Genomic DNA, 230686 nt, shown 5'->3' with positions numbered 1-230686 from the left:
CGCCTCTCCCCGTGACCTGACGCGCCGCAAGCGCCAAGGAGCGTGGGAAACGCCTTCGTGGCCGCCGCTGGCCCGTCCGTCGAACGACGGACGGCTTCGGGGGCGCCGCGAACGCGTCCGTCATCTGACGGACGGCTTCGGGGTAGGCGCGATCACGTCCGTCGTTTGACGGACGTGTTCGGGCGCACCGCGAACACGTCCGTCGTTTGACAGAAGGCTTCGCGCTCACCGCGAACACGTCCGTCGTTTGACAGACGGCTCTGCGGTGCACCCCCATACGTTCGACGTGACGCGCCGGCTAACTGCGGTAAAGCCCGCTTGGCCTCTTCGCCGGCTTGCCGAGGGCGATCCGATGTAGCTCCCGCGCCGCGTCCTGGTGGCCCGGGTCGAGGTCGAGCACGCGCCGGAGGTCCTGCACCGCGCCTTGCTCGTCGCCGACCCGGCGGCGCAGGTAACCTCGGTAGAACAAGGCCTGCGCGTGGTCGTCGCGCGCCTCGAGCAGCGCGTCGAGCTCCGCCACCCGGGCGCGTAGATCCGCGCCGCCGAGCAGCGAGCGGATCCACACGGCGAGCGCCGCATAGTCGGGCTGCGTGGGATCGACCTCACGCGCGAGCTGGCAAGCCGCGAGCGCGCCCACGAGGTCACGCTCGCCGAGCCGCGCCGTCGCGAGGCAATAAAGCGCGTGCGCAGGCCGCGCGGCGTCCGGTTGCCCCTCGGGCGGCATCGGGACCGCGGGCGCCTTGTCGCTCTCCGAGGAGGCCGTGTCGAGAGGCTGCGGCTCCGCGGGCCGGGGGACGTTCGGCGGCGAAGGGTCCGTCTCGACGACCGCCGACGGCGGCGGCTCGCTCGCGGCCTCCATCGGCCGAGGTGTCTCGATGCGGCGCGCGGCGAGCGTGAACGCGCTCGGGCGACCCCGCTTGCGTGGCCGCGGCTGCGCCCGCGTTCGTTCACCGTCCCCCGCGAGATCCGGCGCCGCCGCGCCCATACGATGCGAGGCCGCGCGCAGGCGGATCCGCGCGAGCGTCACGGGGCGCGCCGCGGCCGGCGGAGGCTCGGCCGGGGGCTCGGCGCAAAGCGGCGTCGTGCCGAGGCCGAGATCGAGGCTACGCGTGATCACGAGCGCGTAGACCATCCACGCGAGCGTCTCCTCGGCGGCGATCTCCGCGGCGAGCAGCTCGGCGAGCGAGAGCTCGCTCGCGCGGATCCGGTCGAGGATCTCGCGCTCCTCGGGCGCAGGGGCGAACCTCTCGATCGCGGCCGCCGGGTGGATGCGGAGGGGGACGTCGCGCACGCGCTCGAGCGTCGCCGCCATCATCGACGAGGCCGTCGCGTGCGCGCGCACGCCGGCCCAGAGGACCGCGAGCGGGTGCATCGTCGCCGCGGGCGCCGCGTCGTCGACGAGGTCGGTCCGGCCGTCGAAGTAGCTGTACGTGGTGTCGGGCGGCAGGCTGAAGAGGCGGATCAGCCGCGTCGCGAACTGGCGCGCCGCGGTCTGCTCGAGCAGCTCGCGCTCGACGCAGCCCGCGAGCAGGAGCGCGTCGCCGAGCAGCCCGTGCATCGAGAGCGCGCCTTCGAGCGTGGCCTCGTCGATCGCGCCCGCCTCGACGAGCATCTGCCCGAGCAGCGCGTGCCCATCCCCCGGACGCACCTTCACCGGCGCGCCCGCTTCGAGGCGGACCGCGTGCGTGACCCCCGAGGCCTCGCGAAGAAAAAGAGCGCCCGTGAGCTCCCTGTCGAGCACGTAGACGAGCAGGTGTGCGAAGGGCGTTCGCCCGAGATCGCCTTCTGCGGTCGGAAGGATCTCGGAAGGCATGGGGCTCGAACGTATCACGAAGCGCGAACACTTCGTACACCGTTTGCCCGGGGCTCGTGGTGTGGGGGAAGATCCGGAGCGGGTGGGATTTCTCAACGTGGCTGCCGCCGTCCCCCCTCGGCCGGACGGATGCTAGGGTCTCCCAATGCCGCGCGGTCACGTGCTCGTCCTGGATGACGAGCCCTCCATCCTCACCACGCTCCAGAAGGCCCTCTCCCTCGAGGGATACACCGTGGATGTCGCCGGCGGCGTCCGCGTCGCCGAGGAGAAGCTCGCCAAAAAGAGCTACGACATCGCGCTCTTCGACGTCGCCTTGCCCGACGGCGACGGCGTCTCGCTCCTGGAAAAGGTCCGCGTCGGCGGATCGGACCTGCCCATCGTCATGATGAGCGGGCACGCGTCGATCGACGCGGCCGTCCGCGCGACGCGCCTCGGCGCGCTCGACTTCCTGGAAAAACCCCTCTCCACCGATCGGCTCCTGCTCGTCCTCGACAACACGCTGCGCCTCGTGCGGGCCGAGGCCGAGGCGAAGGCGCTGCGCGCGCAGGCCGGGCAGCTCGGGGAGCTCATCGGCGAGAGCCGGTCCATGGTGGCGCTGCGCGAGCAGATCGCCCGCGCCGCGAAGGCGAGCGCGACGGTGCTCGTGACCGGCGAGCGCGGGACGGGCAAGGAGCTCGTGGCGCGCGCGATCCACCTCGCCGGCAAACGCGTGAAGGGGCCGCTCGAGAAGATGAACTGCGCCGCCGTCCCGAGCGAGCTCATCGAGAGCGAGATGTTCGGCCACGAGGCCGGCGCGTTCACGGGCGCGACGAAGCAGCGGCGCGGCAAGTTCGAGCGCGCGAGCGGCGGCACGCTTTTCCTCGACGAGGTCGGCGACATGCCGATGCCGATGCAGGCGAAGCTCTTGCGCGTGCTGCAGGAGCGCGAGATCGAGCGCGTCGGCGGGCACGAGACGATCAAGGTGGACGTGCGCGTGGTGGCCGCGACGAACCGCGACCTCGAGGCGGCCTGTCAGAAGGGCGAGTTCCGCGCGGACCTCTACGATCGGCTGAACGTCGTGCCGCTCGCGCTCCCGCCGCTGCGTGCGCGCCGCGAGGACGTGCCCGTGCTCGCGCGGCATTTCCTGGGCCTCGCGATGGTCGCGAACGACAGGCCCGGGATGGTCCTCACGGACGGCGCGATCGAGCTGCTCACGAGTTACGGCTTCCCCGGCAACGTGCGCGAGCTGCGCAATCTGATCGAGCGGCTCGTGATCCTGACGCCGGACGCGAAGATCGACGCGGAGGACGTGCGGGTTTGTCTGGGGAGCGCGTCGGCCGGGACGCCGACGGGGCTCTTTCGTCCCGGCACGCCGTTCCGGGTGCTCGCGGAGGAGGCCGAGCGGCGCATTCTGGAGGAGGCGCTCGCGCATCACGGCGGGGCGATGGCGTCGACGGCGCGTGGACTCGGGCTCGAGCGGAGCCATTTGTACAAGAAATGCAAGGCGCTCGGGCTGCGCGGCGACAAGGCCGAGGCCGAGGATGAAGGATAGAGCTTGGCGAGGAGTAGGGTCATGAAGTCGAAGACGTACGTATTCTTGGTTCTTTCGGGTTTGATGGGTCTCGGGCTCGGGGCATGTCGCGCGACGGGGACGACCCCGATGGGCGCGGGCGGAGAAGGCGGGGAAGGCGGCGCGGGCGCGTCGGGCGGCGGCGGCGCGGGCGCGTCGGGCGGCATGGGCGCGGGCGGGATGACGACGTCGAGCACGGGCGCGGCGGGCGGCTCGTCGTCGAGCGGCTCGATGTGCACGCCGACGGGCGACGAGAACACGACCGAGGCGTGCAGCGACGGCTTCGACAACGATTGCGACGGCTTCAAGGACTGCAACGATTTCAACTGCGATCAGGTCGCGCCCTGCGTGAAGATCCAGGAGAAGTCGAACCCGCTCTGCTCCGACGGGCTCGACAACGACATGAACGGCAAGGCCGACTGCGAGGAGACGGCGTGCAAGGAGCTCGCCTTCTGCAAGCGCGAGTGGTCGAACGGGCGCTGCTCCGACGGGATGGACAACGACGGCGACACGTTCGTCGACTGCATGGACACCGATTGCCAGGCCGAGGGCATCATCGTCTGTGACGGCGATCAGCCCGCGAACCCGATGCCGATGGCCTCGGAGTTCGAGGCGCTCGCGAACGACGCGTGCACGAACGGGCAAAACGAGGACGGCAACAACTTCATCGATTGCGCGGACAACGCCTGCCTGGTGAACCCCGACGTGACGGCGTGCAAGAACCTCGTCCGGGAGGACTCGAACGCCTTCTGCGGCAATGGCCTCGACGACGACAAGGACGGCTTCGCCGACTGCGAGGACCCCGGCTGTCAGCGCGAGGGCATCGTCGTGTGCAACGCCAACGTGCCGGCGAACCCGATGCCTCCGCCGGACCAGTGGACGGCGCTGGCGAACGCGGAGTGTTCGAACGGCGCGACCGACGACAGCAACAACTTCATCGATTGCGCGGATTTCGGCTGCTCGCTGAGCCCCGACGTGACGATCTGCCCCGAGGCGAACGACGCGGAGTGCTCGGACAACCTCGACAACAACGGCAACACGTTCGTCGATTGCGCGGACAACTCCTGCAGCCGCAAGGCGAGCATCACCGTCTGCGGGCACGAGCTCTCGTTCGCGGATTGCAGCGACGGCGTGAGCAACGACGGGAACCCGTTCGTCGATTGCGACGATTTTGCCTGCGGCAGCAGCGGCGCCTGCGTGAAGTGAGGCCTCACCCCCCAACCCCCTCTCCACTCCGTGGAGAGGGGGAGAAGAAGCGCCTCTGAGCCCCTCTCCACGGAGTGGAGAGGGGTTGGGGTGAGGCTAGAAGTATCCGTGGATCGTGGTGGCGACGCTCTGGTCGAGGAATTTCCCGTTGCCCAGGGCGTCGTGCTGCGTCCAGTGCCCGTACTCGACGAGGAACTGCAGGTAGTCGTTCATGTTGTAGCCCAGGCCCGGCTGGTGCATGAATTCGCGGATCCCGAGGTCGCGGTACCAGACGCCGCTCAGGTTGTAGCGGCCGACGAGCTTCCAGACGCGGACCTCGCCGCCGACGAGCAGGTAGTCGTTGCGCGCCGAGGCGCGGCCGGGGACGGCGGGCGTCGTGGCGGTCGCAGGGACGGGGGGCACGGGCCACTCCGTGACGCTCTGGCCGAGCTGACGTGAGACCTCGGCCCACGCGCTCACGGGGCCGACGTTGACCCAGACATCGGCCGCGGCGCGATAGACGTCTTTTTTGCCGACGGGCGCCGGGATGTCGGCCTGGAAGTATTGCCCCGACACACCCAGCGTGACGGACGTGTCCTTGCTCCAGTGATACGCCGGCTCGGCGCGGAGGACGACGATGTGCCTGCGGCGGGCGTCAGGGATGCTGATCGTGTCGCGCCGGAGGAAGGAGCCGTTCGTCCGGCCGTCGACGAGGAAGTATTGCCCGTAATAGTTGAGGCGGAAGCCCTTCTCCTTGCCCAGGGCGCCCTCGACCGAGGCGCCGTAGTTCGGGTCGAGCTTGATGCCGTCGTAGAAATGGATGTTGCCGAGGAAGGAGTTGTCCCAGAAGAGGCCGAAGCGGCTGTACGATTTGCCGAGTTTCACCGTGGCCTGGGGGTGCTTGTAATAAAAATACCCCTCCTCGATCCAGGCCGGGCCTTCGTAGAACTCGCGCATGCGGGTGTCGCGCACGCTCGCGTTGAAGAACATGCCGAAATCGCCGATCGAGCCGTCGAAGTTGAGGTGCGCGACGTGCATCCGGAGGAACTCTTTCTCCTCCGGAGGCTGGAACGGGTGGTAGTAGAAGAGCCAGGCGCCGCCGTGGAGCTCGATCTTGATCGGCGTCTTGGCCGGCGCCGGGTCCTTCGGCGCCTTCGGGTCCTTCGGCTCCCTGGCCGCGCCCGGGTCCTGGGCCGCGCTCGGGTCCTTCGGGCTCGTGGGGTGCGAGGGCTTGGGCGTGGACGTGATGCCCTGCCCGCGGGCAAACGAAGGCGCCAGGAGGAGGCAAGCGGCCCAGACCCATCCGACGATCGCACGCATGCCCGTCCTCACGCTCGTCCTCGACGGTCATCGTACTTGACAGAGGGCGCGGGATGGTGCAAAAACGCGGCCCTGCAAAGCTGGGGTTTGGGGCGAAGGGCGCCGTGAGGCGACCCGCAGCCCCAAGCGTCGACTGGTGAGGTAGCCAAGCGGTTAGGCAACGGTTTGCAAAACCGTCACACGCGGGTTCGAATCCCGTCCTCACCTCCAGAAGTCGCTTCCTTCGGTCTACCAGGCGTCGTGATCGGCGCGGTTCGCGAGGGCATCCACGAGAGCCTCGACGATGGCGAGCTCGCTCGCTCGCACACGCGGCGCCTTGCGGCCGAGCTCGATGGCCGCCACGAGGCGGCCGCCGGCGAGCACGGGCACCATCCACGCAGCTTCACACGCGACGCCGAGGTGGAGCAGCCGATCCTTGAGCGCCTGGCCCGCCGGGCCCGGCGCAGGCTCGGCCACGACCGTGTTGCCCTCCACCGCCGCCGCGAGCACCGGATCGACGAGGCTCGTGCGCTCTCCCACCATGTCCCGCGAGAAGGGGCCGTGCGCGTAGAGCACGACCGCGCCGCCGGGGCGCACGACGTGCACGAGCCCCGCGTCCGCGCCCGTGCGCAGGACCGACGCGTTGAAGAGCAAGAGGAGCGCGTCGTCGAGATCCGCGGCGCCCGCGAGCACGTCCTGCGGCATCACCTCGTCCGGGAACACAGGCCGGCCCGGCAGGGTGATGTCGTCCATCACGCTGCCCGGGATGGTCTCCGCGGGGCGAGGATGATAGGGCGGCGTGGGAGCCGCGGAGTCGACCGAGACCACCGCGAGCTCCGACAAAGGCCGCCACACCTTCCACGCCTCGTGGCGGACGTAACTCTCGAGCGGCACCTTCCCCGCCTCGAGGCCACGCGCGATGAGCTCGATGCCCACAGGTCCCACCGCCGTCGCCCCATCGGAGACGTACCATCGATCAACGGCGCACGAAGCGGGCCCGACGGCATCGGTGAGCAACTTGATGGATCGCATGCGGCAAGATTCCCGAGCGAGGAAGAGACGTGGCGGGCGGAATCTAGGCGGATTACGCATTGTGTCAAGGATATGGCAATCGGGTGACGAGGAAAATACGCGCGGGGATCATGAAAAATCGGGCGGAAGGCGATGAAGGCGGGGAATTGACGCGCTCTGCGGCACGCGCCGCCGCGACCGGGACGGTGTACCTGGTGGGCGGGGGCCCGGGAGATCCTGGATTATTGACCGAACGTGGCGCCGAGCTTCTATCGAGCGCGGAGGTGGTGCTGCACGACGAGCTCATTCACCCCGCGTTGCTGTCCCGCGTGCGGCCCGACGCGATCGTGATGTCCGTGGGCAAGCGTGGCTCGGACCGCGCCTCGAAGCAGGCGAAGCAGGAGGCGATCGAGGCGGAGCTCGTGCGGCTCGGGCGCGAAGGAAAGAGCGTGGTGCGGCTGAAAGGCGGCGATCCGTACCTGTTCGGGCGAGGCTCGGAGGAGGCGGAGGCGCTCGCGCGGGCCGGCATCCCGTTCGAGGTGGTGCCCGGCGTGTGCTCGCCGCTCGGCGCGACGGCGTATGCGGGGTTTTCCCTGACGCACCGGGACCTCGCGTCGAGCGTGACGCTCGTGAGCGGGACGATGCGGTCGGGCGTGGGATACGACTGGTCGGAGCTCGCCAGCGTGAAGGGCACGATTTGCGTGCTGATGGGGATGCACAACCTCGAAGAGGTGGCGGCAGGCCTTCTCGGCCCGGCGCGGCGCGCGCCGGAGACGCCGGCGGCGGTGATCCAGTGGGGGACGCGGGCCGAGCAGCGGGTCGTGACGGGGTCACTCGCGGAGATCGCCGCGATCGCGCGGGCAGAAGGGCTCGGGAGCCCGGGAATCGTGCTCGTGGGGGCGGTGGCCGCGCGGCGGGAGGCGCTGCGCTGGTTCGATACGCGGCCGCTGTTCGGGAGGCACGTGGCGGTGCTCCGGCCGAAGGGGCAAGCGCAATCGGTGGCGAAGCTCCTGCGGCAACGAGGGGCCGAGCCCTTCGTGTGGCCGGCGATCGAGATCGCGCCGCCGCCCGATCCGGCGGCGGTCTCCGCGCTCGCGCGTGAGCTCGGGGCCTGGGACGTGGTGGCGTTCACGAGCGAAAATGGCGTGGAGCGGCTGTTTTCGGCGCTCGCGGCCGAGGGCCTCGACGCGCGGGCGTTCGGCCGCGCGAAGGTGGCCGCGATCGGGACGGGCACGGCGGCGGCGCTGCTCTCGAGGGGGATTCGCGCGGACATCGTGCCGACGAGTGATTTCCGCGGGGAAGGATTGGCGCGCGCCATCCTGGAGGACGCGGAGATCGAGAATCGTTTGTCCAAAAAGGAGATTGTGCGGGTGGTGATCCCGCGCGCGCTGGTGGCGCGGGAGGTGCTGCCCGAGACGCTGCGCGCGGCGGGCTGCGAGGTGCGGGTCGTGCCGGTGTACGAGACGCGCAAAGCCGGGCCTTCGCTCGTGGCGGAGCTCGTGACGCGGCTGTCGGAGAGGTCGATCGACGTGGTGCTGCTGTCGGCGACGAGCACGGTCGAGGGGCTCGTCGGGGCGCTCGGGGCGCGCGCGGGCGAGCTGCTCGCGGGCGTGACGGTCGCGAGTATCGGAGAGATCACGACGGAGAGCGCGCGGGCGCGGGGGATCGAGGTGGCCGTGACGGCGGAGACGAGCACGATGGAGGGGCTCGTCGCGGCGGTGGAGAGGTATTTCGTGCAGAAACAATGAAGCGCGGAGGGACGGGCGGGTTCAGCCGAAGATCTGCTTTCGCGCGACGCTGGCGACCGCATTCGTGGCGGGGTTCTTGATCTTGCGTTCGCCCGTGATCGCGTAAAAACGCTCCTTGACCGCGTCCGTGGAGCCGACGATCCGGAGGTCGTACTGGCCCTCGACCTCCTTTTCGATGACGGAGGGCGCGACCACCACGCCCGCGCCGGCCTGGCCGAAGACCTTGATCAGCGCGCTGTCGTCGAACTCGCCCACGACGCGCGGCCGGATACGCTCGGATTCGAACCATTGCTCGAGCGAGCGGCGGAGCATCGTGCCCTCGGCCGGCAAGAGGAACGGCGCGCCGTCGAGGCAGGCAGGGAAGGGCCGCCGCGGGTCGAGCGAGACCGAGGGCGCGGCGAGGAAGCTGACCCCGCATTCGCCGAGCAAATGGCTGTACGCCTTGATCTTCATGCCGGCGCCGAGCGGCGCGTCGGTGATCACCATGTCGAGGTTGTGGAGCGCGAGCTCGGCGAGCAGCCGATCGGCCTTGTCCTCGCGGCACACCATACGCACGGGCTCCTCGAGCGCGAGCGCAGGCTCGAGCAGGCGATGCGCGATGTGCTTGGGCACGACGTCGGCGATGCCCACCACGAACCGGAGCGGCCTGCCCGTCGGCCGGCCCTTCACCGTGTCGAGCAGCTCGCGGCCAAGCGAGAAGATGTCGTCCGCGTACCGAAAGACGACACGCCCCACCTCGGTCAGGACGAGGTGACGGCCGCTGCGGACGAAGAGCTTCTCGCCGAGCGCCTCCTCGAGGGCGCGGATCTGTCCGCTGATCGTGGGCTGCGCGAGCCTGAGCTCCTGGCTCGCCCGAGCGATGCTGCCTTCACGCGCAACAACCCAGAAATAAAGGAGGTGATGGTAGTTCAGCCACTCCACGATGGACGGAGCATACCATCGTGAATCCCGATGTCTCGCGTCTGATCCATCGGTTTTTCGGGCAACTGATCTCGCTTCGGCGTCATAAAATCCGAATCGGATTGGCAAGGACCCACAAACGTTCGCGGATGTACCCCTCGCCGGAGTCGCCGACGTGGGGGCGGAGGTGGGTCGGGTGGATGCGGACCTCGACGCGGTACGCGCCAGGGGAGGCGTTTTCGAGGCGGATCGCGCCACCCTCGGCCACGATCCGGGTGCCGGACGCGTCGATGTGCAGCAGGCGCATGGAGACGGTCGGCGGCTCGACGGCGGGGTCGAGGTCGTGGACCTTGGGCGCGTGGGCCACGATCGTCGCACCTTCGGGCGCTTGCCCACCCATTTCGATGACCGAACCGCCGGCCTCGGCGTGGAAATCGAAGCCGGAGGGCGCGCCGAGGATCTCGAAGGCGACGTAGCTGCGGCCCGCAGCGAGGGCAGCCTTGACGGAGGAGGGGGTGATCGGGCCGTCGACGAGCGCGATGTTGGAGAACCAGCGCATGAGGCGGCGGTAGCTGTCGCCACGCTCGCCGTCGCGCAGGACACCCGGGAAGGTGTTCTCGTGGACGTCGGTGCCCGCGACGCCGGTCACGTGGCGGGTGGCGAGCAAGGCGTCCCAGCGCTCGCCGTAGACGGGAAGGTCCTCGAAGAAGCCGAGGAGCGCGAGGTCGGGCTGAGGGCCGTCCTCGTCCTGGCGGGTGAAGGGGAGGATGGAAACGCCGGCGGCGAAGGCGTCGAGGCCAAAGAAGTCGCGGCGGATGTCAGGGTCGATGGCCGCGTGGACGTTGTAGACCTCGATGCCGTCGACAGGCAGGGAGGCGAGCCAGGCGGGGTCGCGGGACTCGGTGTGCGGGACGATGACGAGGGCGCCGGCCTCGTGCATGGCCGCGACGGTGGCCGCGTCTTCGCCCTGGTAGGCGGCGAGGCGCGCCTCGGGGTCGCCGGGGAGGTGGCGCTCGAGGCCAACGGACATGAGGCTGTTCTCGTTGCCCGCGGCGACGAGCACGCGGCGGCCGTCGCCACACGCGACGTAGTTGCCGATGGGCGCGCCGTCCGCGCCGAGGACGGGCTCGTCGCCAGGCTGGATGAAGAGGAGCGACGGGAAATCCGCGTCGGCCATGTGCGCGGCGTGGTCGGTGAGGAAGACGAAGTCCTCCGCGGCGTCGCACATGCCGCGGCGGAGGTTCGCGACGCAGTCGGGCCTGGGGACGCCGCTCTCGTCGAGGCCCTCGCCGTCACAAGCGTCGTGCGAGTAGGGCGAGTGGCTGTGGAGGATGCCGCGCGCCTGCACGTGACCACGCACCGAGCCGAGGGCGACGTCGCTCGGCGTGGCGCGTTTGTCCCAGGCGCGAGGCGTGGGCTTGGGCGTGACGGTCTTCGTGTCCTCGCCGGAGCAACCGAGCGCGAGGAGCACGAGGGGCGCGAGGAGCGAAGCACGAAGCATGGCCCATCATAGGCCGCTCGCTCGTCCGCGTTACGCAGGTCGGTTCGCCGTGAGCTCGACGGAGACCGCGTCGACCGAGACCGAGGTCGGAGGGCCGAACTTCTTCACCTGCACGGTCACGGCGACCGCGGGCGTGTCGGCGAGGATGCGCGTGATGAGGCGCTCGGCGAGGATCTCGAGCAGCTTGTAGGAGGCACGCGTGCCCTCGTCGACGACCAGGTTCGCGAGGCCGTCGTAGTCGAAGACCTTGGCGAGCGCGTCCGTCCGAGGCAGAGCCGAGACGGGGAGCGAGACCTCGACGTTCACCACGAAGTCCTGCGGCAAGCCTCGCTCGGCCCGCGAGACACCATGGCGCGCGCGGAACCGGATCCCTTCGAGCCGAATCCGGTAGCTCTGGGCGATCGACATCGCGGTCGGGCGATAGCACGCCGAGCGGCGACCGAACACGCGAAAAGGAAACACGCGTGGTCGGTCGCCCGCTGGACGCTCGTGTCACCGCCGCTTCGAGAGCGCGTCGCGGTCGACCACGATCAGCCGTCGGCCCGACACGGCGAGCAAGCCGTCCTTGCGGAGCGCGCCGAGCGTGATGGTGACGGTCTCGCGCGTCGAGCCGATCGACTGCGCGATCTCGAGGTGGGTGATCGGCGCGGAGATCAACGTGCCACGCGTGTCGGGCACGCCCCAGCGATCGACGGCCCCGAGGAGGAACTCGACGAGGCGCCCCTCGACGTTGCGGAAGAGGAGCGACTCGATACGATCCTCGGCGGCGCGCTGGCGATCGACGAGGAGGCAGAGCAGCCCCAAGCCGAGCGCCGGATCCTCGCGGAGCCAAGCGTGCATCGCGGCGATCGGGAAGCGGACGACCTCACTCTCGTCGATGGCGATGGCGCTCTCGACGTAGGTCCTGGCGCCCGCGAGCGCAGCCTCGCCGAGCAGATCACCGCTGCCGCGGTAACCAAGCGGGACCGTCTGTCCCGAGGGCAGTTTGCGCTCGAGTCGAGCACGACCGTGCCCGAGGAGCGCGAGCGAGGTGACGTCGTCGTGTTGCTTCTGGATGGACATCCCAGCGCGGACGACGTCGAGCTCGCCGACGTCGAGCGCGTTGTCGAACGTCGCACGAGACACCTTCTCGAAGAGAGGGCAGAGCTTCAGCGCACGGTTGATGCGCACCTTCGGCGCATCCACGGCGGGGCGGCGGTTATCCTGGATCGTGACCATGATTCATGGTCCATATTACCAGGGTTGGCGGTATCGCGAGATCGCTAACGTGAACCCACTGAAATTACGATGTCGCGGTGGAGCGCCGCCTCGGCCTCGCGGACGAAGCTCTGGAAGGTGCCATACGCATCGGGCTGCACCCGGCCCGCAGGGATGTTGATCGCCCGCTCGAAGACGAGGGTGTCGCGATCCACGCGATCGCTGACGGTCGCCGTGCGGCCTCCGTCCTGGGTGGAGGCAGCCGCGAGCTGGCTCGTGACCCGCGCGCCCTCGGGGAGCTTCACGCGCAGGCGAACATTCGAAAAAACCGACGATTGTTCGGAGATGTAGAGCGGCGTCTCACGTGACGGGAGGGCCGCGAAGGGCGAGAGGCGGAGCGCGAAGGGCGGCGAGACGACCATGTCGCCCGTGCGGACACGCGCGAAGTCGTTCATCTCGAGGTCCATGACGAGGACGAGCGGCGCGTCGAGGTCACTCGCGTTCTTGATGTCGAGCGAGCGCAGGCGCGCGCCCGGGAGGGCCTGGCCGATGAGCTTGGTCTCGATGGCCTCGTCACGCTGAGCGTCGGGCAGGCTCTCGAGCGCGCTGCGGAGCATGATGGCGAACTTGCCCTCGAAGCGTTGCTCGAGCTTGAGCGCGGCCGATCCATCGGCGCGCAGCTCGACCGTGCCCTCGTAGGTGACGCCGTCGCGCGAGCCGGTGAGCGGCGTGGTCTCGCGCGGCGCGCCCTTCGCGAGCACGACGGCAGGCTGGCCCCGCAAGGAGCTCGGGAGGTAGCCGTACGGCGCGAACTTGTCGCGGACGACCATCCAGCGCACGCCACGCTCGGTGGCGAGGCGGACGGCGAGCGCGTTGAAGGACTCGGCGTCGCTGAGGGGCCCACGCGCAGGCGGGGTGAGGCGATCACGCACGGCGCCGAGCGAGGCGTCGATGCCGACGAGGCGGCAGAGGTAGAGGAAGGCCTCGGTGCGGTTGCCGCTCTTGCCGATGACGGCGCGCCGGCCGTCTTCCTCGCGGCCCTGCTCGACGTTCGCGAGGACCCAGCGATAGATACGCCGCGCCTGCTCGTCGATGGAGGTCGGTCGAGCGGCAGGTTTGTCCTCGTCGTCGGGCGCGGCGCCGGTGACGATGCCCTGGGCGATGCGCACGAGGCGCGGGTCGCGCGGGGTCTCGTCGCTCGTGGCGTCGACGAGGCGATCGATGCGGTCCTGCAGGTTGATGCCCCAGCCGATGCGCACGTTGGGCAAGAACTCCTGCGTGGGCGCGCTGCCGGGCTCCTCGGGCAGGGCGGGGCTGCGATCGACGCGGAAGCGACGCTCGACGAAGGCGCCGTTCTCCTTGACGGTCGGGGCGGGGACCTCGCCGCCGATCTCGACGTCGAGCGGCCGGTTCTTGGGCGAGACGACGACGTACTCGCTGATGAAGTACGGGATCTTCTCCTCGCGGAAGAACCAGCGCGGGCCCTCGAAGCTGCGGCCGCCGCGGCCGTCGCCGCGCAGCGTGTAGAGGGTCTCGGTCTCGATGTAATCACCCACCTCGAGGTGAGGCATGGTGACGGTGGGCTTGCCGTCGACGAACTCGGGCTCGAGGACGCGGCCGTCTTTCTTGACGGTGCGGAGCTTGAGGACGAGGCCACGCGGGACACGTTGCTCGGCGAGCTCCTCGATGGCCTCGCGCGACTGGATGCCGATGATCTCGTGCTCGAGCATGCGCGCCGAGCCGTCGGCGTGGACCCAGAGCGTGGCGTAGTCGAGCACGCGCGCCGCCGTGCCGGGCATCTTCACGCCCGCGGCCTCGAACTGCGCGATCGCCTTCTTGCCGTCGATCCGGTAGGGCGTGAGCTCGGTCGTGCCCTCGACGAGCTCGATCGCCTCGCGCAGCGCGGCAGGGTCGGCGCCGGTCTGGATGGCCTCGACGAGCGCGCTGCGCAGGGCCGCGCGATCACCAAGGGCGAGGCGAGCGTCGGCGAGCGCGAGGCGCGCCGCGGCGTCCTCGGGGTTCTGGCGGACGGCCCGCTCGAGGGCCTCGATCGACTCGCGCTGCGCGCCGGCGCGCGTGAGGAGGTCGGCGATCTTGCCGGTGATGTCCTGGCGATCGCGGCGGGTCTTGCCGATCCGCTCGAGCTCGCGGATGGCGGCGCCCCAGTCGCGCCGCTCGAGGGCGCGCTGGAGGGCGACCTCGGCGTCGGGGTCGAGGGCCTCGATGCGCTTGGCGATCTTGTCGGCCTCGGCGACGTCGCCGCGCTCGTCGTGGAGGCGCAGGAGCGCGAAGAGGGCCTCGGTGTCCTCGGAGAAGCGCGCGGCCGTGTCCTTGACGGTGCGCGCATGTTCGACGCTCCAGCCGATCTGCGCGTACATGCGGCCGAGGCCCTTCAAGATATCGGGGACCTCGCGGAAGCGATCGGCGAGCTTGGCGACCTTGGAGGCGGCCTCGGGCGCGCCGACCTTGTCAGCCTCGTCGAGCGCGAGCCAGAACAGCGAGAGCCAGAGGTCGGGGTCCTTCTGGACGGCGCGCGCGCGGACGTCCTTCACGAGGTCACGCGCGTCGTTCTGCGGGAAGATCGGGTCCTTCTCGATGAAGAGGGCCTGCGTGGAGAGCGCGGGGCCCGTGGCGCGAGAGGGATCCTTCACGAGAGGCTCGAGCAGCACGGAGGCGAGGTCGTCCTGCCCCTCGATGTGCGAGAGCCACGCGGCGAGGTAACGCGCGATGGGATCCTTCGTGTCACGCGGCGAAGGGCGCGGGGTGCGCGGCGCCGCGGGGACGCCGAGCGCGAGGAGGAAGGGCTCGAGGGCATTGGGATCGGGGAGGATCGTCGGCGGCTCGAGGACGTACGGCGCCGTAGGATCGTCGGAGGTCTCGGCGCCGAGAGGAAGGCCGTTCGGCGCGAGGACGCGGATGCCGGTCTCGGCGCTGCCGACTCGCGCGAGGATGCGGTGGCGGCCCGCGGAGAGGCGGAGGCGCGCGCCGAAGCGCGGCCAGATGCCCCAGTCGCGCGGGTCACGCGTGAGGACCTCGACGTCGTCGACGCGGAGGGAGAACGCGCCCTGCACGGCGACGAGGACCTCACGCTCGGCCGGGAGGTCGAGGAAGGTCTCGGCGTAGAAGACGCCACCCGCGACGGGCTCGGCCGAGCGAATCTGGCAGCCGCGCCGCTCGGTGGCGAGGACGCGGGGTCGATCCGAGCGGCGCGGATCGGCCGGGAAGAGGCGAGGCCAGGGGCCGGCGCGCTCGGCCTCGTAGTGCACGCGGTGATCGCCGGCCGCGAGGTGGCCGAAGGGGCCGGCGAGGCGCGCCTTCTTGGCGCAGCCGAAGCGCTCGGCCGCGAGCTCGAGCGAGCTCTTGTCCTTCGTGGTCGCCTCCTTGCGCAGGCCCTCGACGCTCCACCACTCGGCGAGGTCGCTGCGCGCGCGCCAGCCGATGAAGCCGGGCTGATCGATCGTGCGCAGGACGGTGTCCTCGGCGAGCTTCCAGATCCCGGGGACGCTCGATCGCAGGCGGAGGAGGTGGCTCGCCGCGTACCAGCCGACGAGCGGCGCGTCGGGGTGATCGGTGGTGCGGGCCGCGGTGACGGCGTCGAGGTGGGCGAGGGCGGCGGCGCGGAAGCGTCCGTGGAGCTCGTCGTCGACCGCGCGCGCGAGCGAGCCGTAGAGGCCCTTGTTCGCGGCCTTGTCGAGCTTCGCGCGCGCCTGCTTGGCCCGCGCCGCGTCGCCGCCGGGGACGAGCAGCTCGCCGAGCAGCCAGCGGCCGAGGACCTCGCCGTCCTGCGAGGCGCTCGCTTCGGCGCGCATGGCGTCGATCGGATCGGCGGCCGCCTTGGGAAGGGCCGATCCGCAGGCGCCGAGGGCCGCGACGAGCGTGGCGGCGGATGCGATGCGAGCGATCGCGGCGATCAGGCGAGGACGCATGGCCGACGTGTTAGCGCGGCCAGGCAAGGGGGGCGAGCCGTCAGGGGGCGGCGCCGTCGATCTGGTCCTGCACTTGATGGAGGAGGACCGCCTGCTCGACCACGCCCGGCGCGACGTGCGCGCCCTCGGGGCCGACCGCTCGTCGCAACGTGGCGAGCTCCTGGTGGGCCGCGAGCAGGGCTTGCTCGAGCTCGACCGCCACGGCCGTCGGCTCTCCCTCGCCGCGCTCGGCGGCCGCGAGGGAGAGCTCGAGCTGCGCGATGCGCCACTCCGCCGCCTTGAGATCGGCCTCGGAGCGGGCCGCGCGCGCGGCGAGCGTGTCGAGCTGCGTCTTCATGGCCTCGGTGACGTCGAGGGTCGCGCTCGGGAGCGTGACGTCCTCGGTCGTCGCGAGGGGCGCGGCTTCGGTCGCCGTGGCGGCGAATCCTCCCACCGTCGACGGCGGCACGGCGGCGCCGTTTTGCGGCGCGGCCGCGGGCGGCGTGGCCTCGCCCGCGGGGGTCGCGGCGGCCGCGCGGAGCTCTTCGAGCTCCTCGACGAGCTCCTTGCCCACCCGCAGACCTTCGCGGAGCTCCGCTTCGAGCACCACGATGTGATGACCTCGCTCCCGGAGCTGCGCTTCGAGCGCGTCGATCTCCGGCGCCATCGACTCGGCCGCGGCGCGCTCGGCGAGCAACGTGGCGACCTGCTTCTCGAGCGCCTGCGTCTTCTCGGCGAGGTGGAGCCTTTCGGCCGTGGTGGCGGCGAGCGTCTCGGCGAGCTCGTCGGCGCGGCGCACGGCGGCAAGACGTCCGGCCTCCGATCGCTCGAGCGCGGCTTCGAGCTGGGCGACACGCGAGAGCAGGCTCGGGTCCGGCTCCTTCGTGGCGGCGGCGGCCTCCTGGGCGGCGAGCCGCAGCTCGAGCTCGGCGACGCGGGCGCGCAGCGCGGCCCTGTCGTTCGAGAGCTCCTCGATGCCCACGCCTGCCGCGCTGAGCTCGCCTTCGAGCTCCAGGGCGCGGGCTCGCGTGGCGGAGAGGTCGGCCGTGAGCTGCTCGATGCGCTCCTTGGCGCCTGGGATCTGCGGGGTCCCGCGGGCGAGCCCGAGCTCCACCTCGGCCTTCGTGCGCAGCTTCTTCTCGTCGTCGAGCTGCTTGGCGAGCTTGGTCGCGCGGTCGCGCTGGCGGCGCAGCTCCTCTTCGAGGTCGCGGATCTGGTGGGTCAGCCGCTCGGCGCGCACGTGCGCGTCGCCGGCGCGCGTGTCCACCTCGCGCAGCCGTTCGAGCTTCGCTTCGAGCTCGACCACGCGGGCCGCGGTCGCCACGGCTGCGGCTGCGCGCTCCTCGGCGGATTTCTCGTCCGTGCGCCTGCGCTCGTCGTGCGCGGCGAGCGCGGTCTCGAGCTCCTTCACGCGCCCGGCGTCCGCGGCCTTCGCGCCCGTCGCCCCGATCGCGTCGCGCACCTCGGCGAGCGAGAGCTCCACGACGACGAACGCGTCGACGGAGACCTTGCGCTCGCTGGCGATGGCGATGAAGTGCTCGGGCTCCTCGGTCGCCTGGAGGAGCGACGTGTCGACGCTGACCTCGAGATCCGGGCCCGCGGCGAAGTCCGCCACCGTGTACCCGACGAACGGCGCTTGCCCGAGCATGCGCACGACCGGGAACTGGAGCGAGACGAGGTCGTAGAGCGCGTAATACCCGGGCGGCGACGCTTCTTTGTTGCGCTGCGCGGAGAGCGCGAGCAGCCGGCGGGACGCGTCGGGGTTCGGCGAGGCGATCACCGCGATGCCGGCCGAGCCGGCGAGCTTGCGCGCCCTGCGCAGCACCTCGGACGGGTCGGCGAAGATCGAGAGATCGGGCACCACGACCACGTCGAAGGCCCCGTCGCGCACGCCGAGGTCTCCTGCGAGCACCGCGTGCGTCACGTGCCGCTCGCGGTCCTGCGAGGTGCGCGTGAAGGCCTCGGCCGCGCGTGCTGCGTCGGGATCGTAGGCGTGGACGAGCCGCGCGCCGCGCTCGACGAGCCGCTCGGCGAGCTCCAGGGTCGCGTCTCCGAGCACGGCGACGCGACGCGCGCGGACGAAGCGCTCGAGGTAAGCCCCGAGCACCATCGACGGGTGGACTGGCCTGTTCGACGTGGCGGCGCTCATACGGACGCCTCGTCCTCTGCGCCGTGGCACTGCATGAAGGGCTTACCGCTGCCGCAGGGGCACTCCTGTTCGGCCTTGACGATCGGCTCTTGCGGGGGCGGCTCTTCGGAGGCGCCGGGCGGCAGCTCCTCGTCGTGGTGGGCCACGGCGTGCTCGAGCTGCGCGGCGTGGCGGGCGAGGTCTTGCTCCTCGATCGCCTGCTCCTCCTCCTCGCGACGCACCTTCATCGCGAAGACCTTGGTCATCACGTTCGACTGCACGCGCGCGACCATGGTCACGAAGAGGTTGTAGCCCTCCTTCTTGTACTCCTGCTTCGGGTCCTTCTGACCGTAGCCGCGCAGGCCGATGCCGTCGCGCAGGTGGTCCATGTCGGTCAGGTGATCGACCCAGGACTTGTCGAGCTCCTCCAGGTAGATGTGCCGGAAGATGCGCAGCAAGAGCTCCGTGCCGATCTCCTTCTCGCGGGCCTCGAAGGCCTTCTCGGCGCGGTCGTAGAGGTCCTCGGCGAGCTGCTGCGGGTCGGCGTGTTCGCTGATCTCGTCGGGCAGCTCGATCCCGAAGTGCTCGCGGAAGCCCTGGAAGATCCCGCCCCAGTCCCAGTCCTCCGGCGGCTTGCGGGGCGGGCAGCTCTCCTCGACCATCGCGCCGATGATGCGGTCCATCAGGTCGAGGAAGCGCTCGCGTTGCTCGGTGAGCGCGCGCGGGATCAGCTCCACGCACTCGTCGTAGATCTCGACCCCCTCGTCCTCGCGGCCCTCGAAGGTGATCTTCACGCCGTACCGCGTGTAGAGCTCCTTCTGCAGGTTCTCGGCCTCGACGAACTTCTCGACCTTCTCGAAGTCCTTGCGCGTCAGCGTGCGCGGGTTGCCGTCCTTGTCGCGCGGCGAGATCGGGTCGGCCGCGAACATGCCGAGCAGGTAGCCGACGTCCGGCACCACGTCCTCGACGAGCCTCGGGAGCGCCTTGATCGTGCGCTTCTCGCCCGTCGCCTTGCCCTCCTCGTCGACGATGTCGGGCGAGTAGCGCCCCACGAGCAGCTGCTGACGGATGTCGTAGATCGTCTTGCGCTGCGCGTTCATCACGTCGTCGTACTCGAGCAGGTTCTTGCGGATGTCGAAGTTGCGCTCTTCGACCTTCTTCTGCGCGTTCTCGACGCTCTTCGTGACCCAGGGGTGCTCGATGGGCTCGTCGTCGGGCATGCCCATCTTCTCCATGAGGTTCTTCACGCGGTCGCCCGCGAAGATCCGCATGAGGTCGTCCTCGAGCGACAGGTAGAACCGGCTCATGCCCGGGTCGCCCTGCCGGCCGGCGCGGCCGCGGAGCTGGTTGTCGATGCGCCGCGACTCGTGGCGCTCGGTGCCGATGATGTAGAGCCCGCCGATCTCGCGCACCTCGTTGCCCTCGGCCTCGCACTCCTTGCGGATCTGCTCGACGAGCTCCTCGTACGCCTCGGGCTCGGCCTCGGGGAGGCGGTTCTGCTCCTTGAAGCGCAGCTTCGCGAGCATCTCGGGGTTGCCGCCGAGGAGGATGTCGGTGCCGCGGCCGGCCATGTTCGTGCTGACCGTGATCGCGCCTTTGCGACCGGCCTGCGCCACGACGTAGGCCTCGTTCTCGTGCTGCTTGGCGTTCAGCACGCTGTGCTTGATCCCCTTCTTCGCGAGGATCTTCGCGATCGCGGTGCTCTTCTCGACGCTCGTCGTGCCGACCAGGATCGGCTGGCCCTTCTCGTGCTTCTCGATGATCTCGTTGACGACGGCGGTGAACTTCTCGCGCTCGGTCTTGTAGACGACGTCCTCGTCGTCCGTGCGGATGATGTTCTTGTTCGTCGGGATGATGACGACGTCGAGCTTGTACGTGCTGTGGAACTCCGAGGCCTCGGTGTCCGCCGTGCCCGTCATGCCCGAGAGCTTCTTGTAGATGCGGAAGAGGTTCTGGAACGTGATCGTCGCCATCGTGCGGCTCTCCTCCTGGATCCGCACGTTCTCCTTGGCCTCGACCGCCTGGTGCAGGCCGTCCGACCAGCGCCGACCCGCGAGCACGCGGCCGGTGAACTCGTCGACGATCATCACCTTGCCCTCCTTCACCAGGTAGTTGACGTCGCGCTTGTAGAGCGTGTGCGCGCGCAGGCACTGGTTCAGGATGTGCAGCGTCTCCAGGTTGATCGGGTCGTAGAGGTTCTTGCTCTTCAGGACCCCGATCGCGGAGAGCAGCTTCTCTGCGAGCTCGACGCCGTCGTCGGTGAGGGTGACGGAGTGGCCCTTCTCGTCGACGTTGAAGTGCTCCTCGTTGCGAAGGCGCGGGATGATCTCGTTGATGACGCGGTACTTGTCGCTCGACCGCTCGCCCTGGCCGCTGATGATGAGCGGCGTCCGGGCCTCGTCGATGAGGATGGAGTCGACCTCGTCGACGATCGCGTAGTTCAGCGGGCGCTGGTGGTAGTCGAGCGCCGAGAATTTCATGTTGTCGCGGAGGTAGTCGAAGCCGAACTCGTTGTTCTGGCCGTACGTGATGTCGCAGCGGTAGGCGTGCCGCTTGTCGACGTCGTTCTGCTGGTTGACGACCACGCCCGTGCTCAGGCCGAGGGCGCCGTAGAGCTTGCCCATCCACTCGGCGTCGCGCTTGGCGAGGTAGTCGTTCACGGTGATGACGTGCACGCCTTTGCCTTCGAGCGCGTTGAGGTAACAGGGCAGCGTCGCGACGAGCGTCTTGCCTTCGCCCGTGCGCATCTCGGCGATCGAGCCCTGGTGCAGGACCATGCCGCCGATGAGCTGCACGTCGTAGTGACGCATGCGGAGCACGCGCCTCGAGGCCTCGCGGCAGACGGCGAAGGCCGGGATGAGGATGTCGTCGAGCGTCGCGCCGTTGTCGAGCTTCGTCTTGAACTCGGCCGTCTTCGCCTGGAGCTCTGCGTCGGAGAGCTTCTTCAGGTCCTTCTCGAGGGCCCCGATGGCCTCGACCTTCGGTCGCATGCGGCGGATGGCACGATCGTGCGAGGTGCCGAAGATCTTCTTCATCGCCCAGGTGAGCATCGTCTTTCGCCTTGGTCGGATCGAGGTGTCGGGGGGATGGCGCGGAGCCTGCCGAACGTAGTCCGTACAGCAAGCGGGCGCAAATCCTGCGGTCCGCAACTGGTAACGATTCGGAGCGCTTCCCGCAACGGAGCGGAGCGACGTGGAGGGGAGCCCCCCACGTCGGGAAGACGAGTGCACGAGGAGGGAGTCGAACCCTCAATCCTTTCGGCGCCGGAACCTAAACCCGGTGCGTATGCCAGTTCCGCCACTCGTGCTCGGGGGCCGGCACTCTAGCAGCATGTCGCGGAGCTGCGCATCCTTCCAGCGAACGGCGGGATCTCCAGGGTTCGGGCGGCTCAGGGGGCCACGCAGACCTGGTTTTCGCACTTCGGCTTCAGCGGATCGAGGCAGTGCTCGTCCTTGTCGCACTGCACGCAGAGCTCACCTTTGCAGATCGGCAAGAGCGGGTCCTTGCAGTCGGCGTTCGCCAGGCAGACCACGCACTCGTTTTTGTCTTTGCAGACCGGGGTTTGTGGGTTCGTGCAGTCGGCGTTCGTCAGGCAGACCTGACAGTTTCTCCCGTCGCAGATCGGCTCGGCGGCGCCGCAGTGCGTGTTCGTCAGGCACTCCACGCAGGAGTTGTCGGACAGGTCGCAGACGGGTTTGCCCGGGTCCTCGCAGTTCGCGTCCGACGTGCAGGCCGAGTGGCACTTCGCGTCGGTCCCGCAGAGCGAGCCGGACGGGCAGTGGGCGTCGACCAGGCACTCCTTGCATTCGCCTTTTTGCTGGTCGCAGATCGGCGAGACGACGGCGCAGTCCGCGTTCGTCGCGCAGGCGCCGCACTGCTTGCGCACCGGATCGCAGATCGGCTTCTTGTTGTCCTTGCAGTCGGCGTTCGTCACGCATCCGAGGCACGCGCCCGTGGCCACGTCGCAGATCGGCGAGTCGCCGGGGCAGTCGCCGTTCGTGGCGCACTTCGGCTCGCACTTGAAATCGCGCGGGAAACACGCCTCGGCGACGGCGCAGTGCTCCGTCGTCGCGCACTCCTCGCAGCGACCGAGCACGCAGAGCGGCTCGTTCGAGGGGCAATCTGCGTTGCTCGCGCACTCGATGCAGCCGTACGCCGGGCTGCAGCCGGCGGCGCACTTCTCGCCGCCGAACGAGCAGGTGTCGTTGTTGTTGCTGCTGCCGGACGTGCCGTCGCCGTCCGAGCCGCAGGCGGCGGCGAGCACGGCCGTGGCGGCGAGCGTCACGCTCGCTGCGAGCCAGGATTTCCAAAGACGCAAGTTCATCATGGTCACCTCTCGGGGGGAGGCTCGAAAGAAAGCCTAGGTTTTACGGGGATCGGGGAAGTCGGGGAAAGACGGATCAGCGGGCGACGAACACGCCGCGCAGGTCCTCGGTCTGCGAGATCGGCACGCCGTCCTTCATCGACGTCGCGCGGAACTGGTAGATCATGCCCGGGGTCAGCGCTTCGCCGCCGTATTGCACGGTCACGTCCTTCGAGCCGCTCACGCTCGGCACGGCCAGGTCTTCCCAGACCAGCACGCCGAACGCGTCGAACACGCGCAGCTCGTACATGTCCTCGCTCGAGTCGTCGGCCCAGACGAACGTGGGCGTGCCCGTCACCTCTTCGATCGCGTCCTTGCCGGGCGAGACCGTCGCGAGCGAGCCCGTCACCTTGAAGCCCTCCGCGAGCGTGATGTTCTGGCCGGCGACCTCGATGTGGACGATCTGCGTGCCGCCGATGGAGGTGTCGGGATCACGCACGAGGCCGTCGTTTTCGAAGGCCGCGAGGACGACGTACTTGCCGTCGGGCACGTCGTTGAACACGAAGTCGCCGGTCACGTTGCCCACGCGCAGCCCCTTCGGCACCTCGCCGCGCGCCGCGTTCTCGACGAACGTGTCCTCCAGCGCCAGCACCACGCTCGTCACGCTGTTGCCGTTGCCGTTCACGATGGAGAGCTTGCCCGAGACGTCCGCCGTCGCCGCGCTCGAGATACGGAGCTCCACGTTCTCCGTCTGCTTGCCCGCCTCGACCGCCACCGTCTTCGGCGTGATCTGCAGGCCGGCGGCGTAGGCCTGCACGTCCACGCTCGCGTTCGCCGGCACGTTGAACACCACGAAGTTGCCCTTGAAGTCGACGATGCCCGTCGAGCCGCCGGCGATGACCAGCGCGCCCGCCGGCACGAGATCCAGGCCTGCGTCGGCCACCACCGTGCCGGCGATCGACCCGAGGCCCGAGGCGTTCGGCAGCGGCACGAGCGCGATGTCCGTCGCCGCGGTTTGCACCACGGGCGGGCTGCCTGCGGCCGTGTCCACGTCGATCGGCAGCGCGATACGCGGCGCCAGCGGGAACGTCTGGTAGCCCGACGCGTCCGCGCGCAACGTCAGCTTCGCGGCGACCGGCTTGCCCGCGCTGTCGCGTCTGGCCGGCACGGCGAGGGTGTACGTCCCGTCCGCGGCCGAGATCGCGACCGGCGAGACGGCCGCGTCGTTCGCGTCGCGGGCCACGATCCGCGCGCCCTGGATGGGTTTGTCGTCGAGGGCGTTCGTGACGATTCCTTTGAACGACACGGGCGCAAAGCAGGCCGGCTCTGCGCCTTCGACCTCCTCGCACACCTGGCCGGACTCGCAGCCCGTCTGGGCCTGGACGGAGCAGCTTTTGTTCTCGTTTCGAGGTTCGTCGTCCCCGCAGCCGGCGAGCGCGGCCGTGGCGAAGGAAAGCGTGGCAATCGTCAGTACGCGAAGAGCATGCATCGTCGTGCCTCCAAGGAACCCTGAGCCGGCGAGGACCGGCCCGGCGGACACGCGTACTGCACGAACCGAACCATCACGTCGAGGACGGGCAAGTGCTTGAAATCGGGCTGATCCTGGAGCTCTGGGAGGACGTGCGGGGCGACTCTGGTTGCTCGCTCTGGTCGAGGGCCTTTCCACGTCCGGACCGCTCGTGGATGGGAAGAATCCGCGCACGGCCTGGACCTCGAAATGTCCTCGGACGACGAACCCTCGCTTCCGGTCACCGATTTGCGCGCAAGGCGCCTCACGCGAGCCTCTTTCGGGCACAGAGCGCCATCACACGGAAAGAGGCCAGGCGGCCGCGGGGGCCTCGGTTTCGACCCGGGATCTCCGGGGGCGGCGACGAAGGCTGGTAAGCTCAGAAACCAACTCGTCGATACCGGCGCCAGGCGGCACGCGCGCTGCAAGGTGCCGCGGCGCCATGCTCAACGTACCGACGATTCTGCTCTTGGATGAAGAACAACTGATGCGCGAGGCCACCGCGCTCTTGCTCACGAATCGTGGCGCGAAGGTGACGAAGACGGCGACGCTCGACGAGGCGCTCGTGGAGCTCGGCAGTCGCACGTTCGACGTCGCGGTCATCGACCTCTCGAGCTCCTCGGCGAGGTGTGCGGAGATCCTTCAGAAGATGCGCGCGCACGGCAACGCGCCGCAGCGGGTGATCGTCACGACGAACCAGCCCTTGCCCCGGCACGAGTCGGCGGAGATCGCGGACGTGATCGTCAAGCCGTACCCGTTCGAGCGGCTGCTCGACGCCGTGTTCGGCGCGCGCGCCACGCGGCGTGCGGCGCCTCGCTCCGGCGTCTTCCCGCTCGTCCGTCGCATCACGGCGAATCGGCGGACCGCGCAAGCGCGTCGCGGTCGGGTATGACGATCCGGCGCCTGTCGAGCTCGATGAGCTTGGCGCGGCGCAATTTGCCGAGCTCGAGCGTGACGGTCTCGCGCGTCGAGCCGATGAGGCTCGCGAGATCGGCGTGGGTGAAGGGCGCGGCGAGGGCCGTACCGCTCGCGTGGGGTTCGCCCCAGCGATCGAGCCCGTCGAGCAGGATCTCGACGAGCCGCGCGCGCACGCTGCGCAAGAGGAGCGAGGCGAGTCGGTCCTCGGCGGCGCGCTGGCCTTCGAGCAGCGCCCGCGCCACGACCGCTTGCAGGGTGGTGTCCGTGGTCGTGAGACGGCGCACGAACGTGGCCGGGATCACGAGCGCCTCGGCCTCGTCGGCGACGATGGCGTGCTCCGGTGCGACATCGCCCGTGAGCGCCGCCTCCCCGACGAGGTCGCCGGGCCCTCGATGAGCGACCGGGAACACGTGCCCGCTTCTCGCGCGCTCGAGCTTCACGCGGCCCTTGCCGAGGAGGTAGAGGGCGTGGGCCGGCTGGCCTTGCTGGGTGATTCGCTGGCGGCGGGGGAGGCGTTCGAGGCTCCCGCCGTCGAGCAAGGCGCGCCGGACGGGCTCGGGCAAGCCTCGGAGCCCGGAGCGCTCGAGGATCTCCTGAGCGCGGGCGCGCGTCTTGGTTGCCGTGGACTGTACCTCGCCATCCTGCAAACCCATGGTAACCCCCTGTATGACCGCCGAGCGAGTGAGCTGGGCTTCTCATACAACATCATGGGATGGACCTCACGTCCATCCCTGACTGAGGGTCTCATCAGGATCTTCCGGAGCCCTGAGGGAGCTTCTCCAGTTATTGTGTTTCAGAACACTCCATGGCAAGGCTTGTCTCGGTCCCGAGGATGCGCAATTTTTGAACCAAGAGATTGAGGACGAGGTAAAGCAAGACTCGGGCCGAGACCGGTTTCGGTGCTAGGGTGGGATGCGGTACCGGGACCGAAGTTGGTCTGGGCCGAGCCTCCACGCCGCCATGGCGTGGGGGTCCCAGGGTGTTCGACCAGGTAGGAGCTCTCGATGGGCATGGAGATGAAGCTCCAGTTCAAGCTGTCCCAGCAGCTTGTGATGACGCCACAACTGGTGCAGGCGATCCGGCTGCTCCAGCTGTCGCGGCTCGAACTGGTAGAGGAAATCCGCAAGGAGCTCGACGGCAACCCGCTGCTCGCCGACGACTCGGGCGAATCGGTGTCCTCGAAGTCCCGGGATACCTCCGGGACCAACAACCGGGACTCGCAGGACGCCGACGGCCGGAACCTGAACCTCGAGCGGTCGGGTTCGGAGCACTCCGACACCGACCTCGCCATGCGCGACACCGAAAAACGGGTCAAGGAGGTCGACTGGGAGCAGTTCCTCGAGAACCGCCAGCTCCAGCAGGCCATGCCCAACCAGCGGGGCGGCTTCGAGGAGCTGCCGCCGATCGAGCAGAACCTGACCCGGAACCTGAGCCTGCAGGAGCACCTGCTCTGGCAGCTCCAGATGAGCGACTTCGTGGAGAACGAGTGTCGCTTCGCCGAGCTCGTGATCGGCAACCTCGACGAGCGCGGCTACCTCGACCTGTCGGGCGGGGAGACGCCGGACGGGACGAAGCAGCCGGACCTGACGCTCGACGACCTCGCCCACGAGTCGGGGCTCGACCCGGAGGACGCGCCCGAGGTGCTCGCGATGATCCAGCGCTTCGACCCGGTGGGCGTGGCGGCGCGTGACCTCTCGGAGTGCCTGCGTATCCAGGCCGAGGTGCTCGGCTACGACGCGGTCGAGATGGCCATCATCAAGGACCACCTGCACAACGTCGAGCGGCGGAACTTCCCGGCGATCGCCAAGGCGCTGAAGATCTCGCTCGAGGAGGTCTACGAGTCGGTCCAGGAGATCCAGAAGCTCGAGAGCGTCCCGGCGCGGAACTTCGCCGAGGTCGACGACAAGACGATCGCCATCACGCCCGACGTCTACGTCATCAAGGACGGCGACCTGTGGGTCGTGACCGACAACGACAAGGGTCTGCAGCGGCTCTTCATCAACGAGGGTCTGGCGCAGCGGATGCTGAAGGACCCGAAGGCGAAGGAGTTCATCAGCGAGAAGCTCCGCAGCGCGCAGTGGCTCATCCGTGCGATCGAGCAGCGGCGCCGGACGATCATCAAGGTCACGGAGTGCATCGTCGAGAAGCAGAAGGACTTCCTCGAGCGAGGCGTGGCCTACCTGAAGCCGATGATCCTGCGCGACGTGGCCGAGAGCGTGGGGATGCACGAGTCGACGATCTCGCGCGTGACGTCGAACAAGTACGTGCACACGCCGCAGGGGCTGTTCGAGCTGAAGTACTTCTTCAACTCGTCGATCCACCGCGTCGCCGACGAGGACATCGCCTCGGAGAGCGTGAAGCAGGGGATCAAGAAGATCATCGCGGCGGAGGACAAGTCGAACCCGCTGAGTGATCAGGCGATCGTGAAGATCCTCGAGGACCAGGACGGCATCCGCATCGCGCGGAGGACCGTGGCCAAGTATCGAGAGATGCTCGGGATCCTGTCGTCGTCGAAGCGCAAGAAGATGTTCTGAGCGCCCCCTGTCCATGAGCGCCGACAAACGCACCGCCGAGCTGCTCTTCGCTCGGTTCTTCCAGCCGCACTACCCGAAGGACGTCCGGTTCGACCTCGCGAGGGCTCGAACCGAGGACGCGAATCCCGCGGGAAATCCCACGATTTTGGGGCAGATCGAGGCGATCGCCGCGACGTTCGCCCACCTCGCGCCGAAGGCCCTCGGCGCGCCGGAGCTCGCGCTCGACTTCTCGGACGCGTCGGTGCACCGGCTCGGCGCGAAGCTCACGCGGGAGAAGCGGGACGCTTGGCTCGAACCACAAGCGAAGGGCGAACCGCCGTTCCTCGTGCAGTTCGTCACGCATGGCGCGCTCTACGTGGGCGCGTGTGTCGTGAAGAACCACGGGGGCATCTGGCAGGTGCGGCGGCCGCTGTGGGAGTCGCTCGTGCGGCTCGAGTCACGGGCGGGCACGGGGGATCTGTCGGTCTTCGGGTGGTGGCTGAAGGCGCTCTCCGATGACGAGATCGATCATCCGCGCCTCGTCGATCGTTACCGCACGCACGTGGAGGTGCCGACGTTCGACGCGGACGCGCTGCCCGTGATCGCGCCGCCGGATCGGCGGATGCCGCGGCTCGTGAAGGTGCGGTACGACCTTCTCTACAAGCACCTGCGCGCGCACCTGCCGGAGCTGCGTGACGTGGGCGAGGACTTCCCGTCGGCGGAGCGCTTCGCCGAGCTCGGCTTCAAGTGGCTCGACTTCGTCTGGCTCGGTGGCGGGCGGATGCTCCTCTTGCACGGTCCGACGCCCGAGGGCGTGCACCTGTTCTGGCTCGACGCGAAGGGGTTCGTGAAGAGCGCGTTTTACCCGGCGGACTCGTTCCCCGCGCACGTCGTGGAGACGGACGGGGACAAACTACGGGTGATCGTGAGCATCGGGGGCGAGATGCGGGTGCACGAGATGCTCTGGTGGGGCGCCTGAAGAGGCGCCCCTTCCAGGCAGATCAACCAAGCTCGGCCGCGAGGCCCTTCGCCTCGTCGAGCCCCGCCCGCTTCTTCTTCAGCTCCTCGAGCTGATGGCGCGACTCCGCGACGACCTCGGCCGGCGCCTTCTCCGCGAAGCTCGGCAAGGAGAGCTTCTTCTCCAGCGCGGCGATGTCCTTCTCCGTCTTCTTGATCTCGCGCTCGATCCGCGCCGCTTCTTTCGCGCCCTCGACGAGGCCGCGCAGGTCGACGAGCACCTCGACGCCCGACGCCACGCTCATCACGTAGCCCTTCGGACGCGCCGCGCCGCGCGCCTCGATGCCCGGCTCCGCCGCGGTCTTCACGAGCGTCTTGATCGCGCGCGCCTCGCTCTGCAGGAGCGCGACCGCGGCATTCCCCTCCGCGCGGAGCAGGAGCGGGACCTCGGCGCCCGGGTGCACCTCGTGCTCGCTGCGGATCGTCCGCGCGGCGCTGATCACGGCCATCACCACGCCCATCTCGCGCTCGGCGTCCGCGTCACGCGCGACCGATCCCGGCGCGGGGTAGGTCGCGAGCGCGACGGATTTCGGCGAGCCCTCGGGCCGCGGCAGCCGCTGCCAGAGCTCCTCCGTGATGTACGGGATGAACGGGTGCAGCGCGCGGATCGACGCCTCGATCACGTACGCGAGCACGTCCTTCGTCTCGTCTTGCTCCGGCCCCGGCTTCGCGCCCGCGCTCGGGTTGAGCACGGGCTTCGTGAGCTCGAGGTACCAGTCGCAGAGCTCGCCCCAGAAGAAGTGGTAGAGCGCGAGCGCGGCCTCATCGAGGCGGAACTCGTCGAGCCCGCTCTTCGTCGTCTCGAGCGCGGCGCCGAGGCGCGAGAGGATCCACCGGTTCGTCAGCGTCGTCGCCTTGGGCGGCTCGCGCCTGACACGCGCGCCTTCGAGGTACGGCAGCGCGTAGCGCACCGCGTTCCAGATCTTGTTGCAGAAGTGCCGGTAGCCCTCGATCTTCTTCGGCGAGAGCGGGATGCGGCGCGCCTGCGGCGAGTACGTGCTCAGCGTGAAGCGCAGCGCGTCGGCGCCGTACGCGGAGAAGCCCGCGCCCATCTGCGAGGCCGACGGATACGCCTTCTTGAACTTCTTCAGCGACTCCTCGCGTGGCGCGCCGGGCAGCGTCTTCTCGACGACCGCGTCGAACGTCGAGCCGTGCACGAGGTCGAGCGGGTCGATCACGTTGCCCTTCACCTTGCTCATCTTGTCGCCGGTCTCGTCGACGACCATGCCGTGCAAGAGGATGCGCTTGAAGGGCGGCACGCCCATGAAGTGGATGCCCATCATCATCATGCGGGCGACCCAGAAGAAGAGGATGTCGTAGCCGGTCTCGAGGTCACTCGCCGGGTAGAACTTGCGGAGCATCTCCGTGTCGTTCGGCCATCCGAGCGTGGAGAAGGGCCAGAGGCCGCTCGAGAACCACGTGTCGAGCACGTCCTCGTCCTGGCGCAGTTTGCCTTCGCCGCACTTCTCGCACGCCGTCGGGTCCTCGCGCGTGACCATCACGTGACCGCAGGCGTCGCAGTAAAACGCCGGGATGCGGTGGCCCCACCAGAGCTGGCGCGAGATGCACCAGTCGAGGATGTTCGTCATCCAGTGCTCGTAGGTCTTCGTCCAGTCCTCGGGGATGATCTTCACGTGCCCGTGACGAACGGCGGCGAGCGCAGGGCCGGCGAGGGGTTTCGTTTTGACGAACCACTGCGTGGAGATCATCGGCTCGACGATCGATCCGTTGCGCTCGCTGCGCGGCAAGACGAGCGTGTGGTTCTTCGAGCCCCGCACGAGGCCCTTCTCCTCGAGCGCCTTCTTGACGGCCTTGCGCGCGGCGAAGCGCTCCAGGCCCTTGAACGGGCCGGCGTTCTCGTTGAGCGTGCCGTCCTTGTTCATGATGGAGATCATCTCCAGCTTGTGGCGCTTGCCCGTCTCGTGATCGTTGAAGTCGTGCGCGGGCGTGACCTTCACGGCGCCCGTGCCGAACTTGGGATCCACGAGGATCGCGTCCGTGATGATCGGGACTCTTCGATCGAGGAACGGGTGCTGCAGGAACTTGCCGTGCAGGTGCTTGTAGCGAGGATCGTCGGGATGAACCGCGACGGCGGTGTCGCCGAGCATCGTCTCAGGGCGCGTCGTGGCGACGACGAGCTCGCCTTCTCCACCAGCGATCGGATACGCGAACTCGAAGAGCTCGCCGTTCGCCTCTTCGTTCTCGACCTCGAGGTTCGAGAGCACGGTCTGCGCTTCGCAGTCCCAGTGCACGAGGCGCGTGTCGCGGTAGATGAGCTCCTGCTCGTAGAGACGCACGAACGCCTCGCGCACGGCGCGTGACATGTCGGCGTCCATCGTGAACTTGCTGCGCGGCCAGTCGGGGCTCGCGCCGAGCTCGCGCTGCTGGAGGGCGATACGCCCGCCGCTCTCGTTTTTCCACTGCCAGACGCGCTCGATGAAGGCCTCGCGCCCGAGGTCGTGGCGGCTCTTGCCTTCACGCTTGAGCTGACGCTCGACGACGGTCTGCGTGGCGATGCCCGCGTGATCGATGCCGGGTTGCCAGAGCGTGTTGAACCCGCGCATGCGATGCCAGCGGGTGAGGACGTCCTCGAGCGTGACGAAGAGCGCGTGGCCCATGTGGAGCGACCCCGTGACGTTCGGGGGCGGCATGGGCAGGACGTAGACGGGGCGCGTGTCCGCCGGATCGGGGGTCGCGGCGAAGACGTCGTGCTCGACCCAGTAGGCGTACCAGCGGGGTTCGACGTCCTTCGGCTCGTAAGCTTTCGCGAGTTCGGCAGTGCTCATCGGGGGCAGGCACATTGCCACACCGCGGCAACATGCACGAGGCCCCGACGAACGAGAGGTCGCGAGAAAATGTCGAAGACAGCCGCCTAGAATGCGGTCGCTGAGGAAAACTCAGGGGGGTTTGGGGGGGTTCCCGGACCCCCCCATCGTCACTTCGTCAGCCGCGCGATCTCTTCCTTGATCAGCGTCTCGGCGAGGACGGGGACGACCTCCCACACGACACGCTCGACGACCTCGCGCGAGAGCGCGAGTACGCCTTCGATCTGCGCGGGCGTCAGGCCCATCTCTTCGAGGCGCGCCGCCATCTGACCGCCGTTCACCGCGCCCGCGACGGCAGCGGCGGGGCTGCCGGGTTTGGCCGAGACGTCCGTCTTCGCGAGCGCGGGCTCGGGCTTCTGCGCGGCGCCGGGCATGCCCGGCAGGCCCGCGTTCACGCCGCCCGGGTTGTAGAGCATCGTCTTGGCGCGCTGGGGCGGAGCCGCAGCGGCAGCGACGGGCGTCGGTTTGGCGGCGGCGGCCGGGGTCGGCGCGGCGATCGGCGCGGCGGCGGCCTTCGGGGCCTCGGCCGGCTTGCCGGGCGACGCCAGCATCTTCTTGACCTTGTCGATCATCGCCGTGCTGTCGTACGGCTTGTCGATGTGGTCGTCGGCCTGGGCCGCCGTGCCCTTGGCCGGATCGTAGGGGTTTTGCTTGGACGACAGGAAGAGGACCTGGGTCCCGGGCGAGGCCGCCTTGATCGCCTTGCAGAGTTCGTAACCGTTCAGGGGCGAGAGCGTGCCGTCCGTGATCACGAGGGCAGGTTTCTCGGTCTTGAGCTTCTCCAGGGCGGCGTCGGGCCCATTGGCCGTCACGCAGCGAAACTCGGGACCCGCAAACGTGATCTCGAGGACCTTGCGCATGGTCACGCTGTCGTCGACGGCGAGGATGGTGCTGGCCACGGAACGGTCTCCTCTGGGGTAAAGCGCCGCTGGGGCTGTCTTTCGCGCTATCTTCGGTCTCGCGCGCGCGGCGTGTCAACAAGCCGGATGATTTTTCGCCGCGGGCGCCCATGCGGCGTGAAGTGTCGAGCGCCCACGATCGAACGTTGCTCCGAAGAGCGACGCGAGCATAGCGCAAGCGAGGCCCACGAGGAAAAATCGAGCGGCATATTCATGCGCGGCACGTCATCGTGAGCGCGATCGTTGGTCTGCCTGCCCGCCGTTTTCCCGCATGTCCTCGCGCAACCCGACCCGCTCCCGCTCCCGCGCCGCCTCGCGTGGCGCACCTCGCACCCCGCCCCCCGCCGGTCAGCCGGCGAGCTCGCTCGGTTCGCCCGACGCGACCTGGATCGTCCCGCCGGAGCTCGGAGGTCGCCCGCTCGACGGGGTGGTCCGGACGCTCGGCGCGCTCTCGTGGTCCGACGCGCGAAGGCTCATCGAGACGGGCAAGATCGCCGTCGACGGGACGCAGATGCTCGATTCGACCCGAAAAACACGGGCCGGCGCCGAGATCACGCGGCACCCGCGGGCGCCTTCGCGCAAGGCCGCGCGGCTCGCCGAGCTCGGCGAGGAGCTCGTGGTGCACGTGGATCCCGCCCTCGTCGTGGTGCGAAAGCCCGCGGGGATCTCGACGATCCCGTTCGGAGACGAGTCACCCGAGGAGCGAGAGAAGACGCTCGACGCGCTCGTGCGGGACCTGCTCGCGCGCCGCGACAAGATCCGCGGACGCGCGCCGCTCGGCGTGGTGCACAGGCTCGACAAGGCGACGAGCGGGCTGCTCGTCTTCACGCGGACGCTCGCCGCGAAGAAGAGTTTGTCCCAGCAGTTCCGCGTGCACTCGGTGCGCCGCGTCTACCTCGCGATCGTGCACGGCGACCTCGGCAAGAGGACGTTCCGATCGCGGCTCATCGCCGATCGCGGAGATGGCCTGCGTGGCTCGCTCGACGAGGGACAACGACGCGGAGAGGGGCAACTCGCGGTGACGCACGTCGAGCCGCTCGAACGGCTGCGCGGCGCGACGCTCGTCGCGTGCCGGCTGGAGACGGGACGAACGCATCAGATCCGCATCCACCTCTCCGAGGCGGGACATCCGATCGTCGGGGAGAACGTGTACGTGCGCGACTACGCGGGCCCGCGTATCGACGCGCCGCGTCTCATGTTGCACGCGACGGAGCTCGGCTTCGAGCACCCGCAGACGGGCGAGGAGGTGCTCTTCGAGGAACCTCCGCCCAAGGATTTCGAGGGCGTGCTCGAGAGGTTGCGCGCCTCAGGATGAGCCACGCCGACCGCCGAGCGCTTCGCTCATCGCGGTGGCCGTCGCGTCGACGAGGGGCATGACCTTCGCGTAGTCCATACGCGTCGGGCCGAGGACGCCGATGGTGCCGGCGACGCGGCCGTGCTCGGTGTACGGCGCGACGACGAGGCTGAGATCACCTTCGCCGAGCTCGCCGGCCTCGCTGCCGACGAACACCGTGACCGCGCCCGCGGCGATGACCTTGTCGAGCAGCTTGAGCAGATCCTCGCGCTCGGTGAGGGCGCGGAGCAGCTTCTTCAAGCGCGACGCGTCGGTGTACTCGGGCAGGTCGATGAGCTTGCCCTGGCCCTCGATGACGACGTCGCCGCCGCGGCGGTTCACGTCGGCGGTCGCGCGGCGACCGAGCTCGAAGGCGCGGCGACGCAAGGCGTCGAGGGCGATACGTTCGTCGGCGAGGCGGCGCGCGAAGAGGTCGCGGGCTTCGCCGAGCGAGCGGCCTTCGATGACGTCGGCGAGCAGGTTGTGGATACGCGTGAGCTCCGGCTCGGCGGGGACCTCTTCGATCTGGATGAAGCGGTTCTCGACGGAGCCGTCGGAGAAGACGAGCACGGCGAGGAGCTGGCCGGGGCGCGTGGGGATGAAGCGGAGCTGCGAGAGCGCGCGGAGCTCGGTGCGCGGCGAGGCGATGACCGCCGCCGTGCCGGAGAGCTCGGAGAGGTACCGCCCGGCCTCGCGCATCGGGTCTGTCGCGAGCGCGTAGATCTCGGCGAAACGTTGGCCGAGCTTGGCCTGCTCTTCGGGGCTGTAGGCGCGCGCCTGCACGAGCGTGTCGATGAAGAGGCGCAACGCGCGATCGGTAGGGACGCGGCCCGCGGACGTATGCGGCTGCTTGAGGTAGCCGGCCTCCTCGAGATCGGCGAGCACGTTGCGAACGGAGGCCGCCGAGAGGTCGAGGCCATACTTGCGCGCGAGCGTGCGACTTCCCACCGCGGCGCCGGTCGAGATGAACTCGGTGACGACGGCGAGAAGGATCTTTCGAGAGCGGTTCGTCAGGTCACTCATGATCGCGTCCGTCCCTACGAGCCACCCGGGGTCGTCGTCTCTCTCCCCTGCGCTAGCTTGCTTCGCTTTTTGTAGGCCTGCTGGATGGAGAGGTCAAATCCGACCGACGAATCCAGGGCAAATTCCTCCAGCGGCCTCCGAAGTGCCGGATTCGTGCCCGGTTTTCAGGGGAGGGCCGGAGAACGCGTCCAAGGAGGGCCTTCCTTCGGCGTCGTTTCCACCTCCAACGGAGCGCGCCCTGGATCCTGGCTCTTTGGTGCAGGTTCCCGGACACGCTCGCCCGCTCTGTCGCTATGGTAATCCGCGTGCTTGCCTCCCGTCGCAAGTCGTCCGCCCGACCGGCGGGCGCATTCCTGGTCGTGCTCGTGCTCGCGCTCTCCTTCGCCGTGGCCGGATGCCCTTGTGCCGGCGGCGTGGTGAACGCGAACCCGCAGCTCCGGTGGTGGCTGTTCTCGAACTTCGGCGCGAGCCGGATCTGTCCGGAGATGCTGAAGATAGGCGTCTCGCTGAAGACCGACTCGGCCTCGCCCGCCATCGGCCGCTTCTTCCCGATGACGTGTAACTACACCGTCGACGACGCACGACAAACCGTGGCGGTGAGCTTCTCGGGCACGGGCTACGGCTACATGAACCCGGCCAAGCGTGTCGGGTTCTCGGCGTCGACGACGATCGAGCTGCGGCCCGACTTCGCGATCGCCGACGACGACATCTACGTCTGGGGACGGCTCAACCGCATCATCTCGGGGCCGGATTTCCGGCTCGGGTACATCGAGAACCCCGCGTTCAACATCGCCTCGAACATCCCGCCCTTCGGCACGTTGACGAACTTCTTCGGCAACCAGGTGATGACGGGCGAGCTGACGCGTGGGTTCACGGTCGTGGCCAACGAGGACCGCGGCAACGAGTTCACGCTCGGGATCCTCACGCCGCCGAACAAGCCCATCAAGCCGTTCAAGGTGCAGGACGACGAGAGGTTCACGTTCGCGAACGAGAGCTTGGACATCCACGGCAACGCGCGCGACTACCTCGGGCCCTTCGAGGTCGGATCGGGGCAATCGCTCTACCTGACGATGAGCGTGCAGGGGCCGACGGTCGACGTGATGATCGTCGCCAAGCCGGTCGGCGACATGTGGCGCGAGTCGTACCAGACGGGCAAGCCGCTCGGGCCGGCGCCGGGTCCGGTGCTCGGCGGCGCGCCGCTCGCGCCAGGGCCGGCGCAGACGAAGAAGTTCAACCTCGCGCCGGGGCTCTACTACGTGGTGCTCGACAACACGCAGTACGCAGGGCTCGTGGCCCCGCCGGTGCAGGTCTTGAACCCGCTCTACGATCCGGTCGCGCGCGTGAGTTACGTCGCGCAGGTCGGCGAGTAAAACCGCTCGGATCTCGCGCCCCTCTGCCCGCGTTCGTCGCGGCGGAGGGGCGCGCCGTTCAAGAGACCTTCTTCTGACAGTCGCCGCAGGTGCCGTACATCTCGTGCTTGTGCGAGGTGACGTGGAAGCCGTAGCGGCTCGCGATCTCGTCCTGCAGCGCCTCGATCTTCGGCTCCTCGAACTCGACGATGGTGCCGCAAGCGACGCAGATCAGGTGGTCGTGGTGCGACTTGGCGTCGTCGGCGAGCTCGTAACGACTGAGGCCGTCGCCGAAGCGGCGCTCGGAGGCCACGCCGCACTCGGCGAGCAGCTTGAGCGTGCGGTAGACCGTGGCGTAACCGATGCCCTTGTCGCGCACGCGGACCTCGGTGAGCAGGTCTTCGATCGTCATGTGCGACGCGCCCTCGAAGAAGGTGTCGACGATGAGCCGCCGCTGCGCGGTCGAGCGCAACCCCTTCTTGGCCATGTACGCCTGGAGTCGAGCCCGCAAGCGATCCACGGCGGCTCGGTCCAGGGTCACGGCTTCCTCCCTCACGCTCGCGACCATGGCCTCATTTATCCCGTCCACGTTTCCGGGCGTCAAGTGTCGCTTGGACCGTTTTCCCACGTATGTCCTCGCGTGCTCCCCGACTCCCGCACGCGGTCGAGCGCTCGCACATGCAAAACCGCCATCGCCCCGCCGAGGAGCGAGGCGAGCGGCGCATACGCAGGCGGAAGCACGCCAAACGCCACGGCGATCGCCCCGACGAGCGCAGGGATGACGGCGATGAGGAGGCCAACGCGCGCCTCGAGGCGGGCCCGGTGCGCGATGGCGAGCGCGAGCGCCGCGTCACGCACGTCATCCGAGGCGAGCGCGACGGAGAGGTCTCCCGGCGAAGAGCCCGCCGCGCCGAGCGCGACCGCGACGTCCGCCGCGCCGAGCGCGCCTTCGTCGACGCCAGGATGACCCAGGACCGCGACGGACATGCCCGCGTCGATGAGCCTGCGGACCTCGGCCGCGCGCTCGGTCGGCAGGACCTCGGGGCGGATGTGATCGACGTCGAGCGAGTGGCCGATGGCCTCGCACGTCTCGCGCGCGTCGCCCGACATGATCACAGGCTCGATCTGCGCGTCGAGCAGGTGCTGCACGGCCGCGCGCGCGCCAGGGCGCAAGCCGTCCTGCAGGCCAAGGATGCCGACGAGGCGCGCGCCGACGGCGACGAGGACGACGGTGCGGCCGAGGGCCTCGAGCTCGGCGATGCGTTGCTCGGCCGCGGCGATGGAGATGCGGTTCGCGAGGAGGAGGGCGCGGCTGCCGACGCAGAGGTCCTCGCCGGAGCTCGTCACGGCGGTGACGCCGAGGCCAGGGACATGATGCGCGTTGCGCACGCCGTCGGGGCGCACCGAGCGCGTCACGGCGGCGCGGACGATCGCCGTCGCGATCGGGTGCTCTTCGCCGCGCTCGGCGCCTGCCGCGAGCGAGAGGACGTCGAGCGGCTCGAGCTTGCCGCCCGTGGCTTCGAGCTCCGCGAGCTCGGGCTCGCCGAGGAGGAGCGTGCCACGCGCGCAGAAGACGGCGACGTTGACGCGCGCGGCGCGATCCCAGGCGCCCTCGCTCTTGTAGGCGATGCCGCGGCGCTGGGCGTGCAGGATGCCACGCGCGACGTGCACGCCGGCGACACCCGCGACGAGCGTGGTGGCGAGCGCGGCGTGGGAGGCGACGGCGGTCATCGTGATCTCGACGGCGGAGCGTCCGCCGGCGATGAAGGCCGAGAGCGCGCCGGTCACGAGCGCCGCGAGCGACCAGCGCTCGGCGAGGGCACGCGAGGCCCGCGCGATGGGCGCGAGGGCGTCGGCGCGCCTGCGCGGATCGAGCAGGACGCGCGCGAAGGCGCGGTCGTTGCCGGCGAAGGTGCAGGTGCCGCGCAGCCTGCCGCGCACGACCTTCGCGCCCGCGACGACGGGCTCACCCGCGCGCCTGCGCACGGGCGTGGTCGCGCCGAGCCAGGGCAGGACGAAGACCTCGCCCGAGCCGACGACGAGATCAACGGGGACGACCTCGCCCGGCTCGACGAGGACCTGCTCGCCAGGGCAGATGTCGAAGACCTTTTTCTTGGCGATCTCGCCGGCCGAGCCGTCGTCGGGCGCGCGCCTGCCAGGCACGGCGAGCGACTGCGCGACGAAGGCGCGCTCGGCGAGGGAGGCGTGCCGCGCGCCTTCGAGCAGCCATGCGCCGACGGCCGTCGCCGTGACGATGAGGCCGGCGAGCGACGCGGCCTCGGAGCCGAGGGACGGATGCGCGCGGAGCGCGGCGAAGGTGGCGAGGACGAGCGAGAGGATCGAGGGCGCGAGGATCGGCGCGGGGTGCGGATCGGAGGGCTCGCGCGGGGTCGTGGCGGCGCGGCCGACGAGCATGCCCGCGCCGACGGAGGCGAGGACGATACGAGCGCCGATGACGAGGACCGCGTCGCCCGCGAGGCCGAGCGCGACGGCGAGCGTGCCCGCGATGGTGGCGATGACGAGCAGGAGCGCGCCGATGTCACGCGGCTCGGGCACGTCGATGCGGGAGGGCGCCTCGGTGAGGATGGAGTGCGCGATGGGCTCGACGAGGGTCCTGTCGTCGAAGGGCGCGGGCGGCTCGGGGAGCGCGGCGTCGCTCGAAGCAGGCGCGTGGAAAGGGACGATGGGCGCGTCGAGCTGGCCGCGCGCGGGCTCGGGCTCGGACCTGCGGGGCGCGAAGAGCGAGAGCGGGACACGCGCGGGGCGCGCGCCGTCCGCTTCGCCGGGAGGCTCGCCGAGGAAACACGCGCGGCAGGCGTGGCGATCGCAGAAGAAGTGGAACTTGCTGTCGAAGATCGCGACGTGGCCGGCGCGGAGCGGATCGAGCAGCTTGCCGCACCCCGAGCAGGGCACGGGATCGGCGACGGGTCCGAGCGCTCGCAACGTCGAGCCTCAGCCTGCCGCGCCGCCGCGGCCGACAGCGAAGGGCGGCGGGCCGAAGCCAGGCCCGAGCGCGGCCCACTCGAGCAGGGCCTTGCTCGTATGCAGCCGCGACTCGACCGCGTCCCACACGAAGCTGCGTGGGCCTTCGAGCACGTCGGCGTCGATCTCCTCGCCGCGATGCGCGGGCAAGCAGTGCAGCACGACGACCTCGGGCGAGGCGAGCGAGACGAGCTCCTGCGTGATGCGGTAGGGCGAGAGGGCGCTGATGCGGTAGTCGCGTTCGGTCTCCTGCCCCATGCTCACCCACACGTCCGTGATCAGGACGTCGGCGTCCTTGGCCGCCGCGCGCGCGTCGTCGGTGATGGTGATCTGACCGCCGCGGGCGCGCGCCTCCTCGACCTCGGGCAAGGGCGGGGCGAAGGCGGGCGGCGTCGCGAGCGTCACGTCGAGCTTCAGCAGGCCCGCGGCCTCGATCCACGAGCGAGCCACGTTGCTCGCGTCGCCGACCCAGCAGATGCGCAGGCCGTCGAGCCGGCCTCGGGCCTCGCGGGTCGTGTGCAGATCGGCGAGGACCTGCATGGGGTGGGCGTCGTCGGTGAGCGCGTTCAGCACGGGGGCGCGGCAGGCGCGGGCCATGGCCTCGAAGCGCGCCGTGGTGCTCGTGCGGTACGTGACGGCGGAGACCATGCGGCCGAGCACGCGGGCCGTGTCCTCGGTGGGCTCGCCGCGGCTCATCTGCGTCGACTCGGGCGTGACGATGATCGGGTGACCGCCGAGCTCGTAGGTGGCGACCTCGAGCGAGAGGCGCGTGCGGGTCGAGGGCTTGTCGAAGAGGAGGGCGACGGCGTGGCCGGCGAGCGGCCGCGGGTGCTCGTCGAGCTTGCCACGCACGCGGGCAAAAAATGCCGAACGATCCAGCATGGCGACGATGCCGCCGTCCCCGAGGTCCGCGAGGCGCAGGAGATCACGCTTCACGGCTTCATCTCCGCGAGCACGCGGCCCGTGATGGCGATGGCTTCGTCGATCTCGGCCTCGCTCACGACGAGCGGCGGCGTGTAGCGCAACGTGGTCGCGCCGGCGACCGTGAGGAGCAGGCCGTGGGCGCGGGCGCGGCCGAGGACGGCGCGCGTGTCGACGCCTTGCGCGAGCGTGAGGCCTTGCAAGAGGCCGCGGCCGCGTTGTCCGACGCAGAGGGCGGGGTGCTCCTTCGCGAGCGCGGCGAGGCCCTCGGCGAGGCGCTGGCCCTTCGTGACGGCGCCTTCCATGAGCTTCTCCTCGTCGAGGACGGCGAGCACGGTGCGCGCGGCCCGCGAGGCGAGCGGGTTGCCGCCGAAGGTCGAGCCGTGGGTGCCTGGCGTGAGGGCGCTGTTCAAGCGCTCCTTGATGAGGAGCGCGCCGATCGGGAAGCCGCCGCCGAGGCCCTTGGCGAGGGCGATCGCGTCGCCCTCGACGCCGTCGTGCTCGGAGCCGAGGAAGGTGCCCGTGCGGCCGATGCCCGTCTGCACCTCGTCGAGGCAGAGGAGCGCGCCGTGCGCGTCGCAGAGGCTGCGGAGGCCGGGGAGGAAGCCCTTCGGCGGCGGGATCACGCCGCCCTCGCCCTGGACGGGCTCGACGAAGATCGCGGCGACGTCCGGCCCCATGGCGGCCTTGACGGCGTCGAGATCGCCGTAGGGCACGTGCGTGACGCCGGCGAGCGGAGGGCCGAACCCTTCGCGGTATTTCGGGGTGCCGGTGAGCGCGACCGCGCCCAGGGTGCGGCCGTGGAAGGCGTTGTCGAAGGCGATGACGCGGTAGCGGTCGGGCTCGCCTCTCGTGAAGAAGAAGCGCCGCGCGAGCTTGAGCATCGCCTCGTTCGCCTCGGCGCCCGAGTTGCAGAAGAAGGCGCGGTCCATGCCGCTCTTTTTGCAGAGCTCGTCGGCGAGGCGCGCGTTCTCCGCGTTGTAGAAGTAGTTCGAGACGTGCATCAGCCGCGCGGCTTGCTCGGCGATCGCGGCGACGAGGCGCGGGTGGGCGTGGCCGAGCGAGCAGACCGCGACGCCGGCGCAGAAGTCGAGGTAGCGACGCCCCTCGGTGTCCCAGAGCTCGCATCCCTTGCCGCGCTCGAGGACGAACGAGGCCTGGCGGTAGTTGCCCACGAGCCGTCGCTCGGCGATGGGGAGGAGGTCTTCGGGCTCGAGCAGCTCGGCGATGGGGCTCTCGGCTCCGTACGCGGGGGCGAGGGTCATGCGAGGCGATCTACGCCGGCCGCCCCGCCGGGGCAAATGCCACGCGTCCCGTTGTGGGGGGGGCGTTGCCAGTCGATCTTGGGAGGTTATAGTGGCCCGCACCCATGTCCGAGCCCGAGACCACGACGAAGTCTGCCCAGGATCCAAACGGTCAGAACGGCGAGGCGACGAGCGGCGAGCAGCCGTCTGCCGCCGCCGAGCCCCAGGCTCCGCCGCCGCCCAGCGTGGAGCAGCGCCTCGCGGATGCGCTGGCCGAGTCCGCCCGCACGCGTGATCAGCTCCTGCGCACGGCGGCCGATTTCGACAATTTCCGCAAGCGCTCGCGGCGCGAGATCGACGACGCGCACCGGCGGGGCAAGGAGACCACGGTGAAGGATCTCCTGCCCGTCTTCGATAATTTCGAGCGCGCGATCGTGCACGCCGAGGGCACCGCCGACGCGAAGGCCGTGGCCGAGGGCCTGCGGATGGTGCTGAAGCAGTTCCTCGATACGCTGGAGAAGATGGGGATCCAGCGCGTCGTCGCGGTCGGCCAGCCCTTCGATCCCGCGCAGCACGAGGCCATCCAGCACATCGAGTCGCCCGAGCATCCGGCCGGCGTGGTGATGCACGAGGTGCAGTCCGGTTATCGCATGGGCGACTACCTCGTCCGTCCGGCGATGGTCGTGGTGTCCAAGGGCCCGCCCGGCGGCGGCGCGGCGGCCGCGAGCTGAGATTTTCGCGGACGTCCGAGGAAAGGCGCGTGAAACCCTCTTCGAGGGCCGTCGTCTTCGCGCGCCTTTGATATCCTCGCTCCCGCCATGGGAAGGATCGTCGGCATCGACCTCGGGACCACCAACTCGTGCGTGGCCGTCGTCGACGTGGCGGCGGCGTCGTCGGCGAACGACGTCAAGGTGATCCCCAACGCCGAGGGCGCGCGGACGACGCCCTCGGTCGTCGCGATCGTCGCGAGCGGCGAGCGGCTCGTCGGGCAGGTGGCCCGCAGGCAGGCCGTGACGAACCCGCAGAGCACGGTCTACGCGGTCAAACGCCTGATGGGGCGCAAGCTCGATTCGCCCGACGTGATGCGCGCCGCCTCGCTCGTGCCGTACCCGATCCTCGCCGCGAAGAACGGCGACGCGTGGGTCGAGCTTCGCGGCAAGGCGCACTCGCCGCCCGAGGTCAGCGCGATGATCCTCGCGCAGATGAAGGAGACCGCCGAGCGATTCCTCGGCGAGCCGGTCACCGAGGCGGTGATCACGGTCCCCGCGTACTTCGACGACGCGCAGCGGCAAGCGACGAAGGACGCGGGCAAGATCGCCGGCCTCGAGGTGCGCCGCATCATCAACGAGCCCACGGCGGCGGCGCTCGCGTACGGGCTCGACAAGAAGGCCAAGGCCGCAGAGACGATCGCGGTCTACGACCTCGGCGGCGGCACGTTCGACATCTCGATCCTCGAGATCAGCGGCGGCGTCTTCAACGTGAAGGCGACGGGCGGCGACACGCACCTCGGCGGCGAGGACTTCGACGGGCGCCTGATGGACATGCTCGTCGGCGAGTTCCAGCTCGAGTTCGGCGTGGATCTGCGCGGCGATCGGATGGCGATGCAGCGGCTGAAGGAGGCCGCGGAGAAGGCGAAGCACGAGCTCAGCTCCTCGCTCGACACGCAGATCAACCTGCCCTTCATCGCGGTCGGGTCGGACGGCGCGCCCTTGCACCTCGAACGATCCATGCAGCGCAACGAGCTCGAGATGCTCACGCAGGACCTCGTCGATCGGACGATCGAGGTGTGCCGCGACGTGCTCGGGGACGCGCGGCTCTCGCCGAGCGCGATCGAGACCGTGGTGCTCGTCGGCGGCATGACGCGGATGCCCGCGGTGCAGGCGGCCGTGAAGGAGCTCTTCGGCAAGGACCCGTGCAAGGGCGTGAACCCGGACGAGGTCGTGGCCGTGGGCGCGGCGCTCCAGGCCGCGGCGCTCTCCGGGCAGGCCGACGAGATCCTCCTGCTCGACGTCACGCCGCTCTCGCTCGGCGTGGAGACGGGCGGCGGCGTGATGACCAGGCTCATCCCGCGCAACACCACGATCCCCACCTCGCGCGGCGAGATCTTCACGACGAGCCTCGATCGACAGACGTTCGTGCCGATCCACGTCCTGCAAGGCGAGCGCGAGATGGCGGCCGACAACCAGAGCCTCGCGCGCTTCGAGCTCTCGGGCATCCCGCCCGCGCCGCGAGGCGTGCCGAAGATCCAGGTCGTCTTCAACATCGACGAGGATGGAATCGTCCACGTCGAGGCCACGGATCTCGGCACGGGGCGCGCGCACAAGGTGCGCGTCACGCCGACGAGCGGGCTCGCTCCGTCGGAGGTCGAGCGGCTCGTCGGTGAGGCGGAAAAATTCCGCGAGGAAGACGCGCAGAGGCGTGATCGGGCCGAGCTCGAGAACCAGTCCGAGACGCTGCTCTACACGACGGAGCAGGCGATCGAGGCGTACGCCGAGCTCGTCGACGAGGCGACGCTCTCCGGCGTGCGCGAGGGCTGCGTGATCCTGCGCAAGCTGCTCGACGAGGACGCGCCGAGCGGCGATCTGCGGGGCGCCTACGGCAAGCTCGAGGCCGCGGCCTTCCGTCTCTCGGAGGTGATCTACGGCGGCGGCTCCGCCTGAACATCGGGGTCCCCGAGCACGAGCGAGGTGGTAGGATCCGTCCTCGCCGCGGGCATGCTCGGGGGGCGATCTTGGAGAGACAGTTCGGGCGTTACGTGCTCCTCGAGCGGCTCGGGGCCGGGGGGATGGCCGAGGTCTGGAAGGCGAAGAGCTTCGGCGCCTTGGGCTTCGAGAAGACGCTCGCGCTGAAGCGCATCCTGCCGGAGCTCGCGCGCGAGCCCGAGCTGCTCGAGATGTTCGTGCACGAGGCGAAGCTCTCGGTGCGGCTCTCGCACGCGAACATCGTGCAGGTCTTCGACCTCGGTCGCGTCGAGCAGGAGGGCGAGCCGCCGGGCTACTACATCGCGATGGAGTACGTCGCGGGGCTCGACCTCGCGACGCTGCTCGCGCGCTTCCGCCGCGCGAAGATGCCCGTTCCTTTCGGGATGGCGGTGTTCGTCGCGGCCGAGGTGGCGAAGGCCCTCGACCACGCGCATCGCAGGCGCGACGAGCAAGGCAAGCCGCTCGGCATCGTGCACCGCGACGTCTCGCCGCAGAACATCCTCGTCTCGTGGGAAGGCGAGGTGAAGGTCACGGACTTCGGCATCGCGAAGGCCAAGGGCTTCCGGGGGGAAGACGATCAAGCAGGCGCGTCGGTGCTGCGCGTCCGCGGCAAACTCTCGTACATGAGCCCCGAGCAGTCGCTCGCGGGGCCGCTCGACGGGCGCAGTGATCTCTTCTCGCTCGGCACGGTGCTCTACGAGCTCGTCGCCGGGACGAACCCGTTCGCCGGTGCGGGGGACGCCGAGACGCTCCGGCGCGTGCGCGCGGCCGAGGCTCCGCCGCTCGAGATCGCCCGGCCGGACGTGCCGCGAGAGCTCGCCGCGATCGTGCGCAAGCTGCTCGCGCGCAGGCCCGAGGAGCGCGTGCCGGACGCGGGGCGCCTGCACGAGCTGCTCCTCGGGTACTTCTATGCAACCGGAGATCGTTTTAGCTCAAACGATCTCGCGGAGCTCGTCGCGACCTTCCAGGACGAGGCGAGGCGGGTGCCCGAGATCGAGGCGGGCGCGGTGCTCGGAGAGCCGCAAGGCGCGGAGCAGGAGCGGACGCCGGTCGAGGTGCCGAAGACCTCGGCGTCGCTGAAGGTCTCGGCAGAGAGGACCTCGACGCCGAACCTGTCGGAGCCCGTGGGGGAGCGGCGCGAGGGGACGGTGCTCGTCGTCGCGGGGACGAGCCGCGTGCCGGCGCTGCCGTTCGACGTCGAGGGCGCGCGCGAGGTGATCACGCGGTACGGCGGGGTGATCCTGGAGCAGGAGCCGTCGCAGGTCGTGGCGCTCTTCGGGCTCGAGGACGCCGACGGTCGCGACACGGAGGCGGCCGTGCGGGCGGCGCTGGTGATCGCGCGCGCGCAAAAAGGTCGCGGCGCGTCGGCGGGCGTGCACGTGGGCCGCATCCTCGTGGACGCGCGCGGCGTGCCGATCGTGGATGCGCGCCTCGGGTCGCTCGTCGCGCTGGCGCAGGGGCTCGCGCGCGCGGTCGCGGAGCAGGTCGCGGTGTCCCATCCGGCGGCGCGGATCGTGCGCGCGGCGTTCGGCTTCGACGAGCTGCCCGACGGGGCGGGCCCGGTGCCGGAGGGCGGGCGCGTGATCACCTCGGCGCGCCCTCCGGCCTCGGCGAGCGGCAAGTTCGTCGGCCGGCAGGAGGAGCTGCGTCGTATCGGCGAGATCCTCGCGGCCGCGACCCGCAAGCGCGCGCAGGTGATCACGATCCTCGGCGAGAAGGGGATCGGCAAGTCGCGCCTGCTCGCCGAGATTGAGCGGCGGCTCGGGCGCGGCAACTGGTCGGTCGGTTTTTACGCCGCGAGCTGCCCGCCGAGCGGGGCGGAGCTCTCCTGGAGCGGGCTCACGGCGATGCTGCAAGTGCTCTGCGGCGTGCAGGAGGGCGACGGCGAGCAGGCGATCCTCGCGACCTTGCCGCGCCTGCGCGCGCTCGGGCTGCAGGAAGAGGAGTCGTCGGCGGTGTTGCGTCAGCTCGGCGCGCGGCTCGGCGACAGGCCGTCGCGTCCCGTGGGCGGGATGGGGACGGCGCTGCGCGCGGCGTTCACGCGCATGGTGCACAAGCTCTGCGAGGATCGGATCCACTGCTTTGCGTGGGACGACGCGCAGGCGATGGATGCCGCGACGGCGGAGGTGATCGCCAGCGTGGCGAGCCGCAACGAGGGCGCGGCGTCGAACATCCGCGCGGTGTTCCTCCTCTCGACGCGCGCGGCGCCGCCGGGCGTGCTCTTGCCGCTCGCGCGTCACCACGTGGTCGCGCTCGGGCCGCTCGGTGACGAGGAGAGCGAGCGGCTCGTGGCCGAGCGGATCGGCGTACGCGCGGCGCCGAAGGAGCTCACCGCGTTTTGCCGCGAGCGCGCCGCGGGGCACCCGCTCTTCATCGAGGAGCTCCTGAAGGAGCTCCTCGACGCGCGCGCCGTGGAGGTCGAGGACGGCCGCGTCCGCCTGCGCCTCGAGGGCGCGAGGGCGGTGCCACGAGCGCTGCGCGCGCTCATGGAGGCGCGCGTGAGTCGCCTGCCGCAGCGCGAGCGCGCCATGCTGAACGCCGCGGCGATCCTCGGCGATCCGGTGCACACGGAGGTGCTCGCGGCGCTGCTCGGCGAGAGTTTTTCCTCTGTCGATCGAGGGATCGGCGAGCTCGTCGCTCGAGGTTTTTTGCGCGCGGCCGGCCCCGCCGAGGTGAGCTTTCCCTCGCCCATGCACGGCGAGATCGTCCTCGACACGATCCCGCACGAGGCGCGTCGCGATCTGCACGGCAAGGCCGCCGAGGGCTACCGCGCCGTCTTCGGCGACGAGGCCTCCGAGGCGCACGGCGAGCGCGTGGGCAGCCACCTCTACCACGCGGGTCATCGCGACCGCGCCGCGACCTATTACGCCCGCGCGGCCTTGCACCGCGTGCGCCTCTGCCAGCTCGAGCCCGCCATCCGCCTCATGCTCCGCGCGATCGACCTCGCCGACCTCGATCGCCGCGAAGCGACCGAGCTCGCGACATGGCTGCGTGAGCTCCGCGCCGCGGTCCTGCCCGTGCGCGCCGCGCCCTCGCTGGAGGATCTTTCCGCGCGTGCGCTCCGTCGTATCGATGCCGCCGGCACCCTCGAGCAGCGCGTCGCGGCGCGCGTCGACGTCGCCCGCGCGCTCGGCGCCGTGAACCGCTTCGATCGGGCTTATGCCGAGATCGACGTCGCGTTCAAGCTCGCCGCGGAGGACGAGGTGCTCCAGCGTCGCGCCCTCGTCGCCGAGATCGACCTCGGGGCGCGCAGCGGAGACTTTGCCCGCGCGGCGCGTGCCGCCGATCGGCTCGAAGCGATGGGGCCGGCCGAGGATCCGCGTGTCCTCCTGGCGATCGCCCACGTGCGCGCCGCGACCGGCGTCGCTGCGGCGGCCCTGCTCGCCATCGATCGCGCCGAGGCGAAGAGCCCCATCGGCGACCTCACGCTCGCGAGCGAGCGCGAGAAGGAGCGCGTGCTCGTCTACGCCTTCATGCGTGATTTCCGGGCTGCGTCGGAGGCCTCGGCCCGCGCGGTCGAGCTCGCTCGTGCCGCGGGGCTACGCGCCGAGATGGCGGCGTCGCTGCACAACCTCGGCGACACCACGCGGCGCCTCGGCGACTTCCCCCGCGCCTACGCCACGCTCACCGAGTCGCTGCAGATCGCCGTGGAGGCGGGCTACGAGCGCATCGCGTCGTTGAACCGCGTCCACCTCGCCTACCTCGACGGACGGAGCGGCAAGCCGGGCGCCGAGGCGCGGATCCGCGACCTCGTGAAGTACGCGGAGGCGCGCGGCTACCACGCCGACGCGCTCGAGGGCCGCTCGCTGCTCGCGGCCCTGCTCGTCGAGCGCGGCGCGCGGGACGAGGCGAGGGCCGAGCTCGAGCTCGTCCTCCGCATGGCCGACGCCTACGGCAACGGCTTCATCGCCGACGATGCGCGCGAGGCGCTCGCGAAGCTCGGCTAGTCAGGAGTCGCCGGCGAGCTTGCGCTCCAGGGCCTCGAGGTGGGCGCGGACCTGGGGGTCCGTGTCGCGCTGGGCCTCGATCTTCCGGACGGCGCTCATCACGGTCGTGTGGTCGCGGTTGCCGAAGGCGCGGCCGATCTCGGGGAACGAGACCTTCAGCCGCTGCTTGCACAGGTACATCGCCACGTGTCGCGCGAAGGCGATGCTCTTGTGGCGATCCTTGGAGGTCAAATCGATCGAGCGCAGATGGAAATGGTGGCAGACCGCGCGCTGGATGTCCTCCACGCTCATGATCTGCGCGCGCGGCGCCGCGGCCGTGATCTCGGCGCGGGCGAAGGCGAGGTCCACGGGCCTGCCGGTGAGCGAGGACTTCGCGGCGAGGCGGATCAGCGTGCCTTCGAGCTCGCGCACGTTCGAGCGGATCACCTGGGCGAGGTAGAGCGCGACGTCGTCGGGGAGGATGATGCCCTCGAGCGCGGCCTTGTTGCGCACGATGGCCACGCGCGTCTCGAGCTCGGGCGCCTGGATGTCGGCGACGAGGCCCCACGAGAAGCGCGAGACGAGCCGCTCCTCCATGCGCTCGAGGTTCTGCGGGTACTTGTCGCTCGTGACCACGATCTGCCGATCGAGGCCGTGGAGCGCGTTGAACGTGTGAAAGAACTCTTCCTGCGTCTGCTCGCGTCCGGCGAGGAACTGGATGTCGTCGACGAGCAAGAGATCGCAGTGGACGCGGTACTTCGCGCGGAAGTCGTCCATCCGGTGGTGCTGGATCGCCGTGATGAAATCGTTCGTGAAGCGCTCGGCGGAGACATAGATGATGCGGGCGCCGGGGCGCTCGTCGAGGACGCGGTGCGCGATCGCGTGGACGAGGTGGGTCTTGCCGAGGCCGGTCCCGCCGCAGATGAAGAGCGGGTTGTAACGCCTGCCGCCACCGCCGGCGGCCGCGATCGCGGCGGCGTGGGCGAGCTGGTTCGAGGGGCCGACGACGAACGTCGCGAAGGTATGCTTCGGGTTCAAATCATCGGGCAGGGCGGGCCGTCGCGCGGGGGCAGGGACGGCCACCGGGGCGCGTGGTTCTGCCGCGAGGGGCCCGCTCGGGGGCGCGGGCGGCGGCGGCGTCGGCGGCGTCGTCGAGGGGCGCACGACGAGCGAGCGCGGGCGCACGGGCGGCATCTGCGGGACGTTGGCGATGGGGGCCTCGAGGTGCTGGTCGATGGTCCAGGCGACCTGGACGCTCCAGCCGGTGAGCTCTCGGATTTTGTCGGTGATCGTGGGCAAAAAATTCGTCTTGACCCACTCGAGCACGAACTCGTTCTGCGCCCGGAGCGAGAGGACCCCGTCGGTGAGATCGTCGAACTGCACGCCGCCGAACCACTGATCGAACGTCGCAGGGGAGAGCCCGCGCGTATGGTCGATCGCCCGGTCGAAAATCGCTCGCGATTCGTCTCTCGAAGTGGTCATTTCTGCCCGGAAATCGCTGCGAATACGGTGCCGCGGCGATCCTCTCGCAGGATCGCCCCCAGTTTTTCCACAACCCGCATCAGCGCTTCGTCTCGCTATCGTGCGGAATCGATACGGGAAGTTCGCTTCCCGTGAGAAACCCCCAGATTCGTCCACAAGATATCCACAGCGCGCCAAGGGTGCCGAGAATGCCGAGGGGGAGACACGCTGCGGGTACGAAGGGCACGATCAGGAGCCTGCTTTCGCGCGTGGCCAGGCTCCGCAGGGGGCCCGGCGACACCTCGGGGCTCGCCCGACGCGGGGAAGGGGGTCGACCCGCGGGGTCGTCCGGCCCATTTCCTGGAGGGCTGTTCGAGCTTCGCGCAATGGTTCATCACGGAACGCGAAAACGACAATACAGGATCAACCCTCCCCCGCGTAAGGCCTCGGGGAGGTTCCTTCACGATCGTCAGGAAAAATCCGAGCCCCGACGGGCCCCGCCAGAGGCGCCGCCGAAGACGAACCGGAGGTAGCACCGGGGATGGGCGGGAGTCCATCCCCAACAAAAACAAATGCCCCAACCACTCGATTTCACGGCAGTTTTTCCGAGTTGTGCCGAACGACGCGTAGGGCCCTTCGCGCTCTCGCGGGCGTCACGTCGCGGCGAGGGCCGAAACCAAAGCGTCCGGAGGATGCGCGGCGTCAGGACAGCCGAGAGCCTCGGGCATTGGCAGACGCGTCCGTCCGTCAAGAGGGAAGATTGTCCATGATTTCCGACGTTTGCCCGAGGCGGTTGCCGCCGGTTCGGCCCTCGCGAGAGCGCCGGCCCGAGAAGTTGCCCTGCGCCTCGACATGTGGCTAAGGCCCCCCCATGCGTTCGCCGAAGAGAGCCGCCGCCGCCGCGTTCTTGTCCGCGTTCGTGGCCTCATCGTTCGCGTCGCGTGCAGGCGCGCAGGAATCCGCCCTCGCTCCGCAGCTCGCGTACGCCTACGGAGAGAACGAGACGGCGCGCAGCCTCGGCATGGCCGGCGCGACGCGCGCCCTCGGCAACGGCACGACCGCGATCTTCTCGAACCCGGCGAACATGGCGCTCGCGCGCCTCTATCACATCGAGGCGATGGGGCAGTTCACGCCCGAGGCCGTCCGCGCCCTCGGCGGTGGCGCCATCGTCGACTCGATCACGTCATCGACCCGCGTCGCCGGCGGGCTCGCGTTCACGGGCGGCATCCTCGATCCCGACGGCGTCGATCGCGGCTTCATCGACGCGCGCGCCGCCGCCGCCTACCCCCTCGGCGACCGCGTCTTCATCGGGCTCGGCGGTCGCTACCTGCGCTTGATCCAGGACGGCTTCGGCCCGCTCGATGACGCGGCCGGCGCACGTTACAGCGCGGTGTCGGGTGGCCTCGTCGACGACGCCGGCCAGCGCCTGCCCTCCGTCGACACGTTCACGTTCGACGCAGGCCTCACCATCAAGATCACCGACAAGGTTCACCTCGGCGTCGCAGGACAGAACCTGACGCACCCGGGCCACGGCCTCCTGCCCACCACCGTCGGCGCCGCGCTCGGCTACGGGACCGAGGACATCGCGATCGAGGTCGACGGCGTCGCCGACTTCGACTCGTGGAGCCGGGTGACGGCGCGCCTCATGGCGGGCGGCACGTACCTCGCGGCCGACCGCTACCCGCTCCGCCTCGGCTACCGCTACGATCAAGGCGCCGACGTCCATCAGCTCTCCGGCGGCTTCGGCTACATCGGCCAGGAGATCGGCGCCGAGATCTCCATCCGCCGGACGCTCTCGACCACGATCAACGCCACCATGATCTCGATCGGCCTCACCTATCACCTCGAGTCGAGCGGCCTCACGCGCACGCGGGTGAGCGGCGAGGAGTCGAGCGGCGGCGACGCGGAGAAGTGAGCCGAAGCGCCCACGCGCGCCGCGCGCCTTGCGGCGCGAGACGTCGTGCCATAGTTCGGGCGTCGTGCTCTGCCTGACCCGACCGACCGATCCCACCTGGGCCGAAGTCGCCCTCGCCGACCTGCCCACCCTGCTGCGGGATCACGCGCACTGCGAGATGAAGGCGGCGTCGAACGCTCTGTCGCTCGCGGCGCGCTGGCCCGAGCGGACGGAGGTCGCGCGCGCGCTCGTGGAGCTCGCCGAAGAGGAGCTACGTCATTTCCGGGGCGTGCTCGACGAGCTCACCCGGCGCGGCTTGACGCTCGGCAAGCCCGAGGTCGACGTCTACGCGCACGAGCTGCGCAAGGCGATCGGCGTCGGTCGCAGAGGCGCGCCCGAGGATCCCTTGGTCGATCGACTGCTCGTCGGCGCGGTGATCGAGGCGCGCTCGTGCGAGCGGTTCCGCCTGCTCTGCGAGGCGCTCCGCGCGCGCGGCGACGAACCCTCGCTGCTCGCGTTCTACGAGGAGCTCTTCGCTTGCGAGGCGCGGCACTACCGCACGTTCGTCGAGCTCGCGACGAGCGTGAAGGCGGACGCGGACGCGGTGCGCGCGCGCCTCGAGGAGATCGCGCGAGCCGAGGGTAGGCTCGTCGAGGTGCTCGGCAAAGAGCCCACGGTGCACGGGTGATGTGATGGATCTGCCTCCGCACGAGATCGATCGTCTGATCGCGCGCGCCACGGACGAGCTCCGCAAGCGGGAGCGCGCGCTCCGCGCCGAAGGGCCCGCCGATCGGAGTAGCGTGCTCGAAGCCTTCCGCGCGGTGAGCACACGCTCGATGTGGATCGAGCTCGGCGAGCGAGGTGCGAAGGATCCGATCCTCGCGGCCGCCCGCTCGCACGTCGCGGCGTTGACGATCACGCGGGTCACGTGGCCCGAGCGCTTGCGCCTCGCCGACGCGTGGCGCGCGAAGACGATCGAGATCGAAGGTCCCGTGCCCGAGCGCGTGAGCCCCCGCATGACGCTCGCCCGGCTGCTCGACGAGGCCGTACCCGAGCAGAGGCGCGTGCTCGCCGACGCGCTCACGCGAGGCGCGTCGGAGCTCTCGGACGCCGCGCTCGTCCACGAGGAGCGCCGCGCCGAGGCGTTTCGCCGCCTCGGGATCGAAGACGTCGATGCGTTCGAAGTCCCCGTGCAGCCGGCGACCTCGCTCGCGCGGATCGCCGAGCGCGTGCTCGACGTGACGGACGAGCTCCTGCCGAAGCGCACTTCGCGCTGGAACGACGCGCTCGCCGCGAGCCTCGCGCGGGACGCGGGCGAGGGCTGGCCTGCGCGCCTCTCGCCGCGCTGGTTCCAGGAGCTCTTCGGCAAGACGGGCCTCTTCGACGGCCTCACGATCCCGCCGTTCGAGTTGCCGCGCCTCGTCGGCGCGACCTCCTTCGCGCGCGCGCTCGCTCGCTTCGGCGCGGCCTTCGCCGAGGCCGACGTCCCACGCGCGGCGCCCTTCGTGCTCGCGCGCCCGCCCTTCGATCTCCGCGCCGCGCGCAGGGCCGCGCTCTTCGGCGCCTTGCCCGCCGACCCGACGTTCGGCGTGCGCGCGCTCGGCCTCGGCCGCTCACGTGCACGCGCGCAAGCCGAGCAGGTGGCGCGCGCGCTCCTCCTCTCGCTTCGCCTCCTCGCCGCTCGTGTCCTCTTTCGTGGCAGCGTCACGCTGCCGCATCGCGCGCGGCGCGAGCGCTTCGAGGAGCTCACGTTCCGGGCCCTCGGCGCCTCGATCCCCGGCGTGCTCGCCTTCGTCGTCCCCGCCGCGGAGCCGCGCGATCCGACCCGCCTCGCGGGCGCGCTCCTCGCGATGTCCGATCGACGCGCCCTCATCGAGCGCTTCGACGAGGACTGGTTCGAGAACCCGCGCGCCGCGCTCGCCTTGCGGGAGGAGCACGCCGCCCTGCCGCGCGAGCCGAAGGGCTCCGAGGTTGCGATCGAGGCGGGCGCCCACGATCTCTCGCGCTCGCTCGCCGAGCTCCTCCGCTGACGCGCGCTCGTGACTCCGGACGCTCGATCCGGTAGGTATCGTGCCGTGGTGCAGAAGTACGGGATCCCGATCGTCGACCTGCCGGGTCATTGCCTCGACGCCGTGGATGCGGCCGAACGCGTCCGCGCCCGCACCCTCGTCACGCGCGAGGGGCACCCCATCGCGGCCATCGTCCCGATGAGCGACCTCGACAAGATCGACCCGCCCGATCCTGCGGCCGACGGCGTCGATCCGCTGCTCGCCTTGTGTGGCACGTGCCGCCACGACGAGTTCGTCGACTCGCTGCTCACCGATCTCTCGCGGACCGGTCTCTGGCATCGGGGCTGACGCGCGTGGGTTACCTGTTCGATACGGCCACGCTGGCCGAGGTTCTGCGCGCTGTCCCTTCACGCCTGCTCGTCAAGCGCCTCGCGGGCGTGCCGACGTCGGAGCGCTGGACGACGTCGATCACGGTCAGCCAGATCCTGATCGCCGCGCGCCGCACGAGGCACCCGAAGCTCATGCAGGACGTGATCCGGCTCGTCGCAGCGGTGAAGGTCGCGCCCTTCGACACGCTCGCGGCGCAGTCCTTCGCCAAGCTGCGCACGACCGTGGCGCCGGAGGCGGACACCGACGACGTGATGATCGCGGCGATCGCCGTCACGCACGACTTCACGCTCGTGACGCGCAGGCCAAACGCCTTCCGCATCTACCCGCACCTGCGCGTGGAAGACTGGACGTTGTGACCTTGCCTCGACGGCCGGGCGGGTTCGTCCGCTGGACCCCTACGTTCGTCGGGTGAACCGTCGGATCCGACCCTGGACGGGACGCACTTTTTTCGGGAAACGACGGCCCGGGAGCCGCGGGCCTGTGGGCGTGCCCGCGGCGAGCAAAAGGCCCCTTCCCGTTCCCTTCGCCACGTGCTAGTTGCCCCCGCGCCCATCGAGAGGGTGCCTTTTTGCCTCTCGCGCGGCCCGTGACGTTCGGAGGCTCTCTCCTCGGGATCAACCGAGGGTCCTGACCCCAGGCCTCCCCGCCTCCCGAGCCGATCGAGACATCGAGGCCCTCCGGAGACCGCCGGATCCCGTGAACCACCTCGCCTCAGCCAAGCTCTTCGCAGCGGCGATCAACGTCGATTTCGACCCGACGTTCATCGCCCAGTTCATCCTCTTCACCGCGTTCGTCGTGGTGCTGCGGCCGCTCCTCTTCGATCCGCTGCTCCGTGTCTTCGAGGAGCGCGAGAAGCGCACCGAGGGCGCGAAGCACGAGGCTCGCTCGATGGACGAGAAGGCCGGCGAGCTGCTCACGCGGTACGAGGCGGAGCTCGACAAGATCCGGCGCGAGGCGGGCCTCGAGCGCGAGAAGCTCCGCCGCGAGGCCAAGGAGCTCGAGACCAAGATCATGAACGAGGCGCGTGACGAGGCGGCGCGTATCCTCGAGACGGGCAAGACGCGGATCGCCGCGGAGGTCGAGCAGATGAGGAAGGAGCTGAAGGACGCGCAGCCGGCGCTCGCCGCCGACATCGCGTCCCGGGTGCTCGGTCGGGAGGTCGGTCGATGACGTCGCGCACGTTTGCGAAGGTCTTCTTCCCGCTCGCGGTGGGGCTCGCGGGCGCGTCGGCGTTCGCCCAGACGAACCCCAACCAGGGACTGCCGGCGGGGCATCCGCCGCTCGACGTCCCGCCCGGGCAGGCGCGTCCGCTGCCGGGGCAGGCGCGTCCGGCGCCTGGCCAGATGGGCCGTCCGATGGCGGGCCAGCCGGGCCAGGGTATGCCGGGCCGCCCCGGTTTTCCGGGCATGCAGCGGCAGCCGCAACGCGCGCCGGTGCCGGCGCACGTCGCTCATGTCGAGGAGGCCGCGCACGGCGGCGGGCACGGCGGGCATTGCCCCGGCCACGGTCCGCACGACGCCCCGCACTTCGACCAGATCAACTGGTGGCACGGCATGATCGCCGTGAACAACGAGAAGGCGATCCAGCCGGGCTTCGTCAACAAGCTCCTCTGGCGCTACGAGAACCACTCGGATCCTTGTGATCCGAAGAACGAGCCGCCGCCCTTCCTGGCGTCGATCCTGAACCTCGGCGTGCTCGGGTTCATCTTGTACCGCTTCGGCAAGAAGCCGATCGGCGACGCGCTCGTGAAGCGCAAGCAGTCGATCATGTCGGAGATCGACAACGCCGCGCGGCTGAAGAACGAGGCGCAGAAGCGGCTCGACGAGTACGAGGACAAGTTCGAGCGGCTGGCCGAGACGCTCGATACGGTGAAGGCCGAGTACGCGGCCCAGGCCGAGCTCGAGAAGAAGCACATCATCGCCGAGGCCGAGGAGCGCCGGGCGCGCATGCGTCGCGACGCCGAGTTCCGCATCGAGCAGGAGCTCCGCACGGCGCGCATCGAGCTCATGCGCGAGGCGGTGCAGGACGCGACGGCGGCGGCCGAGGAGATGATCCGCAGCCGCGCGGCGCAGGCCGATCTCGATCGGATGAGCGAGGACTACCTCGGCTCGGTGCGTGAAGCGCTCGCGTCGGGCGGGACTGCGGGAGGTGCTCAATGAGCCAGGAGACGATCGCCAGGCGGTATGCGCGCGCGGTCTTCGAGCTCGGCAAGGAGCAGAAGAACTTGCCGGTGCTCGCGCGGGACCTCGCGGATTTCGTTTCGAGCTTCGAGAAGTCGGACGAGCTCCGGATGGTCCTTTCGAGTCCGCTCATCGCGGAGGACCAGCGCGAGGCGCTCCTCAAGGAGATCGGCCAGCGCATGAGCCTCTGCGAGACGGCGCTCTCGACCTTGCGCCTGCTCGCCAAGCGCAGGCGGCTCTCGGCGCTGCCGGACATGGTCCGTCAGCTCGAGAAGCTCGTGGACGAGGACGCGGGCACGCTCCGCGCGACGGTCACGAGCGCGGGTCCCCTCACCGAGAGTTACCTTGCGAAGCTCCGCGGCGAGCTCGAGAAATCGACCGGGAAAAAGGTCGTCATCACGCACCAGCAGGATCCCTCGCTCATCGCAGGCATCGTCACCCGCATCGGCGACCGGGTGATCGACGGGAGCGTCAAGGCCCGCCTCGAGAGCTTCCGCGAGTCGCTGCTCCGCACCTAGTCGGCAGGCCGCCCGAGGCCCCAAAACTTCCACCGCCCCTCGCACGGGCCGGGTCGAACCAGGATCAAGGACTTCCCCCATGCAGCTCAGAGCCGAAGAGATTTCCCAGATCATCAAGAAGCAGATCCAGAACATCGACAAGGCCGCGCTCGTCACCGAGGTGGGCACGGTGCTCACGGTCGGCGACGGTATCGCCCGCGTGCACGGGCTCAGCCGCGCGATGGCCGGTGAGCTCGTCGAGTTCGTGGGCGCGGGCGGCGAGACGCTCGCGGGGCTCGTGCTGAACCTCGAGGCTGACAACGTCGGCTGCGCGATCTTCGGCGACACGAGCATCATCAAGGAGGGCGACTCCGTGAAGCGCACGGGCCGCATCCTCGACGTGCCGGCGGGCGAGGCCGTCGTCGGCCGCGTGGTGAACGCGCTCGGCATGCCGATCGACGGCAAGGGCCCGATCGAGACGAAGGAGCGCCGCCGCGTCGAGGTGAAGGCGCCGGGCATCATCCAGCGCCAGCCGGTCAAGGACCCTCTCCAGACGGGCATCAAGGCGATCGACGCGATGATCCCGATCGGCCGTGGTCAGCGCGAGCTCATCATCGGCGACCGCCAGGTCGGCAAGACCGCCGTCGCGGTCGACGCGATCATCAACCAGAAGGGCAAGGGCGTTCACTGCATCTACGTCGCGATCGGCCAGAAGCTCAGCACGGTCCGGCAGGTCGTCGATCGGCTCGAGTCCTACGGCGCCATGGAGTACACGACCGTCGTCGCCGCGACCGCGAGCGAGACGGCGCCGCTGCAGTACATCGCGCCGTACACTGGCGTGACCATGGGCGAGTACTTCCGCGACACGGGCCGCCACGCGCTCTGCATCTACGATGACCTCTCGAAGCAGGCCGTCGCGTACCGCCAGCTCTCGCTGCTCCTGCGCCGCCCGCCGGGCCGCGAGGCGTATCCGGGCGACGTCTTCTACCTCCACTCCCGCCTGCTCGAGCGCGCGGCGAAGATGGCGGACGTCGTCTGGGTCGTGAAGAAGGGCACGCCGGCCCCGCCCCCCGGAGACCGCGACTACCGCGGCGCCGACGGCAAGATCCACATCGGCGAGCAGGGCAAGGAGTCGTCGCAGCACAGCTTGAAGGAGATGGGCAGCGACTACGAGATCATCAAGGACAAGTGGTCCGGCGGCTCGCTCACCGCGCTCCCCATCATCGAGACCCAGGCGGGCGACGTCTCGGCGTACATCCCGACGAACGTCATCAGCATCACGGACGGGCAGATCTTCCTCGAGGCGGACCTGTTCTACTCGGGCGTTCGTCCGGCCATCAACGTCGGCATCTCGGTCAGCCGCGTCGGCGGCAGCGCGCAGATCAAGGCGATGAGGAGCGTCGCGGGCACGCTGCGCCTCGACCTCGCGCAGTACCGCGCCATGGCGGCGTTCGCGCAGTTCGCGGGCGACCTCGACGAAAAGACGCGCAAGCAGCTCGAGCGCGGCGCGCGTATGGTCGAGATCCTGAAGCAGGGCCAGTACGTCCCGCTCTCGGTCGAGAAGCAGGTGCTCATCATCTACGCCGGCATCAACGGCTTCGTCGACGACCTGCCGGTCGAGGTCCTCGGTCAGTTCGAGGAGGAGCTCTACAAGTACGTCGAGTCGAAGCACGCGGGGCTCTTGCCGGCGATCGCCGAGAAGAAGGCGCTCGACGACGAGCTCAAGAAGCAAATGAACAAGGCGATCGAGTCCTTCAAGAAGACCTTCGTCCCCGGCGGCAAGTCGAAGCCTGCCGTCGAGGAGGAGGAGGCCGCCGAGGCCCCGAAGGCCGAGGCGAAGGCCACGAAGAAGGCCTCGAAGAAAGCGAAGTAAGCCGTGCCTTCGCTCAAAGCGATCCGCAAGCGCATCACCAGCGTCCGCTCGACGCAGAAGATCACGCGCGCGATGAAGATGGTCGCCGGCGCGCGGCTCAACCGCGCCCAGCAGCGCATCACCGAGCTGCGCCCCTACGCCATCAAGACGCAGGAGGTGCTCGCGGCGATCACGCAGTCCGCCCGCGCGCAGAGCGCGCAGGACGGCGCCTCTCAGGAGGCCGAGGTCGTCCTCGAGCGTCCGCTCCACCCGCTGCTCGTCGAGCGCCCCGAGCGCCGCGTGATGCTCGTGATCCTCACGAGTGATCGTGGCCTCTGCGGCGCGTTCAACACGAACATCAACAAGCGCGCCGAGCGCGAGTGGAAGAGCCGCGTCGAGCAGGGGCAGGAGGTGACCATGAAGGTCATCGGCCGCAAAGGCCGGGACTACATGAGCCGCCGCAACGCCCCGAACCTCGGCTATCTCCCGGGCGTCTGGGAGAAGCTCGCCCTCGAGACGGCGCAGCGCGTGGGCAAGGAGATCCTCGCGCCCTTCCTCAAGGGCGAGGTCGACAGCATTTACGTCATCTACAACGAGTTCAAGAGCGCGGTGAGCCAGCAGGTCGTGGTCGAGCGGCTCTTGCCGGTTCGTCCGCTCTCCGAGAGCGAGCAGGCCGAGGCTTCGAACGCGACCGAGTTCATCTTCGAGCCGACCCGCGAGGCGCTGCTCGACGTGCTCTCGCCGATGTACGTCGACATCTCGCTCCTGCGCGCGCTCTACGAGTCCATGGCGAGCGAGTTCGGCGCGAAGCTCACGGCCATGGACGCGGCCACGAAAAATGCGAAGGAAATGGTCGATCGCCTGACGCTCCAGTACAACCGCGCGCGCCAGGCCGCGATCACCAAGGAGCTCATGGAGATCATCGGTGGCAGCGAGGCGCTGAAGGACTAGGTCCTTCCTCGTCCGCCATTACGTAAGCGAGAGGGCGCGCTGCTCGGACGAGCCGAGCCGCGCCCCACGCCGACGCCTCCCGAACTCCCGAGCCTCTGCCGTGGGCATCCTCCTCCCCATCAACCCCGAGCACCCCGAGCCTCGCAAGATCCGGCGCGCCGTCGAGATCCTCGAGAAGGGCGGCGTCATCGCCTACCCGACGGACACCGTCTACGGGCTCGGCTGCGACCTCTTCAACAAGCAGGCGATCGAGACGCTCTACCAGATCAAGGGGATGCAGCGAGACAAGAACCTCGCCTTCATCTGCCCGGATCTCTCGGACATCTCGCGTTACGCGATCGTCGAGAACGCGGCCTACCGCGTGCTCAAGCGGTTCTTGCCCGGCCCGTATTGCTTCGTGCTCCAGGCGACGCGCGAGGTGCCGAAGATCGTGCAGATGAACAAGAAGACCGTGGGCATCCGCGTGCCTTCGCACCCCGTCACGCAAGCGATCGTGCGCGAGCTCGGCCGGCCCATCATCAGCACGACCGCCGCGCCTCCCGGCGAGGACCCGATGGTCGATCCCTGGGAGATCAAGGAGCGCTTCCCCGCCCTCGAGCTCATCCTCGACGCTGGCGGCGGCGGCAGCCTGCCCACGACCGTCGTCGACCTCAGCGCAGGCGACGTGAAGATCCTCCGCGAGGGCGCTGGTCCCGTCGACGAGCTCGTTTGAGCTCAAACGATCGCGGAGACCTCAGAGCTCGGTGGGGTGGTACTCCTCGCCCGTCGGGATCGGGACCGGGATGACGGGCAGCGTGTCCTCTGCTTCGCCCGTCTCTGCGTCCGCCTCGCCGTCCGGCGCTGCGTCGACGCCCGCGTCGGGCGCGGTGTCCTTCAGGAAGACCTCGTCGAGCGCGCTCTCCTGCCCCTCGTAGGCGAGCAGGCCCGTCTCCGGATCGATCAGCTTGTGCTCGATGCCCGCGGGCTCCGTCGGCGCGCGCTTCGGCTTGCCCGCGTGCGCCTCGCGCATGAACTCCACGAACGCGGGCAACGACGCGACCGCGCCCGTCTCGCCCGCGCCGAGCGGCGCTGCGTCGTCGAAGCCCGTCCACACCGCGCACGCGATGTCCATCGAGTAGCCGACGAACCACGCGTCCTTCGATGCGTTGCTCGTCCCGGTCTTGCCGGCGATCCACCGATCGATCGCCTTCGCGCGCGTGGCCGTGCCTCGCTCCACCACGGTCCGGAGCAAGCTGTTCACCAGGAACGCCTCCTCCTCGGAGAGCACGCGCGCCGGATCCGGCTCCGATGCGAGCGGGATGTCGACCCCGTTCGGCCCCGTGATCCGCATGATCAGCCGCGGCTTTTTGTACTCGCCGCCGGCGGCGAACGTCGCGTACGCCGCGGCCATCTCGCGGGGCGTCACCTCGTAGGCGCCGAGCGCGAGCGACAGATCCGGGCCGAGCTTCGACGTGATCCCGAGCTCCTGCGCGAAGGCCATCACGTTCGCGGGGCCGAGCTCCTTGATCGACCACACCGCGGCCACGTTCACGCTGTGCGCGAGCGCCTCGCGCAGGCGCGCCGGGCTCTTTCCTTCGCTCTCGTCGTAGTTGTTCGGCTGGTAGCCCGAGAGCGCGAGCGGGTTCGTCTCGAGCAACGTGGCCGGCGTGAGCCTGCGCGTGTGCAGCCCGTACGCGTAGACGAACGGCTTGAACGTCGAGCCCGGCTGCCTCCTCGAGAGGCTCCGATCGAGCCCGCCGCGCACGCCCTCGTAGCCGCCGACGAGCGCCACGATCTCGCGCGTCGCGACGTCGATCGCCACGAGCGAGGACTGCGGCCCGAGCTCCAGCCGCAGGCCCGCCGGCTGCGCCTTCTCCTTCGGCGTCGGCTCGGGGACCGGCTCGTCGTGCGTCTCGGGTCCCTGGCGTGGATCTGCGGCGTGCGCGGCGGCCTCCTTCGGATCGACGAGGCTCACGCGCAGCACCTTGCCGACCTTGGCGAACTGGCTCGGCCGGAGATCCTTCGGGTTGTACCGGCTCTTTCCGCGCAGATCGACCGCGCCGGCGAGCGAGCCGATCCGCACGAAGAGCAGGCCCGCCGCGTCGTCGTGCCCCGTCACCACGCCCGCGTACACGCGATGCCCGCTCGTCTTCGGCGCGCCCTCGAACGCAGGCGGCTCCTTCTTCCCCGGCGCGAGCGGCGCGACCAGCTTGTGCCGCTTCAAGTACCCGTCGAGGCTCGCGCGCACCGCGCCGCGCGCCTTCGACTGCAGCGTCGGATCGATCGTCGTCGTGATCGTGTAGCCGCCGCGGTCCGCGTCTTGCCCGACGAGCGCGCGCAGCGTGCGCTTCGCCTCCTCGACGACCTCGGGCGCGAGCTCGCGCATCTCCTCCTGCGCGGGGGCGAGGTTCACCTCCTCGGCCCGCGCGGCCTCCACCTCTTCGGCCGTCGCGAAGCCCTTCGCGAGCATCTGCCCGAGGACGTACTCGCGCCGCTTCTTCGCGCGCTCGAGGCTCACGCGTGGCGAGTAGATGCTCGGCCCCTTCACGATCCCCGCGAGCAGCGCCGCCTGCGCGAGGCTCGCGTCGCGGATCGACTTGCCGAAGTAGTAACGGCAAGCCTCCTCGATCCCGTAGCGCCCGTGCCCGAAGTAGATGTGGTTCAGGTAGAGCCCGAGGATCTCGTTCTTCGTGAGCTCCTGCTCGATGCGGCGCGCGAGGATGACCTCCTTCATCTTCCGATCGAACGTGCGCGCCGAGGTGAGCAGCACGTTCTTCACGACCTGCTGCGTGATCGTGCTCGCGCCCTGCCTCGCCTTCGCGTTGCGCAGGTTCTTGTAGAGCGCGCGCAGCATGCCCGGATAGTCGAGGCCCTGGTGCTCGTAGAAGGACGCGTCCTCCGCGGCGAGCGCCGCGTGACGCACGTGCGCGGGCAAGGACTCGACGTCGACGATCGTGCGCCGCTCGACGAAGAGCTCGCCGAGCACCACCTGACCGTCCCTCGCCATCACCCGCGTCACCTGCGGCGGCCGGTAGCTCTTCAGCTCCGCCGTCGACGGCAGGTCCGACTCGTAGTGCCGGATCGTCAGCGCGACGCCGAGCATCGCCGCCGCCGCGAGCAAGACGACCGCGATGCCGAGGCCCCGCGCCCAGCGCTTGATCGCTCGCTTGCGCCTGCGCGCCGCGCGGCGCTTCTCGCGCTCCTCGGGGGTCTCGCTCTTCGCTTCGTTCGCGGGCGCGGGCGAGCTCTTCCGAGCGCCTTCGCCGTTCTGCTCTTCGGAGGGGCGATCGGCCGGCATGGCTTCAGGTCTAGAGAACGCCGAGCGCGCGCGCCATCGTCCGCTACCGGAGCAGCTTGAGGACGACGACGGCGAGCAGGACGCCGACGATCAAGAAGCCCACGGCCACGCCGACGAGCATGAGCGTCGACGGCGCGCCCTTCGTGGCGACGGGCGCGGGCGCGGGCGCGGACCTCGACGGCGGCGCCTGGATGCGCAGCGACGACGGGCCCTCGTTGCTCCCCGACTTGAGCTGCGGGCGGACCGAGTGCGGCGACGGCATCGGGCGCGGCGACGACGCCGGGTTGCCCGTGCTCGTCATCGGGTTCGCGCGGTTGCCCGTGCTCGTCATCGGGTTCGCGCCGTTTGGCTTGCGGTTCGAGGGCGCGCCGTCCATCGCGACCGGCGCGCTTCCTCCCCTGCGTGACGACGCGGGCGGCGCCGCGGGCGAGCGCTGCGACTCCGGCTTCTGCTCCGGCATGTGCGCGACCTCGGCGTGCGAGCGCGACGCCTTCTCGAGCACCTCGAGGCTGCTCGCGGGGAAGAGCCCGGAGAAGCCCTTCCCTCCGCCCGGCGCGTACGGCTTCAGCGCGTCGGCGAAGTCTGCGGCGGTCGTGTAGCGATCCTCGGGCCGCTTCTCGAGCGCCTTCGCGATCACCGCGCCGAGCCCCGGCGGGAACGTCTTTCCCGCCACGCGCGTCTCGAGCGCGAGCGGCGGCTTCGTCACGTGGTGCTGGATGAACTCCATCGGCGTGCGCGCGTCGAAGGGCAGCTTGCCGGTGAGCATCTCGTAGAGGATCACCGCGAGCGAGTAGATGTCGCTGCGCGCGTCGAGCGGTTTGCCCTGGGCTTGCTCGGGCGACATGAACTCGGGCGTCCCGAACACCATGCCCTCCTGCGTGAGCATCACCGAGCCCGGACGCAGCTCGCGCTCGGTGACCTTCGCGAGGCCGAAGTCGAGCACCTTCGGGAAGTCGCGTAGACCTCCGTTGGTGGACAGGAAGATGTTCTCGGGCTTGAGGTCGCGGTGGACGATCCCTTGCGAGTGCGCCTCTTGCAGCGCGCCGCAGACCTGGATGAGCACCGGGATCGCGCGGTCGAGGGACATCGGCCCCTCCTTGCGCACGATCTGGTTGAGGTTTTTCCCCTCCAGGTACTCCATCACGATGTACAGCGAGCCGTCCTCGAGCTCGCCGTAGAGCAGCACCTTCACCGTGTTCGGGTGCGTCAGGTGGCTCATCGCGCGAGCTTCGCGGCGGAACCTCGAGACGAGGTCTTTGCGGTTCGCGAGCTTCGGATGGAGGATCTTCACGGCCACCATCCGGTTCATCGCCGGTTGCGCGGCCTTGTAGACGGATCCCATCCCGCCCGAGCCGATCTTCTGCAGGATCTGGAACTGACCGCCCAGAATGTCTCGGCCGATGTTCGGGTCTTGCGGGCGCATCGGAGCTTCAGCGCGAAAATATCACCTCGCCGGCCTCGCTCGTCCATGACAGCCTCACTTCAGGCGAGGAAGATCCGTGAAAAGCCTGAATGGAGAGCAGGCGTCCCAACGCCCCACGCCAACCGGGGATTCCACGAGCCCCCCTGCCCAAGGTGCCGTGACGTCACCCCACGAGGCCGCGCCAAGCCCCGTTTTTTCAGCGCTTCTCGACGCCGATGGCTTCCGCCACGCGTTTTTCACGCGGAAAGGTGGGGTCAGCCGTGCCCCGTACGACTCCCTCAACGTGGCCGCCGCCGCCACCGGGGACGACGCTTCCTCCGTGCAGGAGAACATTCGTCGTTGCGCCGAGGCCCTGGGTGTGCCCCTGCCGCGCCTCTACATCCTGAGCCAGGTCCACGGCACCGACGCCCACATCCTCGACGGCACCGAAGACCGCGACGAGGTCGTCAAACGCCTCGGCGACATCACCGCCTCTCGTATCCCCGGCGTCGCGTGTGGCGTGCGCTCCGCCGACTGCGTGCCCGTCCTCCTCGCCGATCGGAGGAGCGGCGCCGTCGTCGCCGTGCACAGCGGATGGCGCGGCACCGTGGCGAACGCGGCGGCCGCAGGCGCGCGTGTCCTCTGCGAGCTTTCGCCTTCCCCGAGCATCGTCGCGGCGATCGGCCCGCACATCGAGCCGTGTTGCTTCGAGGTCGGCGACGACGTCGCGGCCTCGCTCGCAGGGGCCTCGAGCGCCGGCGCGAGCGTGGTCGATCGCAGCCGCGGCCGCGCGCACGTCGACCTTCGCCGCGTCGTGCACGCGCAGCTCGAAGCCGCGGGCGTCGAGCCTTCCCTCGTCGACGACGTCCGCGGCTGCACCGTCTGCGATCACGAGCGCTGGTTCTCCTACCGGCGCGACGCCGCGAAGAGCGGCAGGCTCCTCTCGGCGATCGTCACGCGGGGTTGATCAGCCGTTCGGCGTGAGGACGATCTTGCCGCTGCGGCCTTCACGCTCGGCGTGCGTCACGGCGTCCTTGATGCGATCGAGCGTGTACGTCGCCTCGACCGGCACGTCGACCGCGCGGCTCGCGACGAGGCTCGCGAGGCGCCTCCAGAGCACGCGTAGCTCCTCCTTCTCGATCGTCGCGAGGTGCGACGAGAGCCAGAAGCCACGCAGGTGGATGTCGCGGAAGACGAGGTCGTTCGTCGCGATGTGCCCCGGCTGTCCGCTCAGCATGCCGAAACTCACGACGGTGCCGCCGCGGCCGAGGCAACCCGCGATCCGCGTCGTCGCGCCGCTCGCCACCGCGTCGAGCCCGAGCTGGATCGACGCGCCGCGTGTCGCCGCCGTGATGCGCTTGCCGAGCTCCGCGCCGTCGACGAGCACCACGTCCGCGCCGAGCGCTCGCAGCGGCGCGCACTGCGACGCGCGCCGCACCACGTTCACCGTCTTGATCCCGCGCTCCTTCGCGAGCGTGACGATCCACCGGCCGATCGCGGAGTTCGCCGCGTTCTGCACGAGGAAGTCGCCCGGGTTCAGGGTCACGAGCGCGGTCAGCAGGAAGTGCGCGGCGAGCGGGTTCAACGTCGCCATCGAGAGCTTCTCCGCGGGCACGTCCTCCGGCGCTGGGATCACGTCCTCGGCGAGGACCTTCACCCGCTGGCGCCACGCGCCCGCGCCCATCGGCAAGAGCACGCGCATGCCTCGCTCGACGCCGGTCGCGCCGGGGCCCACGTCGATCACGCGGCCCACGCCCTCCTTGCCGGGGATCGTCGGCAGCCGCGGCAGCGCGCCGTAGAGGCCGGACAGGATGAGCAGGTCCGACGGGTTGATCGGGGCTGCCTCGACCGAGACCGTGATCTCACCCGCGCGCGGCGGCTCCGGCTCGGGCACCTCGAGGTAACGGACCACCTCGGCCGGGGGCCCGAACGCATCGACTCGAATCGCCTTCATGTCTCGCTAAAAGGGCCGCTTCTTCAGGTCCTTGACGTTGACGGGCGTGGCGCCTTCGGGCTGGTCCTTCATGAGCCCGCGCAGCACTTCCTTCACGTCTCTTTGCGGCGGCCGTGGTTCGTCCGAGAGGGGGTTGGGGGAGAGGGGGGTCGGGGTGTTCGAGGACGTGGCTCGGCTCGCCCGAGCGTCGGGCGGCCCCTTCGTCTCGCCGAGCTGCGACGCGGCCATCGAGCGCTGCAGGAGCACCTGCGCGATCTTGCGGTGGTAGGCCTGGCGCGTGTTCTGGAGCAACGACTCGTACGCCGTGTCCTGCACGAGCACGTACTTGAACGTGTACGTCGCGCGCGGGATGCGGCCGCGCTGGTAGAGCACGTCCGCGTCGACCAGCCGATCGAGCTCGCGCTGCAGCGACGTCGGATCGATCGGCGAGACGGCCTCGATGAGGTCGTAGGTGAACTCGCGGCCGAGGATCGCGCCGAGCTGCGCCACGCGTTTGGCCGAGCCGAGCCGATCGAGGCGCGCCATCAGCGAGTCGCGCAAGGTCGCGGGGATGGCGAACGCCGGCAGCGGGCCCGTGAGCTCGTAACGACCGCCGCGCTCCTCGAGCAGCCCCGACTCGAGCAGCATCTTCGTCATCTCCTCGACGAAGAGCGGCACGCCGTCGGTCTTCTCGACGAGCTGATCGAAGACCTCCGAGGGCAACTCTTTCCCCTTCGTGATCTCCTCGACCATCATCTTCACGCGCTTCGGCGTGAGGCGGCTCAGCGTCACGGTGCTGACGTGCGAGCGCGCGGGCCACGGCGGGACGAACCCGGGCCGCGCCGTGCCGAGCAGCATCGCGCTCACGGTCGGCAGGTCGTGCACGATGTCGCCGAGGATCGCGAGCGTCGCGGGATCGGCCCAGTGCAGATCCGCGAACATCACGACGAGCGGCCTCTTCCGCGCGAGCGTCTCGATCGCGGTGAAGAGCACCTCCTGCAGCTTCGCGCGTTGATCGTCCGCGGGCATCGTCGTCGGCGGGTAGCGATGCCAGACCGGCAGACCGAGCAGCGAGCCGAAGAGCGGCATCACCTCGGGCAGCGCGTAGCCGTAGTGCGTGAGCGCCCGCTCGAGCTTGCTGATCTTGTCCTCGGGGCTGTCGCGGTCGACCAGCACGAAGAGCTGCTTCACGAGGCCCGCGATCGGGAAGAGCTGACGATCCCGCATGTCCTGCAGGCATCGGGTCTCGACCCAGGTGTGCGGCGAGGCCTCGAGTCGGTCGCGGAACACGCGCGTCAGGCGCGACTTGCCGATGCCCGCCTCGCCCGAGATCAAGAGGAGCTGCCCCGAGCCCTCCTCCACGCGCGCCCAGCGATCGAGCATCAGCCCGAGCTCCAGATCGCGGCCGACCATCGGCGTGAGCCGGCCCGTGGTCATGCCTTCGATGCGGCTCTTCGCGCCGCTCTCGTCGCTGACCTGGTACGTCTCGACCGGCTGCGGATAACCCTTCAGCGTGCGGATGCCGAGGCCGGTGCAATGGTAGTAGTTGCGCACGAGCCGGTAGGTCGTGCCGCTGATCAGCACCGTGTTGCGCCGCGTGAGGTTCGCCAGGCGCCAGGCCATCGACGGCGTCGCGCCCGCGATCGCGGCGGGCTTCTGCCCCTGGTCCTCCATGATCTCCCACGTCAGCACGAGGCCCGTGTGCACACCGACCCGCACGTCGAGCAGGGGTTTGTCGTGGCGGCTGTTCAGCTTCTGCGCCGTCTCGACGACCTCGAGCGCCGCGCTCACGGCCCGCCGCGCGTCGTCCTCGCGCGCGATCGGATAACCGAAGTACGCGATCTGCCCCTCGCCGAGCGGCTGCGCGGTCTGGCCTTTATAGGCCTTCATCACCTGCGCGAAGGCCTCCTCGTACTCCTTGATCGAGTCGCGCAGCTTCTGCGGATCGAGCTTCGCCGTGTTCTCCGTCGAGGGCAGGAGCTCGTACGAGACGATCGTCAGTTGCCGCCGCTCGCCCTCGGGCAGCAGCGTGCCGCTGTCGGCCCGGAGCACGGTCCCGATGCCCACGTGCAGCGGCTCCGAGCCCTTCGGCCCCGGGATCGGCGTCACCGCCCCGGGCTGCGCCTTCGCCTCGGCCTCGGCCTTCGCCTTGGTCTTCTCGGCCTCGGCCTCGGCGACCTTCTTCATGTGGTGCCGCGACCGCGACGAGGGGCGCGTGTGCGTGCGCTCTCGCTCCGATCGCGGCACCGCGCCCGAGGGCATCGTCGCCGGCGGCGGCGGGTTGCTCGGCGTCGACGGAAGGTGCTGCGGACGGAGCGTCTCGGCGTGTTCGGTCAAACGCCGCGGGTCGTCGGCCTTCGGCGCCTGGCCCGTGAGCACCGTCCGGTGCACGTCCGCGGCCCTCTCCGGCGGCCCGATCCCGAGGCACTCCGCCAATGCCTTGACCTGATCCCAGACCGTGGCGAAGCGCTTCTTCGGGTCCCGATCACACGAGCGCAAGAACCACGCGTCGAACGCCTTCGGCAGGCTCTCGTCGCGGACCGACGGCGCCTCCATCGGACGCGTCAAGATCTCGACGAGCAGCTCGGCCATCGTGTGGGCCTTCCAGTAGACGAGGCCCGTGAGCAGCCGGAAGGCGATGAGCCCGAGCGCCCACATGTCCGCGGGTGGCCCGACGCGTGGCGTGTCGCCCGTGGCTTGCTCGGGTGGCATGTAGAGCGGCGTCCCGAGCACCGCGCCCGTGCGGGTCAGGCGCGCCTCCTCGATGTTGCCCTCGTCGCCGGCCATCTTGGAGATGCCGAAATCGAGCACCTTCACGATCACGCGGCCGTCGTAGTGCTCGTGCAGGAAGATGTTCTCGGGCTTGAGATCGCGGTGCACGATCCCGAGCGCGTGCGCCTTGGAGAGCGCGTCCGCGACCTGCCAGTAGATCCCGACCACCTCGGAGGCGGGCACCTTGCCCATGCGCTGCACGTAGGCTTCGAGATCCGAGCCGCGGAGCAGCTCCATCACGAGGAACGGCGCGTTGCCGAGCTCGGGCGCCACGTCGGCGTCGATCACGCGCACCACGTGATCGCTGCGGATCCGCGCGGGCAGCCAGGCCTCGCGCTTGAAGCGCTTGACGAGCTTCGCATTGGTGCCGACGTGCGCCTGCAGCACCTTCATCGCCAGCTCTTCGCCGGTGTACACGTGCTCGACGAGGTACACCGTCCCCATGTTCCCCTCGCCAATGGGGTGAACGACGCGATATCGCGAGGCGATGAGCTCGGGGATCTTCTCCGGCAGCATGGTCAGCGACGCCCACCACACCGGGCGGCCGGCCGGGTTTCTTCGGTCCCGTACGCGTGCGCATGGCAGGCGGCACTCGACGCGCGCGGCGTGGGGACGGGGAGGAGCATCCCGAGCATGGTATTCTGCCTCTTAGCGCCTTACCAGCCTTCTACATGCGATCGTTCGCGCCTCGCGCGCGCTCGCCTTACGGAACGTCGGTCATTCGGGCGCCTCTGGTCACGGTACTTTCCACGCTCCTCCTGGACGAACGCCCACCGTTTCTCCGTACCGATCCATCGGATCGTCGTCCTCTGGATCGATCGCTCCATTCTTGGCCGCCGGGGTCCTCGTCAAGGTAGTGTCGTGTCGTACGCGACGGGAGGATCTCCTACATGAAGAACGAACGACGCAGGAAGCGGAGCGAGATGGTCCAGGAGGCGGCGAGCCTCTATCTCGAAGCCGTGATCGAGAGGAACCGGATCAAGGCCATGGCGCTCGCGAGTGACGAGGGGCTGCTCGTGGCCGGGGCCGGGGACGGGTACGACCACGAGTGGCTCGCGGCGCTCGGCGTCGTGACGGGCGAGCCCCATTTCGACGGCATGATCGCGGAGATCACGCGCGGCGAGGGCATGGTCTCGTTCGACGTGCCGGTCCACGGCCGCACGCTGCGCCTCTCGGCGGTGGGGAAGTCGCCGCCCTCGCTCGAGGACGCGAGCGCCGCGCTTTCGCGTATCTTCGCGCCGCTCTTCGGGGCGAGCACGCCGGTCGTCGCGACTTCCTGAGCTCGCTCCCTTCCTGGTACGTTCGGGTTCGTGCTTGCCCTCCGCTCGACCTCGACGTTTTTCGCGTTTGTCGCCTCCCTCTTCGCCGCCGGCTGCGCGCCCGCGCTCTCCAGCATGCAGCCGGCGCACGTGGCGCCGAAGGGTCACGTGCAGGCCGAGCTCGGCATGGACATCTCCATCCCGACCGGCCCGATCTCGGACGTCATCGACGTCGCGACGACGATCGTCGACTACGCCGACGATCGCGAGCTCACCCAGCAGGAGGTCGACCAGATCTACGACGCGGCGGGTGGCCTCGTCCTGAACCCGCCCTCGGTGACGCCGCATATCGGCGTCGGCTACACGCCCGTCGACAACCTCGAGGTCTCGCTCCGGTTCGCCACGAGCTCGCTGCGCCTCGGCGGCCGTTATCAATTCCTGAGCAAGGCGAAGCACGGCATCGACGCCTCGGCGGGGCTCGGGGTCGGTTATTACATCCTCCCCATGCCGCTCGGCGATACGCTCCAGATCGTCGAGCTCGAGGATTTCACGCGCTGGCAGATCGACGTCCCGATCGTCTTCGGCACGCACGGGAACTGGTATCGGCTCTGGGGCGGTCCGCGGTTCATGTACACGAATTTCGGCACGTCGCTGCGGCTCGCGATTCCGGAGATCGTGGGCGAGGCGATCGCGGCCCGCACCGAGCTCGCCTCCTTCGGGGGACACGCGTTTTACGTGGGCGCGCAGGGCGGCGTGGCCGTCGGCTACAAGCACGTCTTTTTCGGCTTCGAGCTCACGCTCGTGCAGCTCGTCTCGAACGGCACCCTCGAGGTGCTCGAGCAGACCGTCCGCGAGCTCGATCATTCGAGCTTCATCGTGTATCCGGCGCTCGGATTCATGGGCGAGTTCTGAAGTGCGTCCTCCTCGCGCGGGGCTAAGATGTCCCGCGCGCCGGCCCGCGGCGCCCCCGAGGAGGGAGAGGGACCATGATCGATCTCCACTACTGGCCCACGCCGAACGGCCGCAAAGTCACCATCATGCTCGAGGAGGTGGGCCTGCCCTACCGGATCGTCCCGGTGAACATCGGGCGCGGCGAGCAGTTCTCCCCCGAGTTCCTGGCGATCAGCCCGAACAACCGCATGCCCGCGATCGTCGACCACGACCCCGAGGGCGGCGGGGCGCCGATCAGCGTCTTCGAATCGGGCGCCATTCTGGTCTACCTCGCCGAGAAGACCGGCCGCTTCCTGCCGAAGGACACCCGGGGCAGGGCAGAAACAATCCAATGGCTCTTCTGGCAAATGGCCGGGCTCGGCCCCATGGCCGGACAGGCGCACCATTTTCGCATCTATGCGCCCGAGAAGATCGAATACGCGATCGATCGTTATACCCGGGAGGTGAACCGCCTCTATGGCGTCATGGACAGGCGCCTCTCGGATCGCGAATACCTCGCCGGCGAATACTCGATCGCGGACATGGCCTCCTGGCCCTGGGTCGTCCCGTGGAAGGCGCAGGGGCAAAACCTCGACGATTTCCCGCACCTGAAGCGCTGGTTCGAGGCGATCCAGGCCCGCCCGGCCGTGGAGCGCGGCCGGGCCGCCGGCCGCGAGCTCGTGCAGGACCCGAGCCAGACGATGGACGAGCAGGCGAAGAAGATCCTGTTCGGTCAGTCCGCCGAGACCGTGCGTCGCTGATGGGAGGGGAGGCTCAGACCGCGGGCTCGGCCGCGCGTTTGGCCAGGTAGTCGATCAGATCAATCTTCGAGATGATGCCGACGACCTTCGTGCCGTCGGTGACGATGGCGACGCGCGCGTCGTTCAAGACGCCCTTCAAGAGTTCGACCTTCGTGTCGACGGTGACCGTCGCGTATTCGCTCTCGATGAGCTCGGCGATGTGCGAGTCGAGGCTGCCCTTGCCCGTCACGAGGTGGCGGAGCAGGTCGACCTCGTGCACGAGGCCGCAGAGCTTGCCCTCGTCGACGATGGGGATCTGGCTGATGCCGTGGGTCTTCAGCTTGCTGATCACCTCGCCGACCCGGTCCTGCGGCCGCGCCGAGACGACCTCGCCGAGCGGCTTGCCCGCGAGCAGATCACGCACCGTGCCGAGGCTCTTCTCCTCCTCGAGGAAGCCGTTCGAGCGCATCCAGTTGTCGTTGAAGATCTTGCCGAGGTACTTCGAGGCCGCGTCGGGCAGGAGGATCAGGATGTTCTCCTTGCGCCCGCTCTGCCGCGCGTACTTGAGCGCGCCCGCGACGGCCGCGCCCCCGGATCCGCCGACGAACAGGCCCTCGAGGCGCACGAGGTCGCGCGTCATGAGGAAGCACTCCTTGTCGTCGACGCGGATGACCTCGTCGAGGATCTGCAGGTTCATCGTGCTCGGGAAGAAGTCCTCGCCGATGCCCTCGACCTTGTAGCTGAAGGGCTTCGTGATGCGGCCCGTCTTGACGAAGTCGTAGTAGAGCGAGCCGACGGGATCGACGCCGACGAGCTTGATCGAGGGCTTCTTCTCGCGCAGGTACTTGCCCGTCCCGCTGATCGTGCCGCCCGTGCCCATGCCGGCGACGAACACGTCGAGGTCCTCGCCGACTTGCTCCCAGATCTCGGGGCCCGTCGAGAGGTAGTGCGCGCCCGGGTTCGAGGGGTTGTGGTACTGGTTCGCGTAGAAGCAGTTCGGCGTCTCCTCCGCGATCCGCTTGGCGACCTGGTAGTAGCTGCGCGGATCGTCGGGCTCGACGGCCGTGGGACAAACGACGACCTTCGCCCCGAAGGCGCGCAGGGTGTCGACCTTCTCCTGCGACATCTTGTCGGGCATCACGAAGACGCACTTGTAGCCTCGGACGGCCGCGTTCATCGCGAGCGCCGCGCCGGTGTTGCCGCTCGTCGCCTCGACGATCGTGCCGCCCGGCTTGAGCCCGGCCGCCTCGGCGTCCCGGATCATGTTGATGGCGACCCTGTCCTTGTGGCTCCCGCCGGGGTTCAGGTACTCGCACTTGACATAGATGTCGCTCTCGATCCCCTCGGTCACCTTGTTCAGCTTGACGATGGGAGTCCGACCAACGGCCTTGGTGATGTCACTCAGGGCGCCTCGCATCATGGTGCACGTTTCTAGTAGGCCCCGGGTACCGATACAAGCGTTGTCGGGCAGGCCCGCGCGCACCCGAGCGACATGACCTGCGCCCGGCGGACGCGAAATCGTGCCCCGATCGTGGGCGAAGGCCTTACCCTCGTGCGGGTGGCCCGAGGCGCCCCGAGCGCGCGAGGTGACCCATCCATCGTCATGGCGGCGCGAAAGAGTCCCGCGAGATACGAGCTGTTCGCCCCCGCCCGCCCCGCCCTCGGCGCGCCGGTGAGCCTCTTCCGCGCGCTCGATCGCGAGACCGGTCGGCCCGTGGCCTTCAAGATCCTCCGCGGCGCCACGCGTGATGACGCGGCGCGTTTCGCGCGCGAGACGAGCATCCTCGCCACCCTCGATCACCAGGCGATCGTGCGGTACCTCGACCACGGCACGACCGAGGCGGGCGAGCCGTTCCTCGTCATGGAGTGGCTCGACGGCGTGACGCTCGCCGAGCGCCTCGCCGAGCCGGCGCCCCTCGGGCTCGCCGCGTCGATCACGATCACGACCCGCGTCGCCGAGGCGCTCTCGGCCGTCCACGCGCTCGGGATCGTGCACCGCGACGTGAAGCCGGAGAACGTCCTGCTCGTCTCCGGCAGGCCCGACGACGCGCGCCTGCTCGATTTCGGCATCGCCCGCGCCACGAGCCCCGCGCGCGCCTTGACCTGCGACGGCCTCGTCATCGGCACGCTCGGGTACATGGCCCCCGAGCAGGCGCGCGGCGACGGCGAGGTCGACGCGCGGACGGACCTCTTCGCGCTCGGCTGCTTGTTCTTCGAATGTGTCGCGCGGCGAAGGCCCTTCTCGGGGCAGGCCCTCTCCACGCAGCTCCACGGGGCCGCGCCGCGCCTCTCGACGCTCGTGCCGGTCGTGCCACCCGCGCTCGACGATCTCGCAGCGCGGCTGCTGCACGACGACCCCGCGGAGAGGCCGCAGAGCGCGGCCGCGGTGCTGCGCGCGCTCGCCGCGATCGACGTCGAGGCCGAGAGCGCGGAGCGACCTCCGGGCGCGCCGCCTGCGCTCACCGAGCGCGAGGTGCGCACGCGTGACGTCGCGGCGGCGCGGCTCTTCGGCGAGGCCGAGGGCCTGCGCGCGCCCGCGCCTTTCGTGGGCCGGGAGCGCGAGCTCGGCGTCCTGGTCTCGGCCCTCGAGGCGTGCGTCGAAGACGTGTCGCCGCGCGCGGTGCTCGTGACGGGTCCGCCGGGCATCGGCAAGTCGCGGCTCGCGCGGGAGCTCGTGCGCGAGGCGTATCGCCGCGGGATCACGGACGTCTCGATCACGCAGGCGGGCCGCGTGGCCGGAGGTGCCTCCTCGGCCGACTGCACGACCGTGCTCTCCGCGGCGCGCGACGGGCGCCCCGCGGTGCTGGTCGTCGACGATCTGCAGGGCTGTGATCCGCGCTCGGTCGACAGGCTCGGCGACGTGCTCTCCGAGCTCCACGATCGCCCGCTCCTCGTGCTCGCGCTCGCGCGGCCGGAGCTCTTCGACGAGTTCGGCCCCGCGGCCGGGGCGACCTTCACGCAGGAGCTGCCGCTCGCGCCGCTCTCGCGCAAGGCCGCGGCCGAGCTCGCGCGTGTGCTGCTCGGTGATCGGGCCGAGCCCGCGCGTGTCGACCGCCTCGTCGAGCGCGCGGCGGGCCTGCCGCTCGTCCTCGAGGAGCTCTCGCGCGCCGAGCTCGACGGGCGCGGCGACGAGCTGCCGGGCTCGGCGCGATCGCTGCTGGAGCGGCGCATCGGCGGGCTCGACGCCGAGGCGCGGCGCACCCTGCGCGCGGCGAGTATCTTCGGCGACGTCTTCTGGTCGGGTGGCCTCGCGGCGCTGCTCGGCCACACGCGCACGACGACCGAGAGCGGCAGGCTGCGCGTGCTCGTCGAGCGTGGCTTCGTCGTGCCGCGCGAGGGCAGCCGTTTTCCCGGCGAGCAGGAGCTCGCCTTCCGGCACACGCTCGTCCGGGAGGCGGCCTACGGCATGCTCACCGACGCCGATCGCGCGCTCGGGCACCGGCTCGCCGCCGCGTGGCTCGCGCAGAAAGGCGAACGTGACGCCGTCCTCGCCGAGCATTTCCTCCGTGGTGGTGACGAGGCGCGGGCCGCGTTTCACGAAGAGCTCGCCGAGCGGGCGACGCGGGCCGAGGATGGCTTTCGTCGCGCGCCCCGACGCTGGTAACATCGTTCGTGATGACGGACGTGCACGGCAAGCGGCAAGCCCTCCTCGTCGCCGTAGCCGGGAAGCCGGAGTCGGTGCCTCGGGTCGTCTCGCCCCTCTCGCGCCTCGCGCGCGCCGCGAAGATCGTGCCCACGACCGCGGCGGAGGTGCTCCGTCGCGCGCCGGATCTCGTGGCGAAGCTCGGCGCCGAGGGCGGCTGCCTCGTGCTCGGCGAGGACGTGCCCGAGGACGTGGCGCGCGCGCTCGTCGCGGCGGCTCGAAGCGGCCGTGGCGCGGCGCGGATCGTCGCCCCCGCGGCGCTCGCGCAGGCGCTCTCGGACACGGCTTCGGCGGACGTGATCGACGCGGGCGCGCTCGTGCTCGAGCCGATGTTCCTCGCGCTCGTCGAGGAGGCGCGGCGCGCATCGATGGGCGCGCTCGTGGGTTTGTTCGTGCGCTCGCCGGCGGGGCGACGTGTCCGGCGCGCGGCCTCGACGCGTACGCCTTTCCTCGACGGCGCGCGCCTCTCGTTCGTGCTCTCCGAGGACGTCCTCGCGCGGATCACGCGCCTCGCCGCCGGTCCGTTCGCGCTCGCGGAGCAGGTCGTCCCGGGCGCTTCGCGGGCGCTCGAGGTGACGGAGGTCGTCGCGCAAGGAGGCGCCGATCGGATCGTGTGTCACGCGCGCGTGGGTGAGGTCGTGGTCGAGGTCGACCTCGACGAGGAGATGCAGGGCGAGGGGCCGCTCGAGGTCGAGGCCGTCATGCGCCGCGGCAGCCTGGTTTGTCGGTGGAGCAAGCAGGGCGCGTCGCTGACGCGAAAGGCGCCCCTGCGCGACGGCCCCGTGCGGCTCGACGTCGTCCCGAGCCCCCTCGAGGTCGCGACGCGCCACGCCCTCGCGGCGCCGCGATCGGCGGACGTCCCTTCGCCGGCCTCGCTCGCCGGCGCGGAGGCGTCCGTCACGGCCGCGCGCGCGAGCCTCGAGCGATATGCGACGCGCGGGGCGAATCGCCCTCTCGAAATGGTGCTCGTGCACGTCCCGCGATATCGCAACAGCTACGACGAGCTCGAATTGCCCTCCCTCGCGGCGGCGCGGCTCGCGGCGTTCACGCGCGGCCACGGCTTTCTCACCCGTATCTTCGATCTGCAGATCGCGCACGCCGACGACCCCCTCGATTGTTTCACGGACGACGCCGCCGTCGACGGCTGGCTCGCCGGCGCCGAGAGCCCTCGGGTCGCCGCGGCGGCCGAGCGCATGTGGGATTCGTTCGGCCCGGAGCTCGTGCGCGCCGCCGAATCCGGCCGCCGGGCCCTCGTCGGGTTCTCGATCGTCGATTACTTCGGACATTTTCAGATGAACATCGCGGCGAGCCTCGCGCGGCTCGTCAAGGAGCGGACGGGTTTTCCCACGGTGCTCGGCGGCGAGCGGGACCAGGTCGACGGTGATCGCGCGCTCGCCACCCCGAACACCTTCGATTACGTGGTCGACGGCGACGGCGAGGTCCCGCTCCTCGGCCTGCTCCACCTCGAGGCGTATCGTGATCGGCGCGCGGCCGACATCCCGGGCGTCTGGTCCCGCGAGGGCGAGAGCGTCACGAAAAACAAGCTCATCCGCTCGCACCTCAACGCCATGCCGCGCCCCGATTTCGACGACGTCCCGTTCGAGCTCTACCGCGGCAAACCCACCGAGCGCCTGCTCGCCGCCCTCGCCCGGGACGGCCTCTACCAGGGCGAGCCGATCGAGCCCTTCGCGTATCTACCTTATGGATTCGTGAAGGGCTGCACGGCGAAATGCGAGTTTTGCAGCGCGAAGGAGTGGCTCGACGTCCAGTCGCCCGAGAAGACCGCGGACGAGCTCATGGCCCTCGCCGAGCGGTACGGGGTCCGGGACTTCATGTTCCTGAACAACCTCGTCAACGTGAGCCCGCGCCTGCTCGAGCGCCTCTGCCGCCGCCTCGTCGATGCGAAGGCCGGCCTGCAATGGACCGACTCCTGCCGCCCCACCGACATCTCCGCCGAGCTCGCCGCACTCATGCGCGAATCCGGCTGCCTCTTGCTCAATTACGGCGCCGAGAGCGGCAGCGACAAGATCCTCGAATTGATGAAGAAGGGCCTGCTCGCGCGGGACATCGTCGAGACGCTGCGGAGCACGCACAGGGCGGGCATCATCAACCGCGTCAATTTCATCGCCGGGTATTTCCACGAGACCACGGAGGACGTCGACGCGACGATCCACCTCGTGGAGACGCTCGCCGAGGAGATCGACATCGTCGGGTGCTTCCAGGGGTTTTACCTGTTCCCCGGCATGGGCGTCGACCCGGAGAAGGCCGGCATCGTCCTGCGGCCCGCCTTCGACCGGCTGAAGACGGGGCAGGTGACGCTCGCGTACGACGAGATCGGCGGATTGAAATGGGAGGACAAACGCGACGTGATCGACGCCTCCCGCAATCGAATCCTCGTCCGCATGGAGGAGCTCGGCATCCGGACGCTCGACAAGATCAACGAGTACGATCTCTTCTGGATGTCCCGCAGGTACGACAAGGCGACCGTGACGAAGTATCTGCTCGAAGTGCCGCCGCGGCCCGTGGGGCGGCGCAATCAGGCGCCGGTCGCCCCGGGCGGGCAACGAGGCCGCGTCGATGGCCCGGCCGGAGGCGCGGGGTACCTCGGCTGAGGTTTACTCTGACAAACGGTCGAACGGTAGCAATACGCCGAGCCGCGGCGAGGTTCGTCCGAGGCGCCGCGTGAAGGACGCGCCACGCACCTCGAAGGCTCCTTCCGTGCAGGCGAGCGTGCCGCCGCCCTCGAAGAGCGCGCCGAGGAGCTTGCGGGTGAAGAGCTCGCCCTCGGCGTCGAGCGGCGCGGGGGCGGGGAGGAAACACGCGGATTCGAACGTGATCGAGGCCTCGCCCACGCGCGCGCCTTCGAGCGCGACGGCGCGCGCCTCGTCGAGGTAGAGGACCGGGCGGGCGAGCGCGCGGCCGAGCGCTTCGGCCTGCGCAGACGGGAGCGCGGCGAGGACACGCGCGGCGGCGGTGATCGCCCGCTCGCAGCCGAACGAGCACGGGGTGAAGGGGACGACGCGCCGCACGGCGACGTCGAGCAGCGGATGAAAACGCGCCTGAAGCGCGCGCGTCCGCGCGGCCGTGACGTACACGAGCGCCGCGTTGTTCCGCCGATCGGCGAGCGCCACGAACGCGGCCGCGCAGCAGGGCGGATACCCGAGCAGCTCGCCGATCGCGAGCGCGTTCCGGGACGAACCCTGCTCCCAGAGCGAGGCCGCCCGCTCCGCGAGCGCCGGGTCTGTCGAGAAAAACGCATGCACCGTGGCCTCGCCGGTCGCGCCTTCGATGCGCCGCCCCGTCGCGCCCTCGACCACGAGCGGCGACGCCTGCGTCCGCGCGAGGGCCATCGCGGCGCCCGCGTGCCGCGCCCGCGTGGCCTCGAGCGAGCGGGCGGGGACGACCAGGTACAGCACGGGTTTGTCCCCGTTCGCGAACGCCACCTCCTCCAGGTTCTCGGACAAACCCGGCACGGGGGTATCGATCGGCAGCGGCGCCGCGGCGCGCGCGGCCTCTTCCCAGGCAGCGTCCACCTCGAGCCCGATCGCCGCCGAACACGTGGCGTCCCCTGCCGCAGCCTGCACGGCCGCTTCCCACGCACGGGCCTCGGGCGCGCCCACCTGCACGCGCTCGTTCGCCGCGCGCACCCGCCCGTATCCGCGCGCGTCGTCGTGCACGAAGAGCTCCTTGCCGAAGCTCCTGGCCCGCGCGGCGAGCTCCTGCTCGCGCGCCTCGCCGAGGGCGCCGCGACGCACGATCACGCGTGGCACGCCGCGCTCGAGGCACAGGCTCGCGCGAAAAAATCCTTCGTCTCCGCCCGAGGTCACCACGGCCGCGCGTGGGTCCTGCGCGAGGAGCGCCTCGATCGCTGCGAGGCCAGCGCCTTCGGGTTCGGCGAGCACGTCTCCGTCTGCCGCCGCGAGCGACACTTCGCCTTTGCCGAGGAGGATGACGGGCCGAGCCACCCGGTGTAGCCTACGGGCTTCCGGGCCCCGATGCGATCCTTGCCGCTCGTTCGCGAGGCGGGTATGCCGCCCCCTTCTTTGCCCGCGCCCGACGCGCGTGGGGAAGGCGTGCTCCCGGCGGCCGTCCTCAGCCTGCACAGCCATCGGGATCGGTCGTTCCTCGACGACGTGAGCCTGCACCACATCGCGGGCGCGATGCGCGCGGCGGGGCTCTCCGGCGACCTCGTCGTCGCGCACCTGCCACGCGGCGCCGAAGTCGAGCCGAATGCAGCGTGGGACGCGCTCGTCCGCGCGCTTCGGGCCTACCCGACGATCCTCTACGAGCGGCTCTGGAGCGCGGCCATCGTCGAGCGGCTCGCCCGCGCATTGCCCGAGGCCACGTTCGTCCGCCTGATCGGCGAGCACGACCTCTCCGACGCGCCGGCGAACCACGTTTGTCCGGCGGAACCTGCGTCCGTCGTCGCGCTCCTCTCCGCGCTCGCGGGCCGGAGACCTCCGGAGGGGCCGCCGCCGCGTTATGCGCCGCTGCTCCGGCCCGTGTACGCGACGCCCGACGCGCGGCCGCGCTCCCCGTCGTTCCCGATCACGGGCAACACCGGCTGCCCCTACCAGGCCGACGCGCGGCAGAACCCGCTTTATGCGGGCACGACGATCCCCGAGGGGGCGGGGAAGGGCTGCGCGTTCTGCACCACGGGCAACCATTACGAGCACAAGTCGCGGGACGAGGCCCTCGCCTGGGCGCTCCAGCAGCTCCGGTATCTGCGCGAAAACGCGCCGGAGATCGAGGCGCTCGTCCTGCGCGATCAGAACCCGTTTTATTACCTCACCGAGCTCGTCGAGGCCGCCGAGGCCGAGAAGCTCGGGCCCTTCACGCTGCTCATCGAGTCACGCGCCGACTGGTGGCTCCAGAACGCGGCCCGCTTCACGCGCGCGCTCGCCTCCGCGCGTCGCTCGTCGATCCGCCTCGCGCCTTTCCTCGTCGGCGTGGAGAACTTCTCGCAGCCCGAGCTCGATCGCTTCAACAAAGGCGCGACCCAGGAGACGCTCGTCCGATTCCTCGACGCCCTGCGCCGCTGGAACGCCGAATACGCGCCCGCGATGGACCTCTCGCACGCGGCGTTTGGCTTCATCCTCTTCACGCCCTGGACCACGATGGAGGACCTCCGGACGAACCTCGACTGCATCCGGCGCACCGGCATGCACGAGCTCCGCGGTCACCTGCTCCTCTCGCGCGTGCGGCTTTATCCCGACACCGCGCTCTACTGGCTCGCCGAGCGCGACGGGTTGCTCACAGGCGCCTACGAGAGCCCCGAGGACGACGCGAGCGCGCGTTATGGGTATCTGCCCTCGCGGCCATTTGTGTTCCGGGACAAACGCGTGCGCCGCGTCGCCGAGCTCGCGGCCGAGAGCATCCGGCGGAGCGGAGGTCGGGACGAGCTCACGCTCTTCGAGACGCTCCTCGCGCTCGTCTCGTCGGCGGCCGATCCGGAGCTCGTGACGGCCTCCGACGTCGAGCGCGCGATGGCCTCGAAGGGCCGCGCGCGAGGTCGGGACGTCGGCGAGACGAGCGGCGTCGCCTTCCGGGATCCTCCGAGCGTCGAGGCCGAGGCGGCCGAAAAAAAACGCGCGCTCGTTTCGGCGCTCGTGAACGCGCCCTCGCTGCCCGTGCAGCTTCCCGCGTTCGGGCTGTCGCTGCTCGACGTGAATGCGGACAAACATCACGTCGAGCTCGTCCTCGGCAAGCGGGACCCGATCGCGCGGCTCCGGCTCGGCTGGGACAAGGCCGCGGGCAAGGCCACGGTGGAGGTATGTCCGGACATACCCGAGGCCACGCGGTGGGCGAAGGCGTTCGAGGCGATGGCGGCGCGGCTCGTCGTTTCGACCACGAAAGAGCGGTGGGAGCGCGCGTCTTCGATCGGAAAAGAGCTCGCGCGGCTGCCCGTGGGCGTGCCGCTCGGGTTTTTCCGGCAGATCGTCGCGGGCGTGGAGCCGCCCGAGGGGATCGTGCGGACGGGCTTCGGCTGCAACCAGGACTGCGGCATGTGCTGGCAGGGCCGCGATTGGGGGCGCTACGGGCCCGAGCAGGTCGTTCGATGGATCGAGGATTTATGGGCGGCCGGCGCGCGTTCGCTCATCGTCTCGGGCGGCGAGCCCATGCTCGACCCCGAGCTCATTCGTTACGTGGAGCGGGCGCGCGCGCTCGGTTTTGCCGGGGTCACGCTCGAGACGAACGCCATCCAGGCGAGCAAGCCGGGGTATGCGGCGCGCCTCGCGAAGGCGGGCGTGACGCAGGCGTTCGTCTCCCTCCATAGCGGAGATCCGGCGGTCTCGGACGCGATCACGCGAGCGCCCGGCACGCACGAGCGCACGGTGCGGGGCATCCATGCGCTGCTCGACGCGGGCATCCCGGTCGCCTTGAACGCCGTGACGACGGCCGAGGGCATCGAAGAGCTCGGCGGCCTGCCCGATTTCATCCACGACACCTTCGGCCGGCACCCGGGCCTGCTGCATCTCATGATCTCCTACCCGACGATGCCCTTCGATCGTTCGCTCGTCGGGACGATCGTGCCGGAGCCCGCGCGCCTGCGGGCCGCGCTCCGGCGGGCGATCGATCGCGCGTTTGTCCTGGGGATCGTGGTGCGCGGGCTCGACGGGCCCTGCGGGCCGCCGCTCTGCGCTTTCGACGCCGACGAACGTATCCTCTCGGGCAAACCCATCCCCGGGCCGGTGGAGTTTCGCCGGAAGGTCCCTGCGTGCGACCGTTGCGCCGTTCAATCGGCGTGCTTCGGGGTCCGGCACGAGGACGTGAAGCTCTTCGGAGAAAGGTGTGTCGCGCCGATCGAACGCCGTTCGTCCGCGGCGACGTGAAAGGAGGGGCCGCTTTTCGGGGCGGCCCCGATTTCGTGGTGGGTTTTTATCAGCGAGGGAGCGTCAGCGCTTTCGCAGGCCGAGCTGGACCTGGAGCTGACGGCGGAGCTTGCGGACCTGATCCGTGGGCAGCTTGCGGACGAGCTCCGCGGCGTGCGCGCGCTCGTCTTCCCCGGGGAAGGTCAGCAAGTAGAGGGGCGGCAGATTGAGCCCCCCGGGCGAGCCGGGAGATCGTCTGGATCGTGATGGCGGCGAGGCCGTGTTCGACGCTGGAGAGGTGCCCCTTCGACAGCTCGCTCGCGTCCGCGAGCTCGGCCAGGGACATGCCTCGTTCCAGACGAAGCTCACGGATGCGGCCTCCGACCTGCGAAGCGAAAGGATCCGGTACGGTTCGTCGCGGCATGGCGTTTCTTTCGGGACGTCCTCACGGACGACCCCGCCGGCCCTCCTCGTGCCGGATCAAGTAAGTGGTTGATTGCTGGGCCTGTTGCCTGGTTTGTCGTCGGGCGGGCGCAGGTCCCACGTCCACCCTGTTATGCTTTTGGGCGAGCACGCCCCTACTATGCACCGTTCCGACGAACCTTGGCAGTGGAAAATGAGGTTTCATTACAGTTACCGCCCCCGAGACACGTTTGTCATAGGAGCTTGTGTATGTAAGATTTGTTACAGCTTGTTGCATGCGCGCACGCTCCCCTCCCGAGGCGAGAGCTCGCCTCGGTGACCGGCAGACACGCGCAAAACGCGAGCGAAGAGGCGCGTCTTCCCGAAGATTTCGATGATGCGGCGCGTGCATCCGATGACGCGCCGCGGGCGTCGCCGCGATCGTTATGATCGGCTCGGCCGAACCCCCCGACGTCCTTCGTTCGTGTGGGTTTCGTTCGAGACGGGGGTGCGAAAAGAACGTAGCAGTCGGCCGAACCCCGATCGGCCCTGCCGCGTGAATGGCGAGCGGCTCAGCCGGTAGGGCCGGCCGAGGCGCGCGGCAAGATGCGGCGCAGGCGCCCCGCAATCTCCATGACGGCCGCCTCGCCCTTGACCGAGCCCTCGATGCGCCGCGCAGAGGCGGTGCCGTCATCGTTTGGCGCGACAAATAAGGGGATGAGCCGCGAAGCGTAACCGGCGACGGCGAGCCGCTCGGCGTCACGATCGAGGTCGAACTCCAGGATCCGGAGGCGCGGAAAGACGTCGTCGAGCTCCCCCTTCTCGGCCGCGTGGTGGAACCTCTGGCAGGGCTCGCACCACTTCGCGCCCACGTAGACGAGGAGGTCCCGTCCGTCCTTGCGAGCGCGCTCGAGCTCGCGACGAACGATCGTCGCGACGTCCTCCCCCTCGGCCGCGCGGACCCACTCGACACGCCCCTTCGACGCAGCGGCAGGCTCGGGCTTGGCCTCCGGCGCGGGCTTTCTTTCGGTCGAACAACCCGAGACGAAGGGCGCCGCGGCCACGAAGAACGCCAGCGTGAGAGATTTCCACTTCGAGGCGATCACCATCACGCGTTATGTATCAGCGCAAGAGCGAGACACGCACGGGCGCCTTTCGGATCAAGGCGAGGGCGAGGGTGGCGCTCCGGATCAGGCGCTCGTTCGGCTCGAAGCGGAAGTGGAGATCGGCCCGGCCGTCACGCACGACGAGATCGGGGATGTCGAAGCTCGCGACCACGAGCAGCGCCTTGCGCACGGCGGGGCCGAGCAGGCGCTTTGCTGCGTCCTGTTCGGCCTCGATGAGGAACAAATCATCAAAACGTTCGTCCCCGACCTCGGCCTCACGCACGAGGCCAACCGCCTTGCCGATGCCATGCAACAACGTCTGCGGGCGAATCCGGAGCGGCGGTGTTCCTGCCGCGACGGAGGTCGTGAGGAAGACGTGGACCTCGGCCGGCGTGTCGTTGGCGGAGTAGGCGATCTGGGCGAGGATCGAGATGGGCGCGTCGTGCGCGCGAAAACGGGCGCGGAAGGCGTACTTGCTCTCCTTTTCGAGGGCGGCGTCCTTGTCGAGGGCGAGCGCGCCGAGGCGCAAGCCACGCTCGGCGGCGTCACACGTCTCGAGGACGATGTCGGCCATGAAGAGGTCGATGAAGGGACGCAGGTGGCTCGCGAGTTTTGGATCGGGCGTGATCTCGGGCAGGACGCGTTGCGCGTCTTCGAGGTCGGGCGCGAGCTCGATCGCCTCGTCGAGGGCGTCACGATACGCGAGGAGCGTGGCCTCGGCCTCGTGGAGCTCGGCCTCGGTCTTCGCGGGCGTGAGCGCATACGCGCGAAGGTCGCGGAGCTTGCTCGCGAGCATCGAAGGCAGGTGCGAAAAGAGGGCGTCGGTCACCATGGCCTCGCGCTCCTCGACCTCGCGGGCGAGGTCCTGCACGCGGGCGCGCAAGCCCTGCAAGGGATCCCGATAAGCACTGTCGTTGCCGCGCACGTCGGCCCGGGAGACTACCCGAGGCCGAGGCCGTCCGCGAGCGTCGCGGCTTGCCAGGAGGCCGTTCGGAGGCGCATCCTCTCGGCCCATGAGCCGCGACGGCGACGTCAAATTCACGGCAAAGCTCGGCGATCGGGAGCATTTTCCGGACCTCGAGCCGCTCGTCTATTGCAACCACGCGGCGATCTCGCCGCCGTCCTGGCCCGTGCGCCGCGCGATGCAAAACGCGATCGTCGACTGGGGGCGGCGCGGGGCGCAGGCCTTCGGGACCTACGGCGCGCAGAGGTCGCGGCTGCGCGAGAAGCTCGCGCGGCTCGTGGGCGCGTCGGCCGAGGAGATCGCGTTCGTCCCGAACACGTCGACGGGCGTGACGGCGATCGCGCTGTCCTTGCCGTGGAAGCGCGGCGATCGAGTGATCCTGTTCGAAGGGGAGTTCCCGGCGAACGTGACGCCGTGGCGACGCGCGGCGGAGCTCTTCGGCCTGGAGGCCGTGTTCCTCCCGCTCGCGGACTTCCAGGAGAGCGACGAGCGAGGGCTCGGGCGGCTGACGGAGGAGCTCGCGAAGGGCGCGCGGCTCGTGGCGGTGAGCGCGGTGCAGTTCCGGTCGGGGCTGCGGATGCCGATCGGGGAGATGGCGGCGCTCTGCCACGCGCAGGGGGCGGAGCTGTTCGTGGACGGGATCCAGGCGACGGGCGCCGTGCCCGTGGACGTGCGCGCGCTCGGCGTCGATTACTGGGCCTCGGGCGGGCACAAGTGGCTGATGGGCCCCGAGGGGACGGGGATGCTCTACGTGCGGAAGGAGCGCATCGAGGCGCTCGATCCGCACGTCGCGGGGTGGCTGAGCCACGAGGACGCGGTGCGCTTCCTGCTCGAGGGGCCGGGGCACATGCGTTACGACCGGCCGTTCAAGAAACGCGCGGACGTCTTCGAGGTGGGCTGCATCAACGCGATCGGGCTCGTGGGGCTCGAAGCGGCGGTGGATCTCGTGGCCGAGCTCGGCGTGGCGGAGATCTTCACGCACGTGGTGCGCTGGGGCGACGTGGTCGAGGAGGGCCTCGTGGAGCGAGGCTTCAAGAGCCTGCGCGCGCCGGAGGTGAAGCGGCGGAGCGGGATCTTGTCGGTGCTGCCGCCCGAGGACGTGGACGTGGTCGCGCTGCACCGCGCGTTGTTGCAGCGCGGGATCAGCACGGCGATCCCGGACGGCGTGTTGCGGCTGAGCCCGCACTGGCCGAACAACGTGGACGAGGCGGAGCAGGTGATCCTGTCGGCCGAGGACGCGCTCGCGGAGCTGCGAGGCGCGCCGCGGCCGCGCTCGGATGATTGGTAGTCAAACGATCTAGGGCCAGCCGATCGTCATGAACCGGACGCGGCCGGTGCCGCCGACGGCGTCGTCGCCGAAGAAGAGCGAGGTGCCCTCGCGGCCGGCGAACGAGGGGGAGACGTCGGCGTTGGCGCCGCCCGTGAGCGCGGCGAGCGCCTTGAGGGGGCCGGGCGGGGCGCCGGGCGCGAACTCGAACGCGTCGAGCAGCATGCTCTCGCGGAGCGCGGAGGTGAGGACGCCGCGGCATTTCGAGGCGGCGCAGGTGACGGCCACGGAGGTGACGGCGCTCTGCTCCTCGCCACGCACGAGGCGCGGGGTGCCCACGTTGGCGCCGCGCTCGTCGATGACGGCGATCCGCACGCCCGCCTCGCTCGCCTCGGGCTTCGCGTCGGGGGCCGCCTCCTCGATCCAGGCGACGACGACCCGATCGCCCGCGAGCGCCACCGAGGGCGAGCGCGAGTGCGCAGGAGAAGCGAAGATCCGGGTCTCGGGGCCGACCTTCTGCAGCGTGCGTGTGTCGAGGCGGACGACGTGGATGTCGCCGCTGCCATCCTCGGGGTTCGAGCGAGCGTCCGACCACACGAGGAGCGTCTCCTTGCCGCGCACCACGATCTGCACCTCGGCGGAGTCGCCGATCGCCTCGGTGATGCGGCGATCCTGGACGACCTTGCGCAAGGTGCGATCGACACGCGCGGCGTAGACCTCGGCGTTGCCGTCACGCGTGTCGACCCAGGCGACGATGAAGCCGTCGTCGGTGCTCTTGCCCGGCTCGCTGGGAGGCGCGTAGGCGACGGCGACGTCGGATACCTCGCTCGGGACGCCGTCCTTGTTCGGCTTGCGGGTGATCGTGGTGAGGGGCTTCTGCGCGAGTTTGTCGCCCTCGGGGCCGAGCTTGGCGATCTGGACCTGGGCGTCGTTCTTGTCACGCGCGGCCCAGACGAGCGCGCTCTCCTCGACCTTGCCGCCCGGCGCCGAGGCGATCGCGACGCCGCCGATCGAGAGGCCGCGACGCGAGAGGATCTGGGTTTTCCCAGGAACACCTGCGGCGGACACGGCGCGCACGCCGACGGTGGCGAGCGGCTCGTCCTTGCGGGCGGGCCTGCGGCCGACGTCGCTGTTGCCTTCGATGTGGTAGGTGACCCACGCGGCGAGCGAGCCGCCGGAGGGGCGCTCGGCGGCGGCGACGCGGGCGAGGTGTTCGCCGTCGTAGAGGGCTGTGACGCCGAGCGGGCGCGGCGGGACCTCGTCGGGATCCCGCGAAGCCGGCGCGCGCCAGGGGCTCTGCCGCACGGGCAAGGCGACCGCCGCGAGCGTCGCGGGAGATCCGCCGCTCGCGGCGAGCGTGGTGCAAGCGCCTGCCTGGCAGGACAAACTGCGCGTGAGGTAGGGGATGCCCTCGGTGCTGGCGAAGGGCTCGGCGCGCACGGGCTCGGAGGCGCGGACGTTCATGTCGGGGCCGAAGCGCACGAAGATGGGCCAGATCGGCGCGTCCTTGGGCAGCGGTCCCTCGGCGCTCGTGGTGGGCGCGAGGGTGAGCGCGGCGAACCCGTCACCGTCGGCGGTGATGTCGGGCGGGCCGCTCGCGCTGAAGACGAGCGTCGCGCGCTCGGCGCCGAGCTTGCCGTCCGGATCCATCGTGGCGAGGTGGATGAGGCGGCCCTCGCGCGGCGATCGCAGGAGGTCCTCCCACGCGAGCAGCGCGCGTTTGCCCGCGCCCGCGCCCGAGACGAGCGAGACGAGCGCTTGCTCGCCGACGGGCGTGGTGGCGCGTTTCGGGGGCGTGACGATCGTGCCGCCGGGCTCGACGGCCGCGACGTACACGCTCGAGTCGATGTTGCGCACGTCGGTCCAGCCGATGAGCGCGCGCTTGCCGGCGCGGGCGACGACGATGTCGTTCTGCGCGGTCGCCTCGGGGTTCACGACGACGGGCGCCGAGACCTTCCCCGTGAAATCGACGTCGGCGTAGAGCACGCGGCCGATCCGGCCTTGCTCGGCCTCGTCCTGCGCGCCGGTCGCCGCGACGACGGTGGCGATCGCGGCGCCCCTCTCGGTCGTGACGAGGTCCCAGCCGAGGGCGTCGTGCGCGAGGACGACCGCGGGGGAGGGGGTTTTTCCTGGCGTAACCGGCGCCGCGAGCACGTCGAAGTGGTCTTCACGAGGCACCTCCCACACGACGAGCGCCGAGCTCGGGCCCGCGACGATCTCGACCCAGCTCACCTCGTCGGCCGACTGCGCGATCGTGATGGGCGCGCCGCGCGCGGCGCCCGTGGCGTCGAGCGAGAGCACCTTCACGGCGGCGTTGCTCTTCATGCCCTCGACCCACGCGGCGAGGTATCCGTCCCCCACGGCCTCGACGGTCGCGACGGGCATCTCGGCCGCGGCGGGCCCGACGTCGATGGGCTCGGCCGTCCTCGGCTTGCCGTCCGCGTTGCAGAGGCGCGTGAAGAGCCGGCCGCCCGCGTCGTAGAAGAGGAGCATCTGCTCGCCGCGGCGCGCGACGTACGGCGCCGCGTTCTCGTCGTCGAGCCGCGCGAGCACGTACGAGGGCAAGAGCGCGGGTCCCGGGAGCGCGGCCTGGGGCTTGGGGTTCGGGTCGGCCCGGAGCGTGGTCTTCGGGCGTGCGGTGCGCGACTGCTTCGGGACCGCGCCGCCGCCGCAGCCCGGCGCGATCGACGTGAGAGCCACGAGCGAGAGGGCGAACCAGGCGCGTGCCGTCGAGCTTCGCATGGCGGGACCATGCCAGAGCCGATCGACGCTCGCCAGCCGAGGCCCTGCTTTTCGAGCCTCGAGGGGAATGGGGAATCCCGCCTAGCTGCTCCTGTCCGGGCCGCGGACCGTGGTCTCGACCGCGGGCGGTTTGTCGAGCAGCGGAGGGCCGGACACCGGCAGATGGAGCTCGAAGACCGCGCCGCCCTTCTTCGCCTCGCGATACGCGATTTCTCCGCCGTGTTCGAACACGATGCGCTGGACGATCGCGAGGCCGAGGCCGGTCCCTTTCTCCTTGGTCGTCGCGTACGCCTCGAAGAGACGCGGCACCATCTCCGCAGGTACGCCCGGGCCGTTGTCGCGCACCACGACGCGGACCTTGTTCTCCGCGAGCGGGCCGATCGTCACGAGCACACGCGGGTCGGGGCGCACGGCGCTCGCCGCGTCGAGGCCGTTCTGGATCAGGTTGGTCAACACCTGCACCATCTGATCACGATCGGCCATCACCTGCGGGATCGGCTCGGACGAAAGCTCGACCCGCCGCGTCCCCGTCTTCTCGACGCCCTCGCCCGCCGAGGCGTGCAGCGTGACCACGCCCTTCGCCACGGAGACGAGGTCGATCGGCTCGGGGTTCGGCGGAGGCAGGCGCGCGAAGCGCGTGAACTCGGAGACGATGTTCGCGATCCGGTGGACCTCCTCGAGGACCGTGGTCGTCGCCTCTTCGAAGTACTCGTCGAAGGCGGGATCTTCGCGGGCGCGGAGCCTGCGCAGCGTCTCGACGGCGGCGCGGATCGGGGCGAGCGGGTTCTTGATCTCGTGCGCGATCTGCCGCGCCACCTCGCGCCGCGCGGCGATACGTTCCGTCGCGGCCAGGCGCTTTCGCATCGCGACGAGCTCGGCGATCGTGCGGTTCCAGGCGTCGGCGAGGTCGTGGAGCTCGCGCCCTCCGCGGCCCTTCACCGTGCGCGGCGCGCCGGCCACGACCTCGCGCGTCTCGCGGGCGAGCTCGACGATCGGGCGCGACAGGCTCCGCGCGAGGACAAACGCGATCGCGAGGCCGAGCCCGAGCGCGACCGAGCCTGCGAAGAGCATCGCGCGGTCGAGCTTGGCGAGCGCGTCATGGAGCCTCTCGCGCGCGGCGATGGCCACGACGCGCAGGCCGGGGACCTCGGCGACCTCGATGGGACGAACGACGGCGTCGCCCGTCGTCTTCACGCGGTCTGCGCCTTCGATGCGGAGCTCGACGCCGTGCGAGGCGCCGATACGTTCGAGGATCTTGCCGACGCGGCGCGCGCCGACGAGCCCGACCTCGACGCCGCCGCCCGAGCGCGCGCAGTGCACCTCGAGCGACGCCTCGCCGCCCTCGGGATCGGGCCGGAGCCGCGGCGCGCCGCCCGCCGGCGATCGCAAGAGCTTCGCGAGCTCCGGGGCCTTCGTGCCCGTGCGCGAGACGTCCGAGGCGGCCAGGATCAGGCCCTTGTCGGTGACCAGCACGAGATCGTCGAGCCCGAGCGCGCGCGCTTGATCCGGGACGAAGTGCCGCATCGAGATGCGCGCCCCCGGCTCGATCGCGGCCTCGTCGCCGCGCGCTTTTTCGAGCAAGAGGTGCGCTTTGTCCACGAACGTGTCGTGGGCGCAGAGCGGACCGAGCAGACCTTCGAGCGCGCGCGCCTCCTGGGCGAGCTCGCGACGCACGCCCACCGCGGCGGCCTCGATCCGGTCCTCGAAATCGCCCTCGATGATCTGACGCGAGGCGTCGCGCAACGACAGACCCACGAGCGCCGCGGCGAAGATGGCGACGAGGCCGAAGGCGAGGAGCAGCCGGGCAGCGAGGGTCACGGGCGCAGAGAACTCGAAAGGGCCCGCATCATAGGCGCACGTGGGCCGCTGCGCCGCAACGTCCCACTACGAAACGGCCCTTCGATCGACCGAAAATTCCCCGCCCGGCGCCGTAGGGTGCCCCGGCCTGCCGACGTCCACGCAGTTCGGACTTCCGAGCAGCGATGCAGGAGGGCTCGTCCATGAGGAGATTCGTCGGCTTGTTGCTTCTTTCGGCGATGCTTGTGGGGTGCGGCACGTTCATCCGATCGAGCGACGGTACGCGACCCCGCAAACATTCGCATCCTCGGGGCTACGACAAGCCCTTCGGGACGTCGCCGGACTACGGTCCGCCCGCGGGAAATGCCGAGGGCGAGGGGGGTTCCGAGCGGCCGAGCGGCGAGCAGGTCCAGGGCGCGGGCGGGCCGTAGGCCTCGATCGCGAGGAAATGATCCCTCTCCTTGCACCCGAGGCCCCGGCGCTCTTAACCTCGGCGAGCGTTCGCGTGTCGGCTCGCGCCTGCCCCTCGGCCGGAGCTTCGCCCGACGCGCGCCACCCGCAAGCCGCGTCAGACCATGAACTCAAGGCAGCTCGGCCCCCCCGCCGTCGTCCTCGTCGCCGCCGTCCTCTTCGGCATCGGATCCAAGTCCTTCCTCAGGGACTTCTCGTCCGAGCTCTTCTACCTGTTAGGCCTCGGCGCCGCGGCCGCGATGTTCGTCGCGAGCGCGTCGAAGGGCGCGAACGTCAAGCTCGGCGGGCTCGTCGAGGCGCTGAAAGCCGCGGCCCGCGGCAAGAAGCTGGCGACGCCCGAAGGCGTGACCGGTGAGCTCGCGGAGGTCTACGACGAGATCCAGCGTCTCTCGAAGAAGACCGCGGACCTCAACGAAGAGGTCGCGAAGCTCGAGCAAAACGCGGGCACGAGCAGCGTGAACGTCGACGAGGTGATCGAGGCCCTCGGTCGCGCCGCGTCCGGCGAGCGGGTGCGCGCTCCCGCGGGCGCGAAGCCCGAGATGGCGCGCATCTACGCCGAGCTCTCGGGCGTGGCCGAGGTTGTCCGCGACGCGACGAAGGACGCGGACAAGAAGGTCTCGCTCGCCGAGGAGCGCGCGAGCGCCGCCGAGCAACGCGCCGGCAGCGCCGAGCAGAGGCTCCAGTCGCTCGAGGCGCGGATCTCGGCCGCCGAGTCGCGCGCTGTCGCCGCGGAGCAGAACCTCGCCACCGCCGAGCAACGCGCGAGCACGGCCGAGCAACGCGAGGTCCAGCGCAAGAGCGAGCTCGCCGAGCTGCTCGCGACCGTCGAGTCCGACGTCGTCGACGCGGTCCAGCGCGTCGCCGAGGGCGAGCGTGTTCGTCCCCCGCCCGGCGCGAAGCCGGAGGTGGCCCGCATCTTCATGGAGCTCGCGCAGATCGGCGAGCGGCTCACGCAGGCCGAGCAGCGCGAGCAGAAGCGCCGCGCAGAGCTCGCCGAGGCGATGCAGATCCTCGAGGGCGAGATCGTCAACGCCGTGCAGCGCGCGGGCGAGGGCGAGCGCGTGCGCGCGCCGGTGGGCGCGAAGCCCGAGGTCGCGCGGATCTACATGGAGCTCGCGTCGATCGGCGAGCGCCTCGCGGGCTCGGAGCAACGCGAGCAGAAGCGGCGCTCGGAGCTCGGCGAGGCCCTCGGCGTCATCGACGAGTACCTGCCGCGGCTCGGCGACGGCCTCGGCACCGTGCTCGCGTCGGCCGAGCAGGCGACGGCGCACGCGCGCGACATCAACGCCTCGCTCTCGAGCTTCTCGCAGTCGATCGAGATGCTCGCGACGAGCGCGGAGGAGAGCTCGTCGAGCATCCTCGAGATGACGGCGACGAGCGACGAGGTCGCCGAGAACGTCGGTGAGCTCGCGGCGAGCGTGCGCGAGACGGTCTCCTCGATCGAGGAGATGGCCTACTCGATCCGCGAGGTCGCGAAGAACGTCGACGGCCTCTCGCTGACGGCGGAGGAGACGAGCTCCTCGATGAACCAGATGGACGTGTCCATCGATCAGGTCCAGTCGAACGCGAACGAGACGGCGCGTCTGTCCGAGGAGGTCGCCATGGACGCCGAGAAGGGCGCCGAGGCGATCCTGAAGACGATCAGCGAGATTTACCGCATCAAGGAGTCGAGCCAGGAGGCCGTGAGCGTCATCTCGAACCTCGGCTTCCGCATCGAGGCGATCGGCCAGATCCTCGCGGTCATCGACGACGTCGCCGAGCAGACGAACCTGCTCGCGCTGAACGCCGCCATCCTCTCGGCGCAGGCCGGCGAGCACGGCAAGGGTTTCGCCGTCGTCGCCGACGAGATCAAGGAGCTCGCGGATCGCGCGGGCGGCAGCACGAAGGAGATCGCGGACCTCATCAAGACGATCCAGGCCGAGTCGAAGAACGCGATCGCCGCCGTCGAGCGCGGCGCGCACAACGTCGACCGGGGCGTCGAGGTCTCGAACGAGGCCGAGCGCGCGCTGAAGAAGATCCTCGACAGCTCGCAGAAGAGCACGAACATGGTGCGCGCCATCGCGCGCGCCACGGTCGAGCAGGCCAAGGGGTCGAAGCAGGTCACCGACGCGATCGGCCGCATCGCCGAGACCGTGCAGCAGATCGCGGCGGCCACGGCCGAGCAGGCGCGCGGCTCGGAGCTCATCATGAAGAGCGCAGAGAAGATGCGCACGATCACCCAGCACGTGGAGCGATCGAGCCAGGAGCAGGCCCGCGGCGGCCGTCAGATGACGAGCTCGATCGAGCAGATCTCCGCGATGGTCAACAACCTGAACGCCTCGCAGCGCAACCAGAACCGCGGCTTCGAGCAGCTCCTCGAGGCCTCGAAGAAGATCGAGGAGGCGGCGCGGATCCAGGAGCAGACCATGCGCCAGCTCGGCAACGCCGTGGAGCGCGTGCGTCGGAGCATCGGCGCGTAAAGCTAGAAAGGCACGCGCGGCACCACGTCCCGCCGCGCGCTCGCCCGAGGTTTCATGGCAGTCACGATCACGGTGCGGCCTTCGGCCCAGGACGACGAGCTCTCGCTCACGTTCGACATGCCGCGCGTGTTCATCGGCCGCGGCGAGGGCTCCGATCTCCGCCTCCCCGACCCCAGCGTCAGCCTCCGCCACGCGTCGATCCGGCAGCGCGGCCACGAGTACGTCATCGTCGACGAGGGCAGCACCAACGGCACGGCGCTCGGCTCCGTCCTCTTGCCCCCGCAATCGCCGCGCGTCTTGCGCTCCGGAGAGCTCTTCCGCCTCGGGCGCGTGTGGCTCGAGGTGAAGATCGACCCGCTCGCGACCGCGCGCGCGACGCCCGCGGCGACGAAGGCGCTCGCGCTCGAGCTCGTCTCGCGTGGGCTCGCGGCGCAGGGCGAGGACGCCGGCCCGAAGCTCGTCGTCCTCGAAGGCCCCGACGCGGGCAAGACGCTCGCGCTCACCGATCCTGGCAGGCGTTACGTGCTCGGCCGCGCCCGCGAGGTGGACTTGCCGCTCGACGATCCGGAGGCCGCGTTCCGGCACGTGGAGGTGGGCCTCAAAGGGGAAAACCTCCTCGTGCGGGACCTCGGCTCGAAGGTCGCGCAGCTCGAAGGCGCGCCGATCGGCGCGACGGACACGACGTGGCGGACCGGACAAACCCTCACGATCGGGCGCGACGTCGTGGTGTTCGAGTATCCGGCGGCCGAGGCGCTCGCGGAGCTGTCGCGGTGCGCCGACGAGCCGATGCGCCCCGAGGACGCGCCGCCGCCGCCCCTCCCGGACGACGAGACGCCTTCGGCTTCTGCGGCGCCCGAGCCGACGCCCGTGGAGGACGACGCATCGCGCCCGCTTCGACCGCAACGCGCGATCACGCCGGCGCCCGACTCTGGCTGGAGCCTCACCGACGGCGTGGTGCTCATCTTTGCGGCTTGCGTGCTCGTGCTGAGCGTCGTCGGGTTCTTCTGGTTGATCCGGCGCTAGGCGCTTGACAGCGCGTCCTCGTGCGGGCGGGATCATGCGCGCAGGATCCGAGGGAGGTCTCGATGCGAGCGGTGTGGATGAGCCCGAGCGAGCGCGTTTGCAGCCCCGACGAGCTGCGGGCCGAGGGGATCATCGCCGAGGCCTTCGATCCACGATCGATGCAGCCGCTCGTCGAGCGCATCCGAGCCGAGCTTGGTTTCACCAAGCAGGACGAGGTCCGGCTCAGCGTGGCGAACCCGCGCGACGAGGCGACCATCGCCCGTGAGATCGACGAGCATTTGCACCTCACCGCCGAGGTGCGGCTCTTCCTCGAAGGCGAGGGCGTCTACGACGTGCGCGCGACCGACGAGCGCTGGGTGCGCATCTGGGTGGGTCCGGGCGACGCGCTCTTGATCCCGGAGAAGCGTTATCACCGCTTCTTGCCGAGCGCGAACGTGCTGCTCCGCTACCTGCAGCCCTACGCCGAGCGCGGGAGCCTCACGCCGCTGTATCGAGCGTCGAGCGAGGAGACCCGCGCCGGCTAGCGCCGGGTCTTCTTGGTCTTCTTGGTCTTCGAGGCCGAGGACTTCGTCTTCTTCGTCTTCGCGCCGTTCGTGCGATCGCGCGTGGCGCGACCCTTCGTCGACACCTTCGCCGTCTTCCCGCGGCTCGGTTTGTCGGGGGCGTTCGTCGACGCCCGCCGGCGGACCTTGCGTGTCCTCTGCTCGGTCACGCCTTCTTCGTCCACCTCGATCACGCGCCGTCCGTAGATCGAGCGGCGCAGCACGGCGACGTCCTCGATCTGCACGAGCATCGTGTCGCCGAGCTTGATCTGCTCGCCGCTCCGCACGCCCGTCACGGCGAGGCTGCTCTCGTCGACCTCGTAGCCGTCGGGGCCGAGGGCGTCGAGGCGCACGAGCACGTCCACGAAGGGGTTGTTGATCGCCACGAAGAGGCCCGTCCCCACGACGGCCGTCACCGTGCCTTCGAAGACCTCGCCGATGTGCGAGCGCATGTAGAGCGCGCGGTACAGGTCGACGACCTCGCGCTCGATGTCCATCCCGCGGCGCTCGCAGTCGGACGCGGTCATCGCGGCGCTCTTCAGCTTCTCCTCGGCTTCGGGGCTCGTGTCGATGCGCTCGTTCTGCAAGAGCGCCCGCACCGCGCGGTGCACGACGAGATCCGGGTAGCGCCGGATGGGCGAGGTGAAGTGCAGGTACGCGGTCGACGCGAGGCCGAAGTGGCCCCCGTTGTTCACGTCGTACACCGCCTGCTTCATCGCGCGGAGCAGCAACGAGTGCAGCACCTGCTTGTGCGGGTGGTTCGTGATGCCCTTCAGGAACGTCGAGAGCTTCTTCGGATCCGAGGCGTCTTCGAGCTCGAAGCCCACGTCGAGCGTCTCGCACATCGTGATGAAGCGCTCGAGGCGCTCGGGGTTCGGCGGCGCGTGCACGCGGAAGATGGCCGGCGCGTTCCGCGTGACGAGCTCGCGCGCCACGGTCTCGTTCGCCAGGAGCATGAGCTCCTCGATGAGCTCGTAGGCCTTCTTCACGCCGGGATCGTGGGCGCGTTTCTCCACGTCGATGGGCGCGCCCGTCTCCAGGTCGAGCACCACCTTCGCCTCGGGCAGGTCGAAGTCGAGCGCGCCGCGACGCATGCGCCGCGCGCGGAGCTGCCGCGAGAGCTCCCACAGCACCTCGAGGTCCTCGCGCATCGCCTCCGCGTCCGGGTCCGGCACCGCGTGCTTGGCGAGCCCGAGCGCGTGCGCCACGCCCGGGTACGTGAGGGCCGCGCGCGAGCGCATGAAGCCCTCGAAGATACGCGCCCCCGTCACGGTCGCCGTCGCGTCGAGGTCGATCTCCACGCACATGCAGAGGCGCGTCGCGTTCGGCACGAGCGAACACAGGTTCGCGGAGAGCGCGCGCGGCAGCATCGGGATCGCCCTGTCGGGCAGGTAGATCGAGTTGCCGCGTGACATCGCGGCCTCGTCGAGCGCCGTCCCGGGCCGCACGTAATGCGACACGTCCGCGATCGCGATCCACACGCGGTACGAGCCGTCCTCGTTCCGCACGGCCCAGACCGCGTCGTCGTGATCACGTGCGTCTTCCGGGTCGATCGTCGGCAGCGGCAGGTGCGTCAGGTCCTCGCGACCGACGAGCGCCTCGCGGGGCACGTCGCCTCCGAACGCCTCGGCCTCGGCGATCGCCTCGGGCGGGTGCTCCTCCTCGATCGCCTCGCGCACGAGCACCTTGGCGACCTCCACGTTCGGATCACCGGGCACGCCGAGCACCGCCTCGAGCACGCCCTCGGGGTTCTCGTCGGGCATCTCCGGGAAACGCGTGATCGTGGCGACGGCGGCCATGCCGTCCTCCAGGTTCATGCGAGGCTCGCTCTTCAGCACGATCGGCCCGCGCAGCCGCGAGTCGTCGGGCTCGATCCACGCGCTCCGCCCGCGCTTGCGCAAGACGCCCGCGACGCGCTTCGTCTTGCGCTTCACGACGCGCACCACCTCGCCCTCGATGCCCCTGCGTGACGTCGTGACCACGCGGATCGCCACGGTGTCGCCGTGCAGCGCGCCGGCCATCGCCTCGGCGGGCACGTAGACGTCGTCGGGCAGGTCGAGCACCGCGACGAACCCGAAGCCGCGTGGGTTCACGTTCAGGTTGCCCTCGTGCTCTCTGCCGCGTCGCTCCCGCTCTTCCCGGGCGCGGGCGAGGCGGAAGCGTTGCCCTGGCAAGGCGACGACGCTCCCGTCCCAGCAGAGGTCGTCGAGCACGCGACGGAGCGGCTCGTACGCTCCCTCCGTCAGCCCGAGCCGGCTGGCGATCTCGTGGATGTGCAGGGGGCGGGTGTGCTCGGCGAGCACTTCGGCGATGGTTACGCGGCCGATCGACGTCATGGGTCGTGGAGCCTGGAGGCGCCCTCCTAGTCGCGCTTTTTCGCACGCGATGGGCGGTTTCCTAGCATGTCCCGAACCAAAGCCGGCTGCGAAAGGACGGCGCTTGTGCGAAACATGAGCCGATGCGCACGCTCCCCGTCCTCCTGCTTCGTTTGGCGCTGCTCGTCGCGATCGCCGCGTCCTCCGCGCTCGTCGTCGAGTACCAGAACGCAGGTGATCCCGCGTTCTGCGGCGTGACGTCGGGCTGCTTCGCCGTGCGTATGTCGCCGTGGTCGCGGCCGTTCGGCGTCCCGCTGCCGACCCTCGGCCTCGCGGCCTACGCGACGCTCTTCGGGATGACGCTCGTCGCCCGTCACAAGCTCCGGCATGCGGTCGTCGCGGCCCTCGCCGTCCCTGGTGGCCTCTTCGCCGCGTTCCTCCTCTGGCTCCAGAAAAACGAGATCGGCGCGTTCTGTCCGTGGTGCGTCGCGGTCGACATCTCCGCGATCGTCGCGGCGTTCGCCTCGGTCTGGGTCGCGCTGCGCGCATGGAAGGACGAGAGCCGCGTCCTCTTGCCGCAGCGCAGGCCCGTGGTGCTCGCCTGGGTCGGCGCGGCGATGTTCGCGGTGCTCGTCCCGTTCGTCTGGGGGAAGTATCCGGTCGTGCCGCCGGCGCCCGAGGCCATTCAGGCCCTGCAAACGCCGGGCAAGGTCGCGATCGTCGGCTTCACCGACTTCGAGTGCCCCTTCTGTCGCCGCATGCACCCGGCGCTGCACGACATCGCGGCGCGCCACGGCGATCACGTCTCGCTCGTGCGCAAGATGATGCCGCTCTCGGGCCACCCGGGCGCCGAGCCCGCGGCGCTCGCGTATCTCTGCGTGCCGGTGGACAAACGCGAGGCCGTCGCCGATCAGCTCTACGCGGCGGAGCCAGAGCAGCTCACGCACGAAGCCGTCCCCGCGCTCGTCGCGAAGGCGGGTGTCTCCGCCGAGGCCGTCGCGACGTGCATGAAGGCGCCCCAGACCCGGGCCGAGCTCGAGCGCGACAAACAACTCTTCGCGGATCTCGGCGGGCGCGGGCTTCCGTTCACGTTCGTAGGAAGGCGCGTCGTGCTCGGGTACAACCCCGAGCGCGTCGAGATGGCCCTCGCGCAGGAGCTCGGGGGCGAGCGCGTCGCGCTGCCTCTCGGGGCCATGTTCGTCGTCCTCGGCGTCGCCTTCTTGCTCGCGGTGCTCGTGACGCTCATGACCCCGGTGGGTGACCGGGACGGCGGAGCTCCGTCGAAGGAGCGCTCGCCCTCCGTTTGACCCTTGCTGGTCGGGCGGATCGGCCTCCCCTCGAGGCGCCGTCCGTGTAAGACTTCACCATGGAGACCGAAACAGCGACGGGCAGCGTGAGTACGCTGCCGCTCGAGTTCTTCCAGCAGATCCCGAAGACGGACCTCCACGTCCATCTCGACGGCTCGCTGCGGCTCGAGACCATCATCGACCTGGCGAAAAAACACGGCGTGGAGATGCCGTCGTACGAGCCTGCCGAGCTCCGGCGCGCGATGCGGCTCGGGCAAAACACGGGCTCGCTCGTCGAGTACCTCAAGGCGTTCGACGTCACGCTGCGCGTCTTGCAGACGGAGGACGCGCTCTTCCGCTGCGCCTACGAGCTCGCCGAGGACGCGGCGCGCGAGAACGTCCGCTACATGGAGGTGCGTTACGCGCCGATGCTGCACACGCGGCTCGGGCTCAAGCTCACGAGCGTCGTCGAGGCGGTGCTCGCGGGCCTGCGCGCGGCGCACGACAACCTCGGGATCGAGAGCGCGGTCATCGTGTGCGGCATCCGCAACATCTCGCCGCACTCCTCGCTCGAGATGGCCGAGCTCGCGGTGGCCTACAAGAACCGCGGCGTCGTCGGCTTCGACCTCGCCGGCGCCGAGTACGACAACCCCGCGAAGCACCACAAGGCCGCCTTCCAGCTCGTCCGCGACAACAACATCAACTGCACGATCCACGCGGGCGAGGCGTACGGGCCCGAGTCGATCGCGCAGGCGATCCACGTCTGCGGCGCGCATCGCATCGGCCACGGCTGCCGCCTGCGCGAAAACGGCGACCTCCTGCATTACGTGAACGACCACCGCATCCCGCTCGAGGCTTGCCCGTCGTCGAACGTGCAGACCGGCGCGGTGCGTGACCTCGCGTCGCACCCGCTGAAGCTCTATTACAACCTCGGCCTGCGGGTCACGGTGAACACGGACAACCGGCTCGTCACGGACACGACGGTCTCGAACGAGCTCTGGCTCTGCCACACGAAGATGGGCATGTCGCTCAAGGACATCAAGACGATCATCGTCTCGGGGTTCAAGAGCGCGTTCATGCCGTTCCACATCAAGCAGTCGTACCTCCGGCGCGTGACCGAGGAGCTCGAGCGCTTCCAGCCCGACGGCCGCATCCTGCCGGCGCGCAAGCCCGAGTCTTCGCGCAGCGAGCAGGAGACCTGGCTGCCGCGGGGCGTGCTGCCGCCGGTGAGCTTCGACGTGCAGAAGCCCGCGACCGAGGTCTCTCCGGTGCACGCCGCCGTCGAGCGCGCCATCGAAGACAGCGCGAACTAGCCCGCTCGCCTAGAGTAGGGGCGTGTCCGCCCCTCTGCCTCGCCCCGCCTCCCTCATCAAACGACGGAAGATCGAGCGCCGCGTCGTCCTCGCGGTGCTCGTGACCGCCGTCATCCCGCTCGTCGCCGCGCTGCTCCTGGCCCGGGAGATGGTGGCGCGCGTCAGCGCGACCGCGTTTCAGCCCGAGTTCGGCGCGCACCTCGACCGGGCGCTCGGGGTGTACGCGGACCTCGCGAAGACCATCAAGCAAGGCATGCGGTACGAGGCCGACGCCATTGCGATGCGGCCGGCGCTCGTCCGCGTGGCGAAGGAGGAGGGCGAGGGGCGAGTCTCCGAAGAGCTCGCGCGGGAGTTCGTCGCGCACCCTTCGCTCGTCTCGCTGAAGCTCGAGGACGCGACGGGGAAGGTCCTCGGCACACACGAGCGGGACAAACCCGTCGATCCGCTCCTGGAGCGCACGCTCCTCGTGCGCAGGCCGCTCGGCGAGGCGGGCGAGGAGGACGGGCCCTTCCTCGTCGCGACGTTCGCCGCGCCAAACGCGCGGTTCGCCGAGATGGAGTCCGCGCAGGAGTTCGTCCAGGCATACCATCAGCTCGAACGACATCACCGCGAGGAGTACGTCGACCGGACGTACACGCGGGCGTTTGGCCTCTTGTTCGGGCTCTTGATCGTGCTCGCGGCGATCGCCGGGATCGTGGTCGCGCGGCCGGTGACGCGGCGGATCGCCGAGCTCGCGGCGGCGACGCGGCCCGTGGCGGCGGGTGATTTGACGGTGCGGGTCGAGGTGACGGGGGATGACGAGGTCGGCGACCTCGGGCGGGCGTTCAATCGAATGCTGGAGGAGCTCGAGCAGACCCGCGCGCGGGTCGAGTTTCTGCGGCGGATGAGCGAGTGGCAGAAGATGGCGCGGCACCTCGCGCACGAGATCAAGAATCCGCTCACGCCGATCCAGCTCGCCGTGCAGGAGTGCCACCGCCGTTATGCCGGCGACGACGCCGATTACAAGCGTATCGTCCAGACCACGCTGGAGGTCGTCGAGGAGGAGGTGGGCACGCTGCGCCGCCTCGTCGGCGAGTTCTCGAGCTTCGCGCGGCTGCCGCGGGCGGAGCTCTCGCCCGTGGACCTCGGGGCGTTCTTGCGCGAGCAACGCGACCACCTCTCGGCCCGGACGGAGGGCGGCCGGGTGGAGGGCGAGGAGGCGCTCCTCTCGCGCGTCGATTTGCGCTTCGACGTGCCCGACGGAGAAATGCCCGCGGTGCTCGACCGGGAAATGCTCCATCGCGTGCTCACGAATGTCGTGCAGAATGCGGCGCAGGCCCTGCGGGACGCGCGCGGACGGGCGCGGAGAGGCGAGGGGACCTGGGGCAGGGTCGTGGTCACGGCGCGCTCCACCGGGGGGTTCTACGTCGTCGACGTGGACGACGACGGGCCGGGGATTTCGGCCGAGGTGCGCGACGTTCTTTTTGATCCTTATGTGACCACGAAGCGCGACGGGACGGGGCTCGGGCTCACGATCGTGAAGAAGATCGTCGTCGACCATGGCGGGACGATCGAGGCGACGTCGTCGCCCCTCGGCGGCGCGCGGTTTCGAATCCGGCTGCCCCGCGCGGACAGCGCCGAGGCGCGCGCCGCGGTCGAGCGGTCCCTCGCCCCGGACGAGGACGAGAGCGCCACAGCCACCTGAGCCGGGGTGCATCGTGTCGTGCACGAGCGCACCACAGCTCGTGGCACGGAAGCTGTAATGGTCGTCTTTCATGGCGCCCTGGCTCCGCATCGTGCTCTGGGTGGTGGCGATCGTGGCCCCGGGTGGATTCGCGCTTTTGCCCTTGCTTGCGGGTGAACACGTCAAGCGGAGGCGCGACGAGCGGTCGCGCGCCCTCGCCGCCTCTTCGGTGGAGGCCGGGCCGTAGCGCGAGAGGTCCGCCAGGGACGGCCCTTCGAGAGCTCGACGTTTTGCGTCATTTTTGCGCTCGTGTTTGGCGGGCCGAGCATCGAAGAAAATGGGCGTCGTGCCATTGCTCATTGCTTGACGAGAAGAAAGATGAACAACGAGGCAGGGACGAAGACGCGAGCGCCGCTCCGCACGTTGCGCCTGGGCACGGTGACGGCGGCATCGGCCGAGACGGCGCAGCCCGTATCCGAGCGGTACGGCCCTCGATCCGCGATGCGGCCCGTGGCGCCGGATTATTTTTCGGTCCCGCCCGAGCCCGCGGGTGTGGTCCAGGCGCTCGCCGCGGAGCCCCGCTCCGGGCCCGGGAGCCGCCGGCTGAAGACGCCCCTCGACGAGATCAACGACATCCTCCGAAAATTGGAGATTCGCGAGCTCGGGGATATTCTCCTACATGCGCAACGATTGCTCGCTGCGCGCGGGAAGGCGCCCGACCCGGACGTGATATCGATGGTGCTCGCGGCCATGGGGCGGCTCTACGGGGCGTACCGGAGTGCGCCCGGCGTTCCCTTGCCGCTCCTGCGCGGCGCGGTCGCGGACGTCCCGCGCAAGACGGTCGACGACGCGCTGCTCGAGGCGGAGGCGCGGTACATGCTGAAGCTCGTCGTGGTCTCGCCGCTCTCGCCGTTCGTCGAGCGGGGCGCGGGGATCCACGATCCGCGGCGGGGGCTGCTGTATTTCGTGGCGGCGCCGGACGGCGCGCCGCGCGAGCCCGAGCCGCTGCGCAGGCGCTAGGATCAACCGAGGACGGCGAGCACCTCGTCCGAGGCGCGCTCGCCTGCTTCGACCGCGCCTTCCATGTATCCCGTCCATATCCGAGCCGTCTCCGTCCCGGCCCAATGCACGCGGCCCACGGGGGCGCGCAGCGCGGAGGCGTGCGCGGAGAGCACGCCCGGGCCGAGGACCATGGAATAACAGCCGCGCGACCAGCGCTCGGCCGGCCAGTCCTGATCGACGTAATCGATCGGCGAGGACGCGCGCGGGCCGAAGAACCGCGTGAACGAATCGACGGCGGCCTTCTTCCGCTCCTCGGGGGTTTTTCCGCTCATGGCGCGCGCGTCCTTGCCCATGAAGAACCCGACGAGCGCGCCGCGCGAGCCGTCCTCGGGAGAATCGTCGAAGGCGAGCTTCACCGCGCCGACATCGGAGAGCGCCTCTCCCGAATACCCCGCTTGCCGCCAGAACGGCGCCTCGTACGTCGCGACGCATTTGATCACGCTGCCCATCGGCGCCCGCTGCGTGAGCTGATCCCGGATCGCCGGCAGGCCCGGCTCGTAATCGATCCGGCCGGCGAGCGCCGGCGGCACCGCCACGATCACCCGCTTGCACCGCCACGCGCCTGCGTCCGAGGTCACGGTCACGCCCGACGCGTCCTCGGCGATACGCCGCACGGGCGCGCCCAGAACGACGCGCTCTTCGCCGAGGCCTGCCGCGAGCCGCTTCGAGACCTCCTGGAAACCCTCGGCGAGGCGCGTCTCCTGCGCGCCGTTCACGATCTCCGCGCACCGCATCAGGCCGCCGCCTTGACGCAGGTAATACAGGAAAAACAAGAGGGAGAGCTCGGACGGCTCCGCCGCGAAGACCGCCCGCACCGCGGTGTCGAGCATTGCCTTGGCGCCGCGGGTCTTCACGTTCTTGCGTTTCCACGCCTCGACCGTGGTCCCGTCCCATTCGAGCGCCTTCGCCGCCGCGAGCGGGTCCTCGATGGGGACCTCTTTCACGAGCGCCTCGATGCGCTGGATCGAGATCCCGAGGTCGACGGCGCCGATCAAGGACAGGCTCGGGATCGAGGTCCGGTACGTCGTGAGCGTGCCGCCGAGCGAGAGCACCTTCTTGCCGTCGTGCCATTGCGGGAACGTCGACAGGCCGAGCTCGGCGACGAGCTTGGCCATTCGATCCTGCGTGGGTCCGATCCATTGCGCGCCGAGCTCGACGCGATCGCCGAGCGGGGTCGTGTGGCTCAGGGTCCGGCCGCCGACCCGATCCCGCGCCTCCAGCACCACGAACGAGACGCCCGCCGCCGCGAGCCGCCGCGCCGCCACGAGGCCGCTGAGCCCCGCGCCGACGACCACCACCGACACCTCGCGCGGCGCTCCTTGCGCGTTTTCTTCCATCGCGGCGGCAGGATACCGCCGTTCGGGCCGCCCGTGTGCTCCGATTACGTGTCGGGCGAGAGCAGCGCCCGCACCTTCGAGAGGATCGCGACATCCGCCGGCGGGAAGAGCTCGGGAGCGAGGTCGCCCGCCCCGGCCCACTTCACGTCGGCGACGTCGAGCGGACGCGGATCGGGCGAGCCGGGCAGGCGCGTCACCCAAAAGAAGAGCAGGAGGACCGATTTCTCGGGGTATTTGTGGAACGTCACCTCGACGGGGTCGCCCACCGAGACCTCCACGCCGATCTCCTCGACGAGCTCGCGCACGAGGGCCGCGCGCGGGTCTTCGCCGGGCTCGACCTTGCCGCCGGGGAACTCCCAGGCGCCCGCGAGGTGCGTGCCGCGCTTGCGCTGGGTGAGCAGGACGCGCCCCTCTTCGACGAGGACGGCGGCGGCGACGAGGACGGGCGGACGTGGCGAAGCGTCGGTCATGGCGGCGACAGACCCTAGCACCTTGGCACGAGCTGTGACATTCCGGGCGCCATGGCCATCACGTACAGCCAGGCAGGCGTGGACATCGACCGAGGCGACGCGCTCGTCGAGCGCATCAAGAAGCTCGCGCGGCCGACGCGTATCCCCGAGGTCGTCGCCGACGTCGGCGGCTTCGCGGGCCTCTGCGCCCTGCCGAGCGGGCTCGTCGACCCGATCCTCGTCAGCGGGACGGACGGCGTCGGCACGAAGCTCAAGGTCGCGTTCGCCGCGAACGTGCACGACACCGTGGGCCAGGACCTCGTCGCCATGTGCGTGAACGACGTGATCACCGTCGGCGCGCGCCCCCTGTTTTTCCTGGACTACTTCGCGACCGGCACGCTCGACGTCGACGTCGGCGAGGCCGTCGTGCGAGGCATCGCCGAGGGCTGCAAGCTCGCCGGCTGCGCGCTGCTCGGCGGCGAGACGGCGGAGTTGCCGGGCATGTACGCGCCGGGCGAGTACGACCTCGCCGGCTTCGCGGTGGGCGTCGTCGAGCGCGCGAAGATGCTCGACGGGACGAAGGCGCGCGCGGGCGACGTCGTGCTCGGCGTCGCGTCGAGCGGCCTGCACTCGAACGGGTATTCGCTGGCGCGCAAGGTGCTCTTCGAGCGCATGGGGCTCGGGGTCCACGACGAGGTCCCCGGGCTCGGCAAGAGCGCGGCCGAGGCGCTGCTCGTGCCGACGCGGATCTATGCCCGCGCCGTGCGGGAGCTGCTCGCGGCCGCGGGCGAGGCCGTGCGCGGCCTCTCGCACATCACGGGCGGGGGCTTGCCGGGCAACCTGCCGCGTGTCCTGCCGGAGGGGCTCGGCGCGTGGCTCGATCTGTCCGCGTACGAAAGGCCTGCGATCTTCCGGGTGATCGCCGAGCGAGGGCCGGTCGAGGAGGCCGAGATGCGGCGCACGTTCAACCTCGGCGTGGGGCTCGTCGTGGTGGTCGCGCCCGAGGCCGAGGCTGCCGCGCTCGCTGCGCTGCGTGGCGCCGGCGAAGAGGCCTTCCGGCTCGGCGAGGTCACCTCGGTCGGGGCCGACGTCGCGTTCGAAGATCGGGTCCGATTCGACCGATAGCCCGTGGTCGCGCCGCGATCGCCGGTTACATTGCCTGGGCCATGCCGCTCCTCTTCGTGCTCGGGTTTCTCCTCCTCGTGTATCTCCTCGCGGGTCTCCGGCAGATCAACCAGTGGGAGATCGCGCTGCGCTTCACGCTCGGCAAGTTCTCGGGCCGGGTGCAGCCGGGGCTCACGCTTTTCCTGCCGGGCTTCCAGAGCCTGCGCAAGATCGACACGCGCACGAAGAACCGCGATCTCTTGCGGCAGATGGTCATCACGCGCGACAACGTGACGACGATGGTCGACACGGTCCTTTATTACAAGGTCGTCGACCCGGAGAAGGCCACGCTCGCCGTCGAGAACTACGAGGCGGCGGTGAAGGATCGGGCGAAGGTCGTCCTGCGCGACGTCGTCGGCGAGACGCGCCTCGACGAGCTGCTCGCGCACCGCGAGGAGGTCGCCGCCAAGGTGCGCGTGCAGGTCGAATCGACGGTCTCGCAGTGGGGCCTGCACGTCGAGCTCATCGGCCTTCAGGACGTGCAGCTCCCGCCGCAGATGCAGGAGGTCCTCGCGAAGGTCGCGATCGCCGAGCGGGATCGCAAGTACGTGGTCATCAAGAGCGAGGCCGACGTGGAGAGCGCGAAGAACTTCGCCGAGGCGGCCTCGATCCTCTCGAAGGCGCCGGGCGCGATGGAGCTGCGGCGCTTCGAGGCCCTGGCGAACCTGAGCCAGGGCAACACGAAGGTCATCTTCGACCTCGCCAAGCCCTACGACGACGTCCGGCACACGGCGGCGGCGATGGCCGAGGCGGCGACGGCCGAGCAGGGGCAACGCATGCGCGTGGACAACCCCGGCGACGGCGCGCTCCGCACGGCGGCGCAACACGAGGCCGAGGCGATCGCGGAGGCCGAGGCCGAGCTGCAGGCCCGCAAGTTCCTGGCCTCGGGCCGGAAGATGTAACGTGCTCGTGCCCGAGGGCAGCGCGCTCGCCGAGGGCGCGAAGGGCCTGCTCGAGGCCTCGGGCGAGGCCGAGCTCGCGGCGCTCGTCGCGCGCAGCGTGGCCGAGCTCGTGGGCGAGGCCGATCGCTGGTCGATGGGCGCGCGCGAGGTGCGCGCGTATCGCGTGGTGCTCGTCGTCGCGGCGAAGGATCACGTCCTGCTCACCACGCACCCGGGCCGCCTCGCCAGGATCCGCGACGCGTTCGCCGCGGCCGCGCGTAGCCCCGAGACCGAGCTCGAGAGCCTCTCGCTCGTGCTCGCGCTCCCGCCTGCGGGCGCGGGGTTTCATCGGCAGGCGGGGGGCTACAGGGACGCCCCACCCCGCGCGGAGCCGCCTCCTCCGCCCGAGGCGGTGCTCGGCGGCGCGGCGGAGCTCTGCGAGGCCCGCAAGCACCACGACGCGGAGGGCGTCCTGCGCCGGGCGTCGATCGAGCAATCGTTCGTGCAGGCCGCGGCGCGCTCGATGCGCCGCTTTTTGGTCCGCCTCGACCCGGCGGATTTCGCGCGTATCGAGCGGGATCCGCCGCTCGCCGAGGCCCTCGCCTCGGCCGTGCGGGACGCCGCCGCGACGGCGGACGAGCCTGCGTCGGCCGTGCATTTCGGCTTGCGCCTCGACGGGCCCGCGGCGCCGCTCCTGCAGCCGGAGGCCGAGCTCTCGCGTTCGCTTGCGGCGAAGGGCGTGGCGCTCGTGCCCGTCGCGCGGCCCGATGGCAGGACGTGGCTCGTGGCGGTCGGCTCGTCGGGCGTCGTGCTCGTGGAGATGGTCCCGGGCCCGGAGAAGGCCCTGGTTTCGCGTGGCGAGGTGAAGGTCGCGCGCCTGCGCGTGTCGGCGGATGCCCTCACGAGGCCCGAGCGCGTCGATACCGTGAGCGCGCAGATCGTGGCGGCGCTCGGGGCGGCGAAGGTGCGCTGAGCGAGGGAGGGAGCGTCCTGGGCGGCGACCTGCCGGGTAGCGTGAACCTGGCCTGGATGTCGCTTGCGCCTTCGTGGGCGAAGGGGTTAAGACCGCCGGAGGCGCCATGTTGATCCAGTTCCGCGTGGAGAACCACCGGTCGCTGCGGGACGAGCAGACGCTCTCGCTCGTCGCGGACAGCACGCTCGATCCGGCGGACCCGCGGCTGATCCGGGTCCCGGGGTTCGAGGAAGCGCTCCTCCCCGCGGTGGCGCTTTATGGGGCGAATGCTTCGGGGAAAACCAACGTCGTTGGCGCGATGGGTTTCATGCGCGAGGTGGTGATCACATCGCAGCGCCTCTGGGAGCCGGAGGGTGGTACGCCCCAGGAGCCCTTTGCGCTTTCCGACAAGGCGACCGAGTCATCATTGTTCGAGGTCGACTTCCTGCTGGATGGCAAGAGGCACCGATATGGCTTCGTCCTGGACTCCGCCGCCATCGAGGAGGAGTGGTTGTACACGTTTCTCGATGGCGAGGCCCGGGTCGCTTTCGAGCGAAAGGGGGAAACGTTCGAGTTTGGTGACCAACTGGCCGACGAAAACAATGAAGTCATCGCCTCCCTGACCCGCGGCAATAGTTTGTTCTTGTCTGCCGCGGCGCAAAACAATCACCGGTTGTTGCGACCGCTCTACGGTTGGTTTGGGAGTATGTGGTTCGAGTTCCATCAGGGAGCCACGCCGAGCATTCCTGCACGAGCGCAGCTCCTTCGCAGAATTTTCGGTGCAGAGCGGCAGCTATCTTTGTTCTCCGATATCGAGTCCGAGCTCGACGTCCGGGAACGTCAACGCGAATCGATCCGGCGCTTGCTCCAGTCTGCGGACATTGGCATCAAGGATATCAAAATCGAGAAGCAGAAGTTGTTGTTCATGCATCGTGCGGAAGACCCCGCACGAGAGGTCTGGTTACCTCTGTCTGCGCAATCCGCCGGCACCGTCGCGCTCCTCAACATCGCAGTTCCGCTCCTCGATGTGCTCGCGGGCGGCGGTCTCCTCTGCATCGACGAGCTCGAAGCCAGCCTGCACCCGAAGCTCGCGCTCGAGCTCCTGCGCCTCTTCAACGATCCGAAGCACAACCCCCACGGCGCGCAGCTCGTGTTCACCACGCACGACACCAACCTGCTCGGCAACACCCTCGGCGAGCCACCTCTGCGGCGTGATCAGATCTGGTTCACCGAGAAGGACCAGGCCGGCGCGACGCACCTCTACCCGCTCACGGACTTCCATCCCAAGCAGCAGGAGAACATCGAGCGGGGATACCTCCAGGGTCGCTACGGCGCCATCCCGTTCCTCGGGGACCTCCTCGCGAAGGGGGATTGACGTGGTCTCCCGAGGACGCCGCGACGCCGACATCCGTCGGCACAAGCCGAAGCGCGAGCCCAAGCACCGGATCCTCATCGTCGCCGAGGGAAAGGCGACGGAGCGCCACTACTTCAGCGCGTTCAGGCAGAAGGTGAAGAACCCTCTGGTGCACGTCGAAGTCGCCCGAGAGACGGGCGTCCCCGTGACCGTCGTCGAGATCGCCAAGCGCGAACGCGACATCGCCGCGCAGCGAGCGAAGGAGGAGAAGGACGAGAACCTCCTCTGGAACGAGGTCTGGGCCGTCATCGACGTCGACGAGCATCCGAACCTCGAAGCCGCGCAGAAGGCCGCCACCGAGAGCTCGATCCGGATGGCCGTGTCGAACCCCTGCTTCGAGTTGTGGTTGCTCCTGCACTTCCAGGACCAGCGGGCGCACATCCACCGGCACAAGGCGCAGTCGATGATGCGGCAACACCTGCCCGACTACGACAAGGTCCTCGACGGCAAGAGCTTCGATCGGATCCACGCAGGCTACGAAGACGCCCTGCGAAGGGCGCGAGAGCTCGCGGAAGAGGCGGCGCGGCACGGGAGCCCCGGCAGGAACCCGAGCACCGGGGTTCCCGCGCTGACCGAGTCGATCCGCGCAGGCGGCGCTCGCTGAGGATCTCCTCGACCCGGTCGCTCGACCCCCTCGACCCGGTCGCTCGAAGGTCTCGACCCGGTCGTCGACCTCCTCGACCGGTAATGGGCAGTTTTCGTAATCGGTGGGCGGTTTCGGCGTAATGCCGTAGCGCCGGGCGATCGCGGGGCGTAGGGTCGGCGTGCCTGAGAAAGGCGCCGCCCCGGGGGACCTACTCAATCCCACGGGGCGACTTGGCAGCCACCTCATCTCACGAGGAGCCACCCGATGCTTCGTCTAGTACACCCTCGTCGCGAGGGCCAAGGGACTCGTCCGCCTTCCGCGCGGAAGAGCCCCGCTCTCTTCCCCTCCCGAACCGAGCGCGCCCGCATGCGAGCCGCCGAGCGCAACATCGCCCGCGCCTACGGCGGGCGGGACGTGCTCGCCGCCGTGATGGGCGTCTCGAAGGACGCGCTCAACAACATCCGCCGCGGATCCTCCTACGCCGTCGCCGTGCTCCTCGCGCGAGCGGGCGGCATCCCCGTCGAGCAAGTCCTTTCCGGTAAGCCTCATGTGGCCGGCGCGTGCGCCCTTTGCGGGCGGAAGGGAGGCGCGTCGTGATGGCCGCTCCCCTCTACCCCGGGGGTCTCGTCGAGATCCAGCGGGCGAACCTCCGCGCCCTGCTTCGCCACCTTCACCGGGAGCTCGGTTCCTGGATCCTCGTGGCCCACAAGATCGGCTTCCGCCGGTACGTGGTCCTCGCGTTCTGCGACGGCACGAACCCCGGCAACATGGCGCTCGCGCGGAGCATCTCCCGTGCCGTAGGGCTCACGCTCGACGATGCCCTCGCCGGGAAGGCGCCGCCCCGCAAGGCTCCCGTGCTCTCCCTCGTGGCGTCCCCGAAGCGGAAGGGAGGCGCCTCGTGACCGAGCCCCAGGACAAGGCCCCGGAGAGCTTGCCCGCGGTCCTCACGGAAGCGCAGGCGGCGCGCGTTCGGAAGGCGCTTGCGCCCTACGTCGCGGCGCGGACGGCGCGGGAGTCGGCCAAGATGCTCGGCTTCGCCCGGCAGTACGTGCGCGCCGTTCTCCACGGCGAGATCCACTGCACGCTGCTTTTCGCGTCACGCGTGGCGCGCGTGCTCCGGGTCGATCTCGACGCCCTGATCCGGGGTGACGGGACGTGATCCGGTACCGCGCCTCCCCCGGCGGGGGCGCGCCGATCGTAGAGGCGGACGCGGAGGACATCGAGGCCATGCGCCCGATGCTCCTTCGCCATGCCCTCGCGCTCGGCGTGGAACGGCGGCACGCGGACGACGTCGTGCAGGAGACGATGATCACGACGTGGATCGCGCTCGGCGAGGGACGCGTGCGGGGCGGGGAGAAGACGCCCCCCGCGGCTGCGTTTCAGGGGTTCGCGCGACAGACGGCGTGGTTCCACGCCATGAACCTCTCGCGGCGCGGCTCCGGGCGCGAGGTCCCCGTGTCCTCGCTTCGGGACGTTCCGATCCTCGTGTCGCCGGACCCGACGCACGCGATCGAGGCGCGGGACGTGCTCGCAAAGGTCATGGCGTCGAGCCCAAAGGTCGCCCACGTCGTAGAACTCGCCGCCCGCGGGCTCATCGGGGCCGACGCGGCGCGAGAGGCAGGCCAGCACCGGGCGACCTTCCACGCCCACGAGAAGAAGCTTCGCGCCGCCCTCCAGAAGCTCGGCGCGGCTCCCCCGAAGCAGGCTCCACACCCCACGCGGAAGAACCGGAAGCAAAAGCGCTGAACGGGCGCGCCCGGCGCATACGGTCCGACTACCTGCCGGCCCCGATCCGGCGTATGCGCCGGGCGTGATCTTCACCGTAACGATCGACGGGCGAGGCATCCGCGAGATGCCTCTGGAGCACAAGACGCTGGCCGTGGCGGTGATGGCCTACGCCGAAGCCGTGCTGGCTGGGATGGACGCGACGCACACGTCCATCGTTCAGAACATAGCTCTCTCGCCGAAAGTGCCCGGATACCCGACGGCGCTGGAAACGGGCGAGATGCAGATCCGCCCGCTGAACCAGAACCAGACGCTAGAACTCGTGCAAGCGTTCGTCGAAGAAGCGTTCTTGGGTCTGGACATCAAAGTCCGGTTCGTGGTTCCGCCTGCCCCAGCGGGTCGAGAAGACGAGTGACCAGGCGACCGCTCTTCATGTCGGCGATTCGTCGTTGATATTCGCGCAACTGCGCCATGTAGGCAGGTTCGGGCTGTTGGTTGGTACTTTGCTCGGGCTCGGGCGTGTTCGGTTCTCGCATGTTCCCATCATGCCCGTGCACAATCAGAGGCACGAGCAGAGCGGGTCGCCCGGCTCGCACTTGCAGGGCTTGCCCGTCGTGCTCGCGGGCGCGGAACCTCCCTCGGCCGCCTGCTTCGCCCTCTCCTCGGCGAGCCGCTTCTCCAACGCGGTTCGCTCGGTCTCGTCCTTCGCGCCCGCGAGCATCGAGACCAACGAATCGATCTTCGTCTGCCGTTCCTTCGCCCGGACCTTGGCCGTTTGTTCGGCTTCCTCGGCGCCCCGGACCGCGTCTTCGCGTTCTCGTTCTCGTCGAGCGTCGCGAAGGGCCGCGTCGAGGTGTCGCTGCACGTCGTCCGGGGCCGAGCGCCCGTAGGTGGTCTCGCCGTCGCGCACGAAATGATCGTCGTCCTCCACGACGAGCCGCACCCGCGCGTCGCCGAGAAAGCTCGCGCCGTAGACGCCGCGCGACTCCCGGACCAACGGAAGCCGCTTCGACCGCGCTCCGCCGGGAAGGAAGAACGCGATGCTGCCGTCGCCGAAGCCCGAGCCGAAGTCGGCCTCGTAGCACCCGCTCGACGTCGAGCAGAAGACGCCCGCGCTCGGAGGCTTCACGAACATGAAGTAGACAACCACGAGCCCGATCGGCACGATCGCCGCGTAGAGGAATAGGACGAACCTCCGCTCGCCCTTCGCCGTCTTACCGTTGCTCCGGTTCTCGTCCTTCGCCTGCTCCATGTCGTCCTCCACGCGAGGCGTACACGGTAGGGCCGAGGTTCGTCGGGGTCAACGAAACACGGCGTATCGGCCGTTATTCCGACGAGGACGACAGCGTAGACCCGCGGGGGTGACCCGCTCCGCCCGCGTCGTCGAGGTCCTCGGCTACATCGGGGCGAACGTGCGCCGTCTGCGCCTGTCCCGCGGGCTCACGCAGGAACAACTCGCCGAGGCCGCGGAACTCGATCTTCGCTTCCTTCAGCGGGTCGAGCGTGGTCAGACCAACGTCGGCGTCGCCGTGATCGTGGCGCTCGCGGGCGCGCTCGGCGTGCCTCCCGGGAGGCTCTTCCGAAAAGCAACACTTCCCGAAGCAAAGCCCGGCAGACCGCGCAAGAGGACGCAGGGATGGCGCTGACGCCTACTCGTCTTCGGGTTCCTCGTCGAAGAACGCAAGCCGCTTCTCCCGCTCGCGCCACGCGAGAAGATCCATCTGCTCCCATCGCGCCTCGTGGTCGTCCACGTGCGGCGTCGGGTATCGGACGGGAACCGGAGGCGGCGGGGGCTTCGGCGCCTGATTTGACGGGGCCCTGCCTCCGTCGATGACCCGGAGCCATCCCTTGCCGTCCGGGAGCTTCCTGGCGGCGCTCGGCTTCGCTCCCGGGGCGGCAGCCGCCGGAGCAAGCTCCCGAGGCTTGGGAGGCTCGCACGGGGCCGCCGCTAGGGCGCGCTCGACGAGCTCTTCCACCGTCCAGACGTGATCCGCAATCCCCGCCTCCATGGCCGGGGTCACCCGGAGCGCCTCGTGCACGCGGACGAAGTTGTAGAACGCCACGTGCAGGGCGACGGCCGCGCGGTGATTCTCGATCTTCCGGCTGAAGCCGTTGCAGAGCCGCGTAAACCGGCGGACATGCATCCGGACCGTGAGGTTCGCACGCTCGACGTGAGACGTGCTCGCGCGGTCGAGGTTCGGCGCACCGTGCGCGGTCTTCTTCGTGATGAAGGGGTCCCGCGGGGGTTCGTAGCGGTGGTCCGCCGGTCCCTCGCGCCGCCCCTTCTTCGAGTAGTCCTTGTGGATCACGGCGTGGTCGACCGCGCCCCCGAAGCTCTGCCCGATCGCCACCGGATACGACTGCCAACCGTCCGTGGAGACCTCGGGAATCGTCACGAGACGAGCGCGGAGGTCCGCTACGAAAGCCTTGGTCGTGGCCTCGTCTCGCTTCCCCACGCGGTAGGACACGATCAGTTTCTTGGTCCGGGCGAGCGCGAGGTACGCGTAGGCGTCGCCGTACTCGGCCGGATCCTCGGGCTTCACCCGGGCCTGCTTCTTCGCGACGTAGGACCAAATCTCGTCGCACTGGATTTCACGGATATCCAAACCGCAGACGAGCCGATTGTGCAATCGATCGCAGCCCTCGCCGACCCGCACGAGAAGCGAGAGGATCGCTTCCTTGCACGTGCCCGTGAGCCTGGACGTTGCGCGCACGCTGGCGCCCTCCACGAGGTGAGAAACGACGGCGGTACGCTCGGCAAGCGAAAGGTGATTGCCCACGGCGAAGCCCCGACGAGCGCCGTCTCCCGGGGATCCCGACGCGCCCTCTGCGCGTCATCCTCGCCCGTCCGACCGGTCAACTCGATGGGATGAGAGTATCACGAAACGCGGTGTTTTCGTGATCAATCGCCGATATGGTCGGACACGCAATGTCCTAGGTCGGACAGTCGGGCGAATGTCTCATTATGAGAGTAACCTAGCGGAACACTTGCGGTTTCCGGTGCAGGCGAATCCGGAGCGTGCTAGGTCATCCGTACCCCTTCACGGGGCGACGGCAGAACAAAAGACATCAGGCGAGCACGCGGAGCGGCCACTCCAGCGATACTCGCCCGATCCGTTCTCTGGGAGAGACGGTCGGGAGGAGTGTATGGGAAGGGTGGCTATCCGTCAAGGCGATGTTCTGCACTCCGCGCGCTCGCTGCTTTGGAGGATCACCCTCATGGCGAGCGACGAGATCAAGAACCTTCCCCTGCACGAGCGAATGGCGCACTTCTACAAGCTCTGGGAGATGCACAAGCGCGCGGGAGATTTCGAGGTCACCCAGGAAGCGACCGACCGACTCGCGGCGATGTGCAACGTCCCGGCGCCAAGAGTGAAGGTCCGCGACGACGACGGACCGCGCGGGCGTTTCCTCGAAACGTACTGATCGAGGGGACGGCGGGGTGTCGCAGGATGCCCCGCCGTCCCGGCGTTCGGGGTCGGTTGGGCAGAACTGCCCACTACCCCTCGACCCGGTCGATCGAAGGTCTCGACCCGGTCGTCGACCTCCTCGAGACCTTTGATCGACCCCCTCGAGACCTTTGATCGAAGGTCTCGACCCGGTCTTCGACCTCCTCGAGACCTTCGATCGACCCCCTCGAGACCTTTGATCGAAGGTCTCGACCCGGTCTTCGACCCTCTCGACCGGGTCGATCGACCCGGTGGACGGGGTCGCCGTCGACCCCGCCCCACGGCCGGCGCGGCTACTGCTTCCCGAAATCCTGCGTCCAGTACTTCTTGTATCCGACCGTCCCCTCGTAATACCCCACGCCGAGGTGCTTGAGGGAAGACTTCATGATGTTCTTGCAATGTCCCGAGCTGTTCATCCAGCCCGTGACCACCGCCGACGGCGTCGAATACCCGGCGGCGATGTTCTCGGCCGCCTGCGTGTACGTGTAGCCTGCGCTCTTGATGCGTTGCCAGGGCGTCGACCCATTCGACCCGGTGTGGCTGAAGAAATTCTTCACGCCCATGTCCTTCGAATGCTTGCGCGCCGCGCACCGCAGCCGGTCGTCGAGCGTCAAGGGCGGCGCGGGCGCATACTTCACGCCGCCGCAGGTCGCGCCGGCCGCGCGTTTCTGGTTCACCAGCGTCAGCACCTGCGCCTCGTAATCGCTCCAGGCCTGGTTCCAGCTCACCACGTCGTCGCACCACGCCACGAGATCCGCCGCGTCCTCCTCGGGGGCAAACTCCTTCGTGTTCTCGTCTTCCTCGACGAAGAGGCCCTCCCCCAAAGCCTCGTCCATTTCCTCGGTCTCAACGTCCGCGTATTCGTCCTCTGCCTCCATGGGGCCGCCGCAGCCAATGAGAGAGAACGAACCCACCGTCAGGAGCAGGAACATCGTGAGGTGTTTCATGGACACAGAAGTTACCACCGAGCGTCCGTTTCACGAATACCCCAATGCCGACGCATTCGTGCTTCGAATGTAATGGTAATGATGCGCCGTGGGCGAAGCTCGTTGGAGCAAAAACAATCAGCGGCGCTCGTGCCCCCGGGCCACGCGGAGCGCATACGCGACCCCGTCGCGCAGCGTGCCCTTCGTCACGATGATTCCTAGTTCCGCCCCATTTTCCACGAATGTCCGCGCGAGCTCCGGCCCCGTCCCCGTCGCGACCACCTCGGCGCCGAGCAGCCGCGCCGCCTGCGCCGCGCGCACGAGCGCCTCGGCCGCCTCCGTGCTCGCCTCTTTTACGCCCGTCAGGTCGAGGATCACCACCCGCGCGTCCTCGCGCCCGATGCCTTCGAGCAGCACCCCGAGCATCCGCTCGGCCCGCGACGGCTCGAGCACCCCGACGAGCGGCATCACGAGCACGCCCTCCGCGATCGGAACGAGCGGCGTCCCGAGCTCCTCGAGCGCCGCCCTCTGCGCCGCGATCACCTCGGAGGCGAGCCGCCGCCGCTCCTCCTCCGCGCGCCGCGCCGCCGTCAGGTCCCGGATGATCGCGCACCGCGCGATGCCGCGGCCTCGCGCGTCGCGCACGAGGAACGCCGTCACGTGCGCGTCGAACGTCTCGCCGCTCGCGCGCTGGTACGTGAGCTCCCCGCTCCACGAGCCATGCTCCATCACCGCCTTCGCCACCTGCTCGCGGTGGATCGGCTCCGCGTGTTTCGCCACGAGCTCGTAGATCGAGTGCCCCGGGAGGTCGTCCCGCTCGAGCAGCCGCGCGAGCGCCGGGTTCACGTGGAGCAACGTCCCGTCCGGGGCCGCCACCCCCATCCCGTCCGGCGCGTTCTCGATCAGTGCCCCGAAGATCCGCGTCTTCTTGTGCACGAGCTCCGCCCGCGCGCGCAGCTCGTCGTCGATCAGGGAGAGCGCGTCGCTCGACGAGCGGATGAACGCGCGGATCCGCGACGTCGCCCCCGGGACGCCCGACGCGCGGAGCTCGAGCGCCACGTCGACGAAGACCTGCCGCATCGCGCCGAGCACGCCCTGCATCGTCGACGCCGAGTAGCCGCGCTGCACCGAGCCGTCGATCCAGCGCCGCCAGCTCTCGACCGCGAAGGGCCTGCTGCCGTCGTGGATCGCCGCGATGGCGATGTCGACCTCGATCTCGCGATCGGCGCGGAAGCTCTCGAGCGTGGCCCCGAGCGTCCCGCCGAGCGCCGACAGCGCCTCTCTCGTCAGCCGATCGACGAGCATCTCCCTTCGGGCGGCGAACGCCGCCGCGAACGGGTCGAGCTTCGTATCCGCGCGCTCGCTCATCGGCTCGGCCCTGCTCCGCGGCCCTTCCGTCGCATCTGCCGCTTCTGCCGCTCGTGCCCGATCGCGTGCGCCACGCCCGCGCGCAGCGTGCTCCACGTGTCCATGCCGCCGAGGTCCACGTCGAGGTCGACCAGCGTCTTCGCCACCGCGCCGCGTACGCCCGTCAGCACCACCTCCGCGCCCACGAGCTCGGCGGCCCTCGCCGCGCGCACGAGCGACTCGGCCACCTCCGCGTCCACCACGGGCACGCCCGTGATGTCCACGATCACGTGCCCCGCGCCCGTCCGCGTGATCCCCTCGAGCATCAGCTCGATGATCCGCGGCGTCCGCGACGCGTCGAGCGAGCCGACGAGCGGCATCGCGAGCACCCCCTCGGCGAGCGGCAAGAGCGGCGCCGCGAGCTCTCGCAGCGCCGCGGCCTGCGCCTTCTGGATCTCCTCTTCGAGCGCGCGCCGCTCCGCCGCGGCCCGCTCTTCCGCCGTCGCGTCGCGCACGAGCACGCACCGCGCGATCGTCTCGCCGGCCTCCGACCTCACCCGGAACGCCTTGAGCTGCGCGTTGAACGACGTCCCGTCCGCGCGCTGGTAGCGCAGGCAGCCCTCCCAGTTCCCGGTGCGCTCGGCGATCTCCGCCATCTGCGCGAGCTTCGTGTGCTCGTCCGGGTGCACGAAATCCGCGAAGTGCCCGCGTGACGCCTCCTCCGAGCCCATCATCGCGCAGAACGCCGGGTTCGCGTACACCACCGTCCCGTCGGCCCTGGCGATCCCGATCCCGTCGGGCGCGTTCTCCGTCACCGCGCGCAGCACCGTCGCGCGCCGCGCGCCCTCCTCGGCCTCCGCGCGGAACGCTCGATTGAAGGCGGCCGCGGCCGTGTTCATCGCGCCGACGAGCCGCCGCGCCCCCGTGTCCGCGCCCGGCACGCCCTGCTCCAGGGCCTCGAGCGCCGCGTCGAGCAGCGCTTGTCCCGCGCGTTCGAGTCGCCGCAGCACCCCGCGCGTGTCGCCGCCGCGCGCCTCCGCCGCCTCGCCGATGTGCTCGACCCACGCCTCGAGCGCGCCTGGATCCAGGCTCTCGGTCGCGTCGATCCACGCGTCGAAGCTCGCGGCGAGCTCCTCGCGGAGGGACGACGTGTCGTCCTTCTCGGCTTCGGTCGACGCGGGCTCCGCGCTCGTTCGTTCGAGGCGCGCGAGGATCCCTGGGCGCCGCTCGATCATCGCTCGTCGGAACGCGGAAACTTCGGCCCCCATCATGTGCGGCACAGCGTAAGAGCATCCTGGGCGCGCTCGCAAGCGCCCGCGCCATGCCTGCGACGCCCGAACCGTGCCCGCGCGAACGACGCGGGGCGGCATCGGGGCTCGGGCGCCGGGGTTCGCCCTTGGGCCTTGTCGCGGGGAGAAAATCACGGTTGATTGTGCTCGGCGTGCCTTGCGCGCGGGCCCCCGTCGGGGCTCGGGACCTGGCCGCGTACGGGGGGGAAGGGCGAAGGGCCCACGTCAGGAGGAGGATCGTCGTTTTATGCGCGTGCTCGAGAACTTCATCAACGGCGCCTGGGTTGCTTCTGCGGGCACCACGTTGCTCGACGTGAAGAACCCCGCGACCGGCGAGCTTCTCGCCAAGGTCCCGCTCTCGACCTCGGCGGACGTCGACGCCGCGGTGCAGGCGGCCAAGGCTGCGTTCCCCGCGTGGCGGGCCGTCCCGCCGGTGCAGCGCGCGCGTTACCTCTTCAAGCTGAAGAACCTCTTCGACCAGCACCGCGAGGAGATCGCGAACATCTGCACGAGCGAGCATGGCAAGACGTTCTCCGAGTCGTTCAACGATTTCGGCCGCGGCATCGAGAACGTCGAGCACGCGTGTGGCATCCCCGCGCTGCTCATGGGCGACCACCTCGAGAACGTCGCCACGGGCATCGACACGAAGGTCCTGCGCCAGCCGCTCGGCGTCTTCGCGGCGATCACGCCCTTCAACTTCCCGCCGATGGTGCCGCTCTGGTTCCTGCCGTACGCGATCGCCGCGGGCAACACCTTCGTGCTCAAGCCGAGCGAGCAGGTGCCGCTCTCGCAGAAGCGCATCTTCGAGCTCATCGGACAGGTCGGCCTGCCGAACGGCGTCGTGAACCTGGTGAACGGCGGCCGTGAGGTCGTCGAGGCGATCTGCGAGCACCCGGACGTGAAGGGCGTCTCGTTCGTCGGCTCGTCGAACGTCGCGAAGATCGTCTACCGGAAGTGCGGCGAGACCGGCAAGCGCGTGCAGGCGCTCGGCGGCGCGAAGAACTTCATCGTGATCATGCCCGACGCGGACATGGAGCGCGCGGTGCAGAACGCGGTCGAGAGCTGCTACGGGTGCGCGGGCCAGCGTTGCCTCGCGGGCAGCGTGATCGTCCCCGTCGGCGACGCGTACGAGCGCGTGCGCGACCTCTTCGTGGAGTACACGAAGAAGATCGTGCTCGGCGACGGCAAGAACCCGGGCACCACGCTCGGCCCCGTGGTCTCGCGGGCGCACAAGGACAAGGTCCTCTCGTACATCGAGAAGGGCCTGCAAGAGGGCGCGAAGCTCGTGCTCGACGGCCGGAACGCGACGGTCGACGGCCTTCCGGACGGCAACTGGATCGGGCCGACGATCTTCGAGGGCGTGCGCCCCGACATGGTGATCGGGCGCGAGGAGATCTTCGGGCCGGTCGCCTGCTTCATGCGGGCGAAGGACCTCGACGAGGCCATCCGGCTCGCGAATGCGAGCGAATACGGCAACGCGTCGAGCATCTACACGACGAATGGCAAGGCCGCGCGTGAGTTCGGCGCGCGCGTCGAGGCGGGCATGGTCGGCGTGAACATCGGCGTCGCGGCGCCCATGGCCTTCTTCCCGTTCGGCGGCCAGAAGGCGAGCCTCTACGGCGACACGAAGGCCCACGGCGCCGCCGGCGTCGATTTCTACACCGAGCGCAAGATCGTCATCGAGAGGTGGTTCTAATGGCCAGGAAAGTCATCGGCGGGCTCATCCAGTGCGGTAACGCGCTCAATGATCCGGGCGCCTCGGTGCTCCAGATCCGCGACGCGATGTTCGAGAAGCACCTGCCGTTCATCGAGGAGGCTGGCAAGAAGGGCGTGCAGATCCTCTGCTTGCAGGAGGTCTTCAACACGCCGTATTTCTGCCCCTCGCAGGACGCGAAATGGTGCGACACGGCCGAGGAGGTCCCCGGCCCGACGGTCGCGCGGCTCAGCGAGTACGCGAAGAAGTACCAGATGGCGATGGTCATCCCCGTCTACGAGCGCGTGCAGGCCGGCGTGTATTACAACACGGCCGCCGTCGTCGACGCGGACGGGACGTACCTCGGCAAGTACCGGAAGAACCACATCCCGCAGACGAACGGCTTCTGGGAGAAGTATTTCTTCAAGCCGGGCAACCTCGGGTATCCGACGTTCCAGACGCGGTACGCGAAGATCGGCGTCTACATCTGCTACGACCGCCATTTCCCCGAGGGCGCGCGCCTGCTCGGCCTGAACGGGGCCGAGATCGTCTTCAACCCCTCGGCGACCGTGGCGGGGTTGTCCCAGTACCTCTGGAAGCTCGAGCAGCCCGCGCACGCCGTGGCGAACGGGTATTACATCGCGGCGTCGAACCGCGTCGGCACCGAGCCTCCGTGGAACATCGGCAAGTTCTACGGGACGAGTTATTTCTGCGATCCTCGGGGCAACATGCTCGCCGTCGGCAGCGAGGACAAGGACGAGCTCGTCGTCGCGGAGATGGACCTCGACCTCATCGAGGAGGTGCGGCGCACCTGGCAGTTCTACCGCGACCGCAGGCCCGAGACGTACGAGGACATGGTCAAGCTCTTGCCCTGATCGAGGGGCGTTCGGGAGGACGAGATGGGCATCCTGATCAAGAACGGCGAGATCGTCACCGCGTCCGATAAGTTTGTCGGTGACGTATACTGCGATGGCGACAAGATCGTGGCGGTCGGGTCCGGGCTCGTGAAGCAGGGCGCGGACGACGTCGTCATCGACGCCTCGGGCCAGCTCGTCTTCCCGGGCGGCATCGACGCGCACGTGCACATGGAGCTGCCCTTCATGGGCACGGAGAGCTCCGACGATTTCGAAACGGGCACGGCGGCGGGCGTCGCCGGCGGCACCACGTCGATCATCGATTTCGTCATCCCGGCGCGCGGCCAGCATCTGCTCGACGGTCTCGCCATGTGGAAGGAGAAGGCGAAGAAGTCCGTCGCCGATTACGCCTTCCACATGGCGGTCACCTGGTGGGGCGACCGCACGAAATCCGAGATGGAGCAATGCGTTCGCGAGGAGGGCATCCCCTCCTTCAAGACGTTCATGGCCTATCGCGGCGCGATCGGCGTCGACGACGTCGAGCTCATCCAGGTCATGCAGACGGCGAAGGACCTCGGCGCGCTCGTCACGGTGCACGCCGAGCACGGCGACGTCGTCGTCGCTTTGCAGAAGAAGCTCGTGGCCGAGGGCAAGCTCGATCCGAAATACCATGCCCTCTCGCGCCCCGCGCCCGTCGAGGGCGAGGCGACGAACCGCGCGATCATGATGGCCCGTTTGATCGGCGAGCCGATCTACATCGTGCACCTCACGTGCCGCGAGGCGCTCGACGCCGTCATGGACGCGCGGAGGCGCGGCCAGGTCGTGCTGGCGGAGACCTGCCCGCAATACCTGCTCCTCGACGACTCGGTCTACGACAAGCCCGATTTCGAGGGCGCGGCGTACGTCATGAGCCCGCCGATCCGGCCGAAGGGGCACCAGGAGGCGCTCTGGGCCGGCATTGGCTCGGGGCTCATCCAGGTCGTCGCGACGGACCATTGCCCGTTCAACCAGGTCGGCCAGAAGGACATGGGCCGGGAGAATTTCACGAAGATCCCGAACGGCGCCGCGGGCATCGAGAACCGCCTCGGCCTGCTCTGGACTTACGGCGTCGAGGCGGGCCGCATCGACGTGAACCGGTTCGTCGATCTCTTCTCCACGCAGCCGGCGAAGATCTTCGGCCTCTATCCGCGCAAGGGCACCATCGTGCCGGGCGCCGACGCCGACCTCGTGATCTTCGATCCGAAGGGCAGCGGCGTGATCTCGGCGAAGACGCACCACCACCGTTGTGATCGCAACATCTTCGAGGGATTCGAGGTCAAGGGCAAGGTGACGCAGACCATCGTCCACGGCCGCGTCCAGTACAAGGACGGCAAGCTCGACGTCGTCCGCGGGGCGGGCCGTTATCTCCCGCGCAAGCTCGAATCGTTCCCGGTGCCCGTGAGGGAGGCTCGATGAAACACAATTCGCCGCACATCCCGGACGTCGAGGGGGATAGGCTCGAGGTCCTCTACGAGGACAAGAAGCCGCCCTACGACGACGCCGAGGCCATCGCCGAAGCGAACCGTTGCCTGTATTGCGTGGACGCGCCGTGCATCAAGGCTTGCCCGACCGCGATCGACATCCCCACGTTCATTCGCAAGATCGGCACGGGGAACGTGAAGGGCGCGGCGCGCACGATTCTCACGCAGAACCTGCTCGGCAAGTCCTGCGGGCAGGTTTGTCCGGTGGAGGTCCTCTGCGCAGGCGCCTGCGTGTACAACGACTGGAGTCGTGATCCGATCAAGATCGGGCGTCTGCAACGGTACGCGGTGGAGAAGGCGATCGCCGAGGATCCGCAGCTTTTTGCGCCGAAGCCCTCGACGGGCAAGCGGATCGCGCTCGTCGGCGCGGGCCCGGCGAGCATCGCGGCGGCCGGCTGGCTCGCGCTCGAGGGGCACGCGGCGGCCATTTACGAGAAGAAGTTCCTGCCGGGCGGGCTCAATACGCTGGGAATCGCGCCCTACAAGATGAAGGTCGAGGAGGCGCTCCAGGAGGTCACCTGGGTGCTCTCGCTCGGCAACGTGGAGCTCTACGAGGGCGTGGAGATCGTCGCCGTCTCGGGCTCGCCCGACGAGGTCTCGGCCTCGGCGCTGCTCGACCAGTACGACGCGGTCTTCCTCGGCCTCGGCCTCGGCCCGGATTCGCGGCTGAAGATCCCCGGCGAGGACGGCGGCGGCGTGGTTGGCGCGACGCACCTCATCGAGCGGCTCAAGGCCGACCCGACGCTCCGCTTCAAGGGCGTCGATCGGGTCGTCGTCGTCGGCGGCGGCAACACCGCCGTCGACATCGCGCACGAGCTCGCGCTGCTCGGCATCGACACGACGATGGTGTATCGCGGCGGCGACCACGAGATGTCTGCGTACGAGCACGAGCTCGCGAGCGGCAAGGTCGACGGCATGAAGGTCCTCTGCGAGCGCCAGCCGGTCGCGGTTTTACGGGACAATGTCGGCAAGGTCATCGGCGTCCGGGTGGTCCGGACCGAGGACAAGAAGCCCGTCCCTGGCGCCGAGGAGGATCTCAAGGCGGACATGGTGGTCGTCGCGGTGGGGCAGAGCCGCATGACCGAGGTCGCGCGCTCGTTCCCGGGCGTCGAGCTCGACATGCGCGGCCGGGTCATCGTCGATCCGAAGACGGGTCGCACCGGAAACCCCAAGGTCTGGAGCGCCGGTGATTGCGTCAACGGCGGCAAGGAGGTCGTGAACGCGGTCGCCGAGGCGAAGATCGCGGTCACGAGCATGCACGCGTTCCTCACGGGCGGAGCCTGAGACATGGCAGATCTATCCATCAATTTTGCGGGTATCAAGAGCCCGAACCCGTTCTGGCTCGCCTCGGCGCCGCCCACGAACACGGGCGACCAGGTCATGCGCGCCTTCGACGCCGGCTGGGGCGGCGCGGTGTGGAAGACGCTCGGCAATCCGATCGTCAACGTATCGAGCCGCTTCGGCGGCATCGATTACGGAAACACGCGGATGATGGGGCTCAACAACATCGAGCTCATCACCGATCGCCCGCTCGAGGTGAACCTGCGCGAGATTCGCGAGGTCAAGCGCCGGTATCCGAACCACGCGGTCATCACCTCGCTCATGGTCGAGACGAAGGAGGAGTGGAAGGAGATCATCCAGCGCGCCGAGGAGGCGGGCTCGGACGGCCACGAGCTCAATTTCGGCTGCCCGCACGGCATGTGCGAGCGCGGGATGGGCTCGGCCGTGAGCTCGGAGCCGAAGGTCCTGCGGGAGATCGCGCGCTGGGCCGTCGAATTCGCGACGAAGCCGGTCATCGTGAAGCTCAGCCCGAACGTGACGGACATCGTCGAGCCGGGCGAGGCGGTGCTCGAGAGCGGCGCGCACGGGATCAGCTTGATCAACACGATCAAGTCGATCATGGCCATCGACCTCGACCGGATGGTGCCCTTGCCGCGCGTCGGCGACGCCTCGACGAACGGCGGGTATTGCGGCCCGGCGGTGAAGCCCGTCGCGCTGCACATGGTCGGCGAGTTGACGCGGCACCCGGCCATCGCGAAGCTCCCGATCTCGGGGATCGGCGGCATCTCGAACTGGCGCGACGCGGCCGAGTTCATCGCGCTCGGCTGCACGAGCGTGCAGGTCTGCACGGCGGTCATGCATTACGGCTACCGCATCGTCGAGGACATGATCGAGGGCCTGAACGATTTCCTCGATTCGAAGGGGATGAAATCGATCCTCGACCTCCGGGGCCGGGCGGCGCCGCAATACAAGAACTGGGGCGAGCTCGACCTCGGGTATCGCGTCGTGGCGGACATCTCGGTCGATAAATGTATCGGCTGCCAGCTCTGCTACACGGCCTGCATGGACGGCGCGCATCAATGCATCCACCTCCCCGGCCGCACCGAGGAGGAGGCGCGCAAGGCGGGGCACACCCACATCCCGAAGCTCATCCCCGACCGCGCGGTCGTGGCGAAGGGCGGAGCGGCTGTTCACGGTGGGGGTGCCCCCCACGCCCCCGGCTCACGCGTGCCGTTCGTCGACGAGGAGGAGTGCATCGGCTGCAATCTCTGTCAGCTCGTTTGCCCCGTCTCCGGCTGCATCACGATGAAGGAAGTGCCCTCGGGCAAACCGCACGAGAGCTGGAACGATCGCGTCAATCGCGGCGCCGATTACGTGCCGGGCGGGCTTCACGTCACGGAGATGGAGCGAGCCAAGCGGAGCACCTGAATGTCGCTCACGAACGAGGACCTCGCGCCGACGGCGTCGGACAAGCGCACCTGGGGTCTCTGGCATTTCGCGGCGTTGTGGGTCGGGATGGCCGTCTGCATTCCGACGTACCAGATGGCGTCGAGCCTCATCGACCAGGGGATGAGCTGGTCGGAGGCGCTCGGCTGCATCGCGCTCGGCAACGTGATCGTCCTCGTGCCGATGGTGCTGAACGCGCACGCGGGCACGAAGTACGGCATTCCGTTCCCCGTGTTCGCGCGCGCCTCGTTCGGCGTGCTCGGCGCGAATGTGCCGGCCGTGCTCCGCGCGCTCGTCGCGTGCGGGTGGTTCGGCATCCAGACGTGGTTCGGCGGGCTCGCGCTCTGGCAGCTCCTCTCGATCCTGGCCCCGTCGGTCGGCGAAATGCTGAGCTCGGCGGCGTGGAAGTCCTCGTTTGTCGCGGCGCACCCGGGGGAGCTCCTCGGGTTCGTCGTCTTCTGGCTCATCAACCTCTTCTTCATCCTGCGCGGGACCGAGTCGATCAAGTTCCTGGAGACGTGGGCGGCGCCGTTCCTCATTGGATTGGGCCTGCTCCTGCTCGGCTGGGCGTACGTCCGCGCCGGGGGGTTCGGCCCGATCCTCTCGCAACCTTCGAAGCTCGAGGGCGCCGCCTTCTGGGCGAAGTTCGCGCCGGGGCTCACGGCGATGGTCGGGTTCTGGGCGACGCTCTCGCTCAACATCCCCGATTTCACGCGGTATGCGCGTAGCCAGCGGGAGCAGGCGATCGGCCAGGCGATCGGCCTGCCGCCGACGATGATCCTCTTCTCGTTCATCGGCGTGGCTGTGACGTCGGCGACGAAGATCATCTTCGGCGAGACGATCTGGGATCCGGTCGCGCTGCTCGCCAGGGTCGGCGGCGCGCTCGTCCTCCTCTTCGCGATGCTGGGTTTGTCCGTCGCGACGCTCTCGACGAACCTCGCGGCGAACGTCGTCTCGCCGGCGAACGATTTCTCGAACCTCGCGCCCGCGAAGATCTCCTACAAGATGGGCGGCGTGATCACGGCCGTCGTCGGCGCGCTCATCATGCCCTGGAAGCTCCTGGCGACGTCGGGTGATTACATCTTCACCTGGCTCGTCGGGTATTCTGCGCTGCTCGGCCCGATCGGCGGCATCATGATCGCCGATTACTTCCTGATCCGCAGGACGAACCTCGACGTCGACGACCTTTATCGCCGCGGCGGCGCCTACGAGTATCAGGGCGGCTTCAATGGGCCTGCGATGGTCGCGCTCCTCCTCGGCGTGCTCCCCAATTTGCCCGGCTTCCTCGCCGCGGCCGTGCCGTCGATGGCGGACGTCGTGCCCGGCTTCCTGAAGACGGTCTACACGTATGCGTGGTTCGTCGGCTTCCTCGTCTCCGGCGGCCTCCATGTGCTGTTTCACCACCTGTTCGGGGCGCGCACAAAAAGATTGAGATCCTTGGGCGCCTCGGGATAATCGTAGCCGGGGTCGCGTTCATCCCCCGACGGAGGCGTCGATGCGGTTCGGTCTTTTGTCTGCCCTCATGGCCCTTGCCCTCGCGGGCCTGGGCGTCGCGAGCTGTACCCAGGATTTTGATCAGTTCGAGCCGAGGGGGGGCAGCGGTGGAAATGGCGGCTCGGCCGCGTGTCCGACCGGCGAGAAGAGCTGCAATGGCGTCTGCGTCTCCGCCGATGATCCGGCCTTCGGGTGCGGCGATAGCTGCGCCCCGTGCAGCGTCGCCAATGCGACGACCGCGTGCGTGAGCGGCGCCTGCGCAGTGGGCACCTGCAATCCGGGTTTCTCCGATTGCGACGGGATGGGGGCGACCGGATGCGAGGTGAACACCGCCGCCGATACGCAGAACTGCGGCGCGTGTGGCACGGCCTGCACCACGTTCGAGACGTGCAATGACGGCAGCTGCGAGGCGAACCCCTGCGGGCCCGGCACGGCCGATTGCAACATGAACAACGCCGACGGCTGCGAGACGATGCTCGGCACGCTGCTCGACTGCAATTTCTGCGGCGACGTCTGCGATTTGGCGAACGCGTCCGAGGCGTGCACGATGGGCATGTGCGCGCTCTCCGCGTGTGACGCCGGGTTCGACGACTGCGACATGATGGACGCCACGGGCTGCGAGGTGAACGTGCAGACCGACCTGCAGAACTGCGGCTCGTGCGGGAACGTTTGTCCGGGCGGCGCGCTCGCGACCTGCACGAACGGGATGTGCGGGCTCGACTGCGCGGCGGGCACGGGCGATTGCAACAACGACCCCACGGACGGCTGCGAGACGGACACGTCGACGAGCGTCGACCATTGCGGCGCCTGCGGCCGCGCTTGCTCCGGGGCGAACGTCGCCTCGAAGAGCTGCGCGGGCGGCGTCTGCGACTCGACGTGTGATATCGGTCATGCCAACTGCACGCGGCCCGCGATGGGCGCGGACAACGGCTGCGAGCTCGACGTCGAGGACAACGACACCAACTGCGGCGGCTGCGGCAACGATTGCAGCGGCGGGCTCGATTGTGATCGTGGTCCGGACGCGCAGAAGGTGTGCGGGTGCACCTCCAACCAGGAGTGCGGCGGGGGCGGCAGCACCTCGTGCAACGCTGGTACGGGGCTCTGCTCGTGTGGCGGGACGGTCTGCGCCGCGGGCGAGCTCTGCGGGATGGGCGCATGCCGGTGCAATGGCGGCGCGGCGTGCCCCGCCGGGAACCTCTGCTGCCAGAACCCGGCTGGCTGCGTCGATCCGGCGACCGACGTCAACAATTGCGGCGCGTGCGGCCGCGCGTGCCCGACTGGCTTCACCTGCGCGGGCGCGGTCTGCCGCTGCGACGGCGACGACGATTGTAACGCCGGCTCGGCGGGCACGTGCGAGGGTAATGGCCAGTGCACCTGCGGCGGCACGCAATGCGGCGCCGGCGAGCGTTGCTTGCCGAACGGGATGTGCGGCTGATCAGGGCTCCCGGCGGCGCCGCCGGGCGAGCAGGGCCGTGCCCGCGAAGACCAGCGCGAGCAGGGCCCCGGCGCTCGCCTCGTGGCGCGTCGGGGCCGCCGCGCACCCGCTCTCTTCCTTCGGGACGGGGTTGACCTGCGGCGGCGGCGGCGGCTCCTCCTCTTCCGGCGGCTGATCCTCGGGCCGCATCGAATACGCCGCGTCGAGCTTCGGGCAGGCCGAGGGCGGCGGCGGACCGGCGGGGGCCGCGCAATCGCCGCTCGGCGCGTCGGGGCTGCACGTGGTGAAAGAAAAGACGAGGTCCTCGGTCGGGGAGGCGCCGGAGAGCGTCTTGATCGATTTGTGCAGGGTCGCCGTGTATTTCGTGGACGGCTGCCAGGGCGCGCCGGCCGTGATTCGCAGGACGTTCGCCCACGTGTCCCCGCGATAGACGCTCACGGTCGTCGGGACCACGTTCCCCGCATCGTCACGTACGGCCACGACCGCGTCGTCGATCGTCGCCCGGTCCATTCCCTCGCCGAAGAACAGGACGATTTTCCCATCGGGTCGCGTGTTGTCGAGCGTGGCGAGCGGATAGGCGTCGTCCGGATAGGCCCCGATGACCACGCCGTCGGCCGAGGTGCCGCCGTCGAGGCGCCGTAGAATCTCGCGGTAATACCCCGCGGTCACGCGGGCCCCGAAGGGATAACCGCCGGGCGTCCGCGGGTCGCGCAGGCTCTCGCGGGCCCAGGGGAACTTTTCTCCGTAATCGTCGGCGCCGAGGTAGAGGAATTTGGCGACGACAGCCTGGCCCGACCAGGCCGTCGACATGGCCTTCTCGATGGCCTCGGGGGCGACGGGGTGGTTGATCTTCTGCTCGAAGAGCTCGCTCTGCGTCTTCGCGTCGACGGCGATCTCGGGCAGGTAATACCGCGGGTGGTCGTGGACGAGGAAGATGTCCATGGCCATGTCGAACGTATCCATGTCCCCCGGGTCGACCTGATCTGCGCGCTCGTAGAGCAGCGAATCGAATGTCGAATCGGTGATCCCGTGGGCCGCGAGCCCCATCAGGAACGCGACGTGGGCCGCGGCCGCCGGGTCCTCGAAGGGTTTGTCGTAGCGCTCGCGGATGAGCTCGACGTACCCTTGCACGTATTGCTCCCAGTGCGGGATTTCGCCCTGATCGTAGTCGTCCGCGGTGTAGCCGGAGTCGGGGAAGAAGGCGCCGTTCGAGAGGTCGTTCAGGTGGGCGTCGAAGAGAGCGCGGAGCCGCGGATCCGTGACCTGCTCGGCGGCGCACTGGGCCATGTAGATATGGCCTTGCATGCCGGTGGCCGAGGCGGCGCCGGTCGCGCCGAGCGTGGCGAGGACAAAAGCGAGGGCGGCGAAGGGTCTCTTTTTCGAGGAGAAGCGTCGGGCGTGCATGATCACCTCCGGGGAGGGATCCTACACGCCTTCCGTCAATTCGGCACGGCGCCGCACTCGACGCCCGTGTAGAGGGCGTCGTTGTTCTTCTCGTGGCACTCGAGCGTCTGCGTCTGCGGGTCGACGCGCACGTAGATGTCGAGCTTCTTGCCCCCGAGATCGGCCTCGCAGCTCACGATCGTGCACTCCGAGACGCCGAGCACGGTCGGGATTTGCGCCGTGCAGAGCGCGGGCCCCATGGCCGAGCCGTCATAGAAGGTGACCTCGGTGCCGCTGACCATGGGCAACGTGCCGCGGTTGCATACCCGGGCTTCGATCGTGGCGACAGTCCCGACGCATTTGACCGCGCCGACGTCCCCGCCCGCCGTGAGATCCGGCTGCCCGAGCGCCTCGAGGTCGCCCTGCACGTTCTGGCGGAAATTGTTGAGCTTCGCGTCCTTCCAGTTGACCGCCACGCTCGAGGTCTTCGGGATCTCGCCGTGGTCGCCGACGTGCGTGACCGCATAAGCGTGCTGATTCCACACGGGCCGCGACGCCGCCCAGCGCTCCTGCTCGTCGCGCAGGATCAAAATGCCGTGGTTGTTTTGCGACGCCGCGCTCGGGTAGAGCGGATCCGTGGCCGGGCAATTGAGGTTCGCGTAGTCGTTCACCGCCGTTACGATCTCGGTGTGATAGTCGCCGTCCACGTCGACGATCACGGGGTTCTCGTAGGTCGTCCCCGACGTGCGCGCGACGCTGTAGATGACGCTGCCCGTGGAGCCGTCGTAGACCCGGAGGAAACACTCGTCGGCGTAGACGGCCTCGGCCTTGCCGTCGTAATCGAAATCGAAGACGCTCGACCCGGTGACGTTCGAGCTCGCGTCCTTCGAGGGCTGGCTCCAGAGGATGCCATTGTTCGGCGCCTGTCCCCCACATTTCGCGGGGTCGCCGCCCGCGAGGCAGTCGAAATCGAAGACCACGTACTGCGATCCGCCCGCGCTCGCGAACTCGCGCCGCCCATCCCCGTCGAAATCGGCGATCGTCGGAGGGCCACCCGTTCCGCCGCCCGGGATCACGACCGGCCCGAAGACGACGGTGCCGGCGAGCGTCTGCACCCGGACGCTGCCGGCCGAGACGACCACGATCTCGGCGCGATCCTGCCCGCCGAACGCGTCGAGCGGGAAGCTGCCGAGCTCGGCGACCGCCACCTGGCCCGCGGCGAGGTTGCCCGGCGCGAAATAGGCTTCCGCGACCCAGCCGCCGGCGCTCCACTCGTGAATGCCATCGCCGAGCACGAGCTCCATCTTCCCGTCCTCGTCGACGTCGGCGATGACGGGGACGACGCCCTTGCTGTACGCCGGGAATCCGAGGGCGTCCGAGGCGAGACATCCGTCGGCGCGGTAGACGGCGGCGCCATAGATGATCTCGGGCTTGCCGTCGTCGTCGAGGTCGTGAATCGAAGGCCCGCTCCATTTGTCGCTGCCGCCCGTCGTGTCGAACGTGGACGGCGGGCCGGAGCCGCCGGGGCAGGTGCCGGAGCGCCAGAGCTGGGAGAAGGTATTCGTCGCCGGATCGAACTTGAAGGCGAGGACGCCGCCGCCGTGGCGCGCCGCGACGATCTCGGGTTTGCCGTCGCCGTCGAGGTCGCCGGCGGCCGCCGACGCGGGCGACATGGTCGCGTCCGCCGCGGCGTCGAAGCTCCATTGCTGCGAGCAATCCTTCCCGCTGATCACCCGGAGGACGCCGGGGTTCGAATAACTGCCCGCCGTGGGGAACGAGGTGAAGACGACGGAGGGCGAGAGCGTGTTCGGATCGCTGTCGAAATCGAAATCGACGACGATCGGCGTCGCCATCACCTGGAAGCTATTCGGGTGCGCGTCGCCCGCGGGCGGCCCGGTCCAGCGGCATTGCTCCGAGGGGACGATCGCGCCGATCTCGACCGGGCTCGTGCAGCTCGGATCGTTGCTCTGCGCGCCGGGGATGCCGTACGGGATGCATTGCCCGTCCTGGCAGTAGCTATCGAACAAGCAATCGTCGTTCGTCGCGCAGGGCGCCTGCTCGCGGGCGCACGTGGTCCCGAGCGCGCAGGTCTCGCCCGCGGGGCAACACGTGTCGCCGCATATCTGGGCCGTGGGGCAGCCGGCGTCCGTGAAGACGTCGCCGCCCGAGCCCGCGTCCCCGCCCATCCCGCCGGTATTGCCGCCCGCGCCCCCGGCGCCGCCCGTATTTCCCCCGCCCGAGGGCGTGCTGCCGCCGCCGCCGCACGCGAACCCAAGGCCGCTCGCGAGCAAGCCGAGCGCCCCGAGCGCCGCGAAGCGCACGTTTCCGCGAATGTTCATGATGGATGCCTCGCTTTCGACCGGCGATCGTAGGCCGCCGACGAGCGCGAGGTCAACGCCGGATCAGACCGCGCTCCCCTCGGCCACGACCCTCGCGATCGCCTCGCAGAGCGGCCGGATCTCCGCCGCGCGTAGCTTGTAGGCCGCGCGGTTCGCGATGAGCATCGTGCTCACCTCGGCCACGGTCTCCCTCACCTCGAGGTCATTCTCTTCGAGGGTCTTTCCCGTCTCGACCACGTCGACGATCAGGTCCGACAAACCCACGAGCGGCCCGAGCTCGACCGAGCCCGAGACGGGGATCACCTCGGCCTGGATCCCCCTTGTCGCGAAAAACTCGGCCGTGACGCGCGGGTATTTCGTCGCCACGCGCGGCACGTCCGGCGCGCGCTTGCCCCGCGGCCCCGCCACGGCGAGGCGGCAGCGGCCGATGCCGAGGTCGAGCGGCGTGTAGAGGTCCGCCTTCTTTTCGAGCAACGTGTCGCGCCCCGCGATGCCGAGGTCGACCGCGCCGTACTCCACGTATGTCGGCACGTCGTCCGGCTTCAGGAACACGTACCGGAGGCGGCCCGCCGCGTCGTCGCGCACGAGCCTTCGGTCGTCGGCGACGAGCGGGCCCACGTCGAGCCCCGCGCGGGAAAACAGGGGCGCGAGCGCCTTGAGGATGCGGCCTTTCGGGACGGCGATCGAGAGCGGCCGCCCGTTCACCCCGGCTGCCCCTTGATCCGCGCCGTGTCCGCGCCGAGCGTCGCGAGCTTGCGTTCCATGTACTCGTAACCTCGATCGAGGTGGTAGACGCGCAAGACCTCGGTCTCGCCTTCCGTTGCGAGCAGCCCCGCGATCACCAGCGACGCGCTCGCGCGCAGGTCCGTGGCCATCACCTTCGCGCCCGAGATCGGGCGGCCGCCGTGCACGTGCGCCGTGTGCCCGTCCGTGTCGATCTCCGCGCCCATGCGCCGGAGCTCGGGCACGTGCATGAACCGGTTCTCGAAGATCGTCTCCACGATCCGCGACGTCCCGCGCGCCAGGCACATGAGCACCATGAACTGCGCCTGCATGTCCGTGGGGAAACCCGGGTGCGGCGCCGTGACCACGTCCAGCGCGCGCAGCGGTTTGTCCGGGTCGCGGCGGACGCGCACGCAGTCGCCCTCGCGCCCGACCTCCACGCCCGCCGCGCGTAGCTTCGCCACGACCGCTTCGAGGTCCTCGAGCGGCGCGTTCTCGAGCAACACGTCGCCGCCCGCGGCGGCGGCCGCGACCATGTACGTCCCCGTCTCGATGCGGTCCGAGATGATGGCGTGGTCGAACGGGTCGAGCTCGTCGCGCCCCTCGATGTGGATCACGTCCGTGCCTGCGCCGTCGACGCGCGCGCCCATCTTGTTGAGCACGCGGCCGAGCTCCTCGACCTCCGGCTCGCGGGCGCAGTTGACCAGCGTGGTCCGGCCCTTCGCGAGCGCCGCGGCCATCATGATGTTCTCGGTGCCCGTCACGGTGGGCATGTCGAAGACGACCTCGGCGCCCTTGAGCCGCGTGCACTCGGCGTGGATGTAGCCGTTCGAGAGCCGGATCGTCGCGCCGAGCGCCTCGAGGCCCTTCAGGTGCTGGTCGACCGGGCGTGAGCCGATCTGGCATCCGCCGGGCAGGCTCACCTTGGCGCGGCCGTACCGCGCGACGAGCGGCCCGAGCACGAGCACGCTGGCGCGCATCTGCTTGACGAGCTCGTAGGGGGCCTCGGGGTTCGCCTCGGGGCCGCCGGCGACGCGCACGAGGGGCGGGTCGACCATCACGTTGCGCCCGAGCACGCGGAGCAGCTCGCCCGTGGTCTCGATGTCCCTGAGGGCCGGCACGTTCCGCAGGATGCTCTCGCCGTCCGAGAGCAGCGTCGCGCACAGGATCGGCAGCGCCGCGTTCTTCGCGCCGCTCATGCGGATCTTGCCATGAAGCTGCTTTCCACCGCGAATCCGGATGACGTCCATGGCCCCGACTCATCTCATGATTCGCGCGGAAAGGCGAACGTTTGGCGAGCGGCTCGGGGTAGGATCGGGTCCGGGAGCGCACACATGGAACCCGAGGAACCCACAGCGGCGCAGCCAGGCTCACCGGAAGAAGCCCCCCTCGCGACGGCGCCCCCGGAGACGCCCTCCACGCACAGCCGCCTCGCGGACGCCGGCCTCGCGACGTTGCTCGTGGCGGGTTACGTCTCGCCGCTGCTCGCGCTCCTCATCGGGTTCGTCTCGTCGGGCAGCACCGGCTTGGCGCTCTCCCTCGCGCTCGTTGGCCTCGTGGGGGCGGTCTGGGTCGTCGTCTGGCTCTACCGGAACATTCGAAGGCGCGGGCGCGGGCCGGCCCTGGGCTGGGTGGAGGTGCTCGTCTTGGTCATCCTCCCCGCGTGGGGACTCGCCTACAACCACATGGCGAAGGAGAGCTGCCAGGTCCTCGAGTGCGAGCAGAACAGCGCCCTCTTCCGGCCGCTCGCCGAGCCCGAGGTCTTTGGCCTGCTCGCGTTTCACGCCGTCACCGCGCTCGCCTACGTGGCCTCGCGCCGCAGGCCACAGGCCTTGCAGCCGGCCCTCGCCGAGCTCTCCGTGCACGCGAGTTTGCTCTCCGGGATGGTCATCCATGCGCTGCTCGCCGTGCATTTTGGCAAGTGGGTGCTCGCGGGCGTCGCCTTTCCGCCGGCCTTCTTGCCGTGTTTGTCCCCGGTCCTCACGCTGATCCTCTACGGCGCCGAGCTCCGCCATCGGCTCCGCCTGCGAGGCGCGGACGCGCGTTCGGTCGCGCAGGCCCAGCCGCTCGCCGTCTACCGCGAAGTCCCGGCGCAATCGTTTCTGCCCCAAAGAATCCACCGCCCGACGCTCCTCCGCGCCCTCGCCGTGTCCCCGGCCCTCCTCGGCCTGCACGCCGTCCTCCAGGCGGTTTGGCTGGGCCAGTCGTCCGGCGCGCTCCAGGTCTTCACGCGGACGTGCGACTACACGCTCTCGCGCCTGCCCGTCGAGGTGATCCCGGGCAGTTGCCATTACCTCTGCACGGTGGCCGCGCGGGGCCATTCCTGGCTCGTGCGCCCGCTGCGGATGGGCCGGCGCGGCGGCGTCCCCATCGTGGTCAACCGCCAGCTCGCCGTGGCGAACGCCTTCGAGGACCTGCTCCACGAGCGCTGGCCCCGCTTCGGCCGTTTGGCGCGGCGAACCTACGACCTCCTCGCGCGCCCCATCTGCAACCACCTGCGCCCCGCGTGGGTGTCGGACATCGTCTACCTCGTGATGAAGCCGGCCGAGTGGGCGTTTTACCTGGCGCTCGTCCTCCTCGATCCCCGCTCGCCGGAGGCCCGGATCGACCGAATGTACCGCTAGATCCGTTTGGGGCGAAGAACGCCGCGGACCAACACCGCCCCCTTTTCCTCGAGGTTTCACCTGGGCTAACCTACGCCCGCGTCATGCCTTTCTTCTCTTCGCGACTTCTGCTCGGCCTCGGCCTCGGCGCGCTGCTCCTTGCGCGTCCTGCCGCGGCGATCGAGCCTGATCCCGTGCCCTCGCTCGATCTGCGCGGGTACCGTCCTTCCACCGATCCGCGCGCCGGCCTCTTCCTCGAGCCCGTCTCCGTGCCGGCGCACGGCGACTGGAACCTCGCCGTGTACGGCTCGTACGCCCATCGCCCCATCACCCTGCGCGACCCCGCGACGACCGAGCACTACTTCGACGTCATCAGCCAGCAGTTCACCGGCGACCTCGTCGTCGGCATCGGCGCGCTCGGTCGCCTCTCCTTTGGCGCGAACCTGCCATTCGCCGTTTACCAGACCGGCGACACGCCCGACTTCGACTCCATCGCCACCCTCGGAGAGACCAACATCCCCGAGCAGGCCCTCGGCGACCTCGCCTTCACCGGCAAGCTCGTCCTCGTCGCGCCCACGGCCGGCGACCTCGGCGGCTTCGCGCTCGGGTTGCACGAGCGGTTCACCGTCCCCACCGGGCATCGGGGCTCCTTCCTCGGGGAAGGCGCCGTCACCAGCACCACCCGCCTGCTCGCCGAGTACCGCCTCCTCGTCCTCGGCTTTCACCTCGCCGCGGGCGTCAAGCTGCGCGCCGAGACCGAACGTTTCGCCTGCGCCCACATCCCCCTCACCGATCCGTACGGCTGCCGCCAGCGCGTCGGCCACGAGCTCCCCTTCTCCTTCGGCCTCTCCTTCCGGCCGCAGGCCCTCGGCATCGACGACGCGGGGCGCTTCACCGTGTTCGTCGAGACGAACGGCCACCTGCCCCTCTACCCCAAGGTGCCGTTCCAGGACCGCACGCTCTCTGCCTTCGAGGTGGGGCTCGGGGCGCGGGCCCAGCTCGGGGATTTTTCCCTCCTGGCCGGCGTCTCCTTTGGTGCTTTCGGCGGCGTCGGCACCGGGCCTCTACGCGTCATGCTCGGCATCGGCTGGGCCCCGCGCGTGGCCGACGTCGACCAGGATGGTGTGCCGGACGAGGCCGATCAGTGCCGCGAGCTCGCCGAGGACAAGGACGGGTTCGAGGACCACGACGGTTGCCCCGACGGCGACAACGACGACGACGGTGTGCCGGACAACGAAGACAAGTGCCCCAAGGAACAAGAAGACGAGGACGGCACGGACGACGACGACGGCTGCCCCGAGCCCGCGTGATGTGAGTGGACTCCGGACGGAAGATTCCTGTAACGAAGGAATCCGCTCGGATGGATGACGCGAGGTGGTCGGGAGACGACCACTTCGCGTAGGATGATGCTGGGCTGCCCTGCCATGGCGCAACATCGGTTTCAGTTCACGACGACGCCGCCCGATCGGATCACGATCGAGATCGGCGGTGCGCTCGGGGACCTGATCGCAGAGGAGCTCACGGCGAAGGCCGTGGAGGTGCTCGCGAACCAGGCGGCCACGAGGCTCGTGTTGCTCGACATCCGCGAGCTCACGGATTTCACGGTGATGGCGCGCGTGGGGCTCGGGACGTGCCAGAAGCTCTTGCGGCGACGGCAGATCCGTACGGCGTGGCTCGTCTCGACGCCGCGGCAACACGGGCTCGCGACGCTGGTCGCGCACAACGCCGCCGACGACGGCGCCGGCGTTTTTCAGACGATGCAGCAGGTCGAGGCGTGGTTCGCGTCGAAGGAGGGGCGCCTCGAGGGCATCATCAGGCGGGCGAAGAGGCTCACGTGACGGGCGAGCGCGCGCGGATCATCCATCGATACCGCGCGGCGCGCGACGCGCGATCCCGGAGGCGCGCGCCGCGCGTGGCGGAGGCCTCTGCCGCAGGCTAGGACGGCACGATCGGCAGCCGGACGGCCTTCTTCTGGCGCTCCTGCCTGGCGAGATCGTGCTCCTTGATGGTGAGGGGGTTGTCGAACTCGGGCAGGGGCAGGTCCTTGTTCTTCGCGTACACCGGGTGCCGGCCGTATTTCTTGTACCATTCGGCGACCGTGGCGTTCGCCTTGATCTTCTCGAGCACGTTGCGCCAGCCGACGCCTGTGTTGTACGCGCAGAAGCTGATCTCGCCCATCTGCGTGCCGTAGGGGATGATGCACATCTCCGTCCGGCGGAAATCGTAGTTGAAGAGGTCCTGGAACCACATGCCGGCGACGAAGAGCACGCGCCACTCGTACTGCTTCGCGTCGCTCTCGCCCGCGTGCGCGGCGCCCGTCTGGCTCATGAACTGCTTGAGGAGCGTCTTCACGTCGAAGCCGGGCGGCGCCTTCTCGGGCTTGTAATGGCGGAGGATGCTCGTGAGCACCTGGGCCTTCGTCCATTTCGAGCCCCGACCCGCGTCGAAGATCGCCCGGAAATCCCGCAGGATCCCCTCCATGTCGAGGAACTCGAGCAAGGGGACCATCTGCTTCGTCTTCTTGTTGACGAAGAGCACCGTGCCGATGCCGCAATTCGGGTGACAGCCGCAGTTGAGCTGGCCAAAATCCTTGTCCGGGCCGTCGAGCAGGTCGACCACGTCGCCGAACGGCGAGAGCGCCGAGAGCGGGAACCAATCGCGCAAGGGCTCGGTGACGCCGGTCTGTCGCGCCACGTCGTGCGCGAGGTGGCTCAAGGTGTAGCGCTGCTTCTCGCGCAGCTCGTCGGAGATGTCCTCGTCGCGCCCGGTGAAGCTCACGGGCTGGAACGAGACGACCGTGACCTTGTCGGCGTTTTCGATGGCGAATTGGATGATCGGGCCGATCATGTCGTTGTTGACGCCATTGACCACGGTCACGACCAGGATGACGTCGATCCCCGCCGCCGAGAGCTCCTCGATGGCCCGGAGCTTGACGTCGTAGAGGTTTCCGATCTTGCGGTGGCTGTTCGCCTCGTTCGTGACGCCGTCGAACTGGAGGTAGGCCATCCGCAGGCCCGCCTCCTTGCATTGCTTCGCAAACCCGGGCTCCTGCGCGAAGCGGAGGCCGTTCGTCGCGCATTGCACGGCGAAATAACCCTTCTTGCGGGCGTAGCGGATCGCGTCGAGGAAATGCGGGCTGAGCGTGGGCTCGCCGCCGGAGAACTGGATCGACATCTGCCGCCTCGGCCGCACCTCGGCCGCGTCGTCGAGGATCTGCTGGACCTCCTCCCAGGAGAGCTCGTGCACGTAGCCGACCTGATTCGCGTCCATGAAGCACGGATCGCACATCATGTTGCAGCGATTCGTGAGGTCGACCGTGAGCACGGCGCCGCGGCCGTACTTGATGCTGCTCGACCCGTGCTGGTGGATGCGGTCGGGCGTCATGGCCACGTCGCGGCCCTGGAAGAGGCTCTCGATCCGCTCGAGGAACCTCGGGTCGATCGAGATCACGTCGCTTACGGGCCCGTGCTTCGGGCACTGCTTCTCCATCCGGATCTGGCCGTCTCGCTCGACGATGCGCGCCTTGATCTCGCCCGGCTTGTCGGTGATGAGCTTCGTGAAGTCCGCGTCGCCGCGCAGGATCTCCGCCCGCGCCTCCTTCACGCAGGTCGGGCACAAGCTGTCCGTCGTCCGAGGCCAGCCGAGCGGCGGCTTCGTCCGCTCCTTGCCGCGCGGGATGGGCTTGTCGCTCCATCGAGGCTGAAACGGCGAAGGCTCGGGGCCGAGCGTGTTCAGCCTCTGCATCACCGGCCAGACGCGGTTCGCGGAGGCCGTGACGAATTTCTCCAGGTGGCGCACGGACAACATCGCTGCTGTTTCCTCCCTCGGCCCCCCGACGGGTGACGTAACGTAGTTGCGGGTCGCCAGAACGACCAGCATTTTCGTTCCGTTCTGAGGGTTCGGAAAAGGCATCGCGCAACTCGGGCGTGACAACCCCAGCCCACCTGGTCGATAGTGCCGCTCCGATGCGCCGTTCGCTCGCCCTCTTCGCAACGCTGGCGTTCGCAGCGTCCTGCCTGACCTCCGCCGAGGCCGGGGCACAAGGGATCGCCGTGGGCCGGGCGCGGCCCGTCACCGTCGACGACGACGGCGAGAGTTATGGCCCGCCCCGAGGCACGTTGCGCGGCACGTTCGGCGTGCCCGTCGCCGAGCGGCTGCTCGAGTCGGGGTCGGCGGAGGGGCGGCTGCGCGGCGTGCAGCGCCTCGGCGCGATCGGGACGCCGGAGGCGATCGACGCGCTGACGAGCGCGTTCGAGCAGTCGTCGATCCTGACGCGTGACGGGCGCACGCGGCTCGAAGGGGTGCGGATCCTGGCCAAGCACGCGGATCGTGAGGCCGTGCGGCCGCTGCTCGTCCGTGAGCTCACGGAAGGCGGGCCGGAGGCGCGCGCGGCCTCCCACGGAGGGCTCGCGCGTGGGGCCGCGGCGCTCGCGCTCGCGAGGAGCCACGACAAGAAGGCCCTCTCGGCGCTGCTCGGCGCGGTGCTGCAAGGCGGGCCCGGCAGAGAGGCCGCGCAGGCGGCGCTCGTGGTCCACCCGCCGGCGTCGGTCGCGCCGCTGCTCGAGGGGCGTCGCCGGATCGAGCCGGCCCTCTGCGTGTTGCTCGGGGAGCTCGGCGACGTGCGCGCGATCCCGCGCCTGCGGCAAGCGCTGAACGACGTGGACCCGGCCCACCGCGCGGCGGCGGCGCTCGCGCTCGCGCGGCTCGGGGACGGGAGCGCCGGGGAGGCCGCGCGCACGTGGGTGAAGTCGGACGACGTGAAGCAGAAGCGCGCGGGCGCCGAGGTGCTCGCGCGGCTCGGCGCCGTGGGCGCGGCCGAGGCGATCGGGGCGCTGCTCGCGGCGGGCCCGACGCGCCTCGACGGCGTGCGCCTCGCGCTCGTCGCGCCCTCGCCGGCCCTCGTGAAGCCCCTCGTCGCGGCGCTCGAGGCGCTCGACCTCGACGATCGAGAGCAGGTGATCGCGGCGATCGGGCGCGCAGGCGGGCCGGAGGCGGCGACGGCGCTGCTCGCCGCGCTCGGCAAGCCCGAGCATGCGACGGCGGCGGCGTTCGCCCTGGCGCGGATGCCGGGCAAGGAGGCGCGCGCGGCGCTCGAGCGGGCGCTCGGGAGCACGTCGGCGAAGAAGGGAGCGCCTCGCCGGTTGATCACGCGCGCGGCGCTCGTGCGCGCGCTCGTGCTCGGGGAGGAGCCGCGTGGCCTCGGGGACGTGCTCGCGGCGATGGCGAACGAGAAGGAGCCGGCCGACCGCGCGGTGAGCGTCTTTGGTCGGGTCGCGACGGGCCGCACGAGCGTGCGGGACGCGCTCGACGCTGCTTGCCCGGACAAGAAGCCGTGTGACGTGGCGCTCGTCGCCGCGGCGGCTCGCGCCTCGCTCGCGCGCGCCGCGTCCGGCGAGGGCGACGGACCGGCGGAGCTCGCGCGTGTGTTCGGCGCGAGGGCCTCGAAGGGCGACGCGCCCTCGGCGATCGAGATCGCGGCGGGCGTCGCGCTGCTCGCCGATCCGAGCGGCGCGGGCCTCTCGGCGTCGCTGCTCGCGCGCTGGGCCGAGGGCGAGAGCCCGCTCGCGCCTCTGGCTGCGCGTGCGCTCCCGAGCCGCGACGACGAGGCGATCCGCGGCCGTATCAAGCGCCTGCTCGCGGGCACCGACCCGGTCATCCGCGCGCACACGGCGCTTGGCCTCGCGCTCGATCCGGAGCCCGACGCGACCTCGCTGCTCGCGAGCGCCTACCGCTTCGAGGAGGATCCGACCGTGCGGCGCGCCGTCGTGCGAGCGCTCTCCGTGCGTCGCGAGAAGGTACGTGTGGCGACGCTCGAGCTCGCGCGGGACCTCGACCCCGACGACCAGGTCCGGGCCCTCGCGCGTGCGGCGTTGACGAAGACCGGCCGCGCGCTTTTGCCGGCGACGAGCGTGCCGGGCGGCCCGGTCGCGTGGGTGTCGCTCGTGGCGAACGCGCCGTCGGCGCTCGTTTCGATCCAGGGGCGGGCGGCGCGGCTCGTCCGTTCGGACGGCGTGGTGGTGCCGGTGGTGGCGGATCCTGACGGCGTGCTGCTCGTCCCGGGGCTGCCGGACGGGCCTGCCGCGCTCACGCTTGCGCCCGAGGCCGTCCCGGGGGACGCTCTGGCGCCATGAGCGAAGAGACGGCGATGAACAAGCCAACTGCGGCGACGCAAGCGGGCGCGCTCTCGTTCGAGGAGTCGACGCGTAGGCTCTCGGCCATCGTGGAGGAGCTCGAGGGTGGCGAGCTGCCGCTCGAGAAGTCCCTCGCGCTCTTCGAGGAGGGTGTGCGCCTCGCGCGTGCGGCGAAGGAGCGGCTCGACCGTGCCGAGCGTCGGGTGGAGGAGCTTCTCGGCGTCGACGCGCAGGGCAAGCCCATCGTGCGCGAGTTCGAGAGCTAGGAGGGGCGGGACTCCGTGCGAACGGCGGCGGCGCTCATCATTGGCAACGAGCTGCTCAGCGGCAAGATCGCGGACGCGAACGTGGTCGTGCTCGCGCGGGCCTTGCGTTCGCTCGGCGTGGTCTTCCGGCGGGTGGTGATGGTGCTCGACGAGATCGACGTCATCGCCGAGGAGGTGCGTCTGCTCTCCTCCACGCACGACTGGCTCTTCACGAGCGGCGGGGTGGGTCCGACACACGACGACGTGACGATCGACGCGGTCGCGCGGGCGTTTGGCACGCACGTGGTGAGTGAGCCGTCGATGGAGGCGATGCTTCGGGCCTACTACGGCGAGAAGCTGACCGCGGGTCATTTGCTGATGGCGCGTATGCCGCACGGGGCGCGCCTGGCGTCGAGCGTGTCGATGCCGTGGCCGACGGTGGTGATGAAGAACGTGTGGGTGCTGCCCGGGGTGCCGGAGATCTTCCAGGCGAAGATCCCGCTCATCCGCGACGAGCTCGGCGCGGACGTGCCGTTCGTGTCGCACGCGGTGTTCACGACGCTGGACGAGGGCACGCTCAAGCCGATGCTCGACCACGTGGTCTCGTCGCACCCGGACGTGGAGGTCGGCTCGTACCCGCGCTGGAGCGGGCTCGAATATCGAACGAAGCTGACGTTCGACGGGCTGGACGGGGAGAAGGTGCGGTCGGCGCGGGACGCGTTCGCGGCGAGCTTGCCGGAAGAGGCGGTCGTGAGGGTGGAGTAGGGGAGGGGGGCGTGCAGACACCCGAGGCCCAGCATCACGATACGACGGTTCGTATCGAACGACTCGCCGTCGAGAACTTCCGGTGTTTCGAGCGGACGTCCTTGTCGTTCCAGGCCGGACTGGCTGTGCTGATCGGGAAGAATGGGGCCGGCAAGACGACCCTTCTGGATGCCATTGCGACGGCGCTCGCCGGATGGCTGGTGAACCTGTCTCATGACGAAAGGGGCTTCGTCATGGGGTCGGCGATCGTTGGTTCAGCGATTGTGGGCTCGGCGCCCTTGGGATGGTCGCTATCTCCATCCGATGTCCGCGTGGCGCGGATCGACAAGGCGGGGATCACGACGTTCGAGCCCCAGTTTCCCGCGCGCATCCAGGCGGAGCTGCGGCTGTCTGGTGAGCTCTTCGGATCCGGCGTCGAGAGAACACCGCCGGGTTCCGTAGGATGGAAGGTCGATTCATCCCTGGTCGATTCTGCCACGGTGATGCGCGAAGCCGTGCAAAACGGCCTCGATGTCACGCTGCCGCTGGTCGCCTATTACGGCACCGATCGCACCTGGCGGAGCGGACAAGAGCCATCCGCCAAGCGCGACGATCTATCCCGCCTTGCAGGTTACGCAGGTTGCCTCGAGCCCACCACGGATCTATCGAGCGTGCGTTCGTGGTTCCGGCGCATGGAGCTGCTCGCACTCCAGGACGGCCGTACACCGCCGGTCCTCGAAGCCAGCCGACGTGCCATCCTCGCGTGCCTTGATGGGTTCGATCTCGTTCGTTACGACGCCCGTCTCGACGACCTCGCGGCCCGCTCCACCACGACCGGCCTTTTCCTCGCATTCGCCCAGCTCAGCGCTGGGCAGAAGAACCTCCTCGGCATGGTCGCGGACATGGCCTTCCGCGCGGCGACGCTCAATCCCCACCTCGGCGCGGACGCCGCCGAACAGACGCCGGGTATCGTGCTCATCGACGAGATCGAGCTGCACCTCCACCCCGCCTGGCAACGCCGCGTCATCCCCGACCTGCGCCGCGCCTTCCCCAAGGTCCAGTTCATCATCACGACGCACTCGCCCCAGGTCCTCAGCGAAGTACCTACCGAATCCGTCATCGTCCTCGACGACTCCCAGGCCTACCACCCCGCTGCCCCGACCGAGGGCCGTGATTCAAACTCGATCCTCTTCGAAGTCCTCGGCGTGTCGCCTCACCCGAAAGAGACCGTCGCCGAACTCGAAGCCATCGCGCATTTGATCGACGACGGCAACGACGCCGAGGCGCGGAAGCGGCTCGATGCGCTCGCCGAGAGATTGACCGAGCGTGATCCCGAGGTCAGCAGGCTGCGGGGCATCCTCGACGTGGTGGAGCGCATCGATGCGGGTGATCACGAAGGGGCCTGAGCCCTCGGCATTGCGAAACTATCGCGCCGTGCCGGGCGCCATCTACGACGGGAAGGACTTCACACCCGTCAAAGTCGAGATTCGCGAGGCGCTGATCCGCGATCAGGACGCGCTCTGCTGCTACTGCATGCGTGGTTTCAAGGTCCGCCCTCACCGAACGGACCCGGACGCGTCGCCGGTCGCCCAGATGAAGGTCGAACACTGGCGCTCGCAGCGACACTTCCCAGCGCTCCAGCTCGCGTGGACCAACCTGCTCGGCGCCTGCCTCGGAGGCGAGGGCTCTCCGAAGAACGATCAGACGTGTGATACCCGCAAGGGGGAAGACGCCATCTCCTTGAACCCCCTGGACAAGTCACATGTCGCGACCCTGCGCTGCGGCTCCGACGGTCGCCTGGAGTCGACGGAACCACGGTTCCAGGAGGACATCGACAAGCGCCTCGGGTTGAACCACCCGATCCTCGTGAGCGAGCGCAAGGCCTGGCTCAAGAGGGCCCACGACAAGCTCCGCGCGAAACACAAGGGAGAGTTCCCGCTGTCGGCGGTTCGAGCGCTCTCCGACGCACTGGAGGAGCCAGCCCGAAGCGTCCTCCAGCTCTGGACGCGCAAGCGGTACGGCAACTCGTAGGGGCACGACCCCCCGCCGTCCTCCCCCCGCCCCGAACCTCAACGCGTATCACTTCCGGTCCTCCCCTCCACGACCGAAACCTCAACACGTTGCCCCTCCGGTCCTCCCCTCCACGACCGGAACCTCAACACCTTGCACCTCCGCTCCTCCCTCCCACGACCGACCCCTCGACGCCGAGCACCTCTCCACCTCCCACGCACGTTTCCGTCGTGACTACCGCCGCCCGGCGGCCGTCCGACCTACCGCTTCACCCCACGCGTCCCCCGGCTCGGCCTGGGAGGAGGAGTCCACATGTCGTCTCGCTCGTTCTCGCCCAACCAGCTCGTCTCCTTGCCTCGTATGACCGCCGTCTCCACGGCTCGGCTCCTCGCCGAGCTCCTCGAGACCGCCTCCCGGGAGCTGATGCTCCCCTCCACCATCGCCGCCGATCGCAACACCCTCGCCGCCTCACGCGAGACCCTCCAGGTCGAGCTCGGCAAGCGTGTGCTCGCCGAGGGCGAAGCGCCTCCGGTCGTCGGCGTCGCCGATCGGGTCGAGGACAATGCATTCGGCGCGCTCTCGGATTGGCTGCTCTCCTTCAAGCGCTTGCCCCCCGAGCGGCATCCCGAGGCCGCCGAGGCGGCGAAGGTGTACGACGCCCTCTTCGGGCAGGGCCTCGCTTTCCTGCGGCTTCGCGCCGCCGACGAATGGCAAGAGGCCGAGACGCGGATGCGCCTCCTCACGGAAAAAGGGTTCGACGTCGTCATCGAGAACCTCGGCGGCAAACCCTTCCTCGACGAGCTCGCCTTCGCGCACACGGCCTATGGCGAGGCGCTCGGGATCACGAAGCCCAGGCCCACGCCCGAGCCGCCCGGCGTGCGCAAGGCCCAGGGCGAGGCGCTCGACGCCCTCCGGAGCTACGTGCTGCGCGTGGCGGCACACGTGCGCGAGGGCGAGCCACAGACCGCGGCCCTCGCAGAGAGGTTGCTCGCGCCGCTCGCGCAGTGGAGAGACCGGCCGGCGAAGAACCAAAAAAGCACCCCCACCCCGGAGCCGGCTTCTCCCGGCTCCCCCGTGACCTGATCCCCTCCACATTCCCTCCACGATCGCCATTGCATTGACTGTCGGCCACGTGCGTGTGGCGGGACGCTGAATCCTGCCGTTGAAATTCGCTCGTTGCGCCCTCTTCATGGCCTACGATCCCCCCGTGGAGCGTCCCTCGGAGATCTGGATCGGCACGCATCTCTTTCGCTGGGAGCCGCCGGACCTCGGGTACGTCCGCTACATCGGTGACCTCGACGGCCCGGCGGCACGGGCCCTCAGCAACGAATCGCGGCGCTTCGCCCTCGGAAAACCCCGCGTCTTCCTCCTCGTCGACATGTCGAGCATCGGACAGATCACGCGGGAAGCGCGCACAGCCTCGGCCGAGGCGGGCAAGGACCTCGCCTTCCGCGGGACCGCCGTCATCGGCGCCTCCGCGCACCTGCGGATCCTCGCGGGCCTCGTCGCGCGCGCCGTCGCCCTCCTGCACGGCGCCAGCGACAACCCCACCCGCTTCTTCACGACCGAGGCCGAAGGCCGCGCCTGGATCGCCGAAAGACGCCGCATCCTCGACGCGCCCTAGCCGAGCTGGCGCCCGCCAGGTGGTTCTCCCGCTCCGCCACGGCCAGGTACCTCGATCGTCCTGAACTCCACCCGGCCCGGATCCTGCTCGCGCCCGCGGGCATGCAAGCGATCCCGAAAGCCGCGCCGGCCAACGAAAACGCACCCGAGAGCCCGCCGCCCGGGCCTCCCGGCCCGCGGGAGCGCGCGCTCGAAGAGGGCGTCCTGATGCTCTCGGACGCCGATCTGCTCGCCATCGTCCTCGGCACCGGGCTCGTCGGCTGCCCCGTCGTGAGGCTCGCCAACGACCTGCTCGATCGGCTCGGCGGGCTCGAGGGCATCGGCCGGCTCGGGCCGCGGGAGATCGCCGCCATCCCCGGCGTCGGCACGGCCAAGGCGCTGCGCCTGCTCGCCGGGCTGGAGATCGGCAGGCGCTCGCTCATCCGCTCGGTCCGGCCCCGGCCCGGGGTCTTCTCCTCCGCCGCCGTCGCCGCCTGGTTCACGGCCCGCCTCTCCCACCGGGAGGCCGAGGAGCTCTGGGTCGTCTCGCTCGACGGCCGCAACGGCCTGCGCAGCGCCCGACGCGTGGCCCAGGGCGGCGTCCACGGCCTGCACGTCACCTCCCGGGACGTCCTGCGCGTCGCCCTCCAGGACGGGGCGACCGCCATCCTCCTCGTCCACAACCACCCGAGCGGCGACCCCGACCCCTCCGACGCCGATCTTTCCATGACCCGCAAGGTCCAGGACGCCGGCCGCCTCGTGGGCGTGCCCCTCGTCGACCACGTGATCATCTCGAGCTCGGGCCGGTACGTGTCGCTGCTCGACCTCGGTCTCTTGCCCGCCGCCCCGTGATCGTCGGACACTCGCCCGCGGAGCGGTCCACGCCGCCCGGAGATGGATCATGCCCCGATTGCCCCTCACCGAGCCCGAGCTCCTCTTTTCGAGCCAGGCCCCGCGCCCCTGGTCGGGTTTCCTCGAGCGGCCCGTCCTCGGCGAGCAGGGCGTCCTGCTCGCGGGCGACGACGCCTCCGCCGTATGCGTCGACGGCGCCACCGGGCGCACGATTTATACCCTCCAGGTGCCGCTCGAGGCCCCCGACGCCTACACGGGGCTGCCCATGCCCTGGGGCGACGGGCGCGCGCTCGTGCCCGTGTACCAGAAAGGCGCGTCGCTCCGGGTCTACGACGTGAGCCCCGCGGGCGCGATCGGGCTCGTCGATTCGCCTGGGTCCGAGGAGCAGGCGCGCGGAAACGACATGCGCATCGTGGCCGGCGACGTGAGCTGCAAGCTCTTCCTGATGCCCCTCGCCCGCGCCCCCGGTGACCGGTACCTGGTCTCCTGGCTCTATCGCCAGGTGCGGTTTTACCGGACCGAATGCCGCTCCTTCGCGCGTGGCCTCTCCTGGGGCAGCGAGGAGGCCATGCTCGCCACCACCGCGGACGTCGTCCTCGGCGTGACCGCGCCCGTGCGCGGGACGGACGATCGGGGCACGCTCGTCGCCCGCTCCGTCGAGAACGGCGAGGTCCTCTGGTCGCTCGGCGCCCGCAGCCGCACGGTCGCCGGGGCCGGCGGGGGCCTGTTTTTCCTGCTCGATCGGTCGGGCCGCGTGGCCGAGGACGCCGCGCGCAAGATGGCCTGCGACGAGGAGCTGCTCGAGGCCCTCGCCGAGGAGCCGGCGCTCATGGGAGAGGCCCTCGATACCCTCATGCGCAGCTTGCTCCAGCAGCGGCCCGTCCGCGCGCCCTCGCGTATCGCGGCCCTCGACGCCGCGACGGGGCTGCTCCGCTGGGAGGCGCAGGTGCCGGGGGACGTCGTGTCGGTGGGCGGTCCCGGCGGCGGCGTGCTCGTGGTCGTCGGCGTCGAGGGCACGGAGGCGAAGCTCCACCGCTTCGACGCCGCGACGGGCGAGCCGCGGGGCGCCTCGTCGCTCGGCGGGGGCTGGCCCGGCTCGCCGTTCGACCCCTGGAGCGGGCGCCTCTCGTTCGAGCTCTGGTCGACCGACATGCCGTCGATCGTCGCGGTGGACGAGCACGCCATTGCCTGGTCGAGCCCCGAGGCCCTCTTCGTCGAGCGCCTCGAGGAGCCATTCACGCGCCTCTGGCGCTGGACCTTGCCGGCGCCCTGCCGCGCCTTCCGCCCTCGTGTCCTCGACCGCGTGCTCAACGAGCCCGCCATCACGGTCGGCGAGGGGCGCATTTATCTCCGTGACGGCTGGAGCCTCTGGGGGATCGGCGAACGCCGGTAGCGCCGCCGACCTTCTTGCCCGATCGAGAGGCATTTCTCCGCGCCCGAGGCCGGAAAGTCGCCCAATGCTCCCATTTATTCGCGGGCAAACCCTGATTCGAGCTTGATCGGGCCGGACGCTCGAATCAGGTTCGGTTCCATCCCGGGGGGGAACTTCAACCGGGTGGATGAGAAAAATGATTGTACGCCGTGAATGGTCTTACTTCGTCGTCATGGCCCTCGCCGCCGTGGCGCAGGGTTGTCAGGGAGAACTGGACGAGGAGAACACCCTCGGCGCGGCGGCGACCGAGGTGCCCGAGGGCGAGCCCGCCGCCGAGCTCGACGAGTCCGAGCCCGCCGAGGCGACGGACGAGATGCTCGTCGCCGAAGGGGTCCTGCCCGAGGCGCCGGGCTCCGCGTGGGCCGGCAGCGGGGATTACGAGCCGAACGACGTCCGCCAGAGCGCCACGAACATGCCGCTCGGCGCCACGCAGAACCTCTCCATCACCAAGGGGGATGAAGACTGGTACCGCGTCGTCGTGCCCGCGCGGACGATCACCCGCGTCGGCATCGAGTTCAATCACGCCGCCGGGGATCTGGACCTCGTGGCCTACGATGGGCAGGGCAACCTCCTCGGCTCGCGGAACGGCGCCGAGTACCCCTACGCGTATCGCGGCCAGGAGACGAACACCGAATATTATGGCTTCTACTCCGAGCGGGGCGGGTCGGTGTATTACGTCCGCGTCCTCGGGCACGCGGGCGCGCAGAACACCTACAGCCTGAACGTCCATCAGGTTGCCTACAAGGACGGCCAGACCTGCACGGGCGCCGGTTTTTCCTTCGCCGATTGCGAGGGGCGCGGCAGCGGCGGCAGCGGCCTGATCCCGTTCCCGTTCCCGGATCCCTCCGACCCGGTCGTCGGGGACGGGTACGATTTCGCTTCGTACTCCAATTACCGTTTCGCCCGGCGCGAGCTCGTCATGCTCGTGCGCCACGCCCTCGCCGAGACGCGCAAGGCGTTCCCGGGCACGAAGCCGCTCTCGCTGATCGACATCTGCCAGATGGACGGCGTCACGCCCGGTTATGACGTCGGCGACCCGCGTCATCCCCAGAGCACGCACGATCAGGGCGGCAACATCGACATCTCGTACTTCCAGACCGACGGGGCGAACGACGCGGAGATCGTCTGCAACGACGGCGCGACCCACGGCGACGGATACTGCACCTCCGCGGCGACGCAGAAGCACGTCGTCGACCTGCCGCGGCAGGCGTTCTTCATGGCCAAGCTCTTCGCCTCGCCGCGGACGCGCGTCATCGGCGTGGATACGGTCCTCGCGCCCCTGCTCCGTTCGGCGGCGCAACAGCTCGCGAGCCTGCCGTCGGGGGATCGCCGGAAGATCAGCCAGTCGGAGCTCAGCTCGTTCTCGAGCCACATGGCCTACGGCTCGGGGTGGCCTTACCACCACCACCACATCCACCTCAGCCTGCAATGGCGCTCGAGCGGGAACAACGTGAGGGGCGAGTCCCAGGCGCTCTCGGCGCCCGCGCCCTTCCAGACGATGGTGGCGCCGGGTGAGGCCGTCGATTCCTTCGACATGGCCTGGCCGCCGCGCGCCGCCGAGTGATGTCCCCCTCGCAGGGGCGCGGCGGGTCTTTTCTTCCGGCCGCGCCTCTGCGATCCTCTCTTCATGACGGACGAAAAGGTTCCTCTCACCGAGGAGGACCGCGCCCTCGTCTCGACCCAGATCACGAGCCGCCGCTCCGTGGCGCATCGATTCGCGCTCATCGCCGGGCTCGTCACCCTCCTCTTCGACCTGCAATGGATCTTCGCCGGCCTCGCGAGGCGCTCGAAGGCGCCCGCCTACTTCGGCCTCGTGATCGCCGTCACGGTCGCGATCGGCCTGCTCGTCTGGTATTTCGGCTACCGGCTCGTATCGCTGATGGTCGCGGATCTCAGGGCCGGCGAGAAGCGGCGTATCACGGGCAAGCTCGAGCGGATCTCGAGCGAAGGCAACGCCTATGGCGAGACCATCACGTACGTCACCCTCGGTGGCGAGCGGTTCGTGACGCGTGGCCGATTCTTCGACCTCTGCCGCGGCGGCGAGCCGATCGTGGTGGAGGTCCTGCCTCGCTCGCGCGTGGCGATCGCGGGGCTCGTGCTCGGCGATCCGCGTTAGCGCGTGTGCGTGATTCTCATCACAAACCCGGCGCGAAGGCCAAAAAAGAGCGCCTACTCGACGGCGGGGGGGGGGACCGGAGCAGGCGCTCGCGTGGAGATAGAGCAAGCCGTGGGCCAGGTACTTCCTGACCTGATTTCGAGGGGTTCGGCCCGACGGCTTGCCTCGGGCCTGCAACCTTGCAACACCAAGCCAACAACCGTGCAGGTCCGGATCCTGCTGCAGAGGATCCACGACACGCACGCAAGGGGCCACCCGACCCGAGGCTCGGTGGAACCAGGCAGGGGGCGGCTCCGGCGCGGATGGACACGCGCGCTCGCTGGGGTCACGCGCCGCGTCGTCTCGGCTGGCAGCGGACAAAAAGAAAGAGCGCCTACTCGACGGCGGGGGGGGGGACCGGAGCAGGCGCTCGCGTGGAGATAGAGCAAGCCGTGGGCCAGGTACTTCCCGACCTGGGTTCGAGGACTTGGCGATCAGGCAGCCCCCTCGGCATCGCATCGGTGAAATTCCCGATGACGAACCTGCAGGGCGGAAAGGTGCCTCAGTCGACCTTGGGCGCGGCGCGGTGGAAGCGCATGACCACGTTCGGGTCGGGGACGAGGCTCGTGCCCGCGTCTTGTTTGCCCCTGTACTCGAGGATCGACAGCACGTAGCGGATGCTCTCGAGCCGCGCCTTCCGCTTGTTGTTGGCCTGCACGATGATCCACGGGCTGAAGCTCGTGTGCGTCCGGCCAAACATCATCTCCTTGTAATGCGTGTAGGCGTCCCAGAGCGCCTCGGCCTTGCCGTCGAGGGGCGAGAGCTTCCATTGCTTGAGCGGGTTCTTCCGGCGCGCCTCGATACGCGCGCTCTGGATCTCCTTCGAGATCGAGAACCAGAACTTCACGAGCACCACGCCGTCCTCGACGAGCATGTGCTCGAACTCCGGCACCTGGCGCATGAAGCGCTCGTATTGCTCCTGCGTGCAGAAACCGTTCACGGGCTCGACGACGGCGCGGTTGTACCAGCTCCGGTCGAAGAAGACGATCTCCCCGCGGTTCGGGAGCTTGCGCATGTACCGCTGGAAATACCATTGCCCCGTCTCCTCGTCCGTCGGCTTGGGCAGCGCCACCACGCTCATCGCGCGCGGGTTCAGGTACTCCGTGAACCTCCGGATCGTGCCGCCTTTGCCCGCCGCGTCGCGCCCCTCGAAGAGGACCGCGATCCGCTTGCCCTCCTCCTGCACCCAGCGCTGCATCTTCACGAGCTCGACCTGCAGCTTCTCGAGCTCGTTCTCGTAATCGACGGCCGCCTTGATGCGCCGGACGTCCACGCTCTTCGAACGCAAGAGCTGGATGAACTCGCGCGAGGTGTGCAGGTCGGAGAGCTCTTCGAGCGAGAGGACGGACTCCGGCATGGTCGCGGGCGGCAGGTCGCTGAGCGCCCGTATCACGGGCTGCAATTCGCGCGGCGTCGCAGGCGGATCCACGCGCGCGCCGCGGTCCTGCGTCACCCCATTGCTCCCTCCCTGCTCCGCCTGGCTGCTCCCTTCGAGCGGCATGCCCACCCACCTCGCTTCACCGCGGTGGTCGTGGGGGCAGCGGGGGCGCATCGAAAGGGGGCCCTGTTCGATGGGGACGAAGTTTCCCCGTGGCGCTCGGCTCGCCTGCCGGGCGCCTCCGCGCGCCGAGGGACGGACGCGAGCCGGGTTTGCTTGACGCCGGAGCGAAATGCAATGACTCTGAGGTGCGCCCGATGGCGGACGAAGACCCCCGAGTCCGGCTCGAATCGCTGGAACGCGAGATCGAGCATCTGCGCCGGGAAAACCAGCGATTGCTGGACATGCAACCAGAGCATTGCTCCGTTTCGGACGGAACCATTGCGGAGGAAGCGAAGCGTGAGCGACAGCGCATGGCGCGACTGCAATCGTTCACCACGAGGCTCTCGGCCGCGCGCACGACGGGTGAGGTGATCGACGCGATCCTGAGCGAGGGTCGGGCGGCGTTCGGGGCGGCACGTGGCATGTACGCGAACGTCGTGGACACGCTCGGGGTCCTGGAGATCGTGCGAATGGAGGGTTTTCCCGAGGAGGTGCGCGTGTTCTGGCTCGGCCGGCGGATTCCGCTCTCGGAGGAGCTGCCGCTCACCGACGCCGTGCGCGCCGATACGCCGATGTATTTCGGAGACCGGAGCGCGATCGAGGCGCGTTATCCGGCGCTCGAGCGGACGCGCGCTTATGGCATGCAGGCGCTCTTCGTGTTGCCGATCCGCGCAGGCGAGAGCCGGCTCGGGGCGCTCGCGCTCGTATTCAGTTCGCCGACCACGTTCACGGAGGACGATCAGCGCGAAATGGAGGCGTTCGCGCTCCTCTCGGGGCAAGCGCTCGAGCGCGGCCAGCTCTTCGACAGGGCCAAGGCCGAGATGCGGCGCGCCGAGGAGGCGAGCCGCGCGAAAGATCTGTTCCTGGGCATGATGAGCCACGAGCTGCGCACGCCGCTGACGGCCATCCTCGGCTGGGCCACGATCCTGCGCGGGAGGCTGCCGCCGCCGGACACGCTCGCGAAGGCGCTGCAGGTGATCGAGCGCAACGCGCGCGCGCAGGCGCAGCTCATCGACGATCTGCTCGACGTGACGAAGATCCTCGCAGGATCGATGCGGATCGAGGTGCAGGACGTGGATCCCATCGTGGTGATCGAGAAGGCGATCGAGGTCGTGCGCCCCTCGGCCGCCGCGAAAGGCGTGGACATCGTGCAGGCGCTCGACGGAGGTGTCCGCCCGCTCGGCGCGGATCCGGCGCGGCTCCAGCAGGTCGTTTGGAATTTGCTCTCCAATGCGGTGAAATTCACGCCGACGGGCGGGCAGGTCTTCGTCTCGTTGCTCGGCGACGACAGCCACGTCGAGCTCGCCGTGGAGGACACGGGCAAAGGCATCTCGGACGCGTTCCTGCCGCACGTGTTCGAGCCCTTCCGCCAGGCGGACGTCGGCACGACGCGCGCCCACGGCGGGCTCGGGCTCGGGCTCGCGATCGTGCGGCACCTCGTCGAATTGCACGGGGGCACGATCGAGGTGACGAGCAAAGGCGAAGGCAAGGGCGCGCGGTTCGTCGTGCGCCTGCCGCGGAAGCAGGATTCGTTCGTGGTGTCGCCGGAGGTGACGACCGGGCTTCATGGCCTCGGGCCGGCGCCCGGGCCGAGCCTCTCGGGCCGGCGCGTCCTGCTCATCGACGACGAGCCGGACGTGCTCGAAATGCTCTCGTCCTACCTGTCGAGCCGCGGCGCCACGGTCCTCGTGGCCGGCGACGCCGAGGAGGGGCTCGAAAAAATCAAAGAATCGCGGCCGGACGTCGTCGTCTGCGACATCGGCATGCCGGGGCAGGACGGGTACCATTTCATCGAGCAGCTCCGCGGCGCCTCCCCCGCGGAGGGCGGCGCGACGCCGGTCGTCGCGCTCACGGCGTACGCGCGGCCGGAGGACCGGAGGCGCGCGCTCTTGCACGGGTTCGACGTGCACGTCGCGAAGCCGCTCGATCCGGCCGATCTCGCCGCCGTGATCGCCCGGCTCGCGATTGCCAAGGCGGCAGCGCGATCCCGCCCAAGTTGAGGCCGCCCGCATACTCATAACTCGTGTACGTCCCGTACCCCATGACCTGGATGCCGACGGGCAGGGTGGCCTCGAGCACGTGCGCACCGCCCATGGCATTGGAGAGCGGCACGCGCGCGACGCCGAAGCCTGAGCTCAGGGGCTTCGGCTGGATGGAGAGGGTCTGTCCGTCGAGCGTGAGCGAGGCCAAGAGGGGCATGATCACGTCGGCGTAACTCGCGTCGTAATCGGCAGGCGCGAGAAGACGTATTACTTGCGGAACTGCTCGACCGACGTGGCGAAGCTCATCGCCGGGTCGCCTTCGGTGGTGCTGACCAACCACTGCGGAAGGGTTCACGACATTGGCTAGACGCCGTAACGCCACCCAAGGTGATTTCTGAATCCGGCATGGGCAGGCGCTGTCTATGCGTTGGCGAGCCGGATAAGTACTGCCCGGAAGCGACGGATCGCCTCTTGCGTAGGTTCCAATCCGTCCTGGAACTCTGCCAGGCTCACCGTAGGGTCCTTTATTCCCAACTGCCGTACATAACCCCTCACAACGTTGCCTGTTAGCTCCCCAGTGGACTTGCTGAACTTAATTGTTCCCCGTTCGCCGCGAACCAACCACGATCCTCCGAGCTCCTTCACGACTAGATCGGCCTGTCGGCAGCAATCCAGGAATTCGTTGGGTCGCATAGAGCGAGCACGAAAATCATTGCGGACCGTGCGGTTTCTTATCCATGTCGCGATATCAGATACTTCGTCATCTGCTCCCCGTCCTTCTCCGAGGTTACTAGCAGCGACACCTGTGACAAACTCGAAAATTTCATCGTCTATCGTGTTGTTGTCGAACCGCCGGTCGTTCTTAGCGAGAAAGACGATGAGAGCCACTAGCGCGGTTCGCTTGTTGCCATTGTGAAACGGGTGGTTTTTGACGAGCGAATGGAACAGTGCCCGCGGCTTTCGTCTCAACGGAAGCGTACTTCTCGGCGTCACCGATTCCAGTGCGTGGCCTGGTGCAGGCAGAGCCTACCAGTGTCTTGTCGCGTGGACCTGAGGGCACGATCGGGTCCGCCGTCCCCGCAAACATTTCGACTAGTTCGTCGTGAATCTTAAGTACATCTGCCTCATCCAAAAATTGCGTCACGGTTTCCTCCGAAGATGTCGTGGGAGATTGCATCACGATAGCCCAGAATCGATCTTCGAACAAGCGTAGTGATGTACTTGCGCGGCGTGAGGACGAGTCGAGCCTCGCCATTGACAGTGCCTGCCACGGAGCAGCCACCTAGCTTGCTACTGTCGGCGCCTCGGCGGCCCCGGCGCAGGTCTTCGGGTCGGTGGGGGTCTCGGGGCCGCCGCCCGCGCCCGTCGGGTCGAAGCCGGCCGCGCCTCCGTCGCCCCCCGCGCCGTCGCAGCCCGCGCCTCGGCTGGACGTGGAGGGGTTCGTGGCGGAGCAAGCCGCGCCGAGGATCATGAGGTTGAGGAGGAGGAGGGCACGGGCTTTCACGGCCCGAAGGTACCACGGCGACCTGGGCCATGTCGCGATTCACGGGAGGCTTGCCCCTGGTAAAACGGCCGGGAGACGCGGTAGGATCCCCGGGATGCGTGCCCCTCGCCTGGTACCGGTCGTGGTGTCACTCGGCTTGACCCTGGGACTTTCGAGCTGCGGCTCGGCCGTCCCGCGGGACAGCTCGGCTTTGCAGGCCAAAGGCGCGGGCGAACCCGCGGCGACGAAGGGGCGCGCGGACGTCGATTACATCGCGATCGGCCCGCGCGTGTTGCTCGAGGGGATCGAGCCGCTCCTCTTGCACCGCGAGGCGAGGGGGCTCGGCGTCGAGCGCGTCGTGATCGAGGACCTCGCGGCGCCGGGGGCCCTCGGCGCGCCCCCGCCCGAGCGGATCGCGGAGGCCATTCGGCAGATCGCCTCGCGGGCGGGCAAGCGCCTCCGGTTCGTCCTGCTCGTGGGGGACGCGCCGGGGAGCGACGAGTCGGCCGAGGCGCGCGCGCTCTTGCCCACGTTTTACCGGCCGAAGCTCGGCTATGAAAACCACAGGCCCGACGAGCACGCGCACGAGGGCGTCCAGCTCGAGCACGAGCACCGGGCGCGCCGCCACGGCGAGGAGGACTATGCGACTGATCTGCCGTACGCGCTCGCCCACGTGGGTGCGTCGGGACAACCCGACCTCGCCGAAGGCCGCCACCCCGCGCCGCTCGCCGTGGGCCGGGTGCCGGCGCGCACGCCCGACGAGGCGCGTGATTTCGCGCGGAAGGTGATCGGCTACGAGACGTCACGCGCGGAGGGCGCGTGGCGGCGCAGCATCGCCCTCTTCAGCGGCCCGGCGAATTTCGGCGCGCTCGCCGATTTCCTCATCGAGAGCACGATGACGCGCCTGCTCGACGACGAGGTGCCCTACGACTGGGACGTCGACGTCGTCTTCCCGAAGCTCGGCTCGCCGTACGCCTATCCCTTCCGGGACCTCTCGGCCCGCCTCGTCGAGCGCCTCGACGCGGGCGCCCTCATCGCGGGCTACGTCGGCCACGGGGCCTCGACCCATTTCGACGACGTGCATTTCAACCACCGCCATTACCACATCGGCACGGCGTGGGACCTCGCGCGGCTGCGCATCGTCGAGGGCAAACCTTTTTTCGTCTCGATCACCTGCAACACCGGTTATTACGACCTGCCCTACGGCCGCCGCTCGGTCGCCGAGGCGCTCGTCCTGAACCCCGAGGGCGCGATCGCCGCGTTCGCGTCGAGCCGCGAGAGCCACCCGTATCCAAACGCGCTTTACGGGGAGGCCATCGTGAAGACGTTCGTCGACGAGCGCGCGCCCACGATCGGCGAGGGCGTCGTGACCGTGAAGCGCCGCATGCAAGAGGGGGAGGTGCCGCTCGCGCCGCTGCTCTTTCAATCGGACCCGGCCGAGCTCGCCGCGGAGCACGAGGGCCTTTACAACCTGCTCGGGGACCCGGCGACCGTGCTTCGATACCCGGCGAGGGCCGTGCTCTCCGTCGAGGGCGGGGGCGGGGCGCGCGCGCCCGGGGCCGAGGTGACGATCTCGATCGAATCGAAGGAGATCCCGTCGGGCAAGGCGCTCCTGACGGTGGAGACGCGGCGGAGCGTGGTGCGCGCGAAGGTGCCGAGCGAGGCCACGCTCCGGGCCATGCCCGAGGAGGAAGCCTGGGCGGTGATGCGCGCGAGTCACGCGGCGGCGTCGGACAAGGTCGTCTCGCGGGCCGAGGGGGTCGTCGCCGAGGGGCGCGCGAGCTTCCGGGTGAAGATGCCCGCCGAGCCCGGCGAGTATGCGATCAAGGTGTTCGCATCCGGGAGCGGCGACGCCGCGATGGGGCATACGCGCCTCACGGTCGCCGCAGAGGCGCGCTGATCACTCCACCTTCACCGTCATCGCGAGGTCCCGGTTGTCGATCACGCATTGCTCGGACGTGCATACCGAGAAATAAAACTTCCCCGCCACCCGGGCGTCACCCGCGTTTTGCGCGACGAACGGCACCCGCATCACGGCGCGCTCCGCCGAGAGGGTCATGCCGTCGGCGCGCACCATCGGCGCGGGATACGTGACGCCCGCGGGCGGCGCGCCGAGCTTCATCTTGTACGGATATTCTTGATTGCAGTGGAACTCGCCCTTGGGGACGAGCACCACCTCGACGAAGCCCTGCTCGCCGGCCTTGTAGCCCCCCGACGATTGCATCGACAGGCTATAATTCTGCTCGTCCACCTTCGCCGGCGCGACGAGCGGCTCGGACGCGGGCAGAGGCGGCGGCGCGGCGGCGAGCGTGGGCGGGGGCTCGGGCGCGGGGCCGTTGTTGCAGCCCGGGGCGAAGAGGAGCAGAGTCGCGACGCGCCCTATCGAGCCTTCGAGGAGTCCCATCCCATTCGAGGTATCCGATCCCGGGGCCCGCGTAAAGCCAAAGGCTCGGATACGGCCCGCACGATTGCGACGTCCCTCCTCGGGCAGGCGACATCGCATCACACGCACGTCTACGTGTCCTGCGCCTCGACCACCCTCGCCGGAAGTTTCTTCCACGCAGCAAACGCGAGCCCCACGGCGACGGCCGCGGCCACGAGCGCGACGGCGCCCCGCGCGCGGGGGCCATCCCCGAGCAGGCCGCTCTTCCACGTCACGTCGACGAGCCCGCCGCGTAGCCCCGCGCCGGCGAGCAGGGTGAAGCCCGCGTGCGCCGCGACCGACGCCCACGCGACCCCCGTGCGCGCCCAGAGCACCGCGTAGAGCCCGCCCTGCGCGGCCGTGAGCACGAGCGCCTCCCACGACGCGCCCGGTACGAGCGCGAGCGCTGCCACGCCCGCGAGCACGGCGTACCCGATCCCGAAGCGCGGCGCGAGCCCCGCGCGCGCGGCCACGACGAGCGGCAGGCCGCGGTAGAGCAGCTCGTCCCGCGTCGCCACGGCCGCCGCGCGCAGCAGGGCAAACGCGAGCGTGCCCGAGGGGCTGCCCGCGCTCACCGAGGCGAACCCGGCGAGCACGGCCACGACGAGCGGCACCACCACGAGCACGAGTGATACGCCGAGCCCGAGGCCGATCCCTCGAAGCGCGCGCGCTCGTGGTCCTTTTCCGGTGCTCGGGTCCGGGTCCCATCGCACGCCGGCGCGGTACGTGCCGAGGTCGACGACGATCGCGCCGACGAGGGCCGCGACGAGCGGGTTGCGGCCGACGAGGACCTCGGCGAGGCGCACGGCGAGCGCGACCCCGAGCAGCCACGCCGAACCCTTGGCGACCTCGCGCGAGGGCGTCGAGGTGGGCGCGTCGAGCGGTTCGGTCGCGGAAGGCACGGGCCGCATGGTGGCATGTTTCCGCGAAGAACGCTCCGGTTCGCCGCGGGAGCGAGAGAGGCGTTGCGGGCCGGATCGCCTTGGAGTAGCTTGCGCGCGCTTTCCGCCCCGCGCGTGATTCGCGCGCGCGGATGCGAACGTGGAGAAGAGTTCCATGGTCCGAGCGCCGGCGATGCATGACAACGATCTCGATACGAGCGGCTCCGTGCTCGGGCGCGGCACGCGCGTGCGTGGTCGCGTGATGGGCGAAGGAGATCTGCGCGTGGAGGGCCACGTCGAGGGCGGCGTGAGCCTCACGGGTGAGCTCGTGATCGAGGAGGGCGCCGAGGTCTCCGGCGACGTCGAGGCCGCGGTCGTGACGATCGCGGGCACCTTGACGGGCGACGTCGCGGCGCGCGGGCCCGTGGCGATCCGCGCGTCGGCGAAGGTCTCGGGCAACCTCGGCGGCGCCGAGGTGAGCCTCGACGAGGGTGCCGAGTTCTCGGGGCGGATCGAGGCGGATTTCGAGCTGCCGGCCGAGCTTCAGGGTGGCCGCGCCGGCGGTCGGTGAAGGCTTTCAGAGGGTCACGAAAACGCTGCGACGCGCGGCGAGGGAGCGTGGAAGGTGGCGGGTACGATCATCGGCAGCGGCATCACGATCGAGGGTGAGATCACCTCCGACGAGGAGGTGGTCGTGGCCGGCACGGTTCGCGGCAAGCTGAGCGTCGACGGCGGCGTCACGGTCGAGGGAGGCGCGGTCGTCGAGGCGGACGTCGCGGCGGCTTCTCTTTCGGTCGGCGGCAACGTGACGGGCAACGTGAGCGCCTCGGATCGCGTCGATCTGCTCACCGGCGGCCGACTCGTCGGCGACGTCAAGGCGGCGCGGCTGACCATCGCGGACGGTGCCTCGTTCAAGGGCAACGTCGACATGGACGTGTGAACCGATGACGACCCCCTCGACCATCGGCCGCGGGACCACCATCCGCGGCTCCATCCGCGGCGACGGGGACCTCGACCTCCACGGCTTCGTGGAGGGAAGCGTCACCGTCCAGGGCGAGCTCCTCATCGGCGAGACGGCGCTTGTCAAGAGCGACGTGTCCGGCCGTCGCATCATCGTGCGAGGCGCGGTGGCGGGCGACATCTCCGCGACCGAGCTCGTCGTCCTCGAGCCGGGCGCGCGTGTCGTCGGCGACATCGGCGCGCCGCAGATCGGCATCCGGCCCGGCGCGCTCGTGCGAGGCAACGTCTCGACCGGCGCCCCGCTGCCGCCTCGTGTCGAGAAGCCGGCGGCTGCGGCGCCTGCCCAGGCGGCCCCGCGTGGCCGTGCGGCGGCCCCTGCGGCGGCGCCTGCGCGTCCCGTGGCCCCTCCTCCTGCCCGCGCGGCGGCCCCTGCGGCGCGCCCTGCGCCGGCGGCTGCGGCGCGTCCTGCTCCTGCGGCGCGTCCTGCGCCTGCGGCGCGTCCTGCTCCTGCAGCGCCTGCGCCTGCGCCTGTGGCCGAGCCTGCTGCGGCTGCGGCGGGCGAGGAGGCGCCGGAGAGCGCACCTGTCGAGAATTCCGGCGGCCCCCCGCCCCCGGTCGTGCCTGCGGTGCCCAAGGGTGCCAAGGCGCAGATCCGGCGCGGGAAGGGCGCGGGGAAATGAGCAAAACCGAGCGAGAGCGGCTCGTCGAGCTGCTCCGCGAGCGTTCGTTCGAGCGCAAGCGAGTCGTGCTCGCCTCCGGTCGGGAGAGCGACTTCTTCATCGACTGCAAGCAAACGGCCTTGACCGCCGAGGGGCACTTCCTCCTCGGCGCGCTCATGTTCGACGCGCTCGACGGCTTGCCGCGATGTGACGCGGTGGCGGGCGTGGAGCTCGGCGGCTGTCCGCTGGCGAGCGCGGTGTCCTTGACGAGCTTCGTGCGAGGTCGTCCGTTGCCTGCGCTGTACGTGCGCAAGGAGGCGAAGGACCACGGCTCGAAGCGGCTCATCGAGGGTGATCGCGCGCTCGTGCCGGGGCTGGCGGTGGTGATGCTGGAGGACGTGATCACGACGGGCGGGTCGACGCTGAAGGCGGTCGACAAGATCACGGCGGCGGGGGCGCGCGTGGTGGGCGTGGTGGCGATCGTGGACCGGCTCGAAGGTGGGGCGGAAGCGATCCGTCAGGCGGGGTTGCCGGTGATCTCGATCTGCACGCGGCGGGATTTCATTCCGGACGCGTGACCCGAGTGATGCTCGGGAGCGGGGTATGTCCCTCGCTCGCTTGCCCAAGCGACGCTTGTTGCCCTGGTCGGGCGGTGGCTCGCTTGCCCAAGCGACGCTTGTCGCCCTGGTCGGGCGGTGGCTCGGTTGCCCAAGCGATGGCCGGAGCCCTGGGTGTATGGTCGGTTGCTTGTCCAAGCGATGCTCGGAAGGTCGAGACCTCTCGGGCTTCGCTCCCCGGAGCGAGCACGACGACCCGGGACCCTTCACTCCGTCGCTTCTTCGTCCGGATGGGCTGGGTCGTCGAGCTTCGCGAGCAGGTCGTTGCGCCCGATGCTCGACCAGGCGGCGCGGGCGGCGTCGAGGTGGTGCTGGCGGAGGGCGTCGGTGGGGGCGAGGTCGGCGAGGCGCTTGTGGGTCCAGCCGATGGAGGAGGGTTCGGCGATGCGCTGGTAAAGGCGGAGGGCCTGCTCGAACTGGGCGCGTGCTGTGTCCTTTTCGCCGTGCGCGAGCGCGATCTCGCCGAGGTTGCGGATGCAGTTGGCCTCGCCGAGGACGTCGCCGACCTTTCGGTAGAGCGGGAGGGCCTCTTCGTAGCGGGCGCGGGCGGTGTCGTGATCGGAGCGACGGAGCGTGATGTCGCCGAGGCCCTGGATGCAGTTGGCCTCTCCGAGGACGTCGCCGACCTTTCGGAACAGCGGGAGTGCCTCCTCGTAACGAGCGCGGGCGGTGTCGTGATCGGAGCGTTCGAGCGCGAGGTCGCCGAGGCCCTTGATGCAGTTGGCCTCGCCGAGGAGGTCGTCGCCCTTTCGGAAGAGCGCGCGGGCCGCTTCGTAATGAGCGCGGGCGGTCGGGTATTCGGAGCGCTCGAGCGCAATGTCGCCGTGGCGCCGGATGCAGTGGGCCTCGCCGAGGACGGAGCCGACCGTTCGGAAGAGCGGGAGGGCCTCTTCGTACCGGGCGAGGGCGGTCGCGTGATCCGAGCGGTCGAGCGCGATATCACCGAGGCTCTTGAAGCAGTTGGCCTCTCCGAGGATGTACCCGACCTTTCGGTAGAGGGGGAGAGCCTCTTCGTACCGGGCGCGGGCGGTCGCGTGATCGGAGCGTCCTCGCGCGAGGTCGCCGAGCTTCCGGATGCAGTTGGCCTCTCCCCGCGCTTGGCCGACCTTTTGATAGAGCGTGCGTGCATCTTCGTACCGGGCGCGGGCGGTCGCGTGATCGGCGCGCCGGAGCGCGATGTCGCCGAGGCGCTGGATGCAGTTGGCCTCGCCGGGGATGCCGCCGACCTTTCGATAGAGCGTGCGTGCCTCTTCGTACCGGGCGCGGGCGGCGTCGTGATCGGAGCCGAGGGTGAGGTCGCCGAGGCCCTTGATGCAGTCTGCCTCTCCGAGGACGTCGCCGACCTTTCGGAAGAGCGGGAGTGCCTCCTCGTAACGAGCGCGGGCGGTGTCGTGCTCGGAGCGTGAAGCCGCGTTATGCCCCAGCCAGAACAACGCCTTCGCCTGCTCGCCCTCCCGCCCCTCCGCCTCGAATACCTCTACCGCCCGCGAAAGCTCCTCCTCCGCCTCCGCATACCGATACGCCCCCACGAGCGCCTGTCCCAACCGCAGCCGCAATCGCGCCGCTTCGAGCTCGGAATGCCCCGTCCTCCGCTCGAGCACACCCTGCAAGATGCCCGATAACCTCTCCACCTCGGCCGCCGCGTCCGGATCTGGAGGCTCGTACGCCATCATCCGCGCCGGAGGTTCGCTTGCCGGCTCCTCCTCGGCTCGCACGCTGATCTCGAACGTCCGCCAGCTCGTCAAATCCGGCGCGCTCGCCGACAGCGCCGTGAATACCTCGCCGAACCCCAGGATCACGAGCGGCCCAGGAATGAGCCCCGGCAAGAGATCCCGCGCGAAGTTGAAGCCCGCCAGCGCTGGCGAGACGTTATCGCCGATCGCATGCTGCTCGAGCCCCATCAGCACCACCACGCGGCGCTGGTCCTGAGCCAGCCCGAGCTCCCGCAGCCGCTCGAACGGCCATTCCGCCGCCCGTAGCGCCACCTCCACGACCTCGGGAAAATCTCCCTGCCCCGACCATTCGCGCATCCGCCCGAGCAGCTCGTCCCGCACCGCCGCCGACGAGACCCGCACGAAGATCAGAGAAAACGAGTCACTCCACGCAATCGCCCGGTAAAGCGCGTCCGCCCGCCCATCCGCGTCGATGTCGAGCGCGAGGCGGATCATGTCCCCGCGTCACGGAAGGCCCGCGTCCGCTTCGCGAACGGATGGACATCGAACCACGTGTCGCCATTGTATTCGAGGACGATGAGCTCATGAAGCAAGAGCTGCCGCAAGTCGTCGTCGAAGTTCTCCGGGAACGAGCCCGTCCGCACGACGTGATGCAGGCTGCGCAGATACCCTTTCCCCTGGAGAAACCGCTCCATTCCCCCCACGTACTCCTTCACGGCCGCATCCACGTCGTCTTTCGTGAGCCGGAGCTCCGGCTTCATCAGCGCCGCCTGCGCCACGATCTTCAGCAGATCCCGCAAGCACCCACCCGACTCGGCGATGGCGTGGCGACGAGCCCCTTCGTCCGCGAATACCACGGCGCAGTCGATGCGGCGCGCGAGGAGCCGCTCCAGCGCGGCCACCCCTGCTTCGTTCGGCTGGTCCGTCCCTCGATTGCGGATCGCGATCATGGGCAGCACGACATCGCCGGGGCTACGGAAAGCTTGTCGGAGCCGTCCCTGCGTGAAATGCAGCGACACCGGCACGGTCACGATGAGGTGCACCGCGACCTCCTGGATGATCGGCAGTTGCTCCAGGAAAAACAAGTCGTGCGTGGTGCGCTTCGTCCCGTCCTGGAGCGGCAATCGCTCCACGCGCTCGAGGTTGTCCGCGATGATCACCACGTCGTCCGTGCCATGGTTCGCGAGCGGCGGCCGGAGCGCCTGCAAGAGCTCGTTCAACCCCTCCACGAGGGACATGATGTGCTTGTGGCTCACGGCCCGGAAGCGCTCGGGGACGGACGGCGACCTCAAGACGCCGAGCTTCATCTTTGCGGTTCCGATCGGGACCTCCGCCTCCAGCGTGATCCCGATCTCCTTGAACCACGCCGTGAGATCCTTCCAGATCTTCTTCGCGGTGGCCGTCGTGCTCACGAGCTTGCCGAGCAGCGGATCATCGAGCACGGCCGTGAAGATCGCCGTGATGAATTCCGGGAGCTGGACGTCGCGGGCGTTCAGGTAGTCCTGTACGTCGATGACGAGGGGGTGATACTCGACGTCGTCCTTGTTCTTCTTGAGCTCGCCCGCGAGCCAGTGGAGCTCGCTCGATTTTCCACTGCCCGGATGACCGCTGAGGAGCTGGACCTGATAGTCCCCCGGGAGCGCGCCGCGGATGCACTCCTCCATCCGACGGATGCGATCGCCGCCGCGCACGCTCGACAGGTCTTCTCGCAGCACGAGGAGATCTTTCCCTGCGAGCTCGATGCGAGGATTACACGCAGCCCGAACGTCCCGCGCCGTCCGCGCAGGCAACTTCAACTGTTCCGAGAGGACGATCCGGGGGTTCACGGCCATACGCCGCCACTCTGCCCCAACCGCCCCCGCCTGCCAACCTTCGCGCCCGCTACTCCGCCGCCACCGCCACCTTCGGCAGCAGCGGAAACCCGAGCGCCTCCCGCTGCGCCAGGTAACTCTCCGCCACCAGCCTCGCGAGCCCTCGCACCCGACCGATGAACCTCTGCCGCTCGGTCACGCTGATCGCCCCGCGTGCATCGAGCACGTTGAACCGGTGCGCCGCCTTCACCACGAAGTCGTAGGCCGGCAAGACGAGCGCCTTCTTCGGGTCCGGCTTCGCGCCCTTCGCCGTCGCGTCCACCCCTCGGAACAGGAGCCGCTTCGCCTCCGACTCGCACTTGTCGAAGGCCGCGAAGTGCTCCTCCACGTCGGCCTCCTCGAAGTTGTACGTCGACCACTCCCACTCGGCGCGCTGGTAGATCTCGCCGTAACGCACCACGTGCCCGCCCGAGCGCGAATACGCGAGGTCGTAGACGCTGTCCTTGTCCTGCAGGTACATCGCGATCCGCTCGAGCCCGTACGTGAGCTCGCCCGAGATCGGCTTGCAGTCGATGCCGCCCACCTGCTGGAAGTAGGTGAACTGCGAGATCTCCAGCCCGTCGAGCCACACCTGCCAGCCGAGGCCCCAGGCGCCGAGCGTCGGCGACTCCCAGTCGTCCTCGATGAACCGCACGTCGTGCTCGAGCGGGTTCGTGCCGAGCGCGCGAAGCGACTCCAGGTAGAGCTCCTGGATGTTCAGCGGGCTCGGCTTCAGGATCACCTGGAACTGGTGGAACTGCTGCAAGCGGTTCGGGTTCTCGCCGTAGCGGCCGTCGGCGGGCCTGCGCGAGGGCTCCACGAACGCCACGTTCCACGGCTCCGGCCCGAGCGCGCGGAGGAACGTCGCGGGGTTGTACGTGCCTGCGCCGACCTCGGAGTTGTACGGCTGCACCACGAGGCAGCCGCGCTCGGCCCAGAAGCGCTGGAGCGTCAGGATGATGTCTTGGAACGTCATGGCGACGCGCAAGCCATAGCCCAGCCCCGAGCGCTCGTCGACGCCGTCCTCACGACCCCCGATCCGAGGTCTGTCGAGCCATCCTTGGTATTCACCGTCACGTTACCAAAAAAGCTCCCGTTTTCCCTTGCGTGGCGGCGAGAAAGGATAGACAATCCTTGTACACAAACTGAACGAACATAGCACAAGCCGTCCACCCTGGAAAACGGGCTTGACGCCCCAACCGATGAGCGATACCCGACATGACCAGGCGACAAAATAGTGACGCTCGTGTGGTGAGTCACCTCGGAGCCCGAGGGAGAGAGCGGTTCTCGGTGGTCCGGCCCGAGGACAGCCGCGCCCGTCGGCCCAGCGGACTGAGCTTGCTCGAGGGGGCCTTCGCACGCACACGGAAGGACGGTCCCATGCCGCGTATCCTGATCATCGACGACGACGCGGCCTTCGGCGCGAGCGCGGTGCGCACGCTGGAGGGGGCCGGCTTCTCGGCGCGTTTTCACCGCGGCCCCTTCGGCAGCCTGCAGGCCATCCGCGAGTCGCTCTGCGACGTCGTGTTGCTCGACGTCAACATGCCCAAGCTCGACGGCCCCCTGCTCGTCCGCATGATCCGCGACGCCTTCGGCCTCGGCAGCGTGAAGGTCCTGCTCTGCAGCGACATGGAGCCCGGGCCCCTCGAGCGCCTCGCCAAGGTGATGGGCGTGCACGGCGCGGTGCCCAAGCAAGTCCATGGCGCCGAGCTCGTCGACCAGGTGCGCGCCGCGCTGCCGCGGAGCGCGACGGCCTGATCGCTCAGCCGTACTGTTTCTCCAGCGCCTTCTTGTCGACCTTGCCCGCGCCCGTGCGCGGCAGCTCGGCCACGAACACGATCGACTGCGGGACCTTGTACTTCGCGAGCCGCGCGCGGCAGTGGGCGAGGATCGGCTCGGCCTCGGCCTTCGCTCCCGGCGCGAGCACGACGACCGCCCGGCCCACCTGGCCCCATTTCTCGTGCGGCACGCCGATGAGCGCCGCCTCCCGGACCGAAGGGTGCCCCAGGAGCACGGCCTCGACCTCGGCCGGATACACGTTCTCCCCGCCGGAGATCAGCAGATCCTTGCTGCGCCCCGCGATGTAGAAGTGCCCCTCGTCGTCACAACACGCGAGATCACCCGTCCGGAGCCAGCCGTCACAGATCACCTTCGCCGTCTCCTCGGGCCGGCCCCAGTAACCGCCGAAGACGTGTGGCCCGCGCACCTCGAGCTCGCCGACCTCGCCCGGACGAACGGGCTCGCGCGCCGCGTCGACGATCCGCGCCTCCACGAAGAACAGCGGCGCGCCCACGGAGCCGACCTTCCGGCGCACGTCCGCGGGCGGCAGCCAGAAGTTGTTCGGCCCGGCCTCGGTCAGCCCGTAACCCGTCTTCAGGTCGATCCCTCGCTCCCAGTACGTCTGCATCAGCGGCTCGGGGCAAGGCGCGCCGCCGCTGATGCAGATCCGCAGGCGCCGGAGCTCACCCCCTCCGAACCTCGGGTGCTGCGACAGCGCGAGGAACATCGTTGGCACCCCAAAAAACACCGTCACGCCCTGCTCCTGCGCCCCCGCGTGGACCTCGTCCGGATCGAACACGCGACAGACCACGGACGTCCCACCCGCGAGCACGAGCGGCGCCGTGAAGACGTTGAGCCCGCCCGTGTGGAAGAGCGGCGCGTTCAAGAGCGCCACGTCGCTCTGCGACAGACCCCAGCTCGAGATCGTGTTCACCGCGTTCGCCGTGATCGACCGGTACGTCAGCATCGCGGCCTTCGGCGTGCCCGTCGTGCCCCCCGTCCCGCAGAGCACCCAGGGTTCGTCCCAGCCGATCGAGAGCGCGGGCGGCGGCCTGTCCGTCGCGGCGTCACGTTCGGCGAAGTCCACGTCGTCGCCCCGGGCCCGCGAGGCGCCGCGCATCGCCACGAACACGCGCGGCACGAAGCTCGACTCGCTCTGGAGCGCCTCGCTCGCCGCTGCGAAGTCCGGCCCGTAGACGAGCACCTCCGGCGTCGTCGCGGCGAGGTAGGCGCCGAGCTCGCCCGGCGTGAGCCGGTAGTTCAGCGGCGTGAAGATCGCGCCGACCTTGCCGCAGGCGAACCAGAGATCGAGCATCGCGACGTCGTTCATCGCGAGCGCCGCGACCCGATCGCCGCGCCGCACCCCGAGCCGATCCCGGAGGAAATGTGCCGTGCGGTTCGCCGTCCTGTCCCACGCCCGGTACGTCACGGCCCGCCCGCCTCGTGTGTTGTCGAGCAGCGCCACCTTGTCCGGGGAGAGCGCCGCGCGTCGTCCGAGCCAGTCGCCGAGGTGCATGCCGCCCTGCGTAGCAAAGCCCCGCGCGCGCTGGAATGGCTCGCGTGCGTTGTTGCGGCGCAACAACCCATTGCGATCCGGACGATCGGAGTGTACGACCGTCCCCATGGTCGTGAAGAAGTACGGCAACCGGAGGCTGTACGACACCGAGGCGAGTCGTTACGTCACGCTCGAAGAGGTGGAGGCGCGTGTCAGGCGTGGCGATGACGTCGAGGTCGTCGACGCGAAGACCGGCCGCGACCTGACGCAGGCGACGCTCGCGCAGATCATCCTGGAGAGCCGCGGCGCCGCGCGCCTCTTGCCCGTGCCGCTCCTGCGCCAGCTCATCCGCATGGGCGACGACGCGCTGGCCGAGTTCTTCGAGCGCACGGTGATCTGGGCCCTCGACATCTACCTGCTCGCGAAGAAGGGCGCGCGTGTCTTCCCCATCGGCCCGCTCGGCGCGTTGCCCCTGCTGAACGCGATGCTCAGCGCCGGGAGGAGCACGCCCTGGACCTCGCCGCGCGATCCCGAGCCCGAGGAGCTCGCGCCGCCGCCGGACCTCGGGGGCGCCGTGAACCTGAGCGACGCCCGGGACGACCAGGCCGAGGAGATCGCCGCCCTCCGCCGCGAGCTCGACGAGCTCAAGCGTATCGTCGCCAAGAAGCGCCCCTAGCCCCGAGCTTTGTTGCGCCGCAACAAAGTTTGCTTGACAGCCGCGAGGGCTCGTTTTAGGTTCGGCTCCCGAAGGACGGGATTCTCCTGCGTTTGAAGGCGAATCTTGCTGTCGCGAGGAGCTTGGGATGAACGAGCGAGGGGATTCGCAGGTGCAGCAAACCCGCGAGGTCTTCCGGGGACGTACCGATCCGGCGGACGGATCTTCCGACATCTTCGAGGAGCTCGACGCGCTGGAGACGGCGACGGCGGCGCAGCTCGGGGTGATGCTCCGGGGCATGGCGCGTATCGGCCAGGTGTCCCTGCTGTACGGCGCGCGTATCGCTGCGGAATGGCAGCGCATGGCGCTCGAGGCGACGAGGCGCGCCGGCGAAACGTTCGGCGCGCCTTTCCTTTGAGCGACCTTCCAAGCAAAGACGAGCTCGCGTAAGCTCGGCTCTGTCCGGGCGGAGCCAGAGAGACGCGCCGGCGAGCGGAGAAAAGAGCATGTACATCGGGGACTGGATGGAGCGTGGTGAGCGGTATTTCCCGGAATCGCTCGCCGTCGTCGACGTGGCCAAAGGAGAGCGCGGGCGTTTCTCGTATCGCGAAATGAACCGCCGCGCGAATCGCCTCGCCGGCTTCTTGCGCGACGAGGCCGCGGTGTCGAAGGGCGATCGCGTGGGGATCCTCGCGATGAACGGCGTGGAGTTCCTCGACGCGTTTTTCGCCTGCGCCAAGCTCGGCGCGGTGCTCGTGCCGTTCAACTGGCGCAGCCATCCGCGCGAGATCGCCGAGCTCGTCTACCAGACCGAGCCGAAGGTGATGCTCTTCAGCGACGATTTCCGCGCCGGTATCGGCGAGATCGCAAGACTGTCTCCGTGCGCGTCCGTGAAGACGTGGCTGCACCTCGACGGCGAGGGGATCGAGGGGAGCCTCGACTATACGACCGCGGTGCAGGCGCGCGAATCGCGGCCCGTGAAGAACGACGCTGTCGAGGCCGAGGACATCGTTTGCCTGCTCTTCACGGGCGGCACGACGGGCCTGCCGAAGGGCGCGAAGATCTCCTACCGGATGATCGCGTGGAACACGCTGAACACGGTGATCCACGAGCTCTCGCGCGGCGACGTGACGCTCACGCACACGCCGATGTTCCACACGGGCGCGCTCTTCGTCTACACGCTGCCGCTGCTCACGCTCGGCGGGACGGTGGTCATCATGCGCAAATGGACCGCCGACGACATGCTCTCGCTGATCGAGCGCGAGAAGGCCACCTTGCTCTTCTGCGTGCCGACGCAGTACCAGATGATGATGCAATCGCCGCGCTTCGAATCGGCGGACCTCTCGTCCTTGCGCTTCTTGACGAGCGGCGGCGCGCCCCTGCCCGTGCCGATCATCCGCGCGTACCGGGAAAAACACGGCGTCGTCTTCAAGCAGGGCTTCGGCATGACCGAGTTCGGCCCGGGGATCTTCTCGATGGATCCCGAATACGCCGAGACGAAGGCCGGCAGCATCGGCAAGCCCAACTATTTCATCGACGCGCGGATCGTGGACGACGACAACCGCCCCTTGCCCGTGGGCGAGGTGGGCGAGCTCGTCCTGAAGGGCCCGAGCGCGTGCTCCGGGTATTTCAACAACCCCGAGGCCTCGCGGGCGAGCGTGGACGAGGAGGGCTTCTTCCACACGGGCGACATGGCCCGCGTGGACGAGGACGGGTTCTATTACATCGCCGACCGCAAGAAGGACATGTTCATCTCGGGCGGCGAGAACGTCTACCCGGCCGAGATCGAGAAGGTCCTCTACGAGCACCCCGCCGTGGCGCAGGTCGCGGTGATCGGCGTCGCGGACGAGAAATGGGGCGAGGTCGGCCGGGCCATCGTCGTCACGAAGCCCGGACAGACCGTGACCGAGGAGGCGATCCTGGCGCATTGCCGGGACAACCTCGCGAAATACAAGGTGCCGAGATCGGTCCTCTTCGTGGACGCGATGCCGATCTCGGCGGCCGGCAAGATCCTGAAGAGAGAGCTCAAGGAAAAATACGCGCGATAAGGCGCGAGAAGAGAGGATGCCGTGGCAAACGAGACCACGAGTTCGAAGAAGCAGCCCAAGCTCCTGACCCGCGTGGTGAAGGGCCTCGGACACTGGCTCGGGCCGGAGACGCCCACCGGGAAGGCGTTCGTCGCCGCCGAGAAGGGCATGACCCGGGCGTTCGATCGCCTCGGGAGGAGCGAGCGATTCCTGAACCTCGCGGGCGGCGCCCTGAACCGCGCCCTGCGCGCCCGCGCGGCGTACGTCGAGGCCCAGGAGAACTGGCTCCACCTCTTCCGCCTGCCCACCTCGACGGAGATGGACGACCTGCGCGAAGAGGTGAAGGACGTCCGCTATCAGCTCGAGGCGGTCTCGTCCCAGCTCGAGGTGGTGATCGAGGCGCTCGAGAAGAGCCGCCGCGAGCCACAAGGGTCCGAGGCCGCGCGCCCGAACGTCAACGGCAGCGCCGCGGCCGATCGGCCCTCCTGACGAGAGGAAGGACGGAAAGAGTCATGAGCACGCAATCCACCACGCAGCGCCTCCGTTCCTTCGTGGAGGGGCAGATCGACATCTCGCGCGAGATCATGCAGGCCGCGCAGAACGGCTCGATGAGCCCGTACCACTACGTCAAACCGTTCATCCTCCGCGCCGCGGACGTCGGCGAGCCCCCGCTCGCGGCGACGCCGCACAAGGTGGTCTACACGAACGGCAAGATGCGGCTGCTCCGCTTCGAGCCGAAGGTCCGCAAGCACGCGACGCCGATCCTCTTCGTCTACTCGCTGATCAACCGCTATTACATCCTCGACTTCCTGCCCGGCCGGAGCCTCATCGAGTTCATGGTCGGCCAGGGCTACGACGTCTACGCGATCGACTGGGGCACGCCCGGCGCGGCCGAGCGGCGGATGGGCTGGGACGACGTCCTCGACGTGCTCATCAAGAACGCCGTGAAGTGGACGCTCCGGCTGAGCGGCGCGAAGGACCTGACGATGTACGGCTACTGCATGGGCGGCACGATGGCGCTCGCGTACGCGTCGCTGCACCCGCAGGGGCTCCGCAATTTCGTGGCGCAGGCGACGCCGGTCGATTTCCACGAGGGCGGGGTCTTCGCCGAATGGACGAAGCCGAGCCGCTTCGACGTGGACGCGCTCGTCGACGCCTACGGCAACGTGCCGATCGACCTCATGGAGACGGGCTTCTCGTCGATGGCGCCGATCCAGCGCATGACGAAATGGCTCGAGGTCTTCCGCCGGATCGACGATCGCGACTTCGTGACCACGTTCCTCGGCATGGAGCACTGGGCCTCGGACAACGTCGAGTTCCCCGGCGAGGTGTACCGGCAATACATCAAGGATTGCTACCAGTACAACAACTTCTGCAACGGCCGGATGAAGGTCGCCGGGCAGACGGTGGACCTCTCGATGATCAAGGTGCCGCTGCTCAACATCATCGCGGACAACGACACGATCGCCCCGCCGAAGTCGAGCGAGATCCTGAACGGGCTCGTGAGCTCCACAGACAAGGAGATCATGCGCTTCCCGGTCGGGCACATCGGTCTGTCCACGTCGAGCAAGGGCCCGAAGCAGATCTGGCCGAAGATCGCCAGCTGGATCGCGAAGCGCAGCGATCCCTTCACGGAAGCCTGATCCGTCAGGGGTTCGGCGGCGGGGCCACGTGGAACTGGAACTGGCCCGGCCGCGGGACCGGGGGGGTTTGTCCGAGGCGAGGCGGATAAGGCGCGAGGGGCTCGAGCTCGGCGATGAGCGAGTCGACGAACGGGTCGGGCCCCTGCGCTTCGCGGATGCGACGCAAGGCCGGCAGGTTGTGCGCGCAGACCGGGAAGGCACCCCAGGGGCAACCCTTGCAAGGGTCGTCGAGGCGCCGCGACCGCAGGCGCAAAGCCGCCGTGCCGAGGGCGAGCGTCGTGACGACGAGGCCCACGCGAATGGCCCAGCCAACCAGGCTGTTCGGGACGAGCCAGGCCGCGCCCGCGACGAGGCCGAAGCCCACGCCGAGCAAGAACCGCGCGGGGATCTTGTACCAGCGGCGCTGGACGAACGGCTGGAAGAAGGTCGGCACCACGCAGCCGAGGGACGCGACGGCGACCCAGAAGGCCGTCGTGAAGTCGCGCGCGGGTGAAACCACGAGGAGCGCGACGAGCGCGACGCCGATCCCGGGGTACATGCAGGCGCAGCCCAGGCACAAGGGCACGCCAAACGGGCGGACGAGGTGATGATCGTGCCGCCCGCAGGTCGGATGATGAGCGAAGGAAGGATAACGGCCGAGCTCGCTCAGCGCGAACGCAGCCGGAGCAACCCCCGCGAGCTCGAGCCTGCGCGGGGATTGCTGATCAGCCACGCTTGAAGACCAGCACGGCACAGCGCTTCGGGCAGAACGGGCCGAACGCGCTCCGGACGTCCATGAACACCTTGTCGAGGACAAAGCCTTGCGCCGCCATCTGGTTCGAGAGGTCGGCGATCTTGCTGTGCTCGATGGTGCCGCCGCAGCCGGCGTCGATCGTCATGACCTGAAACGAAGCGCCGCCTGCCTGCGCGCCAGCGTAACCACCACCATAACCGGGATTCTGTTGCACGACCGTGATCCTTTCCTGAAAGGAGACGAGGCGCACGCTACGTCCGAGACGGGGCGCAAGTCAACACCCTCGCGACGATCACCGCGACGTTGTCTACGCACCGTCACCCCGCCGTCCGATCTGCTCCAGGGTCGCCGTGCCCCTCGGCCGTCGCTCGGCGCCACTCGGCGCCTCTGCACCACGACCGATCGTCGCGCTCACTTCGGCGGTTCGAGGGGCGCGCACGTGGAGACGCCGGCCCCGACGATCCGGAAGCCGATGTTCGTCATGTATGCGTTGTCGATGGCGCCCGTCGCCGGGTCGTACTTCGTCACGTTCGAATTGCCGGAGCTCGCGGCATACAGGTAAAACGAGCCGCCCCAGAACGAGAACGCCCACGCCGAGGGCGTCGTGAGGCCCGTGATCGCCTCGGGGTTCGTCACGGCGCCCGTCGCCTTGTCGATCTGGCCGACCTGCACCGGGCTCGTCGTGAAATACCCGTAGAGCCGTCCGTCGCCCGTGCCCGTGAGCTCGGCGCTCTGGCCCGTGAACGTCCCGGGGGAGAAGTTCGCGATCGTCTCGACGCCAAACGAGGCGGGGTTGATCCTCCCGAGGCCGGGGCTATTGCCCAGGCCGATCGTGCCCGTGCCCGTGATGTAGAGCGACTCGCCCATCCCCCCGTCGTTCGTGGAGAAACCCATTCCGACGCGGAACCAGTTCGAGATGAGCTGCACGGTGGGCGCCGGCTGGCAGCTCGCGTCCTTCGTGCTCACCTTGTAAATCACGCCGTTCGTGTCGTCACCGAAGAACGGGTCGGACTCGACGTAGTTCACCCAGGCGACCGCGTCCCGATCGACGGCCATCGAGTTCGGCTGCATCGTCGTCTGGCAGCCGAGCGTGCCGATCTTCGTGAATTGTTTGGTCGGCGGATTGAAGCTGTAAAGCTCGTTCGCGTCGGAGAGCACGTAAATCAGCTTCGCCGCGTCACTGCAACTGTCGCCCGGCACGCCCCCGCCGCTGCCGCCCGCGCCCGGGATGAAGCCGCCGCCCTCGCCGCCTCCGCCCTGGTTCGCGGCGGCGCCGGCGCCGCCGTCCCCCGAGCCGCCCGCATTCTCGAAGCCATTGTCGCCACCCGTCGCGCTGCAGCCGACGGCGAGGCCGATCCCAAGCAAACCCAAGCAAACCCAAGAAAGCTTCATGTCGCTCACCTCCGAGCCGGGGCAGTATATCCGAGCGCGCCGCCCGCGAGAGGCGCGGCTTTTCAAAATCGTCACCAGACGACGGCCGTGGGGGAAGCTCGATCCGCGGTCGTGCCGTCGCCGACCTCACCGGCGCCATTTCCGCCCCAGCATCGCATCGCGCCGCCCTCGAGCATCACGCACGTGTGCGCGCCGCCCGCCGAGAGCGCGCGTACGCCCGCGAGGCCGGGCACGTCGACGGGGGCTTTTCGCGCCTCGGTCGTGCCGTCGCCGAGCTGGCCTCGATCGTTCTTGCCCCAGCACGAAACGGCGCCACCTGCGCCGAGCGCGCAGCCATGCTCGGCCCCGAGCGCGATCGCCGTCGCGCCGGTGACCCCTTGGACCACCACCAATTCGGCCCGCGCCTCGGTCGTGCCGTCGCCGAGCTGCCCCGCGCCATTGTCGCCCCAGCAGCGCGTCGATCCGCCCTCGAGCAGCGCGCAGCCGAACGCGTCGCCGAGCGCGATCGCGATCGCCCCCTCGATCCCCTTGACGGAGACGAGGCGCGGGCTCGGGCGCGGGCCGGGCCTGGGTTTGGCGGAGGGCGCGGGCGCGCGAAAATTGCCGAGCTCGCCGCTCTCGTCGTCGCCCCAGCAGGCGACCTGACCGCCCGGCCCGAGTGCGCAGGCGTGCCTGCCGCCGAGCGTGATCTTCGTGGCGCCGAAGAGGCCCGCGACGGGTGATGGCGCGCCGCCCGGGGACGCGGGCAGAGGGGAGGGGACCTCGCTCGCCGGGGGTTTGCCCGCGGACGCCTGGGGTCTCCCGCCGAGCTGGCCGCGATCGTTTTTGCCCCAGCAGACGACCTTGCCGCCGCCGACGATCGCGCAGGTGAACGCCGTTCCCGCGGCGATCGCGGTCGCGCCGGCGAGGCCGAGGACGGGCGTCGGCGCGCGCGGGCCCTCGGTCGTGCCGTCGCCGACCTGCCCGAAGGTATTGTGGCCCCAGCAGAGCGCGGTGCCGTCGGCGCGCCGCGCGCAGGCGTGCGCGCCCCCGAGCGCGAGCTCGACCGCGCCCACGACGCCCGCGACCGGAGGCGCCCCGAGCGAGCCGCGCCGCACGCCCGAGGCGCCGAAGCATCGCGCCGAGCCGTCCTCGAACAGCGCGCACGTGTGCACCCCGCCGGCCGCGATTTGCCGGATGCCCACGCAGCCCTTTCCCCTGCAGATCGGGCGTCCTTCGGGGCAGGCCGCCTCTCCCCACGCGCCCTCCGCGCTGCACGTCGCGACCGCGTTCCCCTCGCACCGCTCGGCCCCCGGCAGACACGCGCCACACGCGCCCTTGCCGTTGCACACGCCGCTCTCGCCGCAGGCCTCGCCGATCTCGACCGGCACGTGGACGCGGGCGCCCTCCTTGCAGGCCGCGGCCGTGCACTCGTTGCCGTCGTCGGGGGGAACGTCGAGGTCGTCGTGGATCTCCACCGACATGCCATTGCCGTTGCATACCCGCATGCGGCAATCGCCCGGCTCCTGCTCCTGCACCACGGTGTTCTCGGCCGCCGCGACCATCGCGCACTCCTGCTCGAAGCAGGTCGAGACGATACAAGGGTTCTCCGACGGCGGGCAGTCCATCGCGTGGAAACACGGGACCGGCTGCGTCGGGTTCTCCGCGATCCGGAGCCCGCAGCCGGCGGCGTGGAGCAGCCCTGCCGCGAACACGAGCGCGAAGGCGCCTGGCAGGAAAAAAATGTGCGCTCGCTCCCGCATGCTCCCGCGACTCTATCGAAGTCGGCCCGCTCGCCGCAAGGGTGGTCCGCCTCGATCACGAAGGCGCGGCGCCGCGAGGCGACGCTTGGCACGCGTGGCCCGTTTCTGTATCGTTTCCGCCCCGATCGTGGGGGAGTGAGCGCGAGCCATGGAAGAGACGACGAGCCCGAGACGCGCCGGCTGGGGCAAGGTGGCCGAGGTCCCGGAGAGTGACGCCGAGCCGGCCCGGCGCGTGATGGACCGCGGAAGGACGATCGCGCGTGACGTGGGCGCGGCGATCGAAGGTCGCGTCGGGCCCGCGGCGGATCGGGCGGCGCGGGCCGTGAAGAGCGGCGCCGGCACGGCCCTGCGCGCGCTCGAGGATCCGACGGCGGCGCAGGTCTCGGAGATCCTCGCGCAGGCCGATCTGCCCGCGCTCGCGGGTGAGGATCCGCTCTCGGAGCTCGCCCTGCGGCTCGACCGGGAGGCCGATCTGCACCGCGGGATCGCGATGCGGCAGCTCGCGCGGGCGGCGTGGATGGATCGGCTCGGCGCGATCGGCGTGGTCGTCGCGCTCGTGGGGATCGTGGTCCTCGCCTCCATTGCGGGGTTTCGGGCCCTCTTCGCCCCCGACGGCGCCCTCCACGTCTCGCTCCTCCTTGGCGTCGGGGCGCTCCTCCTCTTGCTCGGCGCCTCCGCGACGTTCCGCGCGACCTCGCGGATCCGCGGCAGCCAGGCGCAATCGGCGCGCGAGGCGCTCGCCCGCGCCGACCTCGCCGAGGCGCGCCTGCACCGCGTCGCGGCCCTGCTCGCCTTGCGCGAGCTCGATCCGGAGGCCTACGCCGCCACGATCCGGGACCTCGAGAGGGACATGCGCGCATGACCGCCGACATCGAATCACTCGAGCGCCTCGCAGGCGCCCTCTCCGCCGGGCTCGCCCGTGATTTCGGGGGCCCGGCGTTCCCGAATCCGGAGGGCTATCGCTGCAAGGGCGCGCGCCTCCGCACGTTCCGCCGAACCGTGCCCGTCGTCGAGCTCGAAATGGAGGGGCGGACCCTCTCGTTCATCGTCACCCCCACGGACCCGGCCGAGCCCGCGTATCGCCGCTCGGATCGGTACGACATCGTCTATTTCTCCGAGGACGTGCCCGACGGCGAGCAATCACGCATTTATGCCCGCGACCGCGCCACGATCGATCACTTCGTCGCGTGGGTGAAGGCCTGGGACGCGGCCGGGGGAGCCGCTTGAGCTCGATCGAAACGGCGCTCGCGCGGGAGGACTCGTCCGGGGTGGAGATGGCCCTCGTGCCCCTGCGGCTCGGGGGGTTCTCCTGCAAGGTGATCCTGCTCGAGGGCGAGGACAAACTCTCGGCGCGCTTCGAGGCGAAGGGCAGCGCGGACTGGGTCGAGGTCACGGTCCTGCCGCGTGGCGCCCCCGGCCCCGTGTTCCGGCGGCTCGCGTGTTGCTCGGTGCGTTACCGCGGCGCGCTCGCCGCGCGGACGCCCGAGCGGCGCGAGGAGGTCTCGCGGCTCGTGATGGCCGTCGCGGCCTCGATCGACGCGCTGCTCGAACGAAACCCCGGCCGGACGCTCGCCGAGGCCCTCGGCCGCGCCCGCGAAGGGGGCCGCCTCGTCTTCGGCCGCGACGGGCTCCGGGCCCTGTTATCGCCGGAGATCGTCGAGGGCGCGCCCGCCGCCTCGGGCTTCTCCCTCGTCGACGTCTATCCGAGCTCGTACCTGCAGAAGTCCCACGACGGCGGGCTCGAGCTCGTCCTGGATTTCCGCCGGGAATCGGACGCCCGGCGCCTGCTCCTCCTCGTGGGGCGCCGCGACGACACGAAACCTGCGTTCGCCACCACGGCCCATTTCTCCATCAAGCACCTCGCGCTCGGCGCCGCCGATCCCCCCGGCGCGGACGAGCTGCGCGCGCTCGTCGCGTTCGTCCTGCAATTGCGCGACCACGCGGGCCTCGACGTGGTTTTTCCGGACATCCTCTCGGACGTCGCCCCTGCGCTCCTGCCCCCGGCCGCCTCCGACGAGGGCGAGCCCTCCGCGGGCGACGAGGTCCTGAACCTCGCGATCGACGCCGATTGCGGGCAGTCCTGCGCCTTCTGCTCGATCAAGGAGACCGCCCCGCCCGAGGACGGCGGCGACCGCGTGCTCGCCCGGCTCTTCGCCGACCTCGAATCGAACCGGCGCCGCGGCGTGCGCGCCGTGCGCATCAATGGCTACGACCCGCTCGCCCATTCGCGGATCCTCGACGTCCTCCGACGCGCGCGCGACCTCGGCTACCGCACCGCGCACGTCTTCTCCCCGTGCACCCGCCTCGCCGATCCGGCCTTCTGCGACGAGGTCCTCGCCGCCCTCCCCGAGGACACACGTTTCCACGTCCCCCTCTATTCGACGAGCCCCGCGGCGCACGACCGGATCGTCGGCCGCGAGGGCGCGCACGCGCGGGTCCTCCGCGCCATCGACAACCTCCTCGCCCGCGTCCCGGCCGGATCCGTGTGGATCCTCTGCGTCGCGACCCGCGAGGGCGCGCTCGAGCTCGAAGGCGTCGCTCGATTCGCCGCCGAGCGCGGCTTGTCCTTCTTCCCGCACATGCCCTACCCGAGCTTCGAATCCCGCGCCGACCGGTATTTCTCGTCCGCGCCCCGCATGACCGACGTCGCGGAGGCCATGGCCGGGGCGCTCGCGCGGGGCGTGCGTTTGAACGTGCAGGGCGTCGTCCCTTGCGTGGTGTTTCGCCGCATGCGCGACGGCGCCGTGCCGCCGCGGGCCTGGCTCGACGCGCCCGCCGAGCGGCCTCCGCTGCCCGGCACCGAGTACCGGGACGCGCGCTTCCGCCACCGCGCCGGCGAGGCCGAACACGCGGCCTTCCACGCCTCGGCGATCCCTTGCCCCCACGAGGCCCGGTGTGTGCTCGCGTCCGCTTGCCCGGGCGAGGTCCTGCGCAGTTATGCCGAGCTCCACGGCCTCTCCGAGCTTCGGCCCGTCTCGCTGCGGGAGCTCGTCGACGCGAGCTGATGCGACGTCGACGCGCCGAAAAACTGCGCTAGAACGCGCCCTTGCGGCCGAGCGGACACGACCGCGACGCCAGAACCTCTTTCAACGGCCCGCGCGTTTGGTCTAGGATGCGCGAGCCGGTCTCACCCCATGCTCGTCACAGGCGCCTTGTTCCACGACCGTTACCGTGTCGTCCGCAGCATCAAGGCGGGCGGCATGGGCGCGGTGTTCGAGGTCCACGACGAGAACACGAACCGCAGGCGGGCCCTCAAGGTCATGCACCCGGCCGTGCTGGAAAATTCGGTCATGCGTGGCCGGTTCGCGCAGGAGGCCACGGTCACCGGCGGCATCGAGAGCGAGCACCTCGTGCAGGTCCTCGACGCGGGCGTGGACACCACGAGCCAGCTCCCCTTCCTCGTGATGGAGCTGCTCGTCGGCGAGGAGCTCGGCGGCATGGTCAAGCGCCGCGGCCCATTGCCCGAGGCCGAGGTCGTCCTCTACCTCTCCCAGGTCGCGCTCGCCCTCGACAAGACCCACGCCGCGAACATCGTCCACCGCGACCTCAAGCCCGAGAACCTCTTCGTCACGACCCGCGACGACGGCCGGGCCTGCGTGAAGATCCTCGATTTCGGCGTGGCCAAGGTCGCCGTCGCCACGACGCTCGCGCACACGACGGCCGTCGTCGGCACGCCCCTCTACATGGCGCCGGAGCAGATCAGCGGCGACGCCGGGATCCGGGCCTCGGCCGATATCTATTCGCTCGCGCACGTCGCTTATACGCTGCTCGTCGGCGAGGCCTACTGGCGGCCCGAGCTCCTGCAGCTCCCGAGCGTGTATGCCCTCTTCGGCAAGATCATCGCCCCGGAGCTGCCCGAGGCGCCCACCGCGCGCGCAGGTCGGCGCGGCGTCCAGCTCCCGCACGGGTTCGACGAGTGGTTCCGCAAGGTCGGGGCGCGCGAGCCCAGGGAGCGACCCGAGCGGGCGAGCACGGCGATCGCCCACCTGGCCGAGCTCTTCCGCATCCCGGTCTCGGTCTCGGCCTCGGTCACGCCGCCGCCGCCTGGGTCCCTCCTTCCCCTCTCCGAGCTCCCGCCGCCCTCGCAGGCGACGAGCCGGCGCCTCTCCCAGCGCCCCCCCGCGCCATTACCCCGACCGAGCCGCGACCGGCTCCGCGACGACCCCACGCCGCCCCCGAGCGCGCCTGCGCCGAACAGCCAGCGGCCTCGATCCCGGTTCAGCGACATCCCCGTCTCGTTCGAGCCGACGCTGCGCAGCGAGGTGAAGGGCGTGCTCGACAAGCAGGGGCTCACGGAGACCCTGGAGGCCGAGTACAAGTTCAGCGCGAGCATGAGCGTCCCCTTCTCCGTGTTGCTCTTCCACGTGCATATCAAGGAGAGCGTGCGGCCGCGGCCCGTCCCGCAATGGGGCCTCGACCGAACGATCGCGGAGCTCGTCCACCTCGCGCGCGCGCTCGGCCCGGAGCGCTCGACGATCGGGCGCTGGGACAACGAGACGATCGTGGTCGTCGTCCGCGCCTCGCTCGGCATCACGCTCTCGCCGAGCGAGGCCCGCGACATCGTCGCATTCGTGGGAAAGCAGCTCGCGGGGAGGGAGGAGCTGCCCGAGGTTCGCGGCGGTTATTCGCAATGCTGGCTCACCGACCGCTCGGGCATGGACGCCCTCGACCGCGCGCGGTTCTCGATGAAGCCTTTCAATCGCTGAGCCCCGCTCGGCGCGGATCCCCCTCCCACCTCGCCCTCGCCCCCGTCTGCGCATCGCGCACATCCCTCCGACCGTCCCCGCGGTCACCTCCGCGCCCCGCAGACATCCCTCCGGGCCCACCCGCGACCGTCTCTGACGTGTGCAGACATGTGTCCGACCACACCCGCGAGGGGCTCCGATCCGCGCAGAGGTCCCCGCGTCCTTGGGCGGATGCCCTTCTGCGCTGCGCAGAAGCCCCTCCCGCCTCGCCGGGGCGTCCTTCTGCAGGGTGCAGAACACGTCCCGGCCCTCCGCGGGAGCGCGTCCGCGGATTGTCCCACTTGACGCGTCGGAAAAGTGCAAGATACACTCGCGGGCCATGTCTGACGCAGCGTCACGTATGCAGGCCGTGCTCGACGAGTACGCGGAGAACATCGAGCGGTTCAAGCGCGGGGAGATCACGCCGGATCAGTTCCGTCCGCTACGGCTCGGGATGGGCGTGTATGCGCAGCTCGCGCGGGTGAAGAACATGCAGCGGATCAAGGTCCCGGGCGGGCGCATGACGGCCGCGCAGCTCGAGGCCGTCGCCGAGGTGACGGAGCGCTGGGCGCTCGGGCTCGCGCACGTCACGACGCGTCAAGACATCCAGCTCCACCACCTCGAGCTCGAGGAGACGCTGGAGCTGCAGCGCGTGCTCGCCCGGGCGGACGTGACCGCGCTCGGCGCTTGCTCCGATGCGGTGCGCAACGTGACCGCGTCGCACCTCGCGGGTGTCGCGCCGGACGAGCCGTTCGACGTCTCGCCCCACGCGCACGCGATCACGCAATACTTCCTCTTCCACCCGCACAACCGCAGGCTGCCGCGCAAGTTCAAGATCGCCCTCACGGGCAGCACGCGCGACCACGCGCAGATCATGATCAACGACGTCGGCCTGCTCGCGCGGGTGACGGACGCGGGGCGAGGTTTTTCGGTCTATGTCGCGGGCGGGCTCGGCTCGACGCCGGAGATCGCGCACCTCTGGCGCGAGTTCATCCCCGAGCGGGACGTGATCGCCGCGTGTGACGCGGTGATCCGGGTCTTCCACCGGGATGGGGAGCGCAAGAATCGCAAGAAGGCGCGCCTCAAGTTCCTGCTGCGCAAGCTCGGCGCGGCGGAGTTCATGAAGCGGCTCGACGACGAGCTCACGAAGATCAAGGCCGAGGAGGGCGCGAAGATCGAGGCGGATCTCGACCGGTATCTCGGCGAATACAAGGACGAGGAGGCGCCGCCGCCGGCCCCGGGCGGCGACGCGATCGGCGACGGCGCCTTCGCGCGCTGGAAGAGGACGAACACGCTCGCGCAGACGCAGCCCGGCTACCGCGTGGTGACGGTGAAGCTGCCGCTCGGCGACATCACGGCCGAGCAGATGCGCAGGCTCGCGGCGCTCGCGCGCGAATACGGCAACGGCGAGGTCCGCACGACGAACACGCAGAACTTCGTGATGCGGTTCGTCCCCGAGGGTCACCTCGTGGCGCTGCACCGCGCGCTCACGCAGATTGGCCTCGCCGAGCCCGACGCCGGGCACATCACCGACATCGTGGCCTGCCCGGGTGCCGATTATTGCTCGCTGGCGATCACGAAGAGCATGGGCGTCGGCGCCCGCGTGCGCGAGCACCTCTCGGAGAGCGGCAGCCGCGCCGAGGCGGACGATCTCGTGCAGAAGATCGGCGCCTTCGACATCAAGATCTCGGGCTGCCCGAACTCGTGCGGCCAGCACCACGTGGCCGACATCGGCATGACGGGCCTGATGGTGAAGGGCAAGGACGGCGTGGAGCGCCCGCATTATTCATTACGCGTCGGCGGCGGCTGCGGCCCGGACGCGAAGATCGGCGACCGCCTCGACGGCCGCGTGCCCGAGGAGGAGACGCCCAAGGTGATCGCGGCGATCGCGAGGTATTACGTGGAAGGGCGCGCCGAGGGCGAGAGCTTTCGAGAATTCGTGGGGCGCAAGGGCGCGGGCGAGATTGGCAGGATCGGGTTCGCGGCGGCGGCGGACGTGATCTGAACGAACACCGGCGCCGTATCGGCCGGGCGGTCCTCCGTGATACCCTGCGCGGATCACGGAGGACTCTTCATGCGTCGAACTCGTCTTGCCTATACACTCCTGCTCGCCACCGTCGGCGCCGCCGGCTGCGGCTCCGATCCCGCGCCCACGCCCACGCCGCCGCCGCCCGCCGAGGGCTCCCAATACAAGGTCGGAGGGGCCGTGAAGGGCCTCGAAGGCAAGGGCCTCGTCCTCGAGATCGCCCTGCCGGACGACCTCTTCTCGAGCCTCCCGATCGAGGCGAGCGGCTCCTTCTCCTTCACGCCGGGGCTCGCGGACGGCGATGACTACGACGTCACCGTGACCGCGCAGCCCACGGACCCGGCGCAGACGTGCACCGTGACGGGCGGCAAGGGCGCCATCGCCGGCGCGGACGTGACGGCCGTCTCCGTCGATTGCGTGACGACGCCGCCCGACCCTCCGCCGGTCTTCGACGTCGATCCGAACACGATCGACGTCTCGAACGCCGATCGTTGCGACATCCTGGACACCGCCCATTGCCTCTTCCCCTGGCCGAACGACCATTTCACGACCATCGATCCCGCGACGAGCACGGGCCGCCGCGTCGCGCTCCACCCGACGTCGATGCCCGTCAACAAGGAGGTCGACCTCTCCCCGGCCGCGGGTTTGCCCCCGGGGTCGATCGTGAGCCCCGGCGGCATTGGAATGGATCCGACGGACTGGAACCGCGCCGACGGTTTTTCGCCCGGCCAGATGCTCCTCACGTACGTGCCGGGCCTCGACCTCGCCGCGACCGGCATCGGCGCGATCAACCACATGGAGCGCTCGCTCGAGGCGGACTCGCCGCTCGTGGTGGTCGACGCCGACACCCTCGAGAGGCACCTCGTCTGGGGCGAGCTCGACTCGTATGCGACGAGTGACGCGACGCGCGCGCTCATCCTCCGCGCGGGCATGAATTTCCGTGAAGGGCACCGCTACGTCGTCGCCCTCCGCAACCTGAAGGACAGCGCGGGGAAGACGATCGAGGCCTCCGACGCCTTCCAGGTCTACCGCGACGCGATCCCCTCGGACGTGCCGGCGATCGAGGCCCGGCGTGATTCGATGGAAAAAATCTTCGACGTCCTCGCGGGCGCGGGTATCGAGCGCAAGGAGCTCTACCTCGCCTGGGATTTCACCGTCGCCAGCGCGAAGAGCCTCGCGGGGCGCATGCTCCACATCCGCGACGACGCCTTCGCCAATCTCGGCAATGCCGCGCCCACGTTCACGATCACGCAGGTCCTCCAGAACCCCGACGCGAACCGCTCGCGCCGCGTCATCGGCACGTTCACGGTCCCGAACTACCTGAACCAGGCGAACGGCGTCTCGGGGTCGTCGTTCCATTACGATGAGCCGAACGACGGGCTCCCGGATCAGCTCGACGGCACGGCCACGCTCCAGGCGAACTTCATCTGCAACATCCCGCGCGCCGCGCTCCCGGACGGGAACGACAACACGCAGCCCGTCGTGCCCGGCCGCGCGGCGCTTTATGGCCACGGCCAGCAGGGCTCGGCGAGCCAGGTGAACGGCGGCTCCGCCACGGGCGAGCTCTCGAACACGTACAATTTCGTCTTCTGCGCGACGGACTTCATCGGGATGGCGTCGAGCGACGACGAGAACATCCTCCGGCTCGTCACCGAGTTTGGCCGGATGAATACGCTCGCCGACCGGCTCCAGCAGGGCCTCCTGAACAACCTCTTCCTCGCGCGGCTCATGATCCACCCCGAGGGCTTCGTGAAGGACCCGGCGTTCCGCGGCGGCCCGCTCGATCAGCCGCTGATCGACACGAGCGACGTGTTTTATTACGGCATCAGCCAGGGCGGCATCCTCGGCGGCGCGCTCGTCGCCGTCTCGCAGGACATCCGCCGCGGCGTCCTCGGCGTCACGGGCATGAACTACAGCCTCCTGCTCGACCGCGCCACGGGCTTCGACGATCTCCGGACGTTCTTCGACCAGGCGTACACGAACGAATTCGACCGGCGCTTCGTCTTCTCGTCCGCGCAGATGCTCTGGGATCGCGGCGAGACGAACGGGTATGCCTGGCACGTCGGCGAGGATCCGCTGCCGAACACGCCCACCCACGCGGTGCTCATGCAGAACGCGTTCGCCGACCATCAGGTCACGCAATGGTCGGCCGACATCGAGGCGCGCACGATCGGCGCGGGGATCCACGTGCCCGTCCTGAACCCGGGCCGCTCCATCGACGTGACCCCGTATTTCGGCATTCAGCCGCTCGAGAGTTACCCGCACTTCGGCTCGGCGCTCTTCGTCTGGGATACGGGGCCGTACGACATGGCGTCGAACAAGGGCACACCGGCGCCGCCCGTGGAGAACAAGCCGCTGCGCGACGGCGTCGATCCCCACGGCGCGCCGCGTGTCCTGCCGGGCGCGCGCCTGCAGATCTCCGAGTTCTTGCGCTCGACGGGCAAGGTCATCGATCCTTGCGGCAATACCCCCTGCCTCGCGCCGTAGGCGTTCTTATGCACCGCGTCGACGCGCCCGCGTCACGCGCGCCCGGCATGCAACCCATGGGCCGCCCCAGCATGGCCCGAGTGTCGAATCACTGACAGTTCGGGACGCGGATTCCGGATTTGCCCCGGCGGTACGGAATCATTTGCCCTACCAGACGAACTGTATATACTGAGCTTGATCCACTTTACCGTGCGCGCGGGTTCACCATTTGAGGACCCGCGGGGTGATCACGGGTCCATTCGACCATCAGCCGAACGAACCTGCCGTGTGTCATTCTCACGGCAAGGGAGGGATGCGTCCATGCGAACACGGATTGGGTTGCTCACGTGCGCGCTCGCGCTGCTCGCATGCAGCGGGGCGTCGGAGCCGACCGAAGAGACGGTCGGATCTGCAGAACAATCTCTCTCCTACAATGCGATCAGGGCCTCGCTGAACGCGCCGCCCAAGCCCTTCTGGACGAACACCGACGAGGCGATCCTCTCTCCGGTCTGGGTTGGGGACAATGACCGCGGCTCCGTGTACGCCCCTCTCTGGCGCGGCGCCAACGCCAACATCGAGGACCTCATCATCGCCCCCCCCGGGGGCGACTGCCGCAACGTCAAGGGCACCGTCCGCGTCGACTGGGACAAGGCGGCGAACACGGTCCGTATCACGCTCAAGGGCAGGAACATCCCGCGCGCGCCGGTCGTGGAGCGGACCGAGGGCGTGGATTATTTCCACAACCCCTTCCACCTGCGCCAGAAGGACCTGCTCGTCACGGGGTATCGCCTCTGGACCATCTTCGGCACCATCAACACCGCGCTCACGTCGTTTTACTACGACGCGGACACCAACCTGCTCCTCGGCAGCGAATACGACTTCCCCGGCGGACCGCCGCCGAACTCCATCACGGTGGGTTTCCCCATCTTCCCGCTCGTGAGCTCGATCGTCGTGAACCCGGACGCGCAGGGCAGGCTCTACCACCAGTACACGATTCCTTACGATCACGTCACCCAGGAGGGCGGTCAGACCGGCGCTGCCATCGTCACGAATCTTCCGCACGACCTTTGCCAGTCGAACCCCGCCGATCCCACCGCCGGCCAGCTCCGGCCCTACGTGTACGGCTGGCTCCCGCCGAACACCGGGCCGAGCTTCGCCGATATCCTCCGCGCCGGCGTGATCTTCGACATGTCCATCGAGGACGCCGCGACGCCATACCCGAACAACGATCCCCCCTACGTCTTCAGCGGGGCCTCGCTCATCAGCAACTTCGCCGGCATGCAAGGCGGCACGCCGAACGGCTACCACCTGCACCTCAATCGGGTCGTCCGCAACGTCGCGCCGGTCATTCATCCCATCCCGGGAGGCAACGGGCTCGGCTGCCAGCCCTTCCTCGCCACACCCCACGTCACCGGGCCGAACTTCTGCGCGCAGTGAGAGGAGGCAGACCATGAGCAAACACGCGAACCGCAATCATTGGCTCCTGGGCGCCGCCGTCTTCGCCGCGAGCGCGATCGCCGTCCAGGCCGACGCGACGCCCTCGAACGACGACCTCTTCCGGCAGTTCTTCGACGCCGGGGTGCGTTATACCCAGGCGCTCGATTTCCCGAACCGCATCGGCGACCTCGGTGATCCGGTGAACGGGCAGGCCAGATTCGGCATTGCCGCCGACGGCGTCTCCTCCGACGACTCGCAAGCGCTCTTCGAGGGCGAATCGAGCATCGCCGGCACGGTCGTGAGCAACGGGCGGACCTGCTTCACGTGCCACCGCCCGGAGAACCGCCTCGGCCTGCCGCCCCTGCCCCTCACGAGCACCATTCCGCTCGACGACGTGCTCTTCACCGGCCTCGAATCGGACATCGGCGACGAGCCGCTCGGCCTGGTCAATTTCAACGAGCTCGGGCTCTTGTTTCACCGCGCCAACCGGTTCAACCCGCTCTTGCCGCCGGGCGACCCCTTCCTCAAGGTCTTCTTCTGGCGCAAGAGCCAGCCGCTCATTAACATCGTCTTCACGTTCGGCGCGCTGAACGACGGCCGGATGCGCGAGCTCACGGAGGCCGTCCGCGGCGCGATCTTCACGCACACGCAGAACACGGACCTGCGCTTCGACGACCTCGCTCCCATCCAGGATCTCCGCGACATGAGCGCGTTCATGGAGTCGCAGATCGACCCGCCGGAGCTCGCCGCGCTGCTCGATCCCGACGACCCGCTGCACGACACGCTCCTCGACGATCCCTTCTACACGGTGAACGCCACGACGCCGGCCGAGAAGCGCGGGCAAAAGCTGTTCGCGAAGCACTGCATGTCGTGCCACAACATGCCGAACGTCTTCAGCAACCGGGATCACGTCGACGGCAATCCGCTCAGCTTCCCGCCCCATTACGGGCACGTCATGGATATCGGCGTCTCGCAGCGGAACAAGCACGACCTGGAGTTCCGCGATTTCGATAGCGTGACGGGCCAGCGCGTCCCGGTGGTGCTGAAGCTCGTGAAGGTGGACGGGACCATCGTCGAGCACACCGTCGTCGACGACATCGGCGTCGCCGCGGCCACCGCGCGTTACGAGGATCTGCACCGTTTCAAGGTGCCGCAGCTCCGCGGCATCCGGCACGTCGCGCCGTATTTCCACGACAACTCCGCCGACACGCTCGAGGAGGTCGTCGATTACTTCACGAGCCCCTGGTACAACCATTCGGCCGACGGCAAGAAGAAGCAGATCCACCTGAACACGAAGCAGAAGGCGGACCTCGTCGCGTTCCTGAAGATCCTCTGATTCCTACCCCGCATTGCGCATGCACCGGACCAGCGCCTCCCGCAGGTTGGCCCGGGTCTCGATACCCGCGAGGTCCACCCCCAGCGAGACGATGGTCCGCGCCACCTCCGGGCGCATGCCCGCCACGATACCCTTGGCCCCGAGCAATTGCACGGCGCGCACCAGCCGGACGAGGTGATCCGCCGTCGCAGCGTCGATCGTCGCCACCCCCGTCACGTCGAGGACCGCATACCGGCATTGCTGGCCGACCACGGCGTCGAGCAGGACCGTCATCATCTGCGCCGCGCGTCGCTCGTCGATCGCGCCGAAGAGCGGCATCGCGAGGACGCCCTGCCAAACCTCGATGATCGGCGTGGACAGGCTCCGGATCGCCTCTTCTTGCCGCGCGATGAGCGCGACGTTGTCGCGGAGCGCGTCCTCGGCCCTCCGCCGCTCGTGCGCCACGTCCTCGTAGAGCGCCGCATTTTCGAGCGAGATCGCCGCCTGGGACGCGAGCAGCTCGAGCGTCTCGAGGCGCTCTTTCGTGAACACCTGCGGCGCCAGGTTGTTCTCGAGGTAGATCACGCCCACGAGCGTCGATTGTCGCATGATCGGCATGCACAGGACCGAACGCGTCTTTCGGCGCGCGACCTCTTCGTCCGTCGAGAACATGCCCTCGCGGGCCGCGTCGCCCAAGATCAGGGGCTCGCGCGTGCGCTTGACATAACCCACGATGGAATGCGGCACCTGGCGCGGCGAGGGCGGCTCCGGCGGGTCCTTCACGGAGACCTCGATTCCGCGGTGATCGGAGAGGGCCGAGGCCGCGAGCAGGAGCTCCTCGCGCTGCACGAACAATAGATCACACCGCTCGGCGCCCGCGTGCTCGATCATGATGCGGAGCAAGGACGAGAGCAGCTCCTCCGTCCTGATCTGCCTCGAGATCGCCTGCATTGCCTTCACCACGACCAGCGCCTCGATCGGCGGGCCGACCACCTCCCGCGAAGCAGGCGACGGCTGCGACGCGCTCGCGGCCGGAGGCCTGGGGGGCGTATGCGGCGGCCGCTCGTCCAGGGCCCCTTCCCGTTCGAGCTCAGCCACCTTTGCGACGGCGCCCCAGCGCGCATAAGCGTCGCGCGCCGCCCGCAGGCAGGCGCGGAACATGCTCGGATAACCACGCGCCTCGAAGAACCGCGCGGCCGCCTCGTGAGCCATCGCCTCGTCGTTGACGAACCCGTACCTCCGCGCGAGCTCGATTGCGCGATCGTAGAGCCGCGTCGCCTCGAGCTCGCGCCCCTCGACGCGCGCGAGCTCGGCGAGGACGAGGGCGTGCCTCGGCTCGTGATTGGCCGGCCCGCATTGCGCCCACGTGCCGAGCTGCGCCGCCGCCGCGCGCAGCTCCTCGAGGATCGACGCCCGTTTGTCCGGCGGCGCGTCGTCGTGGAGGGCCGCGAGCGCGAGCGCCGTGCAAAACACGACGGCCGGGCGGTACACGAGGCCGGGCACGAGCGGCGCGATCGCCTGCGCGCGCGCCGAAAGGGGGAGGACCTCCGCGTGACGGCGGGCGATCGTGCGCCCGAGGATCTTGTGCGCGAGGTAGGTGTCCTCGAACAGCGGGCCGGTGGCCAGGATCTGCCGCTCGACCGCCGCGTCCTCGAGGCCCTCCTCGTCGAAGCTCGAGAGGCTCGGGGTCTTGCCGAGCATACACGCGAGGAACCCGCGTACGCCGAGGAGATAAGGCGCCGCGAGGGGGAGCTGGTTGTCTCGGGCAAACTCCGTCCGCTCCTCGAATTCGCGACAGGCCTCGGCGAGCGGCGCGCCGGCCTGGATCATGAAAAAGACGTGCTGGACGAGGTTGAAACTGGCATACGTCAGATCGCCCGCCTGCATGGCCGACTCCAGGCCCTCGGCGGCGAGCGCGATGCCTACCTGCAATGGTTCGGTCCAGAAGCTCGCCAGGCCGCCGTAGACGTTGCAGGCGCGCGTGATGTGCGCGGCGTTCCCGCGTCGCTTCGCGAGGTGATATCCGAGCCGGCAGAACCGCGCGCCCTCGAGGTATCGGCCATAGACCGGCCCGAGCAACGCGCCGAAGCCGACGTATCCCTGCACCGACGCGTCCGCATTGCCGTACCGGAGCGACAGCTCGACCATCCAGCACGCGAGCAGGTTCACGAGCTTCAAATCCACCCAATGGGCGGGCGCATACCCCGTCGCCAGCACGGCGAGCGCTGCTGCCATGTCGGCGTCCCGGAGCTCGTCGTGGTCGATCAGCGGCTCGATCGACCTGTCCCCGAGCGTGCCGAGGACCCGCGCGCACGCCTCGCCGACGTCGTCGGCGGAGGGATGGAGCGACAGCGTGATCCCGAGGGGCGCGAGGCAGGTGATCGCCTCGAGGCAAGCCCCCGCGAAATCGCCTCGATTGGTGCGCAGCTCCATACGAACGCGGTGGATCACCAGGCGGTCCGCCGTCGAACGCGCGTGCTCGAGCGCGGCGGAGAGGAGCGCGCTCGCCTCGTCGAAGCGCCCGCTCGCGTTCTCGCATGCCGCGCCCTCGACGTGCAGCGCGTAGGTGAGCTCGTAATGCGCTTCCCAGGCATCGGGGGGCAAGAGCGCGCGACCCGCGGCTGCGTACCGAGCGGCGGCGCGAAACGCGGCCGATTGCATGGCCTTGCGCGCGGCGAGCACGTCGAGCTCGGCCAGCTTCAGCCGCTCGGCCGGATCGCTGATCAACGCGGCGCCGCGCTCGAGTTGGCGCACGCGCTCGAACAGGTCCGCCTCGCCTCGGGCCGCGACGAGCCGCCGCCCGATGTCGAGGTGCAATGACGCCTTCTCCTCCTCGGGGATGAGCGCATAAGCGGCCTGCCAGATGCGATCGTGCACGAACCGCGCGCTTTGCTCGTCGATCTCCACGAATCCCGCCCGCGCGAGCTCGCGCAGGCGCGCGCCGATCTCGTCCTCGGAGCAACCCGCGGCCACGGCGAGCATCGCCGGGTCGAACGTGGTGCCGATACAAGCTGCGAGCGCGAGCACGCGCTGGCTCGGCGGAGGCAGCCTCCCGAGCTTGTCGGAAAGGAGCGCGAGCACGTCCCCCGACAAACCCCTCGCGCCGAAGGCTGCCATGTCCCAGCGCCACGACCCGCTCGCGCGGTCGAAGGTGATGATGCCCTCCTGGCAGAGCGCGCTGAGCATTTGCGCCGCGAAGAATGGGTTGCCGGCGGTCCGGCGCCGGACCTGCGCCGCGAGCGGCGCGGCGTAGCCCGGGTCGCAGCGGAAGGTATCGGTCACGAGGTCGCACACGTCCTCGTCGGTGAGCGCCGCGGGCGTGACGCGGACGATGGTCAGGGCTGTCTGTTCCAGCGCCCTCATCACGCCGGCCCACGGGTGATCGGCGTCGACCTCGCCGTCGCGGTAAGCGCACACGACGAGCAAATGGCGCTCGCCCGGACTCGCGAGTACGTTCTGGATCAAGGAGAGGCTGCCTGGATCGGCCCATTGCATGTCATCCAGGAAGAGGACCAGCGGGTGCTCCTTGGATGCGAGCACCGAGATCAGGTCGAGGAAGACCTTGTTCAGGCGGTTCTGCGCCTCCTGCGGGGCAGCGGGCGGCACGGGCGGCTGCGCGCCGAGGATGAGCTCGAGCTCGCGCACGAGGTCGATGAGGAGCCTGCCGTTCGGAGCCACGGCCGCGAGGAGCCGCTCGCGGATGGAGACCAGGCGCGCCTCGCTCTCGGTGAGGAGCTGCCGCGAGATTTGCCCGAATGCTTGCGCGATCGTCGCATAGGGGATCTCTCGTTGCTGGTCGAATTTCCCGGACGCGAAGATTCCCCTCTCGCGCACGACGGGCCGCTCGAGCTCACGTACCAGCGACGATTTGCCGATCCCCGACGGCCCCGCGACGAGCACGAGCGCGGGGTGCTCTTTGGCCACGACGTCGTCGAAGGCGTGGAGGAGCGCCTCGATCTCTTGATCTCTTCCATAAAGCGTCGAGGGCATCCAGAACCGCTCCGGGATGTCGCGCTCGCCGAGCGGAAAATCGACGGCGGCCTCGGGCTCGCCCCACGCCGCGCGGTAGCGGGAGAGGTCGTGGAGGAGGCCACGGGCGCTCTGATAGCGGTCCTCCGCCATCTTCGACAAGAGCTTCGCCACGATATCCGAGAGCAGCCGAGGCACGCCCGGCGCGACGCTCGTGAGCGCCGGCGGCGTGCGCGCCACGTGCGCGTGGATCCAGCCGAGCAGGTCGTCTGCCGTGAAGGGCGGTGAGCCCGAGAGCATCTCGTGAAACATGCAGCCGAGCGCGTAGAGGTCCGAGCGCGCGTCGATCTGCCGGTTCATTCGCCCCGTCGCCTCCGGCGCGACATAAGGCAAAAGAGCCGCGTTCGTGAGCGTGCCGGACGCTCCGCCGTCCAGCGCGCCGCGCGTGTCCCCCTCTTCGCCGAGGAGCCGCACGGCCGCCCCGCCCCTATCGATAACGACGTTTTCGGGGCACAACCCGCCGTGATATCCCGCGCGGTCGTGGTGCTCCGACACCGCAGCCGTGATCTGCGCCGCGAGCTCCAGGAACTCGCCCACCGCCATCGGCGCGCGGCGGAGCTCCGCAAGAGACGTCGAACCGTCGCTGGTCGAGCCGCCCATAATGGTACTCATTTTCTATATACTCCAGAGAACACCATGGACGTACGTGGGCGTCAAGCAGGGCGCCTCCCGCCGATGCAGAAGATTGTGTGGTGGTGGTCGTGCCGTCGCTTACCTACGGAGCTCGATGTGGGGCGAGCCCGCCAAAACATTGGCACTCTGGACGAGCGGGAGCACGAATGACCAGGGCCTCGGAGGTGGAGATCGATTCTGTCCCGGCATACAATCGCCCCGAGCCGCGCTCGTCGCGGAGGAGGACAGCCCGACATGGATCTCGACACCGTCCTTTCGACCCTGCGCGAGAAGGGCAAGCCCAATACGGCCAAGATCTACGCCCGCCACGGCGTGAAGGACCCGACGTTCGGCGTCTCGTACGGAGACCTCGAGAAGCTCGTCAAGGCCATTCGAACGGACCACGTCCTCGCGTGTGGGCTCTGGGCGACCGGGAACCACGACGCGCGCGTGCTCGCCACGAAGATCGCCGACCCGGAGGCGTTCAGCACCGATGAGCTCGACGCCTGGCTCGCCGTGGCCCTGGATTACGTGATCGAGGGCGCCGTGGCCACGCTCGCCGCGCGCCGCAAGGACGCGCTCGTGATCGGGCTGCGCTGGATCGACCTTCCGGGCGAGTTCGCGAGCACGGCCGGGTGGTTCGTCCTCTCCGGCGTCGCCGCGCGGGGCGATCTGCCCGAGAAAGTGGCCACGCGCCTCCTCGATCGGATCCAGAAGAAGATCCACGGCGCGCAGAATCGAACGCGGTATGGCATGAATGGCGCCCTCATCGCGATCGGCGGGTACATCGAGCCGCTTCGCGAAAAGGCGCTCGAGGTCGCGCGCGCCATCGGCAAGGTCGAGGTCGATCACGGCGAGACGAACTGCAAGACCCCGGACGCCGCCGAATACATCACGAAGATGGTCGCGCACCAGGCGAAACGCGCGGGCGCAGCCACGAAGAAGGCCGGCGCGAAGAAGGCGCCCGCGAAGAAAGCTCAAGCGCGGCCGAGCGCGCGAGCGACGACCCGGTAGTGCTCGAGCATCTCGGCGTACGAAAAATGCGCATTGCGCCCGCTCGGGTTCGGCACCACGAAGACCCGCGCGCCGAGGAGCTGCTCCTTCTGCTCGCCGCAGGGGATGGGCTCCGAGGCCTTCTTGGCGAAATAACTCCGACAAACCGTGATGCCCACGAAGACCACCATGCGGGGGCGTATTTGGTGGATCTTCGTGGTGAGGATTCGCCGGCCCGCCTCGTAGTCCTCGCGCCCGAGGTCCATCACGCCACGCGTCGCGCGGGCGCAGAGGTTCGTCAGGCCGAGGCCGTGGTCGAGCAGGCGGTGCTCCTCTTCGGGGACGATGCGCGAAGGGACGAGGCCGCTCTCGTACAGCAGCCTCCAGAACGCGTTCGCCGGGTTGGCGAAGTTGTGCCCCTTCTGCGCCGAGAGCAGCCCCGGGTTGATCCCGATGAACAGGGCGTCGAGCCCCGGGGCGAGGATGTCGGGCGTGGTTCCTTTCGGCGAGGGCATGACGTCGGGTGAATCGTCGAGATTCTAATCCCGCCCGCGGGTTTGTCCACTTCCCTGGACGCCCCGGTCCCCCACGCCGTCGAGCTCGCTCCGCGGGTACGTTCGTCCCGGCTCATCCAGGGCAAACACCGTGCGGAGCTCGCCCTCTCGCGTGAAATAGGTGACGCAGGACGAGGAGCGATTGCCGCGGAGCATCCGCCGCGCGTGCTCCAGCGTGGCGCGGCGGGCGTCGTGGTCGTCGAGGGCCGGCAAAACGAGGCCGAGCGCCTCCTCGGCGGCGTCCGCGACGAGCCACGGCGCGCGGCGCGAGAGCTCCTGGAAGGCGGCGTCGCGCGCCTCGGCGCGGCCGAGGTCGTCTTCGGTGAGCGCGAGGTTCACCCAGGCGCTCACGCGCGAGGGCGTGTCGCGGCAGGTGCGCGCGAGGTCCTCCGCGGCCGCGCGCAGATCGCCGCGCAATCGATGGGCCTCGCCGCGGACCCCGTAGAGCGTGGGGCCGACGAGCGCGGGGGCGCAATCGACGCTGCGCTGCAGGCTCGCGAGCGCCGCGGCGTGATCACCTCGCAGGACGTGCACGGCGCCCATGCCGATATGGAGCCACCGGGCGCGCGGCTGGATCAAAAGGCCCCGGCGGAAATCCTCCTCGGCCTCGTCCGTGCGCCCGAGCCAGAGCAAGAGCTCGCCCCGGTAAGCGTGGGGGTGGTGCGAGCGCGGATGATCCCGCAGAATGGCGTCGAATTCGCCGAGCACCTCCGCGGCGGGCCTGCCGCGGATCGACCATTGCAAGACCTTGGCGCGGTGCCGCGCCGAGCTGCGGATCGGAATCGGGCGGCCCTCGCCGAGCCGCGCGAGGATCGCCTCGGGGAAGAGGCGCGCGAGGAGGCGGAGTCGGCCGTCGCGCGGCGCGGGGAGCTCGCCCTCTTCCTCGCGAAACGTGTCTCCGAGCCCGCGCCGGAGCGGCGCGAGCGCGGCCTCCGGGAGCCCGTCCCAGGCGCGATTCGCGATTCGCGCGGCGTGATCGAGGGCGGGGGCCACGAAGCGACGATGGAGCGCCCGCTCGATCGCCGCTCGTGGGCTTGGTTTGTCTGGGCCACGCCCGAGCGTGGTGAGCGCCTCGACGTCGAGGAACCCGAAATGCCGTCGCCCGAGCGCGACGAGCTCGAGGTCGATGACGAAGCTCCGGGGCTCGTCGGCGATGTGCTTGGCCGCGAGCAGATCGCGGATCGCGCCGCGGGGATCGCCGCTCGCGCTCTTCTCCCGGGCGCGGCGCAGAAGGGCGTCGGCTTCGGCGCCCCGCGCGTCGGGTTCCGATGTAATGTAATTGCATGAAAAACGTTTGTCGGCGGGCGCGCCGAACGCGCGCAGGAGCTCGGCCCCGCGTTCGCGCAGCGCCGGGTCCTCGGGCGCGAGCGCGAGGGCTCGTTCGAGGTGCCGGAGGCAGCCGGAGAACCGCCCCGCCCTTTGATCGAGGCTCGCCGCGGCGAGGTGCACCTTCGCCGCGTGCGCGGGGCCCTCGGCCGACGCGAGCGCGAGGGCGCGACCGATCCACGCGTCGACGAGGCGCCGATCGCCGAGGCGAAACGCGAGGCGCGCGGCGTCGAGCGCCTGCGTCGCGTCGCGGGCCTTTGCGGGATCGTGACGCCGCAGCGCTTCCCAGGCCCCTTTCCGCCCCTCGAAGGTGGTCACGACACGCGTGGATACGTCGGGCGCCGTCCGGCGTAAAGCGGCTTTTTCGTTGTCACGGCCGCGCGGGCTGGGCAAAGATGCGCCCGCCATGGTGCTCGTCCGCCGCATTGTTCCCCTCGCTCTGCTCCTCGCTTCGGGGTGTGGATCCCCGAAGCCGCCCGACGTCGCGAAGGCCGAGGGCCCCGACATGCTGTTCGCGCGCCAGGTGATGCAGCCGCCGGTGTTCGTCGATCCGCAGCGCAAAGAGAAGCTCGCGGCGGCATTTCCCGGGATCGAGAAGTACGTCGCGGACGAGATGACCCTTCGGGGTTTGCCCGGCGTGGCCGTGGGGATCGTGATCGACGGCGAGCTCGTGTTTGCCAAGGGGTTCGGCCTGGCCGACGTCGAGGCGAAGACGCCCGTCGATCGGGACTCGGTGTTCCGTATCGCGTCGATGACGAAGAGCTTCACGGCGCTCGCCATCTTGCGGCTCCGGGACGAGGGCAAGCTCTCGCTCGACGATCCGGCCGCGAAATACGTCCCCGAGCTCGCGAACCTCGCATATCCCACGCGCGACGCGGCGCCGATCACGATAAGGAACCTCCTCGGCCACGGCGCCGGGTTCCCCGAGGACAACCCCTGGGGCGACCGGCAGCTCGGCATGCCCGAGGCCGAGTTTTCCCGATTGCTGCGTGAAGGTTTGCCCTTCTCGACGTCCCCCGGCTCGACGTTCGAGTATTCGAACCTCGGCTTCGCGATCCTCGGGCGTATCGTCACGAACGCCTCGGGGATGGAGTATGCGGATTACCTGCGGACGCGGATCCTCGCGCCGCTCGGGATGAACCACACGGCGCTCGACGAGCGGATGGTCGAGAAAGGCCGCGTCGCGCGGGGGTATCGGAGGGAGGGCGAAAAGCTGGCGCCGGAGCCGAGCCTGCCGCACGGGGCGTTCGGGGCCATGGGCGGGCTGCATGCGTCGCTCGCCGACATGGCGCGGTACGTGGCATTTCACCTCTCGGCGTGGCCTCCGCGCGACGAGCGGGAGGCAGGGCCGGTCCGGAGGAGCACGCTGCGCGAGATGCACTCGATCGGCCGCGCGACGGGGCTCTGGGCCTCGCCGGGGCTCGGGGACGAGCCGCCGTCCGTGCGCGCCGCGGGATACACCTTCGGGCTCGGGACCTTCGAGACGTGCGATCTCGCGCGAGGGGTCGGGCACACGGGGGGTTTGCCCGGGTATGGTTCGGTCATGCAATGGCTCCCGGACCACGGCGTCGGCGTGATCGCCCTGTCCAATCTCACGTACGCGCCCATGTGGCGGGTCGCGCGGGAGGTGCTCCGGCGCCTGCACGCGACGGGCGCGCTCGTGCCGCGCGCCTTCGTTCCCTCGGCGGCGCTCGTGGCCGCGAAGGAGGCGGCGGTCGGGCTCGTCGCGAGATGGAGCGACGCGGAGGCGGACCGCGTATTCGCGGATTCGCTCTGGCTCGACAAACCACGCGAGTCGTGGAAGGCCGAGCTCGACGCGCTCCGCGCGGCGCACGGCGCTTGCCGGGAGGAGGGGACGATCGTGGCGGAGAACGCGCTCCGAGGCGCGCTCCGTCTCGGCTGCGAGCGCGGGTTCATCGGCGTGTCGCTCACGCTGGCGCCGACCAGGCCGCCGCGAATCCAGCACCTCGAGTTTCACGGCGTCCTGCCGCCGCCGAGCGCGCTCGCCTCCGGCGGCGACAAACTCGTCCGGCTCCTGCATCGATGGGACGACGCGGCGGCGGCCGAGCTCTTCGACGAGGGGGTGGACCTCGGGCAGATGAAGGCGTCGCTCACCCGATTGAAGGAGGTCCGCGGGGCCTGCCAGATCGGTGAGCCGATCGCGGGCGACGGCGCGACGCGGGCGAGCTTCCGCCTCTCGTGCGAGAGATACCCGGTGGCCGTGGAGATCACGCGGAGAGCAGGCGCGGAGAAGCTCGACGCCGCGCGATTCTTCGCCGTGCCCGGCGAGGCCGGAAGGTGCGCGCAGTAGGCCCGCGGCCCGAAGCTACTCTTGCGGGAGCCCCTCGGGCTTGACGCGCAGGACGATCTTGCCGGGCCCGTCCGCGGTCGCGCCGTCGAATCGGTCGAACACCAGGAGATATCGCGAAGCGCCGTCCGCGGCCGACTGCACGAGCCACGAGAAATTCGCCGGCGCGGGCGCGCTCGCCTCCCGATCGAGCCAGTACTCCGTGAAGGCGCTGAAGACCCGATCGCCGCGCCATACGAGCTTGGGATCGGACATCTCGGCATATCCGATCGCGTCGAACCGCGCGAGCTCCGTCTCGTCCGTGCGCGTCTTCACGACGTCGAGCGTCTCGCCTTTTGTCTCGCTCGCGTGCAGATCGACCGCGGTCACCCCGCGCGGGCCGCCGAGCTCGCCATTGACGCGGATCGAGGCGCGGCGGAAGCAGAGATGCCAGTCGTTCGCCGCGAGCGCCTCGGCAGGTGTATGTTTCGTGCGCGCGCCCGTGCCGAGATCGATGCATTCGCTGGCCACGTCCTCGGGCGCCTGCGAGCCTCCCGCGGTCCCGTCGAGGTCTGCGAGCGATTGCGTGGCGCCCACGCCGGCGGACGTCACCTCGGCCCAGCGCAGCCGGTAGATCGCAGCCACGGGCGCGCCTTGTTGCTCGGCGTAATACCCGAGGATCTGCACCTTCCACTGCTTGTCACCGTCGCGCACGCCGAAGACGTGATAACGCACCCAGAGCACGTGGGCGGTCGGGTCGTACGCCCAGAAATCGCGGAACGCGCCGCCCGATTCGTCCTTCGTCAGGAAGGGGATCGCCGGCGCGATCCCCTCGTCGTAGGTCGAAGCGTCGAGCGGCCCGAACGCCCCGCCCTCCCCGGGCCCGGACGCGCCGCTGTTCGTGAAGACGTCGTATTTCTCGAACGCGAGGTCCCAGTCTGACGAGGACGAGCCGTCGTCTGCGGGCGTGACGATTTCGGGGTTTTCGAGCGACACGAACACGCGCCCTTCGGCGGGCACGGGGACCTCGAGCGTCGCGCCGGGGTCGCCATCTCGTGGATCGACGGTGGTCGGGGGTTTGCCCACCTCCTCGCTGCAGGCGCAAAGGACGAAGAGAAGAGACGCGGCAAAAAGGGATCGATTCATGGTTCCTCCGCGGGAAGGTCGGCCGTGAGGCCTAGATAAAGGGTTCGCCCCTGCACGGGCCGCTGGTCGCCCAGCCGGCCGGGATCTTTTTGCACGCCGAGCGCATTGAGCACGCCGGCATAAGCGCGGAAGCCGCCGACGACGGGGCGGGCGATCCGCGCGTCGATCGTCTGGAAACCAGGCGTACGCAGGCCCTCGTCGAGGAAGGCGTCGGTGACCATTCGATACCGGAGCACGAGCTCGATCCGGAGCGGGAGCTCGGCCCGGAGCGCCGTCACCACGGTGTGCGGCGGGCGCCCTTCGAGCGGGCGCAGGTTCTCGTCGTCCCGCGTCCATAGATACGAATACCCCGCCTCGGCGCGAAGGACGCGGGAGAGCGTGACGGCGCCGTCGATCTGCGCGCCGAACGTGCGCGCGCGGCCGATGTTGCGGTAGGTGTAATCGTCGACGCCGCCCTGGCTCGCGGCGGGCCGGATGTCGATGTCGATGAGGCCGTCGATCCAGTTCGCGAAGACGCTGCCGCGCAAGAGCAGGCCCGCCCTGGATTTGAAGCTCACGTCCCCGCTCGTGCCCCACGACGTCTCCGGGCCGAGATCCGGATTGCCGAGCACACGATACCCGAGCGCGCCGTGATCGAAGGCGAACCCGATCTCCTTCGCCGCGGGCGCGCGAAACCCGCGCCCGACCGAGGCCCGGACGGTCACGTTCTCCGTCGGCTGGTACGCGAGCGCGAGCCGCGGGACGGCGACCCCGCCATAACGCAGGTGCATCTCGGCGCGGCCGCCCGCGAGCAGCGTGAGCGAATCGAGGAGCCTCCAGCCGAGCTGGGCATAACCGGCGACGCTGCCGAGCGTGACGGGGACGAGCTCGTCGGCGGTGCGTGATTGCACGTCGCCGCCGACGAGCTCCACCTTCGTCAGCGATTGCGAGAGCTTCTCCACCTCGGCCCGCATGCCCACGACCCACGTCCTCCGGCCGTCGGCGAACGTGCCCGTCGCCTCCAGGCTGGAGAGCGAGGCCCTCCGGTCGCGGGACTCGTCGAGCGGGGACTCGAATCGGTCTTTCCGGGTCGTGTCGAACGCCCATTGTTGCCCGAGCGCGAGGCGCAGGCTCGATCCACGCCCGAGCTCGACGAGCTCGACGAGGTGGAGCGTGAATCGATCCGTGCGTTGCGGCAGGTCGATCCGGTAGGTCCCGAGGCCCGGGACGACCTGGCTCTGCCGGCCCTCGGAGGCGTCGTGGATCCAGCGCATGCGGCCCTGGAGGCGCATGCGGCGCCCGAGCTTACCGCCGACCCGGAGCCCCAGCATTCCCTGCAATCGGGAGGGCATCGCGAGGTCGACCGAATCTTCGAGCAGCGAGACGCCGTCCGTGCGGAAGAAATTGCCGTCGAGCGTGGCCCACGCCCGCTCGCCCCGCCAGGAGGCATTCCCCTGCGCGATCACGCCGCGGCGACTCCGGCCCTCGAGCCGGGCCCGCCCGCTGAAGCCCGGCGCGAGAGGTTGTCCCGTGACGACATTGACGACGCCGCCGATGGCGCTCGTGCCATAAAGCGAGCTCATCGGCCCCGCGACGACCTCGACGCGTGCGACGTCCGAGAGGGGCATGCGGGAGAGGTCGATCGCGCCGCCGACGTCGCCGATGACGCGCTCGCCGTCCTCGAGGATGAGCACGCGTTGCCGGTCGAGGCCCTGGATCTGGATGGCGCTCGGGTTGCCGATGTCGCCGTAGGCCGCCGGGTTGATCTGGACGCCGGGCTGCCCCGCGATGGCCTCGGCCACGTTCGTCGCGCCGCGCCGCTCGGCCTCCTCGCGGGTGACCACGTCGACACGCACGGTGGACCGCTGGCTCTGCTCGGGCGTGCGCGTCCCCGTGACGACGACCTCGGTCTCCTTCTCGTCGCCGCCCGGAGCCGGCGCCTCGGCGCGCGCCGCCGCCGCAGGCAGCAGCGAGGCCCCGAGAACGAGGAGGCGCAGGGTTGAAAGTCTCATCGCGTAGATGAAAGTGACTTTCAAGTTCTAGAAAGGGAAGACCGAGATGTCAAGAAGAAGCGCAAGTCACCCGTCGACGTGGGTGTCTGCGTCCCTCGTTTGTGAAGTACAACTCAGAGGTTGCGAACGAAGTAGTCGCGGATGAGCTCTTCCATGTAGATCCGATCGGCGGGCCTGCGGGGCATGTGGCGCTCGTCGGGGAAGAGCAGGAGGTCGTAGGGCTTGCGGGCGCCGATCATGGCGTTGACGAGGCGCGCCGTGTGTCGGAAATGAACATTCTCGTCGATGAGGCCGTGCACGAGCATGAGCTTGCCGCGGATGCCCTCGACGTGGCGCATCACGCTGCTCTCCTCGTAGCCGCGCGGGTTCTCGGACGGCGTGCCCATGTAACGCTCGGTGTAATGGGTGTCGTAGCCGTCCCAGTGCGTGACGGGCGCGCCGGAGACGGCGACCTTGAAGGTCTCGGGCGCGCGCGCGAGGCACATCGCGGCCATGTAGCCGCCGTAGCTCCAGCCATACACGCCGACGCGCGCCGGATCCGCGAGCCCGTTCGCGACGAGGAAGCGCACGCCATCGACCTGATCGTCGACCTCGACCGAGCCCATGCGGTGCTTGATCGCGCCCTCGAAGGAGAGCCCGCGCCGCGCGCTGCCGCGGTTGTCGAGCATGAACACGAGATACCCGAGGCTGCGCAGCCATTGCGGGCGCATGGTGACGGTCATGTTCCAGCCGTTCGTCACGAGCTGTACGTGCGGACCGCCATACACGTAGACGATCGTCGGGAAGGGCCCCTTGCCGAAATGCGCCGGGGGGCGATAGAGCGCGCCGTAGAGCGTCTCGCCGTCACGCGAGGTGAGGGAGACGAGCTCGGGCGGCGTGAGCCCGAGCGCCTCGATACGAGGATCCGTCTCGTCGTGAATCGTGGCGAGCACGGCCCCGTCCTCGATCGACCGGAGCTTCACCGTGGGGGGGCGGTTTGTCGCGTGATACACGTCGACGAATCGCTTGCACGCATGATCGCAGGTGACCGCGTGGATCCCAGGCTCGGTGGTGATGCGCCGCATCTCGCCGCCGCCGAGGGGCACGGCATGGAGGTGGCTCTCGCGCGGGTCCGCGGCCGTGGCCGTGAAATAGACGATCCCGTTCTTCTCGTCGACGCCGCGGACGTCGTCGACCATCCACGCCCCGCTCGTCAGCGCGGCGACGAGGTTCCCGTCGCGGTCGTATCGATACAGGTGCCGGTACCCCGTCCGCTCCGAGGCCCATACAAAGCCGCCGTCCGCGAGCGGGCGCAGGAGGTCGTGCAGGTTGATCCAGACGCTCGTCTCCTCGCGCAAGAGGCGCCTGCGCGCGCCCGTCGCGAGGTCGAAGACCACGAGCTCGAGCCAGGTCTGGGCCCGATTCTGGAGCTCGGCCGCGAGCCTGCCGCCCGAGAGCCAATGGACGCGGGCGAGGTACACCTCCTCGCCGTACGAGGTATCCATCCAGACGGGCTCGCCGCCCGACGCGGAGACGACGCCGAGGCGCACGCGGGCGTTCTCCCGGCCCGCGAAGGGGTAATGGTGGTCCTCCTCCGCCTCGGCGCCGACCTGGGCCTTGCCCTGGTGGACGATACGATAAATGGGGATATGGGTCTCGTCGACCTCGGTGAACGCGAGCCATTTCCCGTCGGTCGACCACCAGTACCCGTGGTGCCGCGACATCTCCTCCTGCGCGACGAATTCGGCGAGGCCGTGCGTCTTGCCCGTGCCCCGCGCGCCCGAGGTGATCTGCCGCGGCTCGCCGCCCCGCGCGTCGACCACGTGGAGCTCCGCGTCGCGGACGAACGCGACCGCCGCGCCGTCGGGCGAGAGCTGCGGGTCGAGGATCGGCGCGCCGCCGGCCGCGACGAGCTTGCGAAGCGGGGCGCCGGGCCCGTCTTGCACGTAAAGCTCGCCTTTGATGGGCACGAGCACGCGGCTCGCCCGCGTGGCCCAGGTGTACGTGGTGACGCCGATCTCCCGCTGGCGCAGCCGCTCGCGCCGCAGCGCCTCCGCGAGCGAGACGTTCTCCTCCGTGGTGCCGCCGTCGGGCGGCGAGACGAAGAGCTTCTCCTCTCCCGTCGCCGGATCGAAGACGAAGAGCTGCCGCACGAGGCTGCGCTCGGGGCTCCGGAGGTAGGTGATCAGGCGATCGTCGGGGCTGAACGCCACCTGATCGGGGATCGCCATGCCAGGCAGCGGGTGGCGGGCGACCTCTTCCGCGGCGAGCGTGCCCTGGGCGGCCTGGGCCAGCGGGGCGTCGATTTCAGAAGGGGACATCGTGGTTTCTTCCCGGGAGAGTGGCGCGCAACGTATACCATCGCCGCGGGAAAAACCACGCGAGCGACCACGCCCAGGCAGACGACACGTCAGGCCGAACGTGAGCGGATGTGATGCCAGCCACGGTCTCACCGGATTGCGCAACGGGCGCGGGAGGGGCTTGCGCGAATTGCGCAACACGTGCTTCACAATTTGCGCAACCGGGAGCAGGGTCTCGGGTCGTTCCCGGGGCGTTCTGGCGCCTCGGGGGTCGGGCACGTTCATTGCCGTTCGACCGGACGAAGCCAGGGGACGGCCAGGATGCGCGTCCCCGAAGAGGACCCCGCGGTACAGGTCAGGTAACTGCATGCGAATCTCCCCCTCGAATCCCCGTTTCCTCGCCTCGACACTCGCGCTCCTCGCGACCCTCGTGACGGCCTCCGCCGCGAGCGCCGAGGAGCCGGCTCCGGACGCGCCGGTCGTGCCCGCGAAGCCCCGCCCGTTCCACGTCGGTCTCTCGGGCGGCGTCGCCTACCAGACGGTGCGCGTGTCGTCCGTGATCCCCACGCAGTACATGGCCGCGACGCTCGGCCTGCACGCGGGCTACAGCGTGAACGACAAGCTCATGATCGGCTTCGAGCTGCTCAGCATCGAGAAGGACATGGGGCGCGCCGGGCCCTTCTCGGAGTTCGACCCGGGCCTCGCGCCGCAAGCCGGCTGCTCGGATTGCCAGCACCCCGTCGGCGGTTGGGTGAAGGACACGACGGCGATATTCGGCACGCTCGGACCCCGCGTCGAGTTCACCCCCTTTGGCAAGGACGGCCTTTACATCGGCGCCACGGCGGGGCTCGCGTGGCTCTGGGGGGTCGACTCGACCTACGGCTTCGGCGGCGCGGGGCGGCTCGGGTATCGGCTCCGGATCGTCGACGTCGTCGGCGTCGCCCTCGAAGCCGGCGCCCAGGCGCAGACGTTCGGCGGAGGCAACTACACCACCGCGCCCTTCGGGATGGTGCTCTTCCGGCCGTATTTCTGACCCGCCGCAAAATTCCACGCCGAACGGCCAGCTCCCGCCGCATCGCATTGACCGTCACAAGATTGGCGCGGCGCTCCTCGCTCGATCCCGGATTGACGGGCGAGAAAGGAGGGCTGTAGCCTTTTCGAATGGCCGAACCCAACGTCGACTCCGTACGCTCCATCGACCTACCTCCGCCGAGTGAGGCCCCGACGACCGAAAGGGCCGCGCGAGGCACCCCCGAAGGGTTTGTCGTCGGGGGGACCCTCGAAGCCGGCACGCTGGGGGTGAACGGCTCGCAGGATGAGCTTTACCAGATCGACGCCGCGGCGAACCCGTCGCGCCGCGGCTTCCTCGCCGGCAGCATTGGGCTGATCGCCGCCGTGTTCGGGCGCCGCGCCCTCGCCGCCGGCGACGGAGGCGCGCCGGTCTACCGCATCCACCCGTCGATCGGAATCGCCCGCGTGGGCAATGCCGACCCCGACACCTTCTTCATTGGGCCGGAGGTGCCCGGCCTGCCGCCGCTCGGCTCGCCGCCCGGCACGACCGCGCCCCCCTACAAAGTGGACGGGAAGATCAAGCCCCAGGCCGCGCGGTTTCGCATCTTCGAATACCAGTGGATCAACGGCCGCCTGACGCCGGTCCGCGAGGTGAACCTGACCACGCCGGGCGTGCTCGGGATCACCTGGAAGGCGCACCTCGCCAACAAGAAGGCGTCGTTCCACAAGTTTTACGGGTTGGCCGGCGAGTCGACGCCGCCGGGGCCGTTGCGCAATGCGTCGGTGCAGGACCGGCGTTCGCTGGAGATCGATTTCGGCGCCCGCACGATCGGCGGATCGTCGCAGGGGCCGACGGAGTTCCGCGCCGGGACGAGCGGCGATCCGGCCTCGGAGGCCTGTCCGATCGGGGCGAACGCGGAGCCCGTCATCGATTACCTCGGCCAGCTCCGCACCGACGCCGAGGGGCGGCTCATCGTGCTCGGCGGAAAAGGCCGGGCGAACCACGTCACGGAAGCCCCGCTCGAGCTGCCCTCGTACGCGAACAACGACGGCTGGTTCGACGACGTTTCGGACGGCCCGGTCACGGCGGTCGTGACGATCGACGACGGCAATGGCGGGACGATCGACGTGCCGGTGGACGACGCCGGCGGCGCGTGGGTGATCGTGGGCCCGCCCGATTTCGCGCCGAACGTGCCGAGCGTGACCACGGCCTACGACCTCCTCTACGACATGGCCGTGCGCCAGCTCCCGATCCCGGAGGACAACGCGCTCTACACGAGCGGCGGCGAGCTCGCCAAGCTGACGATCCTGGCGTCGCAGTTCGATCCGCTCGGCCCCGTGGAGTTCCCGTCGTACGTGCCCGATTTCGATCAGGAGGTCCGGCCCATCTACGAGCGTGGATTCGATTATCGCTGGGTCACGGCGCTGGTCACGGACAAACACAACACGCTCGTCTCGCCGAACCTCGGGGATCCGAGCCCGAAACACGCGAAGATGCGCGGGGATTTCTTCAAGAGCATGCGGCCGGCGCTCGGCGCAGAGGGGCCCCCGGGCGCCGGCGGGATGCCGCGGATGCTCGGCGACGACCCGTACAACCCGCAGTCGAACGGGTCCGTGTATCGCCTCGCCGTCACGCGGACGCAATACGGGCTCGTGCGCAACTGGGGCCAGGGGAAGTTCACGTCGGGGCCGCCCGCCTCGAAGTCGGTGGTGATCACGCCGCACGGCCTCGACCGGGCGAGCCTGGAGTCGATCAACGGCGGCGCGTTTTTCCCGGGGATGGAGGTGAGCTGGCAGATCCGCAATCCCGCGCTGTTCATCGAGCCCTTCCGGCTCGACCTGAACGCGATGAGCCAGTACGTCGGGGAAAACCAGAAGATCGGCCCCGGGCATTTCACGCGGCAAATGGCGCTGCCCTGGCACGCGGATTTCAACGAGTGCGCGAACGAGGGGAGCTACGGCTGGTGGCCCGCGACGCGACCGGATGACGTGTATCCCTCGGCGAGCGCGTCGAAGCGGCTGCCCTGGGCGCGCGCGACGAACCGGTTCGAGGGCGGGAACCGCGAATCGACGAAGGAGGACATGGCGGCGCACTGGTACAAGTTCGGGATCGTCGTGGAGCAAGGCGGCATGCAGATCGAGACCGAGCGGTCGCCGCAGATCCCGTGACGCGCGTCCACGACGTCGTGGTGCTCGGCGGCGGGCCGGCAGGGCTCGCCGCCGCGATTGCGCTCTCCGAGCGGGGCCGCAGCGTGGTCGTCCTCGAACGAGGTCGGCTCGGGCGGCAGCGCGTCGGCGAGACGTTCGGGCCTGAAATCGCGCCGCTCCTTCAAAAGCTCGGGGTATGGAACGATTTCACGGCCGAGGCCGTCGTGCCCTTTCGAGGGGTGCGTTCGGCCTGGGGCTCGGAGGAGCTCGCCACGCGCTCGTCGATCGTCCATCCGCTGGGCGAGGGGTTTTTCGTGGACCGCGTGCGGTTCGACGTGATCCTCGCCGACGCGGCGGCGCGGCACGGGGCCGTGCTCCGCGAGGAGATGGGCGTCGCGACGATCGAGGAGGCCCCGTGGGGGGTTTCCGTGCACGCGCGCGAGGGCGTCGAGGTTCGGTGCAAGTTCCTCGTGGACGCGACAGGGCGCGGCGCGCCGGCGGGCGCGGTGGGATCACATGTGCGGCGGTGGGTCGCTTGTGATCGCGCCATTGCCATCGCCCTGCGGATGACGCCCCCCGCGGGCCGGGACGTGGAGCCCGAATTGCTCATCGAATCGGCGGAGGAGGGCTGGTGGTACGTCGCGCCGCAGCCAGGGCAGCGGCTCCTTTTCGTGCTGGTCACGGACGCGGACCTCGTGGGCGCGGCGTATCGGCCAGAGCCGCTGGAACGATTTCGCGCTGCGCTCGAGCGGACGAGACACGTGCGGGGGTTATTCGAAGGATGCACGATCGAGGAGCCGCCGCGCGTGGCGCGAGCCGATACGGGGATGCTCGTGCCGGGCCGCGGTGCGCGGTGGTGTGCGGTCGGGGACGCGCTCGTCGCGGGGGATCCGCTTTCCGGAGACGGCGTTTCGCGAGGGATTCGTTCGGCGATCGAGGCGGCGGCGGACATCGATCGGGCGCTCGTGGAGGGCGCGGACGTCTTGCCCGCGCCGGCCACGGATGTCGCGGCCTTTCTCGAGGGGCATCTGGATCGACGCGCACGTTATCACGAGATGGAGGCGCGTTTTCCCGAGGCGCTCTTCTGGAAGCGGCGCCAGCCGTTCGACTGGAGATCCGCGCCGATCACCCTCGACCCGCGGGTGATCTTGCAGTGGAATGGACGGGAGCCGGATCCGCGAGCCATCGCGTCGATCGAGGCGCTCGTGCCGCCGAAGGCGCTCGCCTCCACGCTCGATTTTCTTCGGACCCCGCGCCCCGCGCACGAGGCGCTCGCCGCGCTCCGGTCCGCGGCGCCGCTCGGGGATCGACGTCTGCTGCTGGGGCTCCAGGCGCTCGCCGTGGTGGGGATCCTGGACGAGCAGGCGCCGGGCGAGGTCAAAGGATGAACGGGACGAGGGCGCGGCGCTCGGGCGGGTAATCGGGGAACTTCTGCTTGTACCAGGCGTGCGTGGCGAACGCACGCGGCACGAGGTTCGCCGCGCTGATCGCGAAGATGAAGACGCCGGCGAGCGACCACGTGCAGAGCGCAAAACCGGCCCAGCCCGTGAGCTCGGTCAGGTAACTCGGGTTCGTGACCCACCGGAAGAGGCCGCCGCGGGGGATACGATACACACGTTCGCCCGAGGCGACCTCCTCGCGGCTGCGGAGGTTGCGGAGGATCGAATCCGAGTGCAGGGTCAGGATGAACGAAATGTAATAGACGACGAAACCCGCGAGGAACCGCGGGTCCTTCAGCCATTCGGGGCCGTAATGTGGGCCGAGGCGGGTGATGAAGTCGGCGTGGAGGTAGCCGTGTATCGCCGTGACGAGGACGCCGGTGCCGACGACGAGCAGGCCGAACGTGGAGCGCTGGCCCCTCGGCACGCGCATCGAGAGCGGAAAGTAGAAGCCGCGGTTTCCGTAATGGAGGAGCCACATCCCGAGGAAGACGAGCGGGACGAGCTCGCCGCGGTGCGGGCCGCGGAGGAAGAAGTACAGGAACACGAGCGTCGCGGGCAGCTCCATGAGGAACCAGCCGAGGCGCGGATCGAGCGCGACGCCGAGGCGGGGGCTCGCGAAGCGGCCATAAGGCGAGGGGACGAACCACGCGGCGACCGCGACGAAGAGGGCAAAGGCGAGGGCGATCGAGAGGACGAGGTCGTAGGTTGTGTCGCCGGTGTACGTGAGCACGGTTTTCGGGTTGATACTACAGCCTGCGCGGCGGGCACAAGCGAACGAGAGGCGCTAGGATGCGCCGCATGGGACGGATGTCTTTCCTCTTCGGGGCCTCGCTCCTCGCGGGGCTCGTTTGCGCCTGTGAGCCCGAGCCGGAGATCGTCGAGGGTTCGGCCGAGGACCACGGCGAGGCGCTCTTTTCGGACCCGACGATCACGGGCACGACGGCGAATGCGTTCTCCTGCGCGACCTGCCACCCGACCTCGAAGCCCGCGGCCGAGGGGCCGATCCTGCCAGGCGCGCCGCTCGCGGGCGTGACGCGGCGGGCCTCGTACTGGGGCGGGATGGAGGTCGAGCTGCTCCGCTCGATGAACCATTGCCTCTATTATTTCATGCTGTCGAGCAAGGCCTGGGCGGCGGAGGAGGAGCGGGCCCAGGCGCTCTTCGCGTACCTCGACGCGCTGCCCGCCGGGCCGGAGGACGAAAAGGAGTGGCCGTTCACGGTGCCCGTGCAGGTCACCCAGGTGCCCGCGGGCGACGCGACGAAGGGCGCGTCCGTGTACAGCCGCGCCTGCGAGAGTTGCCACGGCGAAGTGAAGACGGGCGCGGGCCGCCTCGTCGCGCGGGCGCCGGTCTTGCCGGATCAGACGCTCGCCGAGCACCCGCTCGGCGCGTACACGGAGGAGCAGCGGAGGCTCGTCTTCGTGCAGAAGACGCGGCACGGCGGGTTCCTCGGGTACGGCGGGCAGATGCCGCCATTTTCGCTGGAGGTGCTCTCGGACGAGCAGATGGGGGATCTGCTCGCGTTTCTGGGGCTACCTTAAAGCCCCGGGCCCGGGATACGCGCGAGGGCGTCGGGATACACGCCCACGATCGCCTCGTTTTTCGTCTCGAGGGTCATCGCGTCGAGGAGGAGCACCTTGCCCGTCGCCACGTGATCACCCTCGCAGACGAGGGCGATCCGCGTGTCGTCGAGCCGCTCGACGACGTGGGGCCATTTGCATTCGTCGGCCGTGAAATCGCGGCGCGTGACCTCCTGGCCCGCTTCGAGGTCCCAGAGGACGAGCGCGTCGGGCGATTGCATCGGGATCCAGAGGTATTTCGCGTCCGGGGAGAAGGCCGGGAAGAACGGAGCGCCGAGCGTGTCGATCGTGCGGGCGGGATCCATCGCGTTCGCCTCGACGTCGAAGAAACGGACGTCCTTCGAGACCGTGTTGCCGAGCGCGAGGGTCTTTCCGTCGGGCGAGAGGATGGCCGAATAGGGGCCGTATTGCGGGTCGCCGATCGAGCCGCCGGAGGGGTCGACGGGGATCCGATCGAGGACCTCGCGTTTGTCGAGGTCGACCACGGCGACGACGTCCTCGCCATAACACGCGACATAAGCGCGGGCGCCGTCGGGGCGCGAGAGGGCCATGCCGTGCGGGGCGATGCAGGTGGTGATACGCGCGGGATCGGTCGAGCCCGTGGGCAGGACGGCGGCGGGGTCGACGAGGGCGATCGTGGCGCGGGCCCTGTCGAGGTTGCCCGGGTTTTTCAGGGCGCGCTGGAGGTCGAAATGGGAGACGACGACGCGGCGGCCGTCGTCCGAGGCCACGATCTCGCCGGGGTTCGCGTCGACGCGGACCTGGCCGAGGATGCGGAAGTCGTCGAGCGAGAGCTTCTGGACGTAGCCGGGCTGGATGCTCGCGCCGTGGGAGGCGTGCGGGCCGCCGGTCGCGACGATGGGATACGAGAGGCCGATGTAGACGAAGCGGCCCGCAGGGTCGACGGTGACGTGGTGGGGGCCGTCGAGGCCCACGGGATCACGGCCGACCGGGACACGTCGGATCTTCTCGCCGGTGCCGAGGTCGATGAGCGAAAGGGTATCCGAGAGGCTGTCCGTGACGATCCCGAGGCCGCCCGGCGGGACGGCGACGGGCTCGCGGCGATCCGGGAATGCGTCGCCCGCGAACGGGTCGTATCGATATTCGATCGGGGCCTCCCCACACGCAGGCAGGACGGCGAGCAGGGCGGCGCCGGCGAGGGCGCGGAGGTGCGTGGTGATCATGGCGCAATCGTAAAGGTGGTCTTGCTGCCCTGGAAGGGGCCGCCATCCATGTCGATGCGGTTGTCGACGAACTGCGCGCCCGTGAGCTCGACCGTGATGGGCGCCTTGGCCGCCGTGACGCGGGCCCATATCGACTCCGAGGGCGTCCACGAGGTCTCGCTCGTGAAGACGCGGGCGAGCTTGGGATCGGCGTCGGTCGAGACGACGAGCCAGGTCGCATACCCCGTGAAGGGCGTGCCGTGGGCGTGCGCCGCGCGGACGGGGCCGAGGAGCGCGGCGAGCGGAGCGAGGAGGGGCTCGTCGCGGCGCTCCGCGGGCAGGAGGGACGGGGGCGCCGGGGCGCGGCGCGCCGTGCCGCCGACGGCCCAGGAAAATGTGGGAATGGTGGAGGCCGGCAGCTCGCCGGCCATGGGCGAGGCCAGCGTGGGGGCCTGGGAGGGGACGTCCGCCGGCGGGCTCTGATCGACGGCCGTGAGGAGCGCGGCGAGCGCCTCGTCGGTGGCGGCGCCGCCGTACACGACGTCCTCGTAACCCGCGGGGATGTTCGCTTCGTCGTGGTGGTCGCAGGCGTAGAGGGACAAAGAGGCGAGCGGGATCGGAAGGGCAAGGTGAATAAGGTTTTTCATGGCAAGCTCCGCGGCGGCCGTGGAGGATGAGGCCGCGAGGCCGAGCAGTGTAGCGCGTCGGGCGGAGGCTGTCAGGCGGCCGCGCGCTCAGCCGCGGGCGCGAAGCACGAGAGCGGCGGCGTTCGTGGCGAGCGTGAGCGTGGGGCCGGAGAGCCGGGCCTCGCCGAGGCAGAAGAGGAGCGAGGCGCCGGGGAATTCGTCGTCTTCGAGGTCGATCTCGACGAGGCCTCCCACATTGACGGCGACGTCGATGCGCTCGCCCTCGTGCTCGCGGCGAAAGACGAAGACGCCGCCCTCGGCGAAGAGGATGTGCACGGCGCCGCGGCGGAGGGCGGGGCGCGAGGCGCGGAGGGCGAGCAGCGTCCGGACGAGCGAGGAGGCGCGCGTGGCCGCGGGATCCGGGGTCCGCGGCAGGGGCATTCGATCGGGCCAGACGTCCTCGGGCTCTGTCCTGGGGGTCTCGGCGAAGAGGTCGTACTCCTCGCCATAAAGAAGCGAAGGGACGCCCGGCCACGCGAGGAGGACGAAAAGGCCGAGGAGGCCCGTTCGGGACGGGCCGCCGTGTTTTCGAGTGATGCTCCCGAAGCGAGGGTGGTCGTGTGTCGAGACGAACCGGAGCGAGCGGGCGCCCGGGGCGCCTCGATCGAGCTCGAGGAGGGTGAGCCGGAGGGACGCGAGCTCGGCGGGGATCACGCGTCTGGCGAGGAAATCGACGAGCACGTCGTGGAAGCCGAAATCGGCGGCGCAATCGAGCGCGCCGCGGCCGATCCAGCGGTGGGCGTGGGCGGGGACGAGCTCGCCGAGGACGACGGCGTCGGGTTTGTCGCGGCGAAATGTCTGTCGGATGGAGACGGCGAGGTCGAGGGGGACCTCGGCGGCCATGTCGAGGCGGAGGCCGGAGGCGCCGCGTTTCGCCCAGCAGGTGGTGGCTTCGAGGACGAGGGCCCGGACCTCGGGGTGATCGAGGTCGAGCAGAGGGGCGTCCTCGCGCCGGCCGTAATGGCGCAGCCTGGGCGCGCCGCGGCGCGGGGTTGTCCAAAGAAACCATTTCGCGAACGGGGAGTCGAGGCCGCGGGCGCGGACGTCCTCGTAGGGCGGAAAGCCGCGGCCGGCGTGGGAGAAGGCGAGGTCGACGAGGATCCGGAGGCCTCGGGCGCTCGCCGCCTCGACGAGGCGGGCGAAGGCGGGCTCGCCGCCGATCGCCGGGTCGATCCGGAGGGGATCGACGAGGTCGTACCGATGGCAGGAGGCGGCGACGATGGTGGGCGTGAGGTAAAGGACGGTGACGCCGAGGTCGGCGAGGCGAGGCAATGCGGCGCGAATGCCGTCGAGGTGGCCGCCGGCAGGGCGATCGGGGCCGGGATCGTGGCCCCAGGGGGCGCCGGGGCGCGGGGCGAAACGATCCACGAAGATGGTGTAGAGGACGGCGTCTCTCCACCAGGCAGGCAGGTCGTCTTCGGGGGCGAGCGTCACGAGGAACGCCTCGTTCGGGCCCGGTTCGAAGCGGAGGCGGGTGGGATGGGCCGAGCAGGGGAGTTTGGCGCGGAAAAACAGGTGCTCGTCCTCCTCGGCGAGGGGCGGCATGTCGATCTCGCCGCCCTCGTCGCCGGACTGCCAGGACAAACGCAGGCGCTCGCCGTGTCCGCGGCGCAGGCCTGCGGAGACGATGAAATGGTCTCCCTCCGCTGCGCGGACGACGAAGGGCGGCGCGGGGGCGAAGAGGAGCGGCTCGGGCGCGCCGCCGACGGAGAGGACGCTGTTCCGGATGCCGTCGCGGGCGCGGGTCCGAGGGTTGTCGAGGTCGAGCGACCAGCGGCCGCCGGCGCGGAGCTTGTACGAATACACGGACGTCGAGAGGTCGAGCGAGGCCGTCGCGATACGCTCGTCGGGATCCGCGCCCGCGGACGCTGCGAGCGGGATGCCCGTTTGCCAGTCGGAGACCTCGCCGAGGAGCTCGACGGGCGCGTCGGGCTCGATCCCGGGGAAGGCGCCGCGGAAGGTCCACGAGGCGGGGCGCTGATCGGAGGCGGGCAGGATCTTCGAGGTCGGGTCTTGTCGCGGCACGTGGCTTCATCTTACCCTCGGCCCATGATCAAGGTGAGGGTGCGAAAAGCAGGGACGGGCTTCGCCGCGGCTTCGGGGCTCATCGCCCTCGCGGGGGCGCAGACCGGCTGCGTGGCCGAGCCGCTCGACGATACCGAGGGGCCGATCGCCGAGGCCGAGGACGAGCTCGCGCCGGGCACGGGCAGGCTCGCGCTCGACGGCTTCCCCGGGAGCTTCACCGTGAACCTCGTCGCCTCGACGACGGACGAGTTCCTGCGCGCCGGCGAGGCGCTCTCGATGGAGCTGCCGGTGTGGCTGCTCTGGGACAAGCTCTACCCGGGGATGCCGCTGCCGAACGATCTCGCGCGCCTGCAGCAGATCACGGCGACGGTGACGGTGAACGCGATCGACAAGGCGGCCACGATCGCGGCGCTGAAGGCGCAGGTGGCGAGCTACGGCGGCGCGGATCCGTACGGGCTCAAGGGGATCACGAAGACGTTTTTCGTGCCGTCGAAGGCCGATTGGCTCACGTTCTCGGTGGTGATCACGGACCTCGCGCCCGGGGGCGTGAGCGCGAGCATCCCGGCCGAGGAGCTGCCGAAGCTCGCGGTCTTCGGCGGGGAGCTGCCGAAGAAGAGCCTGTTCATGGATTCGGTGCAGTCGACGAAGCGAAACCGGATCGTCGAGGGCGACGACCCGATCGCGGGGTCGGAGCTCCTCGTCGCGGTCTCGGACTGGCGGGCGGACGTGGTGGTCGACAAATCGCTGATCGACACGCAGATCGGCACGGCGCAGGTCGCGAGCCGGTTCGGGATGACGACGATCCCGATCTACGGCAAGATCGAGCACGAGGTCGCCTACGCGGTGCATTTCGACGACGGCCTCGAATGGAGGCCCGAGGAGATGCTCGCGCCGAACACGACCTCGCGCTTCGTGGGCGGGGGGCGGACGACGTACGAGGGGACGATCCAGGTGCCCGCGAAGGCGCGGCGGATGATGATGTACACGCACGTGAAGACGTACCTCATCGCCGATTACACGGGGTACATGAACGCCACGAAATGGTACGCGGACGGGGCGAAGGAGCTGAAGGCCGACAAGTACGACAACCCGAACGGGGCCTTCACGAATTATTCGTTCTCGATCACGAACAGCCTGCCCTGATGCTCCTCTCGACGGACCTGCACGGGCACACGCTCTTCTCGGACGGCCGCGCGACGCCGGAGGCGTACGTGGATTTTCGTCGCGGGATCGGGATGCGGGTGATCGCGGTGGCCGATCACGACGTGCTCGCCGCGGTGCCGCGGGCCGCGCGGGCGGCGGCGGGGGCGGGCCTCCTGTTCCTGCCGGCCCTGGAGGTGACGTCGTTCCTCCATTTCGGGACGGACCGCGCCGAGCAGTTCCACGTGCTCGCGTACTTCCCGCCGCGCTTCGCGACGTTGCCCCTCCTCCGGCAAACGGCGCTGTTCCGGCGCGGCGAAGCGGTGCAGGCGAAATGGAAGGCGTTCGTGCTCGGCTGGATGGACGGGCTCCGGGAGGAGGAGCGCCGGGCGATCGATCCGGATGGGGAGCTCGAGGCGCTCGCGCCGGTCGATTTTCCGGCGTTGCAATCGATGCTGGACCGCGTCGCTTCTCGCACCTCGTTGTTCGCGGCGTTTCGCGACCACCACGTGCGGTTCTGGGAGGAGGATCGGGAGCTCTTCGGCTGGACGCCGGAGGAGGCGATCGAGTGCATTCGAAAGGACGGCGCGCTCGACGTGGTGGCGCACCCGGGGCGGTACCGCGACAAGGAGCGGACACGCGCGGTGCTCCTCCGGGCGAGCGGGATCGAGGTTTATACGTCGCGCCACAAAGCAGAGGTGGCCGAGTCGTTCCGCGCGTTCGCGGAGGAGCACAAGAAATGCTGGACGGCATCTTCGGACGATCATCAAAATGCTCGGTACGTGAGGCCCGCGGCGGGGACGCCGGTCTCGACGATCGAGAGGATCCTGGGCCGAGCGCTGCCGATCGAGGCGATCCTCGCGGCTCCTTGAGGCGCTCGTTCGCGCTCGTCTCCGCGGCGGTCCTGCTCGCGCCCGGCGCGGCGCTCGCGGCGGATCCGCCCGCGGCTCCGAGCCCGGACAAACCGGCGCCGGCGCCCGCCCCGGCCGGGTGGGCGGGGGAGCTCGACGCGCTCTCGAAATGGATCGCCGATCGGGGCAAGGGGCCGTCGTGCGTGGCGCGGTGTTATGCGCTGGAGCGGCTCACGCTCTCGGGTCGGGTGGGGGAGGGGCCGCTCGAATTCGAGCTCGTGGGCCGGGTGCTCGCGGACGGGGCCGTCGACGTGCCGCTGTTCGGCCCGCCGAAGGAGGTGCGGCTCGAAGGCGTGACGGAGAACGACAAGGAGGCGGCGATCGGCTTCGAGGGCGATCGGTACTTCCTGCACACGTCGGCGAAGCGGTTCGTGCTCAAAGGGAAGATGACGCTCGGGACCGATCTGACGCTGCAGATCCCCGGGCCATTGAACACGCTGGAGGCGAACCTCGCCTCGGGGGCGGTGGTCGAAGGCGCGCGTTTGTCCGGGCTCCTGGGGACGACGATCCACCTGAACCGGCAGGACAAGGCCGTCGAGGCGGGGCCCACGGTCTTCCAGCTCTCGCGCGCGGTGCGGGTGGGGCGCGAGATCAGCTTCGAATATCGGCTCGTGATGCGCTCGGGGACGGACCTCGGGGTCGTGCGATTGCCGCTGTCTTTCGGCGAGAAGGTGCTCGACGTGACGGGCGCGGCGGGGTTCCGGGTCGAGGGGGACGAGCTCGTCTTGCCGACGTCGGGCCGGACGGCGGAGATGACGATCACGGGCACGCTCGCGAAGCTCGCGTCGATCACGCCGGACGCGCGGTCGGGATACGAGTGGTGGCTCCTCGAGAGTGATCCGGAGCATCGGGTGACCGTCTCGGGGGACGCGCGGCAGGTGGACTCGGCGGAGTCGCCCATTCCGCGGACGCAGCCGACGTCGCGGCTCTTTCTGGTGCAAAAAGGCCAGAAGATGGAGGCGTCCGTGACGTCGCTCGCGGCGGTGGACGCGCTGGCGGCGGTGGTGCAATCGCACCAGCGGACGGTCGTGATCACGGCGCGTGGGGACGTGGTCTCGCAGGATCACGTCAACTACGAGAACAACGGCGTCGATTACCTCGCGTACGCGCCCTCGGGCCGGCCGATCTTCCTCTCGACGGGGGGGAAGGCGGAGCGGATCATGCGGCAGGGCGCGGACGCGGAGGAGATCCTGGTGCCGCTCCGGACGGGCAGCCAGATGGTGCAGGTGCAATCCCTGTCGCAGACGGGCCTGAAGCCCCTCTTCGGGACGGTGACGGTGCCGATGCCGTCGTATGCATTGACGGCGAGCCGGGTGGACCTCAACGTGGGTTTGCCCGCGGGCGTGTTTCCCTTGGCGCTGCTCGGCGGAGATCGTCCGAAATGGGCGGTGAAGGGCAGCGATCTCCTGGTCGCGGGCATCGGCTTCGGGGCCGGGATGGCCGCGGTGCGGCCGGGGCCGGGGACGAGCCCCGGGCGACTCAGGACGCTGCGGATCCTCGGGGGGATCGTGCTCGCGTCGTTATGGTTCCTGTGGCAGCCGGGGTTCGTCCTTTCGCTCATCGCGCTCGGGCTCTGGGGCTTGATATGGCTCGTGGGCGTCTTCGCGAAGGGCGCGGCGCGGGTGGCGGCGACGATCGTGCTCGTGGGCGGGCTCGGGCTCGTGGGGCTCGTGGGCCTCGCCGCGATGAGCTCGCGGTCGCCGATGAAATCGTCGGACCTCAACTACGAGCCGCCGCAGCAGCGATCGGCCGCGCCCGCGCCGTCGGCGGGGGACCTGAAGCTCGCCGACGATCGGCTGGGCAATGGGTGGATGGGCAAAGGCGGCGGGGTGCTCGAGGGCGTGACGCCGGTGCCGCTGCCGCTGCCGGCCTATCGGCATTCGATGTCCGCGAGCCGCGAGCTCGTGACGAAGGAGCGGCCCTTCAAGCCGACCTTGGTGTACGTGACGGACACGGCCGTGGCGCCGATCGCGGTGTTGTGGCTCGTGGGGCTCGTGGTCGTGGTGAGCGCGCATCGACGGCGCATCACGGATGGATATCGGCGGCTGCGCGAGCGGCTGGACCGCGCGGCGGCGGCGCCCGCGGAGGGCCCGGCGAAGGCGGAGGCGCCTGTGGATACGGAAGGAGACAAGGAATCATGAAGACAACACGATCCGTCCTCGTGTCGCTCTTCGCCGCGGCGCTGCTCGCGGCGTGTGGCGGCGCCGCGCCCGAGCCGAAGGCGCCGGTGGAGAAGGCGCCCGAGCCGGCCCCAGAGGCCCCGAAGCCCGAGGCGGGCGGGGAAGCGGCGGCGGCCGGGCCGGACGCGGAGAAGGTTGCGTTGTGTATTGCGACGGCAAACGCCAAGCGCGCGAAGTTCAGCGGCGAGCCGCCGAAGGTGACGGTCAGGCACATCCTCGTGAAATACAAAGGCGCGAAGAACGCGGACGCGTCGATCACGCGCAGCCGCGAGGAGGCCTGCCTGCGGGCGCTCGAGGCGCGCGACAAGCTGGCCAAGGAGGGCGCCGATTTCGACGAGATGGTGAAGCAATACAGCGAGGAGCCCGGCGCGGCGTCGCGCGGCGGTTCGATCGGGGCGGTCGAGCGCGCCGACGTGGTGAAGCCCTTCGCCGACGCGGCCTTCGAGCTCTCGGTGAACCAGATGAGCGACGTCGTGGAGACCGATTTCGGGTTCCACTTGATCTTCCGGACGGAGTGAGCGGCTAGCAGGCTGCTAAAAGCCCGCTTCCTTCATCAGGAAGGACCACTTCGCCTCGACGCCGCGCAGGTCGCCCTTCGCCTTCTCGAGCTGGGCCTTCATGCCGAGGCGCTCGTAATCTTCGATCTGGGCCATCAACGTCCTGCGGCGGTCTTCGAGCTCGCGCACGTCGGGCCGCCGTAGAAACGCCTCGACCTTCTCCAGGGTGTCCGCGTGCTTCGCCTCGGCGGCGTGGAACTCTTCCTCCTCGGCCGGGAAAGCCGATTCCCCCGCGCCTTCTTTGGCCTGCTTCAGCGCGCCGCGCGCCTCGCTCATCACCTGGCGGATGTTGAAGGCCCCGGTGGTCGTCGCGAGCCGGTCCATGGCCGCGCGGAAGCGCTGGATGTGCCCGACGGAGTCGAGCTTCCCGGACTTCTCTTTGCAGATGGCCTCGTAACGCGCGGCGATCGGGCGCGCCTCGTCGGCGGTCGCGCTCGGGAGGTGGTGCTCGCCGCAAGAATTGGCGCAGGCCCGGTATTGCTGGGCCACGCCGCGCTCGTCTGCGCCGCGCTTTTCCATGTCGACGGCCTGGCCATAGATCTTGAGGCAGCTCGCCACGCCCTGCGTCTGAGCGCCCTTGCCGAGCGCCTTCAGGGCCTTGACGTCCTCCACCATCTGGTCGCCGTACTGCGCGCGGATCTGCTCCTCCTGTTCGGCCGGCGTCTGCTCGGGCGTCTCGGGCTGTCCGCCCAAGAGCGCGCAGCCGGAGACGAGGACGCACACCAGCGGCGCCATGCCGCGTGTATCGAATTGCATCTTTGTTTTCCTGGGAATTCACGTGAGGGCGCGTCGTCCGCGGGAGCGACGCGCCCTCGTGTATCGAGGGGAGAGAGACGGATCAGCGGGCCTTGCCGATCGCCTTTTGCCAGGACGGGCGCTCGCTGATGCGGCTCCACCAGGCCGCGACGTTCGGGCGCTCCTTCACGATGTCGCCGAGGCCCGTGTCGACGAGGTACTGCAGGTACGGCGCGTAGGTGATCTCGGCGATCGAGAACGAGCCGGCGAGCCACTGCTTGCCCGCGAGCGCGCGCTCGAGCACGTCGAGGGCCTTGGCCGCCCCCGCCTTGCCCTCTTCGACGACCTTCGGGTCGGGCGTCGTGCCCTTCATCGGCGCGAAGAAGATCTCGAGGATCGCCTTCATCGCGGGCGGGCTGAAGTACGACTGCTCGACGCTGATCCACTGCTCCATGACGCCGAGGTCCTTCGCGTCGGTCGGGGCGAGGCCGCCGAGCTTCGCGTTGAGGTACCGCAGGATCGCGCGCGACTCGTAGAGCACGAAGCCGTCGTCCTCGAGGACGGGCACGACGCCGAAGGGCTGACGGGCGAGGTGCTCGGGGCTCTTCGACTCGCCCTTCATGATGTCGACGAGCACGAACTCGTAATCCACGCCCTTCTCTGTCAGGGCACAGATGACCTTGCGCGTGCAGGTGCTCGCCGGATGACCGTAGACCTTCATGACAATCCTCCTCCCCGTGACGACGGGACGTTGTGGCCTCGCTGTTTACTCCCGCCGGGCGGCGCCGTCCACCGCCTCAAAGTCCGTACACGCGGACGTCGTCGATTCGCCATTCCTCGGCGAGCCCGTCCCCCCCGGCGGTCTGGTCGTCGTAATGGAAGCGGACGACGAAGGGCTTGCCCGCGACGAGGGCCGAGAGATCGAGCCGGACGCGGCCCGACGCGTCGAGGGTGTACGTCGCGACCGGCGAAAAGGGCCCGCCCATCACGGAGACCTCGACGCTGGCGCGGTCGGTGGCCGAGGTCCAGTGGTCGAAGGCGTGGTCGAATTCGAGGAAGACCCGCGTGAAGGGGCCGGCGTCGAGCGGCGGCGTCGCGAGGGCCTCGCCGTCGAGGTCGACGTCGCTCTCGTCCTTGACGAGCGCGTACGGGCCGCCGGAGGTGCTGCCGGTGGTGTTGCTCTGGCTGCAGACGAGCGGATCACACAGGTAAAAACTCCTCGCGTCGTTGCCCGCGTCGACGACGGTGAGGGGGGCGAGGCCCGCCGAGAAGTCCTGCACGAGGAGCGTGGTGACGGCGGCGCATTGCGGGCCCATGCCGAGGTCGACACACGCGGCGCCGTCCTCGCAGCGGTCGGCTTTTCCGGCGGGGTCGCAGGCGAGGCCCGGGGCGAGCACGGGGCGGACCACGGTCTCGAGCGCATACGCGCCGTGATCCATGGCGCTGAAGCCGTCGACGACGAGCCAATAGGTGCCGGCGGCGAGGTTCGTCAGCGAGAACGACTCGGGGTAACCGCCGACCTGCGTGTCGGCGCAGGCGAGCTCGCCGGCATTCGCGGCGCAAGCGTCGAGCAGGTAAACGCCGAGGTCGAAGAGGTTCGAGCCGGGCGCGACGTGGACCGAGAGATCGGCGGGACCCGGGAGCGTGAGGGCATACGTGGCCTCGGGGCCGCCGCCGGTGCAGCTCGCGGCGAGGACGGCGCCGTCCGAGGCGAGCGTGGTGCCCGCGTGGTTGCCTCCGCTCGTGGACGTGGGCATGGCGCAGGTGCCCGAGGTCTCGGCGACGAGGAAGGGTTTTTCGGTGACGCGTAACTCGTACGGGCCGACGTGGGAGGCGCCATAACCGGAGACGACGAGGAAGACGGGCGTCTCGGGCGGCAAAACGGCGGTCTCGAGGCGCGAGAGGGGGCCGTCGCCTTGATCGTCGTCGCAAGCGTGCTCGACGCTGGTGTCGAGGCAATCGAGGTAGGCCCAGGCGACGGTGTCGACGAGCGCGCCGCCGATGTCGGTGGTCTCGAAGGTGACACGTGAAGGCGCGGGGCCTGTGACGTGACGATGCACGACCGCGGGTGTATCCGCGCCGCCGCCCGAGCAGCTCGGCGTGCCGAACCCGCTGACGGGAGAGCCGAGCGTGGTGCCGGTGTAGACGAGGGCGTCGCCTTGCTGCGTGCCCATGGCGGCGAGGTCGACGACGTCGACGTTGTCGCCGCAGAACGGGGCGCCGCCGCCCGCGCCGCCGCTGCCGCCTGCGCCGCCGCTTCCGCCTGCGCCGCCGCTGCCACCGCTTCCGCCGCTTCCGCCGCTGCCGCCGACGCCGCCGCTTCCGCCGCTGCCGCCGACGCCGCCGCTTCCGCCGCTGCCGCCGCTGCCGCCTGCGCCGCCGCTGCCGCCTGCGCCGCCGCTGCCGCCGCTGCCGCCGACGCCTCCGCTCCCGCCTGCGCCGCCTTCGCCGGCGACACCCCCTTGCCCGCCGTCACCGCCGCTGCCGCCTGCTCCTCCCGCGGCGCCTTGTCCGCCTGCGCCGGCCGCGCCGCTGCTGCTGCTGCTCGACGTGGACGTGGTGCCGGCCTCGTCTCCACACGCGGCGAGCGCCACCGTCGAAGCGAACATGCAGGCCAAAAGAGCGTCGCGTGCGTGCGCCATGTCTCCTCCGTTTCCGCCCGGATGAAAGCATGGCGAACGGCGAATTTGGAGCCGCTTGCGTCATGAACGGCGCGGCTCGGGAAATACGCGCCGCGCCATCGGGAAAGCTCGCACGCGGCGCGCGACTCCGCCGGAGCCTCGAACGGTGCCGCTGCCGGGTTGTGCGCCGCGGGGGTTCGAAGCATTCTCGAAACGTCGCTTTCGTCCGGGCGAAAGGCCCATTTTCGAGGACGAATGGCAGGCAAACGCGGGCGCGGAGACTCCGGGGGGAGGTTTCGATGCACGACCTAGCGACGTTCTCGCTCGACGACATGATCGGCTGCGGCGCAATGCTGCGCGGGCTCGGAGAGGGCACCCGCAGCATGGAGGACACGGCCGTGCGCGTCGCGCGCGCGCTCTACGAGAGCCTCGCGCAGCCCGCGACCGGCGAGCGGTGCTGCGCGCTCGTGAGGTTCTTCGAGACCACGAGGTTCGACGCGCTCGCGCCGGAGCGGCGCACCTACGCGCAGCGGAGGGCCATCGGCGAGCCGATCGCGCCGGAGACGACGTGCCTGCACCTGCTCGCGAGCGCGGGCGACGAGCCTTCGTGGAACGATCCCATGGCCTCCGCGGGGCACCTCGCGATCCCCCTGCCGAGCGAGGAGGCGATCGCGCAGATGCCGATGATCGCGCGCTTCTGCGCGCAGCTCGGGCTGACGACGAGCAGCGTGCTCCGGCCCGAGAGGTTCACGGAGCTCGCGGAGCGTACGTACGACGTGTTCCACGTGGAGCACGCCGAAGAGAGCCCGTACGTGCCTGCCAGGGCGAGCTTCGTGTCGCGTTACGGGATCCGCTCGGTCGTCGGCTGCGGCGGCGTCTTGCCGACGGGGCAGATGTTCGCGGTGCTCCTGTTCTCGAAGGTGCACGTGCCTTTGTCGGTGGCGCAGCTCTTCCGGCCGCTCGCGCTGGCGATCAAGCTCGCGGTGTTGCCGTGGTCGTTCGTCGAGGCGGACGAGCCGAAGGCGGAGGCGCCCCGCGCGACGCGGGAGGAGGTGGCGTCATGCGCCCCGTGACCCTCGACAGCGAGACGGCGGTGTTACGCGCGCGCGTGGCGACGCTGGAGGCGCTGCTCGCCGAGCACGAGATGGCCGCGGCGGAGCGGGTGGCGCGGATGGAGCGGCTGGTCTCGGAGCTGTCGGCGCGCGAGCAGGAGCTCGCGCAGCAGCTCGTGGTGGAGCGAGAGAAGACCGAGACGCTCGAGCGGCTGCGGGTCGCGGTGCACGAGCTGTCGACGCCGATCCTGGAGGTCTGGGACGGCGTGCTCGCGCTGCCGCTGATCGGGGTGATGGACTCGAAGCGCGCGGCGCAGGTGATGGACACGTTGCTGGAGGCGGTGGCGCGCATGAAGGGCCGCTACGTGATCCTCGACGTGACGGGCGTGGACGTGCTCGACACGGCGACAGCCGATCACCTGCTGAAGATCGTGCGCGCGGTGGACCTGCTCGGCGCGCGGTGCGTGCTCAGCGGGGTGAGGCCGTCCGTCGCGCAGACGCTGGTGGAGCTGGGAGTGTCGTTCGGGAATCTGGTGACGCTGCGCAACCTGAAGCACGGGCTCAAGGCGTGCTTGCGGTGGAAGGAGGCGGCTAGCGCGAGCGCAGAAAAAGAGGCAGCACCTTCGAACGGACTTCGTCCAGGAACGTCGTGAGCCCGGAGCGCTGGCCTCGCGCGTGCAAGGTGGAGAGCGGCGCGTCTTCGTAACACTTCGCCCTTCGTTCCCGGTCGTCGCCGGTGAGGAGCGTGAGCACGCGCTTCACGCTGCGGCGGTCCTGATCGTGCGTGGCGCGAAGGTCGTGGGCCGAGGTGCGAGGGTCGAGGCCGAGGTCACGCTTGCAGTCGGCGAGGCGTGTTTCTTCGGCGGCGTCTTCCGGGTCGAACCCGGCGAGGAGCCAGGCTTCGAGTTCTGGATCCGGCAAGCCGAGCACGACGCGCAGGCCTGGATCCCGCGCGGCCGCTTCTTCGCGAGCCTGCTTGATGCCGTCCTCGCGCTCCGGTTGTTTGTCGATGTCGCGGATGAGCACGCCGACGGAGATGGGGCGTCCCTGTTTGCGCAACGCGTGGAGGATGGCCAGGGCTTTGCGTGTCGCGAGCGCGTCGGGGGCGCCGGGGCGGCCTCCGAAGTGTCCGCGCTGCGGGCGCACGCCGAGCCTCTTCGCCGTCTCGTCGAGGTGATGCCAGTCGAGGAAGGGGCAGCCGGGATCGAGCGAGACCCAGCTCCGTTGCTCGTCGAGCGCGTGCTCGAAGAGGTCGCGGAGCCAGTCCGTCTCGGTCTCGCGCAGGGTGCGATCGACGATGCAGGTCGTGACCACGAAGTCTTCAGGAGCTTCACAGACGACGAGCAGTCCGACCGTCACTGCGCGGCGTCCTCGCCGAGCACCCACGCCTCGGACTCGGCGCTCCAGAGCTCGCCGCTCGACAGCATGCCCTTCACGCGCTGGGCGTCGGGGTGATCGCTGAGGCGCTTGGTCACGATGGTGCCGTCGTCGCGCGGGTAGAAGACGCGGACGTCGGAAGGGTCGACGCCGTCGAGGATGTAGGGGGAGTGGGTGGTGGCGACGATCTGGAGATCGGGCATCTGCGTGAGCAGGCCGCGGAGCTGTTGCATGAGCTGCACCTGGGCGGTCGGGTGGAGCGAGTGCTCGATGTCGTCGATCAGGAGCAGGCCGCTCTTCGCGTTGGTGTGTAGCGCCGTGAGCAGGCCGAGTAGGACGAGTGTGCCTTCGCTCGCGCCAACCGCTGGGACTCCCTGTGCGCCGCGGAAATCGAATACGAACTCGTTGCCGGTGACCTGCTGCTCGTCGATCACGCGCTGGTTGGGCGATGTTCGTGTTTCGTACTCGGTGATGGTCACAGCCTGCCGGAAGCGGATCCGTTTGAGGGAGGGCACCAGTGTGCACAACCTGCGCTCGATCTCCTCGAAGGCCGGGTCATCCGAGAGCTTGAGTGCCGCGAGGGCTGCAGCGGTATTCTTGCCGTTCTTGTCGACGCGGCTCACGCCGTCGCGGCTGTATCCTGGAGCCGCCACTTGGCCTGCATCAATGCGGAAGGTCGTTGTGGACTGGAGCCATGGCCAAAGGGGATCCCCCCCGAAGCCTGCAAAACTAAACTGCGGGTTTGTCGCGCGCCCCCTTTTCCTGCCCGTGTCGGCGATGAGCAAGATGTGAGGAGACTTCGTCGCGGAAGTGATGTCGACGGCAAGCTTCCACGGCTTGCCATGCATCGACCCATGGGCGTGGATTCCCATGGTCCCTTCCTGCTCACGACTCACGAGTAGCTCAGGGGTTGACGGGCCCGAGAACACGTCGACGATCTTATTCCGTACGACTTGCCCCAGGAGCTCAAGCGCCTGCAGCACACTCGTCTTCCCCGACCCATTCGGCCCCACGAGCACCGTGAGCCGACCGAACTCGATCGTCGTATCCCGGTGGCCCTTGAAGTTCTGGAGCCGGAGCGACTCGATCATGGTCCGACTTCTACCACGTCCGCGTGGTGCCCTCGGATCACCCCTCCCCGTCCTCGTTCGTCCCGGTCGCCTCGTCCTCGCTCGTCCCTTCGCTTGGCTTCTCGCCTCGCAGGAAAAGCGACTCCACGAAGTCTCGTTGCCCCGGGAAGAGCGCGCCGATCGAGCGGTGCACGCGCTCGAGCTCCAGCCGCAAGCGGCCCTTCGCGACGACCTCCTCCGAGCGCTCCTGCGACCAGCCCGTCTGCGCGTCGTCGTTCGTGTCGATCGCCAGTTGCGCGCGATGGGCGGCGTCCTTCAGCTTGTCGACGAGCGCGCCACGTTCGTCGAAGTCCTCGGCTTGTTCGAGGCGCCCGGCGGCCTCGTTCGTGAGCTTCACGCGCCTGTCGATCGGCGCGCGGGTGAGGGTCGTGAGCAACCCCGGGAGGAAGGAGAGGACGGCGGGGTGTTTCTTCGAGCCTCCGCCGAGGCGGAGGGTGACGAGCGCGAGCGCCTCGTTCATCCGGCGCTTGAGAAGGACGAGCGTGGCGTTTTGCTTGGCCTGCGCGGCAGGGCGGCCGAAGAGCTGGGCGTCCTGCGTGTCACGCGCCTCCTTGAGGAGCGAGTCGATGTGGTTCTTGAGGGAGAGCGCGAGCTTCGCGAGCTCTTGTCTGTCGGCGGGCTTGAGGTCCGGAAACTCCGCCCAGGCGCTGATGGAAGACCACGCGAAGGACGCAAAGGCGAGGTGAACCCAGGAGGAAGCCGTCTCGTTGGGCAGGCGCATGAGGAGGAAGCTCCAGAAAAGGTTTTCGGACGTACGAGGAGGCGGAGAGGACGCTAACGAAAGCGGGCAAGGGGCGTCAAGGCGGGGAGGAGGAGGCCGGCGAGACGTTGCAGGAGGGTCAGGGAGGCGGGGAGGAGGGGGGAGGGAGCGTCGCGGGAGGGGGAGGGGGGTGGGGAGGATGCGCTCACCACGTTTCTCCCGCTCTCACCGCAACAGAAACCGACTCAGCACGAACAACGCGATCATCCCCAGCGCCACGCCCACGCCCGCGGCGAGGATCAACACGCCGCTGCCGCTCGATGCCGCGTTCGCCGTGGTGATCGTCTCCATCGCCCTCGGCGTGACGTGTTGCTGCGAGCTCGGCGCCGACGGCAGGTTCGGGCGCGGCATGCTCTGCGGCACGCTCTGCAGGCGTACGCCGCCGTGGGTGCTCGTCTGCGTCGCGTACCGCATCGGTTGCATCTCGTGCAGCGCCGCCTCCAGGCGCGCCGCGAGCACGCCGGCCGTCGGGCGGCGATCACGGTCGCGGCGAAGGCAGTCGTCGATGATCGAGGCGAGCGTCGGAGGTAGGTCCGGACGGCGCGTGGACACAGGGTCGGCGTCACGCGTCATGATGCGGACCATGAGCGCGTTGTAGTTCGGCGCCTCGTGCGGGAGCGTCGCCGTGAGCGCCTCGTGGATGACGACGCCGATCGACCAGACGTCGGCGCGGCCGTCGATGTCGTCGCGGCCCGCGGCCTGCTCGGGGCTCATGTACGCCGGCGAGCCGACGACGGTGCCCGTGCGCGTGAGCGTGAGGTGCTCGGGGTTGCCTTCGAGCATCTTGCTGATGCCGAAGTCGAGGATCTTCAGCACGAGCTCGCCAGACGCCGAGCGATGCGCGTAGAGGTTCGCAGGCTTGAGGTCGCGGTGGATGATGCCCTGCGCGTGCGCGATCTCGAGCGCGCGCACCACGCCGACGAAGAGCTCGGTCAAGAGCGCCGGGTCGAGCATGCGCTCGCGCGTGATCCACGCGTCGAGCCCCTCACCATGCAGGAGCTCGAAGACGAGGAAGGGCGAGCCGTCCTCGGCCTGCCCGAGGTCGAGGATCTCCACGATGCTCGGGCTGCGCACGCGGCCGCTCGCCTTCGCCTCGTTGAAGAAGCGCTGCAGCGAAACGGCGTCGGCCGCGACGTCCGGGTGCAGGATCTTGAGCGCGACCTCGCGGTCGATCAGCTCGTTCTTGGCAGCCCAAACGGTGCCGCTCGCGCCGGAGCCGAGCATCCGGACGAGGCGGTACCGAGACTGGATGAGATCACCAGGGTTCAACCGGCTGGGGAGGATACCAAAGCTCGGCCGTCAGGTGTCGTAGTAGAGGAAGAACTCGTAGGGGACGGGGCGCAGGCGCACAGCGTCGACCTCACGCTCACGCTTGTACTCGATCCACGTGTGGATGATGTCCCGCGTGAAGACGTCGCCCCGGAGGAGGAACTCGTGGTCACGCTCGAGCGCCGTGAGCGCCTCGTCGAGCGAGCCAGGGCACTTCGGCACCTCCTTGAGCTCCTCGGGCGAGAGCGCGTAGATGTCCTTGTCGAGCGGATCGCCGGGATCGATGCGGTTCTGGATGCCGTCGAGGCCGGCCATCATCATCGCGGCGAAGGCGAGGTACGGGTTGCACGAGGCGTCCGGGAAGCGGACCTCGATGCGGCGGCCCTTCGGCGAGTTGCCCGCGGCGACCGGGATGCGGATCGCTGCCGAGCGGTTGCGGCTCGAGTACGCGAGGTTGACGGGCGCCTCGTAGCCAGGGACGAGCCTGCGGTAGCTGTTCGTCGTCGGGTTCGTGAGGGCCGCGAGCGCCTTCGCGTGCTTCAAGATGCCGCCGATGTACCAGAGGCCGATGTCCGAGAGGCCCGCGTAGCCGTCACCCGCGAAGAGGGGCTTGCCGTCCTTCCAGAGCGACTGGTGGCAGTGCATGCCGCTGCCGTTGTCGCCGAAGAGGGGCTTCGGCATGAACGTCGCGGTCTTGTTGTGGCGCTTGGCCACGTTCTTCACGACGTACTTGAACCACATGAGCGTGTCGGCCATCGACGTGAGCTTGTCGAAGCGCACGCCGATCTCGCACTGGCCCGCGCTCGCGACCTCGTGGTGGCCGACCTCGACGTAGACGCCGCTCTCGATGAGCGTGGTCATCATGTCGGCGCGCACGTCGCCGAGCGAGTCCGTCGGCGCGACGGGGAAGTAGCCCTCCTTGTGGCGGATCTTGTGCCCGAGGTTCGGGCCCGCCTTGCCCGTGTTCCAGACGGCCTCGTCCGAGTCGAGCTCGTAGAAGGCGCCGCGCGGGGAGTTGTCGTAGCGGACCGAGTCGAAGACGAAGAACTCGGCCTCGGGGCCGAAGAACGTGGTGTCGGCGATGCCCGTCGCGCGGACGTGGTTCTCCGCCTTCTGCGCGATGTACCGCGGGTCGCGGCCGTAAGGCTGGCCCGTCACCGGATCGGAGATCTTGCAGATGAGCGAGAGCGTCTTCTGCGCGTGGAACGGGTCGATCTTCGCCGTCGTCGGGTCGGGCGTCATCGACATGTCCGACGCGTTGATGGGCTGCCAGCCGCGCACGGAGGAGCCGTCGAAGCCGATGCCCTCCTCGAACATGTCCTCGGAGAGTCGGCTGACCGGGATCGTCGTGTGCTGCCAGATGCCGGGCAGGTCGATGAACTTGAGGTCGACGAACTTGCAGTCGTGGTCTTTCGCGAATTGAATGACGTCTTTCGGCTTCATGTTCCTTCTCCGTCAGATCGCGTCCTCGCCGCGCTCCCCGGTGCGGATGCGGACGGCTTCGTCGACCGGGACGACGAAGATTTTTCCATCCCCGATGCGGCCGGTCTTCGCGCTCTTCTCGATGGCGTCGATGACGCTCTGGACCAGCGGGTCCGGCACCACGATCTCGAGCTTCACCTTGGGGACGAAGTCGACGACGTACGCCGAGCCGCGGTAGACCTCTTTTTTGCCGCCGGTGCGACCGAAGCCCTTCACCTCGGTCACGGTCATGCCCTGGATGCCGACCTCCGCGAGGGCATCCTTGACCTCGTCGAGCTTGAACGGCTTGATGATCGCCTCGACCTTCTTCATCTCTCGGACCTCTCGCTCGGGGGGCCGGACGTGGTCTACGGCCCCCTCGGTTTCGGGAATGTTTCAGCGCACGCACGCCGGTAAAAAATCTCGCGCTCGCAAGACGGGCGGAAATTTGGTGGCCCGCGTCGCCAAGATCGCGGCTCCTGGGGGAGGCTCACGCGCGCGGGGGTTCTCCCCGGGCCGTCCGGTCGGCCGGTTCGACGCGCAATCGGCATCCGCCTACGTCGTAGAGTTGTCGGCGGGTTCCACCTCGCCTACCCTCGCGAGCGACTCCGCCCTTTTCCGTTCGTCGCCGATGATCTGATGGCCTCACCGACCTCGACGAAGCTACCGGTAGGTACCCTCCTGTCGGGGAAGTACAAGATCACCCGCGAGATCGGCCGTGGTGGGATGGCGGCCGTGTACGAGGCCGAGAACATCGACATCGGCAAGCGGATCGCGATCAAGGTCCTCGCGCAGGAGCTGACGACGTCGATGGTGGTGGTCGAGCGCTTCTTCCGCGAAGCGCGCGCGGCCGCCGCGATCCGCAGCCCGTACATCTGCGACGTCTACGACTCGGGGCGCCTCGAGAACGGCCCGCCCTTCCTGGTGCTGGAGCTGCTCGAGGGCGAGTCGCTCTACGAGCGGATGACGAAGGTCCGTTACTTCGACATCCAGACGACGCTCGCGATCGTCACGCAGGTCTGTCGTGGGCTGACGAAGGCGCACGCGGCGAACATCGTCCACCGCGATCTGAAGCCCGAGAACATCTTCCTCGGGAAGGACGAGGATGGACAGCTCCTCGCCAAGATCCTCGATTTCGGCCTCGCCAAGTTCTACACGCCGCTCGAGGGCTCCGGCGGCACGCAGCAGGCGCGGCTGACGCGGGAAGGCGCGGTGTTCGGGACACCCGCGTACATGAGCCCCGAGCAGGTCCGCGGGCAAGGCGCCGTGGATCATCGCGCCGATCTCTGGGCGCTCGCGTGCATCGTCTACGAGTGCTTCACGGGCAGGACCGTGTGGCAGACGGAGCAAGGCGTCGCGATGACGTTCGCGCAGATCGCGAGCGCGCAGCCGCCCGATCCGCTGGTCTACCGGCCCGACCTGCCGACGACGTTCAAGGCGTGGTTCGACAAGGCGCTCGATCGCAAGATCGAACATCGCTTTCAGACGGCGCGCGAGTTCGCCGAGGAGCTGTCGGCCGCGTTCGAGACGGCGAGGCCCGAGTTCTCCGGCCTCTTCCCCGCCGATCAGATCAACACGATGGGCAAGACGATCCCCGCGCCAGGGCCCTCGAGGCCGGGGTTCACGGCGACGGGCAACGAGCTGCCGATGGTGTCGCTGGCGCCGCCCTCGTCGACGATGCCAGGCCCGTTCGCCTCGATGCCGCCCGCCTCCGTGCGCGGAGGGCCGCAGTCGGAGGGCGTTGCCTCGCCACGCGGGACGAAGTCGACGTTCGAGGCGCCGCCGGGCACGCTGGAGCCGCTCGGCCCGGGTTTGTCGCAGGCGCCGCCGCGCCCGAAGACGGCGGCGCTCGGGGTCGTGACGGCCGTGGTGCTGGTCGCGCTGCTCGGCGGCGGTTACGCGGCCTGGACGAAGTTCGGGCCGGACGCGAAGGGAGGCGCGGGGACGGCCTCGTCGTCGATCCCGAGCGGGAGCGCGAGCGTCACTTCGCCGCAGCCGAACGCGTCGTCGAGCGTGCGCCCGGCGTCATCCTCGTCGGCGGACGCCGCGAACGCCGCCCCCGTGTTGCCATGGAGGCCGATCGTCGCGGAGGCGCAAGCGACGCTCGCGGAGGGTGATCACAAGGGCACGCTGAAGCTGCTCAAGGACGCGTTCGACAAGGGCGGCCACGGCGTGCCGCGCACGATGCTCGAGCACGTGCAGGTGGCGATCTCGGCCGCCGCGGCGAAGTCGCCCTGCTCGCTGACGGGCCTGGCGAGGCCACGATCGTACGACCTCGGATCGGCGCAGCCGCGGCGCGTGCCCGCCGGTCGGCCGTGGATCGCGCTCGGTCCGCGGGGCCCGATCATGACGTGGACCGACATGCACGAGGGGCAGGAGCACGCCTACGCGGTCGCGCTCGACGCGTCGATGCGGGCGCTGTCGGAGCCGATCGACGTCACGCCGGAGGGCGTGGCGGTCAAGCAGCCGGTGGTGATGTCGTTCGACGATCAGCTCGTGCTGCTCTACGCGGACGGGCACGGGACGGAGGCGGGCGTGCACGCGCGCCTGCTCGATCCGGACGGGCGGATCGGCGGTCCGCTCGTGAAGATTTCGCCGCTGCGCGGGCCGAGCTCGGGCACGTCGATGCAACGCGCGGCGGACGGCACGTTCCTCGTCGCGTGGTCGGCGGAGGTCGACACGGGCGGCGACGAGCTCTTCCTGCGACGCCTGTCGGCGAAGCTCGAGCCCCAGGGCGAGGCCGTGCGCGCGACGGACTTCGTGCCCACGGGCCCGAACAAGCCGCGCGTGCGCTCGCCGATGGTCGGCATCGTGGGCGACGTCGCGCACGTGTCGTTCCGGCTCGAGCGCACGCCGAGCCAGGTCGCGTATCACATGCGGCTGCCGCTCGCCGAAGCAGGCAAGGGCGTCGAGCCGCGCAAGAAGGGCGACCGCCAGGATCGCTGGATCGGCGAGACGATCGTGGTGAACACGGACAAGTCGAAGGCCGACATGACGGGGATCGCGTGCACGAAGGACGCGTGTTTCCTCGTGTGGGACGGCGAGAGCAACTCGGGCGTGTCGGCGGCGTACCTCGACGCGGCGAACGCGCAGCCGCTCTGGCGCGACAAGCGGTTCAGCAAGTTCGGCGGTCACCCGTCCGTCGGCGT

Annotated in this window: 182 protein-coding genes, 2 tRNA genes and 1 pseudogene (2 of these 185 cut by a window edge); 106 read left to right on the top strand and 79 right to left on the bottom strand. The window is 69.6% G+C overall.

All coding sequences use genetic code 11. The features are described from left to right. Window positions 1-15 carry the 3' end of an SBBP repeat-containing protein gene (locus GF068_RS13320; protein WP_153819713.1) on the top strand. It extends 1758 nt beyond the left edge of the window, so only the last 15 of its 1773 coding nucleotides appear in the window; its start codon lies beyond the left edge, outside the window; its stop codon occupies window positions 13-15. Window positions 16-298: 283 nt separating this feature from the next. Here the strand turns inward: GF068_RS13320 and GF068_RS13315 are convergent, their stop codons facing one another. Further along, window positions 299-1813, bottom strand: a complete 1515-nt coding sequence (locus tag GF068_RS13315) for a tetratricopeptide repeat protein (RefSeq protein WP_153819712.1) — start codon at window positions 1811-1813, stop codon at window positions 299-301. A 145-nt stretch (window positions 1814-1958) separates the two neighbouring features. Here GF068_RS13315 and GF068_RS13310 point away from each other — a divergent pair, with 145 nt between their 5' ends. Further along, window positions 1959-3344 carry a sigma-54-dependent transcriptional regulator gene (locus GF068_RS13310; protein ID WP_153819711.1) on the top strand — a complete coding sequence of 462 codons (1386 nt, stop codon included), beginning with the start codon at window positions 1959-1961 and terminating at the stop codon, window positions 3342-3344. A gap of 21 nt (window positions 3345-3365) precedes the next feature. Continuing rightward, the gene (locus GF068_RS13305; protein WP_153819710.1) at window positions 3366-4568 is read left to right on the top strand and encodes a hypothetical protein; all 1203 of its coding nucleotides are present in this window, start codon (window positions 3366-3368) and stop codon (window positions 4566-4568) included. A 96-nt stretch (window positions 4569-4664) separates the two neighbouring features. Here GF068_RS13305 and GF068_RS13300 read toward each other — a convergent pair whose 3' ends face one another. Then, a complete protein-coding gene (locus GF068_RS13300) occupies window positions 4665-5867 on the bottom strand; it encodes a hypothetical protein (RefSeq protein ID WP_153819709.1) in 1203 nt (400 codons plus the stop codon). A gap of 135 nt (window positions 5868-6002) precedes the next feature. Here GF068_RS13300 and GF068_RS13295 point away from each other — a divergent pair. Continuing rightward, window positions 6003-6077, top strand: a tRNA-Cys gene (locus GF068_RS13295). A gap of 18 nt (window positions 6078-6095) precedes the next feature. Here GF068_RS13295 and GF068_RS13290 read toward each other — a convergent pair. Beyond that, window positions 6096-6878 (bottom strand): GAF domain-containing protein, encoded by a 783-nt coding sequence (locus GF068_RS13290; protein ID WP_170319460.1) that lies wholly within the window; start codon window positions 6876-6878, stop codon window positions 6096-6098. A gap of 110 nt (window positions 6879-6988) precedes the next feature. Between GF068_RS13290 and cobA the strand changes: the two genes are divergently transcribed. Further along, complete coding sequence (gene cobA, locus GF068_RS13285; protein ID WP_153819707.1) at window positions 6989-8605, top strand: uroporphyrinogen-III C-methyltransferase; 1617 nt, start codon at window positions 6989-6991, stop codon at window positions 8603-8605. A 21-nt stretch (window positions 8606-8626) separates the two neighbouring features. On the opposite strand, the gene nhaR is transcribed toward cobA, so the two are convergent. From nhaR to GF068_RS13235, 10 genes are all read right to left on the bottom strand, one after another. Next, entirely contained in the window at window positions 8627-9526 is a 900-nt protein-coding gene (gene nhaR / locus GF068_RS13280; protein WP_338046368.1) for a transcriptional activator NhaR, read from the bottom strand. An 82-nt stretch (window positions 9527-9608) separates the two neighbouring features. Further along, window positions 9609-11006, bottom strand: coding sequence for a CehA/McbA family metallohydrolase domain-containing protein (locus GF068_RS13275; protein WP_153819706.1), 1398 nt, complete (start codon window positions 11004-11006; stop codon window positions 9609-9611). A gap of 30 nt (window positions 11007-11036) precedes the next feature. Continuing rightward, complete coding sequence (gene folB, locus GF068_RS13270) at window positions 11037-11414, bottom strand: dihydroneopterin aldolase (protein WP_153819705.1); 378 nt, start codon at window positions 11412-11414, stop codon at window positions 11037-11039. Window positions 11415-11498: 84 nt separating this feature from the next. Beyond that, on the bottom strand, window positions 11499-12224 hold the full coding sequence (locus tag GF068_RS13265) for a Crp/Fnr family transcriptional regulator (RefSeq protein ID WP_153819704.1): 726 nt from the start codon (window positions 12222-12224) through the stop codon (window positions 11499-11501). A 44-nt stretch (window positions 12225-12268) separates the two neighbouring features. Continuing rightward, window positions 12269-16129 (bottom strand): hypothetical protein, encoded by a 3861-nt coding sequence (locus GF068_RS13260; protein ID WP_153819703.1) that lies wholly within the window; start codon window positions 16127-16129, stop codon window positions 12269-12271. Between the two features lie 40 nt (window positions 16130-16169). Continuing rightward, complete coding sequence (locus GF068_RS13255) at window positions 16170-18257, bottom strand: class I SAM-dependent methyltransferase (protein WP_153819702.1); 2088 nt, start codon at window positions 18255-18257, stop codon at window positions 16170-16172. Next, the gene (gene secA / locus GF068_RS13250) at window positions 18254-21286 is read right to left on the bottom strand and encodes a preprotein translocase subunit SecA (protein WP_153819701.1); all 3033 of its coding nucleotides are present in this window, start codon (window positions 21284-21286) and stop codon (window positions 18254-18256) included. Before secA ends, GF068_RS13255 begins: the two co-directional genes overlap by 4 nt. Window positions 21287-21461: 175 nt before the next feature. Then, a tRNA-Leu gene (locus GF068_RS13245) sits at window positions 21462-21543 on the bottom strand. Window positions 21544-21624: 81 nt separating this feature from the next. Beyond that, window positions 21625-22563 (bottom strand): hypothetical protein, encoded by a 939-nt coding sequence (locus GF068_RS13240; protein WP_153819700.1) that lies wholly within the window; start codon window positions 22561-22563, stop codon window positions 21625-21627. A gap of 73 nt (window positions 22564-22636) precedes the next feature. Beyond that, window positions 22637-24028 (bottom strand): hypothetical protein, encoded by a 1392-nt coding sequence (locus GF068_RS13235; RefSeq protein WP_153819699.1) that lies wholly within the window; start codon window positions 24026-24028, stop codon window positions 22637-22639. Between the two features lie 487 nt (window positions 24029-24515). Here GF068_RS13235 and GF068_RS13230 point away from each other — a divergent pair, with 487 nt between their 5' ends. Continuing rightward, on the top strand, window positions 24516-24938 hold the full coding sequence (locus GF068_RS13230) for a response regulator (protein WP_170319459.1): 423 nt from the start codon (window positions 24516-24518) through the stop codon (window positions 24936-24938). Here GF068_RS13230 and GF068_RS13225 read toward each other — a convergent pair. After that, window positions 24892-25617 (bottom strand): Crp/Fnr family transcriptional regulator, encoded by a 726-nt coding sequence (locus tag GF068_RS13225; RefSeq protein WP_153819697.1) that lies wholly within the window; start codon window positions 25615-25617, stop codon window positions 24892-24894. The two genes, GF068_RS13230 and GF068_RS13225, sit on opposite strands and share 47 nt — an antisense overlap. A 351-nt stretch (window positions 25618-25968) precedes the next feature. Here GF068_RS13225 and rpoN point away from each other — a divergent pair, with 351 nt between their 5' ends. Then, window positions 25969-27498 carry an RNA polymerase factor sigma-54 gene (rpoN, locus tag GF068_RS13220; RefSeq protein ID WP_153819696.1) on the top strand — a complete coding sequence of 510 codons (1530 nt, stop codon included), beginning with the start codon at window positions 25969-25971 and terminating at the stop codon, window positions 27496-27498. 13 nt (window positions 27499-27511) lie between these two features. Then, on the top strand, window positions 27512-28456 hold the full coding sequence (locus GF068_RS13215; protein ID WP_153819695.1) for a hypothetical protein: 945 nt from the start codon (window positions 27512-27514) through the stop codon (window positions 28454-28456). A 22-nt stretch (window positions 28457-28478) separates the two neighbouring features. Here GF068_RS13215 and GF068_RS13210 read toward each other — a convergent pair whose 3' ends face one another. Together GF068_RS13210 and GF068_RS13205 are read right to left on the bottom strand one after the other, a co-directional pair. After that, the gene (locus tag GF068_RS13210) at window positions 28479-31280 is read right to left on the bottom strand and encodes a valine--tRNA ligase (RefSeq protein ID WP_170319458.1); all 2802 of its coding nucleotides are present in this window, start codon (window positions 31278-31280) and stop codon (window positions 28479-28481) included. Between the two features lie 149 nt (window positions 31281-31429). Next, the gene (locus GF068_RS13205; RefSeq protein ID WP_338046367.1) at window positions 31430-32218 is read right to left on the bottom strand and encodes a response regulator; all 789 of its coding nucleotides are present in this window, start codon (window positions 32216-32218) and stop codon (window positions 31430-31432) included. Window positions 32219-32489: 271 nt separating this feature from the next. Here GF068_RS13205 and GF068_RS13200 point away from each other — a divergent pair, with 271 nt between their 5' ends. Next, on the top strand, window positions 32490-33533 hold the full coding sequence (locus GF068_RS13200; RefSeq protein WP_153819693.1) for an RluA family pseudouridine synthase: 1044 nt from the start codon (window positions 32490-32492) through the stop codon (window positions 33531-33533). Here the strand turns inward: GF068_RS13200 and hrcA are convergent. Next, a complete protein-coding gene (gene hrcA / locus GF068_RS13195) occupies window positions 33525-34574 on the bottom strand; it encodes a heat-inducible transcriptional repressor HrcA (protein ID WP_153819692.1) in 1050 nt (349 codons plus the stop codon). The two genes, GF068_RS13200 and hrcA, sit on opposite strands and share 9 nt — an antisense overlap. Before the next feature lie 305 nt (window positions 34575-34879). Between hrcA and GF068_RS13190 the strand changes: the two genes are divergently transcribed. Further along, window positions 34880-35944, top strand: a complete 1065-nt coding sequence (locus GF068_RS13190) for a hypothetical protein (RefSeq protein WP_338046366.1) — start codon at window positions 34880-34882, stop codon at window positions 35942-35944. Window positions 35945-36002: 58 nt separating this feature from the next. Here GF068_RS13190 and GF068_RS13185 read toward each other — a convergent pair whose 3' ends face one another. The 4 genes from GF068_RS13185 to GF068_RS13170 form a co-directional block, all read right to left on the bottom strand. After that, entirely contained in the window at window positions 36003-36458 is a 456-nt protein-coding gene (locus tag GF068_RS13185; RefSeq protein WP_240806906.1) for a Fur family transcriptional regulator, read from the bottom strand. A gap of 65 nt (window positions 36459-36523) precedes the next feature. Continuing rightward, entirely contained in the window at window positions 36524-38866 is a 2343-nt protein-coding gene (locus GF068_RS13180; RefSeq protein WP_153819690.1) for an HAD-IC family P-type ATPase, read from the bottom strand. Between the two features lie 9 nt (window positions 38867-38875). Beyond that, a complete protein-coding gene (gene argF, locus GF068_RS13175) occupies window positions 38876-39841 on the bottom strand; it encodes an ornithine carbamoyltransferase (protein WP_338046364.1) in 966 nt (321 codons plus the stop codon). Further along, a complete protein-coding gene (locus tag GF068_RS13170) occupies window positions 39838-41091 on the bottom strand; it encodes an aspartate aminotransferase family protein (RefSeq protein ID WP_153819689.1) in 1254 nt (417 codons plus the stop codon). Before GF068_RS13170 ends, argF begins: the two co-directional genes overlap by 4 nt. A gap of 104 nt (window positions 41092-41195) precedes the next feature. Here GF068_RS13170 and grpE point away from each other — a divergent pair, with 104 nt between their 5' ends. The 3 genes from grpE (at window position 41196) to GF068_RS13155 (ending at window position 47719) form a co-directional block, all read left to right on the top strand. After that, window positions 41196-41801, top strand: a complete 606-nt coding sequence (gene grpE, locus GF068_RS13165; protein ID WP_153819688.1) for a nucleotide exchange factor GrpE — start codon at window positions 41196-41198, stop codon at window positions 41799-41801. 87 nt (window positions 41802-41888) lie between these two features. Further along, window positions 41889-43730, top strand: a complete 1842-nt coding sequence (dnaK, locus tag GF068_RS13160) for a molecular chaperone DnaK (RefSeq protein WP_153819687.1) — start codon at window positions 41889-41891, stop codon at window positions 43728-43730. A gap of 71 nt (window positions 43731-43801) precedes the next feature. Then, window positions 43802-47719, top strand: a complete 3918-nt coding sequence (locus GF068_RS13155) for a serine/threonine-protein kinase (RefSeq protein WP_153819686.1) — start codon at window positions 43802-43804, stop codon at window positions 47717-47719. Here the strand turns inward: GF068_RS13155 and dnaA are convergent, their stop codons facing one another. Continuing rightward, entirely contained in the window at window positions 47720-49180 is a 1461-nt protein-coding gene (gene dnaA, locus GF068_RS13150; RefSeq protein ID WP_153819685.1) for a chromosomal replication initiator protein DnaA, read from the bottom strand. A gap of 850 nt (window positions 49181-50030) precedes the next feature. Here dnaA and GF068_RS13145 point away from each other — a divergent pair. The 11 genes from GF068_RS13145 to GF068_RS13100 all read left to right on the top strand — a co-directional run bounded on the left by GF068_RS13145 (window position 50031) and on the right by GF068_RS13100 (window position 59644). Continuing rightward, window positions 50031-51074 (top strand): PorV/PorQ family protein, encoded by a 1044-nt coding sequence (locus GF068_RS13145; RefSeq protein ID WP_240806845.1) that lies wholly within the window; start codon window positions 50031-50033, stop codon window positions 51072-51074. A gap of 64 nt (window positions 51075-51138) precedes the next feature. Next, a complete protein-coding gene (locus GF068_RS13140) occupies window positions 51139-51741 on the top strand; it encodes a MiaE family protein (RefSeq protein ID WP_338046363.1) in 603 nt (200 codons plus the stop codon). Between the two features lie 4 nt (window positions 51742-51745). Then, complete coding sequence (locus GF068_RS13135; protein ID WP_153819684.1) at window positions 51746-53083, top strand: hypothetical protein; 1338 nt, start codon at window positions 51746-51748, stop codon at window positions 53081-53083. A 48-nt stretch (window positions 53084-53131) separates the two neighbouring features. Continuing rightward, window positions 53132-53410, top strand: coding sequence for a type II toxin-antitoxin system Phd/YefM family antitoxin (locus GF068_RS43550; RefSeq protein ID WP_170319457.1), 279 nt, complete (start codon window positions 53132-53134; stop codon window positions 53408-53410). 5 nt (window positions 53411-53415) lie between these two features. After that, a complete protein-coding gene (locus GF068_RS43545; RefSeq protein WP_170319456.1) occupies window positions 53416-53808 on the top strand; it encodes a PIN domain-containing protein in 393 nt (130 codons plus the stop codon). Between the two features lie 340 nt (window positions 53809-54148). Next, window positions 54149-54622 carry an ATP synthase F0 subunit B gene (locus GF068_RS13125; RefSeq protein ID WP_338046362.1) on the top strand — a complete coding sequence of 158 codons (474 nt, stop codon included), beginning with the start codon at window positions 54149-54151 and terminating at the stop codon, window positions 54620-54622. After that, a complete protein-coding gene (locus tag GF068_RS13120; protein WP_153819682.1) occupies window positions 54619-55611 on the top strand; it encodes a F0F1 ATP synthase subunit B family protein in 993 nt (330 codons plus the stop codon). Before GF068_RS13125 ends, GF068_RS13120 begins: the two co-directional genes overlap by 4 nt. Next, window positions 55608-56150 carry an ATP synthase F1 subunit delta gene (gene atpH / locus GF068_RS13115; RefSeq protein WP_153819681.1) on the top strand — a complete coding sequence of 181 codons (543 nt, stop codon included), beginning with the start codon at window positions 55608-55610 and terminating at the stop codon, window positions 56148-56150. The genes GF068_RS13120 and atpH overlap by 4 nt, the downstream gene beginning before the upstream one ends. A 79-nt stretch (window positions 56151-56229) precedes the next feature. Continuing rightward, the gene (gene atpA / locus GF068_RS13110; RefSeq protein ID WP_153819680.1) at window positions 56230-58002 is read left to right on the top strand and encodes a F0F1 ATP synthase subunit alpha; all 1773 of its coding nucleotides are present in this window, start codon (window positions 56230-56232) and stop codon (window positions 58000-58002) included. Window positions 58003-58005: 3 nt separating this feature from the next. Next, window positions 58006-58932 carry an ATP synthase F1 subunit gamma gene (gene atpG, locus GF068_RS13105; protein WP_338046361.1) on the top strand — a complete coding sequence of 309 codons (927 nt, stop codon included), beginning with the start codon at window positions 58006-58008 and terminating at the stop codon, window positions 58930-58932. A 100-nt stretch (window positions 58933-59032) separates the two neighbouring features. Next, window positions 59033-59644, top strand: coding sequence for an L-threonylcarbamoyladenylate synthase (locus GF068_RS13100; RefSeq protein ID WP_338046360.1), 612 nt, complete (start codon window positions 59033-59035; stop codon window positions 59642-59644). 21 nt (window positions 59645-59665) lie between these two features. Here the strand turns inward: GF068_RS13100 and GF068_RS13095 are convergent, their stop codons facing one another. Together GF068_RS13095 and GF068_RS13090 are read right to left on the bottom strand one after the other, a co-directional pair. Continuing rightward, window positions 59666-62209 (bottom strand): penicillin-binding protein 1A, encoded by a 2544-nt coding sequence (locus tag GF068_RS13095; protein WP_153819679.1) that lies wholly within the window; start codon window positions 62207-62209, stop codon window positions 59666-59668. 43 nt (window positions 62210-62252) lie between these two features. Then, the gene (locus tag GF068_RS13090; RefSeq protein WP_240806843.1) at window positions 62253-63632 is read right to left on the bottom strand and encodes a serine/threonine-protein kinase; all 1380 of its coding nucleotides are present in this window, start codon (window positions 63630-63632) and stop codon (window positions 62253-62255) included. Between the two features lie 157 nt (window positions 63633-63789). Here GF068_RS13090 and GF068_RS13085 point away from each other — a divergent pair, with 157 nt between their 5' ends. Next, on the top strand, window positions 63790-64578 hold the full coding sequence (locus tag GF068_RS13085; protein ID WP_338046359.1) for a purine nucleoside phosphorylase YfiH/LACC1 family protein: 789 nt from the start codon (window positions 63790-63792) through the stop codon (window positions 64576-64578). Here the strand turns inward: GF068_RS13085 and GF068_RS13080 are convergent, their stop codons facing one another. Next, entirely contained in the window at window positions 64579-65565 is a 987-nt protein-coding gene (locus GF068_RS13080; protein ID WP_153819678.1) for a zinc-dependent alcohol dehydrogenase family protein, read from the bottom strand. 6 nt (window positions 65566-65571) lie between these two features. Continuing rightward, on the bottom strand, window positions 65572-68832 hold the full coding sequence (locus GF068_RS13075) for a protein kinase domain-containing protein (protein WP_153819677.1): 3261 nt from the start codon (window positions 68830-68832) through the stop codon (window positions 65572-65574). Between the two features lie 374 nt (window positions 68833-69206). Between GF068_RS13075 and GF068_RS13070 the strand changes: the two genes are divergently transcribed. The 3 genes from GF068_RS13070 (at window position 69207) to GF068_RS13060 (ending at window position 71266) form a co-directional block, all read left to right on the top strand. Next, on the top strand, window positions 69207-69596 hold the full coding sequence (locus GF068_RS13070) for a hypothetical protein (RefSeq protein WP_153819676.1): 390 nt from the start codon (window positions 69207-69209) through the stop codon (window positions 69594-69596). 30 nt (window positions 69597-69626) lie between these two features. Next, on the top strand, window positions 69627-70487 hold the full coding sequence (locus tag GF068_RS13065; RefSeq protein WP_206079464.1) for a hypothetical protein: 861 nt from the start codon (window positions 69627-69629) through the stop codon (window positions 70485-70487). Window positions 70488-70561: 74 nt separating this feature from the next. Next, window positions 70562-71266 carry a glutathione S-transferase N-terminal domain-containing protein gene (locus GF068_RS13060; protein WP_153819675.1) on the top strand — a complete coding sequence of 235 codons (705 nt, stop codon included), beginning with the start codon at window positions 70562-70564 and terminating at the stop codon, window positions 71264-71266. 13 nt (window positions 71267-71279) lie between these two features. Here the strand turns inward: GF068_RS13060 and GF068_RS13055 are convergent, their stop codons facing one another. Beyond that, window positions 71280-72665 carry a cystathionine beta-synthase gene (locus tag GF068_RS13055; RefSeq protein ID WP_153819674.1) on the bottom strand — a complete coding sequence of 462 codons (1386 nt, stop codon included), beginning with the start codon at window positions 72663-72665 and terminating at the stop codon, window positions 71280-71282. 183 nt (window positions 72666-72848) lie between these two features. Between GF068_RS13055 and GF068_RS13050 the strand changes: the two genes are divergently transcribed. Next, on the top strand, window positions 72849-74849 hold the full coding sequence (locus GF068_RS13050) for a serine/threonine-protein kinase (protein WP_170319455.1): 2001 nt from the start codon (window positions 72849-72851) through the stop codon (window positions 74847-74849). Between the two features lie 11 nt (window positions 74850-74860). After that, window positions 74861-77500 (top strand): B12-binding domain-containing radical SAM protein, encoded by a 2640-nt coding sequence (locus GF068_RS13045; protein ID WP_153819672.1) that lies wholly within the window; start codon window positions 74861-74863, stop codon window positions 77498-77500. A 3-nt stretch (window positions 77501-77503) separates the two neighbouring features. Here GF068_RS13045 and GF068_RS13040 read toward each other — a convergent pair whose 3' ends face one another. Then, window positions 77504-78853, bottom strand: a complete 1350-nt coding sequence (locus tag GF068_RS13040; protein WP_153819671.1) for a hypothetical protein — start codon at window positions 78851-78853, stop codon at window positions 77504-77506. A 63-nt stretch (window positions 78854-78916) separates the two neighbouring features. Between GF068_RS13040 and GF068_RS13035 the strand changes: the two genes are divergently transcribed. Continuing rightward, window positions 78917-81721: a radical SAM family protein gene (locus tag GF068_RS13035; RefSeq protein WP_170319454.1), complete on the top strand. Its 2805-nt coding sequence runs from the start codon at window positions 78917-78919 to the stop codon at window positions 81719-81721. Between the two features lie 63 nt (window positions 81722-81784). Here the strand turns inward: GF068_RS13035 and GF068_RS46230 are convergent, their stop codons facing one another. The 4 genes and pseudogenes from GF068_RS46230 to GF068_RS13020 all read right to left on the bottom strand — a co-directional run bounded on the left by GF068_RS46230 (window position 81785) and on the right by GF068_RS13020 (window position 84133). Continuing rightward, entirely contained in the window at window positions 81785-81910 is a 126-nt protein-coding gene (locus tag GF068_RS46230; protein ID WP_275939142.1) for a hypothetical protein, read from the bottom strand. 37 nt (window positions 81911-81947) lie between these two features. Beyond that, window positions 81948-82124, bottom strand: a pseudogene (locus GF068_RS47360) (helix-turn-helix domain-containing protein); the annotation flags it as partial. A 550-nt stretch (window positions 82125-82674) separates the two neighbouring features. After that, a complete protein-coding gene (locus tag GF068_RS13025; RefSeq protein ID WP_153819668.1) occupies window positions 82675-83211 on the bottom strand; it encodes a TlpA family protein disulfide reductase in 537 nt (178 codons plus the stop codon). A 13-nt stretch (window positions 83212-83224) separates the two neighbouring features. Further along, window positions 83225-84133, bottom strand: a complete 909-nt coding sequence (locus GF068_RS13020) for a hypothetical protein (RefSeq protein ID WP_170319452.1) — start codon at window positions 84131-84133, stop codon at window positions 83225-83227. Window positions 84134-84221: 88 nt separating this feature from the next. Here GF068_RS13020 and GF068_RS13015 point away from each other — a divergent pair, with 88 nt between their 5' ends. After that, complete coding sequence (locus GF068_RS13015; RefSeq protein WP_153819666.1) at window positions 84222-85460, top strand: aminotransferase class V-fold PLP-dependent enzyme; 1239 nt, start codon at window positions 84222-84224, stop codon at window positions 85458-85460. A gap of 9 nt (window positions 85461-85469) precedes the next feature. Here the strand turns inward: GF068_RS13015 and GF068_RS13010 are convergent, their stop codons facing one another. After that, window positions 85470-88181: a TolB-like translocation protein gene (locus GF068_RS13010; RefSeq protein WP_153819665.1), complete on the bottom strand. Its 2712-nt coding sequence runs from the start codon at window positions 88179-88181 to the stop codon at window positions 85470-85472. An 81-nt stretch (window positions 88182-88262) separates the two neighbouring features. Continuing rightward, window positions 88263-89999, bottom strand: a complete 1737-nt coding sequence (locus GF068_RS13005; protein ID WP_338046358.1) for a sensor histidine kinase — start codon at window positions 89997-89999, stop codon at window positions 88263-88265. A 554-nt stretch (window positions 90000-90553) separates the two neighbouring features. Here GF068_RS13005 and GF068_RS13000 point away from each other — a divergent pair. The 3 genes from GF068_RS13000 to GF068_RS12990 all read left to right on the top strand — a co-directional run bounded on the left by GF068_RS13000 (window position 90554) and on the right by GF068_RS12990 (window position 94455). Beyond that, window positions 90554-92908, top strand: a complete 2355-nt coding sequence (locus tag GF068_RS13000) for a methyl-accepting chemotaxis protein (protein ID WP_240806842.1) — start codon at window positions 90554-90556, stop codon at window positions 92906-92908. A 54-nt stretch (window positions 92909-92962) separates the two neighbouring features. Then, window positions 92963-93931: an FHA domain-containing protein gene (locus GF068_RS12995; RefSeq protein ID WP_153819664.1), complete on the top strand. Its 969-nt coding sequence runs from the start codon at window positions 92963-92965 to the stop codon at window positions 93929-93931. 62 nt (window positions 93932-93993) lie between these two features. Further along, window positions 93994-94455 carry a 1,2-dihydroxy-3-keto-5-methylthiopentene dioxygenase gene (locus GF068_RS12990; RefSeq protein ID WP_240806841.1) on the top strand — a complete coding sequence of 154 codons (462 nt, stop codon included), beginning with the start codon at window positions 93994-93996 and terminating at the stop codon, window positions 94453-94455. Here the strand turns inward: GF068_RS12990 and rnr are convergent. Further along, the gene (gene rnr / locus GF068_RS12985; RefSeq protein WP_153819663.1) at window positions 94452-96809 is read right to left on the bottom strand and encodes a ribonuclease R; all 2358 of its coding nucleotides are present in this window, start codon (window positions 96807-96809) and stop codon (window positions 94452-94454) included. The two genes, GF068_RS12990 and rnr, sit on opposite strands and share 4 nt — an antisense overlap. A 122-nt stretch (window positions 96810-96931) precedes the next feature. Between rnr and GF068_RS12980 the strand changes: the two genes are divergently transcribed. From GF068_RS12980 to GF068_RS12960, 5 genes are all read left to right on the top strand, one after another. Next, window positions 96932-98095 carry a vitamin K epoxide reductase family protein gene (locus GF068_RS12980; protein ID WP_153819662.1) on the top strand — a complete coding sequence of 388 codons (1164 nt, stop codon included), beginning with the start codon at window positions 96932-96934 and terminating at the stop codon, window positions 98093-98095. Between the two features lie 59 nt (window positions 98096-98154). Then, window positions 98155-99387, top strand: a complete 1233-nt coding sequence (gene add, locus GF068_RS12975) for an adenosine deaminase (protein WP_153819661.1) — start codon at window positions 98155-98157, stop codon at window positions 99385-99387. Window positions 99388-99409: 22 nt separating this feature from the next. Continuing rightward, a complete protein-coding gene (locus tag GF068_RS12970; protein ID WP_338046356.1) occupies window positions 99410-101071 on the top strand; it encodes a sensor histidine kinase in 1662 nt (553 codons plus the stop codon). Window positions 101072-101141: 70 nt separating this feature from the next. Further along, window positions 101142-101297, top strand: coding sequence for a hypothetical protein (locus GF068_RS12965; protein ID WP_153819660.1), 156 nt, complete (start codon window positions 101142-101144; stop codon window positions 101295-101297). A 131-nt stretch (window positions 101298-101428) separates the two neighbouring features. Continuing rightward, entirely contained in the window at window positions 101429-102070 is a 642-nt protein-coding gene (locus GF068_RS12960) for a hypothetical protein (protein ID WP_153819659.1), read from the top strand. Between the two features lie 2 nt (window positions 102071-102072). Here GF068_RS12960 and GF068_RS12955 read toward each other — a convergent pair whose 3' ends face one another. Then, window positions 102073-103449 (bottom strand): flavin monoamine oxidase family protein, encoded by a 1377-nt coding sequence (locus GF068_RS12955; protein WP_153819658.1) that lies wholly within the window; start codon window positions 103447-103449, stop codon window positions 102073-102075. A 44-nt stretch (window positions 103450-103493) separates the two neighbouring features. Beyond that, complete coding sequence (locus tag GF068_RS12950) at window positions 103494-103919, bottom strand: (deoxy)nucleoside triphosphate pyrophosphohydrolase (RefSeq protein ID WP_153819657.1); 426 nt, start codon at window positions 103917-103919, stop codon at window positions 103494-103496. A gap of 51 nt (window positions 103920-103970) precedes the next feature. Between GF068_RS12950 and purM the strand changes: the two genes are divergently transcribed. The 10 genes from purM to GF068_RS12900 all read left to right on the top strand — a co-directional run bounded on the left by purM (window position 103971) and on the right by GF068_RS12900 (window position 111035). Next, window positions 103971-105023 carry a phosphoribosylformylglycinamidine cyclo-ligase gene (gene purM, locus GF068_RS12945; protein ID WP_153819656.1) on the top strand — a complete coding sequence of 351 codons (1053 nt, stop codon included), beginning with the start codon at window positions 103971-103973 and terminating at the stop codon, window positions 105021-105023. A 41-nt stretch (window positions 105024-105064) separates the two neighbouring features. After that, entirely contained in the window at window positions 105065-105964 is a 900-nt protein-coding gene (locus tag GF068_RS12940) for an SPFH domain-containing protein (protein ID WP_153819655.1), read from the top strand. 1 nt (window position 105965) lies between these two features. Then, the gene (locus GF068_RS12935; RefSeq protein ID WP_153819654.1) at window positions 105966-106916 is read left to right on the top strand and encodes a hypothetical protein; all 951 of its coding nucleotides are present in this window, start codon (window positions 105966-105968) and stop codon (window positions 106914-106916) included. Window positions 106917-107163: 247 nt separating this feature from the next. After that, window positions 107164-108270 carry an AAA family ATPase gene (locus GF068_RS46225; RefSeq protein ID WP_206079463.1) on the top strand — a complete coding sequence of 369 codons (1107 nt, stop codon included), beginning with the start codon at window positions 107164-107166 and terminating at the stop codon, window positions 108268-108270. Between the two features lies 1 nt (window position 108271). Then, window positions 108272-108913 (top strand): RloB domain-containing protein, encoded by a 642-nt coding sequence (locus GF068_RS46220; RefSeq protein ID WP_153819652.1) that lies wholly within the window; start codon window positions 108272-108274, stop codon window positions 108911-108913. A 348-nt stretch (window positions 108914-109261) separates the two neighbouring features. Continuing rightward, window positions 109262-109492: a hypothetical protein gene (locus GF068_RS12920; RefSeq protein WP_153819651.1), complete on the top strand. Its 231-nt coding sequence runs from the start codon at window positions 109262-109264 to the stop codon at window positions 109490-109492. Beyond that, the gene (locus GF068_RS12915; RefSeq protein ID WP_153819650.1) at window positions 109489-109797 is read left to right on the top strand and encodes a hypothetical protein; all 309 of its coding nucleotides are present in this window, start codon (window positions 109489-109491) and stop codon (window positions 109795-109797) included. The genes GF068_RS12920 and GF068_RS12915 overlap by 4 nt, the downstream gene beginning before the upstream one ends. Further along, on the top strand, window positions 109794-110054 hold the full coding sequence (locus GF068_RS12910) for a hypothetical protein (RefSeq protein WP_153819649.1): 261 nt from the start codon (window positions 109794-109796) through the stop codon (window positions 110052-110054). The genes GF068_RS12915 and GF068_RS12910 overlap by 4 nt, the downstream gene beginning before the upstream one ends. Beyond that, window positions 110051-110641: a sigma-70 family RNA polymerase sigma factor gene (locus GF068_RS12905; protein WP_153819648.1), complete on the top strand. Its 591-nt coding sequence runs from the start codon at window positions 110051-110053 to the stop codon at window positions 110639-110641. Before GF068_RS12910 ends, GF068_RS12905 begins: the two co-directional genes overlap by 4 nt. A 64-nt stretch (window positions 110642-110705) precedes the next feature. Then, window positions 110706-111035 (top strand): hypothetical protein, encoded by a 330-nt coding sequence (locus GF068_RS12900; protein ID WP_153819647.1) that lies wholly within the window; start codon window positions 110706-110708, stop codon window positions 111033-111035. A gap of 144 nt (window positions 111036-111179) precedes the next feature. Here GF068_RS12900 and GF068_RS12895 read toward each other — a convergent pair whose 3' ends face one another. Further along, complete coding sequence (locus tag GF068_RS12895) at window positions 111180-111872, bottom strand: hypothetical protein (RefSeq protein ID WP_153819646.1); 693 nt, start codon at window positions 111870-111872, stop codon at window positions 111180-111182. A gap of 109 nt (window positions 111873-111981) precedes the next feature. Between GF068_RS12895 and GF068_RS45030 the strand changes: the two genes are divergently transcribed. Further along, window positions 111982-112266, top strand: a complete 285-nt coding sequence (locus GF068_RS45030; RefSeq protein ID WP_338046355.1) for a helix-turn-helix domain-containing protein — start codon at window positions 111982-111984, stop codon at window positions 112264-112266. 3 nt (window positions 112267-112269) lie between these two features. Here the strand turns inward: GF068_RS45030 and GF068_RS12885 are convergent, their stop codons facing one another. Continuing rightward, window positions 112270-113400: an IS1 family transposase gene (locus GF068_RS12885; protein WP_338046354.1), complete on the bottom strand. Its 1131-nt coding sequence runs from the start codon at window positions 113398-113400 to the stop codon at window positions 112270-112272. A 439-nt stretch (window positions 113401-113839) separates the two neighbouring features. Between GF068_RS12885 and GF068_RS12880 the strand changes: the two genes are divergently transcribed. Next, window positions 113840-114046, top strand: coding sequence for a hypothetical protein (locus tag GF068_RS12880; RefSeq protein ID WP_153819644.1), 207 nt, complete (start codon window positions 113840-113842; stop codon window positions 114044-114046). Between the two features lie 316 nt (window positions 114047-114362). Here the strand turns inward: GF068_RS12880 and GF068_RS12875 are convergent, their stop codons facing one another. The 3 genes from GF068_RS12875 to GF068_RS12865 form a co-directional block, all read right to left on the bottom strand. Next, window positions 114363-115016 (bottom strand): CAP domain-containing protein, encoded by a 654-nt coding sequence (locus GF068_RS12875; protein ID WP_240806839.1) that lies wholly within the window; start codon window positions 115014-115016, stop codon window positions 114363-114365. A gap of 117 nt (window positions 115017-115133) precedes the next feature. Further along, window positions 115134-116363, bottom strand: a complete 1230-nt coding sequence (locus GF068_RS12870) for a PAS domain S-box protein (RefSeq protein WP_153819643.1) — start codon at window positions 116361-116363, stop codon at window positions 115134-115136. Continuing rightward, window positions 116360-117577: a PAS domain S-box protein gene (locus GF068_RS12865; RefSeq protein ID WP_153819642.1), complete on the bottom strand. Its 1218-nt coding sequence runs from the start codon at window positions 117575-117577 to the stop codon at window positions 116360-116362. Before GF068_RS12865 ends, GF068_RS12870 begins: the two co-directional genes overlap by 4 nt. Before the next feature lie 301 nt (window positions 117578-117878). On the opposite strand from GF068_RS12865, the gene GF068_RS12860 reads away from it, so the two are divergent. The 7 genes from GF068_RS12860 to GF068_RS12830 are packed head-to-tail and all read left to right on the top strand — an operon-like array spanning window position 117879 to window position 127354. After that, a complete protein-coding gene (locus GF068_RS12860) occupies window positions 117879-119327 on the top strand; it encodes a CoA-acylating methylmalonate-semialdehyde dehydrogenase (protein WP_153819641.1) in 1449 nt (482 codons plus the stop codon). Then, on the top strand, window positions 119327-120199 hold the full coding sequence (locus GF068_RS12855; RefSeq protein WP_153819640.1) for a nitrilase-related carbon-nitrogen hydrolase: 873 nt from the start codon (window positions 119327-119329) through the stop codon (window positions 120197-120199). The genes GF068_RS12860 and GF068_RS12855 overlap by 1 nt, the downstream gene beginning before the upstream one ends. Before the next feature lie 24 nt (window positions 120200-120223). Continuing rightward, window positions 120224-121633 (top strand): dihydropyrimidinase, encoded by a 1410-nt coding sequence (gene hydA / locus GF068_RS12850; protein ID WP_153819639.1) that lies wholly within the window; start codon window positions 120224-120226, stop codon window positions 121631-121633. After that, window positions 121630-122982, top strand: a complete 1353-nt coding sequence (locus tag GF068_RS12845; RefSeq protein WP_153819638.1) for an FAD-dependent oxidoreductase — start codon at window positions 121630-121632, stop codon at window positions 122980-122982. The genes hydA and GF068_RS12845 overlap by 4 nt, the downstream gene beginning before the upstream one ends. A gap of 3 nt (window positions 122983-122985) precedes the next feature. Continuing rightward, window positions 122986-124407 (top strand): NAD-dependent dihydropyrimidine dehydrogenase subunit PreA, encoded by a 1422-nt coding sequence (gene preA / locus GF068_RS12840; protein ID WP_153819637.1) that lies wholly within the window; start codon window positions 122986-122988, stop codon window positions 124405-124407. Then, complete coding sequence (locus tag GF068_RS12835) at window positions 124408-125880, top strand: NCS1 family nucleobase:cation symporter-1 (RefSeq protein WP_153819636.1); 1473 nt, start codon at window positions 124408-124410, stop codon at window positions 125878-125880. A 40-nt stretch (window positions 125881-125920) separates the two neighbouring features. After that, on the top strand, window positions 125921-127354 hold the full coding sequence (locus GF068_RS12830; RefSeq protein WP_170319451.1) for a hypothetical protein: 1434 nt from the start codon (window positions 125921-125923) through the stop codon (window positions 127352-127354). Here GF068_RS12830 and GF068_RS12825 read toward each other — a convergent pair whose 3' ends face one another. From GF068_RS12825 to murA, 4 genes are all read right to left on the bottom strand, one after another. Next, the gene (locus tag GF068_RS12825) at window positions 127355-128758 is read right to left on the bottom strand and encodes an Ig-like domain-containing protein (RefSeq protein WP_153819634.1); all 1404 of its coding nucleotides are present in this window, start codon (window positions 128756-128758) and stop codon (window positions 127355-127357) included. 35 nt (window positions 128759-128793) lie between these two features. Further along, window positions 128794-131076: an FG-GAP repeat domain-containing protein gene (locus GF068_RS12820; protein WP_153819633.1), complete on the bottom strand. Its 2283-nt coding sequence runs from the start codon at window positions 131074-131076 to the stop codon at window positions 128794-128796. 63 nt (window positions 131077-131139) lie between these two features. Then, the gene (gene hisG / locus GF068_RS12815; RefSeq protein WP_338046353.1) at window positions 131140-131781 is read right to left on the bottom strand and encodes an ATP phosphoribosyltransferase; all 642 of its coding nucleotides are present in this window, start codon (window positions 131779-131781) and stop codon (window positions 131140-131142) included. Next, entirely contained in the window at window positions 131778-133049 is a 1272-nt protein-coding gene (gene murA, locus GF068_RS12810) for a UDP-N-acetylglucosamine 1-carboxyvinyltransferase (RefSeq protein ID WP_153819632.1), read from the bottom strand. Before murA ends, hisG begins: the two co-directional genes overlap by 4 nt. Before the next feature lie 84 nt (window positions 133050-133133). On the opposite strand from murA, the gene GF068_RS12805 reads away from it, so the two are divergent. The 3 genes from GF068_RS12805 to GF068_RS12795 all read left to right on the top strand — a co-directional run bounded on the left by GF068_RS12805 (window position 133134) and on the right by GF068_RS12795 (window position 136240). After that, on the top strand, window positions 133134-134423 hold the full coding sequence (locus GF068_RS12805; protein WP_153819631.1) for a DUF6688 domain-containing protein: 1290 nt from the start codon (window positions 133134-133136) through the stop codon (window positions 134421-134423). An 83-nt stretch (window positions 134424-134506) separates the two neighbouring features. Beyond that, complete coding sequence (locus GF068_RS12800) at window positions 134507-135712, top strand: hypothetical protein (RefSeq protein WP_153819630.1); 1206 nt, start codon at window positions 134507-134509, stop codon at window positions 135710-135712. 114 nt (window positions 135713-135826) lie between these two features. Beyond that, complete coding sequence (locus GF068_RS12795; protein ID WP_153819629.1) at window positions 135827-136240, top strand: hypothetical protein; 414 nt, start codon at window positions 135827-135829, stop codon at window positions 136238-136240. Window positions 136241-136337: 97 nt separating this feature from the next. Here GF068_RS12795 and GF068_RS12790 read toward each other — a convergent pair whose 3' ends face one another. Beyond that, the gene (locus tag GF068_RS12790) at window positions 136338-138209 is read right to left on the bottom strand and encodes a radical SAM protein (RefSeq protein ID WP_153819628.1); all 1872 of its coding nucleotides are present in this window, start codon (window positions 138207-138209) and stop codon (window positions 136338-136340) included. 158 nt (window positions 138210-138367) lie between these two features. Here GF068_RS12790 and GF068_RS12785 point away from each other — a divergent pair, with 158 nt between their 5' ends. The 11 genes from GF068_RS12785 (at window position 138368) to GF068_RS12735 (ending at window position 149534) form a co-directional block, all read left to right on the top strand. Continuing rightward, on the top strand, window positions 138368-140533 hold the full coding sequence (locus tag GF068_RS12785) for a HEAT repeat domain-containing protein (RefSeq protein WP_153819627.1): 2166 nt from the start codon (window positions 138368-138370) through the stop codon (window positions 140531-140533). Next, entirely contained in the window at window positions 140530-140799 is a 270-nt protein-coding gene (xseB, locus tag GF068_RS12780; RefSeq protein ID WP_240806838.1) for an exodeoxyribonuclease VII small subunit, read from the top strand. The genes GF068_RS12785 and xseB overlap by 4 nt, the downstream gene beginning before the upstream one ends. A 15-nt stretch (window positions 140800-140814) precedes the next feature. Continuing rightward, window positions 140815-141543, top strand: a complete 729-nt coding sequence (locus GF068_RS47005; protein WP_338046352.1) for a competence/damage-inducible protein A — start codon at window positions 140815-140817, stop codon at window positions 141541-141543. A gap of 11 nt (window positions 141544-141554) precedes the next feature. Next, window positions 141555-142928 carry an AAA family ATPase gene (locus GF068_RS12770; protein WP_170319450.1) on the top strand — a complete coding sequence of 458 codons (1374 nt, stop codon included), beginning with the start codon at window positions 141555-141557 and terminating at the stop codon, window positions 142926-142928. Next, window positions 142903-143553: an HNH endonuclease family protein gene (locus GF068_RS12765; RefSeq protein WP_153819625.1), complete on the top strand. Its 651-nt coding sequence runs from the start codon at window positions 142903-142905 to the stop codon at window positions 143551-143553. The genes GF068_RS12770 and GF068_RS12765 overlap by 26 nt, the downstream gene beginning before the upstream one ends. 291 nt (window positions 143554-143844) lie before the next feature. Beyond that, the gene (locus GF068_RS12760) at window positions 143845-144615 is read left to right on the top strand and encodes a hypothetical protein (protein ID WP_153819624.1); all 771 of its coding nucleotides are present in this window, start codon (window positions 143845-143847) and stop codon (window positions 144613-144615) included. 79 nt (window positions 144616-144694) lie between these two features. After that, window positions 144695-145156 (top strand): hypothetical protein, encoded by a 462-nt coding sequence (locus GF068_RS12755; RefSeq protein WP_153819623.1) that lies wholly within the window; start codon window positions 144695-144697, stop codon window positions 145154-145156. Window positions 145157-145257: 101 nt separating this feature from the next. Beyond that, window positions 145258-145986: a RadC family protein gene (radC, locus tag GF068_RS12750; protein ID WP_153819622.1), complete on the top strand. Its 729-nt coding sequence runs from the start codon at window positions 145258-145260 to the stop codon at window positions 145984-145986. A gap of 49 nt (window positions 145987-146035) precedes the next feature. Continuing rightward, on the top strand, window positions 146036-147379 hold the full coding sequence (locus GF068_RS12745) for an outer membrane protein assembly factor BamB family protein (RefSeq protein WP_153819621.1): 1344 nt from the start codon (window positions 146036-146038) through the stop codon (window positions 147377-147379). 175 nt (window positions 147380-147554) lie between these two features. Continuing rightward, the gene (locus GF068_RS12740) at window positions 147555-148982 is read left to right on the top strand and encodes a PPC domain-containing protein (protein ID WP_153819620.1); all 1428 of its coding nucleotides are present in this window, start codon (window positions 147555-147557) and stop codon (window positions 148980-148982) included. 63 nt (window positions 148983-149045) lie between these two features. Continuing rightward, entirely contained in the window at window positions 149046-149534 is a 489-nt protein-coding gene (locus tag GF068_RS12735) for a hypothetical protein (RefSeq protein WP_153819619.1), read from the top strand. A 541-nt stretch (window positions 149535-150075) separates the two neighbouring features. Here GF068_RS12735 and ppk2 read toward each other — a convergent pair. Beyond that, a complete protein-coding gene (gene ppk2 / locus GF068_RS12730; protein WP_206079461.1) occupies window positions 150076-151074 on the bottom strand; it encodes a polyphosphate kinase 2 in 999 nt (332 codons plus the stop codon). Between the two features lie 350 nt (window positions 151075-151424). Between ppk2 and GF068_RS12725 the strand changes: the two genes are divergently transcribed. Next, complete coding sequence (locus GF068_RS12725; RefSeq protein WP_170319449.1) at window positions 151425-153113, top strand: ATP-binding response regulator; 1689 nt, start codon at window positions 151425-151427, stop codon at window positions 153111-153113. A 402-nt stretch (window positions 153114-153515) separates the two neighbouring features. On the opposite strand, the gene GF068_RS12720 is transcribed toward GF068_RS12725, so the two are convergent. Beyond that, entirely contained in the window at window positions 153516-154064 is a 549-nt protein-coding gene (locus GF068_RS12720) for a type II toxin-antitoxin system death-on-curing family toxin (RefSeq protein ID WP_170319448.1), read from the bottom strand. A 313-nt stretch (window positions 154065-154377) separates the two neighbouring features. Next, window positions 154378-154599: a hypothetical protein gene (locus tag GF068_RS12715; protein ID WP_153819616.1), complete on the bottom strand. Its 222-nt coding sequence runs from the start codon at window positions 154597-154599 to the stop codon at window positions 154378-154380. A 94-nt stretch (window positions 154600-154693) separates the two neighbouring features. Between GF068_RS12715 and GF068_RS12710 the strand changes: the two genes are divergently transcribed. Continuing rightward, window positions 154694-156478, top strand: a complete 1785-nt coding sequence (locus GF068_RS12710) for a C25 family cysteine peptidase (protein ID WP_170319447.1) — start codon at window positions 154694-154696, stop codon at window positions 156476-156478. Here GF068_RS12710 and GF068_RS12705 read toward each other — a convergent pair whose 3' ends face one another. Both GF068_RS12705 and GF068_RS12700 read right to left on the bottom strand, forming a co-directional pair. After that, window positions 156479-156982, bottom strand: a complete 504-nt coding sequence (locus GF068_RS12705; protein ID WP_153819614.1) for a hypothetical protein — start codon at window positions 156980-156982, stop codon at window positions 156479-156481. A gap of 110 nt (window positions 156983-157092) precedes the next feature. Then, window positions 157093-157902: a CPBP family glutamic-type intramembrane protease gene (locus GF068_RS12700; RefSeq protein ID WP_153819613.1), complete on the bottom strand. Its 810-nt coding sequence runs from the start codon at window positions 157900-157902 to the stop codon at window positions 157093-157095. 154 nt (window positions 157903-158056) lie between these two features. Here GF068_RS12700 and GF068_RS12695 point away from each other — a divergent pair, with 154 nt between their 5' ends. The 4 genes from GF068_RS12695 to pyrE are packed head-to-tail and all read left to right on the top strand — an operon-like array spanning window position 158057 to window position 160078. After that, window positions 158057-158452: a bactofilin family protein gene (locus GF068_RS12695; protein WP_153819612.1), complete on the top strand. Its 396-nt coding sequence runs from the start codon at window positions 158057-158059 to the stop codon at window positions 158450-158452. A 54-nt stretch (window positions 158453-158506) separates the two neighbouring features. Beyond that, window positions 158507-158821, top strand: coding sequence for a bactofilin family protein (locus GF068_RS12690; RefSeq protein ID WP_282425111.1), 315 nt, complete (start codon window positions 158507-158509; stop codon window positions 158819-158821). 4 nt (window positions 158822-158825) lie between these two features. Continuing rightward, a complete protein-coding gene (locus GF068_RS12685) occupies window positions 158826-159521 on the top strand; it encodes a bactofilin family protein (protein ID WP_153819611.1) in 696 nt (231 codons plus the stop codon). After that, on the top strand, window positions 159518-160078 hold the full coding sequence (pyrE, locus tag GF068_RS12680) for an orotate phosphoribosyltransferase (RefSeq protein WP_153819610.1): 561 nt from the start codon (window positions 159518-159520) through the stop codon (window positions 160076-160078). The genes GF068_RS12685 and pyrE overlap by 4 nt, the downstream gene beginning before the upstream one ends. 245 nt (window positions 160079-160323) lie before the next feature. Here pyrE and GF068_RS12675 read toward each other — a convergent pair whose 3' ends face one another. The 3 genes from GF068_RS12675 to glyQ all read right to left on the bottom strand — a co-directional run bounded on the left by GF068_RS12675 (window position 160324) and on the right by glyQ (window position 164616). Continuing rightward, on the bottom strand, window positions 160324-162285 hold the full coding sequence (locus GF068_RS12675; protein ID WP_206079460.1) for a tetratricopeptide repeat protein: 1962 nt from the start codon (window positions 162283-162285) through the stop codon (window positions 160324-160326). Next, window positions 162282-163505: an AAA family ATPase gene (locus GF068_RS12670; RefSeq protein WP_153819609.1), complete on the bottom strand. Its 1224-nt coding sequence runs from the start codon at window positions 163503-163505 to the stop codon at window positions 162282-162284. Before GF068_RS12670 ends, GF068_RS12675 begins: the two co-directional genes overlap by 4 nt. 166 nt (window positions 163506-163671) lie before the next feature. Further along, window positions 163672-164616, bottom strand: coding sequence for a glycine--tRNA ligase subunit alpha (glyQ, locus tag GF068_RS12665; protein WP_153819608.1), 945 nt, complete (start codon window positions 164614-164616; stop codon window positions 163672-163674). A gap of 404 nt (window positions 164617-165020) precedes the next feature. Here glyQ and GF068_RS12660 point away from each other — a divergent pair, with 404 nt between their 5' ends. After that, on the top strand, window positions 165021-165398 hold the full coding sequence (locus tag GF068_RS12660; protein WP_170319446.1) for a response regulator: 378 nt from the start codon (window positions 165021-165023) through the stop codon (window positions 165396-165398). Window positions 165399-165402: 4 nt separating this feature from the next. On the opposite strand, the gene GF068_RS12655 is transcribed toward GF068_RS12660, so the two are convergent. After that, window positions 165403-166935, bottom strand: a complete 1533-nt coding sequence (locus GF068_RS12655) for an acyl-CoA synthetase (protein ID WP_153819606.1) — start codon at window positions 166933-166935, stop codon at window positions 165403-165405. 106 nt (window positions 166936-167041) lie between these two features. Between GF068_RS12655 and GF068_RS12650 the strand changes: the two genes are divergently transcribed. The 5 genes from GF068_RS12650 (at window position 167042) to GF068_RS12630 (ending at window position 171239) form a co-directional block, all read left to right on the top strand. Beyond that, on the top strand, window positions 167042-167590 hold the full coding sequence (locus GF068_RS12650; protein ID WP_170319445.1) for a polyhydroxyalkanoate synthesis regulator DNA-binding domain-containing protein: 549 nt from the start codon (window positions 167042-167044) through the stop codon (window positions 167588-167590). A gap of 127 nt (window positions 167591-167717) precedes the next feature. Continuing rightward, window positions 167718-167987 (top strand): hypothetical protein, encoded by a 270-nt coding sequence (locus GF068_RS12645; RefSeq protein ID WP_153819604.1) that lies wholly within the window; start codon window positions 167718-167720, stop codon window positions 167985-167987. A gap of 88 nt (window positions 167988-168075) precedes the next feature. After that, window positions 168076-169617, top strand: coding sequence for an acyl-CoA synthetase (locus GF068_RS12640; RefSeq protein WP_153819603.1), 1542 nt, complete (start codon window positions 168076-168078; stop codon window positions 169615-169617). Window positions 169618-169638: 21 nt separating this feature from the next. Continuing rightward, a complete protein-coding gene (locus tag GF068_RS12635; protein WP_153819602.1) occupies window positions 169639-170085 on the top strand; it encodes a hypothetical protein in 447 nt (148 codons plus the stop codon). A 23-nt stretch (window positions 170086-170108) separates the two neighbouring features. Further along, window positions 170109-171239, top strand: coding sequence for an alpha/beta fold hydrolase (locus GF068_RS12630; RefSeq protein ID WP_153819601.1), 1131 nt, complete (start codon window positions 170109-170111; stop codon window positions 171237-171239). A 4-nt stretch (window positions 171240-171243) separates the two neighbouring features. Here the strand turns inward: GF068_RS12630 and GF068_RS12625 are convergent, their stop codons facing one another. The 4 genes from GF068_RS12625 to GF068_RS12610 form a co-directional block, all read right to left on the bottom strand. Then, window positions 171244-171951, bottom strand: coding sequence for a hypothetical protein (locus tag GF068_RS12625; protein ID WP_153819600.1), 708 nt, complete (start codon window positions 171949-171951; stop codon window positions 171244-171246). After that, window positions 171944-172186 carry a hypothetical protein gene (locus tag GF068_RS12620; protein WP_153819599.1) on the bottom strand — a complete coding sequence of 81 codons (243 nt, stop codon included), beginning with the start codon at window positions 172184-172186 and terminating at the stop codon, window positions 171944-171946. Before GF068_RS12620 ends, GF068_RS12625 begins: the two co-directional genes overlap by 8 nt. A 197-nt stretch (window positions 172187-172383) precedes the next feature. Then, window positions 172384-173364, bottom strand: a complete 981-nt coding sequence (locus tag GF068_RS12615) for an NHL repeat-containing protein (protein ID WP_153819598.1) — start codon at window positions 173362-173364, stop codon at window positions 172384-172386. Window positions 173365-173435: 71 nt separating this feature from the next. Continuing rightward, entirely contained in the window at window positions 173436-175106 is a 1671-nt protein-coding gene (locus GF068_RS12610; protein WP_153819597.1) for an RCC1 domain-containing protein, read from the bottom strand. 148 nt (window positions 175107-175254) lie between these two features. Between GF068_RS12610 and GF068_RS12605 the strand changes: the two genes are divergently transcribed. The 8 genes from GF068_RS12605 to GF068_RS12570 all read left to right on the top strand — a co-directional run bounded on the left by GF068_RS12605 (window position 175255) and on the right by GF068_RS12570 (window position 187095). Continuing rightward, window positions 175255-175968: a hypothetical protein gene (locus tag GF068_RS12605; RefSeq protein WP_153819596.1), complete on the top strand. Its 714-nt coding sequence runs from the start codon at window positions 175255-175257 to the stop codon at window positions 175966-175968. Continuing rightward, on the top strand, window positions 175965-176333 hold the full coding sequence (locus GF068_RS12600; RefSeq protein ID WP_153819595.1) for a hypothetical protein: 369 nt from the start codon (window positions 175965-175967) through the stop codon (window positions 176331-176333). The genes GF068_RS12605 and GF068_RS12600 overlap by 4 nt, the downstream gene beginning before the upstream one ends. Continuing rightward, window positions 176330-178111: a radical SAM protein gene (locus GF068_RS12595; protein ID WP_153819594.1), complete on the top strand. Its 1782-nt coding sequence runs from the start codon at window positions 176330-176332 to the stop codon at window positions 178109-178111. The genes GF068_RS12600 and GF068_RS12595 overlap by 4 nt, the downstream gene beginning before the upstream one ends. A gap of 129 nt (window positions 178112-178240) precedes the next feature. Then, window positions 178241-179812, top strand: a complete 1572-nt coding sequence (locus tag GF068_RS12590) for a serine/threonine protein kinase (RefSeq protein WP_153819593.1) — start codon at window positions 178241-178243, stop codon at window positions 179810-179812. Window positions 179813-180170: 358 nt separating this feature from the next. Then, window positions 180171-181835, top strand: a complete 1665-nt coding sequence (locus GF068_RS12585; RefSeq protein ID WP_153819592.1) for a nitrite/sulfite reductase — start codon at window positions 180171-180173, stop codon at window positions 181833-181835. A gap of 69 nt (window positions 181836-181904) precedes the next feature. Further along, window positions 181905-184343, top strand: coding sequence for an acetylxylan esterase family protein (locus tag GF068_RS12580; protein ID WP_153819591.1), 2439 nt, complete (start codon window positions 181905-181907; stop codon window positions 184341-184343). A 300-nt stretch (window positions 184344-184643) separates the two neighbouring features. After that, window positions 184644-185759 (top strand): hypothetical protein, encoded by a 1116-nt coding sequence (locus GF068_RS12575; RefSeq protein WP_153819590.1) that lies wholly within the window; start codon window positions 184644-184646, stop codon window positions 185757-185759. Between the two features lie 13 nt (window positions 185760-185772). Next, window positions 185773-187095, top strand: coding sequence for a c-type cytochrome (locus tag GF068_RS12570; RefSeq protein ID WP_153819589.1), 1323 nt, complete (start codon window positions 185773-185775; stop codon window positions 187093-187095). 3 nt (window positions 187096-187098) lie between these two features. On the opposite strand, the gene GF068_RS12565 is transcribed toward GF068_RS12570, so the two are convergent. Next, entirely contained in the window at window positions 187099-191715 is a 4617-nt protein-coding gene (locus GF068_RS12565; protein ID WP_153819588.1) for an AAA family ATPase, read from the bottom strand. 255 nt (window positions 191716-191970) lie between these two features. Between GF068_RS12565 and GF068_RS12560 the strand changes: the two genes are divergently transcribed. Beyond that, on the top strand, window positions 191971-192729 hold the full coding sequence (locus tag GF068_RS12560; protein WP_153819587.1) for a DNA alkylation repair protein: 759 nt from the start codon (window positions 191971-191973) through the stop codon (window positions 192727-192729). Here the strand turns inward: GF068_RS12560 and GF068_RS12555 are convergent. Both GF068_RS12555 and GF068_RS12550 read right to left on the bottom strand, forming a co-directional pair. After that, window positions 192693-193223 carry a mismatch-specific DNA-glycosylase gene (locus GF068_RS12555; protein WP_153819586.1) on the bottom strand — a complete coding sequence of 177 codons (531 nt, stop codon included), beginning with the start codon at window positions 193221-193223 and terminating at the stop codon, window positions 192693-192695. The genes GF068_RS12560 and GF068_RS12555 overlap by 37 nt on opposite strands. 24 nt (window positions 193224-193247) lie before the next feature. Then, a complete protein-coding gene (locus tag GF068_RS12550; protein WP_153819585.1) occupies window positions 193248-194906 on the bottom strand; it encodes a tetratricopeptide repeat protein in 1659 nt (552 codons plus the stop codon). A gap of 88 nt (window positions 194907-194994) precedes the next feature. Here GF068_RS12550 and GF068_RS12545 point away from each other — a divergent pair, with 88 nt between their 5' ends. Next, entirely contained in the window at window positions 194995-196899 is a 1905-nt protein-coding gene (locus GF068_RS12545) for a serine hydrolase domain-containing protein (RefSeq protein ID WP_153819584.1), read from the top strand. 15 nt (window positions 196900-196914) lie between these two features. On the opposite strand, the gene GF068_RS12540 is transcribed toward GF068_RS12545, so the two are convergent. The 3 genes from GF068_RS12540 to GF068_RS12530 form a co-directional block, all read right to left on the bottom strand. Continuing rightward, entirely contained in the window at window positions 196915-198021 is a 1107-nt protein-coding gene (locus GF068_RS12540) for an HmuY family protein (protein ID WP_153819583.1), read from the bottom strand. Beyond that, window positions 198018-200012, bottom strand: coding sequence for a TonB-dependent receptor plug domain-containing protein (locus tag GF068_RS12535; protein ID WP_153819582.1), 1995 nt, complete (start codon window positions 200010-200012; stop codon window positions 198018-198020). Before GF068_RS12535 ends, GF068_RS12540 begins: the two co-directional genes overlap by 4 nt. Window positions 200013-200125: 113 nt before the next feature. Further along, window positions 200126-202312, bottom strand: coding sequence for a S9 family peptidase (locus tag GF068_RS12530; RefSeq protein WP_153819581.1), 2187 nt, complete (start codon window positions 202310-202312; stop codon window positions 200126-200128). A gap of 346 nt (window positions 202313-202658) precedes the next feature. On the opposite strand from GF068_RS12530, the gene GF068_RS12525 reads away from it, so the two are divergent. From GF068_RS12525 to GF068_RS12515, 3 genes are all read left to right on the top strand, one after another. Further along, on the top strand, window positions 202659-203324 hold the full coding sequence (locus GF068_RS12525) for a hypothetical protein (protein WP_153819580.1): 666 nt from the start codon (window positions 202659-202661) through the stop codon (window positions 203322-203324). 128 nt (window positions 203325-203452) lie between these two features. Next, window positions 203453-205471, top strand: a complete 2019-nt coding sequence (locus GF068_RS12520; protein WP_153819579.1) for a LodA/GoxA family CTQ-dependent oxidase — start codon at window positions 203453-203455, stop codon at window positions 205469-205471. Continuing rightward, entirely contained in the window at window positions 205468-206838 is a 1371-nt protein-coding gene (locus GF068_RS12515; RefSeq protein WP_153819578.1) for an FAD-dependent oxidoreductase, read from the top strand. Before GF068_RS12520 ends, GF068_RS12515 begins: the two co-directional genes overlap by 4 nt. Here GF068_RS12515 and GF068_RS47000 read toward each other — a convergent pair. After that, a complete protein-coding gene (locus tag GF068_RS47000; RefSeq protein WP_206079459.1) occupies window positions 206828-207622 on the bottom strand; it encodes a phosphatidylethanolamine N-methyltransferase family domain-containing protein in 795 nt (264 codons plus the stop codon). The two genes, GF068_RS12515 and GF068_RS47000, sit on opposite strands and share 11 nt — an antisense overlap. 68 nt (window positions 207623-207690) lie before the next feature. On the opposite strand from GF068_RS47000, the gene GF068_RS12505 reads away from it, so the two are divergent. Further along, on the top strand, window positions 207691-208431 hold the full coding sequence (locus GF068_RS12505; protein ID WP_240806837.1) for a c-type cytochrome: 741 nt from the start codon (window positions 207691-207693) through the stop codon (window positions 208429-208431). Here GF068_RS12505 and GF068_RS12500 read toward each other — a convergent pair. The 3 genes from GF068_RS12500 to GF068_RS12490 form a co-directional block, all read right to left on the bottom strand. Further along, window positions 208428-209654, bottom strand: coding sequence for a YncE family protein (locus GF068_RS12500; protein ID WP_153819576.1), 1227 nt, complete (start codon window positions 209652-209654; stop codon window positions 208428-208430). The two genes, GF068_RS12505 and GF068_RS12500, sit on opposite strands and share 4 nt — an antisense overlap. After that, complete coding sequence (locus tag GF068_RS12495) at window positions 209651-210280, bottom strand: hypothetical protein (RefSeq protein ID WP_153819575.1); 630 nt, start codon at window positions 210278-210280, stop codon at window positions 209651-209653. Before GF068_RS12495 ends, GF068_RS12500 begins: the two co-directional genes overlap by 4 nt. A gap of 87 nt (window positions 210281-210367) precedes the next feature. Then, a complete protein-coding gene (locus tag GF068_RS12490) occupies window positions 210368-212344 on the bottom strand; it encodes an alpha-amylase family glycosyl hydrolase (RefSeq protein ID WP_153819574.1) in 1977 nt (658 codons plus the stop codon). A gap of 24 nt (window positions 212345-212368) precedes the next feature. On the opposite strand from GF068_RS12490, the gene GF068_RS12485 reads away from it, so the two are divergent. Genes GF068_RS12485 through GF068_RS12470 form a run of 4 tightly spaced genes read left to right on the top strand, consistent with a single transcriptional unit; the run spans window position 212369 to window position 217093 of the window. Beyond that, window positions 212369-213487 carry a hypothetical protein gene (locus GF068_RS12485; protein ID WP_153819573.1) on the top strand — a complete coding sequence of 373 codons (1119 nt, stop codon included), beginning with the start codon at window positions 212369-212371 and terminating at the stop codon, window positions 213485-213487. Further along, a complete protein-coding gene (locus GF068_RS12480; RefSeq protein WP_153819572.1) occupies window positions 213487-214356 on the top strand; it encodes a PHP domain-containing protein in 870 nt (289 codons plus the stop codon). Before GF068_RS12485 ends, GF068_RS12480 begins: the two co-directional genes overlap by 1 nt. Further along, window positions 214353-216536: a hypothetical protein gene (locus tag GF068_RS12475; RefSeq protein WP_153819571.1), complete on the top strand. Its 2184-nt coding sequence runs from the start codon at window positions 214353-214355 to the stop codon at window positions 216534-216536. The genes GF068_RS12480 and GF068_RS12475 overlap by 4 nt, the downstream gene beginning before the upstream one ends. Then, on the top strand, window positions 216533-217093 hold the full coding sequence (locus GF068_RS12470) for a peptidylprolyl isomerase (protein ID WP_153819570.1): 561 nt from the start codon (window positions 216533-216535) through the stop codon (window positions 217091-217093). Before GF068_RS12475 ends, GF068_RS12470 begins: the two co-directional genes overlap by 4 nt. Before the next feature lie 15 nt (window positions 217094-217108). Here GF068_RS12470 and GF068_RS12465 read toward each other — a convergent pair whose 3' ends face one another. From GF068_RS12465 to GF068_RS44230, 3 genes are all read right to left on the bottom strand, one after another. Then, on the bottom strand, window positions 217109-217888 hold the full coding sequence (locus tag GF068_RS12465) for a hypothetical protein (protein ID WP_153819569.1): 780 nt from the start codon (window positions 217886-217888) through the stop codon (window positions 217109-217111). Window positions 217889-217970: 82 nt separating this feature from the next. Further along, window positions 217971-218588, bottom strand: coding sequence for a glutathione S-transferase family protein (locus GF068_RS12460; RefSeq protein ID WP_153819568.1), 618 nt, complete (start codon window positions 218586-218588; stop codon window positions 217971-217973). A 76-nt stretch (window positions 218589-218664) separates the two neighbouring features. Further along, window positions 218665-220509, bottom strand: a complete 1845-nt coding sequence (locus tag GF068_RS44230; protein ID WP_206079458.1) for a hypothetical protein — start codon at window positions 220507-220509, stop codon at window positions 218665-218667. A 278-nt stretch (window positions 220510-220787) separates the two neighbouring features. On the opposite strand from GF068_RS44230, the gene GF068_RS12450 reads away from it, so the two are divergent. Both GF068_RS12450 and GF068_RS12445 read left to right on the top strand, forming a co-directional pair. Beyond that, a complete protein-coding gene (locus GF068_RS12450; RefSeq protein ID WP_206079457.1) occupies window positions 220788-221561 on the top strand; it encodes a hypothetical protein in 774 nt (257 codons plus the stop codon). Beyond that, a complete protein-coding gene (locus GF068_RS12445; RefSeq protein WP_153819567.1) occupies window positions 221549-222193 on the top strand; it encodes an STAS domain-containing protein in 645 nt (214 codons plus the stop codon). The genes GF068_RS12450 and GF068_RS12445 overlap by 13 nt, the downstream gene beginning before the upstream one ends. Here GF068_RS12445 and GF068_RS12440 read toward each other — a convergent pair. The 6 genes from GF068_RS12440 to GF068_RS12415 form a co-directional block, all read right to left on the bottom strand. Next, the gene (locus GF068_RS12440; protein WP_153819566.1) at window positions 222132-222899 is read right to left on the bottom strand and encodes a hypothetical protein; all 768 of its coding nucleotides are present in this window, start codon (window positions 222897-222899) and stop codon (window positions 222132-222134) included. The genes GF068_RS12445 and GF068_RS12440 overlap by 62 nt on opposite strands. Further along, the gene (locus tag GF068_RS12435) at window positions 222896-224008 is read right to left on the bottom strand and encodes an AAA family ATPase (RefSeq protein ID WP_153819565.1); all 1113 of its coding nucleotides are present in this window, start codon (window positions 224006-224008) and stop codon (window positions 222896-222898) included. The genes GF068_RS12440 and GF068_RS12435 overlap by 4 nt, the downstream gene beginning before the upstream one ends. Before the next feature lie 37 nt (window positions 224009-224045). After that, a complete protein-coding gene (locus tag GF068_RS12430) occupies window positions 224046-224768 on the bottom strand; it encodes a hypothetical protein (RefSeq protein ID WP_153819564.1) in 723 nt (240 codons plus the stop codon). Between the two features lie 204 nt (window positions 224769-224972). Further along, window positions 224973-226076 carry a serine/threonine-protein kinase gene (locus tag GF068_RS12425; protein WP_153819563.1) on the bottom strand — a complete coding sequence of 368 codons (1104 nt, stop codon included), beginning with the start codon at window positions 226074-226076 and terminating at the stop codon, window positions 224973-224975. Window positions 226077-226106: 30 nt separating this feature from the next. Then, the gene (gene glnA / locus GF068_RS12420; RefSeq protein ID WP_153819562.1) at window positions 226107-227519 is read right to left on the bottom strand and encodes a type I glutamate--ammonia ligase; all 1413 of its coding nucleotides are present in this window, start codon (window positions 227517-227519) and stop codon (window positions 226107-226109) included. A 12-nt stretch (window positions 227520-227531) separates the two neighbouring features. Then, entirely contained in the window at window positions 227532-227870 is a 339-nt protein-coding gene (locus GF068_RS12415) for a P-II family nitrogen regulator (protein ID WP_153819561.1), read from the bottom strand. Window positions 227871-228176: 306 nt separating this feature from the next. On the opposite strand from GF068_RS12415, the gene GF068_RS12410 reads away from it, so the two are divergent. Next, window positions 228177-230686: the 5' portion of a serine/threonine protein kinase gene (locus GF068_RS12410; RefSeq protein ID WP_153819560.1), read on the top strand. 235 nt of this gene lie beyond the right edge of the window; 2510 of the gene's 2745 nt are visible here — the first part of the coding sequence; its start codon is at window positions 228177-228179; its stop codon lies off the right edge, out of view.

The sequence above is a fragment of the Polyangium spumosum genome (assembly GCF_009649845.1).
GTDB classification, from domain to species: Bacteria; Myxococcota_A; Polyangia; order Polyangiales; family Polyangiaceae; genus Polyangium; species Polyangium spumosum.
The sequence above is the reverse complement of the archived record's forward strand: the minus strand, read 5'-3'. Positions and strand labels throughout refer to the sequence as shown.

Excerpts from the sequence above, each read along its gene's own strand:
- dnaA (WP_153819685.1), bottom strand. The coding sequence starts at position 49,180 with ATGACCACTTCGAGAGACGAATCGCGAGCGATTTTCGACCGGGCGATC.
- GF068_RS12675 (WP_206079460.1), bottom strand. The coding sequence starts at position 162,285 with ATGATCCGCCTCGCGCTCGACATCGACGCGGATGGGCGGGCGGACGCG.
- GF068_RS12740 (WP_153819620.1), top strand. The coding sequence starts at position 147,555 with ATGATTGTACGCCGTGAATGGTCTTACTTCGTCGTCATGGCCCTCGCC.
- radC (WP_153819622.1), top strand. The coding sequence starts at position 145,258 with ATGCAAGCGATCCCGAAAGCCGCGCCGGCCAACGAAAACGCACCCGAG.
- GF068_RS12470 (WP_153819570.1), top strand. The coding sequence starts at position 216,533 with ATGAAGACAACACGATCCGTCCTCGTGTCGCTCTTCGCCGCGGCGCTG.
- GF068_RS13135 (WP_153819684.1), top strand. The coding sequence starts at position 51,746 with ATGGATCTGCCTCCGCACGAGATCGATCGTCTGATCGCGCGCGCCACG.
- GF068_RS13225 (WP_153819697.1), bottom strand. The coding sequence starts at position 25,617 with ATGGGTTTGCAGGATGGCGAGGTACAGTCCACGGCAACCAAGACGCGC.
- GF068_RS13095 (WP_153819679.1), bottom strand. The coding sequence starts at position 62,209 with ATGCCGGCCGATCGCCCCTCCGAAGAGCAGAACGGCGAAGGCGCTCGG.
- GF068_RS12735 (WP_153819619.1), top strand. The coding sequence starts at position 149,046 with ATGACGGACGAAAAGGTTCCTCTCACCGAGGAGGACCGCGCCCTCGTC.
- secA (WP_153819701.1), bottom strand. The coding sequence starts at position 21,286 with ATGCTCACCTGGGCGATGAAGAAGATCTTCGGCACCTCGCACGATCGT.
- folB (WP_153819705.1), bottom strand. The coding sequence starts at position 11,414 with ATGTCGATCGCCCAGAGCTACCGGATTCGGCTCGAAGGGATCCGGTTC.
- GF068_RS12830 (WP_170319451.1), top strand. The coding sequence starts at position 125,921 with ATGCGGTTCGGTCTTTTGTCTGCCCTCATGGCCCTTGCCCTCGCGGGC.
- GF068_RS13200 (WP_153819693.1), top strand. The coding sequence starts at position 32,490 with ATGTCCTCGCGCAACCCGACCCGCTCCCGCTCCCGCGCCGCCTCGCGT.
- atpA (WP_153819680.1), top strand. The coding sequence starts at position 56,230 with ATGCAGCTCAGAGCCGAAGAGATTTCCCAGATCATCAAGAAGCAGATC.
- GF068_RS12660 (WP_170319446.1), top strand. The coding sequence starts at position 165,021 with ATGCCGCGTATCCTGATCATCGACGACGACGCGGCCTTCGGCGCGAGC.
- GF068_RS12460 (WP_153819568.1), bottom strand. The coding sequence starts at position 218,588 with ATGAAGGTCTACGGTCATCCGGCGAGCACCTGCACGCGCAAGGTCATC.
- GF068_RS13265 (WP_153819704.1), bottom strand. The coding sequence starts at position 12,224 with ATGGTCACGATCCAGGATAACCGCCGCCCCGCCGTGGATGCGCCGAAG.
- GF068_RS12645 (WP_153819604.1), top strand. The coding sequence starts at position 167,718 with ATGAACGAGCGAGGGGATTCGCAGGTGCAGCAAACCCGCGAGGTCTTC.
- GF068_RS13120 (WP_153819682.1), top strand. The coding sequence starts at position 54,619 with ATGACGTCGCGCACGTTTGCGAAGGTCTTCTTCCCGCTCGCGGTGGGG.
- GF068_RS13210 (WP_170319458.1), bottom strand. The coding sequence starts at position 31,280 with ATGAGCACTGCCGAACTCGCGAAAGCTTACGAGCCGAAGGACGTCGAA.
- GF068_RS12610 (WP_153819597.1), bottom strand. The coding sequence starts at position 175,106 with ATGCGGGAGCGAGCGCACATTTTTTTCCTGCCAGGCGCCTTCGCGCTC.
- GF068_RS12980 (WP_153819662.1), top strand. The coding sequence starts at position 96,932 with ATGCGCACGCTCCCCGTCCTCCTGCTTCGTTTGGCGCTGCTCGTCGCG.
- GF068_RS13060 (WP_153819675.1), top strand. The coding sequence starts at position 70,562 with ATGATCGATCTCCACTACTGGCCCACGCCGAACGGCCGCAAAGTCACC.
- GF068_RS13025 (WP_153819668.1), bottom strand. The coding sequence starts at position 83,211 with ATGGTGATCGCCTCGAAGTGGAAATCTCTCACGCTGGCGTTCTTCGTG.
- GF068_RS12575 (WP_153819590.1), top strand. The coding sequence starts at position 184,644 with ATGCGAACACGGATTGGGTTGCTCACGTGCGCGCTCGCGCTGCTCGCA.
- GF068_RS12530 (WP_153819581.1), bottom strand. The coding sequence starts at position 202,312 with ATGTCCCCTTCTGAAATCGACGCCCCGCTGGCCCAGGCCGCCCAGGGC.
- GF068_RS12835 (WP_153819636.1), top strand. The coding sequence starts at position 124,408 with ATGTCGCTCACGAACGAGGACCTCGCGCCGACGGCGTCGGACAAGCGC.
- GF068_RS12650 (WP_170319445.1), top strand. The coding sequence starts at position 167,042 with ATGGTCGTGAAGAAGTACGGCAACCGGAGGCTGTACGACACCGAGGCG.
- xseB (WP_240806838.1), top strand. The coding sequence starts at position 140,530 with ATGAGCGAAGAGACGGCGATGAACAAGCCAACTGCGGCGACGCAAGCG.
- GF068_RS12685 (WP_153819611.1), top strand. The coding sequence starts at position 158,826 with ATGACGACCCCCTCGACCATCGGCCGCGGGACCACCATCCGCGGCTCC.
- GF068_RS12955 (WP_153819658.1), bottom strand. The coding sequence starts at position 103,449 with ATGGAAGAAAACGCGCAAGGAGCGCCGCGCGAGGTGTCGGTGGTGGTC.
- GF068_RS12615 (WP_153819598.1), bottom strand. The coding sequence starts at position 173,364 with ATGAAGCTTTCTTGGGTTTGCTTGGGTTTGCTTGGGATCGGCCTCGCC.
- GF068_RS12805 (WP_153819631.1), top strand. The coding sequence starts at position 133,134 with ATGGAACCCGAGGAACCCACAGCGGCGCAGCCAGGCTCACCGGAAGAA.
- atpH (WP_153819681.1), top strand. The coding sequence starts at position 55,608 with ATGAGCCAGGAGACGATCGCCAGGCGGTATGCGCGCGCGGTCTTCGAG.
- GF068_RS12480 (WP_153819572.1), top strand. The coding sequence starts at position 213,487 with ATGCTCCTCTCGACGGACCTGCACGGGCACACGCTCTTCTCGGACGGC.
- GF068_RS12795 (WP_153819629.1), top strand. The coding sequence starts at position 135,827 with ATGGCGCAACATCGGTTTCAGTTCACGACGACGCCGCCCGATCGGATC.
- purM (WP_153819656.1), top strand. The coding sequence starts at position 103,971 with ATGGCCATCACGTACAGCCAGGCAGGCGTGGACATCGACCGAGGCGAC.
- GF068_RS12940 (WP_153819655.1), top strand. The coding sequence starts at position 105,065 with ATGCCGCTCCTCTTCGTGCTCGGGTTTCTCCTCCTCGTGTATCTCCTC.
- GF068_RS13090 (WP_240806843.1), bottom strand. The coding sequence starts at position 63,632 with ATGCGCCCGCAAGACCCGAACATCGGCCGAGACATTCTGGGCGGTCAG.
- glnA (WP_153819562.1), bottom strand. The coding sequence starts at position 227,519 with ATGAAGCCGAAAGACGTCATTCAATTCGCGAAAGACCACGACTGCAAG.
- GF068_RS13240 (WP_153819700.1), bottom strand. The coding sequence starts at position 22,563 with ATGATGAACTTGCGTCTTTGGAAATCCTGGCTCGCAGCGAGCGTGACG.
- GF068_RS12580 (WP_153819591.1), top strand. The coding sequence starts at position 181,905 with ATGCGTCGAACTCGTCTTGCCTATACACTCCTGCTCGCCACCGTCGGC.
- GF068_RS44230 (WP_206079458.1), bottom strand. The coding sequence starts at position 220,509 with ATGGCGCACGCACGCGACGCTCTTTTGGCCTGCATGTTCGCTTCGACG.
- hrcA (WP_153819692.1), bottom strand. The coding sequence starts at position 34,574 with ATGAGTGACCTGACGAACCGCTCTCGAAAGATCCTTCTCGCCGTCGTC.
- GF068_RS12485 (WP_153819573.1), top strand. The coding sequence starts at position 212,369 with ATGATCAAGGTGAGGGTGCGAAAAGCAGGGACGGGCTTCGCCGCGGCT.
- GF068_RS12430 (WP_153819564.1), bottom strand. The coding sequence starts at position 224,768 with ATGCGCCTGCCCAACGAGACGGCTTCCTCCTGGGTTCACCTCGCCTTT.
- preA (WP_153819637.1), top strand. The coding sequence starts at position 122,986 with ATGGCAGATCTATCCATCAATTTTGCGGGTATCAAGAGCCCGAACCCG.
- GF068_RS12465 (WP_153819569.1), bottom strand. The coding sequence starts at position 217,888 with ATGCAATTCGATACACGCGGCATGGCGCCGCTGGTGTGCGTCCTCGTC.
- GF068_RS13310 (WP_153819711.1), top strand. The coding sequence starts at position 1,959 with ATGCCGCGCGGTCACGTGCTCGTCCTGGATGACGAGCCCTCCATCCTC.
- GF068_RS13315 (WP_153819712.1), bottom strand. The coding sequence starts at position 1,813 with ATGCCTTCCGAGATCCTTCCGACCGCAGAAGGCGATCTCGGGCGAACG.
- GF068_RS12415 (WP_153819561.1), bottom strand. The coding sequence starts at position 227,870 with ATGAAGAAGGTCGAGGCGATCATCAAGCCGTTCAAGCTCGACGAGGTC.
- dnaK (WP_153819687.1), top strand. The coding sequence starts at position 41,889 with ATGGGAAGGATCGTCGGCATCGACCTCGGGACCACCAACTCGTGCGTG.
- GF068_RS12950 (WP_153819657.1), bottom strand. The coding sequence starts at position 103,919 with ATGACCGACGCTTCGCCACGTCCGCCCGTCCTCGTCGCCGCCGCCGTC.
- GF068_RS13035 (WP_170319454.1), top strand. The coding sequence starts at position 78,917 with ATGCCGCCCCCTTCTTTGCCCGCGCCCGACGCGCGTGGGGAAGGCGTG.
- GF068_RS12525 (WP_153819580.1), top strand. The coding sequence starts at position 202,659 with ATGCGAATCTCCCCCTCGAATCCCCGTTTCCTCGCCTCGACACTCGCG.
- GF068_RS12760 (WP_153819624.1), top strand. The coding sequence starts at position 143,845 with ATGTCGTCTCGCTCGTTCTCGCCCAACCAGCTCGTCTCCTTGCCTCGT.
- GF068_RS12875 (WP_240806839.1), bottom strand. The coding sequence starts at position 115,016 with ATGAAACACCTCACGATGTTCCTGCTCCTGACGGTGGGTTCGTTCTCT.
- murA (WP_153819632.1), bottom strand. The coding sequence starts at position 133,049 with ATGGACGTCATCCGGATTCGCGGTGGAAAGCAGCTTCATGGCAAGATC.
- GF068_RS13010 (WP_153819665.1), bottom strand. The coding sequence starts at position 88,181 with ATGCGAAGCTCGACGGCACGCGCCTGGTTCGCCCTCTCGCTCGTGGCT.
- GF068_RS13050 (WP_170319455.1), top strand. The coding sequence starts at position 72,849 with ATGGCGGCGCGAAAGAGTCCCGCGAGATACGAGCTGTTCGCCCCCGCC.
- GF068_RS12845 (WP_153819638.1), top strand. The coding sequence starts at position 121,630 with ATGAAACACAATTCGCCGCACATCCCGGACGTCGAGGGGGATAGGCTC.
- GF068_RS13260 (WP_153819703.1), bottom strand. The coding sequence starts at position 16,129 with ATGCGTCCTCGCCTGATCGCCGCGATCGCTCGCATCGCATCCGCCGCC.
- GF068_RS13255 (WP_153819702.1), bottom strand. The coding sequence starts at position 18,257 with ATGAGCGCCGCCACGTCGAACAGGCCAGTCCACCCGTCGATGGTGCTC.
- rpoN (WP_153819696.1), top strand. The coding sequence starts at position 25,969 with ATGGGCATGGAGATGAAGCTCCAGTTCAAGCTGTCCCAGCAGCTTGTG.
- GF068_RS12630 (WP_153819601.1), top strand. The coding sequence starts at position 170,109 with ATGAGCACGCAATCCACCACGCAGCGCCTCCGTTCCTTCGTGGAGGGG.
- GF068_RS12895 (WP_153819646.1), bottom strand. The coding sequence starts at position 111,872 with ATGGAGCAGGCGAAGGACGAGAACCGGAGCAACGGTAAGACGGCGAAG.
- GF068_RS13015 (WP_153819666.1), top strand. The coding sequence starts at position 84,222 with ATGAGCCGCGACGGCGACGTCAAATTCACGGCAAAGCTCGGCGATCGG.
- GF068_RS12855 (WP_153819640.1), top strand. The coding sequence starts at position 119,327 with ATGGCCAGGAAAGTCATCGGCGGGCTCATCCAGTGCGGTAACGCGCTC.
- GF068_RS12785 (WP_153819627.1), top strand. The coding sequence starts at position 138,368 with ATGCGCCGTTCGCTCGCCCTCTTCGCAACGCTGGCGTTCGCAGCGTCC.
- hydA (WP_153819639.1), top strand. The coding sequence starts at position 120,224 with ATGGGCATCCTGATCAAGAACGGCGAGATCGTCACCGCGTCCGATAAG.
- GF068_RS12880 (WP_153819644.1), top strand. The coding sequence starts at position 113,840 with ATGGCGAGCGACGAGATCAAGAACCTTCCCCTGCACGAGCGAATGGCG.
- GF068_RS12655 (WP_153819606.1), bottom strand. The coding sequence starts at position 166,935 with ATGCACCTCGGCGACTGGCTCGGACGACGCGCGGCGCTCTCCCCGGAC.
- GF068_RS12920 (WP_153819651.1), top strand. The coding sequence starts at position 109,262 with ATGCGAGCCGCCGAGCGCAACATCGCCCGCGCCTACGGCGGGCGGGAC.
- cobA (WP_153819707.1), top strand. The coding sequence starts at position 6,989 with ATGAAAAATCGGGCGGAAGGCGATGAAGGCGGGGAATTGACGCGCTCT.
- GF068_RS12585 (WP_153819592.1), top strand. The coding sequence starts at position 180,171 with ATGTCTGACGCAGCGTCACGTATGCAGGCCGTGCTCGACGAGTACGCG.
- rnr (WP_153819663.1), bottom strand. The coding sequence starts at position 96,809 with ATGACGTCGATCGGCCGCGTAACCATCGCCGAAGTGCTCGCCGAGCAC.
- GF068_RS12705 (WP_153819614.1), bottom strand. The coding sequence starts at position 156,982 with ATGGGACTCCTCGAAGGCTCGATAGGGCGCGTCGCGACTCTGCTCCTC.
- GF068_RS12995 (WP_153819664.1), top strand. The coding sequence starts at position 92,963 with ATGGCAGTCACGATCACGGTGCGGCCTTCGGCCCAGGACGACGAGCTC.
- GF068_RS12565 (WP_153819588.1), bottom strand. The coding sequence starts at position 191,715 with ATGAGTACCATTATGGGCGGCTCGACCAGCGACGGTTCGACGTCTCTT.
- pyrE (WP_153819610.1), top strand. The coding sequence starts at position 159,518 with ATGAGCAAAACCGAGCGAGAGCGGCTCGTCGAGCTGCTCCGCGAGCGT.
- GF068_RS13235 (WP_153819699.1), bottom strand. The coding sequence starts at position 24,028 with ATGCATGCTCTTCGCGTACTGACGATTGCCACGCTTTCCTTCGCCACG.
- GF068_RS12545 (WP_153819584.1), top strand. The coding sequence starts at position 194,995 with ATGGTGCTCGTCCGCCGCATTGTTCCCCTCGCTCTGCTCCTCGCTTCG.
- GF068_RS12790 (WP_153819628.1), bottom strand. The coding sequence starts at position 138,209 with ATGTTGTCCGTGCGCCACCTGGAGAAATTCGTCACGGCCTCCGCGAAC.
- GF068_RS12870 (WP_153819643.1), bottom strand. The coding sequence starts at position 116,363 with ATGAGCGAGCGCGCGGATACGAAGCTCGACCCGTTCGCGGCGGCGTTC.
- GF068_RS12605 (WP_153819596.1), top strand. The coding sequence starts at position 175,255 with ATGGAAGAGACGACGAGCCCGAGACGCGCCGGCTGGGGCAAGGTGGCC.
- grpE (WP_153819688.1), top strand. The coding sequence starts at position 41,196 with ATGTCCGAGCCCGAGACCACGACGAAGTCTGCCCAGGATCCAAACGGT.
- GF068_RS12495 (WP_153819575.1), bottom strand. The coding sequence starts at position 210,280 with ATGAAAAACCTTATTCACCTTGCCCTTCCGATCCCGCTCGCCTCTTTG.
- GF068_RS12535 (WP_153819582.1), bottom strand. The coding sequence starts at position 200,012 with ATGAGACTTTCAACCCTGCGCCTCCTCGTTCTCGGGGCCTCGCTGCTG.
- GF068_RS13275 (WP_153819706.1), bottom strand. The coding sequence starts at position 11,006 with ATGCTTCGTGCTTCGCTCCTCGCGCCCCTCGTGCTCCTCGCGCTCGGT.
- ppk2 (WP_206079461.1), bottom strand. The coding sequence starts at position 151,074 with ATGCCGCTCGAAGGGAGCAGCCAGGCGGAGCAGGGAGGGAGCAATGGG.
- GF068_RS12555 (WP_153819586.1), bottom strand. The coding sequence starts at position 193,223 with ATGCCCTCGCCGAAAGGAACCACGCCCGACATCCTCGCCCCGGGGCTC.
- GF068_RS12445 (WP_153819567.1), top strand. The coding sequence starts at position 221,549 with ATGCGCCCCGTGACCCTCGACAGCGAGACGGCGGTGTTACGCGCGCGC.
- GF068_RS12820 (WP_153819633.1), bottom strand. The coding sequence starts at position 131,076 with ATGAACATTCGCGGAAACGTGCGCTTCGCGGCGCTCGGGGCGCTCGGC.
- GF068_RS12695 (WP_153819612.1), top strand. The coding sequence starts at position 158,057 with ATGGTCCGAGCGCCGGCGATGCATGACAACGATCTCGATACGAGCGGC.
- GF068_RS12520 (WP_153819579.1), top strand. The coding sequence starts at position 203,453 with ATGGCCGAACCCAACGTCGACTCCGTACGCTCCATCGACCTACCTCCG.
- GF068_RS12960 (WP_153819659.1), top strand. The coding sequence starts at position 101,429 with ATGAACAACGAGGCAGGGACGAAGACGCGAGCGCCGCTCCGCACGTTG.
- GF068_RS12505 (WP_240806837.1), top strand. The coding sequence starts at position 207,691 with ATGGGACGGATGTCTTTCCTCTTCGGGGCCTCGCTCCTCGCGGGGCTC.
- GF068_RS12860 (WP_153819641.1), top strand. The coding sequence starts at position 117,879 with ATGCGCGTGCTCGAGAACTTCATCAACGGCGCCTGGGTTGCTTCTGCG.
- GF068_RS12865 (WP_153819642.1), bottom strand. The coding sequence starts at position 117,577 with ATGATCGAGCGGCGCCCAGGGATCCTCGCGCGCCTCGAACGAACGAGC.
- GF068_RS12825 (WP_153819634.1), bottom strand. The coding sequence starts at position 128,758 with ATGCACGCCCGACGCTTCTCCTCGAAAAAGAGACCCTTCGCCGCCCTC.
- GF068_RS12710 (WP_170319447.1), top strand. The coding sequence starts at position 154,694 with ATGCGTGCCCCTCGCCTGGTACCGGTCGTGGTGTCACTCGGCTTGACC.
- GF068_RS13215 (WP_153819695.1), top strand. The coding sequence starts at position 27,512 with ATGAGCGCCGACAAACGCACCGCCGAGCTGCTCTTCGCTCGGTTCTTC.
- GF068_RS13045 (WP_153819672.1), top strand. The coding sequence starts at position 74,861 with ATGACGGACGTGCACGGCAAGCGGCAAGCCCTCCTCGTCGCCGTAGCC.
- GF068_RS12450 (WP_206079457.1), top strand. The coding sequence starts at position 220,788 with ATGCACGACCTAGCGACGTTCTCGCTCGACGACATGATCGGCTGCGGC.
- GF068_RS12560 (WP_153819587.1), top strand. The coding sequence starts at position 191,971 with ATGGATCTCGACACCGTCCTTTCGACCCTGCGCGAGAAGGGCAAGCCC.
- GF068_RS13290 (WP_170319460.1), bottom strand. The coding sequence starts at position 6,878 with ATGCGATCCATCAAGTTGCTCACCGATGCCGTCGGGCCCGCTTCGTGC.
- GF068_RS12745 (WP_153819621.1), top strand. The coding sequence starts at position 146,036 with ATGCCCCGATTGCCCCTCACCGAGCCCGAGCTCCTCTTTTCGAGCCAG.
- GF068_RS12570 (WP_153819589.1), top strand. The coding sequence starts at position 185,773 with ATGAGCAAACACGCGAACCGCAATCATTGGCTCCTGGGCGCCGCCGTC.
- GF068_RS12990 (WP_240806841.1), top strand. The coding sequence starts at position 93,994 with ATGCGAGCGGTGTGGATGAGCCCGAGCGAGCGCGTTTGCAGCCCCGAC.
- GF068_RS13070 (WP_153819676.1), top strand. The coding sequence starts at position 69,207 with ATGAAGAACGAACGACGCAGGAAGCGGAGCGAGATGGTCCAGGAGGCG.
- GF068_RS13300 (WP_153819709.1), bottom strand. The coding sequence starts at position 5,867 with ATGCGTGCGATCGTCGGATGGGTCTGGGCCGCTTGCCTCCTCCTGGCG.
- GF068_RS12965 (WP_153819660.1), top strand. The coding sequence starts at position 101,142 with ATGGCGCCCTGGCTCCGCATCGTGCTCTGGGTGGTGGCGATCGTGGCC.
- add (WP_153819661.1), top strand. The coding sequence starts at position 98,155 with ATGGAGACCGAAACAGCGACGGGCAGCGTGAGTACGCTGCCGCTCGAG.
- GF068_RS13170 (WP_153819689.1), bottom strand. The coding sequence starts at position 41,091 with ATGACCCTCGCCCCCGCGTACGGAGCCGAGAGCCCCATCGCCGAGCTG.
- GF068_RS12600 (WP_153819595.1), top strand. The coding sequence starts at position 175,965 with ATGACCGCCGACATCGAATCACTCGAGCGCCTCGCAGGCGCCCTCTCC.
- GF068_RS13080 (WP_153819678.1), bottom strand. The coding sequence starts at position 65,565 with ATGAAGGCGATTCGAGTCGATGCGTTCGGGCCCCCGGCCGAGGTGGTC.
- GF068_RS12765 (WP_153819625.1), top strand. The coding sequence starts at position 142,903 with ATGCGGGTGATCACGAAGGGGCCTGAGCCCTCGGCATTGCGAAACTAT.
- GF068_RS13000 (WP_240806842.1), top strand. The coding sequence starts at position 90,554 with ATGAACTCAAGGCAGCTCGGCCCCCCCGCCGTCGTCCTCGTCGCCGCC.
- glyQ (WP_153819608.1), bottom strand. The coding sequence starts at position 164,616 with ATGACGTTCCAAGACATCATCCTGACGCTCCAGCGCTTCTGGGCCGAG.
- GF068_RS12435 (WP_153819565.1), bottom strand. The coding sequence starts at position 224,008 with ATGATCGAGTCGCTCCGGCTCCAGAACTTCAAGGGCCACCGGGATACG.
- GF068_RS12540 (WP_153819583.1), bottom strand. The coding sequence starts at position 198,021 with ATGAATCGATCCCTTTTTGCCGCGTCTCTTCTCTTCGTCCTTTGCGCC.
- GF068_RS13305 (WP_153819710.1), top strand. The coding sequence starts at position 3,366 with ATGAAGTCGAAGACGTACGTATTCTTGGTTCTTTCGGGTTTGATGGGT.
- GF068_RS13145 (WP_240806845.1), top strand. The coding sequence starts at position 50,031 with ATGCGTTCGCCGAAGAGAGCCGCCGCCGCCGCGTTCTTGTCCGCGTTC.
- GF068_RS12725 (WP_170319449.1), top strand. The coding sequence starts at position 151,425 with ATGGCGCGACTGCAATCGTTCACCACGAGGCTCTCGGCCGCGCGCACG.
- GF068_RS12500 (WP_153819576.1), bottom strand. The coding sequence starts at position 209,654 with ATGATCACCACGCACCTCCGCGCCCTCGCCGGCGCCGCCCTGCTCGCC.
- GF068_RS12590 (WP_153819593.1), top strand. The coding sequence starts at position 178,241 with ATGCTCGTCACAGGCGCCTTGTTCCACGACCGTTACCGTGTCGTCCGC.
- GF068_RS13055 (WP_153819674.1), bottom strand. The coding sequence starts at position 72,665 with ATGATGCGAGGCGCCCTGAGTGACATCACCAAGGCCGTTGGTCGGACT.
- GF068_RS12640 (WP_153819603.1), top strand. The coding sequence starts at position 168,076 with ATGTACATCGGGGACTGGATGGAGCGTGGTGAGCGGTATTTCCCGGAA.
- GF068_RS13075 (WP_153819677.1), bottom strand. The coding sequence starts at position 68,832 with ATGCTGCCGGAGAAGATCCCCGAGCTCATCGCCTCGCGATATCGCGTC.
- GF068_RS12800 (WP_153819630.1), top strand. The coding sequence starts at position 134,507 with ATGCCTTTCTTCTCTTCGCGACTTCTGCTCGGCCTCGGCCTCGGCGCG.